Source organism: Bifidobacterium sp. SO1 (genome assembly GCF_018555335.1).
GTDB classification, from domain to species: Bacteria; Actinomycetota; Actinomycetes; order Actinomycetales; family Bifidobacteriaceae; genus Bifidobacterium; species Bifidobacterium simiiventris.
On record NZ_JAFEJR010000002.1, the window covers coordinates 57,672 to 288,357 of the forward strand.

Annotated in this window: 176 protein-coding genes, 2 tRNA genes and 1 other RNA gene (2 of these 179 only partly in view); 140 read left to right on the forward strand and 39 right to left on the reverse strand. The window is 64.7% G+C overall.

The window, feature by feature from the left end; genetic code table 11:
• A protein-coding gene (locus JS541_RS02410) for a thiamine diphosphokinase (protein ID WP_214372847.1) crosses the window boundary here: on the reverse strand, nucleotides 1–632 show its 5' portion. Its footprint begins 94 nt before the window's first position; 632 of the gene's 726 nt are visible here — the first part of the coding sequence; it begins with the start codon at nucleotides 630–632; its stop codon lies off the left edge, out of view.
• Nucleotides 633–741: 109 nt separating this feature from the next.
• Between JS541_RS02410 and JS541_RS02415 the strand changes: the two genes are divergently transcribed.
• The 20 genes from JS541_RS02415 (at nucleotide 742) to priA (ending at nucleotide 18,470) form a co-directional block, all read left to right on the forward strand.
• Nucleotides 742–2,433, forward strand: a complete 1,692-nt coding sequence (locus JS541_RS02415; protein WP_236036739.1) for a fused MFS/spermidine synthase — start codon at nucleotides 742–744, stop codon at nucleotides 2,431–2,433.
• 304 nt (nucleotides 2,434–2,737) lie between these two features.
• Complete coding sequence (gene infC / locus JS541_RS02420; RefSeq protein ID WP_163232035.1) at nucleotides 2,738–3,439, forward strand: translation initiation factor IF-3; 702 nt, start codon at nucleotides 2,738–2,740, stop codon at nucleotides 3,437–3,439.
• 18 nt (nucleotides 3,440–3,457) lie between these two features.
• On the forward strand, nucleotides 3,458–3,652 hold the full coding sequence (rpmI, locus tag JS541_RS02425; protein ID WP_152357322.1) for a 50S ribosomal protein L35: 195 nt from the start codon (nucleotides 3,458–3,460) through the stop codon (nucleotides 3,650–3,652).
• A 52-nt stretch (nucleotides 3,653–3,704) separates the two neighbouring features.
• Entirely contained in the window at nucleotides 3,705–4,088 is a 384-nt protein-coding gene (rplT, locus tag JS541_RS02430; protein ID WP_152357323.1) for a 50S ribosomal protein L20, read from the forward strand.
• Between the two features lie 165 nt (nucleotides 4,089–4,253).
• Nucleotides 4,254–5,207: a site-specific tyrosine recombinase XerD gene (xerD, locus tag JS541_RS02435; RefSeq protein WP_214372848.1), complete on the forward strand. Its 954-nt coding sequence runs from the start codon at nucleotides 4,254–4,256 to the stop codon at nucleotides 5,205–5,207.
• 51 nt (nucleotides 5,208–5,258) lie between these two features.
• Nucleotides 5,259–6,098: an AAA family ATPase gene (locus tag JS541_RS02440; RefSeq protein WP_214372849.1), complete on the forward strand. Its 840-nt coding sequence runs from the start codon at nucleotides 5,259–5,261 to the stop codon at nucleotides 6,096–6,098.
• Between the two features lie 219 nt (nucleotides 6,099–6,317).
• The gene (locus JS541_RS02445; RefSeq protein WP_338023542.1) at nucleotides 6,318–7,103 is read left to right on the forward strand and encodes a ScpA family protein; all 786 of its coding nucleotides are present in this window, start codon (nucleotides 6,318–6,320) and stop codon (nucleotides 7,101–7,103) included.
• Between the two features lie 26 nt (nucleotides 7,104–7,129).
• A complete protein-coding gene (scpB, locus tag JS541_RS02450; protein WP_236036767.1) occupies nucleotides 7,130–7,759 on the forward strand; it encodes an SMC-Scp complex subunit ScpB in 630 nt (209 codons plus the stop codon).
• An 11-nt stretch (nucleotides 7,760–7,770) separates the two neighbouring features.
• Nucleotides 7,771–8,583: an NUDIX domain-containing protein gene (locus JS541_RS02455; protein ID WP_214372851.1), complete on the forward strand. Its 813-nt coding sequence runs from the start codon at nucleotides 7,771–7,773 to the stop codon at nucleotides 8,581–8,583.
• A 170-nt stretch (nucleotides 8,584–8,753) separates the two neighbouring features.
• Nucleotides 8,754–9,722: a RhuM family protein gene (gene rhuM, locus JS541_RS02460; RefSeq protein ID WP_214372852.1), complete on the forward strand. Its 969-nt coding sequence runs from the start codon at nucleotides 8,754–8,756 to the stop codon at nucleotides 9,720–9,722.
• 71 nt (nucleotides 9,723–9,793) lie between these two features.
• Complete coding sequence (locus tag JS541_RS02465) at nucleotides 9,794–10,309, forward strand: GNAT family N-acetyltransferase (protein ID WP_240539211.1); 516 nt, start codon at nucleotides 9,794–9,796, stop codon at nucleotides 10,307–10,309.
• 33 nt (nucleotides 10,310–10,342) lie between these two features.
• Nucleotides 10,343–11,803 carry an FGGY family carbohydrate kinase gene (locus JS541_RS02470; RefSeq protein ID WP_214372855.1) on the forward strand — a complete coding sequence of 487 codons (1,461 nt, stop codon included), beginning with the start codon at nucleotides 10,343–10,345 and terminating at the stop codon, nucleotides 11,801–11,803.
• Between the two features lie 55 nt (nucleotides 11,804–11,858).
• Nucleotides 11,859–12,257 carry a nucleotidyltransferase domain-containing protein gene (locus tag JS541_RS02475; protein ID WP_214372857.1) on the forward strand — a complete coding sequence of 133 codons (399 nt, stop codon included), beginning with the start codon at nucleotides 11,859–11,861 and terminating at the stop codon, nucleotides 12,255–12,257.
• The gene (locus tag JS541_RS02480; protein WP_214372859.1) at nucleotides 12,254–12,679 is read left to right on the forward strand and encodes a HepT-like ribonuclease domain-containing protein; all 426 of its coding nucleotides are present in this window, start codon (nucleotides 12,254–12,256) and stop codon (nucleotides 12,677–12,679) included. The genes JS541_RS02475 and JS541_RS02480 overlap by 4 nt, the downstream gene beginning before the upstream one ends.
• Before the next feature lie 149 nt (nucleotides 12,680–12,828).
• On the forward strand, nucleotides 12,829–14,226 hold the full coding sequence (gene hisD, locus JS541_RS02485) for a histidinol dehydrogenase (protein ID WP_214372861.1): 1,398 nt from the start codon (nucleotides 12,829–12,831) through the stop codon (nucleotides 14,224–14,226).
• A gap of 156 nt (nucleotides 14,227–14,382) precedes the next feature.
• The gene (locus tag JS541_RS02490) at nucleotides 14,383–15,555 is read left to right on the forward strand and encodes a histidinol-phosphate transaminase (RefSeq protein WP_214372863.1); all 1,173 of its coding nucleotides are present in this window, start codon (nucleotides 14,383–14,385) and stop codon (nucleotides 15,553–15,555) included.
• Nucleotides 15,556–15,630: 75 nt separating this feature from the next.
• Entirely contained in the window at nucleotides 15,631–16,233 is a 603-nt protein-coding gene (gene hisB, locus JS541_RS02495; protein ID WP_214372865.1) for an imidazoleglycerol-phosphate dehydratase HisB, read from the forward strand.
• Nucleotides 16,233–17,012, forward strand: a complete 780-nt coding sequence (locus tag JS541_RS02500) for a hypothetical protein (protein ID WP_240539212.1) — start codon at nucleotides 16,233–16,235, stop codon at nucleotides 17,010–17,012. Before hisB ends, JS541_RS02500 begins: the two co-directional genes overlap by 1 nt.
• Nucleotides 17,013–17,070: 58 nt before the next feature.
• The gene (hisH, locus tag JS541_RS02505; protein ID WP_214372867.1) at nucleotides 17,071–17,718 is read left to right on the forward strand and encodes an imidazole glycerol phosphate synthase subunit HisH; all 648 of its coding nucleotides are present in this window, start codon (nucleotides 17,071–17,073) and stop codon (nucleotides 17,716–17,718) included.
• 26 nt (nucleotides 17,719–17,744) lie between these two features.
• Nucleotides 17,745–18,470 (forward strand): bifunctional 1-(5-phosphoribosyl)-5-((5-phosphoribosylamino)methylideneamino)imidazole-4-carboxamide isomerase/phosphoribosylanthranilate isomerase PriA, encoded by a 726-nt coding sequence (gene priA, locus JS541_RS02510; protein WP_214372868.1) that lies wholly within the window; start codon nucleotides 17,745–17,747, stop codon nucleotides 18,468–18,470.
• Between the two features lie 65 nt (nucleotides 18,471–18,535).
• Here priA and JS541_RS02515 read toward each other — a convergent pair whose 3' ends face one another.
• A complete protein-coding gene (locus tag JS541_RS02515) occupies nucleotides 18,536–19,987 on the reverse strand; it encodes a DUF2252 family protein (RefSeq protein ID WP_214372870.1) in 1,452 nt (483 codons plus the stop codon).
• Nucleotides 19,988–20,099: 112 nt separating this feature from the next.
• Here JS541_RS02515 and glnA point away from each other — a divergent pair, with 112 nt between their 5' ends.
• The 6 genes from glnA (at nucleotide 20,100) to JS541_RS02545 (ending at nucleotide 28,531) form a co-directional block, all read left to right on the forward strand.
• Nucleotides 20,100–21,437: a type I glutamate--ammonia ligase gene (gene glnA / locus JS541_RS02520; RefSeq protein WP_163229816.1), complete on the forward strand. Its 1,338-nt coding sequence runs from the start codon at nucleotides 20,100–20,102 to the stop codon at nucleotides 21,435–21,437.
• A 9-nt stretch (nucleotides 21,438–21,446) separates the two neighbouring features.
• Nucleotides 21,447–22,664: an MFS transporter gene (locus JS541_RS02525; protein WP_214372872.1), complete on the forward strand. Its 1,218-nt coding sequence runs from the start codon at nucleotides 21,447–21,449 to the stop codon at nucleotides 22,662–22,664.
• Nucleotides 22,665–22,960: 296 nt separating this feature from the next.
• Nucleotides 22,961–23,887 carry an ABC transporter permease gene (locus JS541_RS02530; RefSeq protein ID WP_240539213.1) on the forward strand — a complete coding sequence of 309 codons (927 nt, stop codon included), beginning with the start codon at nucleotides 22,961–22,963 and terminating at the stop codon, nucleotides 23,885–23,887.
• On the forward strand, nucleotides 23,884–24,885 hold the full coding sequence (locus JS541_RS02535; RefSeq protein WP_214372874.1) for an ABC transporter permease: 1,002 nt from the start codon (nucleotides 23,884–23,886) through the stop codon (nucleotides 24,883–24,885). Before JS541_RS02530 ends, JS541_RS02535 begins: the two co-directional genes overlap by 4 nt.
• 137 nt (nucleotides 24,886–25,022) lie before the next feature.
• Nucleotides 25,023–26,693 (forward strand): ABC transporter substrate-binding protein, encoded by a 1,671-nt coding sequence (locus JS541_RS02540; RefSeq protein WP_214372876.1) that lies wholly within the window; start codon nucleotides 25,023–25,025, stop codon nucleotides 26,691–26,693.
• Between the two features lie 137 nt (nucleotides 26,694–26,830).
• Nucleotides 26,831–28,531 carry an ABC transporter ATP-binding protein gene (locus JS541_RS02545; RefSeq protein ID WP_214372878.1) on the forward strand — a complete coding sequence of 567 codons (1,701 nt, stop codon included), beginning with the start codon at nucleotides 26,831–26,833 and terminating at the stop codon, nucleotides 28,529–28,531.
• Between the two features lie 93 nt (nucleotides 28,532–28,624).
• On the opposite strand, the gene JS541_RS02550 is transcribed toward JS541_RS02545, so the two are convergent.
• Nucleotides 28,625–29,692, reverse strand: a complete 1,068-nt coding sequence (locus tag JS541_RS02550) for a hemagglutinin (RefSeq protein WP_240539214.1) — start codon at nucleotides 29,690–29,692, stop codon at nucleotides 28,625–28,627.
• A gap of 220 nt (nucleotides 29,693–29,912) precedes the next feature.
• Between JS541_RS02550 and typA the strand changes: the two genes are divergently transcribed.
• From typA to JS541_RS02570, 4 genes are all read left to right on the forward strand, one after another.
• On the forward strand, nucleotides 29,913–31,841 hold the full coding sequence (typA, locus tag JS541_RS02555) for a translational GTPase TypA (protein ID WP_214372881.1): 1,929 nt from the start codon (nucleotides 29,913–29,915) through the stop codon (nucleotides 31,839–31,841).
• Nucleotides 31,842–31,911: 70 nt separating this feature from the next.
• Nucleotides 31,912–32,517, forward strand: coding sequence for an alcohol dehydrogenase (locus JS541_RS02560; RefSeq protein ID WP_240539215.1), 606 nt, complete (start codon nucleotides 31,912–31,914; stop codon nucleotides 32,515–32,517).
• A 4-nt stretch (nucleotides 32,518–32,521) separates the two neighbouring features.
• The gene (locus tag JS541_RS02565) at nucleotides 32,522–33,559 is read left to right on the forward strand and encodes a prephenate dehydratase domain-containing protein (RefSeq protein WP_214372882.1); all 1,038 of its coding nucleotides are present in this window, start codon (nucleotides 32,522–32,524) and stop codon (nucleotides 33,557–33,559) included.
• Nucleotides 33,553–34,641: a prephenate dehydrogenase/arogenate dehydrogenase family protein gene (locus tag JS541_RS02570; RefSeq protein WP_214372884.1), complete on the forward strand. Its 1,089-nt coding sequence runs from the start codon at nucleotides 33,553–33,555 to the stop codon at nucleotides 34,639–34,641. Before JS541_RS02565 ends, JS541_RS02570 begins: the two co-directional genes overlap by 7 nt.
• Before the next feature lie 27 nt (nucleotides 34,642–34,668).
• Here the strand turns inward: JS541_RS02570 and JS541_RS02575 are convergent, their stop codons facing one another.
• From JS541_RS02575 to JS541_RS02585, 3 genes are all read right to left on the reverse strand, one after another.
• Entirely contained in the window at nucleotides 34,669–34,920 is a 252-nt protein-coding gene (locus JS541_RS02575; RefSeq protein WP_214372885.1) for a DUF6725 family protein, read from the reverse strand.
• A 364-nt stretch (nucleotides 34,921–35,284) separates the two neighbouring features.
• A complete protein-coding gene (locus tag JS541_RS02580) occupies nucleotides 35,285–38,218 on the reverse strand; it encodes an FtsX-like permease family protein (protein ID WP_214372886.1) in 2,934 nt (977 codons plus the stop codon).
• Nucleotides 38,215–39,156: an ABC transporter ATP-binding protein gene (locus JS541_RS02585; protein WP_346428283.1), complete on the reverse strand. Its 942-nt coding sequence runs from the start codon at nucleotides 39,154–39,156 to the stop codon at nucleotides 38,215–38,217. The genes JS541_RS02580 and JS541_RS02585 overlap by 4 nt, the downstream gene beginning before the upstream one ends.
• A 157-nt stretch (nucleotides 39,157–39,313) precedes the next feature.
• Between JS541_RS02585 and JS541_RS02590 the strand changes: the two genes are divergently transcribed.
• The 12 genes from JS541_RS02590 to acnA all read left to right on the forward strand — a co-directional run bounded on the left by JS541_RS02590 (nucleotide 39,314) and on the right by acnA (nucleotide 56,613).
• On the forward strand, nucleotides 39,314–40,264 hold the full coding sequence (locus JS541_RS02590; RefSeq protein ID WP_214372887.1) for a tyrosine recombinase XerC: 951 nt from the start codon (nucleotides 39,314–39,316) through the stop codon (nucleotides 40,262–40,264).
• A 383-nt stretch (nucleotides 40,265–40,647) separates the two neighbouring features.
• On the forward strand, nucleotides 40,648–42,297 hold the full coding sequence (locus tag JS541_RS02595; protein WP_214372888.1) for an ABC transporter substrate-binding protein: 1,650 nt from the start codon (nucleotides 40,648–40,650) through the stop codon (nucleotides 42,295–42,297).
• A gap of 246 nt (nucleotides 42,298–42,543) precedes the next feature.
• Complete coding sequence (locus JS541_RS02600; RefSeq protein WP_214372889.1) at nucleotides 42,544–43,470, forward strand: ABC transporter permease; 927 nt, start codon at nucleotides 42,544–42,546, stop codon at nucleotides 43,468–43,470.
• Between the two features lie 20 nt (nucleotides 43,471–43,490).
• The gene (locus JS541_RS02605; RefSeq protein ID WP_214372890.1) at nucleotides 43,491–44,462 is read left to right on the forward strand and encodes an ABC transporter permease; all 972 of its coding nucleotides are present in this window, start codon (nucleotides 43,491–43,493) and stop codon (nucleotides 44,460–44,462) included.
• A gap of 10 nt (nucleotides 44,463–44,472) precedes the next feature.
• Nucleotides 44,473–46,494 (forward strand): ABC transporter ATP-binding protein, encoded by a 2,022-nt coding sequence (locus tag JS541_RS02610; RefSeq protein ID WP_214372892.1) that lies wholly within the window; start codon nucleotides 44,473–44,475, stop codon nucleotides 46,492–46,494.
• A gap of 84 nt (nucleotides 46,495–46,578) precedes the next feature.
• Entirely contained in the window at nucleotides 46,579–47,439 is an 861-nt protein-coding gene (locus tag JS541_RS02615; protein WP_214373135.1) for an exodeoxyribonuclease III, read from the forward strand.
• A gap of 155 nt (nucleotides 47,440–47,594) precedes the next feature.
• Nucleotides 47,595–48,455 (forward strand): DUF3710 domain-containing protein, encoded by an 861-nt coding sequence (locus JS541_RS02620; RefSeq protein ID WP_214372893.1) that lies wholly within the window; start codon nucleotides 47,595–47,597, stop codon nucleotides 48,453–48,455.
• 17 nt (nucleotides 48,456–48,472) lie between these two features.
• Nucleotides 48,473–49,177, forward strand: a complete 705-nt coding sequence (locus JS541_RS02625) for a DUF3159 domain-containing protein (protein WP_214372894.1) — start codon at nucleotides 48,473–48,475, stop codon at nucleotides 49,175–49,177.
• A gap of 49 nt (nucleotides 49,178–49,226) precedes the next feature.
• The gene (locus JS541_RS02630) at nucleotides 49,227–50,495 is read left to right on the forward strand and encodes a TRAM domain-containing protein (RefSeq protein WP_214373136.1); all 1,269 of its coding nucleotides are present in this window, start codon (nucleotides 49,227–49,229) and stop codon (nucleotides 50,493–50,495) included.
• Between the two features lie 19 nt (nucleotides 50,496–50,514).
• Nucleotides 50,515–51,117 (forward strand): sugar ABC transporter substrate-binding protein, encoded by a 603-nt coding sequence (locus JS541_RS02635; RefSeq protein ID WP_214372895.1) that lies wholly within the window; start codon nucleotides 50,515–50,517, stop codon nucleotides 51,115–51,117.
• Between the two features lie 78 nt (nucleotides 51,118–51,195).
• Nucleotides 51,196–53,859 (forward strand): HAD-IC family P-type ATPase, encoded by a 2,664-nt coding sequence (locus tag JS541_RS02640; protein ID WP_240539216.1) that lies wholly within the window; start codon nucleotides 51,196–51,198, stop codon nucleotides 53,857–53,859.
• Nucleotides 53,860–53,913: 54 nt separating this feature from the next.
• Nucleotides 53,914–56,613: an aconitate hydratase AcnA gene (gene acnA / locus JS541_RS02645; protein ID WP_214372896.1), complete on the forward strand. Its 2,700-nt coding sequence runs from the start codon at nucleotides 53,914–53,916 to the stop codon at nucleotides 56,611–56,613.
• 54 nt (nucleotides 56,614–56,667) lie between these two features.
• On the opposite strand, the gene JS541_RS02650 is transcribed toward acnA, so the two are convergent.
• Nucleotides 56,668–57,291, reverse strand: coding sequence for a TetR/AcrR family transcriptional regulator (locus JS541_RS02650; protein WP_214372898.1), 624 nt, complete (start codon nucleotides 57,289–57,291; stop codon nucleotides 56,668–56,670).
• Between the two features lie 203 nt (nucleotides 57,292–57,494).
• Here JS541_RS02650 and JS541_RS02655 point away from each other — a divergent pair, with 203 nt between their 5' ends.
• Both JS541_RS02655 and JS541_RS02660 read left to right on the forward strand, forming a co-directional pair.
• Nucleotides 57,495–58,196, forward strand: coding sequence for an ABC transporter ATP-binding protein (locus tag JS541_RS02655; RefSeq protein ID WP_214372900.1), 702 nt, complete (start codon nucleotides 57,495–57,497; stop codon nucleotides 58,194–58,196).
• Nucleotides 58,197–58,206: 10 nt separating this feature from the next.
• Nucleotides 58,207–60,918: an ABC transporter permease gene (locus JS541_RS02660; RefSeq protein WP_214372902.1), complete on the forward strand. Its 2,712-nt coding sequence runs from the start codon at nucleotides 58,207–58,209 to the stop codon at nucleotides 60,916–60,918.
• A gap of 91 nt (nucleotides 60,919–61,009) precedes the next feature.
• Here JS541_RS02660 and JS541_RS02665 read toward each other — a convergent pair whose 3' ends face one another.
• The 3 genes from JS541_RS02665 to JS541_RS02675 form a co-directional block, all read right to left on the reverse strand.
• Nucleotides 61,010–62,017, reverse strand: a complete 1,008-nt coding sequence (locus tag JS541_RS02665) for a hydroxyacid dehydrogenase (RefSeq protein WP_214372903.1) — start codon at nucleotides 62,015–62,017, stop codon at nucleotides 61,010–61,012.
• Nucleotides 62,018–62,313: 296 nt separating this feature from the next.
• Nucleotides 62,314–62,706 carry a hypothetical protein gene (locus tag JS541_RS02670; RefSeq protein WP_240539217.1) on the reverse strand — a complete coding sequence of 131 codons (393 nt, stop codon included), beginning with the start codon at nucleotides 62,704–62,706 and terminating at the stop codon, nucleotides 62,314–62,316.
• A 302-nt stretch (nucleotides 62,707–63,008) separates the two neighbouring features.
• Nucleotides 63,009–63,176 carry a hypothetical protein gene (locus JS541_RS02675; protein WP_214372904.1) on the reverse strand — a complete coding sequence of 56 codons (168 nt, stop codon included), beginning with the start codon at nucleotides 63,174–63,176 and terminating at the stop codon, nucleotides 63,009–63,011.
• A gap of 231 nt (nucleotides 63,177–63,407) precedes the next feature.
• Here JS541_RS02675 and JS541_RS02680 point away from each other — a divergent pair, with 231 nt between their 5' ends.
• The gene (locus JS541_RS02680) at nucleotides 63,408–64,349 is read left to right on the forward strand and encodes an AraC family transcriptional regulator (protein ID WP_214372905.1); all 942 of its coding nucleotides are present in this window, start codon (nucleotides 63,408–63,410) and stop codon (nucleotides 64,347–64,349) included.
• 16 nt (nucleotides 64,350–64,365) lie between these two features.
• On the opposite strand, the gene JS541_RS02685 is transcribed toward JS541_RS02680, so the two are convergent.
• Nucleotides 64,366–65,475 carry a substrate-binding domain-containing protein gene (locus tag JS541_RS02685; protein ID WP_214372906.1) on the reverse strand — a complete coding sequence of 370 codons (1,110 nt, stop codon included), beginning with the start codon at nucleotides 65,473–65,475 and terminating at the stop codon, nucleotides 64,366–64,368.
• Between the two features lie 151 nt (nucleotides 65,476–65,626).
• Between JS541_RS02685 and JS541_RS02690 the strand changes: the two genes are divergently transcribed.
• The 6 genes from JS541_RS02690 (at nucleotide 65,627) to JS541_RS02715 (ending at nucleotide 76,167) form a co-directional block, all read left to right on the forward strand.
• Nucleotides 65,627–66,763, forward strand: coding sequence for a glycerate kinase (locus tag JS541_RS02690; RefSeq protein ID WP_214372907.1), 1,137 nt, complete (start codon nucleotides 65,627–65,629; stop codon nucleotides 66,761–66,763).
• Nucleotides 66,764–66,916: 153 nt separating this feature from the next.
• On the forward strand, nucleotides 66,917–69,052 hold the full coding sequence (locus JS541_RS02695; protein ID WP_214372908.1) for a glycoside hydrolase family 36 protein: 2,136 nt from the start codon (nucleotides 66,917–66,919) through the stop codon (nucleotides 69,050–69,052).
• Between the two features lie 17 nt (nucleotides 69,053–69,069).
• Nucleotides 69,070–71,607: an alginate lyase family protein gene (locus tag JS541_RS02700; RefSeq protein ID WP_214372909.1), complete on the forward strand. Its 2,538-nt coding sequence runs from the start codon at nucleotides 69,070–69,072 to the stop codon at nucleotides 71,605–71,607.
• Between the two features lie 137 nt (nucleotides 71,608–71,744).
• On the forward strand, nucleotides 71,745–73,406 hold the full coding sequence (locus JS541_RS02705; RefSeq protein ID WP_214372910.1) for a glycoside hydrolase family 43 protein: 1,662 nt from the start codon (nucleotides 71,745–71,747) through the stop codon (nucleotides 73,404–73,406).
• Nucleotides 73,407–73,568: 162 nt separating this feature from the next.
• Nucleotides 73,569–74,456 carry a TIM barrel protein gene (locus JS541_RS02710; RefSeq protein ID WP_214372912.1) on the forward strand — a complete coding sequence of 296 codons (888 nt, stop codon included), beginning with the start codon at nucleotides 73,569–73,571 and terminating at the stop codon, nucleotides 74,454–74,456.
• Between the two features lie 391 nt (nucleotides 74,457–74,847).
• Nucleotides 74,848–76,167 carry an AAA family ATPase gene (locus tag JS541_RS02715; RefSeq protein ID WP_214372914.1) on the forward strand — a complete coding sequence of 440 codons (1,320 nt, stop codon included), beginning with the start codon at nucleotides 74,848–74,850 and terminating at the stop codon, nucleotides 76,165–76,167.
• On the opposite strand, the gene JS541_RS02720 is transcribed toward JS541_RS02715, so the two are convergent.
• The 3 genes from JS541_RS02720 to JS541_RS02730 form a co-directional block, all read right to left on the reverse strand.
• The gene (locus tag JS541_RS02720) at nucleotides 76,134–77,210 is read right to left on the reverse strand and encodes a VanZ family protein (protein ID WP_214372915.1); all 1,077 of its coding nucleotides are present in this window, start codon (nucleotides 77,208–77,210) and stop codon (nucleotides 76,134–76,136) included. The genes JS541_RS02715 and JS541_RS02720 overlap by 34 nt on opposite strands.
• Before the next feature lie 195 nt (nucleotides 77,211–77,405).
• Nucleotides 77,406–77,717 (reverse strand): type II toxin-antitoxin system RelE/ParE family toxin, encoded by a 312-nt coding sequence (locus JS541_RS02725; protein ID WP_214372916.1) that lies wholly within the window; start codon nucleotides 77,715–77,717, stop codon nucleotides 77,406–77,408.
• Nucleotides 77,710–77,994, reverse strand: coding sequence for a type II toxin-antitoxin system Phd/YefM family antitoxin (locus tag JS541_RS02730; protein ID WP_214372917.1), 285 nt, complete (start codon nucleotides 77,992–77,994; stop codon nucleotides 77,710–77,712). Before JS541_RS02730 ends, JS541_RS02725 begins: the two co-directional genes overlap by 8 nt.
• A 426-nt stretch (nucleotides 77,995–78,420) precedes the next feature.
• Here JS541_RS02730 and JS541_RS02735 point away from each other — a divergent pair, with 426 nt between their 5' ends.
• From JS541_RS02735 to JS541_RS02760, 7 genes are all read left to right on the forward strand, one after another.
• Nucleotides 78,421–79,350, forward strand: coding sequence for an ABC transporter permease subunit (locus tag JS541_RS02735; RefSeq protein WP_214372918.1), 930 nt, complete (start codon nucleotides 78,421–78,423; stop codon nucleotides 79,348–79,350).
• Nucleotides 79,351–79,388: 38 nt separating this feature from the next.
• Complete coding sequence (locus JS541_RS02740) at nucleotides 79,389–80,390, forward strand: carbohydrate ABC transporter permease (RefSeq protein WP_240539218.1); 1,002 nt, start codon at nucleotides 79,389–79,391, stop codon at nucleotides 80,388–80,390.
• A gap of 86 nt (nucleotides 80,391–80,476) precedes the next feature.
• Nucleotides 80,477–82,162: an extracellular solute-binding protein gene (locus tag JS541_RS02745; RefSeq protein WP_214372919.1), complete on the forward strand. Its 1,686-nt coding sequence runs from the start codon at nucleotides 80,477–80,479 to the stop codon at nucleotides 82,160–82,162.
• Between the two features lie 123 nt (nucleotides 82,163–82,285).
• Nucleotides 82,286–82,966, forward strand: coding sequence for a DUF624 domain-containing protein (locus tag JS541_RS02750; RefSeq protein ID WP_214372921.1), 681 nt, complete (start codon nucleotides 82,286–82,288; stop codon nucleotides 82,964–82,966).
• A 94-nt stretch (nucleotides 82,967–83,060) separates the two neighbouring features.
• Nucleotides 83,061–84,410, forward strand: coding sequence for an alpha/beta hydrolase (locus tag JS541_RS14715; protein WP_240539219.1), 1,350 nt, complete (start codon nucleotides 83,061–83,063; stop codon nucleotides 84,408–84,410).
• Nucleotides 84,295–85,026 carry a substrate-binding domain-containing protein gene (locus tag JS541_RS02755; RefSeq protein ID WP_240539220.1) on the forward strand — a complete coding sequence of 244 codons (732 nt, stop codon included), beginning with the start codon at nucleotides 84,295–84,297 and terminating at the stop codon, nucleotides 85,024–85,026. The genes JS541_RS14715 and JS541_RS02755 overlap by 116 nt, the downstream gene beginning before the upstream one ends.
• Before the next feature lie 413 nt (nucleotides 85,027–85,439).
• Nucleotides 85,440–89,216 carry a hypothetical protein gene (locus JS541_RS02760; RefSeq protein WP_214372924.1) on the forward strand — a complete coding sequence of 1,259 codons (3,777 nt, stop codon included), beginning with the start codon at nucleotides 85,440–85,442 and terminating at the stop codon, nucleotides 89,214–89,216.
• Between the two features lie 136 nt (nucleotides 89,217–89,352).
• Here the strand turns inward: JS541_RS02760 and JS541_RS02765 are convergent, their stop codons facing one another.
• A complete protein-coding gene (locus JS541_RS02765; protein WP_214372926.1) occupies nucleotides 89,353–90,456 on the reverse strand; it encodes a LacI family DNA-binding transcriptional regulator in 1,104 nt (367 codons plus the stop codon).
• A gap of 382 nt (nucleotides 90,457–90,838) precedes the next feature.
• Between JS541_RS02765 and JS541_RS02770 the strand changes: the two genes are divergently transcribed.
• The 3 genes from JS541_RS02770 to JS541_RS02780 all read left to right on the forward strand — a co-directional run bounded on the left by JS541_RS02770 (nucleotide 90,839) and on the right by JS541_RS02780 (nucleotide 95,133).
• Nucleotides 90,839–92,107 carry an MFS transporter gene (locus JS541_RS02770; RefSeq protein ID WP_214372928.1) on the forward strand — a complete coding sequence of 423 codons (1,269 nt, stop codon included), beginning with the start codon at nucleotides 90,839–90,841 and terminating at the stop codon, nucleotides 92,105–92,107.
• Between the two features lie 129 nt (nucleotides 92,108–92,236).
• Nucleotides 92,237–93,631, forward strand: coding sequence for a glycosyl hydrolase family 28 protein (locus JS541_RS02775; protein WP_214372929.1), 1,395 nt, complete (start codon nucleotides 92,237–92,239; stop codon nucleotides 93,629–93,631).
• A gap of 188 nt (nucleotides 93,632–93,819) precedes the next feature.
• On the forward strand, nucleotides 93,820–95,133 hold the full coding sequence (locus JS541_RS02780) for an MFS transporter (RefSeq protein WP_214372930.1): 1,314 nt from the start codon (nucleotides 93,820–93,822) through the stop codon (nucleotides 95,131–95,133).
• Between the two features lie 208 nt (nucleotides 95,134–95,341).
• Here JS541_RS02780 and JS541_RS14970 read toward each other — a convergent pair whose 3' ends face one another.
• Nucleotides 95,342–95,476, reverse strand: a complete 135-nt coding sequence (locus tag JS541_RS14970; protein ID WP_274608020.1) for a hypothetical protein — start codon at nucleotides 95,474–95,476, stop codon at nucleotides 95,342–95,344.
• A 336-nt stretch (nucleotides 95,477–95,812) separates the two neighbouring features.
• Between JS541_RS14970 and JS541_RS02785 the strand changes: the two genes are divergently transcribed.
• The 8 genes from JS541_RS02785 (at nucleotide 95,813) to JS541_RS02820 (ending at nucleotide 105,896) form a co-directional block, all read left to right on the forward strand.
• Nucleotides 95,813–96,850 (forward strand): LacI family DNA-binding transcriptional regulator, encoded by a 1,038-nt coding sequence (locus tag JS541_RS02785; RefSeq protein ID WP_214372931.1) that lies wholly within the window; start codon nucleotides 95,813–95,815, stop codon nucleotides 96,848–96,850.
• A 361-nt stretch (nucleotides 96,851–97,211) separates the two neighbouring features.
• The gene (locus JS541_RS02790) at nucleotides 97,212–97,886 is read left to right on the forward strand and encodes a DUF6198 family protein (protein WP_214373153.1); all 675 of its coding nucleotides are present in this window, start codon (nucleotides 97,212–97,214) and stop codon (nucleotides 97,884–97,886) included.
• A 316-nt stretch (nucleotides 97,887–98,202) separates the two neighbouring features.
• A complete protein-coding gene (locus tag JS541_RS02795) occupies nucleotides 98,203–99,285 on the forward strand; it encodes a hydroxyacid dehydrogenase (RefSeq protein WP_214372932.1) in 1,083 nt (360 codons plus the stop codon).
• A 402-nt stretch (nucleotides 99,286–99,687) separates the two neighbouring features.
• On the forward strand, nucleotides 99,688–101,025 hold the full coding sequence (locus JS541_RS02800) for an extracellular solute-binding protein (protein ID WP_214372933.1): 1,338 nt from the start codon (nucleotides 99,688–99,690) through the stop codon (nucleotides 101,023–101,025).
• 195 nt (nucleotides 101,026–101,220) lie between these two features.
• A complete protein-coding gene (locus JS541_RS02805) occupies nucleotides 101,221–102,168 on the forward strand; it encodes a sugar ABC transporter permease (RefSeq protein WP_214372934.1) in 948 nt (315 codons plus the stop codon).
• Between the two features lies 1 nt (nucleotide 102,169).
• A complete protein-coding gene (locus JS541_RS02810) occupies nucleotides 102,170–103,111 on the forward strand; it encodes a carbohydrate ABC transporter permease (protein WP_214372935.1) in 942 nt (313 codons plus the stop codon).
• A gap of 51 nt (nucleotides 103,112–103,162) precedes the next feature.
• Nucleotides 103,163–104,674, forward strand: a complete 1,512-nt coding sequence (locus JS541_RS02815; protein ID WP_214372937.1) for a glycosyl hydrolase family 28 protein — start codon at nucleotides 103,163–103,165, stop codon at nucleotides 104,672–104,674.
• A gap of 175 nt (nucleotides 104,675–104,849) precedes the next feature.
• Nucleotides 104,850–105,896: a LacI family DNA-binding transcriptional regulator gene (locus JS541_RS02820; protein ID WP_214372939.1), complete on the forward strand. Its 1,047-nt coding sequence runs from the start codon at nucleotides 104,850–104,852 to the stop codon at nucleotides 105,894–105,896.
• A 170-nt stretch (nucleotides 105,897–106,066) separates the two neighbouring features.
• Here JS541_RS02820 and JS541_RS02825 read toward each other — a convergent pair whose 3' ends face one another.
• Complete coding sequence (locus JS541_RS02825) at nucleotides 106,067–107,080, reverse strand: AraC family transcriptional regulator (protein WP_214372941.1); 1,014 nt, start codon at nucleotides 107,078–107,080, stop codon at nucleotides 106,067–106,069.
• A 175-nt stretch (nucleotides 107,081–107,255) separates the two neighbouring features.
• On the opposite strand from JS541_RS02825, the gene JS541_RS02830 reads away from it, so the two are divergent.
• The 5 genes from JS541_RS02830 to JS541_RS02850 all read left to right on the forward strand — a co-directional run bounded on the left by JS541_RS02830 (nucleotide 107,256) and on the right by JS541_RS02850 (nucleotide 114,981).
• A complete protein-coding gene (locus JS541_RS02830; protein ID WP_214372942.1) occupies nucleotides 107,256–109,145 on the forward strand; it encodes a beta-L-arabinofuranosidase domain-containing protein in 1,890 nt (629 codons plus the stop codon).
• 93 nt (nucleotides 109,146–109,238) lie between these two features.
• Nucleotides 109,239–111,683 carry a glycoside hydrolase N-terminal domain-containing protein gene (locus JS541_RS02835; protein ID WP_214372944.1) on the forward strand — a complete coding sequence of 815 codons (2,445 nt, stop codon included), beginning with the start codon at nucleotides 109,239–109,241 and terminating at the stop codon, nucleotides 111,681–111,683.
• A 159-nt stretch (nucleotides 111,684–111,842) separates the two neighbouring features.
• Nucleotides 111,843–113,147 carry an extracellular solute-binding protein gene (locus JS541_RS02840; protein WP_214372946.1) on the forward strand — a complete coding sequence of 435 codons (1,305 nt, stop codon included), beginning with the start codon at nucleotides 111,843–111,845 and terminating at the stop codon, nucleotides 113,145–113,147.
• Nucleotides 113,144–114,076 carry a sugar ABC transporter permease gene (locus JS541_RS02845; RefSeq protein WP_214372948.1) on the forward strand — a complete coding sequence of 311 codons (933 nt, stop codon included), beginning with the start codon at nucleotides 113,144–113,146 and terminating at the stop codon, nucleotides 114,074–114,076. The genes JS541_RS02840 and JS541_RS02845 overlap by 4 nt, the downstream gene beginning before the upstream one ends.
• On the forward strand, nucleotides 114,073–114,981 hold the full coding sequence (locus tag JS541_RS02850; protein ID WP_214372950.1) for a carbohydrate ABC transporter permease: 909 nt from the start codon (nucleotides 114,073–114,075) through the stop codon (nucleotides 114,979–114,981). Before JS541_RS02845 ends, JS541_RS02850 begins: the two co-directional genes overlap by 4 nt.
• A gap of 147 nt (nucleotides 114,982–115,128) precedes the next feature.
• Here the strand turns inward: JS541_RS02850 and JS541_RS02855 are convergent, their stop codons facing one another.
• From JS541_RS02855 to JS541_RS02865, 3 genes are all read right to left on the reverse strand, one after another.
• Nucleotides 115,129–116,250 (reverse strand): LacI family DNA-binding transcriptional regulator, encoded by a 1,122-nt coding sequence (locus JS541_RS02855; RefSeq protein WP_214372953.1) that lies wholly within the window; start codon nucleotides 116,248–116,250, stop codon nucleotides 115,129–115,131.
• Nucleotides 116,251–116,331: 81 nt separating this feature from the next.
• A complete protein-coding gene (locus JS541_RS02860) occupies nucleotides 116,332–118,023 on the reverse strand; it encodes a hypothetical protein (protein ID WP_214372955.1) in 1,692 nt (563 codons plus the stop codon).
• An 87-nt stretch (nucleotides 118,024–118,110) separates the two neighbouring features.
• Nucleotides 118,111–119,112 (reverse strand): AEC family transporter, encoded by a 1,002-nt coding sequence (locus tag JS541_RS02865; RefSeq protein WP_214372957.1) that lies wholly within the window; start codon nucleotides 119,110–119,112, stop codon nucleotides 118,111–118,113.
• 406 nt (nucleotides 119,113–119,518) lie between these two features.
• Here JS541_RS02865 and JS541_RS02870 point away from each other — a divergent pair, with 406 nt between their 5' ends.
• From JS541_RS02870 to JS541_RS02885, 4 genes are all read left to right on the forward strand, one after another.
• Nucleotides 119,519–120,670, forward strand: coding sequence for a Gfo/Idh/MocA family oxidoreductase (locus tag JS541_RS02870; protein WP_214372959.1), 1,152 nt, complete (start codon nucleotides 119,519–119,521; stop codon nucleotides 120,668–120,670).
• Between the two features lie 138 nt (nucleotides 120,671–120,808).
• A complete protein-coding gene (locus tag JS541_RS02875) occupies nucleotides 120,809–122,029 on the forward strand; it encodes a DUF993 family protein (RefSeq protein WP_214372961.1) in 1,221 nt (406 codons plus the stop codon).
• Nucleotides 122,030–122,051: 22 nt separating this feature from the next.
• Complete coding sequence (locus JS541_RS02880; RefSeq protein WP_214372963.1) at nucleotides 122,052–122,897, forward strand: sugar phosphate isomerase/epimerase family protein; 846 nt, start codon at nucleotides 122,052–122,054, stop codon at nucleotides 122,895–122,897.
• Between the two features lie 167 nt (nucleotides 122,898–123,064).
• Nucleotides 123,065–123,892, forward strand: coding sequence for a TSUP family transporter (locus JS541_RS02885; protein ID WP_214372965.1), 828 nt, complete (start codon nucleotides 123,065–123,067; stop codon nucleotides 123,890–123,892).
• Nucleotides 123,893–124,006: 114 nt separating this feature from the next.
• On the opposite strand, the gene JS541_RS02890 is transcribed toward JS541_RS02885, so the two are convergent.
• The 6 genes from JS541_RS02890 to JS541_RS02915 form a co-directional block, all read right to left on the reverse strand.
• Nucleotides 124,007–125,242, reverse strand: coding sequence for an AGE family epimerase/isomerase (locus JS541_RS02890; RefSeq protein WP_214372966.1), 1,236 nt, complete (start codon nucleotides 125,240–125,242; stop codon nucleotides 124,007–124,009).
• Nucleotides 125,243–125,348: 106 nt separating this feature from the next.
• Nucleotides 125,349–126,650, reverse strand: coding sequence for a glycoside hydrolase family 125 protein (locus JS541_RS02895; protein ID WP_214372969.1), 1,302 nt, complete (start codon nucleotides 126,648–126,650; stop codon nucleotides 125,349–125,351).
• 207 nt (nucleotides 126,651–126,857) lie between these two features.
• Nucleotides 126,858–128,240 (reverse strand): L-fucose:H+ symporter permease, encoded by a 1,383-nt coding sequence (gene fucP, locus JS541_RS02900; protein WP_214372971.1) that lies wholly within the window; start codon nucleotides 128,238–128,240, stop codon nucleotides 126,858–126,860.
• A gap of 155 nt (nucleotides 128,241–128,395) precedes the next feature.
• The gene (locus JS541_RS02905) at nucleotides 128,396–128,785 is read right to left on the reverse strand and encodes a VOC family protein (RefSeq protein WP_214372973.1); all 390 of its coding nucleotides are present in this window, start codon (nucleotides 128,783–128,785) and stop codon (nucleotides 128,396–128,398) included.
• Nucleotides 128,786–128,966: 181 nt separating this feature from the next.
• Nucleotides 128,967–129,863, reverse strand: a complete 897-nt coding sequence (locus JS541_RS02910; RefSeq protein ID WP_214372975.1) for a carbohydrate kinase — start codon at nucleotides 129,861–129,863, stop codon at nucleotides 128,967–128,969.
• Nucleotides 129,864–129,942: 79 nt separating this feature from the next.
• Entirely contained in the window at nucleotides 129,943–131,145 is a 1,203-nt protein-coding gene (locus tag JS541_RS02915) for an ROK family transcriptional regulator (protein WP_214372977.1), read from the reverse strand.
• Nucleotides 131,146–131,354: 209 nt separating this feature from the next.
• Here JS541_RS02915 and JS541_RS02920 point away from each other — a divergent pair, with 209 nt between their 5' ends.
• The 8 genes from JS541_RS02920 (at nucleotide 131,355) to JS541_RS02955 (ending at nucleotide 141,971) form a co-directional block, all read left to right on the forward strand.
• Complete coding sequence (locus tag JS541_RS02920; protein WP_214372979.1) at nucleotides 131,355–132,092, forward strand: copper homeostasis protein CutC; 738 nt, start codon at nucleotides 131,355–131,357, stop codon at nucleotides 132,090–132,092.
• Between the two features lie 290 nt (nucleotides 132,093–132,382).
• The gene (locus JS541_RS02925; RefSeq protein ID WP_214372981.1) at nucleotides 132,383–133,699 is read left to right on the forward strand and encodes an extracellular solute-binding protein; all 1,317 of its coding nucleotides are present in this window, start codon (nucleotides 132,383–132,385) and stop codon (nucleotides 133,697–133,699) included.
• A 136-nt stretch (nucleotides 133,700–133,835) separates the two neighbouring features.
• Nucleotides 133,836–134,807, forward strand: coding sequence for a sugar ABC transporter permease (locus tag JS541_RS02930; RefSeq protein WP_214372983.1), 972 nt, complete (start codon nucleotides 133,836–133,838; stop codon nucleotides 134,805–134,807).
• Entirely contained in the window at nucleotides 134,804–135,754 is a 951-nt protein-coding gene (locus JS541_RS02935) for a carbohydrate ABC transporter permease (RefSeq protein WP_214372985.1), read from the forward strand. The genes JS541_RS02930 and JS541_RS02935 overlap by 4 nt, the downstream gene beginning before the upstream one ends.
• A 271-nt stretch (nucleotides 135,755–136,025) precedes the next feature.
• Nucleotides 136,026–138,275 carry a 1,3-beta-galactosyl-N-acetylhexosamine phosphorylase gene (gnpA, locus tag JS541_RS02940; RefSeq protein WP_214372988.1) on the forward strand — a complete coding sequence of 750 codons (2,250 nt, stop codon included), beginning with the start codon at nucleotides 136,026–136,028 and terminating at the stop codon, nucleotides 138,273–138,275.
• 193 nt (nucleotides 138,276–138,468) lie between these two features.
• On the forward strand, nucleotides 138,469–139,548 hold the full coding sequence (locus JS541_RS02945; protein ID WP_214372990.1) for an aminoglycoside phosphotransferase family protein: 1,080 nt from the start codon (nucleotides 138,469–138,471) through the stop codon (nucleotides 139,546–139,548).
• Nucleotides 139,548–141,050 carry a UDP-glucose--hexose-1-phosphate uridylyltransferase gene (locus JS541_RS02950; protein WP_214372992.1) on the forward strand — a complete coding sequence of 501 codons (1,503 nt, stop codon included), beginning with the start codon at nucleotides 139,548–139,550 and terminating at the stop codon, nucleotides 141,048–141,050. Before JS541_RS02945 ends, JS541_RS02950 begins: the two co-directional genes overlap by 1 nt.
• A 12-nt stretch (nucleotides 141,051–141,062) precedes the next feature.
• On the forward strand, nucleotides 141,063–141,971 hold the full coding sequence (locus JS541_RS02955; RefSeq protein WP_214372993.1) for an ROK family protein: 909 nt from the start codon (nucleotides 141,063–141,065) through the stop codon (nucleotides 141,969–141,971).
• Nucleotides 141,972–142,216: 245 nt separating this feature from the next.
• Here the strand turns inward: JS541_RS02955 and JS541_RS02960 are convergent, their stop codons facing one another.
• Complete coding sequence (locus JS541_RS02960) at nucleotides 142,217–143,365, reverse strand: ROK family transcriptional regulator (protein WP_214372995.1); 1,149 nt, start codon at nucleotides 143,363–143,365, stop codon at nucleotides 142,217–142,219.
• A 303-nt stretch (nucleotides 143,366–143,668) separates the two neighbouring features.
• On the opposite strand from JS541_RS02960, the gene nagB reads away from it, so the two are divergent.
• Both nagB and JS541_RS02970 read left to right on the forward strand, forming a co-directional pair.
• Nucleotides 143,669–144,481, forward strand: a complete 813-nt coding sequence (gene nagB / locus JS541_RS02965; RefSeq protein ID WP_214372997.1) for a glucosamine-6-phosphate deaminase — start codon at nucleotides 143,669–143,671, stop codon at nucleotides 144,479–144,481.
• Nucleotides 144,482–144,564: 83 nt separating this feature from the next.
• Nucleotides 144,565–145,824 (forward strand): N-acetylglucosamine-6-phosphate deacetylase, encoded by a 1,260-nt coding sequence (locus tag JS541_RS02970; RefSeq protein WP_214372999.1) that lies wholly within the window; start codon nucleotides 144,565–144,567, stop codon nucleotides 145,822–145,824.
• 57 nt (nucleotides 145,825–145,881) lie between these two features.
• Here the strand turns inward: JS541_RS02970 and JS541_RS02975 are convergent, their stop codons facing one another.
• The 6 genes from JS541_RS02975 to JS541_RS03000 form a co-directional block, all read right to left on the reverse strand.
• Nucleotides 145,882–148,743, reverse strand: a complete 2,862-nt coding sequence (locus JS541_RS02975) for a transglutaminase domain-containing protein (RefSeq protein ID WP_214373001.1) — start codon at nucleotides 148,741–148,743, stop codon at nucleotides 145,882–145,884.
• Between the two features lie 54 nt (nucleotides 148,744–148,797).
• Entirely contained in the window at nucleotides 148,798–149,319 is a 522-nt protein-coding gene (locus JS541_RS02980) for an NUDIX domain-containing protein (protein WP_214373003.1), read from the reverse strand.
• A gap of 291 nt (nucleotides 149,320–149,610) precedes the next feature.
• Complete coding sequence (locus JS541_RS02985) at nucleotides 149,611–151,209, reverse strand: aminopeptidase P family protein (protein ID WP_214373005.1); 1,599 nt, start codon at nucleotides 151,207–151,209, stop codon at nucleotides 149,611–149,613.
• 121 nt (nucleotides 151,210–151,330) lie between these two features.
• On the reverse strand, nucleotides 151,331–153,646 hold the full coding sequence (locus JS541_RS02990) for an alpha-galactosidase (RefSeq protein WP_214373007.1): 2,316 nt from the start codon (nucleotides 153,644–153,646) through the stop codon (nucleotides 151,331–151,333).
• A gap of 134 nt (nucleotides 153,647–153,780) precedes the next feature.
• Entirely contained in the window at nucleotides 153,781–154,980 is a 1,200-nt protein-coding gene (gene serA / locus JS541_RS02995) for a phosphoglycerate dehydrogenase (RefSeq protein ID WP_214373009.1), read from the reverse strand.
• Nucleotides 154,981–154,989: 9 nt separating this feature from the next.
• Nucleotides 154,990–157,269: an AAA family ATPase gene (locus JS541_RS03000; protein WP_214373010.1), complete on the reverse strand. Its 2,280-nt coding sequence runs from the start codon at nucleotides 157,267–157,269 to the stop codon at nucleotides 154,990–154,992.
• A gap of 342 nt (nucleotides 157,270–157,611) precedes the next feature.
• Here JS541_RS03000 and mraZ point away from each other — a divergent pair, with 342 nt between their 5' ends.
• The 14 genes from mraZ (at nucleotide 157,612) to JS541_RS03070 (ending at nucleotide 174,970) form a co-directional block, all read left to right on the forward strand.
• Entirely contained in the window at nucleotides 157,612–158,076 is a 465-nt protein-coding gene (gene mraZ, locus JS541_RS03005) for a division/cell wall cluster transcriptional repressor MraZ (RefSeq protein WP_214373139.1), read from the forward strand.
• Entirely contained in the window at nucleotides 158,076–159,200 is a 1,125-nt protein-coding gene (gene rsmH / locus JS541_RS03010; RefSeq protein WP_214373011.1) for a 16S rRNA (cytosine(1402)-N(4))-methyltransferase RsmH, read from the forward strand. Before mraZ ends, rsmH begins: the two co-directional genes overlap by 1 nt.
• Nucleotides 159,197–159,751, forward strand: coding sequence for a hypothetical protein (locus JS541_RS03015; protein WP_240539221.1), 555 nt, complete (start codon nucleotides 159,197–159,199; stop codon nucleotides 159,749–159,751). Before rsmH ends, JS541_RS03015 begins: the two co-directional genes overlap by 4 nt.
• A 17-nt stretch (nucleotides 159,752–159,768) precedes the next feature.
• On the forward strand, nucleotides 159,769–161,559 hold the full coding sequence (locus JS541_RS03020) for a penicillin-binding protein 2 (protein ID WP_217625328.1): 1,791 nt from the start codon (nucleotides 159,769–159,771) through the stop codon (nucleotides 161,557–161,559).
• 27 nt (nucleotides 161,560–161,586) lie between these two features.
• Nucleotides 161,587–162,495: a UDP-N-acetylmuramyl peptide synthase gene (locus tag JS541_RS03025; RefSeq protein ID WP_214373013.1), complete on the forward strand. Its 909-nt coding sequence runs from the start codon at nucleotides 161,587–161,589 to the stop codon at nucleotides 162,493–162,495.
• A 101-nt stretch (nucleotides 162,496–162,596) separates the two neighbouring features.
• Nucleotides 162,597–164,108 carry a UDP-N-acetylmuramoyl-tripeptide--D-alanyl-D-alanine ligase gene (gene murF, locus JS541_RS03030; protein ID WP_214373140.1) on the forward strand — a complete coding sequence of 504 codons (1,512 nt, stop codon included), beginning with the start codon at nucleotides 162,597–162,599 and terminating at the stop codon, nucleotides 164,106–164,108.
• A gap of 69 nt (nucleotides 164,109–164,177) precedes the next feature.
• Nucleotides 164,178–165,281, forward strand: coding sequence for a phospho-N-acetylmuramoyl-pentapeptide-transferase (mraY, locus tag JS541_RS03035; RefSeq protein WP_214373014.1), 1,104 nt, complete (start codon nucleotides 164,178–164,180; stop codon nucleotides 165,279–165,281).
• Nucleotides 165,282–165,353: 72 nt separating this feature from the next.
• Nucleotides 165,354–166,787, forward strand: coding sequence for a UDP-N-acetylmuramoyl-L-alanine--D-glutamate ligase (gene murD, locus JS541_RS03040; RefSeq protein ID WP_214373141.1), 1,434 nt, complete (start codon nucleotides 165,354–165,356; stop codon nucleotides 166,785–166,787).
• Nucleotides 166,774–168,051, forward strand: a complete 1,278-nt coding sequence (ftsW, locus tag JS541_RS03045; protein ID WP_214373015.1) for a putative lipid II flippase FtsW — start codon at nucleotides 166,774–166,776, stop codon at nucleotides 168,049–168,051. The genes murD and ftsW overlap by 14 nt, the downstream gene beginning before the upstream one ends.
• Nucleotides 168,052–168,091: 40 nt before the next feature.
• The gene (locus tag JS541_RS03050) at nucleotides 168,092–169,261 is read left to right on the forward strand and encodes a UDP-N-acetylglucosamine--N-acetylmuramyl-(pentapeptide) pyrophosphoryl-undecaprenol N-acetylglucosamine transferase (RefSeq protein ID WP_214373016.1); all 1,170 of its coding nucleotides are present in this window, start codon (nucleotides 168,092–168,094) and stop codon (nucleotides 169,259–169,261) included.
• An 18-nt stretch (nucleotides 169,262–169,279) separates the two neighbouring features.
• Nucleotides 169,280–170,881, forward strand: a complete 1,602-nt coding sequence (gene murC, locus JS541_RS03055; protein WP_214373017.1) for a UDP-N-acetylmuramate--L-alanine ligase — start codon at nucleotides 169,280–169,282, stop codon at nucleotides 170,879–170,881.
• A complete protein-coding gene (locus JS541_RS03060) occupies nucleotides 170,881–171,942 on the forward strand; it encodes an FtsQ-type POTRA domain-containing protein (protein WP_214373018.1) in 1,062 nt (353 codons plus the stop codon). Before murC ends, JS541_RS03060 begins: the two co-directional genes overlap by 1 nt.
• A 113-nt stretch (nucleotides 171,943–172,055) precedes the next feature.
• Complete coding sequence (locus tag JS541_RS03065) at nucleotides 172,056–172,766, forward strand: SDR family NAD(P)-dependent oxidoreductase (protein ID WP_214373019.1); 711 nt, start codon at nucleotides 172,056–172,058, stop codon at nucleotides 172,764–172,766.
• Nucleotides 172,767–172,981: 215 nt separating this feature from the next.
• A complete protein-coding gene (locus JS541_RS03070; RefSeq protein ID WP_346428284.1) occupies nucleotides 172,982–174,970 on the forward strand; it encodes a DEAD/DEAH box helicase in 1,989 nt (662 codons plus the stop codon).
• A gap of 89 nt (nucleotides 174,971–175,059) precedes the next feature.
• Here the strand turns inward: JS541_RS03070 and fetB are convergent, their stop codons facing one another.
• Both fetB and JS541_RS03080 read right to left on the reverse strand, forming a co-directional pair.
• Nucleotides 175,060–175,860: an iron export ABC transporter permease subunit FetB gene (gene fetB, locus JS541_RS03075; protein ID WP_214373021.1), complete on the reverse strand. Its 801-nt coding sequence runs from the start codon at nucleotides 175,858–175,860 to the stop codon at nucleotides 175,060–175,062.
• Nucleotides 175,857–176,693 (reverse strand): ATP-binding cassette domain-containing protein, encoded by an 837-nt coding sequence (locus tag JS541_RS03080; RefSeq protein WP_240539222.1) that lies wholly within the window; start codon nucleotides 176,691–176,693, stop codon nucleotides 175,857–175,859. Before JS541_RS03080 ends, fetB begins: the two co-directional genes overlap by 4 nt.
• Nucleotides 176,694–176,927: 234 nt before the next feature.
• Here JS541_RS03080 and JS541_RS03085 point away from each other — a divergent pair, with 234 nt between their 5' ends.
• The 17 genes from JS541_RS03085 to JS541_RS03165 all read left to right on the forward strand — a co-directional run bounded on the left by JS541_RS03085 (nucleotide 176,928) and on the right by JS541_RS03165 (nucleotide 203,885).
• Nucleotides 176,928–177,653, forward strand: a complete 726-nt coding sequence (locus JS541_RS03085) for a response regulator transcription factor (RefSeq protein WP_214373022.1) — start codon at nucleotides 176,928–176,930, stop codon at nucleotides 177,651–177,653.
• 39 nt (nucleotides 177,654–177,692) lie between these two features.
• Nucleotides 177,693–178,721, forward strand: coding sequence for a HAMP domain-containing sensor histidine kinase (locus tag JS541_RS03090; protein ID WP_214373023.1), 1,029 nt, complete (start codon nucleotides 177,693–177,695; stop codon nucleotides 178,719–178,721).
• A gap of 223 nt (nucleotides 178,722–178,944) precedes the next feature.
• The gene (locus JS541_RS03095; protein WP_240539230.1) at nucleotides 178,945–179,685 is read left to right on the forward strand and encodes an AzlC family ABC transporter permease; all 741 of its coding nucleotides are present in this window, start codon (nucleotides 178,945–178,947) and stop codon (nucleotides 179,683–179,685) included.
• Nucleotides 179,682–180,017, forward strand: a complete 336-nt coding sequence (locus JS541_RS03100) for a branched-chain amino acid transporter permease (protein WP_214373024.1) — start codon at nucleotides 179,682–179,684, stop codon at nucleotides 180,015–180,017. The genes JS541_RS03095 and JS541_RS03100 overlap by 4 nt, the downstream gene beginning before the upstream one ends.
• Nucleotides 180,018–180,133: 116 nt before the next feature.
• Nucleotides 180,134–180,530, forward strand: a transfer-messenger RNA (tmRNA) gene (gene ssrA, locus JS541_RS03105).
• A gap of 360 nt (nucleotides 180,531–180,890) precedes the next feature.
• Nucleotides 180,891–184,013 carry an alpha-mannosidase gene (locus JS541_RS03110; protein ID WP_214373025.1) on the forward strand — a complete coding sequence of 1,041 codons (3,123 nt, stop codon included), beginning with the start codon at nucleotides 180,891–180,893 and terminating at the stop codon, nucleotides 184,011–184,013.
• A gap of 142 nt (nucleotides 184,014–184,155) precedes the next feature.
• A complete protein-coding gene (locus tag JS541_RS03115) occupies nucleotides 184,156–187,299 on the forward strand; it encodes an alpha-mannosidase (RefSeq protein WP_214373026.1) in 3,144 nt (1,047 codons plus the stop codon).
• A gap of 236 nt (nucleotides 187,300–187,535) precedes the next feature.
• Nucleotides 187,536–190,640, forward strand: coding sequence for an alpha-mannosidase (locus tag JS541_RS03120; RefSeq protein ID WP_214373027.1), 3,105 nt, complete (start codon nucleotides 187,536–187,538; stop codon nucleotides 190,638–190,640).
• Between the two features lie 198 nt (nucleotides 190,641–190,838).
• On the forward strand, nucleotides 190,839–192,110 hold the full coding sequence (locus JS541_RS03125) for a sugar ABC transporter substrate-binding protein (RefSeq protein ID WP_214373028.1): 1,272 nt from the start codon (nucleotides 190,839–190,841) through the stop codon (nucleotides 192,108–192,110).
• A 31-nt stretch (nucleotides 192,111–192,141) separates the two neighbouring features.
• Nucleotides 192,142–193,074, forward strand: a complete 933-nt coding sequence (locus JS541_RS03130) for a sugar ABC transporter permease (protein WP_217625321.1) — start codon at nucleotides 192,142–192,144, stop codon at nucleotides 193,072–193,074.
• A 17-nt stretch (nucleotides 193,075–193,091) separates the two neighbouring features.
• Entirely contained in the window at nucleotides 193,092–193,928 is an 837-nt protein-coding gene (locus JS541_RS03135; protein ID WP_214373145.1) for a carbohydrate ABC transporter permease, read from the forward strand.
• Between the two features lie 18 nt (nucleotides 193,929–193,946).
• Nucleotides 193,947–195,242 carry a glycosyl hydrolase gene (locus tag JS541_RS03140; RefSeq protein ID WP_214373029.1) on the forward strand — a complete coding sequence of 432 codons (1,296 nt, stop codon included), beginning with the start codon at nucleotides 193,947–193,949 and terminating at the stop codon, nucleotides 195,240–195,242.
• Nucleotides 195,243–195,322: 80 nt separating this feature from the next.
• Complete coding sequence (locus JS541_RS03145; RefSeq protein ID WP_214373030.1) at nucleotides 195,323–197,890, forward strand: glycoside hydrolase family 31 protein; 2,568 nt, start codon at nucleotides 195,323–195,325, stop codon at nucleotides 197,888–197,890.
• Between the two features lie 141 nt (nucleotides 197,891–198,031).
• Entirely contained in the window at nucleotides 198,032–200,845 is a 2,814-nt protein-coding gene (locus JS541_RS03150) for a discoidin domain-containing protein (protein ID WP_214373031.1), read from the forward strand.
• Nucleotides 200,846–201,023: 178 nt separating this feature from the next.
• The gene (locus JS541_RS03155; protein ID WP_214373032.1) at nucleotides 201,024–202,109 is read left to right on the forward strand and encodes a LacI family DNA-binding transcriptional regulator; all 1,086 of its coding nucleotides are present in this window, start codon (nucleotides 201,024–201,026) and stop codon (nucleotides 202,107–202,109) included.
• 184 nt (nucleotides 202,110–202,293) lie between these two features.
• On the forward strand, nucleotides 202,294–202,740 hold the full coding sequence (locus JS541_RS03160; RefSeq protein ID WP_214373033.1) for a GntR family transcriptional regulator: 447 nt from the start codon (nucleotides 202,294–202,296) through the stop codon (nucleotides 202,738–202,740).
• A gap of 2 nt (nucleotides 202,741–202,742) precedes the next feature.
• The gene (locus tag JS541_RS03165) at nucleotides 202,743–203,885 is read left to right on the forward strand and encodes a DUF5808 domain-containing protein (protein WP_214373034.1); all 1,143 of its coding nucleotides are present in this window, start codon (nucleotides 202,743–202,745) and stop codon (nucleotides 203,883–203,885) included.
• An 87-nt stretch (nucleotides 203,886–203,972) separates the two neighbouring features.
• Here the strand turns inward: JS541_RS03165 and thrC are convergent, their stop codons facing one another.
• On the reverse strand, nucleotides 203,973–205,460 hold the full coding sequence (thrC, locus tag JS541_RS03170) for a threonine synthase (protein ID WP_214373035.1): 1,488 nt from the start codon (nucleotides 205,458–205,460) through the stop codon (nucleotides 203,973–203,975).
• 180 nt (nucleotides 205,461–205,640) lie between these two features.
• Between thrC and glyA the strand changes: the two genes are divergently transcribed.
• From glyA to JS541_RS03245, 15 genes are all read left to right on the forward strand, one after another.
• Nucleotides 205,641–206,948, forward strand: a complete 1,308-nt coding sequence (glyA, locus tag JS541_RS03175) for a serine hydroxymethyltransferase (RefSeq protein ID WP_214373036.1) — start codon at nucleotides 205,641–205,643, stop codon at nucleotides 206,946–206,948.
• 263 nt (nucleotides 206,949–207,211) lie between these two features.
• Nucleotides 207,212–208,519 (forward strand): glutamate-5-semialdehyde dehydrogenase, encoded by a 1,308-nt coding sequence (locus JS541_RS03180; protein ID WP_214373037.1) that lies wholly within the window; start codon nucleotides 207,212–207,214, stop codon nucleotides 208,517–208,519.
• Nucleotides 208,520–208,608: 89 nt separating this feature from the next.
• Nucleotides 208,609–209,154: a phosphoribosylglycinamide synthetase gene (locus tag JS541_RS03185; protein WP_214373146.1), complete on the forward strand. Its 546-nt coding sequence runs from the start codon at nucleotides 208,609–208,611 to the stop codon at nucleotides 209,152–209,154.
• The gene (gene nadD / locus JS541_RS03190) at nucleotides 209,151–209,912 is read left to right on the forward strand and encodes a nicotinate-nucleotide adenylyltransferase (protein ID WP_214373038.1); all 762 of its coding nucleotides are present in this window, start codon (nucleotides 209,151–209,153) and stop codon (nucleotides 209,910–209,912) included. Before JS541_RS03185 ends, nadD begins: the two co-directional genes overlap by 4 nt.
• Nucleotides 209,913–210,081: 169 nt before the next feature.
• Nucleotides 210,082–211,104, forward strand: a complete 1,023-nt coding sequence (locus JS541_RS03195; RefSeq protein WP_163229961.1) for a ribose-phosphate diphosphokinase — start codon at nucleotides 210,082–210,084, stop codon at nucleotides 211,102–211,104.
• Nucleotides 211,105–211,172: 68 nt separating this feature from the next.
• A tRNA-Gln gene (locus JS541_RS03200) sits at nucleotides 211,173–211,243 on the forward strand.
• Nucleotides 211,244–211,399: 156 nt separating this feature from the next.
• Nucleotides 211,400–212,782 (forward strand): bifunctional UDP-N-acetylglucosamine diphosphorylase/glucosamine-1-phosphate N-acetyltransferase GlmU, encoded by a 1,383-nt coding sequence (gene glmU, locus JS541_RS03205; protein WP_214373039.1) that lies wholly within the window; start codon nucleotides 211,400–211,402, stop codon nucleotides 212,780–212,782.
• A gap of 101 nt (nucleotides 212,783–212,883) precedes the next feature.
• On the forward strand, nucleotides 212,884–213,291 hold the full coding sequence (gene rsfS / locus JS541_RS03210) for a ribosome silencing factor (RefSeq protein WP_214373040.1): 408 nt from the start codon (nucleotides 212,884–212,886) through the stop codon (nucleotides 213,289–213,291).
• Nucleotides 213,292–213,366: 75 nt separating this feature from the next.
• Nucleotides 213,367–214,077 carry a histidine phosphatase family protein gene (locus JS541_RS03215; RefSeq protein ID WP_214373041.1) on the forward strand — a complete coding sequence of 237 codons (711 nt, stop codon included), beginning with the start codon at nucleotides 213,367–213,369 and terminating at the stop codon, nucleotides 214,075–214,077.
• 214 nt (nucleotides 214,078–214,291) lie between these two features.
• A complete protein-coding gene (locus JS541_RS03220; protein ID WP_214373042.1) occupies nucleotides 214,292–215,557 on the forward strand; it encodes an alpha-amylase family protein in 1,266 nt (421 codons plus the stop codon).
• 100 nt (nucleotides 215,558–215,657) lie between these two features.
• Nucleotides 215,658–217,157, forward strand: coding sequence for an amino acid permease (locus tag JS541_RS03225; protein ID WP_214373043.1), 1,500 nt, complete (start codon nucleotides 215,658–215,660; stop codon nucleotides 217,155–217,157).
• Between the two features lie 47 nt (nucleotides 217,158–217,204).
• The gene (amrB, locus tag JS541_RS03230; protein ID WP_236036726.1) at nucleotides 217,205–218,809 is read left to right on the forward strand and encodes an AmmeMemoRadiSam system protein B; all 1,605 of its coding nucleotides are present in this window, start codon (nucleotides 217,205–217,207) and stop codon (nucleotides 218,807–218,809) included.
• An 86-nt stretch (nucleotides 218,810–218,895) separates the two neighbouring features.
• Nucleotides 218,896–219,975, forward strand: a complete 1,080-nt coding sequence (gene amrS / locus JS541_RS03235; RefSeq protein ID WP_338023515.1) for an AmmeMemoRadiSam system radical SAM enzyme — start codon at nucleotides 218,896–218,898, stop codon at nucleotides 219,973–219,975.
• 86 nt (nucleotides 219,976–220,061) lie between these two features.
• Complete coding sequence (locus JS541_RS03240; RefSeq protein ID WP_214373045.1) at nucleotides 220,062–221,294, forward strand: hypothetical protein; 1,233 nt, start codon at nucleotides 220,062–220,064, stop codon at nucleotides 221,292–221,294.
• Nucleotides 221,295–221,414: 120 nt separating this feature from the next.
• Nucleotides 221,415–221,490, forward strand: a tRNA-Ala gene (locus tag JS541_RS03245).
• A gap of 38 nt (nucleotides 221,491–221,528) precedes the next feature.
• On the opposite strand, the gene JS541_RS03250 is transcribed toward JS541_RS03245, so the two are convergent.
• A complete protein-coding gene (locus tag JS541_RS03250; RefSeq protein ID WP_214373046.1) occupies nucleotides 221,529–222,260 on the reverse strand; it encodes a nitroreductase family protein in 732 nt (243 codons plus the stop codon).
• Between the two features lie 223 nt (nucleotides 222,261–222,483).
• Between JS541_RS03250 and JS541_RS03255 the strand changes: the two genes are divergently transcribed.
• Nucleotides 222,484–222,888, forward strand: a complete 405-nt coding sequence (locus JS541_RS03255) for a pyridoxamine 5'-phosphate oxidase family protein (protein WP_214373047.1) — start codon at nucleotides 222,484–222,486, stop codon at nucleotides 222,886–222,888.
• A 155-nt stretch (nucleotides 222,889–223,043) separates the two neighbouring features.
• Here JS541_RS03255 and JS541_RS03260 read toward each other — a convergent pair whose 3' ends face one another.
• Nucleotides 223,044–223,586, reverse strand: coding sequence for a DNA-deoxyinosine glycosylase (locus tag JS541_RS03260; RefSeq protein ID WP_214373048.1), 543 nt, complete (start codon nucleotides 223,584–223,586; stop codon nucleotides 223,044–223,046).
• Between the two features lie 4 nt (nucleotides 223,587–223,590).
• Nucleotides 223,591–224,316 carry a winged helix-turn-helix domain-containing protein gene (locus JS541_RS03265; protein WP_214373049.1) on the reverse strand — a complete coding sequence of 242 codons (726 nt, stop codon included), beginning with the start codon at nucleotides 224,314–224,316 and terminating at the stop codon, nucleotides 223,591–223,593.
• A gap of 132 nt (nucleotides 224,317–224,448) precedes the next feature.
• Between JS541_RS03265 and JS541_RS03270 the strand changes: the two genes are divergently transcribed.
• The 5 genes from JS541_RS03270 to JS541_RS03290 all read left to right on the forward strand — a co-directional run.
• Nucleotides 224,449–225,264: a histidine phosphatase family protein gene (locus JS541_RS03270; protein WP_214373050.1), complete on the forward strand. Its 816-nt coding sequence runs from the start codon at nucleotides 224,449–224,451 to the stop codon at nucleotides 225,262–225,264.
• A gap of 84 nt (nucleotides 225,265–225,348) precedes the next feature.
• Entirely contained in the window at nucleotides 225,349–226,299 is a 951-nt protein-coding gene (locus JS541_RS03275) for a magnesium transporter CorA family protein (RefSeq protein WP_214373051.1), read from the forward strand.
• A gap of 8 nt (nucleotides 226,300–226,307) precedes the next feature.
• Nucleotides 226,308–227,273: a transporter substrate-binding domain-containing protein gene (locus JS541_RS03280; protein ID WP_214373052.1), complete on the forward strand. Its 966-nt coding sequence runs from the start codon at nucleotides 226,308–226,310 to the stop codon at nucleotides 227,271–227,273.
• 90 nt (nucleotides 227,274–227,363) lie between these two features.
• On the forward strand, nucleotides 227,364–230,342 hold the full coding sequence (gene leuS, locus JS541_RS03285; RefSeq protein WP_214373053.1) for a leucine--tRNA ligase: 2,979 nt from the start codon (nucleotides 227,364–227,366) through the stop codon (nucleotides 230,340–230,342).
• 317 nt (nucleotides 230,343–230,659) lie between these two features.
• Nucleotides 230,660–230,686, forward strand: partial view of a helix-hairpin-helix domain-containing protein gene (locus JS541_RS03290; RefSeq protein ID WP_240539223.1) — the start only. The gene runs 618 nt beyond the window's last position; only the first 27 of its 645 coding nucleotides appear in the window; its start codon is at nucleotides 230,660–230,662; its stop codon lies off the right edge, out of view.

The following is a 230,686-nucleotide window of genomic DNA, read 5'->3' on the forward strand; positions in this document are numbered from 1 at the left end:
GCAGGGAACGTGACGATCAGCGTGCCGTCGTGCACGTTGATCTCGGCCGGCACCCCGGAACGGAACTCGTTGCTCACGCCCTGCACGGTGTCGCTGGTCAGCGTGCCGTCGATCAGCTCGTACTTCAGACCCGGCTCGTTCACGCCGCGCGAGACATCGGCATGAGAGAACACCGACACCATGCGGCCCGGCACGGCCTCGTGCGCCGGGAACGACAGTGCGCCGTCGCAGATCGCCGTGACGATCGTGCCGTCGCCGTGCAGGAACCCGATGCCGCCGTAATGCGCGAGCAGCGTCATCAGCTGGATGCCGGAGATCGTGTGATCGATGCGCCCGCCCAGCGCGCCGTAGATATGGAATTCGCGGCAGCCGTGCGACCAGCCGACCTTGAGCGCGGACAGCATGTCCGGATCGTCCTTCTCGCTCGGCAACGCGATCGTATGCTCCGCATCGGCCGGCCGTCCTCCGTGCAGCGAATCGAAGTCGCCGATCACCACGTCGGCACGGATGGAGAGCGCACGGGTATGATCCAGTCCACCGTCCGCCGCGATCACGAACGCGCCCTCGGGCACGATGGGACGGTCGGCGTAATACTCGCCGGCTCCGAAAATCACGCAAGTCTGTTCGCTCATGCGCACCACTCTACGCCTCGCTCACGGCGATATCGGGCAGTGCGGCAAGGAATGCTGTGGTGTAGTCTCGCAAGATGTCGGCAACGGGCGAACGAGAACGGGGAAGCATATGGCGAAGGCGAACGCGAAGAACGAACGGCCGATCCTCAAATCGAAGATCTTCCTGTACGTCACCGAATTCTTCTCCGGCATGGCCGTCATGGCCGCCGAACTCGGTGCGTCGCGACTGCTTGCACCCTATTTCTCGAGCTCGCAGATCGTGTGGACCATCATCATCGGCACCATCATGATCGCGCTCGCGCTCGGCGCGGTCTTCGGTGGCCGCTGGGCCGACCGCGACCCGAACCCCGACAAACTGTACTTCCGCATCCTCGTCGCAGCCGTCTGGATCGCATTGATCCCGCTCGTCGGCAAATATCTCATCATCGCGATCTCCGGCCTGCTCATCGTCTCCGTCTCCACGAACTTCCTCGTCATCGCCGCGTTCGTCAGCTGCATGGCGATCTTCGTGCCGCCGCTGTTCCTGCTCGGTACCGTCACGCCCGGCCTCAACAAGTTCGCCACCGACTCGCTCGACGACAACGCGTCCGTCGTCGGCCGGCTGTCCGCGTGCAACACGGTCGGCTCGATCCTCGGCACGTTCCTGCCGACCTTCGTCACGATCCCCGCCGTCGGCACGTTCGTCACGTTCCTCATCTTCTCCGGCGCCCTGCTGTGCCTGCCGGTCGTCTACTTCCTCGCCGCGCGCGTGCGCCGCGTCGCCTGCGCCGTCGCGGCCGTGATCTTCATCCTGTCCGGCGTGTTCTCGCCGATGACCGGCTTCGCGTTCTGGGAGAACCGCTCGATCGTCGCGTACGAGGGCGAGTCGATCTACAACTACCTGCAGGTCAAAAACCTGTCGGACCGCACGATCCTGTCGACCAACGTGCTGTTCGGCGTGCAGTCCGTCACCATGAAACAGCCCGGGCTGACCGGCATGTACTACGACACCGCGCTGGCCGCGCCCGCGCTCGCCGACCATGCCGGCTCCGCGCTCATCCTCGGCATGGGCACCGGCACGTACGCGCGACAGCTGCGCCAGTACTATCCGGACATGGCGATCACCGGCGTGGAGATCGACGGCAAGATCACGCGGCTGGCGGGGGAGTATTTCAACGAGCCGAGCGACATCGACGTGTCGACCTACGACGGGCGCGCGTGGCTTGCCGCCAGCCGCGACACGTACGACGTGATCATGGTCGACGCGTATCAGGACATCACCATCCCGTTCCAGATGAGCTCGACCGAGTTCTTCACGATGGTGGAGCGGCACCTCAACCCCGGCGGCGTGATGGTCGTCAACATGAACATGATCTCGGACGGCCGCGGTTCGATCAACGAGGCGCTCACCGACACGATCTCGACCGTGTTCGGTTCGGCCAACGTGCGCACGGCCGACGTGCCGAACACGACGAACCGCGAACTGTTCGCCAAGACGATGGACATTAGCGGGGCGACGACCGCGATGAAGGAAGGAGAGGACATGGACTCGTTGTCCGATCCGGGAACGCTGGAGACGCGCGCATACGACCGCACGCACAGCCATGAGCTCGCCGCGACGATGAACGCGGTGGCCGGACGGATGACAGAGGTCGACGATCCGCGTGACAAGGCGGACGCGACGATCCTGACCGACGACAAGGCGCCGGTCGAGGTGCTCGGCATGCGCGCGATCGACAACATCATCGCCGAACAGGCCGGCCCGTACCGCGACCTGCTGAAGAAGGAAGGCATCGCCGGTCTGCTGCGCGCCGTGCAGTGACGGGACGCCGCACTGGCGGGGCGGCCCCATGCGCGACACGCCCGGTCGAGGGGTATGGTATTATCTACAAGGCTTGAGAAATCAAGAAAGCGGGGCAACCCCCACCTGGAAGCCTTTCATGGCCTCGGGTTCACGGCAATGGCCTGTTCCGGCGGCGATACGCCGGGATTCGTATCGGGATGATACGGCACATATGAACATGCATTCGGCATGGAATATGAACGGCGCCTGACGGCGTCCGCTCCGGTCTGCCATGAATCCGCGCGATGAATCGCGACCATCCGGGTTGTTTCGCAGCAGGAACATGAGGATTGGAGTCATCATTAGCGACGAACCACGCATTAACGACGAGATTCGCGTCTCCCAGGTGCGTCTGATCGGACCGAACGGCGAGCAGGTGGGAGTCATCGCGACTTCCGTCGCCCTGAACCTGGCCAAGGAAGCGAACCTCGATCTCGTCGAGGTGGCACCCAACGCGAAGCCTCCGGTCGCCAAGCTCATCGACTACGGCAAGTTCAAGTACAACGAGAAGATCAAGGCTCGTGAAGCCCGCCGCAACCAGAGCACCGCGGAGATCAAGGAGATCCGCTTCCGCCTGAAGATCGACGACCACGACTTCGAAGTCAAGAAGGGCCACGTCACCCGCTTCCTGAGCGGCGGCGACAAGGTCAAGGTCACGATCATGCTGCGCGGCCGCGAGCAGTCCCGCCCGATCGGCGGCGTGGAGCTGCTGCAGCGCCTGGCCGACGACGTGCAGGAGTACGGCACCATCGAGTCCGCTCCCAAGCAGGAGGGCCGCAACATCATCATGACGCTTGCGCCCAAGGGCAAGAAGGTGCACACGCAGTCCGAGCAGCGCCGCCGCGGCGACCAGTCCCGCGCCGAACGCCAGGCCCGCCAGGCCGCACGTCTGGCCGCCAAGCAGGAGGCCCAGGCACAGGCCGCAGCCGAGGCGAAGGCCGCGGTCAACGGCACCGAAGACAACACGACTTCCGAAAAGAAGTAACCAACAAGGAGGGCAGCAATGCCGAAGATGAAAACAAATTCCGCCGCGTCCAAGCGCGTCCGCGTCACCGGCAAGGGCAAGCTGGTTCAGAATGGTAGCGCCATGCGCCACAACCTGGAGCACAAGTCCGCTCGCAAGCGTCGCGCCCTGAAGGCCGATGCCGTGCTGGCTCCGTCGCAGACCAAGGTCATGAAGAAGCTGCTGGGCCGCTGAGCCGCCTGAAGCCGATTCGCGAAGAAACTTTTAGAAAGCTGAGGAATAGATTATGGCACGTGTCAAGCGCGCAGTGAACGCCCACAAGAAGCGTCGCGTTGTTCTCGAGAGGGCTTCCGGCTACCGCGGCCAGCGCTCCCGCCTGTACCGCAAGGCCAAGGAGCAGCTGCTCCACTCCTTTACTTACAACTTCCGCGACCGCAAGGCTCGCAAGGGTGATTTCCGCAAGCTGTGGATCCAGCGCATCAACGCTGCTGTCCGCGCCGAAGGCATCACCTACAACCGCTTCATGCAGGGCCTGAAGCTGGCCGGCATCGAGCTGGATCGCCGCGCTCTCGCCGAGCTCGCCGTCTCCGATCCGGAGACCTTCAAGGCCATCGTCGCCGAGGCCAAGAACGCCCTGCCGGCCGACGTGAACGCTCCTGCCGAGGCGTGAAATCGACAGTCCAGTGGACTGTCGATAGCCGAGGTGAGCGGATGCAATATGGGCATCCGCGAAGGGCGTGCGACAGCACGCCGGGCGTGAAATCGACAGTCCGGTGGACTGATTGTGTAACGGAACCCCGCCATTGTGCGGGGTTCTCGCATATCATGGGCCGATATGGAACACAACGACAATGCACTGACACGGCTGTGCGAGCGGTTCATCGCGCACATTGACGTGGAACGCGGACTGTCGAAGGCGACGGTCGCGGCATACGAGTCCGACCTCGGCAAATACCTGACCTGGCTGGCCGGCCGCGGCATCACGAAACCGGACGGCATCGGCAAACAGGATGTCGAGGACTACATCGCCTATCTTGACACGAGCGGCGACGGGGCCCGCAGCAAGGCGCGTCGGCTCGCCAGCGTGCACATGTTCCACCGGTTCGCGCTGGCCGAACATGCGGTTGATGACGACGTGTCGGCCGGCATCAAGGCGCCCAAGGGCGCGAGCACTCTGCCCGACGTGCTCACCGTGGACGAGGTGACGCGCCTGCTCGACGCGGTCCCGGTTCCCGACGGCGCACAGGCCGGCACGTTCGAAGGCGCGGTCGCCTGCCGCGACAAGGCGCTGCTCGAATTCATGTACGCCACCGGCTCGCGCGTCTCGGAGGCGGTCGGCGCGAACCTCGACGACATCGACCTGGATGCTCGGGTCGCCCGGCTCATGGGCAAGGGTTCCAAGCAACGGCTCGTACCGCTCGGCACCTACGCGTGCGAGGCGATGACCCGATATCTGAACGTCGCCCGTCCGACGCTGGAGGCACGCGTCTCCAACGGCAATCCTGAACGCCGAGCGATCTTCCTCAACAAACGCGGGCGCCGCCTGTCGCGCCAGTCGGTCTGGGAGATCATCCGTCTCGCCGGCGAACGCGCGCACATCGACAAGCCGCTGCATCCGCACACGCTGCGCCATTCCTTCGCCACGCATCTGATCCAAGGCGGCGCGGACGTGCGCACCGTGCAGGAGCTGCTCGGGCATGCGTCCGTCACCACCACGCAGATCTACACGCACGTCAGTCCCGAAGGCCTGATCGAAACGTATCTGACCGCGCACCCGCGTGCGAGGTAGCCGTTCGCGCACGGCGCGCCGACACGGGCTGATGTTATGATGAGAGGCATTATGCCTACCGATCTGCTTGGACGTGAATATGAAACGTTTCCCGCCCCGGAGCCGTTGCACCAGCACGGCCCGGCAAGGGTCATCGCCATGTGCAATCAAAAGGGCGGCGTCGGTAAAACCACCAGTTCCATCAACATCGCCGGGGCGTTGAGCCAGTACGGTCGTCGCGTGCTCATCGTGGACTTCGACCCGCAGGGCGCGGCCAGCGTCGGGCTCGGCATCAACGCGAACAACATCGACAACACGATCTACACGGCGCTGTTCAACCCGCGCATGGATGTGCACGAGGTCATCCAGCACACCGAATTCGAGAACCTCGACATCATCCCGGCGAACATCGACCTGTCGGCCGCCGAGGTACAGCTCGTCACCGAGGTCGGCCGCGAGCAGATCCTCGCCGGCGTACTGCGTCCGATCCGCAACGAATACGACGTCATCATCGTCGACTGCCAGCCCTCGCTCGGCCTGCTCACCGTCAACGCCCTGACCGCGGCGGACGGCGTGATCATCCCCGTGGCCGCCGAGTTCTTCGCGCTGCGCGGCGTGGCCCTGCTCATGCAGTCGATCGAGAAGGTGCAGACCCGCATCAACCCCGGGCTCGAGATCTACGGCGTGCTCGTGACCATGTACACGCGCACCCTGCACTGCGAAGAGGTGCTGCAGCGCATCTACGAGGCGTTCCGCGACAAGGTGTTCCACACCGTCATCTCACGGTCGATCAAACTGCCCGACTCCACCGTCGCCGCCGCGCCGATCACGATCTTCGCGCCGAACCACAAGACCAGCAAGGAATACCGCGAGGTCGCGCGCGAGCTCGTCGCCCGCGGCGTGATCGCCTGACCGCACGGGCCTGCCGACGGACACCACGACCATCAGAACACCCTTATGAGCGATGCTGTTTTGCCTGGGCCCAGCCACGACGCCGAGCCCCCACGACTTTCCACGCCTCCGTCCGGACACGACGAATCCGTGCCCTTGTCCGCGCGCGATGAACACGTATCCGGTCCCGACTCCAATTCCGACTCCGACTCGTCGACCGCACCCGCGCAAGGATTCCGTGTGAACCTCGACGTGTACTCCGGCCCGTTCGACGTGCTGCTCGGCATGATCGCCGACCAGCGGCTCGAACTGACCGAGGTGTCGCTCTCGACGATCACCGAAGGATTCCTCGACTACGTGCGCGGCATGGACAAGACCGGCGACATGGACGAGGCAAGCGCGTTCATCGACGTGGCGAGCGTGCTCGTGGAAGCGAAAAGCGCCGCGCTGCTGCCCGGCGGCGATGACGGCGACCGCGACGAGCAGAGCCTGGAGGCGTTGCGCGAACGCGACTTGCTGTTCGCCAGACTGCTGCAATACCGTGCGTTCAAGACCGCGGCGGGCGATTTCCGGTCGCGGATCGACTCCAACCGCGGGCGGTTCGCGCATCCGGCCGCACTGGACGCGTCGATGGCAGCGCTGTTGCCCGAACTGACCTGGACGATCGGGTCCGACGACCTGGCACGCATCGCCGCGCGGGCCATCGCCGACGCCCCCGCGGACACGGTCGCCACCAGCCAGCTGCATGTGCCGCTGGTCGACTTGCAGGCGCAAGCCGATCTGGTGCGCGAACGGCTGTCGTCCCTGCCTGACGGCGAGGCGCTCACCTTCGCCCAGCTCACGCAGGACGCGGCCTCGCGCATCGAGATCGTGGCCCGGTTCCTGGCGGTGCTCGCGTTCTTCAAACAGGGCGCACTGCAATTCAAACAGGACGGCCCGTACGCGCCGCTGCACGTGCGCTGGGTGCATGACGGCACGGGTGAGACAGCCGGCAACGCGGACATCAGCGAGAGGGACTTTGCATGAGCGACGATATGAACGCCACGAACGACATGAACGCCACGACCACGACGGGTGGCATCGGAACCGGGACGACACGGACCGAATCGGCCGCCGACCAGTATCCGGGCGGATTGCGGGCCTGCCTCGAGGCGGTGCTCATGGCCGCCGACCAGCCGCAGCAGCCCGCCGATCTGGCACGCGTGATCGGCGCGGCCGAACAGGAGATCGCGAACACACTCGAATGCATGCAAGCCGAGTACGAGGCCGAACACCGGGGCTTCGAACTACGCCGCACCTCGCGCGGATGGCAGTATGCGAGCCGCGCCGAATTCGAACGGATCGTCGCGTCGTTCGTCACCGACGGCCAGACCGCGCGGCTGTCGCAGGCCGCGTTGGAGGCTCTCGCGATCATCGCGTACCAGCAGCCGGTCACGCGCGCGCAGGTCGCGGCGATCCGCGGCGTCAACTCCGACGGCGTGATCCGTTCGCTGTCCATCCGCGGGCTGATCCGCGAGCAGGGCACCGACCCGGAATCGCATGCGGCGCTGCTGGGCACGTCAGCGCTGTTCTTGGACTACATGGGATTGGACGGGCTGGACCAGCTGCCGTCGCTCGCGCCGTTCCTGCCGGATTCGGCGGACGCGATCGGCGAGGCCAGCGAGGACTCGTCCGGAGAGTAGATTACTGCCGTATGGGATATGGGAACGTTTCGGAGCGACGGCATCAGCCGCCGCAAATCGGCGTATCAGTGGTGATCCTGGCGCTCGGCTCGCCGGACGGCACCGGGCGCAGCCGCCTGTGGATGCCGTTGGTGCGCCGCGTGCGCCAGCCGTATCTGGGGCAGTGGGCGCTGCCGGGCGGCGAATTGCGCGCCGACCTGTCACTCGAACAGTCCGCGTATCTCGCGCTTGAATCGACCACCGACCTGCATCCGCAGTATCTTGAGCAGCTGCATACGTTCGGCGGTCCCGATCGGTCGCGCGGCGGGCTGCCGATGGTGTCGATCGTCTACTGGGCGCTGGTCGGCCGGGCCGAGACCCGCGACTTCGCCGAAGCGGACAACGTGCGCTGGTTCGCGGAAGACGATCTGCCCGAGCTGGCGTTTGACCACCGCGAGATCATCGATCATGCGCTGCGCCGGCTGCGCGAACGCATCGAATACCCCGATCTCGTCGCCCGGCTGGTCGGCCCCGAATTCACGCTGCGCCAGCTGCACGGCGTGGTCGAGGCGATCACCGGAGAATCCGTCGACCTGGCGAATTTCCGCCGGCGCATGCTCGCCAGCGGACAGATCGAGGAGACGGGGGAGAAGGTGCGCGAAGGCCGCCAGCGGCCCGCCGCCGTCTACCGGTACGTGCCGTGCCCCGCCTCCGCCGGGGCGAGCGGTCTGCCGGCATCCGTCACGCCCGCCGCACAACAATCGTCATGGTCGGATGCCGTCCGCCGCCAGCAGGTTCCCGTCCCCGACCCCGACGACGCGCTCGGCCCCCTGATCACCGGCTGACATGATTGCCCGCCTGTATTTGCATCTGTGACCGGTGGCGTGTCGTATTTCGTTGCCTTGATAGGGTTCTATAAAGAGGGACGCAGCTGGATGTGCCAGTAGATGCGGAGAGTGACTGTCGAATGACCGGAACACGTGCGTCGCGTGTTCATCTCACGGGGAGGACTGACATGGTCAGGGACATCGAACTCTATCGGGCCGAGGACGGCTCCGTGCAATTGGAAGTCAGCGTACAAGGCGATACTGTATGGCTGACCCAGGCGCAGATGGCGGAATTATTTGGTACGAAAAGCCAGGCAATGACCAAACATATAAGGAATATCCTTGCTGACGGAGAACTCGACGGGTCAACTTGTTCCAAAATGGAACAAGTTCGCATAGAAGGAGACCGTCGTATCCGTCGGGTTGTGAATGTGTACAACTTGGATATGGTTATTTCGGTTGGATACAGGGTCAATTCACGGCGGGCCACTAGTTTCCGTCGCTGGGCCACCAATGTATTGCACAGGTATCTCATCAACGGATATGCCGTCAACGAGCACCGGCTGCAGCAGTTGGAGAGGGTCGTCAAAGTACTCTCCCGGAGCGGCGACCATCTTGCTGTGGGAATAGCGGATGTCGTATCAAGTTATCTGCCGGGATTGGACATGCTACGTGACTATGATGCGCATGAACTTGCCCCAGATCCGCGTGCGAAACCGGTATGGGAACTGACATCTGCGGATGCGAGGGCCATAGCAGCGCGTTTACGCGAGGAGTATCCTGCCGACACGCTGCTCGGACAGGAACGTGGGGATGCGCTCGAACGTATCATTGGCGCGATATATCAGAGTTTTGACGGTCAGGATCTGTATCCGACGGTCGAGGAAAAGGCGGCGCATCTCCTGTATTTCACCGTGAAGGACCATCCGTTCTCCGACGGCAACAAGCGCATGGCCGCCGCAATGTTCGTCAGTTTTCTCGACGGGAATGCGGATGCATTCGATGCCGTCACCAGACCGGTCATCACTAACAATGACCTCGCCGCTGTCGCATTGTTGATCGCGGTCAGTGCCCCTGAGGAAAAAGAGCTGATGATCGATCTCGTGGAACGTATGCTGTCCGCACAAGACGGAAGGATCGATTCGTTACGGAGATAAGACGATTCGCTATGGATGTTGGGCGGATAATTCGTATCTGTCATGCAGATCATGCGATATAAATGGTGGACATGAATGAACTGATGGCTGATGATGCGAACCTGACGATACGACATGCAACTGCAGAGGATGCCGCGGAACTGTCGTGCATCGAGTCGGTGTGCTTTCCGCCGGCTGAGGCGGCGAGCGCGGCGGTGATCCATGCACGGCTGGCCGCATATCCGGAATGTTTTTGGCTGTTGTGCGGTGAGGACGGTTCGATCATCTCGTTCATCAACGGGTTCGCAACCGACGACCGTGATCTGGATGACGACATGTACGATGATCCGTCTCGGCATGATCCGCACGGCGACTGGCAGATGATCTTCGGTGTGGATACCGTGCCGGCTTGGCGGCATCGAGGCTACGCAAGCCTGCTCATGCGCCATGTGATCGTCGATGCGCGCGCGGCTGGCCGGCTCGGGCTGGTACTGACCTGCAAGGATCGGCTTGTCGACTTCTACGCCCGCTTCGGCTACGTAGATGAAGGTATCTCCGACTCCACCCACGGCGACGTCGTCTGGCACCAGATGCGCCTGACGTTTTGACACGGTGACGGCAACGACAGGAGGGAACGCAACATGCGGGAATATGCGGCGGTGTTCGACGCGGGGACGACGGCGATCAAGGGCGCGCTGGTGGACGGCGGCGGCCGCATCGTTGCCTCGGCGAGCGGCGACCTCGATCTGATCGTCGACGACGGCGTGCGCGAACAGGCCCCGGAGCAATGGTGGCGGGTGATGTGCGAGGTCGCGCATACGATGCTGTACGACGCGGCGCTCGACGATCATGATTTCAACACGCCCCGCATCGCCGGCATCATTTTCAGCGGGCAGATGCAGGACGTCATCGCGCTTGACACTGATCTCCATCCTGTGCGCAACGCCATCCTGTACTCGGACGGCCGCGCTGCGGCGCAGGCCGATGCGCTCGCCGACGCATATTCCGGCGGACGCGGGCGTTTCCTTGCCACGGTCGGCAACCGGCTCGAAGGATGCCTGCCGCTGCCGAAACTCATGTGGATGCGCGACCATGAGCCTGACGCGTTCGCATGGACCTCGCACGTGCTCATCAGTTCCAAGGACTATCTCATCGCGCGATTGGCCGGCGTCACGGTCGGCGACGTGGCTGCCTGTTCCACCGCCGGCGCGATGGGCATCCGTACCGGACGGTGGAGCGGGGAACTGTGCGCTGCGGCCGGCATCGAGGCCTCGCTGTTGCCGCAACTGCACCGTCCGCAGGACATCGTCGGCCAGGTGACGGCCGCGGCGGCCGAAGCGACCGGATTCGCGGCGGGCACGGCCGTGTACGCCGGCATCGGCGATGCGGGCGCCACCACGTTCGCCAGCGGCGTCACCAGACCCGGCCAATACAACATCAACCTCGGCACGTCCGGGTGGATCGCCACCGTCTCGTCCGAACCGTTCGTGAACAAGCCGGGCGCCGCGAACCTCGCGTTCGGCGTGACGGACGGATTCGTCAACGCGGTGCCGTTCCTCAACGCCGGCGACGTGCACCGTTGGGCGACCGGACTGTTCGCCGACGGCGACTACGAGCGTGCGCATGATCTGATCGAGGCGGCCGCGCCGGGCGCGAACGGCGTGCTGTGCCTGCCGTATCTGGTGGGGGAGCGGTTCCCGGTGATGAACCCGACCGTGCGCGGCGCCTACGTGGGGCTTTCGCCGGCCACGAGTGCGGGCGACATGCTGCGCGCCGCGCTCGAAGGCGTCGCGTTCTCCATCCGGCAAGGCATGGCAAGCTTCGACGAGCCGCCGACCTCGATCTCGCTGATCGGCGGCGGTGCGCGCGAAACCGCATGGTGCCAGATCATGGCCGACACGCTGCACCATCCGGTCGAAGTGTTCGCCAACGCCGACATCCTGCCAGCCGTCGCGCTCGCCTCGCTCGTCTTCGACCGCCCCGACCTGGTCGCAACCGTCGCCGAAACCACCTACCAGCCGGACCCGGCCGCCGCCCGAGCCTACGACGCCCTCTACCCCCGCTTCGTCGCCCTCTACCCGGCCGTCGCCCCACTGGGGTGACGAGGAGCCGATCACATGAAACACGACTAGGAAGCGGTGAGGATAGGATGGAGCCATGACAGCGGCAACGGTTTCGGCAGTGCGGACAAGCGGAGGGGAGAGGGTTCTCTCGCCGTCCGATATCGCTGTGCTTGCACGGCCACTTGCACGTCGGTATGGGATTACCGAACTGTACTTGTTCGGTTCGATGGCCAGCGGTGAGGCGGGACCGGATTCCGATGTCGACTTCATCTACGGCACCACACATGATGATATGCGCGTACGCAGGGTGTCGAATTTCAGAAACGACTTACGAGATGCGTTCGGTCGCGATATCGACCTGGTTGATGTCGACTACATCACCCAGCCGGAGAAGAAGCCGTATGATGAGATGATTCGTTCATTATTCGTGCGCAACGTGATGTCCAAACCGATTTTGCGTATTTTGCCGATCGATAGTGAGGAGCAAGCATGAGCGGTTCACACTCCGGAACTGACCCTCGGCGAGATCTGATCCATCTGCTGCAGATACGTCATGAGCTTGAATTGGCGTTGTCGTTTCTGAATGGGGTCACGCTCGAACAATTTGAAGAGGATGAGCTTCGCCAGCATGCAGTATCCATGGCGGTCGCGCAAGTCGGCGAGCACGTCAAGAAACTGTCGAAACAGTTTGTCTCATCCCAGCCGGATGTAGTGTGGAAAGCCATCGCCGGTACCCGTGATTGGATCGTTCATGACTATGGCAACCTTGATTTCGAGGAAGTGTACCGTTCCGTAACTGCTGAAGGGCCGGATATCATTGCTCTCGTTACGCAGGCGATCAAGCTCATCGGCATTCCGGACATGGCGATAGGCGATTCCGGCGCACAGGCTTTACGCGATGCGCCGCTCATCTAGTTCAAGGAACATCTGTCGGAGCGTTATATCCGTATATCCGATGGAAAAGCGGAGCGGAGATCAGCGAAATACGCGGGATGTCTCACGATTTGGGTGAAAACGGACATTGGACGGCGGTTCGTGGCGCCGCGTTGTTACGATGGGGCGTTATGAGCGAGAACATCATGCGTATCATCGACCTGCGTGGTCGCAAACTGTCCCGTGCCGAACTGCTGGCCGCGATGCCGCGCGCCGCCATGGGCACCTCCGAAGCCACCGACCTGGTGCGCCCGATCCTCGAGGACGTGAAGGAACGCGGCGCCGCGGCCCTGCGTGATTTCGAGGAGAAGTTCGACCATGTGCGCCCCGAGCACCTGCGCGTGCCCGAAGAGGAGATCGAGGCTGCGCTGGACACGCTCGACCCCGAAGTGCGCGCCGCCATCGAGGAATCCGTGCACCGTGCCCGCGCCGTCGCCAAGAACCAGGTGCCGAAGGACTTCCACACCGATCTGGCTCCCGGCGCACGCGTCGCCGAACGCTGGATCCCGATCCAGCGCGTGGGCCTGTACGTGCCCGGCGGCAAGGCCGTCTACCCGTCGTCCGTCATCATGAACGCCGTGCCTGCGCAGGCCGCCGGCGTCGAGTCGCTCGCCATCGCCACCCCGCCGGCCCGCGACAACGACAAGGGCCTGCCGAACAAGACCATCCTCGCCACCTGCGCCATCCTCGGTGTCAAGGAGGTATACGCGGTCGGCGGCGCACAGGCCATCGCCATGTTCGCCTATGGCGCCAAGGGCAGCGAGCCGCAGGACGGCGAGGTGCTGTGCGATCCGGTCGACAAGATCACCGGCCCGGGCAACATCTTCGTCGCCACCGCCAAGTCGCTCGTCTCCGCGTTCGTCGGCATCGACGCGGTCGCCGGCCCCACCGAAATCGGCATCATCGCAGACAAGACCGCGAACCCGAGCCTCGTGTCCGCCGACCTCATCGGCCAGGCCGAACACGACGAGCTCGCCGGGTCCGTCCTGTTCACCGACGATCCGGAACTCGCCGACAAGGTGCAGGAGAACCTCAACTACCGCGTTCCGAAGACCGAGCACTCCGAACGCGTCCACACGTCCCTGTCCGGCACGCAGTCCGCGATCGTGCTGACCGACGGCCTCGACCAGTCGATCGACGCGGCCAACGCGTACGCGGCCGAACACCTCGAGATCCAGACCGCCGACGCGGACGCCGTCGTGGCTCGCATCAAGAACGCGGGCGCCATCTTCCGCGGCCCCTACTCGCCGGTCCCGCTCGGCGACTACATGTCCGGCTCCAACCACGTGCTGCCCACCGGCGGCACCGCGCGCTTCGCCGCCGGCCTCGGCGTGCACACGTTCATGAAGCCCGTCGAGGTCATCGAATACGACGAGGAGGGTCTCAAGGCCCTCGCCGCGCGTATCAACGCGTTCGCCGTGTCCGAGGATCTGCCGGCCCACGGCGAATGCGTGCTGTCCCGCTTCGTCAAGGACCCGTACGACAAGGCCACGCTGCGCGAGCAGGAAAAGGAAGCCGGCCTGCGCTAAGGCATATCGGAACCGTGTCATTTCGACCGAGCGCCAGCGAGCGGAGAAATCTTCCAAGGCAGGGATGCTCTGGGAGATTTCTCCGCTCGGCCTCGCCTCGCTCGACATGACACGGCATGCATGCGGTGAATCACCGTGATAACAGGGGAGAAAAGCATGACTGAAGAAACCAACGCGATCCCGGCAAGCCTGCCGCTGCGCAACGACCTGATCGGAGAGACGCCGTACGGCGCGCCGCAACTCGACGTGCCGGTCTGCCTCAACGTCAACGAGAACCCGTACGAGCCGAACCCCGACGTGTGCGCCACCATCGCGCGCCGCGTCGGCGAGATCGCCCATACGCTCAACCGCTACCCCGACCGCGAGCACATCGCGCTGCGTCAAGCGTTCAGCGACTACCTCGCCAAGGAGTCCGGCGCGCGCCTGAGCATCGACCAGCTGTGGGGCGCGAACGGCTCCAACGAGATCATGCTCCAGCTTTTCCAGGCGTTCGGCGGCCCGGGCCGCACCGCGCTCGGCTGCGATCCGACGTACTCCATGTACCCCGAATACGCGCGCGACACGTTCACCGGCTGGAAGCTCGCCCACCGCAACGCCGACTTCACGCTCGACGTGGACGCCGCCATCGAGTCGATCCATGAAATCAAGCCGAGCATGGTGATCCTTACCAGCCCGAACAACCCGACCGGCACGCCGCTGCCTCCGGCCGACCTCGAACGCATCCTCGAGGTGTGCGAGACCGCCGACGTCGCGGGAGCCGCCGAAGGCGTGCACCCGATCGTCGTCGTTGACGAGGCATACGTCGAATTCCGCAACCCGGGCACGCCCAGCGCCGTCACGCTCATCGAACAGCACCCGAACCTCGCGGTCAGCCGCACCATGAGTAAGGCATTCGCGTTCGCCGGCGCCCGCGTCGGCTACCTCGCCGCATCCAAGGGCATCATCGACTGCGTGCGCATCGTGCGCATGCCGTACCACCTCTCCGCCGTCACACAGGCCGCCGCGCTCGCCGCGCTCGAGCACACCGACGAACAGCTCAGCCAGGTCGCCCACCTGCGCGAGACCCGCGAAGCCACCGCCGCATGGCTCACGACCCAGACCTACAAGGGCCAGCCGCTCGAAGTCGCCGCATCCGAATCGAACTTCCTGCTTTTCGGCGGCCACTTCGACCAGCGCGAGCGCATCTTCGACGAACTGCTCAAGCGCGGCGTGCTCATCCGCGTCGTCGGCCCGGACGGCTGGCTGCGCGTGTGCATGGGCACCGACGACGAAATGGCCCGCTTCCGCGAGGCGCTCGCCGAGGTGCTGCGCATCGTGGAAGCCGAGTGACGCCGCGCCATCCGCACAGACCTCGCAGACCGAGTAGTCTCGAATACGAGACATAAGCAGTGTAAGGAGCAACACATGGCACGCACCGCGCACATCATTCGCGAAACCAGCGAGTCGCACATCGACCTCGAACTGAACCTCGACGGCACCGGCAAAACCAGCATCGACACCTCGGTGCCGTTCTACAACCACATGATGAACGCGCTCGGCAAGCACTCGCTCATCGACCTGACCATCAAGGCGTGGGGCGACACCGACATCGACGTGCACCATACCGTCGAAGACACGGCCATCGTGTTCGGCGAGGCGCTGAAGCAGGCACTCGGCGACAAGCGCGGCATCCGCCGCTTCGCCGACGCGACCGTGCCGCTCGACGAGGCGCTCGCCAAAGCCGTCGTCGACATCTCCGGGCGCCCGTACTGCGTGTGCACCGGCGAGCCGGCCGGATTCGAATACTGCATGATGGGCGGCCACTTCACCGGCTCCCTCGTGCGTCACGTCATGGAATCGATCGCCATGCACGCCGGCATCTGTCTGCACATGCAGGTGCTTGCCGGCCGCGATCCGCACCACATCGCCGAAGCCGAGTTCAAGGCGCTGGCGCGTGCGCTGCGGTTCGCGATCGAACCCGACCCGCGCATCGAAGGCCTGATCCCGAGCACGAAGGGCGCGCTGTGATGGCCGACGACCGCAATGACGACACGAACAAGGACGACGATCTGAACGTGCCGGACGAGTTCAACCCGGATGATTTCGGACTGAACGATCAAAATGGCTCACAGGGAGCGGACGGTTCGGGCAACGCTGACGGCACCTCGTTCAGCGACGAGGAGCTCGAAGCCGCGCTCGCCGGATTCGAACAGGAATTCAACGACTCCGGCACCGGCGACGATTCCGGCGATCCGCACGACGACGGCGTGGCCTCGGCCGACACCGCCGGCGGCGATCGGACCGACCTGTCCGCGCAATTCGAGGACGAGCTTGCCGGTCTGCTCGGCAACAAGGCCAAGGTCGCGGTCGTCATCACCCGCATCGCCTCCGCTGAACTGCTCGCTGCGTTCTGCCAGCTGTCCGACATCTCCGCCGACTGCATCGGCTCTCCGGACGGCGCGATCGCCGTGCTGCGCAACCTCGACGGCGACGGACCGGAAGCCGCGGCCCGCGACATGACCATCGTCGTATCCGGCATGAGCGTCATCCTCGCCGTGAACCGCGCCGACAAACTCGAGGCGACGCTCTACCTGCAGGGCAAGCCCGCGCAGACCTTCGCCCCGCCGATCCTGTTCAGCGCGACCCCGCCGTTCGTCGAAGACCTCATGCTCGGCATCTCCACCCTGACCGATCTTAAGAAGCAGGGCGTGAAGATCGTCGCATCCTCCGACTACGACCACGATGCCGCCATGAAGATCCTCGCCGAACACACCAAATTCGGCCGCGGCGGATCCAGCATCCAATAACGAATCGCGAACGGGCGGCCAACGCTCCGCCAGCAATCACACAGCACGGGAGAACAACATGACATCAGTGGTGGTTTTCGACTACGGATTCGGCAACGTGCGCTCCATGGTGCGCGCGCTCGCCAACCTCGGCGCCGACGTGACGCTGACCTCCGACTACCGTCAGGCGCTTGAAGCCGACGGCCTGGTTGTGCCCGGCGTCGGCGCGTTCGCCGCGTGCATGGACGGACTGAAGGAGATGTCCGGCGACCGCGTGGTCACCGACCGTCTGCGCGCCGGCCGGCCGGTGCTCGGCGTGTGCGTCGGCGAGCAGATCATGTTCGAGCAGGGGCGCGAACGCGGCCACGAGGCTGCCGGACTCGGCTTGATCGGCGGCAGCGTCGACCTGCTTGATGCGGACGTGGTGCCGCACATGGGCTGGGATACGGTCGAGGCGCCGGAAGGCTCCGTGTTGATGAACGGCGTGGAACACGAGCGGTTCTACTTCGTGCACTCGTATGCGGCGACGGATGTGCATCCGGGCGACCTGGCCAAGTACGAGATCGACTTCGGCGACGCCCCCGAACGCGTTACCTGGTGCACGTACGGACGCAGCCGGTTCGTGGCCGCCTACGAGCGTGGGCCGCTGTCCGCCACGCAGTTCCATCCGGAGAAGTCCGCCGAAGCCGGCGCGCAGCTGCTGCGCAACTGGATCGCCACGTTCTGACCCGAACATCAAGAAAGGCTATCATCATGTCACTTACCCTGCTTCCCGCTGTCGACGTGCGCGACGGCAAGGCCGTGCGTCTGCGCCAAGGCGAATCCGGTTCCGAAACCGACTACGGCTCGCCGCTCGAAGCGGCCCGCACGTGGGTCGAATCCGGTGCGCAGTGGATTCATCTGGTCGACCTCGACGCCGCGTTCGGTACCGGCGACAACCGCGCCCAGTTGCGCGAGATCGTGCATGAACTTGGCGACAAGGTCAACATCGAGATGAGCGGCGGCGTGCGCGACGACGCCTCGCTCGACGCCGCCCTGGACGCCGGCGCGGCACGTGTGAACATCGGCACCGCCGCGCTCGAGAACCCCGACTGGACAGCCTCCGTGATTCGCAAGTACGGCGACCGTGTGGCCGTTGGCCTCGACGTGCGCGGCCACACGCTCGCCGCCCGCGGATGGGTCAAGGAAGGCGGCGACCTGTTCGAGACGATGAAGTTCCTCGACTCGGTCGGCTGCTCGCGCTACGTGGTGACTGACGTGGCCCGTGACGGCATGATGTCCGGTCCGAACATCGATCTGCTGCGCGAGGTCGCCGAACGCACGGACGCCAAGGTGACCGCGTCCGGCGGCATCAGCAAGCTCGACGACCTGCGCGCGATCAAGGAGCTGGCCAGCCTCGGCGTCGACTCCGCCATCCTCGGCAAGTCCCTGTACGCCCGCGCTTTCACCCTCGAGGAAGCTCTCGAAGTCGCGAAGTGAGACATAATGAAGCCCGGCTCCTCATATGAGCAGCCGGGCTTCGCCATATCATGAATCGCTGGTGATCAGGACGCGCAGGGCAGTTCGCCGGAGTCGATGAGCTGCTTGAACAGCGCGTAGTCGGCGTCGTTCTGGTCCGCGTAGGCCGACGCGAACGACGCGATCGCCTCATCGAACGTCTCGTCCTCGCCCACATACGATGCGATCGCGATGCGGTCGCCGGTACGCGCATGCGCGTGAGCCAGGCACCGCGCACACATGCGGCCCAGATCGGACAACGCGAGATCGTTGAGATGATCGATGTCGATCGACCCCTTGCCGTTCCAGAACTGGCGCACGTAATAGTCGCGCTTGTGGCCGTCCTCGGCCATGAAGCTCGCCCAGCCGAGCAGCACATCCGCCGTCGACTGGATCAGCTTCTGCCCCTGCACCACGCGTTCGCCGTGCGTCGCGTACTTCGAACGGCCCACGAACCGTTCGAGCACCGACTCGTTCGCCTCCTTCATCTGTAGCATCAGCGGATCGTCGATGTCGCGGCCGGTCAGCACCGACACCCACGCGCGCGTGCCCACCGAGCCGACGCCCACCACCTTGCGTGCCGTGTCATGATACGTGTAATGGCTCAGCACGTGGCGGCGATCCTCGTACAGCGAATGACGGTAGCTGTTGAACAGCGTCTCGAGACGACCCTGCAGCGCCTCCAGATCGGCGTAGTCGTGCAGTTCGTTGATCGGCGTGAGCTCCGGCGGCTTCGAACGGAACCGCAACTTGTCGCCGTCACGGTAGGTGAGTTTGGCGGCCGCACGATTGGAATCCTTGATCGCAGCCTTCGCCGCCGCGTCGCGCAGCGTACGGTTGCGCTTGCCATTGACCGTGCGCTCGTAATGGTCAAGTGCGGCCTCCACGTCGATGTGGTCGTACCATGCGTCCAGATAGTCCATCTGCGAGAACTGCTGCAGATGGTCGCGGTACGAATGCACGCAACGCTTGACCGCCTCACGACGTTCCAGTTTGCGGATGCCGTTCGCGCGTCCGCAGATCTCCACCGACACGGCGAGACGCTTGATATCCCACTCCCACGGGCCGGTCGTCGTCTCGTCGAAGTCGTTGATGTCGAACACGAGCCGCTGCGAGGGGGAGCGGAACATGCCGAAATTACCGATGTGCGCGTCGCCCACCGCCTGCACGGGGATGCCCGTGACCGGCGTGCGGGCCAGATCGTTCGCCATGATGAGCGCCGTGCCGCGGTAGAACGTGAACGCGGACACGCTCATGCGCTGGTAACGCAGCGGAATAAGATCGGCCACGCGCTGACGCGACTGCTCCTCCAACAGGCCGATCACGTCGCGGCGGTTCTCGCGCACCTGCCACAGCGCGTGGCTTTCCAACGGCACGCGGAACCGGCGGTCCAGCCCGGCCTGCTCACGTTCGGCAGGGGTCGGGGCCTGACGCCAGGACGTCATGTCGATGATCGGATGGTCGGCATTGGCCGTCTTCAGAATATTGCTCTCGCTCACACTCACAGGCACTACCTTACCGCGTGTCGTTGAACGCCGTCGCCGGCCGATTGGCATCGGGCCCCGGTTTGTTAACGAGGTTCGTAACACGCGAATGGAACCATAGGTCGTTATGGATAAACAGCAGGAGTTTGCGCTGCGCACGGTCGAGGAACGCGACGTGCGCTTTATTCGGTTGTGGTTCACCGATGTTCTGGGCACGTTGAAGTCCGTGGCGATCGCGCCGGCCGAACTGGAGGCCGCGTTCGAGGAGGGGCTTGGATTCGACGGCTCGGCGATCGAGGGCATGACCCGCGTGTCGGAGGACGACATGATCGTCCAGCCCGACCCGTCGACCTTCCAGATCCTGCCGTGGCGCGGCGGCCCCCAAGGCACCGCCCGCATGTTCTGCGACATCCTCACGCCCGACGGCGAGCCGTCGCTCGGCGACCCGCGCCATGTGCTGAAGCGCGCGCTCGCCAAGGCGAAGGAGAAGGGCTTCACGTTCTACGTGCACCCCGAAATCGAGTTCTACCTGTTCGAACATCAGGACGACTGGTCAAAGGCCCCCACCCCGATCGACGAAGGCGGCTATTTCGACCACGTGCCGCGCAGCCCCGGCATGGACTTCCGCCGCGCCACCGTGAACATGCTCGAGCAGATGGGCATTTCGGTGGAGTACTCGCACCACGAGGCGGGCCCCGGCCAGAACGAGATCGATCTGCGCTACGCCGACGCGCTGACGACGGCGGACAACATCATGACCTTCCGCACGGTGGTCAAGGAGATTTCGCTGGAGCGAGGCATCCACGCCAGCTTCATGCCCAAGCCCCTGGCCGACGCGCCGGGCTCCGGCATGCACACGCACCTGAGCCTGTTCGAGGGCGACGCGAACGCGTTCTACGAGGCCGGCCAGGAGTTCAACATGTCGATGACGGCCCGCCAGTTCGCGGCCGGCATCCTGTACCATGCGGCGGAGATCTGCGCGGTCACCGACCAGTACGTCAACTCGTACAAGCGCCTGTGGGGCGGCAACGAGGCACCGAGCTACATCTGCTGGGGCCACAACAACCGCTCCGCCCTGCTGCGCATCCCGCAATACAAGCCCGGCAAGGGCAATTCGGCCCGCATGGAGTTCCGCGCTCTCGACCCGGTCGCCAACCCTTATCTCGCGTACTCGGTGCTGCTGGCCGCCGGTCTCGACGGCATCGACAAGCAGATGACGCTTGGCGAGCCGACCAGCGACGACGTGTGGGAGCTCACGGACGCCGAACGTCAGGCGATGGGCATCCAGCCGTTGCCCGAGTCGCTCGACGAGGCGCTCAAGATCATGGAGAAGTCCGACTTCGTGGCCGACGTGCTCGGCGAGCACGCGTTCGAGTACTTCATCCGCAACAAGCGCCAGGAGTGGGACGCGTACCGTCGCCAGGTCACGCCGTACGAGCTCAAGACATACCTGCCCAAGTTGTAGTATTCTCGCATGGCTCTTTCCAAGAACGCGGGTGCCCCCGGCACCCGCTTTTTTACGCTTCCGGTAGTCGTGCTCATCGCCATCAGCTTCATGCTCGGCATGAGCGAGTTCATCGTCGTCGGCATCCTGCCTGACATCGCCAAAGGCCTGTCCGTCTCCGAGGTCACGGTCGGCAACCTCGTCTCGCTGTTCGCGTTCGTCTACGCGCCCGTCACCCCGCTCGGCTCGGCGATCTCCGCCCGATTCCCGCGCTTCGCCACGCACATGACGCTCATGGGCGTCTTCCTCGCCGGCAACGTGCTGTGCGCGTTCGCGCCGAACTATGCGATCCTCGTCGTCGCGCGAATCATGATCGCGCTCGTCTCCGGCACACTCGTCGCCATCGCGATGACCTACGCGCCCGACATCACCGTCGACCGGTACCGCACCAAGTTCATCGCATGGGTGTTCTCCGGCTTCTCGATCGCATCCGTCGTCGGCGTGCCGGTCGGCACGTGGATCGCGAACACGTTCGGCTGGCGCTGGACGTTCCACCTGATCGACCTGCTCACCGTGATCCTCATGGCACTCATGGTCGCCGTGCTGCCGCGCAACAGCCATCTCATGAAGGTCGGCTTCCTCTCGCAGTTCCGCCTGTTCTTCGACCGTCGCATCTGGCTCGGCGTGCTCGCCGTGGTGTTCGGCGCCGGCTCCAGCTACGTGTTCTATACGTACCTGACGCCGATCATGCGCGACGAGGTCCGCATCCCCGAACAGTACCTGAGCCTCGGCCTGGTCGTCTACGGCGTCGCCTGCCTGTGGAGCAACCTGCACGCCGGCAAGCTCGCCGAACACGGCAGGGGAGTGGAGCCGCTCTATCATCTGCGCTGGGTGTTCCTCGCGCACGGCGTGCTGCTGTGCTCGCTCGCGCTGGCCCGCGTCATCCCGCTCTACGGCGCGGTGCTGCTCATCGTGCTTGGCATGTTCATGTACCTGTTCAACGCGTCGTCGCAGGTGCTGTACATGGACGTGGCCGCCGAATCGCACCCCGGTTCGATGAACCTCGCCGCGTCACTCAACTCGATGTCGTTCAACATCGGCATCGCGATCGGATCGGCGGTGGGCGGCGTCGTCAACGACACGCTCGGCCTGACCTGGCTGGGACCGTTCGGTGCGATCTTCTCTCTGTGTGCGGTCGCCACGACGATGCTCATGCGACCGTATGTCGGCCGGCGCATCGAACACTGACCCAACCCGGGCGGCCGTTACGTGCGGCCGCCCGTTTTTCTTCTCGCGGCGTAAAACGACGAAAAAACGAGACCGGATCTCCCATTGCGGCGGATCATGCCGTACCCTTGCAACACATGCCCCGATAACGGGGTATCAGAAGAATCGATAAGCGTCCAGCGTGTCCGCATGTCGAAGAGTGCTTAACTAACGCTCTAGATTTTTGCAAAACACGCGAGCCGACCATGCCTCCATCCGGATTCGAATACCGGTGGCTGCGGCAGGTGGTCGGACGCGGGAAAGCAGGGAGAACGACTATGACGGAAGCGACGGCGGCGGCCGGTTCGGCATCGTCCGGGCGTGCGGCGGGCAAGGCCGCGTCCCCCTATCTGCGGCCGTCCATCGTGGTCGGCGGCGGCATCGTGCTGCTGTTCGTGCTGCTGGCGGTGTTCGCCGGGCCCTTGTCCGCGATCACCGGCAACGACCCGTACGCGGAGCACCCTGAAGCGCTCGGCGCGGCCTCGGTGCCGAGCGGATTCGGCGGCATCAGCGCGCAGCACTGGTTCGGCGTCACGCCGTTGCGCGGGGTCGACCTGTTCTCGATCGTCGCATACGGCACGCGCATCTCGCTTGGCATCGGCGTCTTCTCCTCGATCATCTCGCTGGTCATCGGCGTGGCGCTGGGTCTGGTCGCCGGCTACTTCCCGGGAATGGTCGACTCGCTGATCTCGCGCACGATGGACGTGTTCTTCGGATTCCCGTTCCTGATCTTCGCGATCGCGCTGTCGGCCGTCGTCCCGTCCGGCTTCCCGCGCCCGCTGCTGCTCACGCTCGTGCTCGGCTTCTTCGGCTGGCCCGGCATCGCGCGACTCGTGCGCGGACAGACCCTCACGCTGAGCAAGCGCAACTTCTCCGTCGCCTCCCGCGTGATGGGTGCGTCCCCGGTGCACGTGCTGTGGCACCAAGTGCTCCCGAACCTTCTGCCACTGCTCATCGTCAACATCACGCTGTCGATCCCCGGACGCATCGGCGCGGAGGCCGGCCTGTCGTTCCTCGGCGTGGGCATGAACCCGCCCACCCCATCATGGGGCCGTTCCATCTCCGACGCCGTGCAGTGGGCGCTCGTCGATCCGATGTACCTGCTGTTCCCCGGCATGGCGCTGTTCCTGCTCACCTTCGGCTTCAACCTGCTCGGCGACGGCCTGAGCGACGCCATCGACCCGCGCAAGGGGGTGCGTGCATGAGAATCCTGCAATACATCGGCAAACGAGTCGCCAGCTCGATCATCGTGATCCTGCTCATCACCCTCGCGCTGTTCCTCATCTTCTTCCTGCTGCCGACCAACCCCGCGCAACTGTCGTGCGGCAAGCCGTGCACGCCCGAACAGCTGCGTCGCGTTGCCGCGTTCATGGGCACCGATAAGCCGTGGTACGAGCAGATGGGCAACTACATCGCCGGCATCTTCACTGGCCGCACGTTCGGCACCGGCGGCGCGGCCGTCGTGTGCAGCGCGCCCTGCCTCGGATACTCGTTCCGGCTCAACGAATCCGTTACCCAGCTGATCCTCGACCGGTTCCCCGTCACCGCATCCATTGCGGTCGGTGCCGCGGTGCTCTGGCTCGTCATCGGCGTCGCCACCGGCGTGTGGGCCGCGCTCAAGCGCGATACGCTCATCGACCGCACGCTGCTCGGACTATCCGTGGTCGGTGTGTCCGCGCCGTCGTATCTGATCGGCCTGCTCACGGTCATCGCGTTCGCGTTGAGTTTGCAGATCTTCCCGTCCGGCGGCTACGTGAACTTCCGCGACGATCCGGCCGGCTGGCTCTACCATCTCATCCTGCCGTGGCTCGTGCTCGCGATCCTCAGCGCCGCCGGCTACACGCGCGTCACCCGCACGCAGATGATCGGCGAACTGAGCCAGGACTACATCCGCACCGCACGCTCCAAGGGCGTGCCCGAATCGGTGATCGTGTTCAAGCACGCGCTGCGCAACGCGATGCTGCCGGTCATGACCATGTTCGGACTCGACCTCGGCGGCCTGCTCGGCGGCGCGGTGCTCACCGAGAAGGTGTTCTCGATGCAGGGACTCGGCGCCCTGCTGCTCGATTCCGTCTCGAACCTCGACCTACAGGTGCTCGTCGGCGCGACGCTGTTCGCCGCGGTGCTCGTGATCGTGGCGAACCTGATCGTCGACATCTGCTACAGCCTGCTCGACCCGAGGGTCACGCTGGCGAACGCCTGAGCCGCGGGACTGCGGGAGTCGGCCTCAGCCGTCCTTACCTCGCGGCCCCTACGCCTTGTCACACCTTTGAAGGAACCGGCTGCGACCGGTTTCCCGAGAAACCAACAGCACAGAAACAAGAGAGGAAAACCAACACCATGACCAGAAAAATCGCCTTGAAGGCGCTTGCGGCCGGCGTATGCGCCGCCGTGCTCGCGCTGGCCGGCTGCGGCGCGAACAACGCGACCGACACGACGACCTCCGCCACCGGCGAGACCGTCAAGGGCGGCACGCTCAATATCCTTACATCCAGCACCGAGATGGATCTCGACCCGGCGAAGAGCCAGGGCCTGCCGACCACGTCGAACGGCTACATCTTCCGCCGTCTGACCGCATGGAAGGTGACCGCCAACGGTGAGACCAAGGTCGTGCCCGATCTGGCCACCGACACCGGCACCGCGAGCGACGACGGCCGCACCTGGACGTACACGCTCAAGGACGGGCTCAAGTTCTCCGACGGCACGGCGATCACCTCGAAGGACATCAAGTACGGTCTGGAACGTTCGTTCGCCGACTCGCTGACCGGCGGCCTGAGCTACCACAAGACGCTGCTGGAAGGCGCGCAGGACTACCACGGCCCCTACGACGGCGAGGAGCTCGACTCGATCGAGACCCCGGACGACAAGACCATCGTCTTCCACCTCAACGCCCCGTTCGGCGACTGGCCGTGGGTGGCCTCGCTGGCCGCGTTCACCCCGGTTCCCAACGGCAAGGCCCCCTCGTCCGGCTATGGCAAGACGCCGGTCGCCTCCGGCCCGTACATGGTCGAATCCAACGAGGCCGGCAAGCAGGCCGTGCTCGTGCGCAACAAGTACTGGGACTCCAAGACCGACGAGGTACGCACCGCCGGCCCCGACAAGATCGTGTTCAAGATGGGCCAGGACACCTCCGTGGCCGCCCAGTCGATCATGCAGGGCACCGGCGAAGGCAAGAACTCCTTCCTCTCCGGCTTCGTGCCTGCCGCGCAGCTCGCCCAGGCGCAGGCCAACCCGACCTATAAGAAGCTGCTCGCCACCAGCGGCGACGGCGCCCTCGAATACCTTGCCATCAACACCAAGCGCGTGACGAACCTCAAGGTGCGCCAGGCCATCGAATACGCGGTCGACAAGCAGGCGTACCGCACCGCGTCCGGCGGCGAGATCGCCGGCGGCTTCGCCACCACGCTCATCACGCCCGGCATCGCTGGCCGCGAGGAATACGACCTGTACAAGGCGGACTCCACCGGCGATGTCGATAAGGCCAAGCAGCTCATCAAGGAGTCCGGCGTGAGCGTGCCGACGCTTAAGCTCGTCACCACGTCCGCCAACGCGGAGAAGGCGTCGTCCATCCAGACCAGCCTCAAGCGCGCGGGCATCAGCGTCGACATCCAGACGCTCAACGACGACGTCTACTCCGACGCCATCACCAACGACGAAGGCGACTACGATCTGGTCATCTCCGGCTGGCAGCCCGACTTCCCGTCCCCGTACGCGAACATCTCCCCGCTGTTCGACTCCTCGCAGATCGGCGGCGGCAACTACAACCTCGCCCGCTACGCGAACGCCGACGTGGACGCCCTCATCAAGAAGGCCACCGAGACGGTCGACCAGACCGAGGCCGGCAAGACCTGGGCCGAGGTCGACAAGAAGATCATGGCCGATGCGCCGGTCGTGCCGCTGATCTACTCGCACAACACGTTCATCCACGGATCCAACGTGACGAACTTCATCATCGGCGACTTCCCGGCATACCCGGACTACACGCAGGTCTCGCTCGTCAGCGCGAACTAAAGTCCGGCATCCGCCGATCCTGACGTGCGCGTCGGGCACCGGGGCCCCGCAGCCCGGCGCCCGACGCGCACGCCTTGCACCATCCGACCGTTTGCGGCACCCCGTGCCGAGCCGACTGCGAACAGGAGCCAAGCATCATGAACGAACCACGCGCGATCGTGACCGTGGACGGCCTGACCGTCAGCTTCGACGGACGGGACGTGACCCACGGCGTGAGCCTCAAGCTGTTCCCCGGACGCATCACCGCACTGGTCGGCGAATCCGGTTCGGGCAAGTCGGTCAGCGCGATGGCCCTGCCCAGACTCGACCCGTCCGTCGCCTCCGTACGCGGCCGGGCACTCATCGGCGACCCATCTGCATCCGGCGGCGACATCGACCTGCTGGCCGCCGACGCGCCGCTGCAGCGCATCCGCGGCGAACTGATCGGCACCGTGTTCCAGGAGCCGTCCACCGCGTTCAACCCGGTGTTCACGCTCGGCATGCAGGTCGCCGAATCACTCAAATATCACCAGAAGAACCTCAGCGCCGCCGAACGCAAGCGCAAGGTGCTCGAACAATTGCGTGAAGTCGGACTCGAAGACGCCGAACGCGTATGGTCGTCGTACCCGCACGAACTGTCGGGCGGGCAGCTGCAGCGCGTCATGATCGCGATGGCCATCATCAACCGGCCGAAGGTGCTCATCGCCGACGAGCCCACCACCGCGCTCGACGTGACCACACAGCAGGCCATTTTGAAACTCATCTCCTCGCTGGCCCGGGAACTCGACCTCGCGGTGCTGCTCATCACGCACGACATGGGCGTCGTGTGGCAGGCCGCGCAGGACGTGTACGTGATGCACGACGGCGTGATCGTCGAACAGGGGAGCGTCGAGCACGTGTTCCGCGCGCCCGCCGATGACTATACGAAGATGTTACTCGCCGCCGTGCCGCGGCTACATGTGGATGACGATGACGCCGACGGCGACGGCTCGGACGGCGGGTTCCGCGGCGAGGGCGTCGCACGGGTCGGCGAACGTGTCGCCGGCGCCGGCGCGCCCGCCGACGAACAGAGCGAGGAGAGCGCCGCGCTCGCCGGAGGCGAGACGATCGCCTCGCTGAACGACGTCGCCGTCTCCTACCGGCACGGCAAGGCCGCGGTCGAACACATCTCGTTCGACCTGGTCGCCGGCCGCACCCGTGCGCTGGTCGGCGAATCCGGCGCCGGCAAAACCACGATCGCCAAGGTCATCTCCGGCCAGCTCGCGCCGAGCGGCGGATCGGTGCTCATCGCCGGCCAGGATCTCGCCAAGGCGCACGGCCGGCGCAAGCGTGAGATCCTCTCGCATATGGGATACGTGTTCCAAGACAGCGGTTCGGCACTGAACCCGCGCAAGACGGTCGCGTGGAGCATCAGCGAACCGATGAGCGTGCAGGGAGGCTTCAGCGAGGCCGACAAGCGCCGTCGCGTCGCCGAACTACTCGATCAGGTCGAACTGCCCGCCGACGCGGCCGACCGATTCCCTCACCAGCTGTCCGGCGGCCAGCGTCAGCGCGTCGGCATCGCCCGCGCGCTCGCGTTGAACCCGTCGCTGCTCATCGCCGACGAACCCACCTCGTCGCTCGACGTGACCGTGCAGCGCAAGGTACTCGACCTGCTGCGCCGCCTACAGCTCGAACACGGGTTCGCGTGCCTGTTCATCACTCACGATCTGGGCATCGTGCAGGAGGTGTCCGACGTGATCACTGTGCTGCGGCACGGGCATATCGTCGAAAGCGGCGTGACCGGCCACGTGCTGCGTCATCCCGAAGCCGACTACACGCGCACGCTGCTCGCGGCCAGCCCCAAGATCGAGCTGTGATATCGAACTGCGATTTCCTGTGATTTCCGGGCCGGCGAGCCGCCGCCGAACGGGCCCGCCGGCTCGTCGGACAAGTCCGGCAGCGGCTCGCCATCACCGCATCGAGCCGAACCAGCTTTGGTAGATGATCGCGAAATTGCGGTTGCCGTAGCTCGAGCACGCGTCGCCCTCGCCCACGCCGGCCGCCAGCGCCGCGTCGTTCGGCTGGTACGGCGTGTAGATGTACAGCAATGCGGTCGCCTTGTTGTCGATGAACACGTTCGTGCCGCCGCACGCCTTGTTCGGATGGTACTGGATGAAGTTCAGCGCGTTCGCGTGGTAGCCGTACCGGTCCTCATGCGCGACGTAGTACTGGTAGCGTTTCGCCGAACCGTACACCTGCTTGAAGAAGCCGGCGTATTCGGGATCGCAGTTCGCGTCGTCCGGGCAGCTCAGCCCCATCGCGGACTTGTATTGGGAATCGGTGATCTCGGTGGCCGTGACGAGATGCTGCTCCTTCTGCAGGACGGTGAGCAGGATCTTCTGGCTGATGCCGCACGCCTTGCCGGCCTTGTAGATGATCGCCGCGGCCGTCTCGTGCTTGGCGCCGCTGTACGCCGAACAGTACTCGTCGGCCGGCTGGTCGGTGGTGTCGAACGTCTTCGACTTGAGACAGTCATTGCCAGTGCACTGGGCGCCCTCCTTGTCGAGGAACGACTGGATTTCGGCCTGACTCAACGCGTTTGCGTTGAAGAACTGGCCGTCGGAGATGATGTCGCCCGGATCGAAGTCGTAGGTCTTCACCAGCTCGGCCTGCCGCGCCTCGGCCGCACGCACTTCGATGCGCCACTGCACGAAGCGAACGGTGCCCATCGCCAGCGCCATCACGCAGATGATCGCGACCAGCGAAACTAGCGTGGCTTTGATCTTCTGGCCGAGCGTCGCCTTGGCCCACCATTGTTTCGGGCTTGTGATCCTTGCCGCCCTTGTTGTTCTCGTTCCGCGTGCGGATTTTGGACGTTTGCTTGCGCCCCTGCGCTTGGTATTGCGCGTCGCCGCGGTCTTGGCCGTCTTCGTCTTCTTGGATTTGGCTGTGCCGGCCGTGCCGCCGCGCGTCTGCTTCGCGGTCGTCTTCGCCTTGTCTTGAGTGCCCTCGCTGCCCGGCTTGGTCTTCTCGCTCATTGCCGATGCCTTGCTTGTCTTACGTTTCGTATCCCTAACCTGTGCCATCGCGCAGCATTGTAGCGCCGCACGCTGGGCGGGCCCCGTTCCGTTCGCGCATCTCGGCCGGCAGGTCGAAGCGTATGGGTATGCTTGTGACGGTTTGTGTGCATATAGGTGAACCAATTACCGTACCGAAGAATTACGCAAGCAACGACAATCGATATTAAGAGAGGTTTCGATGGCGGTTCGTGGTGATATTCGAAATGTGGCGATCGTGGCGCACGTCGATCACGGCAAGACCACGCTGGTGAACGCGATGCTCCAGCAGTCCCACGTGTTCAACGAGCGTGAGGAAGTGCCGGATCGCGTGATGGACTCCAACGCGCTCGAACGCGAGAAGGGTATCACCATCCTCGCCAAGAACACGGCCGTCGAATACACCGGCCCGCTGGCCGCCAAGTACGGCTACCCGGATGGCATCACGCTCAACATCATCGACACCCCCGGCCACGCCGATTTCGGCGGCGAGGTCGAGCGCGGCATCTCGATGGTCGACGGCGTCGTGCTGCTCGTGGACGCGTCCGAAGGCCCGCTGCCGCAGACCCGTTTCGTGCTGCGCAAGGCCCTCGAGGCCAAGCTGCCGGTCATCCTGTGCGTGAACAAGGTCGACCGTCCGGACGCCCGCATCGAAGAGGTCGTCTCCGAATCCACCGACCTGCTGCTCGGCCTTGCGCAGGACGTCGTCGAGGAAGGCATCGATCTCGACCTCGATCACCTGCTCGACCTTCCGGTCGTCTACTGCGCCGCCAAGGCCGGCTACGCGTCCGCCAACCAGCCGGAGAACGGCGCCCTGCCGGACAACGACAACCTCGAGCCGCTCTTCGAGGACATCATCAAGTACATCCCGGCCCCGGAGTACGAGGAAGGCGCGCCGCTGCAGGCCCACGTCGCCAACATCGACTCCTCCGACTTCCTCGGCCGACTCGGCCTCGTGCGCATCTACAACGGCACCCTCGAGAAGGGCAAGAACTACGGCCTGTCCCGCGTGGACGGCTCGCTCGAGAACTTCCGCGTCGTCGAGCTGCTGCGCACGCAGGGTCTCGAGCGCCAGCCCGTCGAATCCGCGGGCCCGGGCGACATCGTCGCCGTCGCCGGCGTCAACGACATCATGATCGGCGAGACCATCGTCGACCCGAACGATCCGAAGCCGCTGCCGCTCATCCACGTCGACGACCCGGCCATCTCCATGACCTTCGGCGTCAACGACTCTCCGCTCGCGGGCCGCGAAGGCAAGGACCACAAGCTCACCGCCCGTATGATCAAGGATCGTCTCGACCGCGAGCTCATCGGCAACGTGTCGATCAAGGTGCTGCCGACCGACCGTCCGGACGCGTGGGAGGTGCAGGGCCGTGGCGAACTCGCGCTGGCCGTGCTCGCCGAGCAGATGCGCCGCGAAGGCTACGAGCTGACCGTCGGCCGTCCGCAGGTTGTCACCAAGACCATCGACGGCAAGATCAACGAGCCGATGGAGAACACCACCATCGACGTGCCGGAAGAGTACATGGGCACCGTCACGCAGCTCATGGCCGACCGCAAGGGCCGCATGGACTCCATGTCCAACCACGGTTCCGGCTGGGTGCGTCTGCAGTTCACCGTGCCGTCGCGTGGCCTGATCGGCTTCCGCACCGCGCTGCTGAGCGCCACCCGTGGCACCGGCATCGCCTCCTCGCTGTCCGCCGGCTACGCGCCGTGGGCCGGCCAGATCGTCACTCGCCAGAACGGCTCGATGGTCTCCGACCGCGCCGGCGTGGCCACCCCGTACGCCATGCAGCGTCTGCAGGCTCGTGGCATCTTCTTCGTCGAACCGCAGTCGCAGGTCTACGAGGGCCAGGTCGTCGGCATGAACAACAAGCCCGACGAGCTCGACGTGAACATCACGCTTGCCAAGCACATGACCAACATGCGTTCCTCCACCGCCGACGTGCTCGAAACCCTGACCCCGCCGGTCAAGATGAGCCTCGAGGAGTCGCTCGACTTCGCCAACGAGGACGAGTGCGTCGAGGTCACGCCGGAATCCATCCGCGTGCGCAAGATCATCCTCGGCCGCGAGGACTGGTACAAGTGGCGCGCCAAGCAGCGTCGTCAGAATAACCAGGCCAACAAGTAGTCCTGATTATTCGGACATGAATTGAGCGAAAGGGATCGCGAATGCGGTCCCTTTTCCTATACTGGAACGCATGACTTTGCACAGGGCATCAAGCGACATCGAACAGCTGCCGTGGTCGTACCGGTTCGGGTATCCGGTTCGACTGCTCATCACCGTGGCGGCCGGCGTCGGCGCGGCGGTGATCGGCACGTTCGCGCACCGTATGGGCGCGTCGATGAACATTCCGTACGGGCTGGTGCTCGCCTATGTGATTCTCGGCCTGTCCACATGGTGCGCCCGGTCGCGGTGCGGCATCACCGGTCTGGCGGTGCATCTGATCGCCTCGACCACGACCGCATGGATGATCGCGGCCGGCAGTGGCAACGACGCGCTCACTCCGATCGGCTTCAACAGCGACAGCATGCCATATTTCAGCCAGAAGGCCGGCTATCTGTGGCTGATCGGCATGATTATTGTGCAGCTCGCGTTCGCGTTCATGCCTCCGACATGGTTCCGCCTCGACGCGCCGAAGACCGCACAGACCGCAACATTTGATTCGGCAACGACTGTGGATTTGCCCGAACACGATGGGGAATCGGCCTCGACCGATGACGCGTACGACGATACGCAATCTGATCCGTCCGGCGATGCTGTGACTGGGAATGATCGGTCCGACTCCGCATCTCAGGAACAGTGATCTCATGACCCGCATACTGCACTATCTCGGCCCGCAAGGCACGTTCACCCATCAGGCGGCGATCAGCGCGGCTTCTGTGCTGCGCCCGCTCGAACCGGACGGCATCACGCTCGCCGCCGAACCGGACGTGACCGCGATCCTCGACGCCGTGCAGACCGGCGGCGATTGGGGCGTGATCGCGTGGGAGAACAACATCGAAGGCTATGTCGTGCCGAATCTTGATGCGCTCATCGACTCGCGCAACGTGGCCGCGTTCGTCCGGGTCGGCGTGGACGTGTCGTTCGACGCGTTTGTCAGGGCCGGCGAGACCGACGATCACGGCGCGGATAATAATCAGGTCGTTGCATCCTATGCCGACGAACTGATCGCGAACTGCACGACGATCACCGCGCACCCCCACGGGCTCGCACAGTGCAGGCGATTCGCTGCGGACCATCATCTCAAAGCCGTGCCGGCCGCGTCGAACGGCGCCGGTTGCCGCGATCTCAAACCCGGTCAGGTCGCGCTCGGCCCATCCATCTGCGGCGAACTGTACGGGCTGACCCGCGTCGCCACGGCGGTCGAGGACTATCCGGGCGCGCACACCGAATTCCTGGTGCTCGCTCCGCGCGACGAGGTCGCGGAACTGTTGGCGAGGATGCGGGCCGATACGACCGAATTCGAATCCGTCGTCGCGTTCATCCCGCTGTACACCGGTCCGGGCGTGCTCGCCAATCTGCTTGATGTACTGCGCGACGCGGGCCTGAACATGACCAGCTTCATCTCCCGCCCGATCAAGGGACGCGACGGCACATACAGCTTCATCGCGACGATGGATGCCGCGCCGTGGCAGGAGCATTTCCGCGCCGTGCTCACCGAAGTCGCCGAACATGGCGACTGGGTGAAAACGTTGGCCGTCTACCCGCGCCGCGAACGGCCCAGCCCGCCCGTCTACGCATGGTCGCTGCCCAACGGGGGAGTGCGGCTTGACTCCGATAATGTGAATGACTCGAGCAATGCGTGGCAGGACGACGATACGACACGAAAGGAGCTGCTGTGGTAGCTGGGAACGACAACGTACGCAACGGTGATGTTCGTGTGACCGTCGAAAATGTGCATGACGGTACGGATTCGGCTGGCATGACCGATATGACCGTCGGCATCGTCGGACTCGGCCTGATCGGCGGCTCGTTGGCGCGGCGGCTCGTGCGGCGCGGCGTGCGAACGATCGCATGGAATCATCGTGACCATCCGTATGCGCAGGCCGAGGCCGACGGTATCCGCTGTGTACCGACGTTGGCCGAATTGGCCGCGGCGAAACCGGCCGTGATCGTACTATGCAATCCGCTCAAGGCCATGCCGGCGATTCTGGCCGTATTGAAGCCGGTACTCGATCCGGCCGCGACCACGCTCACCGACGTGGGCAGCGTCAAAGGCATGGTGCGCGACCAAGTCGAAGCAGCCGGACTGGAGGAGTGCTACGTCGGCGCGCATCCGATGGCCGGCAACGAACTGTCCGGGTGGCAGGCCGCCGATCCGGCACTGTATGACGATGCGCTGTGGGCGGTCACCGTGCGTGATGACACTGCATACGCGCGTTGTCATACCGTGATGCGACTCATCACCGAAGGCGTCGGCAACCGTGTGATCGTACTCAACGATACGGTGCACGATCAGGCCGCCGCGTTGATCTCGCACATGCCGCACGTCGTCGCGACCGCACTCATCAACCAGCTGACCGACGATCCGAACCGCAACATCGCCGCCGCGCTCGCCGCCGGATCATGGCGTGACATGACGCGCGTCGCGCTGACCGACCCCGACCGTACGAGGGCGATGGTCGACGAGGACGCGGCGAACGTGGAGGCATTGCTGCGGTCGGTGGCTGTTCGTCTGACGGCCGTGGCCGATGCATTGCACTACGGTGACGACGATGCGATGACCCGCTTCTTTACAGACGGCCAGCCATTCCGTGACTACAAGATGGCTCAGCGATCGGCAACCGTGTGCTACGAGGAACGTGACGTGCCATTCGATCCGTCGCACTGGCAGACCGATCTGCTGGCATCTGCGCGTCGTGGCGAACACATCATCGGATTCGCCAGCGACCATGCCGTTCGAGTGCAGGTGCGCTCCGCGGTGTAGGACCGCACCTGCACGTGCCCATGACTGCTACGGGCGGGTGAAATTCCGTTCGGGGACGGGCTTCAGGGTGATGATCGTATCCGCGTCGATGCTTACCCGTTGTGCGGGGCGTGAGCCGTTGGCGGCGGCGTCGCGCGACAGTTCGAGCAAATGCCCGTCCCACGAGAGCACGTGTCCGACGTAGTCGCGGTACTTCATACGATGATCGACCGGATCAACGCCTTCGGACACGCGCACCACTACGCGCGCATGGGCGGGAATCTCATTGGGAATCGGCATGATGGCCTCCTTCGGCGATGAACGTGTCTTCCATCGTAACCCGTCAAAGCCCCCTCAACGTGGAGACGAGGTGAATATGTTGGCGCGTGTATTGCATGTGGTATCGCGCGTTGCGCGATGCGGTGTTTGTTTGGCGGCCTACCGGCCGCGACGCTCCCTCAGTCAGCCTACGGCTGACAGCTCCCTCAGCCGAGGGAGCCGAGGCTCCGCCAGCGTCATACGTGATGGAATATGCGCTGCCGCCTGCTTAACGGCAAGGTGATTTGGTTGCTTTTGACGCAATAACAACCGTATCTGAGTCCATGATCGGACCATGTGACTCGGTTACGGCCGTAATCATTTTCAATCGGGGAACGACAGCCGATCAGTCGGTGGCGACGGCGTTGAGGACGGGGACCTTGAGGGCGCGGCGGGCCGGCGGCAGGGCGGCGATCACGCCGATCACGATCGACAGCGCCAGGAACGCGCCCAACTGGCCCCATGGCACGCTGAGCTTCTCCAGACCGTTCGACTGGTACACCTGCTGGATCACCGCGCCTGCGCCCGTGCCGACCACCACGCCGAGCAGCGTGCCCAACACGGCGATCATCGCCGCCTCGATCGCTAGCATGCCGCGCACCTGCATGCGCGACGTGCCGATCGCCCGCAGTAGACCGATCTCACGAGTACGCTCCGAGACGCTCAACGCCAAGGTGTTGACGATGCCGAACACCGCGATCACGATCGACAACGCCAGCAACGCGTACAGGATAATGAGAATCTGATCGACCATCGTGCTCATCGTCGACTTGAACTCCTCGCGATCCTGCACGTTCACCACGTAATACGATTTCACCGCGTCGACCAGCCGCGTCTTCAGCTTGGCCGTATCCACGCCGGACTTCGCATTGATGAATAGCATGATCGTGAACATCGTGTACTCGTTGGCGATCTTGCCGGCCAGCGCATCGTTCATGAGCACCATCGACCGGTACACCGAGTTCTCGATGATCGCGCCGACCTTCGCCTGCACATGAGTCTCGACGGTTTTCGTCTTCACCAGCGTGGACGGATCCACGTTCTTCGCATCCTCGGCCACTTGTTGTGCCTCGGCGGCCTTAGCCTGTGCGCCGGCCGTGTCGCCGGCCGCCAGCAGCGTCTGTGCCTGGGTCTGCAAACCGGCGATCTTCTGCTGCACCTGCGACTGATACTCGGCCTGCGCCTTCGCGGTCGCCTCTTCGTTGACCACGATCTGCCGGCCGTTGACCGTGACCGTGTCGCCGACCTTCCAGCCGTTGTCCTTGGCGACCGTAATGCCGACGACCAGTTCTCCGTCTCGCAGCGCACGATCCGCGTCTCCCGCATTCGTGACCGGCGCGAACACTTCGGTGAACAGCGACGGCTGCTCCGCGAACGTCATCGCGGACGATTTGTCGTCGCCGGAACCGTACGTGACACCGAGCAGCATGCGCGACTGCGAGACGGAACCTACGCCGTCCGTCTTCTTGATCGCGTCGATCGCGGCGTCGGGAATACGACCGCTCGAAGCGGACATGGCCGAAAAATCGGATTTGAGACCGCTGTCGACGATGCCCGCGACCGACGCTTTCGCCGACGAGGCGACCACGCCCAGACAGCTTACGATCGCCACGCCCACGAACAAGGCGGCCGCCGTGTTCGCCGTACGCCGCTTGCTGCGCGCCAGATTACGCATCGCCAGTCGGCCGGTGACGACAAATACGTGCGCCGGAATCCAGCCGAGCACCACGCTCGTCGGCCCGACCAATGCCGGGGCAAGCACGATCACGCCCAACACCACGAGTCCAGCGCCCACGCCGAGCGGCCACCCGGTGCCCAGTGACATACCCCAATCATTCAGCCAATTCCACGGCGAGATCGTTACCGTATCATCGGCCTTCGCCAATGCGATGCGCCAGCAGAACAGCCACGAGAGAGCGCCGCACGCGATCATCAGCATGCCCGCCACGCCACGTGGCCACACCGGCTTCTCCGGATTCACCGTCTCGTTCATCGCCTGAATCGGCGGGGCCATCGCCGCACGCCGCGCCGGCAGCGCCGCGCCAAGCAACGTCACCACCACGCCGACGACCAAGCCGACCAGCATATCCGACGCGCTCGGGTCGACCGCGCCGGTCATCGGCATACCCATCCGATCCATGCCGAACACGATCAGTCGCACCATGCCCCAGCCGAGTCCGATGCCGCACACCGAACCGGTCAGGCCGAGCACGATCGCCTGCACGATCACCGTGGAGAACACCTGCATGGGGGAGGCGCCCACCGAACGCAGCAGCGCGTAGCCGCGCATCGACTCGCGCACGATCATCGAGAACGTGTTCGCGATGATGAACGAGCCGACGAACAGCGCGATCACCGCGAAGATCAGAATCAGCGGCTGGATGAAGCCGAGCGCCTTCTTGGTGGCCGCCGCACTGTCGTCGCGCACCTGCTGGCCGGTGACCGCGCGGGCCTTCGACCCGGCCGGCAATGCCTTGTTGATCCGGTCGGCGAGCGTTTGCTGCTGGGCGACGGTCAGCGGCTTGCCATCGTTGGCGGAACCGTAGACGCCGATGTTGCGCACCATGTTGATCTGACCGGTTTCCTGCTGGAAGTAATCCTTGGCGACGTTCGGCGCAAGTCCGACGATGATCGCGCCGGCTTGGCTGGAATCGGTGGAGAACAGGCCGACGACCTTCACGTCGGCCGCACCGTCCGGATAGACGAGCTTGGTCGTGTCGCCGATCTTCAGTCCCGCGGTTTCGGCGGCGAACGTATGCAGCGCGACCTCGTTCTTGGCCTTCGCCCAACGGCCGTCGGTGAGCGTGGCCGACCGCCACGTGCCCTGGCTCAGACCGAGCGCGACCGTGGGCGCTCCGGTGGTCGACGCGGCGTTGCCGTCCTTGCCGACGAGCACGATGCCGGACACGGAGTAGGTGATCGCGACGGTCTTCACGCCGTCGACCTTGCCGATCGTGTCGGCCAGCGACGCGTCGATGCGGTTATAGGTCTTGGATGCGTCGGACGAGGACGACGAGCCGGATGCCGACGATGATGAAGATGAAGACGATGATCCGGACGACATCGCCATCATGTCGTCCGCGGTCTTGTCCTCCTTGCTGCCGCGCACATACACGTCCGCGTCGGAGTTCGAGGCCATCATCTGGTCGACCTGATTGCCCATCATCTCGCGGAAGCAGAACGAGCCGACCACGAACGACACGCCGAGCGCGATCGCGATGATCGACATGATGAAGCGGCCGAAATGGGCGCGGGCGTCGCGCAAACCGATGCGGATCATGCGCGCTCCTCGGAAGAGATCTCTCCGCTCGCTTCGCTCGGTCGAGATGACAGGGAGGAAGGGGCGCTCGGTCGAGACAATAAGGAAGAGGATTCGCCCGAGCGAGATGACGCGGACGGTTCGCTAGGAGTCGAATCCTCATTGTCATTTCGACCGGAGCGCAGCGGAGCGGAGAAATCTTCCGCCGCCTCATCGCCCTCGCCAGCGAACACCTCGAGAATCTCGTCATACGTCGGGTGCCGCAGATCCTGCGTGATGCGGCCGTCGGCCAATACCAGCACGCGATCCGCATACGAGGCGGCGCGCGGGTCGTGCGTCACCATCACGATCGTCTGACCATACTCGCGCACCGAATCCTTCAGGAATCCCAGCACTTCGCGACTCGAATGCGAATCGAGATTGCCGGTCGGCTCGTCCGCGAAGATCACGCTCGGCCGCGCCATGATCGCACGCGCGCAGGCCACGCGCTGCTGCTGGCCGCCGGACAGCTGGCTCGGCCGGTGCGTGAGCCTTGAACGCAGCCCGACCACGTCGACCACCTTGTTAAACCAGTCGAGATCGATCGGTCGCTTCGCGATCTGCAACGGCAGCAGGATGTTCTCCTCGGCCGTCAGCGTCGGCACCAGGTTGAACGACTGGAAGATGAACCCGATCTGGTCGCGGCGCAGCCTGGTCAGCTGCCGCTGGTTCATCGAGGACACCTCGAGCCCTTCGACCACAACCTTGCCGCTCGTCGGCTGGTCAAGTCCGGCCATGCAGTGCATGAGCGTGGACTTGCCCGAACCGGACGGTCCCATGATCGCCGTCATCTGCCCGCGCATGAACTCGACATTCACGTGGTCGAGCGCGACGACCTGCGAATCCTTGTCGCCGTAGGTCTTGGTCAGGTCGATCGCACGGGCGACGACCTCGTCCCCGTCCTGGCCGGCGGGCGTGATTCGGGCACGTGCCGGTCCGCGGGACGCCCCTGCTCCGATCGATGCCGATGATGTGCTGTGCGTGGCAGAATGACGTCCCATATCGTCCCCGTTTCCCGTCGATGATGCTATGCATAGTGTATAAGGAGACGGGTATGGTGACCGGGGGAGGACAGCGATGGCATTCGACGACGAGCTGGCCGCTTTCCTCGCCTATCTCAAGGCCAACAAGGGGTTGAGCGCGAATACGCTCACAGCGTATCGTGCGGATGTCGGCTCGTGCCTGCACACGCTTGCATTACGCGGCATCGACGAGTTGGGGCAGATCACGACCGACGACCTGCGTTCGTGGATGGCGCACGAGTCGCGCACGCATGCGCGTTCCAGTATGGCCCGCAAGGTCGTGGCGGTGCGCGGGTTCTTCGTATGGGCGCACGAGCACGGGCGCATGCCGGCCGATCCGGCAGCGGTGATCATGACGCCGAAGATCGCCGACACATTGCCGGCGGTGCTCACCGAAGCGCAGGCCGAACGGCTCATGGACGAGGCCGACGGCGAGGCCCGGTCGGCCGAGGACGATGACAGTGGGGAAGCGGACGGCCGGTCGGAACGTGGATTGCGGCGGCACGCGGTCAGGCTGCGTGATGCGGCGATGTTGGAACTGCTGTACGCAACCGGCATGCGCGTAGCCGAACTGACCGGACTGGACATACGGGACGTGGATTTCGCGAGCCGGACGGTGAAGGTGATCGGCAAAGGCAACAAGCAGCGCGTGGTGCCGTTCGGCGCTCCCGCGGCGCAGGCGATGACCGATTGGCTGCGCGACGGCCGACCGGCGCTGGCCGGCGACTGCGGAGACGCGCTGTTCGTGGGCGCCCGGGGCGGCAGGATCGACCAGCGGATCGTGCGCGAGACCGTGCACCGGAATGCGCGGACGGCCGGCGTGCCGGACATCAGCCCGCACGCGCTGCGTCACAGCGCCGCCACGCATCTGCTCGACGGGGGAGCGGACCTGCGCGAGGTGCAGGAGATGCTGGGACACTCCTCGCTTAAGACCACGCAGCGCTACACGCACGTGTCGATCGAACAGCTGAAGGCCCGGTATGCGCAGGCGTTCCCGCGGGCGTGACCTTGCCGCATAGTTAACGTGGGCGTAACACGAATGACGATTTTCGTGGAACGAATGATGAGCCGAAAATACGTAGCATATCGGTCGAAGATGAACGAAACCTTATGATTTGCAGGGCGATTAGCGATAACGAGATCGGTGAGATCGCCTAAGATCGGCGTCATTCCACGTTACGGACAACGAACTGGCGCATGACGAGGATATGGGACACAATGAGGATTGATCAGCAAAGGGGTTGGCCGATCCGGGAAGCCGGGCCGATTGGGCTCGGCGGGACGGGCGGTCAACCCTTTTGCGTAAGTCGGTTCGTCCGTCCGAAACTGCTGCATAAGCGGCAGGAAGACGGGACGCGGGCCGGCCCATCAATGGAATAGGAGAAATTCATGAAGAAGAAAGCTCTTGCTTTCGCGGCTGCTGCCTGCTCTCTGGCCATGCTGCTCAGCGGCTGCGGCTCTTCCAACAACGCCAGCAACACCGCTGCCAATGGCGGCAAGATGATCATCACCGCCGGTGATTCCGAACCGCAGAACCCGCTCGTCCCGACCAACACCAACGAGACCGGTGGCGGCGTGGTCGTCGACCTGCTGTTCTCCCGCCTGGTGTCCTTCGATGCCAAGGGCAACGCGCAGAACGAGGTCGCCGAGTCCATCACCCCGAACGATGACGCCTCCCAGTACACCATCAAGCTGAAGTCCGGCTGGAAGTTCACCGACGGTACGCCGGTCACCTCCGAGTCCTTCACCAAGGCCTGGTCCTACGGCGCGAACGCCAAGAACGCGCAGAAGTCCTCCTCCTTCTTCTCGACCATCAAGGGCTTCGACGAGCTGCAGGACGCCGACAAGCTCAAGGGCGACGAGCAGCTGTCCGGCCTGACGGTCAAGGACGACACCACCTTCGTCGTCGACCTGAACCAGCCCGACGCGACATTCCCGATCAAGGTCGGCTACTCCGCGTTCGCCCCGCTGCCGGAATCCTTCTGGAAGGACCCGAAGGCCTTCGGCGAGAAGCCGGTCGGCAACGGTCCGTACAAGTTCGAGTCCTGGGACCACAACAAGGAAATCAAGATCGTCAAGAACGACGACTACAAGGGTAACGACGCCGCCAAGAACGACGGCATCACCTTCAAGATCTACACCGACGACGACGCGCAGTACGCCGACGTCCAGTCCGGCAACCTGAACGTGATGCAGTCCGTCCCGGCCTCCGCCACCAAGACCTTCGAGAAGAACAAGAAGCTGCAGGCCTACAACAAGGCCGGCTCCGTCTCCCAGACCTTCACCATCCCGTCCAACCTCGAGCACTTCGACGTGACCACCGAGGAAGGCCAGCTGCGTCGTCAGGCCATCTCCAAGGCCATCAACCGCGAGCAGCTGACGGACAAGGTCCTCAACGGCATCGGCACCCCGGCCGTCGACTTCACCTCCCCGCTCATCCCGGGCTACTCCGACTCCCTCAAGGGCGTCGACAACCTGAAGTTCGACGCGGCCGCCGCCAAGGAACTGTGGGCCAAGGCCGACAAGATCTCCAAGTACACCGGCCAGCTCACCTTCGCGTACAACGCGGACGGCGGCGCCAAGCCGATCTACGACGCCATCGTCAACCAGCTGAAGAACAACCTGGGCATCGACGTCGCCACCAACCCGATGCCGACCTTCCAGGAGTTCCGTAACGCCGTCACCGATCGCCAGATCAAGGGCGCGTTCCGTACCGGCTGGCAGCCGGACTACCCGTCCGCCGAGAACTTCCTGTACCAGCTGTACGATTCCGCCGCTGCCGATGGCAAGGGCTCGAACGACGGCGACTACAAGAACAAGGAGTTCGACGCCCTGATGACCAAGGCGTACGCCGCCACCTCCACCGAGGATGCGAACAAGATCTACCAGCAGGCTCAGGAGATCCTGCTCAACGATCTGCCGTCCATCCCGCTGTACTACTCCAACGCCGTCGCGGTCGCCTCGCTGAACGTCGAGGGCCTGGAGCTCAACTGGCAGAACGTGCCGATGTACGAGAACATCACCCTCAAGTCCGAGTGATTGCTCTGATCATACGGTCGAACTGACCACGTAGTGAGACGGGGAACGGAAGTGATTCCGTTCCCCGTTCCTTATATATAAGTACATATGGATGGCGTATTTCATCTTCACGTCATCCTTACGAAACATTCAAGTCGATCCATAAGGTAGACTAACGAGGTACTTGGCGATCGGCCGGGTATCTTTCCCATGCCTTTCTGGCGTTTTCCGTTATCACGGCCGATCCATAAGAATAAGGAGAAACCGATGGGTAAATATCTTCTGCGACGTATCCTGCAGATGATCCCCGTGGTTCTCGGCGCGACGCTGCTGGTCTATGCACTCGTCTTCGCGTTGCCGGGCGATCCGGTCAAGGCGATGTTCGGTGACAAGCCGGTCAATGAAGCGGTCGCCGCCCAGATCCGCGCCGAATACAACCTCGACAAGCCATTCATCATTCAGTACCTGCTGTTCCTCAAGAACGCGCTCACGCTGAACTTCGGCAACACGTTCGCCGGCCAGCCGGTCATCGACGAGATCGCCCGCGCGTTCCCGGTGACCATCAGGCTCGGCATCATGGCCTTCTGCTTCGAAGCGATCTTCGGCATCATCTTCGGCATCATCTCCGGCCTGAACAAGGGCAAGTGGTATGACACCGTCATCCTGCTCATCTCCCTGCTGCTCATCTCCGTGCCGACCTTCGTGACCGGCTTCGCCGGCCAGTACTTCCTCGGCGTCGAGTGGAGCCTCATCCCCGTGACCGCCGGAAGCGACCCGGGCTTCTTCGACCTGCTGTTCCCGGCTATGGTCCTCGGCTCCGTGTCGATGGCGTACATCATCCGCCTCGCCCGTTCCGAGATCTCCTCGAACATCGCCGAGGACTACGTGCGCACCGCGCGCGCCAAGGGCATGAGCAACATGTCCGTCATGGTGCGCCACGTCCTGCGCAACTCGCTCATCCCGGTCGTCACCTACCTCGGCCAGGACCTCGGCGCGCTCATGGGCGGCGCGATGATCTCCGAACAGATCTTCAACATCCACGGCGTCGGCTTCCTGACCTACCAGAGCATCCTCAAGGGCGAAGGCAACCTCGTGGTGTCCATCGTGACCCTGCTGCTGCTGATCTTCGTGATCTGCAACCTGATCGTCGACCTGCTGTACGCGGCCCTTGACCCGCGCATTCGTTACGCGTGATCGAGAGGAGGACAAGCATCATGACTGACGAAACCAAGACCTTCCCCGAAACCGTCGTGCTGCCCGGACAGGAGCGTTACGTCGCCCCGATCGAGGAGACCCCGCTCCAGGACGTCGACAAGGTCGACGAATCCGCACCGGCCTCGAGCATGTGGGCCGACGCGTGGCGCACGCTGCGCAAGAACCCGCTGTTCATCGTCTCGGGCATCCTCATCGTCTTCATCGTGTTCGTCGCGCTGTTCCCGGGCGTGTTCACGAAGATCGACCCGAACTACTGCAACCTCGACAACTCGCTGGGCGACCCGGAGCCGGGCCATCCGTTCGGCTATGACTTCCAGGGCTGCGACGTGTTCGCCCGCACCGTGTACGGCACGCGCACCTCACTGTCCGTCGGCATCCTGTCCACGCTGATCGTCGTGCTCGTCGGCACGCTCATCGGCGCGGTCGCCGGCTTCTTCGGCGGGTGGGTCGACGCCCTGCTGAGCCGTATCATCGACATCTTCTACGCCATCCCGTTCCTGCTGGGCGCCATCGTCGTGCTGCAGATGTTCCGCACCAACAGCTCCATCTGGAAGGTCGTGCTCGTGCTCGCCCTCTTCGGCTGGGTGTCCACCGCGCGAATCGCCCGCGGCTCGGTCATGGAGGCCAAGAATCTCGAGTTCAACACCGCATCCACCGCGCTCGGCTCCACCCCGATGCGCAACCTGTTCAGCCACATCATCCCCAACGCGATGGCCCCGATCATCGTGATCGGCACCACCTCCCTCGGCTCCTACATCGTGTCCGAGGCGACGCTGAGCTTCCTCGGCATCGGCCTGCCGACCACCACCGTCAGCTGGGGCGGCGACATCTCCCAGGCGCAGACCAACCTGATGACCAACCCGATGGTGCTGTTCTACCCGTCCGTGGCGCTGGCCATCACCGTGCTGAGCTTCATCATGATGGGCGACGCGGTCAAGGACGCCATCGATCCGAAGAGCCGTACGGCCTGAGTCTCGAAGGATGAGTGACATGGAAACTACGAATAGCAACGAGAAGCTCGTCGAGATGCAGAAGGCCCAAGGCCCGCTGCTCGAAGTCAAGGACCTCAAGGTCGACTTCACCACCGACGACAACCGCGCCGTGCACGCCGTGCGCGACTCCTCCTTCAGCGTCTACCCCGGCCAGTGGGTGGCCATCGTGGGCGAATCCGGCTCCGGCAAGTCCACCTCCGCCATGGCCGTGCTCGGCCTGCTGCCCGGCACCGGCCACGTGGTCGGCGGCTCCATCAAGCTCGACGGCCAGGAGATCGCTGGCTTGAAGCCCAAGGAGTTCGACAAGCTGCGCGGCACCAAGATGGGCCTCGTCCCGCAGGACCCGATGAGCAACCTCAACCCGGTGTACCGCATCGGCACCCAGGTCAAGGAGGCGCTCAAGGCCAACGGCATGGACGTGGCGCACGAGAAGCGTTCCGCACTGGCGAAGGCCCTGGCGGGCGACGAGGTCGCCGTCAAGTCCAACGACGATGAAACGTTCATCGGTTCCGCCGAGCTGCCCGCGCTGCTCGACGCCGCCAAGGACGCGCTCGCCAAGATCGGCGTAACCGGCGAGAAGGCCGACGCGTTCATGAAGGCGTTCAAGGACGAGTGGGTGCCGGGCTCCGAAACCCGTTGGCGTGTGGCCGACGACCTCATCAAGGCCGGCGTGGCCGACGACGACGCATGGGTCATCGCCAAGAAGCACGTCACCGGTTCCACGCTCAACGACCGCATCGCCGGCCTGCTGTCCGAGGCCGGCCTACCCGACGCGGCCACGCGCGCCCGCCAGTACCCGCACGAGTTCTCCGGCGGCATGCGCCAGCGCGCGCTCATCGCCATCGGCCTCGCCTGCCGCCCTGAGCTGCTCATCGCCGACGAGCCGACCTCCGCGCTCGACGTGACCGTGCAGAAGAAGATCCTCGATCACCTGCACTACCTGACCGACTCGCTGGGAACGGCCGTGCTGTTCATCACCCACGATCTGGGTCTGGCCGCCGAACGCGCCCAGCACATCGTCGTGATGTACAAGGGCCAGGTCGTCGAATCCGGCCCGTCGCTCGAGGTGCTCCAGCACCCGCAGCATCCGTACACCAAGCGTCTCGTGGCCGCGGCCCCGTCGCTCGCATCCCAGCGCATCATCTCCGCGCACGAGCGCGGCGAGAACGCGGACGCGCTGCTCGAGCACCACGTCGTCGGAGAGGATGCGCTCGAAAAGAGCGAGAACATCATCACCGTCGACCACCTGACCAAGGAATTCAAGCTCCCGCGCAAGAAGGAGATGTTCAAGGCCGTCGACGACGTCTCGTTCTCCGTCAAGCGCGGCTCCACGCTGGCCATCGTGGGCGAGTCCGGCTCGGGCAAGTCCACCGTGGCGAACATGGTGCTGAAGCTCCTCGAGCCGACCGCCGGCACCGTGACCTACGAAGGCAAGGACATCGCCGGCTTCAAGGGCAAGGAGCTGCTCGACTTCCGCCGCCACGTGCAGCCGGTGTTCCAGAACCCGTACGGTTCGCTTGACCCGATGTATTCGATCTACCGTTCGATCGAGGAGCCGCTGCGCATCCACAAGATCGGGGACACGAAGAGCCGCCAGAAGCGTGTGCGCGAGCTGCTCGACATGGTCGAGATGCCCGAGTCCGTGATGACCCGTTACCCGAACGAGCTGTCCGGCGGCCAGCGCCAGCGCATCGCGATCGCGCGAGCGATGGCCCTCAACCCGGATGTGATCGTGTGTGACGAGGCCGTCTCCGCCCTCGACGTGCTCGTGCAGGACCAGGTGCTGCACCTGCTCAACGACCTGCAGGCCGAGCAGGGTCTGAGCTACCTGTTCATCACCCACGATCTGGCCGTCGTCCGCCAGATCGCCGACGAGGTCGTGGTGATGCAGCACGGTAAGCTCGTGGAACACGCCACCACCGACGAGGTGTTCGCGCATCCGAAGATGCAGTACACCAAGGATCTGCTCGACGCCATCCCGGGCGGCAAGCTCCAGCTCGGCCTCGACTGATCCTGAATCGCAATACGCCCTGACAGGCTCCCCTTGACGCATAAGGGGAGCCTGTTTTGGTATGCGGCGTGTATCATGAGCCGCATGACCATCACCATCACCACGTCGAATGTCAACGGCATCCGTGCCGCCGAACGCAAGGGCATCGCCGATTGGGCAGGCCGCAACACCCCTAACATCTGGTGCATGCAGGAGGTGCGCGCCCCGCAGCCCGACATCGACCGCATCATCGGCGGGTTCGGCTTCGAGTACGCCACCGCTGGGGCCGTGTCCGATCCGGCCGAACTGACTTCGATGAACGAGATCTGCCGTGTCAAGGGACGTGCCGGCGTCGCCCTGTTGTCCGACCTGCCGGTCGTCGCACGTCGGTACGGCCTGCCGGGACTGGGCGATGACGTCGACTCCGGCCGTTGGATCGAGGCGGACGTCCGCACGCCGCAGGGCTACGAGATCACCGTCGTATGCGTGTATGTGCACGCCGGCAACACCGACGACCCGGTGAAGATGCAGCAGAAATACCGGTTTCTCGACACCATGCTCGTGCGCATGGGCCAGCTGCGCGACGAGGCGGCGCACGGCGGGCGTCAGGCCGTGCTGTGCGGCGACTTCAACATCGCGCACACGCCGCTCGACATCAAGAACGCCAAAGCCAACGAGAAGCACGCCGGATTCCTGCTCGCCGAACGCAGGTACGTCGACCGCTGGCTGGGGGAGCTGGAGTTCGTGGACGTGATGCGCGACCTCGCCGGCGACATCCAAGGCCCGTACACATGGTGGAGCCAGCGCGGCCGCGCGTTCGACAACAACGTCGGCTGGCGCATCGACTACCAGTTCGCCACGCCCGAACTGGCCGAGACGGCACGCGGGTTCGTGATCGACAAGGCGCCCACCTACGACGCGCGATGGTCCGACCATGCGCCGCTGACGATCACGTATGACGTGTGATTTCCGCTGTCCGATAGACGATATGCACCGCTGACGGGCATCTCAGCGGCGCATATCGTCTAGCCGCCGGACGATCCGCACCGCTGACAGCCAATCACAAGGTGTAGTGCTACGCTAGTCGAGGTTGCAACCGCATAACGAAACGAGGAACACCAATGGGACTGTTTGGATTCGGCAAGAAGAAGCACCAGGACGAGGACGCCGCTGAGCGCGAGGCCGAAAAGGCCGCCGACGAGGCCAAGGACGAGGCCGAAAACACCGCCGACAAGGCCGCCGCCCAAACCGCCGAGGAGCATTACCCGACCGAGATCGTCAGCGCATACGAGGGCCGCGGCGAGGAATACGGCCCGTGGGATGTCAACGACGAGGACGTGATCGACTACGACATGCATCTCGACCTTGGCGCCTATTACCTGCCGTATCTGCAGGGCCTGTCGCTGCGTCTCAAGGCCAGCCGCGCCGACCAGCAGATCCTCGGCTCCACCATCTCCTACGGTTCGTCCAGCCTCGAGATCGAGGCGTTCGCCGCGCCGAAGAGCGCCGGCCTGTGGGACGACGTGCGCGCCGACCTGATCGCCGCCAACAAAGGCGCGACCGAACAGCCGGGCGTGTTTGGCACCGAAATCAAGCTGCCGGTCCAGCTCAAGGGCGGCAAGACGCTCGTCACCCGCATCGTCGGCGTGGATGGCCCGCGCTGGATGCTGCGCGGCATCTTCTCCGGCACGGCCGCGACCGACCCGAACGCCGATGAGACGATCGCGCTCAACAAGTTCTTCGCCGACGTCGTCGTCGACCGCGGCGAGGAGCCTCTCGCGCCGCGCGACCTGATCCCGATGCACCCGCCCGTCGCCCCGGCCGAACGCAAGGCCGCCGCCGCGGCCGCCGCTGGCGAGACGGAAGGCAAGGAGCACCTCAAGGACATCCCGAACAAGCCCGACGGCCCGTTCGACACCGACCAGCAGGTCGAGGTCAAGACCACGCTCTCGCGCGGCCCGATGTTCTCTGAAGTCCGCTGACGGGACCCAGCCAGTCCATGGCCGAAGAGAACCAGAAACGACGCACCGGCATGGCGTCGCTCGCCAATGCCGGTGACGGCAGCGATTTCTCCGTCATCGAGGCGATCGGCGGCCCGCGCGGCGTCGTCGAATCGATGCTGCCGGGCGTCGTGTTCGTCGTGATGTTCATCGTCACCAGCAACCTCAATCTCACGATCGCCGTCTCCGCCGCACTGGCCGTGATCCAGGTGATCGTCCGGCTCATGCAGCGCCAGTCCGCGATGGGCGCGCTGAGCGGCCTGATCGCGGTCGGCATCTGCCTGATCTGGGCGTGGAAAAGCCACGAGGCACGCAACTACTACATGTTCGGCTTCATTTCGAACGCCGTGTATCTGGTCTTGCTCACGCTGTCGCTGATCGTGCGCGTGCCCGGCCTCGGCCTCATGGTCGAATTCATCAGGTCCCTGCCGACCGAGCATTTCAAGACATGGTTCGACGACTGGATGCACGACCGCGACCTCAAACGCGCGTACATGATCGTGACCTCATTGTGGATCGGCGTGTTCGCGCTTCGGTTACTCGTGCAGGTGCCGCTGTATCTGACTGACCATGTCGCCTTGCTCGGCACGGCGAGACTGCTCATGGGCATCCCGTTCTGGGCGCTCGCGATCTGGGTGTCGTACCTTATCATCGCCACCCCGCTGCACCGTCACAAGGCTGCCGCGCAGACAGACAACCAGTAACCGGATACCCCGTTTGTCCGGACAACCAGACCGCAAGGAGTACTACGTGATGGACGTTCAGGTGCGCATCGAACGTTATGCCGACCAGGGCCGGTGCGTCGGCCATATCGACGGACGCGTCGTCTTCGTGCGCTTCGCCCTGCCCGGCGAGCTCGTGCGCGTGACGTTGGACGAGCCGCACGACCGCGACGACCGTTTTTGGACAGGCGAGGTCACCGAAGTGATCGAGGCGAGCGAGGACCGCGTGGCCCCCGCATGGCCGCTTGCCGGTCCTCTGGCGATGGGCGGCGGCGTGGGCGGCGCCGACCTCGTGCATGTGAGCCTTCCAGGCCAGCTGCGTTGGAAGGCCGTCACCGTATCCGAACAGCTCAGTCGGCTCGGCCATATCGACGTGCCCGTGCCGATCGAACGTATGGATGGTGACGAGGCGCTCGGCGGATTCCATTGGCGCACCCGCATCGAGATGATCGCCGACGACGACGGGAACCCCTCGATGCGCCGACGCGGCTCGCACGTGCGCGTTCCGATCGACACGATGCCGCTCGCGACCAAGACATTGCTCGCCGTGGCCGAACGCGAGCATACCTGGGACGGCGGCTTCGAACCCGGCTCGCAGATCCGCCTGTCCGTACCCGAACCGCGTCCCTCATCCGAAACGAACGACAAAGCCGATAACTACGCCGTGCTCGTCGACGGCGAACTGCGTTCAGGCAGCCAGCGGCTCGTCGAACGCGCCGACATCGCCGGCACCACGTTCGAATACACGGTCGACGCGAACGGCTTCTGGCAGATTCACCGCCAGGCGCCGATCGCCCTGCCGAACCACGTCATCTCGCTCGCCCGCCAGGAGATCGGCGAGAATCAGTCCGCCTGCATCTGGGACCTGTATTCCGGTTCCGGCCTGTTCACGCTGCCGCTGGCCACGCTCGTCACGCCGCGCACGCGCATGCTCAGCGTCGAAGGCGGCCGCACGGCCGTCAAGAGCGCGCAACGCAACCTGCGGCACCTGAACCTGACCGACGTGGACGCGCGATGCGGCGACGTGGCGAAAACCCTCGCCAACGTGCCCGCACACCTCGCACATCCCGACCTCATCGTGCTCGACCCGCCACGCGCGGGCGCCCGGGCCAAGGTCTGCCGTCAGATGGCCGCCTCCGGTGCCCGTTCGATCATCTACATCGCATGCGACCCGACCAGCCTGGGCCGCGACACCGGCACGCTGCGCGAACTCGGCTACGAACTGGCCGACGTGCGCGCGTTCGACATCTACCCGATGACCCACCACGTCGAGACGGTGGCGCTGTTCCGCCGCGCGTGAATGCAGTAGGATCGAGCGTATGAGCCGAACCATGTTCCGTCGCCTGACCGCCACGCTGGCCTGTACGGCCGCCTGTCTGACATTGGCCGCCTGCGAGCCGGCCGGTCGCGCGGTCGGCGACACGCAGGACAGCGAACCCGAGGTCGCGCACATCGGCAAGATCAAGCAGGACATGCTCATCGGACTGGTCGGCGCCGCGCAAAGTGCCGATGTGGACAGGATGGCGATGGACGCGTTCGACACGGCCGGCGTGAACGCCGTGTACGTGCCGGTCGCCGACATGTCCGATCCGGACGCCACCGCGCGGCGGGGCGTGACCGATCTGATCGACCGACGGGCCACCGTCATCGTGATCAATGGCCTGCAGCTCGGTTCCGACAACACGGACGACTGGAACGGCGTACTGCGCAAGGCCCGCGGCGCCGGCATCCCGATCGCGCTGCTCGACCCGACGAACACGCCCGCCGACAAGACACTGTTCGCCGCGACGCTGACGCTCAACGACCGTGCGGCGGACGCGCAGCCGATCGCCCAGACGCTCGCCGACATCATGGACGACAAACCGCACGAGCGTGAGGTCATGGTCAGCACCATGAACGCGACCGAACTGAACCGGCCGTAGCCGAACCGCATCACACGGGACTCCACATCCGTCCACAGGATGAGTGCGCGGACGGACGGGCGCGGTAGGCTGGTGGGCATGAGCGCGAGTCTTTCCATGCCGCAGACATCCGAAACCGGTCTGAGCGAAGCCGAAGTGACCGAACGCGTCGCCGACGGGCGCGTCAACACGGTGAAAACCTCCACATCCCGGTCGGTCGCCGACATCGTGCGCGCCAACGTGTTCACCCTGTTCAACGGTATCATCCTCGCCGCGATGGTCATGGTGCTGATCACCGGCTCATGGCGCGACGCGGTCTTCGGCTTCGTGATCCTCATCAACACCGGCATCGGCATCGTCACCGAGCTCAAGGCCAAACGCACGCTCGACAAACTGTCCATCCTCGTCGCCGCCGACTACGTCGTCCACCGCGACGGACGGGACACGACCGTCTCCCACGACGGCATCGTGCTCGACGACCTGCTCTGGCTGCGCTCCGGCGACCAGGTGCCCGCCGACGCCGAAGTCGTGGACGATTACGGCATCGAACTCGACGAATCGATGCTCACCGGCGAGTCGCGCACTGTGCGCAAGAAGAGCGGCGACGCGGTGTATTCCGGTTCGACCGTCGTCTCCGGCATGGCGCTGACACGCGTGACCGCGGTCGGCGCACACGGGTACGCGGCCAGCCTGACCGCACAGGCCAAGGTGTACAAGAAAACCGTGTCCGACCTCAACAAGGGCATCAACACGATCCTCAAATTCATGACGTTCCTCGTCGTGCCGCTGTGCGCGCTGCTCATCTGGTCGCAGATACAGACCGTCGGCGGCTGGTCGGCGGCGATCTCGACCGGCGCGTGGCGGCAGGCGGTCGTCTCCGCCGTGGCCGGTGTGGTCGGCATGATCCCGGAAGGACTCGTGCTGCTCACCTCGCTCAACTTCGCGATCGCCGCTATGCGGCTGGCCCGGCACAATACGCTCGTACAGGAACTCGAATCGGTGGAGACACTGGCCCGCGTGGATTGCCTGAACCTCGACAAGACCGGCACGGTGACCGACGGCGGCATCGCGTTCGACCGCGTGATGATGCTCGACAATGCCGACTGCGACGAACGGACGGCGAAACAGGCGCTGTACGACCTGGCGAACGAGGAACAACCGAACGGCACCGGTCAGGCGGTGCTTGCCGGACTGCGAGGGGAAGGATTCGGTGCGGGGCAGGTCGCCGCGCGAGTGCCGTTCTCGAGCGCGCGCAAGTGGAGTTCGATCACGGACGGAGACGGCACGACCTGGTACATGGGGGCGCCGGAGGTGCTGCTCGGCGCGCTTGACGGGAACTATGCGGATGTGCTCGCGCAGGTGAACGCGCTCGCCGCGGACGGCAACCGTGTGCTCTTGATCGCGACAGTGACTTCTGAGGTGGTTGGGTGTGCCCTCCCTCAGTCACGGCGTGGCCGTGACAGCTCCCTCAGCCGGGACATTGCCGTTCAGCGAACGACAGAGTCGTTCGCAGGCAATGTGCGAGCCGACAGGCGAGCCAGCCAAACGCGGCCGCAGGCCGTCCTTAATTACGGGACGAGCCGAGGCTCCGCCAGCGTCAAAGGTGGAGACGAGGTCGAGGAAGCGGTCAATCCGCAGGCGCGGCCGGTGGGACTGGTGCTGTGCGCGGAGCGGATCCGCGCGGATGCCGAAGGCACGCTTGCATGGTTCCGCGAGCAGGGAGTGCGCTGCCGCATCATCTCGGGCGACAATCCGGTCACGGTCGGTGCGATTGCACGGAAGGTGCATCTGACCGGTGACCGCGCGCCCGTCGCGATGGACGCGCGGCAATTGCCGAGCGACGTCAACGAGCTCGCCCGCACGCTCGAAACTGTCGACGTGCTCGGCCGTGTCCTGCCCGACCAGAAGAAGGCCATCGTCCAGGCGTTGCACGTGGACGGCCACGTCGTCGCGATGACCGGCGACGGCGTCAATGACGCGCTCGCCATCAAGGAGGCGGATCTCGGCATCGCGATGGGCAACGCCGCGCCTGCCACCAAGGCCGTCGCCCAGGTCGTGCTCGTGGATTCCAGATTCAGCCATCTGCCCGACGTGGTCGCCCGCGGCCGTCAGGTCATGGCCAATATGGAACGCGTCGCCAGCCTGTTCCTCGTCAAGACCGTGTACTCGGCGCTCATCTCGCTCGGCGTGGTCCTCACGGCCATCCCGTTCCCGTACCTGCCCCGGCACATTACCTACATCGGCGCGCTCACGATCGGCATGCCGGCGTTCATCCTCGCGCTCGCGCCGAACACTCGCCGCTACATCCCCGGGTTCCTGCACCGCGTCGTCCGGTTCGCCCTGCCCGGCGGGCTCGCGATTGCCCTGGCCGTCCTGTGCTCGTCGTGGATTCTGCCGTCCATCATGGGTTGGAATGTCGAGAACGCCGCCGATCTGGCCGAACTGCGCGCCACGAACGCGATCATCGTGTTCGTGCTCGGCGTTCTGGTCCTCGCCCGCGTTGCGCAGCCGCTCAATTCGTGGCGCGGCATCCTCGTCGCCGCGTTCGCCGCGGCCGGCGTCGTCGGCATGCTGATCCCGTTCGTCGCGAGCTTCTTCGCGCTTGAGGTGCCCACCGGCCGTGAGATCACCGCCACCGCCGTCGCGCTGCTGCTGTCGGCCGCCGTGTTCGTCCTGTGTCATGTGATCGTCGCCGCGGCGGCGCGGATTATCTCACATGGCAAGCCGACACGCCAGAGCCACGGTAACATGCCGGTATTGTGAAGGGCAGATAATCGGCGACGTTACCGATTACAGTCCTAGAAGCCGGAGGGGAACATGTCCGTACGCGACGACCAGCTGTCCACGCTCAGCGTGAACGGCACGGACTATGACTACTATTCGATTGCCGACCTGCCCGGCATCGACCATCTGCCGTACTCGCTCAAGGTGCTGGTCGAGAACCTCGTACGCAACATCGACGGCGCGAACATCACCGACGAACATGTCAAAGCGCTGCTCGACTGGGATCCGAACGCCGAGCCCAGCCATGAGATCCAGTTCACGCCGAGCCGTGTCGTCATGCAGGACTTCACCGGCGTACCGTGCATCGTCGACCTCGCCACCATGCGCGACGCCGTCAAACAGCTCGGCGGCGACCCCGAGGTCATCAACCCGCAGGTCCAGTCCGACATGGTCATCGACCACTCCGTGCAGATCGACAAGTACGGCGTCGCCGACGCCGTCCAGCAGAACATGGACATCGAATACCAGCGCAACGGCGAGCGTTACCAGTTCCTGCGCTGGGGCCAGCAGGCGTTCCGCAACTTCCGCGTCGTGCCGCCGGGAACCGGCATCATCCACCAGGTCAACATCGAATACCTCGCCAAGGTCATCATGACGAAGGCGGGGGAGCGTGGCCGCCAGCTCGCCTACCTCGACTCGTGCGTTGGCACTGACTCGCACACCACCACCGAAAACGGCCTCGGCGTGCTCGGCTGGGGCGTCGGCGGCATCGAGGCCGAGGCGGCCATGCTCGGCCAGCCGATCTCCATGCTCGTGCCGCGCGTCGTCGGCTTCAAGCTCACCGGCTCCATCCCCGAAGGCGTCACCGCCACCGACGTGGTCCTGACCATCACCGACATGCTGCGCAAGCACGGCGTCGTCGGCAAGTTCGTCGAATTCTACGGCGACGGCATCGCGTCCGTGCCGCTCGCCAACCGCGCCACCATCGGCAACATGAGCCCCGAATTCGGCTCCACCTGCGGCATCTTCCCGATCGACCAGGTCACGCTCGACTATCTCAAGCTCACCGGCCGCTCCGACGAGCAGGTCGCGCTCGTCGAAGCCTATGCGAAGGCCAACAAGCTGTGGGGCGACGCGTCCGATCCGGACTACGTCGAACCGCAGTACTCCGAATACGAGGAACTTGACCTGTCCACCGTCGTGCCGTCCATCGCCGGCCCGAAGCGCCCGCAGGACCGCATCGTGCTGTCGGCATCCAAGGCCACGTTCGAGCAGACGCTGCCTGCCTACGAGACCGAGAAGACCGTCAAGGAGCCGGTCGCCGTGTCCACCGACTTCCGCGGCGACTTCGATCTGACCAACGGCGACGTGGCGATCGCCTCCATCACCTCGTGCACGAACACGTCCAACCCGTCCGTCATGATCGCCGCCGGCCTCATCGCCCGCAACGCCGTCGCCAAGGGCCTCAAACCCAAGCCGTGGGTCAAGACCTCGCTCGCCCCCGGCTCGCAGGTCGTCGCCGACTACCTCAAGGCCGCGGGACTGCAGGACGATCTCGACCGACTCGGCTACGAGCTCGTCGGCTTCGGCTGCGCCACCTGCATCGGCAACTCCGGCCCGCTGCTGCCGGAGATTTCCGAGGCGATCAACGCGAACGACCTGACCGTCACGGCCGTCCTGTCCGGCAACCGCAACTTCGAAGGCCGCATCAGCCCGGACGTCAAGATGAACTACCTCGCCTCGCCGCCGCTCGTCATCGCGTACGCGCTCGCCGGCACGATGGACTTCGACTTCGCCTCGCAGCCGCTCGGCAAGGATCCGGACGGCAACGACGTGTACCTGAAGGACATCTGGCCGACCAACGAGGAGGTCGCCGCCGTGGTCAATGGCACCGTCAGCCGTGAGATGTTCCTCAAGGACTATGCGTCCGTGTTCGAGGGCGACCATCGCTGGAAGGGCCTCGACGTGCCCGAAGGCGAGCTGTTCCAATGGGACCCGAAGTCCACGTACGTGCGCCGCCAGACGTTCTTCGACGGCATGAAGGCCGTGCCGGACCCGGTCGCCGACATCCACGGCGCACGCGTGCTCGCCCTGCTCGGCGACTCCGTGACCACCGACCACATCTCTCCGGCGGGCGCGTTCAAGGCGTCCAGCCCGGCCGGCAAGTACCTGACCGAACGCGGCGTCGAGCCGAAGAACTTCAACTCCTACGGTTCGCGCCGAGGCAACCACGAGGTCATGGTGCGCGGCACGTTCGGCAACATCCGCCTGCGCAACCTGCTGCTCGCCTCCACCGGCAACGAGGTCACGCCCGGCGGCTTCACCTACGACTTCACGACCGGCGAGCCGTCCACGATCTTTGACGCGTCGCTCAACTACAAGGCCGCCGGTACGCCGCTCGTGGTGCTCGCCGGCAAGGAGTACGGCACCGGATCATCGCGCGACTGGGCGGCCAAGGGCACGCTCATGCTGGGCGTTCGCGCGGTGATTACGGAAAGCTTCGAGCGTATCCACCGCAGCAATCTGATCGGCATGGGCGTGCTGCCGTTGCAGTTCCCGGCCGGCGAAAGCTACACGTCGCTCGGCCTCGACGGCACCGAAACGTACGACATCGACGGCATCGAGGAGCTCAACCACGGCGCGACACCGAAGACCGTGCACGTCACCGCCACGCACGCCGACGGCTCGAAGACCGAGTTCGACGCGGTCGTGCGCATCGACACGCCCGGCGAGGCCGACTACTACCGCAACGGCGGCATCCTGCAGTACGTGCTGCGCAACCTCATGAAGTAGGCTGCGTGAGCAGCGGCCGCCGATCGCCGCGGACGGGAGCCCGACACGTATCGTCTACGCGTCGGGCTCCTTGCGTATCGGCTCGTCGCCGCCGGTCCTGAGCGAATTGATGAGCTGTGAGACGATGCTCGGCATGATCGAACGGCTGAGCCACTCGACGTTGTCCGGTGTGAGCAGGGCTGGCGCCTTGGCGAGCACGCCGAGCATGCCGCTTGAGGCGAACTCCAGCAGCATGTGCTGACCGGGATTCAGTGTGGCGGGATCGCGGCCGAGCGCCGTCAGCCAGATCTCGACGACATGGGTTTTGAGCTGCACCGCGAGTCCGGCCGAACCGTGCGGCCCGGCGATCAGCGACAGACGGCGGATGCTGCGGATGCGTTGCGGCGAGGACAGGCAAGCGAGCGCATAGTCGCGGATGCCGTCGATTCCTTCGTCCTGACGGATGACGTGCATGATGAATGCGGTGATGTCCGGCTGCTCGTAGATCGCGGCGATCGCGTCGTCAGCCAGTTCGGGGATGTTGGCGTAATGGTAGTAGAACGCGCTGCGGTTGAGGCCGCTCGCACGCGTGATGTCGCTGATGGTGATCTGCGCGTACGGCTTGTCCTCCAGCAAACGCCAGAACGCATCCTGCATCTTTTGCGGTGCACCCGGTTCCTCGGCTCGCGGTCGTGCCATGTCGCCTCCTGGTTGAGTGATCGGCTAACTCAACACGATATCGTGTTTTCGATGCCGCGTGGCCGATCCTGCCGCCAAACCCTACATAATGTCGGATTACGTGGATTTATTTACCCGACAGACTGATGTATTTCTTGGAATCGCACGCAATCCAATGCGTCAGTCAATCGCAACGGTCAATCGCAAAGAGAGGCACGATCGACATGTCATTCCTTGAATTCCACGACGTGGTCCGCCAATACGGCAGCGGCGAATCCGCCGTGCTGGCGTTGAACCACGCCACCTTCGACATCGAACGGGGCGAACTCGCCGTCATCCTCGGCGCGTCCGGCGCCGGCAAATCCACCGCGCTCAATATCCTCGGCGGCATGGACCGCGCCACCTCCGGCTCCGTGCGTCTCGACGGCAAGGACATCACCAGGGCCAACGAGGCGCAGCTGACGGACTACCGCCGCTTCGACGTCGGCTTCGTCTTCCAGTTCTACAACCTCGTGCCCAACCTCACCGCGCTCGAAAACGTGGAACTCGCCAGCCAGATCTGCCCGAACGCGCTCGACGCGCGCGAGACACTCAAGAAGGTCGGCCTTGGCAACAGGCTCAACAACTTCCCCGCGCAACTGTCCGGCGGCGAACAGCAACGCGTCTCGATCGCCCGCGCGCTCGCCAAGAACCCGAAACTGCTGCTGTGCGACGAGCCGACCGGCGCGCTCGACTACAACACCGGCAAGGAGGTGCTGCAACTGCTGCAGGACTCCTGCCGCAATCGTGGCATCACCGTCGCGCTCGTCACGCACAATTCCGCGCTCGCGCCGATGGGCGACCGGCTGATCCGCTTCCGTTCCGGCAAGGTCACCGAGATCAAGGCGAACCCGAGCCCGACGCCGATCTCGGACATCGAATGGTAGGGGAGTCGCGATGAGGAAAACTGCACTCTGGAAGGACGCGTGGCGCGCGATCCGCGGCAACGGCAAGCGTTTCGCCGCGATGACGGTGATCGTCGCGGTCGGCGTGATGATGCTCGGCGGCCTCAACTCGGTAGGCCGCGACATCCGGGCCGGACTCGACGAGTTCTTCGACGAAACCGGCATGCACGACATCGCGATCGTCTCCACGCTCGGACTCGATGACGACGACATTGCCGCACTGCGCACAGTACGCGGCGTCAAGGACGCGGCCGGCGAATACGCGGCCAATGTCACCACGATGATCGACGGCAAACAGGCGTCCGCCACCGTCACCTCGCTCAACGACCGCGGCATCGACCGGCCGTACGTGACCGACGGCCGTCTGCCGAAATCCGGTCATGAGATCGCCGTGACGCGGCAGTATCTGGACGACGCCGGCAAGTCGATCGGCGACACGCTCGAATTCAAACCGGACGATTCGATGACGGCGGCCGCGGTCGGTTCGTCTGACCCGTCGTCGGATGATACGTCGGACGATGCGACCGGTTCGGCCGGCACCTTCGCAAACGGCGAGTACACGATCGTCGGCGCGATCATCGACCCGAACGACATCGTGAACCCGTCCGGCCCGCTCGCACTCGTCTCCGGCGGCAAAACCGTATATCCGATGGTCGTCACGACCGACTCGCTCGCCGCGACGAACGGCGACGACGTGCCGTACACGTCCGCAGTGCTCACCGTCGCCGACGCGGCCGCGATGAACACATACGACGACGATTATCTGGGCGTTGTGGCCGACACGAGGAGCGCGATCGAATCCATCCAAAAGACCCGTGAACAGGCGCGCACCGACGCCGTGCGCGACGCCGCGCTCGCCAAGGCCATGAGCAGGCTCGACGAACAGCAGGCCAAGGTCGACGCATTGCCCGACGGGCTGCCGGCCAAAACCGCCGCCGAACAACAGCTCGCCGCCGCGAAGGCCAAGATCGAAGCCGGTGTCGCCGCACTGCCCGACGCGAAATGGATCATCAGCGACCGCAGTTCCGTCACCAGCTGGGAGGACGTGAACACCCAAAGCGAGATGATCATGCGTCTCGGCACGCTGTTCCCCGTCCTGTTCCTCGTGATCGCGCTGTTGGTGAGCCTGACCGCCGTCACGCGCATGGTGGAGGAGGATCGCCGGCTCATCGGTACCTATAAGGCATTGGGGTACACGCGCGGCGAGACGATGGTCAAATACCTGGTGTACGCCGGCGCGGCCTGCCTGTTCGGCGGATTGCTCGGCGATGCGCTCGGTCTGCTTGGTCTGCCGTTCGTGTTCACGCGGCGCCTGATCTCGAGCCTCTACGTATTGCCGGGCTATCCGCTGCTCGTGGACTGGAGGCTCGCGGTGGGAGGCGTGCTGCTGTTCGTCGTGACGATCACCGGGGCGGCCGCTGCGACTACGGCCGGATCACTCAGGCTGGAACCGGCCGAACTCATGCGTCCCAAGGCTCCCAAGGCCGGCCGCACGATCGTCCTGCAACGCGTCGGCTTTGTCTGGAACCACCTGAGCTTCCTTGGCAAGGTGACCGCACGCAACCTGCTGCGCTACAAGTCGCGCGCGCTGATGGTCATCATCGGTGTGCTCGGCTGCACCGCGCTCATGACCGCCGGCTTCGGCATGGGCAGCTCCGCGCTCACGCTCATGCCGCGCCAACACCGCGAGATCGCGCCGTACGACGTCATGGCCGTCACCTCCGCCGCCGACCATGACGATGCGCAACGGCAACTGGACGACGACACGCGCGTCGCATCGACCCTGCCGCTGCAGCTGGGCAACGTGACGTTGGACGCGGCCGGCGACGATTCCGCCGACGACGCGAAGATCAGCGCACAACTCATGGTCATCCCGGACGGCGAGTCGTTGAACGGCTACCTCGAACTGCACACCGAGGCCGGAACCCCGATCACGCTGCCGGATAACAATGCCGGCCACGACCACCATGCCGGCGTGATCGTCACCGTCAATGCCGCGCGCAAACTCGCGCTTGCGGACGGCGCCACGGTTACTCTGACCGACACGATGGCCGACAGCGTTGACGTCACGGTGGTCGGTGTCGCGCAGTACTACACCGGCAATCTCGTCGTCATGACCGAGTCCGCATACGAGCGTGCGTTCGACGCGGATTTCGCCGCGAACGCCGATCTCGTCAACGTGAACGCCGACGACATGGACGAGAACATCGCGTTCGCGGATGACATCGCCGGAAACGACATCTATCTGTCCGTGACGAGCTCGGCCAAACAGGAACGCGACTTCTCGAAGAGCTTCCTCATGTTCTTCGTCATGATCGGCTTCATCGTTGTCATGGCCGCAATCCTCGCGATCGTGGTGCTGTACACGCTCGCCTCCACGAACATCTCCGAGCGCGAACGCGAGCTCGCTACCATCAAGGTGCTCGGATTCCGTCGGTGCGAGGTGCACGGCTACGTGAACAAGGAGATGCTGCTGCTTGCGGCGATCGGCATCGCGGTCGGTCTGCCGTGCGGGCGCGGATTGCTGGGCTTCCTGATCGGCAAACTCGACCTGCCGGGCATGAATCTCGTACCGAACGTGGCCTGGTACTGCTATGCGGCCGCCGCCGTGCTCGCGCTCGTGTTCACGGTGCTGGTCGAGGCGGCGACGAACCGGTCGCTGGACCGCATCGACATGGTCGGCGCGCTCAAGAGCCCCGAGTGACGGGCGGCTGATACGACGACGGCAGGTTGGGCGAACCTCATGCCGAGGTTCGCCCAACCTGCCGTCGTATTGCCGGGTGGGGGAAGAGGGGTCACTCGCCGAAATCGAGCGGCTCGCCCTTGATCATGTGGGTGAGCTCGTTGACCACGTTCTCGCCCATGCCCTGCAGCTCGGTGCCCTCGGAGCCGGCGATGTGCGGGGTGAGGATCACGTTCGGCATGTCCCACAGCGGCGAGTCGGCGGACAGCGGCTCGTCCGGGTCGGTCACGTCGAGGATCGCGTTGATGCGGCCGGTCTTCAGCTCGGCGATCATCGCGTCCGCGTCCACCACGGCGCCGCGCGCGGAGTTGATGAACCATGCGCCGTCCTTCATCATCTTGAAGTACTTCGCGCCGATCATGCCCTGCGTCGCCGGCAGGCTCGGCGTGTGCACGGAGACCACGTCGGACTCGCGGAACAGCGTCTCCAGATCGACCTTGGTCGCGCCGTACGTCGCGGTCTCCTCGGCGTCCATCGAACGGGACTCGGCGAGCACGCGCATGCGGTACGACTTGAGCAGCGTCATCAGGTGGCGGCCGATGCGGGCGGAGGCGGTCACCAGGCCCACGGTCTTCAGGTAGTTGCCGGCGGTCGGGAACTCGACCTCGCGGTTGATGTACTCGCGGCGCTCGCGGTAGATGCGCTCGGCGCGGAAGAAGTCCTTGTTGGCCATGAGGATCATCGCCATGCAGTATTCGGCGACCGGGATGCCGTTGACATAGCCGGAGTTGGACATGAGGATGCCGCGCTGCTTGACGACTTCGAGCGCCTCCGGGGTGAGCAGGCGCCACGCGTTGCCGGCGGCGGCCGCGATGCCCTTGAGCTTGGGCATCTTGGCGAGCGTCTCGGCGTCGACACGGGCGTCGGGGCCCCAGCCGGAGAAGATGTAGTCGGCCGTCTTGATCTGGTCTTCGACACCGGCGGCATGGAAGTCCTCGATGACGTTGCGGTCGACGTCGGCCACGACGTTCAGGCGCTCCCACTGGGTGTCGTTCATCAGCTTGTCCACCAGATTGGCGGGATGCATGGTGAGTACGACTTTCGGCTTGGACTCGGACATGAGAGATACTCCTTCATTGGAAAGCGATTTCCGTAACGAAGGACACTATAGCACTTTTGCCAGCGTTTCGTCTATGTGAAATAGGTTCGAGTATCGCTGAAAATATGGCTTATATGCTGGGATTGGCGTAATGATTGGATATTTGGTAAGCCCTTACCAAAATGTTTCCGCGTGTCGCACTGCGTTGTGCGGGCGGCGGGATGCGTGGGGGAGACGAGACGCGTGCGTGTGCGGCATATGCGCGCAATGGGAGAGCTGCTGTGAAGCGCCCCGTGATCGCGTGCGCGCCGCGACCGTCACGCGCCGCGGACCATGCGCCGCACCCCCTCGGCGATGAGCCGCGGATCGATCGGCGTGGTGCCCAGCGCCCGGTGCAGGGTGAGTCCTTCGATCAACGCGTCGATCAGCATGGCGGTTGCGGGGTCGAAGAACCGCTCGATCTGCGCGCGGCTGGCGGCCATCCACCGTTCGGCGATGTCCCGGTACGAGGGCTCGCGGGCCGCCAGCGTATAGAACTCGAGATTGATGTTCAGCTCGCGCTGAGAGCCCAGCAGGTCGGCGCCGGCAATATGCTCGGTGATCGCCGCGCAGGCCTCGTCGGCATCCGTCGCGACGGCCATGCGCGCCGCGAACCGGTCGATGCACTGCTGCGCGTACTGGTCGAACGCCTGATGCAGCAGGTCGGCCATGCCGTTGAATGGTAGGTCATCGATCCGAGCGGAACCCCGGCCGCGGCCGCGACGATGCGGTGCGACGTGCCGTTGACCCCGCGCTCGGCGATCACGTCGAGACAGGCGTCGATGATCCGCTGCTTGCGTTCGGGATCGGTCCGGCGGGAGGGTGTCTTGGCTGCGCTCATGAATACGACCATACACGGCAAAGTGTACGGTCGTACTCGTGCTGTGCATGGTCGTGTGATCGGATCTGGCGGCCGGTGTTCGGCGGTATGCGGCGCTGCCGGGCGTCGAGTGGGGTGCCGGGCGTCGCGGCTTCACGCCATGTCGGCGGTCGAGGCCGGATACCACATGGCGAACCACTGCTCGTCGTCCGGATGGGCCAGCTGCTCGCGCATCCACGCGCGACAGATGCGGAAATACTCGTTCAGATCGGCGTTGACGGCGGCGGATACACGCTCGGCGATGCGGTGAAGTCCAAACATGACAATGCTCCTTACCTATGCCCCGCCGATATCGAAATCATCGATATCGAACGGTCGGGTGATGTGTGTTCGTTATCTTCTGCTGCAGTAGGAAGGTAATTATCATGGTACTTGTGTAAATCTCGCTATCACGGGGATTAATAACAAAACCAATCACGGTAATATCACAATCGTACAAACCACGGATATGGGTCATGTCGAGAGCCCATATCGGACGAAAGAAGGCCGGCGATGCCTCAGTATGAGCACAGGCGTCTGGATCTGCTGTCCGATTTGTCGGAACGGGTGCGCTACAACCTTGCCGAAATACCGATCTACGCGTCGCGCGACCCGTTGTCGATCTACGCCGATTACCGGTGCCCGTGCCATTGGCATCGTGATCTTGAATACATCCATGTCGTCAGCGGCACGCTGCGGTATTTCGTCAACGGCGAGATATTCGTGCTGCAGCCGGGCGAGGGACTGGTCGTCAACGCCAACCGTCTGCACTACGGATTCTCTCCCGAACATCGCGAAAGCTGGTTCTCCTGCGCGGTGATCGGCCCGTCGCTGATCGAATCGTTGACCGGCGACGTCGCCGCACGTTGCGAGCGGGCGTTCGATCAGCGTCGCGACGATGCGCTGCGCCTGTCGCCGGACGTGCCGTGGCAGTTCGACGTGCTGACCGATATCGACCGGCTGGTCGTGCAGTTGCGCGGCGACCGTCGGCGGAACGGCGGCGGGACGGATTCGCGGACGCCGATCGATCCGCTGCCGGCCGTTGCCACCGCGATCGGACTGCTTGACGCGGTACTGGACCGCTTCGGTGACTCCGGCGATGACGACGGGCAGAACGTGGACGAACAGCGACGACGCATCGACGTGCTGAACATGACGGGTCTGATCCAGCAGCGGTTCGCCGAGCCGTTGTCCTTAAGCGACATCGCCGCGGCCGGTCGGGTCAGCCGCAGTCAATGCTGCCTGTTGTTCAAACGGTACGTAGGCCATACGCCGAACGAATACCTGACCGAGCGACGCGTCGAGGAGGCCAAGCGGCTGTTGGCCGGCACCGACGGCTCCGTCACCGAAATCGCGAAGGCCTGCGGCTTCTCCTCGCCGAGCTATTTCATCAGCGTGTTCCGGCGGCGGCTGGGCGCGACGCCGAAGGAGTACCGGATGCGGGCCGTGCGATGAGACCGAAGACGAAGCGTCAACGGCGGGGCAGGGATTCGCGCAGCACGATATCGGGCGCGCTCTGCACGAAGATGAGCCGGTTCGCGGGGCTTGCGGCCGCGGATTCGTCGGTCCCCTGATCGGCCAGCACACGTTCGACGGCGGCCTGGCCCATCTCGGCCAGCGGCAGGTGCACGGTCGTCAGCGACGGGTGCACGTCGGCGGAATAGGGGATGTCGCCGAATCCGGTCACGCCGATCTCGCGGCCCGGTTCGATGCCGTTGGCACGCAGGGCGGTCATCGCGCCGATCGCCATCACGTCGTTCAACGCGATGATCGAATCCACTCCTTCGCCGCCATATGCCGCGCCGTCGCCGGCCGTCAGCAGCCCGGAGCGAACCATCTGCATGACGGCCGCATAACCTTCGGTGCGGCTGAATCGCCCGTTGGCCACCGTTATGGGGTCGACGCCGATGCCGGCCTTGGCAAGCACGTCCATCACGCCGGCCAGACGTTCGCGCGACGAACGATGGTTATCGTCGCCTTTCAGAATCGCCGGCCGACGGTATCCCGAATCGACGACGAGCTTGGTGATCGCCCGCGCGCCGACCTCATTGGCCACGTCCACCGCGGGGAACGGCAGGTTGCGGTTCATGATGAACACCGCGCGGCCGCCCGACGCCTCGTACTGCTTGAGTTCCGACTCGAGCGTCTTGCGTTCGGGGGAGTCCACGTACTCGCTTTCCGAGATGATGATGCCGCGCGGGCGGGTCGCCACCGCCTTGCGCACGGCCTCCAGCTCCTCCTTGGGGCCGGCCGCGACTCCGATCGTCACGGCGATGCCCTGCTCGCCGGCCGCCTTGACCACGGCCTGCGACACGGAGGCGAAATACGGGTCGGAGATATCGGAGACCAGCAGCGCGATGCTCGGCGCGGTGCCCTTGGCCACGGCCTGGGCGTAGGCGTTCGGGCGGTAGTTGAGCCGTTTCGCGGCCTCCATCACCTTCACGTACGAATCGTTGCGCACCTTGCGCGTACTGCCGTTGAGCACGCGGGACGCGGTGGCGATGGAGACGCCGGCCTTCTTCGCCACGTCCATCAAAGTCGCCGGGGATGAGGCCGTCTTGCCGTCGTTCTGCTCTGCCACGATGTCACTGCCCTTCGTTGCACGTCTTTGGAAAAGAGTATTAAGCGTTTACCAGTATAGCGTGCTTATTTAGCGGAATCGAATATAGTCTTGCGGAAACTTTTTGGTAAGCGCTTTCCATTCCGGCGTGTCGTGCGGTACGCTGGTAGCCATGACGCGATATGTATGCGCCCCCGACTCCTTCAAGGAGAGCCTGACCGCCAGCGAGGCCGCACAGGCGATGGCACGGGGGATACGACAGGCCGACCCTCACGCCGACATCCGCATGGTGCCGATGGCCGACGGCGGCGAAGGCACCGCACAGGCACTGGCCGATGCGACCGGCGGCACCATGTACCGCACCATCGTGCACGACCCGCTCGGCCGACCCACCGCCGCACGGTACGCGATGCTCGGCGACGGCACGACCGCCGTCGTGGAAACCGCCGAAGCAAGCGGCCTGGCATTGCTGGTCCCCGACGAACGCAACCCGCGGGTCGCCACCTCATACGGCACCGGCGAACTCATCAAGGCCGCACTCGACGCGGGAGCCTCCACGATCATCGTCGGACTCGGCGGCAGCGCCACCAACGACGCCGGATCGGGAATCCTCAAGGCGTTGGGCGCACGACTGCTCGACACGGCCGGCCATGATCTCGAACAGGGAGGCGCGGCGCTCGCCGATCTGGCCACCATCGACGTGAGCGGACTCGACCCGCGACTGAACGACGTGACGATCATCGCCGCATGCGACGTGACCAACCCGCTGACCGGCCCCAACGGCGCCAGCGCCGTATTCGGCCCGCAGAAAGGCGCGAGTGCGGACGACGTGGCGCTGCTCGACCGCGCGCTGACCCGCTTCGCCGAGGTCGCCGGCCGTCAGCTGGACATGAACGTCGCCGCACTGCCGGGCGGGGGAGCCGCCGGCGGCATCGGCGCGGCGCTGCTCGCCTTCCTGCACGCCGAATTCCGGCCGGGCATCGATCTGGTGATCGACCGCGCCGGACTCGACGAGGCCGTGCAATGGGCCGACATCGTATTCACCGGCGAAGGCTCGATCGACTTCCAGACCAAATTCGGCAAAACCCCGGCCGGCGTGGCCGCCACCGCCAAACGGCACGGCAAGCCGGTCATCGCCATCGCCGGACACATCGGCGACGGCATCGAGGAACTGCACGGGATCGGCATCGACGCGGTCTTCGGCATCGCGCCCGGCGCGGCCAGACTCGACGATCTCCTGCGCAACGCCGCAGCCAACGTCGAGCGCACCGCCGAACAGGTCACGCGACTGCTGAACCTCACGCGATGACCAGGCGCATTGTCATTTCGAGCGCAACGCAGCGAAGCCGAGCAATTTTCAATGCCATATGCCCGTAAGATCGCTCCGCTCGGCCTGCACCCCGGTCGAAATGACACGTGACGCAATATCGTCTGTTGCCAAGGAATACAAGGACATCGAATCATGCGAACCATTCTCGCAACCGTCACCTGCGGCGATCTCGCCGCCGTCTACCGCCGCGACGAGACCGGCGTCGTCGAACTCGTACTGTCCCCGGCCGGCAAAACCGCGGACATCGTACGCGACGACTGCGCCGCCGAACCGCTCGTCCAAGCCAAGATCATCGGCGACGACTATCCGTTCGGCTTCAGCCAAGGCCGCACCATGCGTAACGCGACCACCGTCACCAAGCACATGACCTACGGCGAACCGACCGTAAGCCGAGACGAGACCGCCGGCAACGTCACCGTCACGACAAGTATCACCGACGACCGCGGCTGGCACTACGAGCACACGCTCACCATGACCCCGGCAAGCCGCGCCGCCGAAATCCGCATGGCTGTCGTCAACGACTCCGCGCGGCCGGTCACGTTCGAAATGCTCTCCAGTTTCACGCTCGGCTCCCTCTCGCCGTACTCCACCGGACTCGACCCGGAAAACCTCACCCTGCACCGACTGCGTAGCACGTGGAGCGCCGAAGGCCGCGTGCTCTCCCAGCCGGTCGAAGACCTCGAACTCGAACCGAGCTGGCAGCAATACAGCGCGAACTCCGTGCGTTTCGGCTCGATCGGCAGCTTCCCGGTACGCGAATGGGTGCCATTCGTCGGAGTCACCGACCGACGCGCCGGCGTCACCTGGGCGGCGGCGACCACGCACGCCTCCAGCTGGCAGATCGAAGCATACCGACGCGACGACGGACTGAGCCTGTCCGGCGGCGTCGCCGACCGCGAATTCGGCCAGTGGACGCACACCGTGCGCCCCGGCGAACGATTCGACGCGCCGTACGCGGTCGCCACGGCCGTCGTCGGCGGCTTGGACGAAGCCGCACAGGCGCTCGCCGGCAACGTGCGCAAGGACCTGCACACGCCGTCCTGCGAGGACCGGCTGCCGGTGATCTTCAACGAATTCTGCTCGACATGGGGATGCCCGAGCGAGCAAAGCGTGACCGAACAGCTCGACGCGGTCAAGGCGCTCGGCGTGGAATACTTCGTGATCGACGCCGGCTGGTTCGACGACCAGGCGTTCGAATCGGCCAGCAGATTCGGCAAGTGGGAAGTCAGCAGGACCGCGTTCCCGCACGGCATGAAAACGGTCGTCGACCGTATCCACGAGGCCGGGCTGAAAGCCGGCATCTGGTTCGAATTCGAGATCGCCGGACGCGAGGAACCCGACTGCTTCAACAAGGCCGAATGGCTCCTCAAGCGCGACGGCCTGCCGATCACCTCAGGCAACCGCCGCTGGTGGGACATGCGCAACCCCGAGGTGCGCGAGTATCTGGCGCACAAGGTCATCGATTTCCTGCGCGATAACGGTTTCGACTACATGAAGGTCGACTACAACGACACGATCGGCATCGGCTGCGAGACGCCGGGCGACCCGCACGCGTCGCTGGGGGAGGGACTCTACGACCAGATCCAGGCGTCGCAGACGTTCTTCCGCCGCATCCGAGAAGAACTGCCGGACCTCATGATCGAGATCTGCGCGTCCGGCGGCCACCGTCTCGTGCAGAGCTTCATGCGAATCGGCGCGATGGCCAGCTTCTCCGACGCGCACGAATGCGACTACATCCCGGTCGTCGCCGCGAACATGCACCGCATGATCCTGCCGCGCCAATCGCAGATCTGGGCCGTGGTGCGCGACGAGGAACCGGACGACAAACTGTACTACCAGATCAGCTCCGGACTGCTCGGCCGCTTGTGCTTCAGCGGTGACGCGACCGCGTTCGCCGGCCGCAAGAACGAGATCATCCGCGACGGCGTCGCGTTCTACCACGAAGCCGCCCCCGTCATCGACCGCGGCGAATCCCATTGGTACGGGCCGCGGCTCGGCAGCTACAGTCGGCCGACCGGCTGGCAGGCCATCGCACGCGACGGCGAAACCGGCACGGCGGCCGACGGTCGCACGCTCGTCGTGCTGCACACGTTCCACGATGCGCCGTCGACGATCACCGTGCCGGTCGACGGCAATGACGACGCCGCCGCGCGCATCGCCCGCACGTTCCACCGCGACGGCATCGCCGTCACGCTGGACGACACCATGCTCACCGTCTCCGGCCTTGCCGACTTCGACGGCGTCGCCGTACTGCTGGACGCGAAATGATCAGGAAAGGAGCCGACATGGTCGATCGCACCGTCAGCAACGACTATCCCACGCAGGAACAAGCCGTCGACCGTATCGTGCGCATCCGCACCGGCGAAGGCGACTGGGTCGCGCTCGGGGAGGCCGGCGATCTTACCGTTACCGCCGATCGCGGGCGCGCCGAACGGTTCGCGCTGTACCGTTGCGCGTACCTGACCGCAACGACGCTGCCGCTCGACGGCGCGCAGTCGGTCAGCTATGCGATCCGCAGCGTATCGACCGGCAAATACCTGACGATCCAGAACTATTACGCCGAACCGGGCAAGCCGCTTGCGCGCACCGGCGCGATCGTTGCCGCCGACTTCGACCGGCAGCCGCCGTATTACGTCAGACGCGGACTCACGTTCGTCGTCACCGCGAGCGCGCCGGACGTCTACTGGAACGAACGGTTCACGATCGCCGACCAGCCGGACGGTTCGGTCGTCATCGCCAGCCACGCCGACGACCTGCGCGACGAACCGGACTGCGCCGCGTTCCCGATGCGGGTCACGCTTACCGGCGCGTACGTCGACTACGGCAACGTCGCCGTGCAACGGCTCTATCTCGAGAATGTCTCGGACGATGACTCTGATTCGATGCCGGATGATCGCCCGGCATATTCCTCCGTCATGTCGACCGGGCATGGCCTTTCTCCTGTCATTTCGGCCGGAGCGAAGCGGAGTGGAGAAATCTCTTCCGCTCACGACGGTATGGAGACGAAGATTTCTCCGCTCGCTTCGCTCGGTCGAGATGACAGTGATGGAACTGCGCATGATCGAGATGGCCGTGAGCGGCTTGCGCCCGGTCGAGATAACAGTGAGTCTGTTTCCGAGATCGCCGCCGGCGACGGCACGGCGATCGACCTGCCGCGAACGTTCGCGCATCCGGGGGTGAGTCTGTCGGCCGCGCAGCTGACGGCCATGCGCGATCACGTGCGCAACCGTGAGCGGCCGTGGTACGCGGACTGGTTGAGGCTGACGACCACCGTGCCGAACGACATGGCGTGCGAACGCTATCAGCCGACCTTCCGCGAAGGCGTCGGCCGTGGCGACCCCGCCGGCTCCGGACACATCGGCGACTGGGAGATGTCGTGCGCGGCCGCCTACTTCAACGCGCTGCGCTGGGCGGTCACCGGCGAGGACCGGTACGCCGAAACCGTCACGCGCATCATCGACGGCTGGGCGCGCACCCTGCACGTGATCGACGGGCGCGACCGCATTCTCGGCGCGTCGCTCGCCACGATCAAACTCATCAACGCTGCCGAAATCGTCCGCTACTTCGACGGCGGCCATCCGAGCCTGACGGACGGCATCTTCAAGGCGTATCAGACCATGCTGCGCAACGTCGTCTACCCGGTCGTGCGCGACGGCGGCGCACCCATGAACGCCAACGGCAACTGGGACGTGGCGCCCATGACCACGCTGCTCGCCATCGGCGTCGCCACCGACGATCCGCGCATCTTCGCGCGCGGACTCGCCATGTACGCAAGCCCGTACTGCAACGGATCGATCGTCAACTACCTGACCGACTGGGGGCAGAGCGTCGAATCGGCGCGCGATCAGGCGCACGGCCAGCTCGGCATCGGCGCGATGGTCGACGCCTGCGCCATCGCCGAACATCAGGGCGTCGACCTGTGGAGCCTGTACGGCAACCGGCTCGCCAAAGCCGTCGAATGGTGCGCGCAATACAACCTGTTCGCGGGCGACGGCGAGCTTCGCGCCGTGCCGCTTTCCGGCATCTTCGGCTACTTCGACGACATCTCCTACTGGGACCACATGGAGGAGCAGGGCGTGTACCGCGGCCAATTGCGGCCGATCTACGAGACCGCGCTCGCGCACTACCGCGGCGTTCCCGGCGTCGACGTGACGTGGATGGAGCGTGCCGCGCGCGCGATGCGGCCGGAAGGACTGGTCCACTTCGACAACCTCAACTTCTCTACGCTCACCTGCTACAACGGGCCGGTCGAGACGGCTGATACGACACCTCGCGTCCGGCTGCGCACACAGATCGAACCGTGGTACCAACGGACGTGGGCCGCGATCCGCGCATGCGGTTCGGTGCCGTCCAACGCGCTGGCCGACGGGGTGGTACCGGCGGGACTCGACACGGAAACCATGCCGTCGTACTTCGCCATACAGCCGGACGGTTCGCTCGCCGTGACGGCACGGCGTCGCGACGCGGCCGTGCTGCGCGTCGTCGACCACGGCGACGGCACGGTGTCGCTGATCGACACGGCCGACGGCCGCACGCTGACCGTCGGCGACGAACTGCCGGACGGCGGCCGCGAACTGAGCATGGCTGCGGCACCTGAGCTGGATAATCCGCCGCAGATCGCGCGATTCGCGCTGCGCAGCTGGGGTATCGGACCGATGTGCCTCGCGTGGAACGGACGACTGGTCGAGATCGTCTCCGACGGCGACGATCCGCACGAACCCGCGCGTCGCACACTGCGACTGCGACTCGGCGCCACGCCGGACGGCCGCAACACCGACACCACCCCCGCCAACTGGCTCACCTTCATCTACGAATCCGACTGACAATGTGTCATTTCGACCGAGCGTCAGCGAGCGGAGAAATCTTTCAGGATGCGTCATCCAGGCAAGATTTCTCGACTCCGCTTCGCTCCGCTCGAAACGACAAGCACACCCACGTCACACCAAAGGAGCTGACACCAATGACCACGATGATTACCAACCCGATCCTGCCGGGCTTCCACCCCGACTCGAGCGCGCTGCGCGTCGGCGACGACTACTACATCGCCACCAGCACGTTCGAATGGTGGCCGGGCATCGACATCTACCATTCCAAGGACCTCGTCAACTGGGAGTGGATCGCCTCGCCCGTCAACCGCGAATCGCAGGTCGACTTGCACGGCAACTACGATTCCGGGTCCCTGTGGGCGCCGCACCTGAGCTACGCCGACGGCAAGTTCTGGCTCGTCTACACCGACGTAAAAACCTACGCGCCGTTCAAGGACACGCTCAACTACGTCATCACCGCGCCGGACATCCGCGGCCCGTGGAGCGAACCGCACTTCCTGACCGCCTCCGGATTCGACCCGGCCATCTTCCACGATGACGACGGCCGCAAATGGTTCCTCAACATGCTCTACGACTACCGTCCGGGCCATCAGATGTTCGCCGGCACCGTCATCCAGGAATTCGATCCGACGACCATGAAACTCATCGGCGAACGCAAGCACTTCTACAAGGGCACCAAGCTCGGCGTATGCGAAGGACCGCAGATTCTGAAACGCGACGGCTGGTACTACCTGCTGTGCGCGGCCGGCGGCACCGGCTACATGCACGCCGCCACCGTGGCCCGCGCCCGCTCGCTCGAAGGCCCGTTCGAGGATTCGCCGTACACGCCGCTGATGACCACGCGCGACGAGCCGAACAACCCGCTGCAGAAGTCCGGCCACTGCTGCTTCCTCGAGATCGGCGACGAATGGTACGTCACGCAGATCTGCGGCAGGCCCCTGACCGAACGCGGCAACTGCACGCTCGGCCGCGAAACCGGCATCCAGAAGATCTACTGGACCGAGGACGGCTGGCCGCGACTGATCAACAACACGATCAGCCCCGACCTCAAGGTTCCGGCCCCCGCCATCGCGCAGGGCGTCGTGCAGAAGACCGACCACTCCGAACGCGTCGAATTCGAGGTGGATCGTGCCGCGCAGGCTTGCACGCCGCTCACGTCCGTGACCGATCCGGCCATTCCGCCGAGCCTGAAGACCCTGCGCGGCGCGCTTACGGCCGAGAAAGACTATTCGCTCACCGCGCGCCCCGGCTGGCTGCGCCTGTACGGCGACCAGTCGCTGCGCTCGCAGCATCATCAGACGCTGTTCGCGCGGCGCTGGGAGGCGTACGACTTCGATGCGGAGACCGTGCTCGACTTCGATCCGACCAACTATCAGCAGATGGCCGGGCTGATTTTGTACTACGACACGCAGAACTGGATCTACGCGTATGTCTCCTTCGACACCGAGGGCACCGACAGGCGCATCATCCAGATGCTGCGCTGCGATCACGAGAACCTTGAATACGGTTCCGAGGCGATCGCCCTCGAGAACGGTCCGGTGCGCATCCGCGTGGAGGTCCGTCACGACAAGGCGCACTTCCGCTTCGCGCAAGGTTCAGACATGTACGCCGACAACGCCGTGTGGCATGCGATCGGCGGCGCCCAGCCGGCCGACCACATCAGCGACGACTACGTCGAGCGCACGATCAAGGGCTGCGCGTTCACCGGCGGCATGGTCGGCCTGTGCGCCCAGGACATGGATGCCAAGCAGTCGCACGCCGACTTCCAATACTTCGACTACCAGGAACAACACTAAGTCGTCTCTCGGCCCCCTCGGCTGAGGGGGCTGTCAGCGCAGCTGACTGGGGGAGCGTAGATGCTGAAACACTTCGGAGTTTCTGACTGCGCTTCGTCTCATTGCGTTTGACGGCCCTTCCAACTGGGGAGCGAACAACGACCTCAACGAAAGGAAACAATCATGACATGGGAACTGGCCGCGTCGACTCTCGGCGCACCGTATGACACGATGGACGAACTCGCCAAGACCTTCACGGCGACCGGCGTCAAGCAGATCGAAGTCGCCGTCGGCGACGAGATGAAGTTCACGATGACCTCCACGGACGACGAGCTCAAGGCCATGCGCGACGAACTGGCCGAAAAGGCCGGCGTGACCATCTTCAGCGTCGACTCGCGCGTGCAGGTGTGCAACACCGACCGCGAGGACGACGAACTGGTCGAAAGCCTCGAACACTGCCTGCACATGGCGTCCGTGCTCGGCGCCAAGTACGTGCGCGTCTTCCCAACCGCGCCGCTCGAGCCGAGCTGGGACCCGGACAGGCTTCCCGGCATGGTGCTGCCCAAGGGCATGAACCTCGCCGGAGTCTCCAAGCGCGGCGCCGAGATCATCGCCCGCGCCCTGCCGACCGCCGACAAGCTCGGCGTCCAGCCGCTCATCGAAACGCACGACAGCCACGCCAACGGCGAGCGCAATGCGATCATCCACTACTATCTCGATAAGATCGCGCCGGGCAACCAGGCCGGCTCGATCTGGGATCTGGCCCACCCGTGGCGTGTCGGAGAGGCGCCGGCCACCACGTTCGAGTACCTGAAGCCGTATCTGGTCGGTGGTCGCGGTCTGGTGCAGATCAAGGACTGCGCGTTCCCGGGCGACCAGACCCCGGTGCTGCAGGGCACCGGCCGCGTGCCGCTGGCCGAATGCTGCAAGCTCCTGAAGGACGGAGGCTACACCGGTCCGCTGTCACTGGAGTGGGAGCGTCGCTGGTATCCGCAGGTCGAGCCGCTCGAGGAGGCCCTCGTCGCCGCCCGCAAGGCCATCGAAGCTCTGCCCGCCGAATCCCAGCTGTGATCCTGCGTGGCTGATCCGGTGCGCTGAATCCGCTGTAGCTGACCGGTCGCGCCGAATCCGATGTGCGGCGCGACCGGTCAGCTATCGTCCGCCGATCCATCAGGCCGTAACTCAACAAGACAACGAGTCCGTCATTGAGTTACGGCCTTTTTCTGTCTCCGAAACGGCCGTAACTCAATGACGGGGCATCGATCGTACATGAATTCGTCATGTTGCGGAAAGTGTCGGAAAGTGTCGAAATAGGCTTGTTGAAAATGGTTAAAAGTGTAAAAAACAAGTATATGAAATTATGAAAAATGCGAAAAACGGGGTAGTCAAATTGTAGAAAAATGCAATCAGTCGTAGTATGTACATGGGCCCATACGATACGCGGGTGGAAGGCATCTGATACATGGCATTGAAACGCAAGGCGTACGAACGCTTCGAGTCCTGGAAGCGGGACAAGTCGAAGCAGGCGTTGCTGGTCACGGGCGCTCGTCAGATCGGCAAGACGTATCTGGTGCGCGAATTCATGCAGGCGCATTACCATAGCCGAGTTGAGATCAATCTTGCCGATGACAGTGCGGCACGCTCGTCGTTCGCCGCAGCGACGGATGCAGACGATCTGATGCTTCGTATTTCCGTGGCCGCCAGCATTCCGCTGGTGCCTCACGAGACGGCCATATTCCTTGATGAGATTCAGGAATGCCCGAATGTGATGGAGCATATCAAATTGCTGATCGACAAGGGCGAGTATGACTTCATTCTGTCCGGCTCGCTGCTCGGGGTGAAACTGGAAGGCGTGGACGCGTTGCCTGGGGGATATCTCACGCAGGTTGAGATGTTCCCGCTGGATTTCGAGGAGTTCTGCTGGGCCAACGGTCTGCCGGAAGAAGCATGGCGGATGGCGCGCAAGGCATTCGCCGATCGCACGCCGGTGGCGGATTTCATTCATGAACGGTTGCTGAAGCTGTTCCACCGCTATTTACTGGTCGGCGGCATGCCCGATGCGGTCAACGCGTTCCTGAAGAACGGCACCATCGATCAGGTGCGCGTGTCTCAGTCCGAAATCATCCGCGTATACAAACGGGACATCGCCAAATATGCGCCCAAGGAGAACCGGCTGGTCATCCAGAACATCTACGACCTTGTTCCCAGCGAACTGACCGGCACCAGCAAACGGTTCAAGTTCAGCTCGATCGAGAACGTCAAGCGGTTCGATCAGGTGACGGACGAATTCCTATGGCTGATCAATGCGGACGTGGCGATCGCCACGTATAATGCGACGGAACCAAGGCATCCGTTGCTCATCTCGAAGAACGACAGCCGGTTCAAGCTGTTCTATTCCGATGTCGGACTGCTGACCGGTACGTTCATCAAGCGCGCATCCATCGATCTGCTTGACGGCAAAACCAACATGAATGTCGGCGGCGTGTATGAGAACGCGGTGGCGCAGGAACTCAACTCGCATGGATTCGTCACGTACTACTGCGCCAGCAAACGTATGGGAGAACTTGATTTCGTAACCGAAACGGCCGACGGGCGAGTGCTGGTGTTCGAGATCAAATCCGGATCGTCATATCGGACCCATGCGTCGCTCGATCATGCGCTGGATTCGCCGAACTGCGGCATAGACGAGGCCTACGTGCTGGCGGAAACGAACGTTGAGATCGTAGGACGGGTGACATACCTGCCGATCTATATGGTCGCCATGTTCGACGTCGATGATTGAACGTCGGCCGGCAGCAGGTCGTAGGGCATCTGCTTCTTGACCCAGTAGAAGATGAGCAGCGCGAGCGTGAACAGGCCGGCCTGCGGAATCAGGCGCATGAAGATCACGATCACGAACACCGCCGTGCGTACCGCATAGAACAGCACGCGCCGCCAGCCGGAACGCGGCCTCGTCTCGCAGGTCATGTGCGTGAACCCGCCGCCGAGCGTGCGTCCGCCGCGCATCCACGGCACCAGCAGCTCGAAGACGAGCAGGGCGACCAGCGTCACCATGTCGGAGAACGTGACCTCGTTGCCGAACACATGGCCGACGACCGGAATCGACTGCCACGTCGCGATGTCACGCACCACGACCATGTCGTACAGCACCGTGGCGAGCATGGTCGTCGGCATCGCCACGGTCGTGATCACCGTCAGATCGATCACGTACGCGATGCAGCGGCGCAGGAATCCGGGCTGCGTTACCGTCGTCAGATCGTTCGCGCGCGGCGGCACGAGCCGGTCGAACAGCCGCGCGCCGGCGTAGCCGAGCAGCGCGCCCAGCGTGTTCGTGATCAGATCGTCCACGTCGAACAGCCGGTACGAGCACGGGTAGAAGCCGAGGAATCCCGTCAGCTGCAGCGTCTCGATCATCAGGCTCGTCGCGAATCCGACCGGCAGCGCCGCGGCGAGCGGCCAGCGGAAGACCCGGCCCATGATGAATCCGAGCGGCAGGAAGAACACGACGTTCAACGCGAGCTGCATGATCGCAGCCAGGCCGTCGGCGCGGATGTCGCCGATGAACTGCAGCGGGTTGAGCTGCGGCGTGAGATGATGCGCGGCGCAGTAGGCGACCGGGTCCTCGGGCATCGGGTAGAGCGTGAAGCACAGCAGGCCGATCGCGTACAGCACCGTGCCGTACGCGACGAGCGTCTGCGAGAATCGGATGCGGTTGTAGCGGTGGTACAGCAGTGCCAGCACCGGCACCGTGAGTGCGGCCGACACGAACGGCCACAAGACGACCGCCAGCATGAACGGCCGGCTGAAATATGCGATGTATCCCATGATTCTCCTCGTTTCTCATACGGCACACGGTGTGCGATATGCGTAATTGCCGTATGTCGTGTTCCTCTTCGCTCACTGTAGCCGATCGTGCGCGGGAAGGTGCTCATGCGTGGGGATGAACGGCAGCGGTATGCCGGTGAGACGGTCATCCTTCAGAAGGAGATCGCGGGGATGCCGAAATGGCTTGTGGAGCCGTCAGCGTAGATGTCGGGCCAGGTCCCGTTTGGCGTAGATGACTCTGGCGACGGTGACGGTAGCGGCTGCCTCATCGACCCAGTAGAACACCGCGTGATTGCCGACCATGACGCGTCGATATTCGTGCCGGAGTGGGCGGATTGGAATGTACAGGGGATGCGAATGCGGATAGTCGGCGAGTCCCTCGATTGCCACGTTCAGGTTAGTCGCTAACGTTTCCGCTGTATGCGGGCTTCCCAGTTCCCGCACGATATAGGAGACTGCCTCGTTCATATCGGAGACGGCTTTCGGCAGGATCTCCACTTTATACACGTTTGGCTCCGTCGATCGCGGCTCGCATGGACGCCATTGTCTCCTTGGGGTTGAATCGTTTGCCGGTGGTTTCGGCCTCGCGCTCGCCTTCGAGCAGCATGTCGTATATGTGACTGTCGAGCTGTAGGTTTTCGTATGCTTCCATGCTGAGCACCACCATGTCGCCGAAACCGTTCTTGGTAAGGAACACGGGTTTCCCTGTCTCGTGCACGATGCGGGATACGTCCGCGAAATTGTTGCGTAGATCCGATACGGGGCGGATCATCTGATCGGTCATAAGGATCACCTCCGTTTATCAATTTAGCATAATTGTGCTAAATGGATGAGGGGAGATTCGCGTGGGTGTCGAAGTAGTCTTCTGTGCTGTCGATAAGTGAGTAAACGGTTACGTAATGGCATATGAAATAACGGTTTGTAGTAGACAACGGTGAGTTATCGTCGGCAATAATGAATCGTGTAAAAAATTTGAGAATTCCTAAAAAACAGCAAAAACAGTTGATATTGCAACGATGGTTACGCAATCACGGTAAGCGCTTACCGGCGTGTCGCGACGATGATGAGTTGTTGCGTAACTAGTTACGTGATATGGTGATAACCACAGAACGAAAAGAGCTGAAAAGCACACGATGTTTGTGTGGTTTGACACTCCAGACGGCTTGGCGCGACGAAAGCGCTGAGTGCATGTTCTCGCTGAGGAGGATCAATGGAACAGGTCAAAGCGACCCCAAGGTTTTTGACGCACAGCTGGCGCCTGCTGTACATGGTGTTGCCGTTCGCCGCATTCGTGCTCGTATTCAACTATCTGCCGCTGCTGGGCTGGTACTTCGCGTTCGTCGACTACCAGCCGGGCGTCGCCCCGTGGGATATGCCGTTCGTGGGACTCAAATGGTTCCAGTCGATCGTCTCGTCGCCCGAGCAGATGCGCACCATCGGCCGCGTGATGGTCAACACGCTCGGCATGAGCTTCCTTGGACTGGCGTGCAGCGTCCTGCCGCTGATCTTCGCGATCCTGCTCTATGAACTGCGTTCCAGCAAGCTGCGCCGCGTGGTGCAGACCCTGACCACCGCGCCGAACTTCGTCAGCTGGGTGCTGGTCTACGCGCTCGTCTTCGCGTTCCTGTCCGTCGACAACGGCGTGGTCAACAATCTGCTGGTCGACTGGGGCGTCATCAAGCAGCCGATCAACTTCCTGTTGAGCTCCGACCACATGTGGCTCAAGATGACCGCGCTGGGCATCTGGAAGTCCATCGGCTGGTCCGCGATCATGTACCTTGCCGCGATCAACGGCATCGACCAGGAGCTGTACGAGGCCGCGTCGATCGACGGCGCGAACCGCTTTCAGCGCGCCATCCACATCACCGTGCCGGGTCTGCTGCCCACGTTCTTCGTGCTGCTGCTCATGAGCGTCGCGAACATCATCAACACCGGCATGGACCAGTACTTCGTCTTCTCGAACGCCATGAACAAGGACGCGCTCGAGGTCCTCGACCTGTACACGTACAACATCGGCATCTCGGGCGGCAACTTCTCGTTCGCCACCGTGATCTCCATCTTGAAGACCGTCGTCTCCCTGGCGCTGCTGTTCTCCGTGAACGGCATCTCCAAGAAGGTCCGCGGCAACTCGATCTTCTAGTCCCGGCATACGCAGGACCAAGCAAAGGAGCATTCACTATGTCTGCACAAGCAGTTTCCGCAGCCGCGCCGCTGGCCGGCAAGAAGACGGCCAGGAAAGGGCTGTTCGCCGCCAAGGCCGGCAGGAAGTCGTCCCGCAACCCGATGGACCAGCTGTCCGCAGGGGAGAAGGTGTTCAACGTGTGCAACACCATCTTCATGCTGTTCATGGCGTTCATCTGCTTCTACCCGTTCTGGTACATCTTCGTCAACACGATCTCGAACAACAAGATGAGCGCCGACGGCGAGATTCTGTTCTGGCCCAAGGGCATCCACTTCGACAACTACAGGACGATCTTCGAACTGCCCGGCATCGCGCACGCCACGCTCGTCTCCGTGCTGCGCACCGTGATCGGCACCGTCCTGTGCGTCGCGGTCTCCGCGTTCCTCGGGTTCATGATGACGCAGGTCAAGATGGCCCACCGCCAGTTCGTCTACCGCTTCTTCGTGGCGACCATGTACGTCAACGCCGGCCTGATCCCCGGATACCTGCTGTTCAACTACCTCGGCCTGTTGGACAACTTCCTCGTGTACGTGATCCCGGGCGCGGTCTCCGCGTTCAACATCGTGCTTGTCAAGACGTACGTCGAGTCGTCCATCCCGCAATCCTTGCAGGAGGCCGCCGAGATCGACGGCGCCGGCACATGGACCGTGTTCTTCAAGATCGCGCTGCCGCTGATGGGGCCGATCCTCGCCACGCTGGCGATCTTCTCCGCGGTCGGCCAGTGGAACAGCTTCATGGACACCGTCCTGTACGTGACCGACGACAAGCTGCAGACCCTGCAGTACGTGCTGTACCGCTACCTGTCCCAAGCGCAGGCGATGGCGAACATCATGGCGCAGTCCGGCGGCGACGCCTCCAGCATGGCCGCGACCGGCGTGACTGCCCAGTCGGTCAAGCTCACCGTCACGATGGTCACCGTCCTGCCGATCTTCATCGTGTACCCGTTCATGCAGAAGTACTTCGTCAAGGGCATCACGATCGGAGCGGTCAAAGGCTGACAAACGTCCCGTCCATAACCCAACAACAACCTGTCGCGGGGCCGCAGTCGACACCGCGTGTAACACCCCAAAGAAGGAGAACAACCATGAACAAGAAGTCGATCGTCCGCCTGAGCGCGGCTGCGGCCGCGGCGGCCATGCTCGTACCGCTGGCGGCATGCGGCAGCAGCACTGCGGGAGGCAACCCGAACGAGATCACGATCTTCACCCAGGGCGCGACCTACGAAGGCAAGCTCGACGGCTACGTCGGCAAGGGCATCAAGGACGCGACCGGCCTGAGCGTGAACGTCGTGCCGACCTCCGTTGGCGGCACCGACCGCTTCCAGACCAAGCTCACCACCGGCAACCTCGGCGACCTCGTGCTCTACGGCAGCCGCGACGCCCTGAAGCAGGCCATCGACGCCGGTCAGGCGCTCGACCTGACCACCGTCAAGGACCAGCTGCCCAACGTCTTCCGCTTCACCGACGCCGTCAACCGCATGAAGAAGCTCGACAACGGCAAGGTGTACGCCATCCCATCTGGCGTCTCCGAAAGCGCCGATCTGTCCAAGGGCGACCCGGTCAACGTGCCGGCCCTGCGTTACGACTACTACAAAGAGCTCGGCTCGCCGGACATCAAGGACTACTGGTCCTACAAGGACGTGGCCGAGGCGATGGTCAAGGCCCACCCCAAGACCGAGAAGGGCGACAACTTCTACGCGCTGAGCCTGTTCGGCGGCTGGGACGGCAGCGCGGCCGAGCAGATCCGCTCCATCGCGTACGCCGACGGCTGGGTCAGCAACGACGGCATCAACGGCTACACGTTCATCAACATGGACCCGATCCACAAGAAGGTCCAGCCGCTGCTCGAAGACAACAGCCTGTACCTGCAGGGCCTCAAGTGGGCCAACTCCATCTACCAGGACGGCATGCTCGACCCGGATTCCGCGACCCAGACCTGGGACGACTACCTCAAGAAGGCCGAGAAGGGCCAGTCCGCCATGTGGATCTACGGCTACATGGGCAACCTCAACTACAACCCGGTCAACAAGGACATGACCGCCCAGAACAAGGGCTATGAGCGCGTCTCCAACGACAGCCTCAACGTCGCCGAGAACGTCTCCAAGATCGGCGGCACCGAAGGCTGGTTCTGGGGCGTCACCAAGAACGCCAAGAACCAGACCGGCGCGCTGAAGTTCCTCAACTGGTTCTACAGCGACAAGGGCTCCTTCACCTTCGAGAACGGCCCGGAGGGCGTGCTGTGGAAGATGAACGCCGACGGCAAGCCGGAGCTCACCGACCTCGGCAAGGGCGACTGGGGCGCCTCGGTGCCTCAATCCGATGGCGGCGGCCACGTCAACGAGACCTTCAAGGCCCGTGTCAACGGTCCGTCCATCAGCGTCAACGCGGTCGACCCGGCATACAAGTCGGTGTCCGTCTACAACCAGTGGGACACCTACCTGACCGACAACGCCAGCTCCCTCGACAAGGAATGGTCCGCCGACCATGACGGCGCGATCAACATGAAGGCCGCGCTCGTCAAGGAGAAGAAGGTCACCGCCTTCCAGGCCAAGGACGTCCCGCAGCTCGAATGGAGCAAGGAGGACCAGGTGGTCGGCAAGTCGGTCGGCGACGTCATCAAGCAGTACTCCTGGAAGATGATCTACGCCAAGAACGACTCCGAGTTCAACCAGCTCGAGAAGGACATGATCACCAAGGCCAAGAACCTCGGCTACGACAAGCTCGTCGCGTTCGAGACCAAGTACGCGCAGAACTACTTCGACGCCGAGTGATCTGAGCTCGATATCTCAGGACTCCCCTTGCCCCGGTGGGGAGGGGAGTCCTTCTTTCGTATACGAACGTCACGCACGCCGGTTGCAATGGTCGGCGGTCAACACAGGGAAAGGAACCCGATCATGAACCGTCAGGCAGTCGCGCAGAAGGTGTACGAGATCACGTTGCTGATCTCGCGTCTCGCGCTCATGAACCTCATGTGGATCGCGTTTGCCGCGCTCGGCGGCATCGTGTTCGGCATCGTGCCGGCCACCGTCGCGATCATCGGCGTGTTCCGCGCCTACGAGCGCGAAGGCGACGCGTTCCGCTGGAGGAGCCGCGCCTGGCAGCTCTACAAGGCCGCGCTGCGCCGGTTCTGGCTCGTCTCGCTCCTGTTCGTCGCGCTCGTCGTGAGCCTCACCTTAAGCATGTGGGTGCTCAAGTACCAGAACGGTCCGTGGGCCGTGCCGGCGGTGGCGCTCGTTTACATCGTCGCGCTCGCGCTGCCGTATCTGGCGGCGAACGAAGCGAACTTCGAGCTGACGATCCCCGCGCTCATCAAGAACTCGCTGCTGCTGCCGGCCATGTGGACGCTCACGTCGATCAAGATCCTCACCATCGAGGCGATCACCGTCGTGCTGTGCGCGCTCTTGCCCGGTCTGATCCCGGTGATGTGCGTGAGCGTGTCGCTGTTCGTCGTCTCCGCGATCATCACCGCACGCTGGAACAAGCAGCTGCGTCTGCTCGGCAAACCGCAACTACCGATCGCCGACGAACAGCGTGCCGATACCGGCAAGTCCGCGATGACCGCGGCCGCGGCGTGAACCGACGGTCGCCGCGAACGACGAACCGATAGGGATTCCCGTACGGCAACGCCGATTCGATACCGATCCGATACCCGATACCAAGAGAGGAATCATGACTGAACCAACATACGTCGTGCTCGTCCACGGATGGGCCGGCTCGCCGGCCGTGTGGAACGGCATCGACTGGCCCGACGACTGGAACGTGCACGCCTATACGCTGCCCGGCCACGCCGAGCGCCGCGACGACGGGCCGTTCACCATCCCGTCCGCCGCCGAAGACCTCGCCGACTACATCCGTCGCGTGGTGCCGGCCGGCAAGCAGGCGCTGCTCATCGCTCATTCGATGGGCGGCCAGCTCTCGCTCGCCGTACACGCGAACCATCCCGAACTCGTCGCCGGCGAAGTCGTCATCGACCCCGCCTACGGCGCGATGGGCGAGGAGGCGAAGCCCGAATACCACGAACGGTTCCTGAACGTGATGCGCGAGCATCCGACCGACACCGTGCTCGGCTTCATCGAAGGCGCGCACTCGCCGTCCATCCCCGACGCGGTGTGGAACGGCGTGCTCGACGACGTGCGCCGCGCCAACCCGCAGGCGCTCGTGGACTACTACGTGTCCGAATATCTTGCACCCGGCGCGTTCGGCATCTGCGACGCCACGGTACCGGTGGCGAGCCGGCGCACCAAGCCCACGTTCGGCATCTACCCGGGACTCGAACGCGCGTTGTTCGAACGCTCCTGCGGCACCGGGGACGTGACCGTGTGGAGCGGCGGGCACCGGCACTTCCTGTTCCTCGAAGACCCCCGACGCTTCCGCGACGAGGTCGTCGGCTGGGCGATCTCGCGCGGACTGTACGTGCCAAGCGTGCCAAATCCGGTGATGAAGACCGCACGGGCCGCCTGGCCGGCCGGCCGTCGCAACTTCCGTCGTTATCCGATTGACCAACGAGGCGATTACCATGTCGAAACCAGTTACGTACACCGTGCGAGGCAGGGGGAGACGAATCGTGGCCGATCAGACCAACGGCGATGCAGCCGCATCCGATCCCGACAAGCCCAAGTCCGGTCCGGCGAAAACCGGGCCGCTCAACATCCGCGACATCGCCAAGGCCGCGGGTGTCTCCGTCGCATCCGTCTCACGCGCGCTCAACGGCCAGCCCGGCATCTCCGAGGCGACCCGACAGCATGTGCAGGCCACCGCGAAGGCGCTCGGCTACGTGCCCAACATCCACGCGAAGGCCCTGACCACGCCGCCCAACTCGGTCACGCTCGTCGCCTCGACCATCACAGGCGGCACCTACGCCGACATGATGGCCGCGGTGGATGCCGAGGCCTATCGCCAGGGCATGTCGTTCCGACTGTTCTCCACCCAGTCGAAATCGCTGTCCGGCGACGAACTGGTCGAACAGCTGCTGGCCCAACGCTCGCGCATCGTCGTGATCATGGAAGGCTCCATGGGTGACGAGACGTTGCGGGCGTGCGGCGAGCAGCTCGAACGGGGCGGCACGTCGGTGGTCGCCCTGGCGCGTCCCCGGCTCGACCTGCCACACAACATATCCGTGGTCGACTACGCCAACGAATCCGGCACCGCCGACCTGACCCGGTACATGATCTCGCTCGGCCACAGGAAGTTCCTGTTCGTCGGCCGGCGGCGCAACGAACCCGTGTTCGAGGCGCGATACCGCGGGTTCAGAACCGCGTTGCAGGAGGCCGGCATCCCGTACGATCCGCAGTTCGACGTGCCGTACAGCTGGAATCGCGTCGAATCGGCGGCCGGATTCATGACCGCATGCCAGGCGGGCGCCGATTTCACGGCGGTCGTCGCGGTCACCGACGAGGTCGCGCTCGACGTGATGCTCATGCTGCGCAAGATGGGCAGGCGGGTGCCGTTCGACGTGTCAGTCGGCGGATTCGACGACATGCCGTACGCGGAAGGGCTGATCGTGCCGCTGACCACCGTGCGCGCGCCGTTCGCCGAAATGGGGCGCAGCGCCGTGCGACTGCCGTTGGCGGGGGAGCGGGACATCATCCTGCCCACCCAGCTCGTGGTGCGCGAATCCGTCATGCCGCCGCGGTGATATCGGATCGCGCCAGCCAGATCGGCGATGCGCGGGTCCGGTCATCGTCGTTGCCGATTCCTGGCGTGATGTTTTTGCTAGTACCTTGCGGATACTAGCAAAAACATCACGGAAAACAGTATTGTTGCGTGACATATCTGCTAGCACGACGCCGGTACTAGCCCGAACATCACGCAAAGGGGGCTGTTTGCGTGATGTTGTGGATAGTTCGGTGCCGGTACTCGCCGGATTGTCACGCAAGGAGATTCGTATGCGTGACATCCGTGCGGGTTCGGCCGCGATACTCGCATCAATATCACGCATATGGCTATTTACGAATGGTCATCGGCCGCATGGCCGCATGCGACCGTGCCATACGAACGCGCATAGCCGCGCATTGAATTTCGGTCACTACAGACCAAAGGAGCAACCTCATGCGATACCTACCAGAACAGACCATGATCGACGTGACGCAATGGGAGCGCGCCGAAGCGCCCGCCGCCGTCACGTTCACCCATCCGAACCCGCACGGCAAGCACCTGTGGGACGTGCACGGCTTCCTCGAAACGAACGACCATGCGGCCGACGTGCTCGACTGGTACGGTCTTGAACTCGCCGCCGACGTCGACGCGCCGACACCCGTGACCGTGACGCTCACCTGCTCGCTGTGCCGCAACCCGCGCGAAGAGGCGCTGCCGAAGGTCACGGCCGGCGCGGTGCTGACGCCGGGCGTGCCCACGTTCGTGCCGTTCACGCAGTTCTCGTTCGACGAGGGCATGGGCGTGCTGCCCAAGGGCGTGGTCACCGTGTCGATTGCCGCGGACGTGGCGGATGATTCGTCGAGGATCGCGCATGATCTGACCGCCGTGCGGTTCATCGCCGCCCGCGAACTGCTGATCGGCTGCACGGTGCGCGGCAAGGCCGTCGACTGCGACGACCCCGACGCGACCGTCTCGTACGACATCGACCTGGTCAACATGCTCGACCGGCCGCAGACCGTCACCGCGACCGTCAAACGTCACGGCAAGGAGGTCCTCGCCACCGAACTGTCCGTCGTCGAACGGCAGCCGGACGACAACGCGACAACGGCAACGTCGTCCGCGTCATCGCACGCCGCACCATCCGCCAACCTGCCTGTCACGCTCGCGCCGCACGAACGCCGCACCATCCGCATGACCGTCCACTCGTCCGACCGGCTCGCCCCCTACGGCCACGAAGACCAACGGCTCGTCGTCACCTCGGCCAGCGGCACGACCCAATCCATGCGCTTCGTCACCGCGCGCAACGCCGACGACTACCGCACCACCCTCACCCGCGCCGACATCGAAGCCATCAAGCACAAGATCGCCACGCAACCGTGGGCCAAGGCCGCCTACCAGCAGCGCTACGAACAGGCCGCGAACTGGGTCGTGCCCACGTTCGACCCGCACGCCGACCATCTGTTCCCCACGCGAAACTCCGACGAGGCGTACAACTGCGTGCTCGTGACGCTATTGAGCGGCGAGCGCCGGTTTGCCGAGAAATCCGCGCTGTTCCTGCGCGAGCTGGTCTCGCTGGACGGCTATTTCCGCACTATCAAGGGCGGCAGCCAGGAGTTGGTGCACGAGGGCGAGTTCTTCAAGTTCGTCGCGTTCACGTACGACCACATGCGTGACCTCGGGTTGCTGACGGACGATGAGGAGGCGCGGCTGCACCGGTGTTTCCGCATGTTCATGGAGATCATCCGCTGCGAGATGATGAAGGGCAAGCTGTCGAACTGGCAGCTGTGCGAGCTGCAGGGCTGCATCGAATGTGCGGCCGAAATGCAGGACATCGAGGCGATGGGCTACTTCATGCGCTGCGACGGCGGCATCTTCGATCATCTGTCGCGCGGCGTGCTCGACGACGGCTGGTGGTACGAGTCCGCGATCGGCTACAACTACCTCGCGATGGGCACGTTCCTGCAGCTCATCACCACGGTCGACAAGTGGGGGTTCAACCTGCGCGACGCCCAGGTGCCGGCAAGCTACAGCCGGTTCGGCACGTATGACGATCCGATGCTGCCCGCATCCGACCGCATCGACGGCCTGACGACCGAGATCTGGAGCCGGTTCACGCACAACACGCGTTCCGTCAAGCAGCTCGTGGATTCGCTCACCCCGTTCTTCAGCCATGACGGCGTGATCTTCGGCATGAACGATTTTACCGAGGACTGCGCACCCGCCTACCAGCTCATGGACCCGCGCTACGACCTCGCGTACCGCATCTACCGCGAGCCGTCGCTGCTGCCGCTGCTGGCCACCGTGCCGCCGGAGAAGCGCGACCTGTGGTATGGCGTGGACGAGCTGCCGGCGGTCGATGCGGCCGTGCTGTCGGCGTTCGGTAAGTCGGTGACCGCGCCCGTGGCCGGCATCACGATGCTGCGCTCGCAGAAGGACGGCCGTGATCTGGACGAGCAGTATCAGGTGACGGTCAAGACCGGCGTGCTGGGCGGCGCGCACGGCCATTACGACCGGCTGTCGCTCAATTCGATCCGCCGGTTCGGCAAGAACTTCTACAATCCGGAGAACGTCTGGTATTCGTACCACACGTTCATGTACAAGTTCTACGTGCAGAACTCCGTGACGCACAACATGGCGCTCGTGGACCTGAAACAGCAGGACCCGGCCGGCTCGACCCTGCTGCAGTTCCGCTCCGACAAGGCCCTGCAGGTCGCGGTGCATGAGATCGAGACGCGCTGGTGCAACCCGCCGTACGGCGGCTGGGTCGTGACCTCGGGCGCCGGTTTCGCCGAGCAGGCGTGGATCGAAGGGCGGTCGGTCACGTTGCCGGCCGCAGGTGAGGACGGCGGCGCGGTGCCGAAGTACGCGTCGCGCAGCGGCTACACCGAGCCGATCACGCAGCGTCGCGCCACGCTCGTGACCGACGACTACATCGTGCTCGTCGACTATCTGGAAGGCGAGTCCGAGCACCAGTACGACGTGCTCATGCACGTCAACGGGCTGCGTTCGATCACCGGCGAACACGGGGGAGTGGCCGCGTATCCGTGCGACGATCCGACCGACCGCGATCATTTCGCGTACTCGACCGGTACGGCTCCGGACGGTGCGCCTGATCTCGCGTACCGCGGCATAGAGCCGAAGCTCGACCCGTCGCCGCTGTCCAGCGGACAGTTCATCACCGACTGCCACGTCTTCGGCGCTCGCGGCACGGTGAAGACGTCGTTCGCTGTCGACATGACCAAGTTCAACGGCGGCAAGTGGATGACGAACACGCGCTCCGACCACAACGCGCCCGGCATCATGCACATGGACGTGTGGTCCGTGACGCCGACCGCACGGCAGATCGTCGTCGGCTGCGACCCCGAGTACTACCAGATCCAGCAGAAACTGCATTATGCGGTGTTCGCGGGGGCCGTCGCCGGGTCGTTCGTCAAACCCGCGTCCGTGGACGATCTGGATGCGGCGGAGGCCAGCGCCGCGTTGGCGGTCGATGCCGGGTCCTCGATGCTGGTGATGGCCGACGACGCGTTCACGCCCGACCGGTACGTGGGCGCCCAGCCGCTCGCATCGGGCAAGTTCGGCGCGTGGATCTTCGGCTCCGGCGACGTGGACGTGGCCGTGCCCGCCGGCTCGACGTCGCTGACCCTGCAAACGGTAAGCGACGAATCGTTCGTGGCCGAAGAGAACGAGCACTGGCCAGCCGTACCGGCCCTGTTCTGGGGCAACGGCATAGTCGAATGCACCGACGGGGCGCGCGTGCCGATCCGCTCCCTGCCGTACACGGTCGACAATACGGTGCCGGTGCCGGTAGACGACCGCGACTACGAAGGCGGCCCGGTCAAGATCGACTCGCACCGCATGACCACCAGCATCCCCGCCACCCCGGTCGACAAAAGCGCGCCCGCGCTCGTCCATGTCGATCTGACGGCCGATGCCGTCGTGTCGCACGGCGGTGCGGTCCGGTTCACCGCGACCGTCGGCGCGGACTATCCGATCGGCGACGAACGCGACCGCCGCCGCACTCTCGACATCCGCACGCATGGCCGCACCGCAAGCTTCGTCACCGTCATCGAACAGCATGACGGCACCCCGCAGGTGCGCTCCGTGCATGAGACCCCGACGGCCGACGGTCGCGGCGGCGTCATCGAAGTCGCGCTCGCCGACGGACGCACCCAGCGCATCACCGTCTCCGACCTCACCCTCGCCCACGCCGACATCAGCATCGCCTGACGGGCGTCATTCCCACCACAAACGGCCGTAACCGAGTCCATTCCCGCATACGGGGATTCGGTTACGGCCGTTTTGTTGCCGAAAACGACCCAGGTTGAGTCCGCGTCGATACAAGACTCGGTTATGGCCATCGTGATCAGCGATCGGCCGAAGACGGATCGCGGGGAGCTGCAATCGATGCTCGGGGAACAAACGTCACCGGGAAGACCGGATGATCGCCCAATTCGACCGGCAGTCGCAGCGCGAGGCGGGCGGCGTAGTCGCCGACCTGCTCATATGGCACGCCGACGCTGCTTAACGGCGGCGTGACGGTATCGTCGGTGGACAGATCGTCGAATCCGGTGACGGACAGGTCGTCGGGCAGCCGCAGCCCGAGTTCACGGGCGAGTCGGTACACGCGGTATGCGGCGAAATCGGTGACGCAGACGATCGCGGTCGGCCGACGGTCCCGATCAAGTGACAGCAACGCACGAATGGCCGGATCGAGAGCCTCGCCGACATTGGCGGATTCGAGCACCAACGGATCGTCGGCATCCGTCATGAACCCCCGTCCGCGCATGGCGTCCTGAAACCCGAGAAAGCGCTCATGGGCGCTGGTTCGCTCCTCGTATCCCAGAAACGCGATGCGCCGGTGACCGGCGTCCAGCAGCGCGCGAGTCGCCAAGGAAACGCCGTACCGCTGGTCATAGGAGACGGAAGGCACGTCGTCCAATCCCGCCATGCGGGGACTGCCGCACAGCACCAGCGTCGCATGCACCGCGGCGAGTGTGTCCCGATAGCGGGTGAAGCGTTGGAGGCACGCCTCGTCCATGCTGCGCGAACCCACCATCATCACGCCGGCGGCGCGTTGTCTGGCGAGCGTGGACACCGCGTCCTGCGCCGCCTGCGGGTCGTTGCGCGTCGCGTTCATCAGCAGCATGGCGTCATGTTGCTTCGCCACCAGATCGGAACCTTGCGCGATGCGGGTGAACGGTTCGGCGAGGAACGCGGTGGTCATGAACGCCAGTGTCTTCACGCCCACGCCCATCATCGACTGGGCGAGGCCGTTGACCACGTAGTTGAGTTCGCGTGCGGCCTGCTCCACGCGGATGCGGGTGCCCTCGCCGATGCGGGGATTGCCGGCCAGCGCACGCGATGCGGTGGAGACGGACACGCCGGCGAGCCGGGCGACGTCCTTCATCGTCGCGCCGCCGCTGGCGCGTGGGCCGGACGTGACCGATGGGGACGTGAACTGTGTCATTGGATATCGCTTTCCTCAGCATTGCGGTGACGCCTGTACGAATGTCGCATACGGTGTCGATCGGCGACGTGTTGCGGTGGGGCGGATCGATGATGCGCGCGGTACAGGCCTGCTATGTTGCGATTATGGCCGATGACCGAGGCGTTTGCAAGCGTGCGGCCGATCGTGTCGAACAACCGGGGGATGTTGGCGCATCCATGCTCTGACGAACTGCGAAACGCCGATTTGCAACTAGTTGCACAGTCTTGTATATTCATCTTCTGGAAAGCGCTTACCGAGATGTTTCGATAAGTGCGTGACATCGACCGGCAAGCCGATGGCGGAACCGGGAGACAAGAGTCGATAACGACCGACACTATCCGTACAGCAAAGGAGCGGACTGATGAGTTCTGCAATAAGCGACACTATGGATACGGCGCAAACCGCCGTCCAGGGCCCGAAGGACACGGGCAAGTTCCCCTGGCGCCCGTCGATGGCGCAGTTCTTCGCCACCATCGGCTGGTATGCGCCGTTCTTCGGCATCTCCGCCGCGCTGCTGCCGGCGAAGCTCGCTGCAGTGGCCCCCGACCAGAAGGCCGACCTGCTCGCCCAGAGCACCACGATCGCCATGTTCATCGCGATCTTCGCGGGCGTCATCTTCGGTGCCCTGTCCGACATGACCCGCACCCGCTGGGGCGGCCGCTCGCCGTGGATCATCCTCGGCGCGATCTTCGGCACTATCGGACTGCTCGTCTTCGCGTTGAGCTCCAACATCGTCGTCGTCATGCTCGCCTGGTTCTTCTACGTGGTCTGCTACAACGCGATCATGTCCGCCGGCATGGCGTGGATGCCTGACCTGATCCCGGTCAAGTACCGCGGCTCCGCGTCCGCCATCTTCGGTGTCGCCACCCAGATCGGCCTGAACGGCGCCCAGTCGCTCGGCTCGCTGTTCATCACCAACGTGCCGACCGGCGTGTTCGTGCTGCTTGTCATCTCCGACATCCTGCTGTTCATCGCTGTCGTCGTGTGCAAGGAGCCGTCCAACCTCGACAAGCCGCGCGGCAAGTTCGACGTCTCCCAGTTCAAGGACTTCCTGCCCCCTATGCACGCCGGCCGCGACTACTGGTTCGCCGCGTTCGCCCGCTTCATGTTCATGATGCCCGGTGGCATCGGCACCTACCGCCTGTTCACGCTGACCGACTACATGCACCAGTCCGACGCCGACGCCGCGAAGTGGATGAGCTTCATGGCCCTGCTCAACCTCATCCTCGCCGTCGTCTCCGCCGCCATCGCCGGCCCGCTCGCTGACTTCTTCAAGACCATCAAGATCCCGTGCGCGCTCGCCGTGTTCGCGGTCGGCATCCCGTGCTGGCTCCCGTTCTTCATCCCGAACCCGCTCATGTACACGATCTACGTCGCGTTCTCCGGCCTCGGCGGCGGCATCTTCATCTCCCTCGACCAGGCGCTCATGACCTCCGTGCTGCCGAACAACGAAACGGCCGCCAAGGATCTCGCGTTCCTCAACGCGGCCGGAACCGTCGGCCAGCTGCTCGCCCCGCTGCTCGCGTTCGTCGTGCTCAAGGCGTTCGGTTACGCGGGCCTGTTCCCGATGGGCTTCATCGTGCTCACCCTTGCCGCGATCTCGATCTTCGGCATCAAGCAGATCAAGTAAACGGCTCGGCGGCCCGCCGAGTGCATGCGCGACGGGCCGTCTTCCTATAATGGAAAGCGCTTGCCGCAGTGGTATGGAGCGTAACGACCCGGCCGTTCGGCAGACGCACGTATTGCAAAGGATTGGACAATGACGATCAATACCCAACATATCTACGACCCCCGCGACTTCGGTGCGCTCGCCGACGGCACGACCAACGACGGCCCGGCGATCCAGACCGCGATCGACCGGGCCACGGCGAACGGCGGCGGACATGTCGTGCTCGCCGGCGGCACGTTCCTCGCCGGCACCATCAAGCTCAAGTCCAACGTCACACTGGAAGTCAGCGAGTCCGCGACCCTGCTCGCCAGCCCGAACATCAACGACTACGCCGCCGACGTGCACCACAACCGCTACCGCAACGAGACCGCGCTCGACCGCTGCTTCATCTACGCCGAAGACGCGCACGACTTCGCGCTCGTCGGCCGCGGCACGATCAACGGCAACGCGACCGTCTTCCCGAACGAGGGCTCCATCTACCGGCCGATGATGATCCGCATGCTGCGCTGCCATAACGTGCACGTCGAGAACCTGCGCCTGTACGAATCCGCCGCATGGACGACCGCGTTCCTCGACAGCGAATACATCTGGATTCGCGGCCTCGACATCAAGAACGACAAACGCTACAACGGCGACGGCCTCGACTTCGACGGCAGCGCGCACGTGTTCGTCTCCGACTGCTACGTGCGCGGCACCGACGACAACTTCTGCCTGCAAGCCAGCAGCAAGGACTACCCGGTGCACGACTTCCACGTCACCAACTGCGAGTTCTCCGGAGTGTGCGCCGGCATCCGCATCGGCTTGAAGTCCATCAGCGACATCTACAACGTGACGATCTCCAACTGCACGCTCGAGCGCGTCTGGCGCGAGGGCATCAAGCTCGAATGCACCGAAGGCGGCTCGATCAGCGACATCTCGATCAACAACATCGTCATGCGCGACGTGACCCGGCCGATCTTCGCCGTACTCAACAACCGCTTCGAACTCGACGACTACGGCACGTCCGTCGAACTCGACCACATGCCCGAAATCGGCACGATGACGCGCATCTCGATCAGCAACGTCACCGCCACCGACAGCGAGGAGATGGCGAACGTGCACCGTCGCTTCACCGACGACGTGATGGGCGAACCGAAGTTCGCCGGCGTCCGCTTCGACGCCTCGGACGGACACCCGATCGAGGACGTGACGATCGACGGGCTGCGCTACACGTTCATCGGGGGAGTGAAGACAGCCGACATCCCGCCGCTGGAGGAATATCCGCGCCTCGTCGACAAGCTCGCCGAACCGGATGTGCGTTCGAGCGAAAACTACTGGCCCGACTGGTCGCGCACCGCCTTCATGGACCTGCGCAACGTGCACGGCCTCGACCTGAACCGCATCCGGCTGCGCTCGATCCGCCCCGACGAACGCCCGGCCGTCCTGCTCGACGGCTGCGAAACCTACGCCGACCCCGACATCACCGTCAACGGAACGCGGCGATAGACGTCCGCTCCAGCCGACCGGCCCCGCTTCACGGCGGGGCCTTTCTTGTTTTTCGCATCTCGCGTCGCACTGCGTGTCGTACCGGTTCGAGGCGTTCTGTACAATGGATTGACCCAGACGACACCGGCTGTTCGCGCGGCCGATGGCGGTCTGGCGTCATCATGGACAACGGGAAAGGGGCGGACGACATGACTGACAACGACACCATCAACAATCGCGCGGGCGGCCGAACACCGCAGAAGCCATCGGCATCGCAGTCGAAAACGGCGGTCGCGCTCGCCATCGGTCTGGTCACCTCGCTGTTCTTCGTGTGGGGCCTGACCATGAACCTCGTCAACGCGCTCAACACGCCGATCGGCAACTACATGCAGCTCAACAGCGCCCAGACGTCGCTGCTGCAGGTGGCGTACTACAGCGCGTACTTCGTCATGGCGATCCCCGCGGGCCTCGTCGCGCGCCGATTCGGATACAAGGGCGGCATCATATGCGGCCTCGCGCTGTTCGTCATCGGCTCGTTCATCGTCGCGCCCGCCACCGGCACGTCCAACTACGTGCTGTTCCTGCTGGCCATGTTCGTCATCGCGCTCGGCGCGGCCTCGCTGGAGGCGAACTGCAACCCGTACATCACCAAACTCGGCGACGAGAAGGGCGAATCGTTCCGCCTGAACCTCGCGCAGAGCTTCAACGGCATCGGCACGGTCGTCGGGCCGCTCATCCTCGGCCAGATCCTGTCCGACACCGTCGCGCCCGGCAAACCGGGATTCGACGAGGCGAAGACGAAATTCCTCTCCGACACGCGCGGCATCTACCTGACGATCGGCATCGCGCTCGCGGTGCTGCTCATCATCTTCGTGGCCGTCAAACTGCCGACCCCTCCGGGCGACGACGATGACGTCGCATCGGACGCGTCCTCGAACCAGGGCAGCGGCTCGTTCGCCAACCTGCTGCGCCGGCCGTACTTCCTGCTCGGCGTGTTCGCGCAGTTCGTGTTCCTCGGTATCCAGACCGGCGGCATGGCGATGTTCTCCGCCTATGCTCTCAAGCATTGGGGTGCGGGCATCACGACCGGACTGGCCACCACGCTGCTGTCGGTGATGGCGCTGCTGTTCACGCTCGGCCGGTTCCTCACCACGCCGCTCATGACCCGATTCGATCCGGCCAAGATCCTCGGCTGGTACATGCTGATCGGCGCGGCGCTCATGGTCGTCGTCTTCCTGGGTCTCGGACGCGTGTCCGTGATCGCGCTGCTCGTCTCGTTCCTGTTCGTTTCGATCGGCTATCCGACGATCTTCTCGCTGACCCTGCGCGGCGCGACCGGCGCGGCGGCGAAGACCGGCTCGTCGATCGTGGTGATGAGCATCGTCGGCGGCGCGGTGATCACGTTCGTGCTCGGCGTCATCCAGGATGCTGCCGGCATCGAGATGGCGATGCTCGCGATGGTGCCACTGTTCCTGTACGACGCGTGGTACGCGTTCTTCGGCTCACGCATCGGCCGCGACTGACGGCCGTGCGTGCACGACGCATGATGCATGACGCATGATGTATGACGAAACGAGGCGGGTTCGCTGGTGCGAATCCGCCTCGTCGTTTTGGGAAAGTCTTGAAAGATAGAGTGGACGCCGTTGTCCGTTTATTCAGTTGTTGTTCGGTTATGTCGTATTGAGTTATACATACGGATCGTCGTTTCGTGAGCCGATGGGGGCTCGCGACTCAGCGGGCGATCTTCTCGTCGTTGGCGGCGTTGATGATGTCGTTGAGCACCTTGCTGCTGGCCGGAGCGGACTTGGCCATCGCGCTCATGCCGTACATAGCCAGACCGCGCATCATGGAATCCTTGAGAGACATAATATTTCCTTTCGTTGGTGCGTAAATCGTTTGACGTACGCAGTTACTTATGTTCGGCTTCATTTCTGAAACCGGTTTCATAATAGCGTGAATCGCCGACTGTGGCAAGCGGCGCGGTTCGACTTCGGCGTTTCGCAATGATTACAATGGTTTTCGGCAATGCCGGGGCCTCGCGGATATCGCCGCGGGCGAAGTGTGCGGGGTCGGACGGCGACAGGCGGCGGCATCTGCGCGCTGAAACGACGCCGGACGATGCGTGACGCACGGCGAAACGGTGCCGCCGTGCGACGGATTGCCGGAGAACATGCGCGACCGGGAACGGAAAGGTGACGATATATGGCGAGGAATGCGGACCATGGCAGGCCGGTCATCAAGGACGTAGCCGCGCTGGCCGGCGTCTCCGCGCCCACCGTGTCGCGCTACCTCAACGGCACCGTCAACGTCGCCGAGGACAAGAGACGCCGCATCGCCGAGGCCATCAAACAGCTCGGCTACGAACCGAGCGCCGTCGCCCGGGCCCTGTCGAATCAGGAGATGGACACGGTGGCGGTGTTCGCGGCCAACCCCGATGCGTTCTCCACGTCGGCGACGAACCACGGTGCGGAGGCCGCGGCTCGCAAACGTCGGTTTCTGCTCAATATCGTTTCGCTTGACGAGAAGGACATGGGTTCGGTCGCCGCGCGCGTGCGCATGGGGTTGGCGGTGCGCCCGGCCGGCGTGATCGTCTACGAATACGATCGTTCGGGCGTCGAGGCTCTGAAGCACGTCCCGAAGGATCTGCCGCTGGTCGTCGTCGGCGGCGGATTCGGCGACGGCGACTACCAGATCATCAACGCCGAACGTGACGGCGGCCGGTGGATGACGATGCATCTGCTCGATCTCGGCCATCGCAGCGTGCAATACGTGGGGCAGGTCGAGGAGGAGAGCGACAATTCGCGCGCCGACGGGTGGCGCGATGCGTTCGAGGAGCGCGGCCTTACGGTTCCGAAGCCGGTCGTGGTGTCGGATGGCGATCTGGACGCCGCGGTGCGCGCCGGGCGCGAACTGGGCGGGCGCGCCGACGTGACCGCGATCTTCGCCGGCAGCGACGAGACGGCGATCGCCGTGATCAAGGGCCTGCGCGAAGCCGGCCGCCGCGTGCCTGACGACGTGAGCGTCGTGGGCTTCGACAACCGCAGCTTCGCGCCGATGTGGGAGCCGGCGCTGACAAGCTACACGCAGAACTTCCATGAGATGGGGGAGCGGGCGTTCCGGCTGCTCTACGAGCAGATCCGTTCGCGCCGCGGCCGGGTCGCGCTGCCGCCGTCGCGCGTCGAAGTGGTGCAGGGCAGGCCGTGTCTGCGCGATTCGGAGCGTGCCGTGTCCGTGAACTAGCATTTTGTCGGGCCTGCATTGTGGAAGTGTTCTTTATTCTCGGCTCCCCTTGTCAGGGGAGCTGTCACGCAGTGACTGAGGGGTAGTCAGAACCCATCGCATTAAGCCTGACAAACTACTGGTCGCGGCAGTTAGGGGCCGTGTGCGTCGGTGACGCGCCGATCGTCAGGTAAGCGGTTGCTGTTATCTAGCTCACTTATGCTATATAAGTTCATATAATTGATTTTATACGCGGTAAGCGCTTTCCAAACTGTGCTATAGTGACGCTCGGTTGACATATCCGCGCCGGTGCAATCGCTGGTGGTTCCCTGTAATGGTCGATGATCGGCGGCGGACGCATACGTGTGGAAAAGGAACGAACATGCCATATATCGTCAAGCGGATCATCTGCTTCCTGGCCGGACTTGCCGTCGAATCGTTCGGCATCGCACTCATCACGAAAAGCGCGCTCGGCACCTCGCCGATCTCGAGCATCGCATGGGTGACGACGCTGCGCTTTCCGCAGATCAGCTTCGGCGTCACGACCTTCGTGGTCAACGTCGCGTTCCTCCTCATCGAGATAGTCCTGCTGCGCCGAGACTTCCACCCCGTCCAATACCTGCAGCTGGCGGCCACGTTCTGGTTCGCGGCCACGCTCGACGTGAGCATGCGACTTCTCACATGGTTCGTGCCGGATGCGTGGTGGAGTCAGGGCGTCGGACTGCTGCTCGGCTGCGCGATCCTGGCGCTCGGCATCTGCATGGAGGTCGCGCCGGGACTCATCATGGTGCCCGGCGAAGGCGTCGTGAACGCGTTCGCGATCGTGACCAAGGTGCGCTTCGGCACGGTCAAGGTCTGCTTCGACGTGTCGCTGGTCATCATCGCCGGCATCATGTCGTTCGTCTTCTTCGGCCGCATCGACGGCCTCGGCCTCGGCACGGTCGTCGCCGCGGTCATCACCGGTCAGATCGTCAACCTGATCAACCGCCACTGCCGGTTCGTCCCGGCCAAGGAGCCTGTGAAGGTCTGCGGCCCTGTTGCAAGCGAGCGGTCCTGATCTGGTTTATTGCGGCGGCTTGTGCGGGTGGGGACGGTTCCCGGGATTGACGGCTTGTGTCCCGGGAACCGGAAACCGCACAATAATGTACATTGGCCAGGCGCGAATCGTTGAAATTCCGGGCGATGACATGTTCATATGCACATGGGCCGGTTCCCGGGATTGTTCCCGCACAATCCCGGGAACCGGACACTGAACAATCCTCCCATGCAAGAGGTGGCAACGCTCTGGAAAGCGTTTCCAGGCGTCATATAATCAAACAGGCAGATTTTGGGAATCTTGTCGGCCTAAGAAAACGTCGTCAAAGGAGCAGGATATGACGCAGGAGTCATTGCAGTCGTCGGGCATTGCCGAAATACAGCGGGAAAGCAGACCGTTTGTCGTGTTCTCGTTCCGACCGGCCGATCTGATTGGCAAGATCATGGGCGCGGATGCGTGGCGTACGCTCGATCTCGTCGCCGACTACGACCGTGACGAGACCGGGAACCCGGTCGTCGTGACGGACTTCCGCGATCCCGCCAACGTGGAACGCATCGCCAGGGCCGACTACATCATCACCGGATGGGGCGGCGAACAACTGATCGACGAGGCCGTGCTCGACGCGATGCCGAACCTCAAGGGCATCTTCGCGGCCAGCGGCGCCGCGGCCCGTATCTTCACCGACGACGCGGCCAAACAGGCCGCCAAGGCGCGCGGCATCGAACTGTCGAACTCCGGATACCTCAACGGACTGCCCGTCGCCGAATACTGCTTCGCGAACATCCTGCTCGCCAACAAGCAGTTCTTCCGCGCCGAACGCATGTACCACGAGCAGCGCGGATGGGGAGCCTGGGTCGACGTGCAAAGCGTGTTCGCGAACGTCGGCAACTACGAGAAGACCGTCGGCCTGGTATGCGCGTCCTCGCGCATCGGCCGCCGGCTCATGACCATGCTGCAGATGACCCGTCTCGACGTGCTCGCCTACGCGATCGACATGTCCGCCGACGAAACCGCGTCGTACGGCGCCACCAAGGCCGACCTCGACACGGTGATGAGCCAGTCCGACATCGTCTCGCTGCACGCTCCCGACATCCCGCCGCTGCGCGGCATGATCGGCGCTCGCGAGCTCGGCCTGATGAAGGACGGCGCGACGCTGCTCAACTCGGCGCGCGGCCGTGTGGTCGACCATGACGCGCTGATCGCGGAACTCAAGACCGGCCGCATCAACGCGATCCTCGACGTGACCTGGCCCGAGCCGCTGCCGAGCGACTCGCCGCTGTGGGATATGCCGAATGTGATCCTCACGCCGCACATCGCCGGCTCCACCGGTTCGGAACTGCACGCGATGGGCCTCAACGTGGCCGAGGAGGTCGCCCGCGCGGCCGCCGGCAAGCCGCTCAAGTACCGCGAGGAATACTGACCGGCGGGTGCTGATTCCGAGCGTGAGCCTCCGTTGGGGTGAGCGCATAACGATTTCGCGGCGATATGCCATTGTCGGCGGTGATTCCCTCCGCATGACCATATGAGTGGCGGTTTGCTCTCGCTGAACGATGTTCGGACGAGAGCAAACCGCCACTCGTCGTTTGTGTGAGACTAGATTTGATGTCGTATGCCAATAGATACATTTTTGCCTGATATTGTGACATGATTTATTGAATCGAGTATCCTTAATGATTCCAAGGTATCGGCGTGTCGTGAAATTGACTTGAATCGTGTCAAGAGCTATATTCATAGCGTTATGAAATTCATGACGTTATGAAATTCGTAACGTAAGGAAAAGGGCATCCGCCGAAGCGGGTGGATGTATATAGAAAGGCAAATCATGAAGCCTATGAAGTCGATCAAGAAGATCGCCGCCGGTATCGTCGCCGTGGCGACCATGACCGGTGTGGCTGCCTGCGGATCGAGCAACGACTCCGGCAGCGACAGCGCCGCGAAGTCCAACGGCCCGGTTGAAATCGAGGTGTGGACCTGGAGCACTACCGGCCAGCAGCAGGCCGAGGCGTTCAACAAGTCCCAGAACGAGGTCAAGGTCAAGGTCGTCCTGCAGGCGTCCAACACCGCCCAGCAGCAGAACTTCCGCAACGCCTTCGAGGCCAAGAAGAGCCTGCCCGACCTCGTGCAGGGCTTCGCGCCGCTCACCACCAACGTCGCCAACGGCTGGGCCGAGGACATCACCGACTCCATCCAGCCGATCCTCGGCATCTTCTCCGACGGCGCCAAGAAGAACGCCGAACTCAACGGCAAGTACTACGGCATCCCGGTCGCTCCTGCCGGCCAGTACAGCATCTCCAACACCGACGTGCTCTCCAAGTACGGCGTCGAGGCCCCGAAGACCTGGGACGACCTGCTCGCCCTCGGCAAGAAGGCCAACGCCGACGGCGTCAAGATCTTCAACCTCGCCGGCGAGGACCCGTCCGTGCTCATGCAGCTCGCCCAGGAGGCCGGCGCCCAGTGGTTCTCCATCGACGGCGACAGCTGGAAGGTCAACTTCCTCGACGACGGCACCGTCAAGGCCGCGGGCATCATCCAGCAGATGATCGACGGCAAGATGGTCTCCAATGAGACCTGGACCGACACCGGCTCGCTGTACAAGTTCTTCGATTCCGGCAAGCTCGCGTTCATGACCACCCAGTACTGGTCCGTCCCGAACTTCAAGACCAACATGCCGAGCACCTCCGGCAAGTGGCAGATCTCCGCCTACCCGGAGATCGACGGCACCGCTAAGGTCCCGGGCATCGTCAGCCAGGTCGACTTCGTGCCGAAGGGCACCGACAAGGCGCATCAGGACGCCGTCATGAAGTGGGAGAAGTACATCAACTCCGATGAGGGCATCGAAGCCGGCCGCGACAAGGCGTCCAACACCGTGCCGCTGCCGTCCGGCCTGTCCGGCGACCTGACCAAGTACGTCAAGGCCAACATCCCCGAAGGCTTCTACTCCAACCCGGACGACGCGGTCGACATCATCAACACCGCGACCAAGGACGTCATGGGTGGCTTCAACCTCGGCCCGAACTACGACGCTTGGTTCCCGGAACTGCAGGACCAGTGGGGCAAGGCCGTCAACGGCCAGATCACCGTCAAGGAGGCCCTGAAGAACACGCAGGACTTCGTCGCCAAGGACCTCAAGTCCAAGGGCATCAACTACAAGGTCGACTGATTCCGACCGACCATCGGCCATCGCATACCTGACCGAATCCCTCCGACCGGTTCCCGGTCATCATGAACACAGGCCGCAGCGGCATGATTCTCCTGCTGCTGCGGCCTTGCCATGACCGGCTGCGGCCATACGTACGCGAAGTACGCAACATCATCCCCATTCGTTTCATTCTGGTTGTGATAAGGAGCAATGCAGATGTCGAACGCGAAATCCGCGCCAACCAAGCCGAAGCAAAGCGCCAACGGCGGCCGGCATATTTCCTGGCGTACGCTCGAGGCGCTCAAAGGCGCCTCGTTCACCTGGCCGTTCCTGGCCGGCTTCATTTTCTTCGTGATCATCCCCGTGGCGATGGCACTGCAGGTCTCGCTCTATTCCAAGCAGAAGTCCGGCCTGGGTCTGGGCGAGGCCACCACCAAGTTCGTGGGCCTCCAGAACTTCGCCGAAGCCATCAAGGACGCCACGTTCTGGACCGGCCTCGGCCGCGTCGCCCTGTACGCGGTCATCGTCGTGCCGCTCACCCAGCTGCTGTCGATGGCCATCGCGCTGCTCATCGACGCGTCGAGCAAGAAGATGGCGAGCCGCTTCCGCATCTTCCTGCTGCTGCCGTACATGACCCCGGGCATTGTGGCCACCACGATCTGGATCTACCTGTACAGCCCGTCCGTCGGCCCGCTCACCCCGTTCTTCAAGATGTTCGGCCTGAACGTCAACTTCTTCTCCTCGGGCATGGTCTGGAGCTCCATCGGCCAGATGGCCATCTGGGGCGGACTCGGCTTCAATATGCTCATCATGTACGGCTCGCTGCAGGCCATCCCCGGCGAGATCATCGAGGCGGCGCGACTCGACGGCGCCTCCGAGCTGCGCATCGCCGTCTCCATCAAGGTCCCGTACATGCTCACCTCTGTCGCGCTGACCACCATGCTCAACATCATCGCCACGGTCCAGCTGTTCGACCAGCCGTTCCTGTTCCGCTCCGTCAGCCCGCAGACCATCACCAAGGACTTCACCCCGGCCATGATGATCTACAACCAGGCGTTCCAGGTCGGCAACCTCAACTACGCGACCGCCCTGTCGATCGTCCTCGCCGTGATCATGGGCATCGCGTCCGCCATCATCTACAAGCTGCAGAATCGGGAGAACTGACATGAGCGCCGCAACGCAACAAGCTTCGGGCACCAAGAAGTCGCTGTTCAACCGCGACAAGCGCCGCGCAAACAACGAGGTCGGCGAATCGACCGCCAACCAGGCCAAGGGCGCGTCCAAGTGGGGCGTGCTCGCCGTCCTCATCATCCTCACCGTCTACGCGGTGGGCCCGCTGTGGTGGCTCATCGTCTCCGTCACCAAGAACAAGCAGCAGCTGTACACCACCAACGGCCTGTGGTTCGCCGAGAACTTCAACCTGTTCAAGAACCTGCACGACCTGTTCACCTATCAGGACGGCATCTACGGCCAGTGGCTGTGGAACACCATCTGGATCTCGCTCGTGTGCTCTGCCGGCGTGACGATCATCACCGTGACCGCCGGATACGGCCTCGCCAAGTACAAGTTCCACACGCGTGGCCTGATCATGGGACTGATCATCATCTCGTTCCTCATTCCGGGCACGTTGCTGACGGTCCCGTCGTTCGTCCTGTTCAACAAGGTCGGCCTGTACGACACCTGGTGGGTCATGCTGCTGCCGGGCATGTTCACGCCGATGAACGTGTACCTCGCCAAGGTGTACGCCGAAGGTTCGGTTCCGACCGAACTCATGGAGGCGGCGCGCGTCGACGGCGCGGGCGAATACCGCATCTTCTTCCAGATCTCCTCGCGACTGCTCGTCACCCCGGCCGCCACGATCTTCCTGCTGTCGTTCGTCGGCAACTGGAACTCGTTCATGTGGCCGATGATCTTCCTGAAGGACTACCACAAGTGGACCGTCATGCTCGGACTGCAGTCGTGGATCGCCCGCGGCACGGATTCGCAGTACGATCTGACGATCCTCGTGCTCACCGGCGCGTTCATCTCGATGATCCCGGTCGTGATCCTGATGATTTCCCTGCAGCGCTACTGGAAGTCCGGCGTCACCGTCGGCAGCCTCAAGTGATGTGACGCGGCTTCCGTCCGACGATGGAAGCCGCAAGGAAAGGTTGATGTTATGACCATGCAGCAGCTTGGCAACGGCGTGCGCGTGTACCCGGCACCGGCGCTGGCCGTATTGCGCGACGAATACACGGTGCGCGTGCGTCCGATCTGCCAGGAGCCGGCATCGTTCGACGACGCCGATGAATCCGGCTGGCGGACCGTGCCGGTCTACCGCGTGCGCGTCGACATGCACGACCCGCGCGAATCGTCGATGTGCTATTTCGACTTCAACGGCCGCGTCGAGGTCGAAGTCGTCGTCAACGGCTGGTATGAGATGTACCGTGCCGACATTCGGCCGCTCTCGCGCGGCGTCGAACCGCACATCGTCGGCCGCAACCGGCTCGTGTTCACGCTCGACAAGCCCGCCAACCTGAGCGTCGAGATCAACCGCAACCGCGTGCGCAACCTGCACCTGTTCGCAGGCCCGTTGAAGCCAGAACGCGAGACGGCCGACGTGACCGTGCACGGTTCGCTCGAGAAGCCGTCCACGCTGAGCTACTACGAGATCAACCAGGAGATCGAGGCGGTACTCGCGTCCGGCAGGCCGCGCGCGACTGTGCTCATCGAACCCGGCTACCATTACATCGCCGACGGCACGTGGCGCATCCCCTCGCACACCGACGTCGTATTCGCGGGCGGCGCGGTGGTCGAAGGCTCGCTGATCATCGAGCATGCCGAGGACGTGCACGTGCACGGCTCCGGCGTGCTCTACCTCAACGACTTCAAACGGTACGCCGGCACGAACGGCATCGTCATCGGCTTCAGCCGCGACGTGACGGTCGAGGGCCTCGTGCTCATCAACCCACCGCACTACTCGGTGTTCCTCGGCAAGTCGCAGAGCGTGACGATCCGCAACCTCAAGTCGTTCAGCTGCGAAGGTTGGTCGGACGGCATCGACATGATGGCCTGTGAGGACGTGGAGATCGACGGCTGCTTCCTGCGCACCTCCGACGACTGCATCGCCGTGTACGGCTCGCGCTGGCAGTATCGCGGCGACTCGCGCAACGTCCACGCGCACGGCTGCACGCTGTGGGCCGACGTGGCGCACCCGATGATGATCGGCACGCACGGCGACCACGAACACGACGGCGACGTGCTCGAACACATCAGTTTCGAGAACATGGACGTGCTCGAACACAACGAATACCAGGCCAACTACCTGGGCGTGATGGCCATCAACGCGGGCGACAAGAACACCGTGCGCGACGTCACGTGGCGCGGCATCCGCATCGAACGCATCACCCACGGCCGCGTGCTCGACATCGAGACCAAGTGGAACAAGGACTACAATCCCGCGCCCGGCCGTCTGATCGAACACGTCCGCATCGAAGACGTGGACGTGACGACCGGCACGGTGACCGCCGGCGACGAGGAGCCGTCGCTGATCGGCGGCTACGATGCCGAACACCCGGTGCGGGACATCCGCATCGTGAACATGCGGCGCGACGGCAGGCCGTGCACGACGCTGGCGGATGCCAACATCACCGTGACCGGCAACGCGAGCGATCTTGATATCGTCGGCTGATTCGCAACGGCGATGATGATCGGCGGCTGGTCCGGTCAATCGTTCGGCTATGTGCCTGTGCCCGCTGACCCCGTTCGGGAAGGTGGGCACACGTGTAAAATACGGGCGTGTACCGGAACGACGAACATGCCCGACGACATTCCCTCCCGATGATTCTGCGAAAAAGGAGCCAATCATGGTCACGCTCAAGGATGTGGCGGAGCGCGCCGGAGTGTCTCCCGCGACCGTCTCCTACACGCTGCGCGGCGGCAAGCACGTGTCGAAATGGACCGAGGAACGCGTGCGCATGGCCGCGCACGAACTCGGCTATGCCACCAACATGGCCGCGCGCAGTCTGCGCTACGGCAAGACCGGCGTGATCGAACTGGTCGTGCGCGGCCTCGACGTTTCGACGATCTACGCGAAAATGGTCACGCACGTCAAGCACGTCTGCGCCGGACGCGGCTACCATTCGCTCGTCATGCAGACCGAACAGGACCCGCAGACGCTGCGCGACGCGGTGGGGGAGATCAACCGCCAGTCCTGCGACGGCATGATCCTGGACCCGTGCGGCATGACCGCCGACGCGATCCGCAAACTCAGCCAGAACCGGCCGATCGTCATGCTGGACGATTATTCGGGCGCAGGAATCTTCGACAACATCCTCACCCCGCACCGGCAGATGGCCTATGCGGCGACGCGCCACCTGATCGAGGCCGGATGCCGCCGACCCATGCTCGTCGGTGCATCGCCGGATCAGCTGCGCCGGCTCGCCGGAGGCGTCACCGAACCGGTGAAACAACGGCTGGACGGGTATACGCAGGCGATGGACGAGGCGGGACTGGCCGTCGAACCGTCACGGATGATCGATGCCGAATGGCGGTATTTCGTCGGTGTCGACGTCGGGCGCGAACTGGCGCGCGGCGGACGGCTCGACGCGGACGGACTGGTGTGCTGCAACGACACGCTGGCGCTCGGCGTGATCCGCGGCCTTGCCGACGAGGGCGTGCGCGTGCCCGACGACGTGAAGGTCATCGGATCCGACGGCATCACGATGGGCGAGTTCACCGTGCCGCGGCTGAGCACCGTGGAACTGGACATGCACGGCATGATCGAACAGGCCGTCGACATGCTTGTCGACCGCATCGACGGATCATATGACGGCGACGCGCGTCAGATGACGGCCTCGTTCTCCCTCCACTGCCGCGAATCCTGCGGCTGCGGTGCGGCATCGCATGCGTGATCGCACCGGCCTCCATACGTCTCTCGCCAAGTGGGAACCCGCCACATTGACCTTCCAGGTGAAGGAGAGTATGTCGTGAATGATAGCATCTGCTGTGAGTGGTTGATTGCCCATGAGCGGGCTTGTTTTACCGGTGTGCCGGTAAAATGGCATGTCGATATCGCATTGTTTCAATGTTGAGTCTTGTTAAGATCTGCTGCCTTCATGAGCTCTCCGACGTCGTGGGGAACTGGCAGAGCCGGATCTATGAATGGGGTGTTGCCATATGTGTGTGCGAATGCCGTACGGAAGTCTGTGGGGGTTAATGAGGTGCGTTTTTTGAACTGCTTCATGAAGTTCTTCCTGTCGTTGAAGTATGAGTATTTCGCGACGGTATCGATGGGCAGTTTCGTGTGGACCAGCAATGCCTTTGCGGTTTCGATGCGCAGGTCGATGAGGTAGTCGCGCATGGTCGTTCCGTGTTCGCGTTTGAATAGGCGGTTGAGATAGTCGGGGTTCATGACGAAATGGTCGGCCACCGTCGAAACCGTCAGCTTGGACGACATGTTCGTTCGGATCCATTCGATGATCGGCGTGGTCCTGGTATTGTCCGTCTTCGTTTTGGCGAGGGAGTGAAGGTAGTCGTCGCTTAACTCGATGAGCAGTGCCGAGGTCAGCAGGTCGTTCTCCCGTTGCGTGTACCGGTAGGAGTTGGCGCAGGACAGTACCATGCGGGCGGCCACCAGCACGCGTTTCATGTTGTATATCGTGAACCGTTCCGGGATGAGGCAGATGTCGTTGATTTCGGGACAGTATTCCTTGCGTTGCATGCGCTGCAGCGTCTCCTGCAGCACGGGGGCGGGGGAAGGCACCGTCGCGGCGGTCTGGCCTGTTCCGCGCGGTTTCCAGTCCGCTAGAAAGTGGATCCACAGGAAGTCCACGTTCTCGCCGGTTCTTCCGGTGCCCCATACCGTGATGTCGGGAGGCAGCAGAACGCAGGAGGAAGGCGTCACTCGCACATGCCGTTCGTGGGTCTGATCGTCGTTGGCGCGGTACGCGAGGTCGAAATGACCGGAGATGCCGATGATGAGCTCGAAGTCCGAGCCATGATCATACCGAGCATGGGTCCATCCGGGCCGGCTGGTGAATTCGCCGGCGATGAAATACCGAATGGGGTTGTTCAGATCGATCTCGTAGACGGTCATGGTCGCCATCCTCATTGCCGATATTAACGAAGTCGGAATATGACACCATTGTTCCATATTGCGACCATAACATGCGCATTACACTGAAATTACTTGGTTAAACGGCATCCTTCCAAGGAATGAAAGGGTGTCACGTTCCGTACAACGAGTCGTAGAGGATCGAAAGGAGCATGAGATGTCCATCAAGACGTATGAGGCGTTCCCCATCGATCAGGTGACGTTGCTGGATGGTGAGTTTCTACGCCGCCAGGAACTGGTGAAACGCTATGTACTCGGTTTCGATGTCGATCGGCTGATGCATACGTTCCGCATCAACGCCGGGCTGGCGAGTGAGGCGATTCCCCTTGGCGGTTGGGAGGCTCCGGATTGCGGTCTGCGGGGTCATTTCGTGGGGCATTTTCTGTCCGCCGCATCAAGGTTCTGCGTCGACGGCAACAACAGTGCTCGGGAACGCGAACTGCTGCATGGCAAGGTCGATGGAATCGTGGCCGTCATGAAGCAATGCGCGCATGAGGACGGTTATCTCAGCGCGTTCCCCGAATCCGATCTGGAACGGCTTGAAGAGCAGGAGTTCCAGGGAGTGTGGGCGCCCTACTATACGCTGCACAAGATCATGCAGGGCCTGGTGGACGCCTCCCGCTACGCCGGCAACGGAGACGCGCTGGATCTGGCGGTGGGTCTCGCGCATTACATCGGCCGTCGTTTCGACCGGCTTGGCTTCTGGAAGATCGACAACATCCTGCATCCCACACGGCTCAACCCGGTCAACGAGTACGGCGGCATCGGCGACGTGCTATACACGCTGTACACCATGGCCGGCGACGAGTCCATCCTGCATACCGCCGAGCTGTTCGATCGCGAGTATTTCGCCGGCAATCTCGCCAACGGCCATGATGTGCTCGAGGATCTGCACGCCAACACGCATCTGCCGATGGTCATGGCCATGATGCGCCGGTATGAGATCACCGGAGAGACGAGATACCGTGACGCCGCGGAGCATTTCTACCGGTTCCTGCGCACACGGACGTTCGCGAACGGATCGAACAGTTCAAAGGCCACGCACTACTCCGTTTCCGGGGTATCGTCCAAAGCCGAACACTGGGGAGCAGCCGGCGACCTGCATGACGCGCTGACCGGCGGGGAAAGCGAATCCTGCAACGGGCACAACACGGAATCGATCGTTTCCGCACTGTTCTCGTGGAACGGCGACCCTGACCTCCTCGCGCATCTCGCCCGGCTGAAATTCGACGCCGTGCTCAACTGCATGAGCCCATCAACCGGGCTGTCCCAGTATCATCAGCCGATGGGCGGGGCCGTGTACAAGGTGTTCAGCACCCCGGACGACTCGTTCTGGTGCTGTACCGGCACGGGCGTGGAAGGCGGCTCCGACCTGCAGAAGGACATCTGGTTCAAGGGCGTCGATTCCGACGATATCGTGCTTTCGTCGTTCATCGCATCCCGGTTGAACTGGCGGGAACGTGGCCTGACGTTCGATTTGCGGACCGTGTATCCGATGTCGCTGTCGGCCGACATCGAAGTGCATGAGGAATCCGCGCAGACCATGCCGCGACATGCGAGGCTGCTGCTGCGAGCCGACATGGTGCGCTCCGTGACGGTTCTGGACAGGAACGGCGACCCGGCCGCATCGTCCATCGAATACGATCACGGGTTCATCAGTGTGATGCGCGTCTTCCGTGATGGCGATGTGATCCGGATCGGATTGCGCGAGGCGTTGCGCGGGGAACCGTTGGCGGGAGATCCGAGCAGGATCTCGCTGCTATGCGGCGATGTCCTGCTCGCCGGTCTGGGAACCGCGATCGGTATCGGTCCCCTCCCTCCCGAAGATCTTGACGGCCGATGCCGACGCGTCATGCCGGACGAGTCATCGAGGACGCGGCGCAATAACAGCAACGTTCTGTATACGCTGTCCACTGGTTCGGGGCCTGTCGATCTGGTTCCCCTGTATGCGGTGGGGGCGAAGCAGCGCTATACCGTGTATTTCAGCACAGCCGCCGAACCTGTCGTCGAGCAGGAGTTCAAACCGGTGGCCGAAGGCGCGAATTAGCCGCCTGCTGTCTTTCAACGACGTTTTTTGCTCCGGTTCATGACGATACGGGCCGGAACATCGCATCAGCCATGCCAATGATGGAGGTTGACCATGAAACTGATCTATGACAGTCCGTCCGACGACTGGGTCGACGGCATACCGATCGGCAACGGCCGTATGGGAGCGATGGTATGTTCCACACCCCAGGCCGACGTTCTGTATCTGAACGACGACACGCTATGGTCCGGCTATCCGCACGACGATCAGATTCGTTTGGATCGCAGGATCGTGGATCTTGCACGGAGGTACGCGACCCAGGGACGGTATGCCGAAGCCACGGAGACGATCCGCTCCCGCACTGATCTGCAGGAGGATGTCCAGATGTACGAGCCGTTCGGCACACTGCGAATCTCCTTCTCCCCTGCAGGAACGGCCAGGACGTTCACGCGCGAGCTGGACATGTCCAGCGCCGTCGCCGGCGCACGGGCGGATTACGGCAAACATGAGCGTCGCATGCGCGTGTTCTGCTCCACGCCGGCAGACCTGCTCGTCTACCGGGTGGAATCGTCCATACCGTTTTCCTGCACGATCACGGCGGCGGACGGGTTCCTGCGGCGGTGCGACTGGGACTTCACGCCGTTCGCCACGATCTCGGACGAGAGCGACGGACGAAAAGGCTACATGCTGTACGGCCAGTGCCCCGGATTGAACGTCGGAGGCATGGACGCAGGACAGGCCGGCGAGCATCCGTGGGAGCCGAGCTCACAGGGAGTGGGCATGGCCTATGCCGGAGGCGGGTCGGTGGCCGTCAAGGACGGTATGGTCGTCGCCACGGCCGACGGATTGCGTTGCGAGCAGGTGACCATGCTGACGTTGACGTTCTCGTCCTGTTCCGGGTTCCGTGGATTCGACGTTCAGCCGGAACGTTCGCAGGAACAGGTGGCCTCCCGGCTGACCGAACGGATGGGCGAGATGCCCCGGCGTTCATATCATGCCGCGCTGGTGGAACATGAACGGGATTACCGGATGTTGTTCGACCGGGTATCCATTGGTTTCCATGTGCCGGGCACTCTGCGCGACGACGGCATAGCGACGGATGAGCGGGTGCACGTCGATCGTCTGCTCGGCCGCGGCATCTCAGATGAAACGCTCCCGGTACTAAGCGCCGTGCTGTTCGACTTCGGACGCTATCTGGCCATATCCTGCTCCCGGCCCGGCTCGCAGCCGGCCAATCTGCAGGGGATATGGAACGATCGCGTCGTGCCGCCATGGCTGTGCGAGTATACCGCCAACATCAATGTCGAAATGAACTATTGGCTGACCGGTCCGTGCGACCTGCACGAGCTGATCGAACCGTTGGTCCGGATGAACCACGAGCTGCTGAGCACCGGAGGACGGGTCGCATCCCGGGTTTTCGGTCTCGGCGGTTCGGCGGTGTTCCACAACATCGATATCTGGCGCAAGTGTTCGCCGGCGAAAGGCGATCCCTCTTGGTCGTTCTGGCCGTTGGGGCAGGCGTGGATGTGCAGGAACCTGTACGAGGACTACCTGTTCACGCAGGACGTTGACTACCTGCTGGATATTTGGCCGGTACTGGTGAACAGCGCTCGATTCGTGTTGCAATCCCTACGACAGACCCCCGATGGTCTCGCTCTGTGCCCGGCCACATCACCGGAAAACCTGTTCTGGGATGACGGCCGGCAGGCGTCGGTGGCGATGTACAGCGAAAACACGCTGGCCATAGCAAGGAACCTGTTCCGGGATGTCGTCGAGGCTGCGGGAATACTGCACGGCCGGCTGAACGACGCCGACCGGGAGACCGTGTCGCGCATCGCGACCGCCTTGGGTTCTCTGGTTCCCGTGCAAGTGGACGGCGTCGGACGGATCATGGAATGGAACGGCCCCTTTGAAGCCGTGGATCCCCATCACCGGCATCTGTCGCATCTCTATGAACTGCATCCAGGCAATGGCATCACCGCGGACCAGCGGGCGTTGTTCAATGCGGCACGGCGATCGCTGGAATCGCGCGGGGAATACGGGTCGGGCTGGAGCCTGGCATGGCGTTTGATGATGTGGGCGCGGCTAAGGGATGCTTCACGGACAAAACAGGCCATCGCCATGTTCTGCCACGTGGTTGACGCGAACACGGCAACCTCCATACACGGAGGAGGGATCTACCCCAGCCTGCTATGTGCGCATCCGCCGTTCCAGATCGACGGCAACCTCGGTTTTACAGCCGCGGTATGCGAGATGCTGCTGCAAAGCCATGACGGCGTGCTGCATCTGCTTCCCGCATGGCCTATGGAGTGGGGCGGCGGGCACGCTCACGGGCTGCGCGCGAGAGGCGGATTGCGCGTCGATCTCAACTGGGACGAGCATACGGTCTTCTGCCGTATCACCGCCGGTCGCCGGCGCGACCTGATGGTCGCCGTCAGCCGCAACGCCGCGAAACCGGTGACCGTGGAGGGATCGCTCGAAATGACGGTTCCACTGAACAAGCATCCAGACAATCCTCACATCGACGAGATCGGAGGAACTGGCAGCACTAGGCAATAGCAATCTCCCCATATCCCATGCACGTATGACGATATGGGGCCCGCCAGAAGCCGATACGGCTTCGGCAAACGGGAACCACGTCGAAGCGGTTCCCGATAACCAGACAAGCGGCAGCCGAGGAAGGCGGCCGTGTTCATCAATCAGGAGAAAGGCACCATCATGAACACTCATTTCGGCAAGATCGCAAAGGCCTCGATCGCCCTGGCCTCGGCGGCATCCATGCTGCTCGTCTCGGGATGCGGATCGGCATCGACCGGCAGCGGCGAGAAAGCCACGTCCTCCGGCCCGGTCAAGCTGACCTTCTCCGGATGGGTTCCCCACATCGAAGACGCCGTCGCGCTGTGGAACAAAGAAAACCCGGACATCCAAGTCGAATTCAAGCGCATTGCCAACGACGCCATGAAGAACTACTCCTCGCAGATCGACGCCGGAGTCGCCAGCGACATCCTTCAGGTCTCAGGCGACGCGCTGGTCGATCTGGTCATCGAGCAACAGGTGCAGGACATCTCCAAGTATGTCGGGGACAAGTCCGGCCTCTTCACCGAATCCGATTGGAAATCCGGCGTGTTCGGGGACGGCGTCTACGGCGTGCCCCAGGACTCCTGTCCGGCGGCGCTGATGTACCGCAAGGACATCTTCGAACAATACGGCATCGCGGTGCCGAAGACATGGGACGAATACCTGGATGCGGCGCGCAAGCTCCACGCGGCCAATCCGGACGTGTACATCACCGCGTTCACCCCCAACGAGGCCAGCCTGTTCATTCAGGACTTCTATCAGGAAGGAGGCACGTTGTACGACGTGGACAACGACACGTGGAAGGTGATGCTCGACAGCCAGGCCTCCCAGACCGTGGCCAAACGGTACCAGACGCTGATCGACGAAGGCCTGGTCAAGATCGTGGACATGTGGACGCCTGATTTCTGGTCTGCGGTCAACGACGGCACCATCGCCTCCTTCAACTATCAGGCATGGTTCCCGGTGATCATCGAGGAGAACGCTCCGAAACTCGCCGGCAAGTGGGCCGTGACGCAGAGCCCGTCCGACAGCGGCAACGGTCCTTCAAGCAACGTCGGCGGTGGCCTGAACACCATTCCGGTCACCAGCAAGCATCCTGCGGAGGCCAGCAAGTTCATCACCTGGCTGAACTCCGACGAGAAGTCCCTTGACATCCTCATCGAAAAGGGCGGCCTGTTCCCCGCGGCCAAGGCCGGACTGGAGAACAAGACCCTGAACAAGGCCAGCGCCTACTGGGGCGGTCAGGCTCCCGGCGCCGAGTTCGTCAAGGCCGCGAAGAATTCGGTGAAGGGTTCCACCGGCCCGCAGGTCGATGCCGGACTGACCGCCCTCAAGGACGGCTTCGCCAAGGTGGGCAACAAGCAGGACACCATGAGCGATGTGGTGACGCAGGCCGCCGCCGCAATGCGCAAGGCCGCATCGGATAAGGGATTGAACGTCAAATGAGCGCCGCAACCACCTCAATTCAAGGTTCGCGCCGCGGCAAGCGGCGCGGGCCGGGGCTGGCCCCCTACTTCTTCGTCGCCCCGTTCGCCGTCGCATTCGTACTGTTCCTGCTCTCGCCGCTCCTGGTGGCGGTGTGGAGCTCGCTGTTCACCGTCAAACGTTCCGGCCTTGGCTTCGGCGGAACGAAGACCTCAGTATTCGTCGGACTCAGCAACTACCAGGCCGCATTGCAGGACAAGCAGTTCATGTCCGGATTCGGAAGGGTGCTGCTGTTCGGCGTCGTGCAGGTCCCGCTCATGCTCGGACTGGCGTTGCTGTTCGCGTTGCTGATCGACTCGACGCTTGTCCGGTTCAAGAAAACGGCGCAGATCGTCCTGTTCATCCCGTACGCGGTGCCCGCGGTCATCGCCGCCCTGCTGTGGGGCTTCCTGTACCAGCCCGGCGTCAGCCCGATCGTCAAGGGACTGCGCGGAATCGGCCTCGACGTGAACTTCCTCGCTCCGGGCTCGGTGCTGTGGTCGACCGCCAACATCACCACATGGTGTTATGTGGGCGTCAACATGGTCATGATCTATTCGGCATTGCAGGCGATCCCGCAGGACATCTACGAGGCGGCACGCATCGACGGAGCCAGCGAGGCGCGCATCGCCTGGTCCATCAAGATCCCGATGATCATGCCCACGCTGATCGTGACCCTGTTCCTGTCGATCATCGGCACCATCCAACTGTTCAACGAACCCACCGTGTTGCGCACCGTCACCAGCAACGTCTCCTCGGATTTCACGCCGCTGATGTCCATCGTCAATACGGCGTTCGCACAGAAGAACCAAAGCCTGGGCTCCGCGATGTCCGTCATCGTGGCCTTGGTGGCCTTCGTTCTGTCCGGGGTCATCAATCTGGCACAACGTAAGTGGGAGGAGAAAGCATGAGCGCCGTCACACGACCGGCCGTCGCCCGCCAAGGTCTGAAAATCCGCTCCGGTCAACGTATCGTCCTGTCCCACGGATGGGCGCGCATCCTGACGATGCTGCTGTTCGCGGTCGCGTTCATCTACTTCGTCGTCCCTGTCTGCTGGCTGTTCGTCGCCTCCACGAAGAGCGCCGGCGACCTGTACACCACACCAAGCTTCGCGTTCGCCAAATTCCGCCTCTTCGAGAACATCGGAGCGCTGTTCGCCTATCAGAACGGCGTCTACCTGCGATGGATCGCGAACTCGATCCTCTACTCGGTGGTCGGCTCCCTGCTCACCGTGCTGGTGTCCGCCATGTGCGGCTACGGACTCGCCGTATACCAGTTCCGGGGACGCAAGATCATCCTCGGCGCGGTGATGGTCAGCTTCCTCGTCCCGGGTGCGGCATTGACCCAGCCCCTGTACCTACAGCTGGTGCGCATGGGACTGAACAACAACATCCTGGGCGTGATCCTTCCGGCGCTGGTATACCCGTTCGGCGTGATGTTCTCATGGCTCACGGTGCAGGCCTCCGTACCGATGGAGATCATCGAAGCCGCACGCGTCGACGGCGCAGGAGAGATCCGAACCTTCTTCCAGATCGTGATGCCGATGATGCGAGTCGGCCTGACCACGGTGTTCCTGTTCACCTTCATGGGAAGCTGGAACAACTACATGCTGCCGATGATGATCCTCGACGACCCCAAACTGTACCCACTCGCAGTCGGCCTAGTCGACTGGAACAAGCAGTCCACTTCAGTGGCGCAGCTGGGAACCCTGACCCTCGTCGGCTCCTTCGTATCGTTGGTTCCGCTGATTCTCGTGTTCATCTTCTCGCAGCGGTACTGGAAATCCGGAATCGCAGCAGGCGGCGTCAAAATGTGACGACGGCGTGACTCACCGCATCCATACGACAAATGCGATGCCATAGGCAGTTGCTCATGGCATCGCATTTTCAAGATAAGGACATGCTCAAACCGTGCGTAGCTTGGTATGCCAGTCGCCAGACGGTCTGATTGATACCTTCGTCCTTCACCGTAGCGCGCTGGAGGCGCGCGGAACGAGCCGGTAGGGGATCGATTCGTGCGCGGCCGGGGGAACGGGCTCGCCTTTGGCTTTGGCCTCTACCATGGCGATCATGCGTTGCATCACCGTGCGGGCCATCGCGGGCACATCCATTTCGACGGTGGTCAACGGCGGATTCGTATACTCGGCCATTGGAATGCCGTCGAAGCCGGTGATCTTCGCCATGCCCGGCACTGCCACGCCGGCCGCCGCCAGCGTGCCGAGCGCGCCCAACGCGATCACGTCCGACAGACAGACGATGCCGACGCACCGGCCGGCGGCGACATCCGCCTTCCACGCGGGATCATCCAGCATGAGCCGCGTCGCATCGCGTCCGCCGGCCATCGTCCATTCGCAGTCCATGCGCTGTGCGGCCGCCAGTTCAATGCCGTGCGCACGCAGCGTCTCCTCGATCGCCGCCGTGCGCCGTACGCCGAACCCCTTGCCGGTCTCATGCGCCGATGACTGGCCGGACGGACGCTGCGCGCCGAAGATGCGGAACGAACGGCAACCCTGCCGCCACAGGTGTTCCACAGCCTCCGTCACGCCGTCGACGCAGGCGGTGTCCATCGAATCGACGCGGGTGAACGACGCGCAATCGCCGATGACCAGCGCCGGCTTGCCCTGCACATGGCCGATCACCTGATCCTCGGTGATGTTCGGAGCATCGAGGATGATGCCGTCGTACACCAGTCCCGGATCGGGGCGGATCGCGCGGATCTCCTCGCGTTCGGAACTCGACGACTGGCGCACCACGGCCTGATAGCCGTGCCGGACGGCCTCCTGTGTGAGATATTTGGCGATGCGCGCATGAAACGGCACCTCGAAATCGTCGACCACGACTTGGATGATGCCGCTGCGACGGTTGCGTAGCATCATGGCCGCCGCATTCGCCTGATAGCCCATCTCGCGCGCCACCTGACGGATGCGCTCGCGGTTCGCCGTGCTCACGTTCGGCTTGCCGCGCAACGCGTTGGACACGGTCATCTGCGAAAAGCCGGTCGCCTTGGCGATATCGGCCAAGGTGACCGGCGTCGACATATCCGCGGAATCGGCCGCGTGCTCGTGCTGCTCGTTCATATCGTTCATCTTAAACGACCTGCATGCGTCGAAGCGGCACATGCAGGTCGTGTCATGGTCAATCGCGGTCGGTGACGGATCGCTCGCAGGTTACTTGCGGGTCACGGTCAGCAGCGAGACGGCGTGCGTCGGCAGCGCAAACCGCAACGTCGTCGCGTTCCCGCCGTCGGCCGGCACGGTCACGGTCTGCGCCGGTTCCAGCTCCTGCAACGCGCCGGCCTTGCGGATCCGGTCGTACTGTTCGCCCTGCGGGTATTTCGGGCCGCCTTCGGCCAGCCACAGCGTGTGCGCGTTCGAATGGTCATGGTCGATGCGCTGGTGCGACACGTGGTACTGCCCGGGCTCCAGGGCGTCGATCGTGAGCTCCACCTCGCGGCTCTCGTGCAGGTCGACGTCGTCGCAGTGCGAGTAGACGAGCACGCGCAGCGCGTCATCGGCTGCGTCATCGTCATCGCGTCCGCCGCGCGTCGCCACGCCGGCGATCACCGTCTGCGCGCCCTCGCCGGTGTATGCGGTCGGCGTGGCCTCGTCGAACCCGGTGATCAGCCTGCGGTCGTACGAACCGTCCGCCTCGCAGTCGCTGCGCAGCGCGACCGTGCGGCCGCCCAACTGGGAGAGCATGCGGAACATGTTCATCACAGGCTTGTCGATGCCCAGCGTCGAGAACGTGCGCGTGCCGGCGAAACACTCCTCCTGCGGGAACATGAACGCCCATGCGAGCGGGCGCACCGTCACGCCGCGGCTCACGCACAGCTCGTGCAGACGCGTGTACGCCGCCGCCACCCACGACGCGTAATACTCGGTGTTGCGGAAGCGCATGTTCGGATTGTCGGCGATGCCGCCCGCTGCCCACGCGTCCGGATCGGCCTCCGAGATCACGACCTCGCGGTCCTTGAACCCCTCCTGCTCGATCACATCCAACGCGAGTTCCGTCTGATGAACGAGGCTGCCCACGCTCGGCACCGACTTGGCGGCCATGTTGTCGCCCGGCAGCAGCGCGCCCTTCGCGTGGAACGTGATGAAATCGAGCCGTGCGCCGGTGCCGCCCGTGCACGAGTTGCGCCCCTCGCGGCAGTGCGCGAGGAAGGCCTGCATGAGCCGCCGACCGCCGTTGTGCAGGTAGACGCTCGTGCAGGCCGGGCCGGAGAGCCTGGCCGAGGGGAGCGCCTCGTGCAGCGCGTGCTCGGTGTAGTCGAACAGCTTGCAGTATTCCTCGTCGGTGCCGGCCCAGTAGAAGATGTCCGGCTCGTTCCACAGTTCGAAATACCAGGTCTTGATCTCGTCTTCGCCGTACCGGTCGGCCAGATGGCGCGCGACGGTGAGCATGAAGTCATGCCACTTGTCGTAGCTTGCCGGCGGATACGTCCAGCCGACCTCGCGGTAGTGGTTCACGCCGCCCAGCTCCGGCTGCTCCTTGTACTTCGGATCGGCGAGCTTCTCGGGCATGAAGCCGAGTTCGACGAACGGCTTGTTGCCGGTGGCGAGGATCGTGTCGAGGATGAGGTCGTAGTACGTGAAGTCATAGATCGCGTTGCCGGCCGCGTCCTCGCGGTAGATGTTCGACGAGCCGAACTTCTGCGTGCCGTGGCAGCTGCCGTTGCAGAACATGAAATGCGTGCGCACGTAGTACGGCGCGTCGGGCATCGCACCGAACTTGGCGAGCAGTTCCTTGCCTTCGGGCATGTACGTGTAGTTGCACTCGTCGTAGCCGATGTAGCGCCAGGAACGGTCGAGCGTGCCGGTGGGGCACGCGGCATCGACGGTGATGTGGCAGGTGGTCATGGTGGATTCTCCTTGGGATTGGTGGTTGGATGGTCGATGGATGGAAAGTCGGGGTGACATGGTCGGTTGGGCTCGTGGGCCGGACGGTCATTGCATGAGCATGTGCAGCCCGGTCATGAGGATCATGGCGAGGATGCTGGTGGTGGCGAGCGTGAACCCGGCGAGTCTGGCGTTGCCGAGGACGCGGTCGGTGAACAGCGTGCAGAACACGGCGGTCGGCGCGAAGCACATCAGCGCCACGGACTGACGGGTCGTCGGGTCGAGCGGCAGCAGGAACCAGGCCGCCAGGGCGAACAGCACGCCGAACGGGATCCTCCAGCCGATCACCTGCAGGAGATCGCGTACGTCGTCGCGGCTGCCGGGCAGCTCCATGAGCATGCCGACCATGAGCATCGAGCAGAACGGATTCGCGTCCGCCAACGGCGCGAGCACGTCCGCCAGCAGGCGCGGGATCGGCAGGTCGAACAGCACGACGATGGTCATGACCATGTACATGTCGAACGGTCCGGACCTGACGAAGCCGAGCATGATCGTCTTCAGCCGCGCGAGACGCATGGCTCGGCGGGCGGCCGCGGTGGCCGGCCGGGGAGGCGCGGGCAGGGTCGGCGCGTCTCCCGCGTGCTGTTCGGTGATCGGCCGGTCCGGGTCGACGTGCAGGAGCGTGGTGGTCATCACGTTGCTGCCGGCGGTGGTCATGACCGCGTTGCCGATGTCCATCATCGCGCCGGTCACGATCGCGCCGGACCCGTAGAACGCCTGCAGCAGCGGGAAGCAGAAGTTGCCGATGTTGTAGCCCGACGAGTTGAGCATGAGGAACGCGCGGTCCGCGACCGGACGCCGGCGCGTGGCCCAGAACACGAACGGCACCGGCACGAACGCGGCGAGGAACCCGAACAGCGTGACCCACAGCAGGTCCACGCTGTGCGGGTTCCTCGCGAACGACACGAGGATCGACGCGGGCAGCGTCACATCGAACACCACCACCTGCATGATCCGGTAATCCTTCGCCCCGAACAAACCGACACGCTTGAGCAGATAACCGATCAGAATGATCAGCAAAAACGTCAACGGTTTCATCAACTGGCCCACGAGTCTCTCCTTCGGCGTCCGTGAACGGTTTGCTCAAACAGTTATGTTTTACGTTAAACCTGATGGTGGGGGATGTCAAGCGGGGAGTGTTCGCGCGTCACGTTTCCGCCTCGGCGCTCGGCGGCGTTGTGGCCGTGCGGCCTGCGTTCGCGTTGATTGCGCGGCTTGGTTGACGCCTTGGCTCTCGAAATCGCTTACCGTGGATTGAGGCGTAGGGTTGTATTTGGAATATGCACTGCTGTCGGCGTTTCTGTGATTTGCGCAACATGGCACCGGTGTGTATATTGGTAAGCAATGGAAAGCGCTTACCGAAGAGTTGCGTGGTGGATTACCGCCGGCTGGCATCGGCGGCGGGCGCACGACAGAAGACCGTGACTGCAAAGCCGCAATCAGTGAAAGGAACAATATGGCAGACAAGACCATTGGCGTCATCCTCAACGGTGCGACCGGGCGTATGGGATACCGGCAGCACCTGTGCCGCTCCATCCTGCCCATCATCGAACAAGGGGGAGTGGATCTTGCGGACGGCTCTCGCGTCCAACTCGATCCGATCCTCGTCGGACGCCACGAATCCAAGCTCAAGGAAGCCTCCGAAAAGCACGGCGGACTCAAGTACACCACCGATCTCGACTCCGTGCTCGCCGACCCGGCCTACCCGCTGTACGCCGACTTCCTCGTGACCTCCGCCCGTCCGGACGCGATCAAGAAGGCCATCGCCGCCGGCAAGGACATTTACACCGAAAAACCGATCGCCGAAACCTACGAGGATGCGCGCGAACTTGTCGAACTGGCCGAGAAGGCCGGTGTCAAGACCGGCGTCGTGCACGACAAGCTGTTCCTGCCGGGTCTCTTGAAGCTCCGCCGCCTGATCAAGTCCGGCTTCTTCGGCCGGATCCTGTCGGTGCACGGCGAATTCGGCTACTGGGTGTTCGAAGGCGACTGGCGCGCATCGCAGCGTCCGAGCTGGAACTACAAGAAGGAGCTCGGCGGCGGCATCATCTCCGACATGTTCCCGCACTGGAACTACGTGATCGAAGGCCTGTTCGGCCACATCAAGTCCGTGTACGCCGAGGCGAAGACCGAAATCACCGAGCGCTGGGACGAGCAGGGCAACAAATACGACGCCACCGCCGAGGACGCCGCCTACGCGATCTTCGAGCTCGACAACGGCATCACCGTGCAGATGAACTCCTCGTGGAACACGCGCGTCTACCGCAACGAGCTGCTCGAATTCCAAATCGACGGCACGCGCGGCTCCGCGGTCGTCGGCCTGTTCGGCGCGGAGATCCAGGTGCGCGACGTCACCCCGAAGGCGTTCTGGAATCCGGACGTGCCGGACCCGCACGACTACATGTCCGGCTGGCAGGAGATCAACACCGACGAGACGTTCGAGAACGGCTTCAAGGCGCAGTGGGAGGAGTTCATCCGCTCGCTCGCCGAGGGCACCGACTACCCGTACGACTTCGCATCCGGCGCGCGTGGCGTGCGGTTGGCCGAACTCGGCTACGAATCCGCCGCCAAGGGCGCGAAGGTGCTCGTTCCGGAAGGCCGGTACTGATTCGCCGATCGGCGCGGTCGGCGACGCGAGACGAGGGGCCGACTTCGCAATGTGCGCGCGATCACGATGCCCGCGCGCACATTGCGAAGTCCGGTTCGTTGGACTGACGTATGGGATTGCTGCATGGAAGGGAATGATATGACTGCATTCACATTGATCGACAAGAACGGCGCGACGCGCACGGTCGAGGCGAACCCGGCCCCCGCGTTCGCCAAGCCGACGCGCCCGCTCACCTCGCGCGTTGCCTACGCGGCGGCGCACGTCGTGCCGCTCGCATGGGCCGACAACACGCCGGGCCGGCCGGCCGAAGTCGACTGGGATGCGACGATCGGCTTCCGTCGCATGGTCTGGTCGTGGGGTCTCGGCGTCGCCGACTGTATGGACACCGCGCAGCGCAATCTCGGCATGGACTGGGCCGCCACCGCCGAGCTTATGCGCCGTTCCGGTGCGGCCGCCCGTGAATACGCGGCCAAGGAAGGCTGGGGCAGAAGCGTCGCCGACCTCGTGTCGGTCGGCGTGAACACCGACCAGCTCAAGCAGGGCGGCGACTACACGCTGCGTGAGATCGTCGACGCCTATCTCGAACAGCTGAACGTGTGCGAGGAGGCCGGCGACGGTCCGGTCATCATGTGCTCGCGTCACCTGTGCCGCACCGCACGGTCCGCGGCCGACTACATCAAGGTGTACGACGAGGTGATCGGCGCGGCCAAGCAGCCGGTCATCCTGCATTGGCTCGGCGAGGTCTTCGACGCGCAGCTGCACGGCTACTTCGGTTCTCCCGACTGGCACGAGGCATCCAAGACCGTGCTCACCATCATCGAGCACAACCCCGGCAAGGTGCGCGGCGTGAAGATGTCGCTGCTCGACGCCGACTCCGAACGCTACATGCGCGCTATGCTGCCCGAAGGCACGATGATGCTCACCGGCGACGACTTCCACTACGTCGACCTCATCAAGGACGCGGAGCAGGACGACCCGCGCACTGGCGGCCGCACTGTCATGCACTCCAACGCGCTGCTCGGTGCGTTCAGCGTGCTCGCGCCGCATGCCTCCGCCGCCATCCAGGCGCTGGATCGCGGCGACGAGGCCGAATACCTGCGCATCCTCGAACCCACGCAGGCGCTCGCCCAGCAGGTGTTCGTCCATCCGACCGAGTTCTACAAGACCTCCGTCTCGTTCATGAGCTGGCTCAACGGCCACCAGCCCGCCTTCCAGATGGTCGGGGGGCTGCAGTCCGCGCGCAGCCTGCCCAACCTGAGCCGCGTCGTCGAACTCGCCAACGACTGCGGTGCGTTCGAGCAGCCCGAACTCGCCGCCGAACGCTGGAACGCGTTCCTCGCCATCAACGGGATCAAGTAAGCGTCACTAAGGAAGCAATATCATGACCAATCCGATTCTGTCCATGAACCAGGCGACGATCAAGCACGCCGACCTGAAGCAGACCATCGACACGCTCACCAAGGCCGGCTATCACAGCGTCGGTCTGTGGCGCGAGCCGGTCGAGGCCGTGGGCCTCAAGGAGGCCGTCAAGATGGTCGCCGACTCCGGCCTGCGCGTGTCCACCATGTGCCGCGGCGGCTTCTTCACCATGCCCGAAGGCCCGGCCCGCCGCGCCTCCATCGACGACAACCGCAAGCTCATCGAGGAGACCGCCGCGTTCGGCTGCAAGGTGCTCGTGCTCGTTGTCGGCGGTCTGCCGGAAGGGTCCAAGGATCTCGCCGGCGCGCGCGGCCGTATCGAGGACGCGTTGTTTGAACTGGAGAAGGATGCGCTCGATGCCGGTGTCACGCTTGCCATCGAACCGCTGCACCCGATGTACTGCACCGACCGCGCGTGCGTGTCCACGCTCGGCCAGGCGCTCGACATCGCCTCGTCGTTCGATCCGAAGGCCGTCGGCGTGACCGTCGACACGTTCCACATCTTCTGGGACCCGCAGGTGCTCGACTCGATCGCGCGCGCGGGCCGCGAAGGCCGCATCGCCACCTATCAGGTGTGCGACTACCGCACGCCGTTCGAAAAGGACGTACTGCTCAGCCGCCACTACATGGGCGAGGGCATGATCGACTTCAAGCCGCTGACCGAAGCCGTGGCCGCCACCGGATGGCGCGGCGACATCGAATGCGAGATCTTCAACCAGGCCGTCTGGGACACCCCGTTCGACGAGGTCGCCAAGCGCGTCTCCGACGCGTTCGACAAGGAAGTGGCCCCGTACTGGCCGGTGCACTGAGCCGCGAATCACGGCATCGGCGACGATGAAATGGGCGGGACCGAATCCGGTTCCGCCCATTTCGCGTATGACCGCCATGTCCACATACCGCGGCGAAGCCGCCGGGAGCCTGTCGGCCGGCGTATTCTCGCACGAGGTTGCAGTAACACCATGAGGAAGGAACCGCCGTGATCGCGGGATTTTCGATATTGACGTTGTTTCTGATCCTGCTGGCCGGCGTCGGCGCGGGATTCGTCGGCTACGCGGTGGGCGCGTCCTCATTGGTGTCGTATCCCGCCCTGCTTGCGCTCGGCATCCCTCCGGTGCTGGCGAACGCCACCAACACGGTCGGCGTGGTCGGCACCGGCATCGGCGGGATGATGGGCGCTCGCAAGGAGCTCGCCGGCCAGACGCTGCGTTCGGCCGTCTACATCGCGATCGGCGCGGTGGGCGGCGTGCTGGGCGCGATGCTGCTGCTTGCCCTCGACCCGAAGGTGTTCGAATACCTTGCGCCGGCGCTGATCCTGTTCAGCTCGCTGGTGATTGCGTTCAACCCGCGTGGCCGCATGCAGGCCAAGCAGGCCGCCGCCGCGGCGCAGGCGCAACTGAAAGGCGAGGCGCCGGGCGCCTTGGATCAGCCGGTCCAGCCGTTGCGCGACGACAAGTGGTGGGTGTGGCTCGGCGTGGTTGCGGTCGCCGTCTACAGCGGCTATTTCGGCGCGGGCGCCGGCACCGTGGCGCTGGCAGTGCTCGACGCGGCCAAGATCGGACCGTTCCACAAGATCAACGCGTTGAAGACGCTCATCGGCACGGGCGCGAACATCACCGCGTCCATCGTGTTCATCGTGCGCGGCGTGGTCGACTGGCCGGCCGCGATCATGCTGTGCGTCGGTTGCTTCATCGGCGGCTATATCGCTCCGCCGATCACGCGGCACATCCCCGCGAACGTCATGCGTATCGCCGCCGTCATCGCCGGCATCGTGCTGACGATCGACCTCGGCGTCAAAACGTACTGATCTCGCGTCGAGAAGGCGAAACCTGACTGAACATATGAAATCGGGAGGGACGGCACCGCTGGTCGGGCGGTGCCGTCCCTCCCGTCATAGAGGAAAGGAGTGGGGCAGTTCAGATCACTGGGCGTTCTTGACCGCGGTGGCGATGGACACCGACGGGTCGAGGAACGGTATGAGCGTGGACTGGAACGCGTGGTACAGGTCGGACTTGCCCGGCCACACGGTGCCGATCACGTGGTTGTCCTTGTCGAGCTGGTGGAACCACGAGCCGCCCTTATGGTCGATCACATGCTCGTCGACGTACTGCGCGAACGTGGCGTACCACTGCGCGTACTCGTCCTTGCCGGTCGCCGCGTACAGCGAGGCGGAGGTGTTGAGCGACTCGGCCAGCGTCCAGTGCATGCGGTCGGTGACGACCGGCTTGCCGTTCCAGTCGGTCGTGTACGCGAGGCCCACGGTGCCGTCCGCGTTCCACGCGTCGGCCACGGCGCGCGCGAACAGGTGCTCGGCGGCCTCGATGTACGGCATGGCGCCCTCGAGGTTCGCGAACGAGCTGAGCGCCCACTGCGTGATCAGGCGCGCCCATTCGATGCCGTGGCCCGGGGTGGCGCCGTACGGCTTGAACTGGTCGTCCTTCTTGTCGGCGTTGAACTCGAGCTCGACGGTCCAGTCGGAGGCGAAGTGCTCCGGGATACGCCACTCGTTGGCCTTCGCCCAACCGATCACATGGTCGATGATGCGGCCGGCGCGCACGCGGTAGGAATTGTCGCCGGTGGCGTCGGCCACGGCGAGGAACGCCTCGGTGGTGTGCATGTTCGCGTTGAGGCCACGGTACGGGTCAAGCTCGGTGAACTCGGTGTTCCACGTATCGACCGCGAGCCCGATCTTCTCGTCCCAGAAGTGCTTGTCGTAGGTTTCCAGCGCCTCGTCGAGCAGCTCCTTGGCACCCGGTCGGCCGGCAAGCAGCGCGGAGGACGCGGCGAGGATCACGAAGGCGTGCGCGTAGCAGACCTTGCCCGGTTCCGGAGTGCCGTCCTCGTGCACCTGCGGGTACCAGCCGCCGTTCTTGTCGTCGTGCAGCACGCCGGTGAGGCCATTGAGCGCTTTGTCGGCCAGTTCGCCCGCGCCCGGGTAGCCCAGCATCTCGCCGATCGAGTAGACGTGCGCCATGCGGCTGGTGATCCAGGTCTCCTCACCGTGCGACGGGTCGATTGTCCCGTCGGAGTTCAGCCAGCCGGAGCCGCCGACCGCAGCTGGGAAGCCCTTACCGAAATTCAGCAGTTCATACGTTTCGGACGCCATGAAGATGCGGTTGGCTTCGGTGCCGAGTGTGTACTTGGGATTGGTGCTCATATCTTTCCTTCCTTGGATGGAGTGACGGTTTCGGGCAGCCGGCGCTGACCGGTCGCCTCGGTGTCGCCGTTACCGAATATTACGGAAAACGCTTTCCATAATACAGTCATCGTATGACGCGAATGTCGAAGTAGTCCATAACCAGCTCGCAGAACATCATGTTCGACCAGCTGAACCATTCGCGCGTGTACTTCGTCGGGTCGTCCACGTCGATGCCCTCGTGCATGAGATGCGTGCCTGCGTCGGTGGCGACGAGCCGGTCGAGGATGCGCGCCTTGGCGTCGCGGTCGCCGCTGGTCATCGCCTCGACCGCCAGCGCGATCGGCCACACGTAGCGCGGCGGCGTGTGCGGCGATCCGATGCCGCGCAGGAACTCGCCCTCGTAGTAATACGGGTTCTCATCGCTCAGCAGCGTGCGGCGCGTCGCCAGATACGTTTGGTCGTCGCTCTCGCAGAACCCGAGGTACGGTGCGGCCATGAGACTCGGCACGTTGCTGTCGTCCATGACGTTGAAATGGCCCAGGCCGTCCGTCTCGTACGCCCAGATCGTCTCGCCGTCGCGGTTGGTCGTCGTCGCATGACGGGCGATGCCGTCCGCGATCGACCTGCGCAATGTCTTCGCGCGATCGGCGATCTCGGGATCGTCAAGGATCTCGCCGCCGAAGACGCGCTCGAGATAGCCCATGACCACCGCCGCGAACATGTTCGCCGGCACCAGATAGTGATACGTGCACGCATCGTCGCTCGGGCGGAATCCCGACCATGTCATGCCGGTGACGGCGACTGGGGAGCCTTTGCCGTCGTTGACCAGCGATTCGGTGGGGATGTCGCAGTCGCGTACGAAGAAGTACGGCGAGCGGGCGGCGTGATCCTGCTCGGTCTCGAACACGTCAAGGATGCGGCGCGCGCCGGCGACGAACTCGGCGTCGAAATGATCGGTGCGGCCGGTGTTCGCGTACAGCAGCCATGCGAGCTGGATCGGATAGCACAGCGAGTCCACCTCGTACTTGCGCTCCCACAGCCACGGGCTGGAGAAGTCCGACCGGTCGTTCGGGTCCCACGTGTGTCCGTTCGGTTCCTCGTTGAACGCGTTCGCGTACGGGTCGATGCCGATGAACCGGAACTGCTGACGCACGAGCCCGGCGATCATGTCGGACAGATCGGGGTCGTCCTTGGCGATGACGAGATAGGGGCGTACCTGCGCGGTCGAATCGCGCAGCCACATGGCCGGGATGTCGCCGGTGAGCAGGAACGTGGTGCCGTCCTCGTGCCGCTTGACGGTGGTGAGCAGCGTGTTGGCGAAGCATGCGTTGAAGTTCTCGGCCCAGCGGGCGTGCTCGGTGCCGCACAGGTCGGTGATGCGCTGCATGAACGCGGCGACGGACTGCGGTACTTCGGTGTAGGTCATATCCGGTCCAACTTCTTTGTTAACGAGATTAATCAATCGGTGCGTCACTATTCTAAACCGCTTTAGTAGTCCGACACGCCAATGACCTTGCGGGATTGACCATATGGGGTACGAAAAATCCCCTTGCCGGGAGCGATACCGGCAAGGGGAGTCGTACGACGGAGCGGAAGTTTCCGCCGCGCAGTGCTACGCGGCGGAAACGATCGGTCAGTTGGCGATTTCGCCGTCCTCGGTCATGGCCTTGAGCTGGGCCGGGGTGTACTTGTCGCGCTTGAATTCGGAGACGAAGTACAGGCCGACGATGAGCAGCTCGATGGCCGGCAGGATGAACGAGAACTGCATGTTCACCGCGTCGGAGAGCGCGCCCTGCGCCATCGGCAGGATCGCGCCGCCGACCAGCGCCATCACGATGATCGCGCCGGCGGTCTCGGTGTGGCGGCGGTCCTCGACGGTCTTGAGCGTGCGCGAGTAGATCGTCGGCCAGCCAGGCCCCAGGAACAGGGAGACGAGCACCGCAAGCCAGACGGACGCCATGCCGGGCACGAACGCCGTGCCGATGAGCACCACGCAGCCGACGATCATGTAGATGGCGAGCACGCGCGTCTCGCGGAACTTCGACAGGAAGTAGGAGGCGGAGATACGGCCGACGAAGAAGATGATGTAGCTGATCATCATGTAGTTCGCGGACTCGCGGTCGGAGATCGGGGCGCCGGCCTGCTCGGACACGTTCAGCGCCAGTCGCATGGTGAACGACCAGATGCCGGTCTGCGCGCCGATGTAGATGAACTGCACGGCGATGCCCTGCCAGAAGCGGCCGTTGTGGCCGAGGTAGCTCATCGTCTCGCCGAGCGTGGCCTTGGCCACGTCGCCTTCCTTGGTCTGCGGGCGGCACTTCGGGAACTTGACGATCGCGAAGAGCACGATGAACACGAGCATGATGACCATGACGACGATGTACGGCTGCAACGTGCGGCCGAGCTGTTCGGAGGCGAGGTCGAGCGCCGCCTGCGGGTCGGTCTTGCGCAGCTTCTCCATCTCGGTGTGCAGGTTGGAGTCCTGGAACACGAAGTACTTGCCGAGCAGCACGCCGGAAAGCAGGCCGAGCGCGTTCATGGTCTGCGCGACGTTCAGGCGCAGCGTGCTCAGGCGCTTCGGGCCGAGCAGCGTCGCGTACGTGTCGGCCGAGGTCTCGAGGAAGCTCAGGCCGATCGCCTCGACGAAGATGGCGAACAGGAAGATCTCGTACGTGATCAGACGCGAGGCCGGGAAGAAGATGAAGCAGCCGAGCGCGAAGAACGCGAGGCCGGTCATGATGCCGAGCTTGTAGCTGGTGCGCTTGATGAACAGCGAGGCGGGGATGGCGATGATGAAGTAGCCGGCGTAGAACGCGCTCTGCACGAGTGCGGTCTGCATGTCGGTCAGCTCGAACACCGGCTTGAACTGGGTGATCAGCACGTCGTTGAGGCTGGAGGCGATCGCCCAGAAGGCGAACAGCACCGAGGTCATGGCGAACTGGAGGACCGGCGTACGGTCAAGGTATCCGTCGGGGCTCTCTACCCACGGCGTCTTTGCAGAGGTTGTGTTGCTCATAGTGAATCCCTGTTATCCCTTTTTAAATCCCTTTTTTGGGAACACTGGTGTCATGGTTCGCCGGCGTTCGCGACGCTGCGTGGACGCCGGCGTGGTGGTTGCGGTTGATGGTGATGCCGATGTGCGGCTGCGGCCCGCTCGCGGCGGGCGCGCGACTACATGATCTGGCAGAACTCGATGACCTCGTGGTTCGGGCCGAGCACGTTGAAGTAGCGGATGCCGTGCTCCCAGAACGTGTCGATGTGCTGGATGGAGCCCTCAACGAAGTTCAGGCCGAGCTTCTGCGCCTCGGCGAACGACGCCTCGATGTCGGTGGAGTCGAGCGCGAAGTGGTTGATCGCGCCGTTCTCCATCGGGGTCGGGTCCATCGTCCACACCTCGAGGGTGAGGTTGTTCAGGCGCAGGAACGTGCAGCGGTCCTCGCCGTTCGGGTAGATGCCGAGGCACTTGAAGCCGAGCTTCTCGTAGTAGGCGATGGTGCCCTCGAGATCGGTGGTGGGGATGCCGACGTGCTGCACGCCCGTGACGGTGTCCTGAATGGCCATGATTACTCCTTTGTTTGTGTGATCAGTGGGTTATTGACTGACGTTGTCTGTTTTTGGACGCGAACGGCCCAGCGGGAGGGGGATTCGCGTCGGTTTTTCGGTGAGCCGAAAGAAGAGGGGTGGGCCGGCGTCGTCGTCGGCCCGAACGTCTCGCCGTGCGTGCACGGCGAGACGTGATGCGTCACTCGGCGTCTTCGGCGAGGTAGTCCGGCATGACTTCCGGGTACTTCGGCCACGCGCCGGCCTGGGTGCACACGAAGGCGGCGGTGTTGACGGCCGCGCGGTGCGCTTCGGCGAGGGTGTTGCCGAGCAGGATCTTCGCGGTGAACGTGCCGGAGAAGGAGTCGCCGGCGCCCACGGTGTCGTTGACCTCGACGTGCGGGGTGTTGAGCGTGGAGGATTCGCCGTTCTTGGAGATGATGGTCGAGAAGGTCGAACCGCCGGTCAGGATCACGTAGTCCAGGCCGTACTCGGTCATGAACCAGCGGCAGGCCTCGTCGTCGGAGGTGCCGCGGATGTCGAACATGTCGCGCAGGAGCAGCAGTTCGGCGTCGTTGATCTTGAACACGGTGGCGTAGCCGAGCAGCTCCTCGATGAGCTCCTTGGAGTAGTGGTCGCCGCGCAGGTTGATGTCGAAGAACTTCATCGCGCCGGCCTTGGTGTGCTTGAGCAGCTCGACGATGGTGTCGTGCGACTCCTGGGAGCGCAGGCCCAGCGTGCCGAAGCAGACGGCGTCGGCCTGTTCGGCGACCTCGATGAGCTGGCGGGTGAGCAGCAGGTGGTCCCAGGCGACGCCCTTGACGATGGTGTACTCCGGGATGCCGTTCTTCAGGGCCACCTCGACGGTGGAGGTCGGCCAGGCGTTGCGCTGGATGATGGTGTGGATGCCGGCCTTCTCGGCCTCGACGAGCAGCTCGTCGCCGAGCTCGTCCTCGCCGACGGCGCTGATGGACCAGCCTTCGGTGCCGTTCATCATCGCATGGTAGGCGAAGTTGACGGGGGCGCCGCCCGCGCGCTTGCCGGTGGGCAGCATATCCCACAGGAGTTCGCCGAGGGACAGCACGATTGGCTTGGACATGATGGTTCCTTTCTATGGTTGGCGCGGTTGGCGTCGACAGTTGGTTGTTTGGGGTTTGCCGTGTAGGCCGGCGGCGTGGTTAGACGTCGTCGAAGAACACCGAGGGGTGCTCCAAAAATTCGGTGATCGCCACGGCCGCCGCGCCGGTGACGGTCGCATCGGTGGGCAGCGGCGACAGGGTGATGGTGGTGGCCTGCGCGATGTCGGGAATCGCGCGTTCGGCCACGGTTTCGAGGATCGCGTCGAGCAGGGGCTGCCCGGCTTCGGAGACGATGTCGCCGATGACGATGCGCTCGGGGTTGTAGGCGTTGAGAATCGTCACGCAGCCGTATCCGGCGTAACGGCCGATGCGGTGTACGAGATCGAGTGCCGGCTTGTCGCCGTCGTTCGCGGCGGCGAACAGGGCGCGGCATGCCTCGGTGTGCGTCATGTTCGCGGCGCCCGGCACGAGATCGTTCGCGACGATCTGCTCGTGTACGGCCACCGCGGAGCAGTAGCGTTCGAGGCAGCCGACGTTGCCGCAGTCGCAGGGGATGCCGTGCACGTCGACGCTGATGTGGCCGATTTCGGTGGCGGCGCCCTGGGCGCCGTCGATGAGCCGGCCGTTGTCGATCACGCCCAGCCCCACGCCCTCGCCGATCAGGTAGTAGGCGAGGTTCTCGCAGGTGCTGTCGCGGTCGAACAGATACTGGGCGAGCGCGCCCGCGCGGGCGTCCTGCTCGATGTAGACCGGCACGGGGAACGCGTCGGCGAATTCTTCGATGAAGTTGACGGAACGCCAGCCGGCCATGGAGGAGACGACGGCGGTGCGGCCCTGGTCGCGCAGGTAGGGGCCGGGTACGGCGATGCCGATCGCGACGATCTCGTCGTCGGCGGCGAGGAGCCGGTTGACGTGCTCGTGGATGGACCGGATCGTGGCCGGGATGGTGCTGTCGCTGACGGTGGGCAGATCCTCGAGGCTGATGCGGTTGCCGGCGAGATCGAACAGGCCGATCTCCACGAGGCTGCGGGCGAACTTCACGCCGACGACGTGGAACAGCGCGGTGTCGAGCTTGAGGCCGATGGAACGGCGGTTCTTGATGCCTTCGAGGTCGCCGGTCTCGGTGATGATGCCGGCTTCCAGCAGACGGGCGGTGATCTTGGTGATGGCCGCGGGGGTCAGTTCGAGCGCCTTGGCGATCTGCGCGCGCGAGCTGATGCCGTTATGATAGAGGTGCTGAAGGATGCGGGAACGGTTGGATTCCGAAATGGATGCCTGCGATGCGGTCGCGGTTGCGTTCATGTGTCCTTCACCTCCTTGTGTCCAGCTTCGTCGCACATCTTCCTTGAATCTGAACTTGATTGATATATTAACGCGGTTAATCTCGAGTGCCAAATCGAACCCGTTCGGCGTGTCGTGCCGGGCCGTGGGTCGGACGGACGATGATACGCTGGCAGGACCGGTATTGCTGGCGTCGTCGGGGCTGACGGCGCGGATGTTAAGGAGAAAAGATGACGACGCTGGAAATCGCAGTGCAGGATGTCGACGGTGCCGTCGTCGCGTTGCAGGAAGGGGCGGACCGCATCGAACTGTGTTCGGCGCTCGGCGCCACGGGCGGACTGACGCCCAGCTACGGCATGATCCAGCTGTGTGCCCATGTGGGCGTGCCGCAGGGCGTGCAGGTGCTCATCCGGTCGCGGGCCGGATCGTTCGTGTTCGACGAGCGCGAGAAGCGGGTGCAGCTGATCGACGTGAAATCGGCCATCCTCGCCGGCGCGCGGGGCGTGGTGGTCGGCGGACTGACGGAAAGCGGACGCATCGACGTGGACTTCGCCGCGCAGCTAGTGGATGCCGCGCACGAGGAGGCCCGGCGTTGCAACCGCCACGTGCAGGTTACGTTCCATCGCGCGTTCGACATGGTGCCCGACCAGTTCTCGGCGCTCGACACGTTGATTGAGCTGGGCTACGACCGTGTGCTCACGTCGGGCGGCGCGCCGAGCGTGCCCGAGGGGCTTGACCGGCTGCGCGCGCTGGTGCATCACGCGGCAGGCCGCATCCAGATTGAGGCCGGTGGCGGCGTGAAGGTCGACCGCATCGGCGATATCCGCTCGACCGGCGTGGACGCCGTGCACCTGTCGGCCAAGACGCTGGTGTCGGCGCAGGGCGGACCCGGTGGCGGCGGTGACACGCCGCTCGAACGCACCGACCGCTATGTCGTGCGGGCCGCCGTGGCTGCGGCCCATGCGTGATGTCGGGCGTCCGCGCGCATCTGTTCGTCGGGATGGCGGGGTTGCGCCGGCCGGTTGGAAAGCCGGTCGGCGCAACCCCGTTCGCTATTGTTAATGATGTTGCAGTAAAGATAGTTAACTCATGGTATTTATTGCGATGTTCGGGACTGTGTATTGCCGATATTCCGCGGATTGTCCGGTGACACGCTGTTCATGTAAAGATAGTTGACAAATAACCGTCAAGCCTCTATATTTACATCGTAGTTGCCGCAACGAAGCGGTGGCTCCCATCTCATAGAGGAGTAGGAACAATGGTCAACAAACGAATGATGGCGTCCTTGGCCGCGGTGGCCGCACTGTCCGTGGGACTCGCGGGCTGCGGCTCGACCACCAACGACAACAACAACGCGGGCGGCGACTCGTCTGATGGCGGCGTGGTGAACATCACCTACATGCATCGTCTGCCCGACAACGACGGTATGGTGCTCGTCAACGACATCGTCGCCAAGTGGAACAAAGAGCATCCCGAAATCCAGGTCAAGGCCACCAAGTTCGACGGCAAGGCCTCCGAGATGATCAAGAAGCTCGAGACCGACGTCAAGAACGACAACGCGCCCGATCTCGCACAGGTCGGCTACGCCGAGCTGCCCGAAGTCTTCACCAAGGACATGCTGCAGGACGTCACCGAATACGCCGAGCAGTACAAGGATCACTTCGCGTCCGGTCCGTACTCGCTCATGCAGGTCGGCGGCAAGTACTTCGGTCTGCCGCAGGACACCGGCCCCCTCGTCTACTTCTACAACAAGGCCGAATTCGACAAGCTCGGCATCTCCGTGCCGAAGACCGCCGACGAGATGATCGCCTCCGCCAAGAAGGCCGCGGCCGCGGGCAAGTACATCATGTCCTACCAGCCCGATGAGGCCGGCAACATGATCTCCGGCCTGGCCGGCGCCTCCGGCGGCTGGTACAAGGTCGTGGACGACGCGTGGGTCGTCAACACCGAAACCGACGGCTCCAAGGCCGTCGCCGACCTCTACCAGCAGCTTATCGACGCGAAGGCCGCCACCACCAACGCCCGTTGGGACGCTTCCTTCGACGCCTCGCTGCAGGACGGCTCGCTGATCGGCACCGTCGCCGCCGCATGGGAGGCCCCGCTGTTCATGGCCTCCGCCGGCGAGACCGGCGCCGGCGACTGGCAGGTTGCCCAGCTTGGCGACTGGTTCGGCAACGACGGCAAGACCGGCCCCGACGGCGGCTCCGGCGTCGCGGTGCTCAAGACCTCCAAGCACCCGAAGGAGGCCATGGAGTTCCTCGACTGGTTCAACACGCAGATCTCCGATCTCGTCTCCCAGGGCCTCGTGCCGGCAGCGACCACCGCGGACGCCAAGACCCCCGAGAAGTGGGCCGAGTTCTTCGGCGGCCAGGATATCATGGCCGAGTTCAAGACCGCGAACAACAACATGGGCGACTTCACCTACATGCCCGGCTTCTCCGCCGTCGCCACCGCGATGAACGAGACCGCGGCCAAGGCCGTCGACGGTTCCGGCAAGGTCGCGGACATCTTCTCCGTCGCGCAGAAGACCTCTATCGACACGCTGAAGAACCTCAACCTGTCCGTCAAGGAGTGAACAGGTTGCTGACCGGGCCTTTTCCGGCAGATGACAGCCGTTCCCACACCATCTGAAGAAAGGCCGGAGTCCAACGCTCCGGCCTTTCCTTATGAATCGCATCGTATCTCCCAGTCCGAAAGCAAAGGTCGTTCCCATGACTGACACCACGCATGCGGCGAACGCGACCAAGGCCGGAACAACATCCAAGCCGAAGCGTTCCGATGCCGCCAAGCGCGAGAACCGCACCGGCTGGGCCTTCATGGCCCCGTTCGCCATCCTGTTCGCGCTCGTCTTCATCCTGCCCATCGTCTGGGCCATCTATTCCAGCTTCTTCCGCCAGGTCGCCGAAGGGGGCGGCGCGTACGGCGGCGGCAAGCTCGTCAACAAGTTCGTCGGCCTGCAGAACTTCCAGTACGTCGTCACCTCCAGCGCGTTCTGGTCCGGCATCGGCCGCGTGCTGCTCTACACGCTCATCCAGGTGCCGTTCATGATCATCGCCGCACTGGCGCTCGCCATGCTGCTCGACTCGTTCATCGTCAAGCGCGTCACCGTGTTCCGCCTCGGCTACTTCCTGCCGTACGCGATCCCCGGAGTCGTCGCGTCGATCATCTGGGTGTTCCTGTACAACGGCCAGATCTCGCCGATCGTCAAGGGACTTGCGGCCATCGGCATCAACGTCGACTTCTTCGCCAAGAATATCGTGATCGGCTCGATGGCCAACATCACCACCTGGACGTTCACCGGCTACAACATGCTGATCTTCCTCGCCGCGCTGCAGGCCATCCCGCACGACCTGTACGAGGCCGCCCGCATCGACGGCGCGAACGGATTCCAGATCGCCATGCGCATCAAGCTGCCGAACGTGCGCGCCGCCGCCCTGCTCGCCATGCTGCTGTCGATCGTCGGCACCATCCAGCTGTTCAACGAGCCGGAGATCATGTCCGTGTCCGACCCGAGCATCTCCAAGTCGTTCACGCCGATGATGATGGCCCTCTACACCTCGCGCGGCACACTCACCCCGAGCGGCGACGGCCCCGCATCCGCCATCGCCATCGTTATGGCGCTCATCGCCGGCGTCCTCGCCGCGCTGTACGCCCTCGCCGAAAGGAAGGTGAACCAAGAATGAGCAACATGACCTCTCGGGAACGAGCCGCCCTGCGCGCCCGCAAGAAGGCCGACCGCATCCGCGACCTGCATGCCAACGACCTGCCGCGTTCCATGCAGCCGTCCGCGGCCGTCAAAACTGTCACGATCGTCGTGCTGGTGCTGACGCTCATCTACTTCCTGTTCCCGATCTACTGGGCGGTCATCGCGTCCACGAAGACGCCCAGTCAGATGACCGGCAGCAACGGCCTATGGTTCGCCGTCGGTATTGAGGACCTGCCGAACGCCATCGCCACCAACTACGGTAAGCTACTGGGCTGGACGCGCGGCAACTTCTGGCGTTGGGTCCTCAACTCGCTGATCTACTCGGGCGTCTCGGCCGGCGTCGGCACGCTCGTCGCCGTCATGGCCGGCTACGCCACCGCCAAGTTCAACTTCCGCGGCAAGAACCTCGCCATCGGCGTCATCATGGGCTGCATGCTCATGCCGGCCGCGCTGCTGACCATCCCGCAGTACTCGATCTTTCACGCGATGCACCTGACCGATACGATGCTCGCCGTCATCATCCCGTGCTGTGTCTCGCCGTTCGGCTTCTTCCTTGGCCGCGTGTACGCGCAGACCTCGGTACCGAACGAACTGCTTGAGGCCGCGCGCATCGACGGTGCCAGCGAGGCGAGGATCTTCTTCACGATCGTGCTGCGCATCCTCGCGCCGGCGATGGTGACGATCTTCCTGTTCCTGTTCGTCGCGACATGGAACAACTTCCTGCTGCCGCTCATGATGATCTCGGCGGACACGTTGAAGCCAGTCACGCTCGGCCTGTACGGCATGGTCTCGCTCGCCACGTTCAACGAGCGCGGCGCCCTCATGATGGGCGCGCTGCTCGGCGTGCTGCCCGTGATCATCCTCTTCCTCGGCCTCCAGCGCTACTGGCAGGCCGGCCTCGCCGCAGGTGCCGTTAAAGGCTGATGAGTTAAGCGGGAAGCCCGGTGGGCTTCCCGTAGCGTCAGCCTGAGCGAGCCGATAGGCAAGCGAAGGCAGCATTGAGCCCGAGCGCAGCGCGAGTCCTTAATTGCGTATTTCCTCCTTGGCCCCCTCAGATGAGGGGGCTGTCAGCGAAGCTGACTGGGGGAGGGAACACGTGTCGAACATATGGGGTGCGGCTACCCCTCAGTCAGTCTTCGGCTGACAGCTCCCCTAGCAAGGGGAGCCAAGAATCGTTGCAAAGGAGCAATACTTCATGACCACCGGACGTTTCACCCTTCCGAGCGAATCGAACTTCGCCGAGAAGACCAAGGAGCTTGCCGACCTGTGGGGCGCGGACGCGATCCGCAACTCGGACGGCACCCAGCTCGACGACGCCGTGCGCGCGCTCGGCAAGAAGATCTACAGCGCGTACTTCCCGACCCGCGCCCACAACGAGTGGATCACCCTGCACATGGACGAGACGCCGCAGGTCTATCTGCTCACCCAGCGCGAACTCGCCGAAACCGACACTGTGACCATCGACCTCATGTCCGGGTTCTTCGCCGAACAGCTCACTCCGAACTATGATGCCGACCCGGCCAGATACTGGGAGGTCGTCGACCGTACCACCGGCGCCGTCGTGGACCCGGCGAACTGGACGGTTGACGCGGCGGCCCATACGGTCACTGTCACTGGTGCGACCCCGATGCACGAGTACACCGTCTCGTTCCTCGCCTACATCATCTGGGATCCGGTCGAGATGTACAACCATCTGACCAACGACTGGGGCGACAAGGAACACGAGATCCCGTTCGACATCTACCATCCGGCCACCCGCAAGTTCGTGTTCGACACGTTCGAACAGTGGCTCAAAGACAATCCTGACACCGACGTCGTGCGCTTCACCACGTTCTTCTACCAGTTCACGCTCATCTTCGACCCGAAACACCGCGAGAAGATCGTCGACTGGTTCGGCTGCTCGTGTACCGTCTCGCCGGCCGCGCTCGACGATTTTGAGCAGCAGTACGGCTACCGGCTGCGCCCCGAGGACTTCGTGGACGAAGGCTGCTACAACTCAGCATGGCGCGTGCCGCGCAAGGCCCAGCGCGACTGGATCGACTTCCTGTCGGGCTTCGTGCGCGAGAACGTGAAGAAGCTCGCCGACATGTCGCATGCGGCCGGCAAGGAAGCCATGATGTTCCTCGGCGACCAGTGGATCGGCACCGAACCGTACAAGGACGGGTTCTCCGACCTCGGCCTCGACGCCGTGGTCGGCTCGATCGGCGACGGCACCACCACCCGCATGATCGCCGACATCAAGGGCGTACGCTATACCGAGGGCCGGTTCCTGCCGTACTTCTTCCCCGACACGTTCTACGAGGGCAACGATCCGAGCATCGAGGCATGGGACAACTGGCGCAAGGCCCGCCGCGCCATCCTGCGCTCGCCGATCGCGCGCATGGGCTACGGCGGCTACCTGTCGCTGGCCGCGAAGTTCCCCAAGTTCGTGGACGCGGTGACGCACATCGCCGACGAATTCCGCGACATCCACGAGCGTACTGGGGGAGAGGCCGCCGAAGGCGAACTCAACGTCGCGATCCTCAACTCGTGGGGCCGCATGCGCTCGTGGATGGCGTACACGGTCGCGCACGCCCTGCCCAACAAGCAGACCTACTCGTACTACGGCATCCTCGAATCGTTGTCCGGCATGCGCGTCAACGTGCGGTTCGTCAGCTTCGACGACGTGATCGAACACGGCGTGGACGACGACATCGACGTGATCATCACCGGCGGTCCGGTCGACACCGCATACTCGGGCGGCGACATCTGGGCGAAGGACCCGCGGCTGGCCGAAACGCTGCGCGCATGGGTGCGTGGCGGCGGCGCGCTCGTCGGCGTGGGCGAACCCAGCTCGCAATGGTTCCAGGGACGCTTCTTCCAGCTGGCCGACGTGCTCGGCGTGGACGAGGAGCGCTTCCAGACCCTGTCGGTCGACAAGTACTTCCCGCCCGTCACGCCCGACCACTTCATCACCGCCGACGTGCCCGTCGATCCGGCGGCGCGCGAGGCATGGGAATCGGCCGGCTATCGCATCCCACTGTCGGGCTGCGGCGGCGGCCAGGGCAAGGCGTCGCTCGGCGGCATCGACTTCGGCGAGGCGATCGCCAACACATTCCCGGTGAACGAGAACGTGACCCTGCTGCGCGCGGACGGCGGCGAAGTGCAGCTCGCCGTCAACGAGTACGGGGCCGGCCGCGGCGTATACGTGTCCGGACTGTCGTATTCGGCCGCGAACGCGCGACTGCTTGAACGCATCCTGTTCTACGCGAGCCATCACGAGGACCGGTATGCGGCCTACAGCTCGACCAACCCCGAATGCGAGGTCGCGCGGTTCCCCAAGTCCGGCTGGTACTGCGTGATCAACAACACCGACCGTCCGCAGTCCACCGACGTGACGCTGCCGAACGGCGCGCGCGAGCACTTCGACCTCGACGCCAGCGCCATCGCCTGGCGGCGCATCTGAACACCCCGCACGGCGGTTTTCTCTCACCGGGCGTTTCCCGGTGAGAGAAGACCGCCACGCGATAGGGCGATTGCCGTCCCTTATTTATGTATATATCATTAACAAATAACGGTGCCGCCGGGCAGGATGTCTGCGATCATGCGCAGCCCGCCCGCGCGAGCCGCCGTTCAACGGATCGTGAAGGAGAGTTCCCATGACGGACACCGACGCCACGCTCGCCGAAGTCGCCTCCCGCTTCCCGCTTGAGGGAACGGTCGAAAGCATCACCCCGTACGGCGACGGCCACATCAACGCCACCTATCTGGTCGTCACGGACGCGAAACGCTACATCCTGCAACGCATGAACACCGATATCTTCCCCGACGTCGTGCATCTCATGCGCAACGTCGAACTCGTCACCGCCTACCTGCGCGAGCAGGGCCAGGAAACGCTCGACATCATCCGAACCAACGACGGCGCGACCTACGTCACCGAACCGTCCGGCGCATGGCGCGTCTACGCATTCATCGAAAACACCGTCTCCTATAACCTAGTCACCGACGCGGCCGTGTTCCGTGGCGCGGGCGCGGCGTTCGGCGCGTTCCAGAACCAGCTCTCCGGCTTCGACGCCTCGCAGCTGACCGAAACCATCGCCCACTTCCACGACACGCCCCACCGTTTCGAGGACTTCAAGGCCGCCGTCGCCGCCGACGCGAAGGGCCGTGCGAAGACCTGCCAAGGCGAAATCGACTTCTACATGGCCCACGCCGACATCTACGACGCCATCACCTCCGGGCTTGCGGACGGCACGATCCCGCTGCGCGTCACCCACAACGACACCAAGCTCAACAACATCCTCATGGATGCCGACACCGGCAAGGCGCGCGCCATCATCGACCTCGACACCGTCATGCCCGGCTCCATGCTCTACGACTTCGGCGATTCGATCCGCTTCGGCGCCTCCACCGCGCTCGAGGACGAACCCGACCTCGACAAAGTGCATTTCAGCACCGACCTGTTCCGCGCGTACACGGAAGGCTTCGTCGGCGAACTGCGCAGCAGCATCACCGCACGCGAAGCCGAACTGCTGCCGATGGGCGCGATCATGATGACGATCGAATGCGGCATGCGATTCCTCGCCGACTATCTCGCCGGCGACGTGTACTTCGCCACCAAGTATCCCGAGCACAATCTCGTGCGTACGCGCACGCAGATCAAACTCGTGCAGGAGATGGAAGCCAAGGCGGCCGACACCGCGGCGATCGTCGCCGACGTGATGGGGGAGACGCACTGATGGACGGGCAGACAGCCGCGGCCGCAACGCCGCTCGACACCGTGTACGCGGCCATCGACGCACTCGTCGACCATGCGATCCGACACCTCGACCTCGACCCGCGCGACGCCGACTGGACGCGCAACCGCATCTTCGCGCTCTTCGACCTCGGCTCGTACCATCCGACCGGCATGACGGCCGGCGAGAGCACCGTCGACGATCTTGTGACAGCGTTCCGCACGGCCGCCGTCACGGCCGGACTGATCGAACCGGAAGACGGCGCATCGATCGCGGACGAGGTCATGGGCATCCTCTCCGCCGCACCCTCCGCCATCGAGGACCGGTTCGCCGCCGTGGAGGCGAAGCACGGCGGCATGGAGGCCATGCGCTGGTTCTACGACTACTGCGTCGCCAACACGTACGTCAAAAAAGCCACGCTCGAACGCAACCCGCGCTTCGACTCGCACGGCCTCGTCGTCACCATCAACCTCGCCAAACCCGAATTCAAGAACATGAAGAAGGCGGCCGCCGGCAACGCGGTCGCGGGCGGCTACCCGGCATGCACGATCTGCCACGAAAACGAAGGCTTCGCGGGACGCGACAAGCGCACGCTGCGCACCATACCGGTCACGCTCGGCGGCACCCCATGGTTCTGGCAGTTCTCGCCGTACGGGTACTTCAACCAGCACGGCATCTGCGTGAACATGGAGCACACGCCCATGCACGTCGACCGCGACACGTTCGGCCACCTGCTCGACTTCGTCGACCGGTTCGACGGCTACTTCCTCGGCTGCAACGCCGCACTGCCGCGCATCGGCGGCTCGGTGCTCGCCCACGACCACTACCAGGGCGGTGGCGAGATCCTGCCCATGTTCAAGGCCGCCACATGGGCGAGCCTGACACTGCCCGGGCATGACGCGACGGTCGAGATCCTCGACTGGCCGGGCACGGCGATGCGCGTCGTCTCCCGCTCGCGAGACGAGATCATCGCGCTCGCCGACATCATCCGCAAGGCGTGGATCGACTACGACGACGCGGCGGCCGGCATCGCCAGCCACGATGCGGACGGCAACCGGCAGTCCGCGCTCTCGCCCAGCGTCATCACGACCGAACGCGGCTACGAGATGAGCCTCATCCTGCGCAACAATGCGGTCAGCGACGAATACCCGGAGGGCGTGTTCCACGCGCACCCCGAATACTGGCCGATCAAACAGGAGCCGATCGGCCTGATCGAAGCGCAGGGCCTGTTCATCCTGCCCGGACGTCTCGTCGGCCAGCTCGGCATGATCGAGGACGCGCTCGCGGAAGGCCGACAGTTGCCGCAGGAAGTCGGCGAGTTCACGATGATCTGGGACGAGCTGACCGCCGCGCTCGACGGTTCGCGCGACCGCGACGCGATCCGCGCGGCCGTGCACGACGAACTCGGCAGCGTGTGCGAACGCATCCTCGGCAACACCGCCGTGTTCAAACGCAAGGAGCAGACGCTGGCGTTCCTGACGTCGCTCGGATTTACGCAACAGTAAGGTGGAATGATCATGACTGACCGTCACTATCTGATCGGCGTCGACATCGGCGGCACCAAGATCGAAGCGGTGCTGCTCGACGCGGCACACGCCGTCGTCGCCTCGCATCGCGTGCCCGCACGGCGCGGCGGAGACAACGTCGTCGCGGATGTCGTGGCCTTGGCGCGCGAGGTCGCCGGCGAACGGCTCGCCGACGTGACGCGCATCGGCATCGGCACGCCCGGACGGGTGGATTCGGCGACCGGACGCATCGCCAACGTCGTCAACCTCGACATCGACACGCTCGATCTGGGGGCGCTGGTGAGCGAACGGCTCGGCGGAGTGCCGGTGCATGTCGACAACGACGTGAACGCGGCGGCCGTCGGTGCGGCGAACGTGCTGTGCGGCGACGACGTGAGCGGCACGATCGTGTTCCTGAACTTCGGCACCGGGCTGGCCGCCGGCATCCTCATCGACGGCGTGCTGCAGCACGGTTCCAGCGGTGCGGCGGGGGAGATCGGCCACGTGCCGGTCGACCCGAACCGTCTGCCATGCCCGTGCGGTCAGCGGGGGTGCCTCGAAACCGTGTGCTCGGGCGCGTCCGTCGCACGACTGTGGCCGACTGAGGACGGCGTGCCGCCCATGCCCGACCTCATCGCGAAGGCCCGCGGCGGCAATGCGGATGCGGTGCGCGTGCTCGGCATGGTGACGCATGCGATCGTGGACACGGTGCAGATCGCTGCGCAATCGGTCGACCCGCGTATGATCATCTTCGGCGGCGGCATGGCGAAGACCGGCCAGCCGCTACTGGACGTCACGGCCGACGAACTGCACCGGCGCGAAGCCACATGCCCGTTCCTCAAAGGACTGGATCTGGTCTCCCGCATCCGCCTCGCCCCGGCCGACGCCCCGCTCGGCGCCATCGGCGCCGCCCTGGCGTAACCATCGGCGTTATGGACGGCCGTAACTCAACATCACCGCCATCCCATTGTTGGGTTATGGCCGTTTTTTGCTTGTGAGACGACCGTAACTCAACAGGAGCCATGCTCTCCCATTGAGTTACGGCCTCTTTTTTGCCTTCGAGACGGCCGCAGCTCAACGGGAGGGGTTTGCTGGTGTCGGGTTACGGCCTGTGGACATATGGGCGGGTGGGAATGAGTGGAGACGGAGCGGGAGAGAAAGCCGACTCAGCCTTCCTCGATGTAGTGGCGGATGACGGCGATGGCGCCGCCGCGCAACGTGATGTCCGCGCCGCACTGGCAACGGCGAACGATGCTGCGGGCGTGGAACTTGGAGGCGGTGGCACGGTCGAGCCGTTCCTGCGCCGCATCGAGGAACGTGTTGTTGATGATGTCGGCCGGCCCGTACACGCACACATCCGTGATGTCGAGCAGGCCGATCGGCATCGCCAGCGCGGCGGCCAGATACTCTCCGGCCTTGCGAATGATCTCGGGGCGTTCGGATTTCGGCACCTTAGCCATCCGCTCGCGCAGCGCGGTCGCGGAAATCAACCGCTCCATGCATCCGCGCTTGCCGCATGGGCACTGCGGCCCATGATCGGGATCGATCGAGATGTGGCCGATCTCGCCGCCGGCATGATGCTCGCCCACCACCGGCACGTCGTCGATCAGCGTGGCCGAGCCGATACCGCGGTCGTTCTTGACGAACAGCATGTTCGGACCGCCCTGGCCGAAGAACCGTTCGGTCAGCATCGAACAGACCACATCGTTCGTAACCGTGACCGGAATGCCGAACCGACGTTCCAACGTCGCCTTAAGATCGACGTCATGCCATCCTAGCGCCGTCGATTCGCGGATCACACCGTTGTCGATCACGCCCGGCACGCAGATACCGATGCCGATGATGCGGTTGACGTCGAGGTCGGCGCGCAGCTCGTCGACGAACTGGACGATCATGTCCACGTCGATCGGATTGTCGGGACCAAGCGCGATCTCCATGCGCTGCTGCGGCAGACCGAGCAGATCGGTCGCAGCCCCCTGCACCAGATGATCCTGCGACAGATCGAGGCTGATGATGCGCAGCCGGTTCGTGTCGATGCTCAGCAGCGTGCCGCGCTTGCCCTTGCCGGTGGCGGCCGTCTCGAACCCGTTCTCGCGGATCAACCCCTCGTCGAGCATGTCGTTGACCACGTCGGAGACGGCTACGCGCGACAGACCGGTGCGGCGGCCGAGTTCGGCGCGTGAGCACTGGTTGGAGGGAAACAGCAGGCTGAAGATCAGCGAACGGTTCTTGCGACGTACGTCCGATGGACTGGCCTTGGTGATCTTTCCCGGCGTATGCAACGGGAACGATCCCGTGTAGGTGTGTTCGGCCATGTCTGCCGCCTTTCCTTGCGATGGTCCCGTATGTGAGTCGTTGCGTCAAGGAATGCGTCATCGAATTCCTAATAACTGTCTTTTCATTATAGCTGGTACTTTCCGCGCGGCAACCGGGAAAACGCCGAAAGATGGCGGTTTTCTATTTATGTAAGTACTATTAACAATTACAGGTGTCGTTGTGAATGCATATGCGAGCGCACAGTGCGGTGCGGCGAGCCTGAAACGAAAACCACCCGTGTGGGGACCGACTCGGCCATCGTGGACCGGGCGCCCCGCGGAACGAAGGATGAAAGGACGGCCATGACCGAAGTCATCATTGTCAAGAACGAGGACGAGGCCGGTGAGATCTACGCGAACTGCGTCGCCGGACTGATCAAGAGCAAGCCGGACGCGGTGCTGGGCCTGGCCACCGGCTCCAGCCCGCTGGCCGCCTACAAGGCGTTGGCCGCGAAGGTCAAAGCCGAGCATATCGACGTGTCGCAGGTGCGCGGTTTCGCGTTGGACGAGTACCTGGGCCTGCCGCTGACCCACCCCGAGTCCTACCATTCCACCATCCACCGCACGGTCGTCGAGCCCTTGGGCCTCGACCCGGCCAAGGTGCACGTGCCCGGCGACGTGCTCGATGGCGCGCCTCTCGAGGACGGCGACAAGATCGCCGCCGCCGGACCCGCGTATGATGCGGCGATCGAAGCCGCGGGCGGCATCGACGTACAGATCCTCGGCATCGGCACCGACGGCCACATCGGCTTCAACGAGCCCGGCTCCTCGCTCGCCTCCGGCACGCGCGTGAAGACCCTCGCCGAGCAGACCCGCATCGACAACGCGCGCTTCTTCGACGACGACATCAACCAGGTGCCGACCCACTGCATCACGCAGGGCATCGGCACGGTCTTGAGGGCCCGTCACCTCGTGCTGCTCGCGTTCGGCTCGGGCAAGGCCGAGGCCATCGAGGAGACCATCGAGGGCGGCGTGTCCGCGTTCTGCCCGGCCTCCGCGCTGCAGCTGCACCCGCATGCGACCGTGATCATCGACGAGGAGGCCGCGAGCCGTCTGCGTCACAAGGATTACTACCGTTACGCGTTCGAGCACAAGCCGGCGTGGCAGGGCATCTGATTCGTTGACGGGCTCCTTGCGAGGCAAGGGGCCCGTTGTCGTGTACCTATCATTGTCGTGTACGTATACGGAAAGGAATTCGTATGACTGAACCACGCGAACGGACCGTCGCCCGGGTGACGGCCGCGCTCACCGGCGAGCCGTCGGCCATTGCCATCCATCACGCGCGCAAGGTGGACGCGCGCGGCGTGCAGGAACATTATTGGGTCGTCTCCGACGCTCGCGGCGTGATCGTCGCCACCGGCACCGACGAGGAGGCGTTCGAATCGGCATGCCGGTCGGTGGGCATCGACCCGGCCGACGACAGCGCGATCATCGACGCGGGCGGGCGAGTGCTCACGCCGGGCTACGTCGACATCCACGCGCACGGCGCATGGGAGAAGAGCTTCGACGACGGTCCGGACGGCATCGACGTCGCGCGAGCCGGCCATGCCGTGCACGGCACGACCCGTCAGGTGCTTTCGCTCATCACCAATCCGATCGACGTGATCGAACGCAACGTGCGCAACGTGCGTGCCAAGATGGATGAACGCCCGGATATTCTCGGCGCGCATCTGGAAGGTCCGTTCCTTGCGCTTGCCCGCAAGGGCGCGCACGATCCCGAATGTCTGAAGGACCCGGTGCCCGAGCTGGTCGACGAGCTGCTCGACGCGGCCGATGGCTGCATCCGTCAGATCACCATCGCGCCCGAACTGCCGCACGGCATCGGCGCGATCAAGCAGTTCGCCGCGGCCGGCGTCGTGCCGGCGGTCGGCCATTGCGACGCCGACTATGAAACCGCCAAGCGTGGCTTCGACGCGGGTGCGGGCATCATGACCCACATGTTCAACGCGATGAACGGCCTGCACCATCGCGAACCCGGTCCGATTCCGGCGGCCGTGGAGGACCCGCGCGTCACCATCGAGCTGATCAACGACGGCTTCCACGTGCAGAACCCGATGGTCAAGCTCGGCTTCGGGTTCGCGCCGCACCGGATCGCGTTCGTCACCGATGCGATGGCCGCGACCGACTGCCCGGACGGAGCGTACAAGCTCGGCGCGTTGGATGTGAACGTGGTGGACGGGCATGCCAGGCTCGTCTCCAACGGTGCGATCGCCGGTTCGACGTTGTTGCTCGAGGTCGCCGTGCAGCGTGCGGTGCTGGAGCTCGGCTTCGACGCGGCCGCGGCGGTCGAAGCCGCGACCCTGACGCCGGCGCGCGCATTCGGCTTCGACCGGCCGAACCCGGTCACCGGCGCGCCGCTCGGCCTGATCGCCCCCGGCTACGCCGCCGACCTGCTGCTCACCGACCCCGCCACCTGGCAGGTCGACGAGGTCTGGTGCGCCGGCCGCAAGCTCAAGTAACCGGGTTGCGTGCGGTTTGAGATGGCGTCGGATCGTGACACCCGACGCCATCTTCGTTTATTTCGCCGCGAGGCGGAAGGCGAGGTCGACGGAGCCGACGTTGTAGCCGGTGGAGGCGTAGGTGCCGATAATCCGGTCGCCTTCCTTACGGGTGACGAGGATCATCGGCAGCTTGTCGGGGTCGACGTACATGCCGCGCGTCAGTCGCTCGTAGGTCGTCGCGTCGCATCGCCACACGGCGGGGGAGTCGCCGCCGAGCCGGTCGAACATCGAGCGCAGCGTGGCGCTCAACGGCGCATCGACCGGGCATGCGGCGAACACGACAGGAATATCGGTCGAAACCTCGCCGACGGAACCGTCATCGTGCGCATCGCGACGCAGACGCGCGATCAGCTCGTCGAGCACATGGATGCTCGGTTCCGAACCATGCGCGTCGAGAATCGCGACGATCGCGCGGTCGGACAGCAGCTGCGACAGGTGACGTGTCTCGTCGGAGTCGCCGCGACCGTTGTGTCGATCATCTACCGCATCGTTTTCGTTCCTGATCTCGTTCGCATCGTCGCACGTCGTTCCGTGGAACGTTGCGTCATCGACGACGATATACTCCAGCAACTGGTCCTCGCTCGGCTCGCGCATAGCCAGCGTCACCGTCCGCTCGTCGCCGGCATCCAGCCGGAACGTCGTCTCGTTGGTCTGCTGGCCGCCGTTCGGCAACCGCACCGTGGTGATCAGCCGGTACAGTCCAGCTTCGACCGTCAACGGCATGCGTTCGCCGTCCCATGCTCTCTCCCACAGGTCAAGCGACGCGAAATCGGTGCCGTGTGTGTCGCTGACCAGTCGGCCGATGCTCCAATCCGTGCCGTACGCGGGGTGTTCGCCAGTCGGCGCGACGACGGTGAGCGTCGCCGTCGGCTCGGCCGTTGCGACTGCATCATCGACCGCATGCATCGCCGGCAGATGGTGGAACGATTCGCCTTGGAAATACTCGGGTTCGCCGGTCTGCGGGTCGAACCGCGCCGGCACGCCCAGCACGCGGCAGACGGCGACGAACGCGGTGTCCAACGAACGCGGCGTGCCGATGCCGGCCGTCAGCATGCCGGTGGGGGAGACCGGCTCCGGAGTCTCCTCTTCGGACTGTTCGGCGTCGACATGATCGAGCAGATACTGACGGATGAGCTGCGGTTGGGCGCGCAACGCATCCGTGTCGGCCGTGCGTTCGAGCACGGATTGCAGCCGCGTGCGGTCGCCGGCCAGCGGTTCGTTGCCGACTCGCGGATTAAGCACGTAGCGCGCGTACCGATCGTACCGGTCGGATTCCGCGGTGCCGGACAGGGCGACATTCAGTGCATAGTCGCGTACCTTGGCGGCTGAATGAACGGCATCATTGAGCGCGGAGGCGGACACGTCGCACAGGTCCTTGACGCTCAGCGCCGACAGCAGCGCGAGACGGTCTTGGTCGGCGATACCGGGATCGTCGTTGGTGTCAGCGAGCAGGAACGACGCGATGACGGGTACGTTGGCTCCGGCGGAGGCCAGCAGGGACGGGATGGTATCGGCGGCATTGGGTGATACGGATCGGTACCGATCGGCCAGCGACTGACGGGTCGCCTCATCGACGAGATCGGCAAACGCCTCCACTCGTTCGGCGCGCATCGACTCGGCCTGTGCGCGGCGTTCGATCGTGCGACGCTGCTGCTCGTCGGTCAATGGCAAGCTGCGCGGCGTGCCGCTTGGGGGAGCGACGAGGTCGATGGGGCGCCAGAATGGAGAGTTGCGCGTGATGGGTGGCAGGATCTCTCCGCTCGCTGCGCTCGGTCGAGATGACAGAGAGAGATTCGGCTTATCGATGACAGCGTTGATTGGCAGTACGACGGTGACGGCATCGGTATCGGCGGTGTTGACGATGACGTCGGCGAACACGCCGTCGTGGTCGACGTGCACGCGGATGCTGCCCTTGCCGAGCGTCATACGGGCACGACCTTGGTTGTCGCCGACCGCGGTCGCGATCGGATAGTATTCGGCCATGTTCAGCAGTTCGAACGCCACATTCGCGCCGGCGACAGGCCGTCCGTCGCCGTCCGTCACGGTCACCACGAGATCGGTCGTCGGCGCATAGTCGGCGGTCAGATTGCACAGCAGCATCGTGCCGTCGCCGCCCGCGCTCGCCGACGCATCGACGTTGCCTTCGGAAAAATCACAGAACACGCGCGCATGCACGAGCATCGCACGAGTCGACGCCTTGTCGAACCAGCCGCGATCCGGCACCTCCTCCGGCTCGCACGCGCCGAGGAACCGCCAACGGCCGTCCACATACGCCTCCACCCACGCGTGATTGTCGTCGCAGTGCGCCCAGCGCGGCGTGTACACCTGCCGGGCCGGAATGCCGATCGCACGCAGCGCGGTGACCAGCAGCGTCGACTCCTCACCGCAACGACCGAGACCGAGATTCAACGCGCCGAGAGCGTTGAGCGTGCGGTTGTCGGACGGATGATAGGTGACGTGTTCGGCGCACCAGTAGTTCGTTTCGAGCATCGCATGCGTGGCGTCAAGACCCTGCACGCGGTCGGCCAGTTCCCGATAGCACAACGGACGGCAGTCGGCCAGTGCCTCGTTGTTGATGCGCGGCCAGAACACGTAATGAACGAACAGATCGACCGGCAGATCGCGCGTCCACGCCATCGTGCGACGCAGCATCAGCGCATGATCGACGAACGAGAGCAGTACGGCCGGATCGCAGTCGATGACATCGTTGGCCGGCAACGTGCCGTAGGCGAGCTGCATCAGCGTCAGCCGGTCGTCGGACAACGTATCCAGCAGCGACGATGCCGCGGGCAGTCTAGTGATCAGATCGGCGCGTTCGGCGAAACGGCGGTCGGCGTAATCGCGCAGCTCGCCGTCGAGGAGAGAAGACATACTCATGAGCCACCATCATACGGGGATTGGCGGCTCATGAGCGGGATGACATCCGCGATGTCAGTGAAGTTCGCCGTCGGTGATGAAGAAGGCGTGGGCGTCGCCGTGGCGTTTGTCGTCGATGTAGCGGCGGAACAGGGCGAGGCGTTCGATGGTGCTCTTGGCGAGCGGCTGGGGGAGCGCGTCGAGGCCGAACCAGCCGACGTTGAGGCTTTCCTCGTCACCGACGAACGGGTCGGCGTTGCCGCCGGGCTTGACCGTGCACAGGAACGAATGGTCCATGTACATGGTGTTGTCGCCGTTCGCGTAGGTGATGACCTTGTCGGAGGAGATCACGGCAACCAGATCGGTGACGACCGCGTCCACGCCGGTCTCCTCCTTGATCTCGCGGATCACCGTGTCGCCCGGCTGCTCGCCCGGCTCGTTGATGCCGTAGACCATCGCCCATTCGCCGGTGTCGGAGCGCCGGCCGAGCAGGATGCGGCCCTCGCCGTCCAGCACGCAGCCGGTCACGCCCATCAGCCACAGGAGATCATGGCCGATCTTTTTACGAAGTTCCAGTACGAAATCGGGAGTTGGCATAGGTAGGTCCTTCGAAAAATATGTCATTTCGACCGAGCGAAGCGAATGGAGAAATCTTTCAGAGATGCGATGCTTCTTAAGATTTCTCGACTTCGCTTTGCTCCGCTCGAAATGACAGTTTGTGGGAACGGATTGGAAGACAATGTCATTTCGACCGAGCGTAAGCGAGCGGAGAAATCTTGAGAAGCAACGAGATCTGAGAGATTTCTCCACTCGCTTACGCTCGGTCGAAATGACGGTCTTGTAAGAATGATTTGGCTCCCTCTGGTGAGAGGGAGCCAAGGAAAACGATCAGACCAACGCGGCGGCCGCGCGATCGGCCATCCACTGCTCGACCTCGTCGATCTGCTTCGGAATGCCGGCGGAGAGCCATTCGGGGCCGTGTTCGGTCATGAGCACGTCGTCTTCGATACGGATGCCGATGCCGCGCATTTCCGGCGGCAGCAGCAGGTCGTTCTTCGCGAAGTACAGGCCCGGCTCGATGGTGAAGATCATGCCCGGCGTGATCTTCGCGCCCTGATAGGACTCGTAACGGGCCTGCGCGCAGTCGTGCACGTCAAGGCCGAGGTGATGCGCCACGCCGCAGGCAAGCCAACGGCGATGCTGCTGGCCTTCGGGGGAGAGCGACTCCTCCACGCCGACCGGCAGAATGCCCCACTCGTGCAGACGCTCCGCGATCACGCGCATGCACGCGTGATGGATATCCGAATAGGTAGCGCCCGGCTTGGCAGCCTCGAAACCGGCCTGCTGGGAGTCCAGCACCGCCTGGTACAGACGCTTCTGCAGATCGGTGAACTTGCCGCCGACCGGGAACGTACGCGTGATGTCGGCCGTGTACAGGCTATTGACCTCCACGCCGGCGTCGATGAGCAGCATGTCGCCCTGACGCACCACGCCCGTGTTGCGCATCCAGTGCAGGATCGGCGCGTGCTCGCCCGACGCGATGATCGTATCGTAGCCCAGACCATTGCCCTCCTCGCGGGCGTTCGAGTTGAACGCGCCCTCGAGCATACGCTCCGAGTTCGGCTTGTCGATCACATGCGGCAGACGGGTCAGGATACGGTCGAAACCGTCCTTGGTCGCGGCGATCGCCTTGCGCATCTCGCCGATCTCATAGGAATCCTTGAGCATGCGGGCTTCGGCGGAGAACTCGTGCAGCTTGTCGTCGTCCGCGGCGTTCTTGTCCGGATCCGCGTAGCCGTTCGCCTCGCGAATACCCTCGACCAGCGCGGTGATCTGCGGGTCGGCGTCGGAGATCACGCGCACGCGCACCGCGCCGGCCTCGGAACCGACGTCCTTGCCGAGCGCGTCGGCAAGCTGCGCGATGTCATGCGTCTCCAGACCGGTCATCGCATGCAGTTCCTTCAAACCGGCGCGCGGGCCGACCCAGTACTCGCCGTAATGCGGGTCACGGTAGTAGTCCTCGGTGGAATTGTCGGCACGCGGGGCGACGAACAGCTCGGCCACATGCGTCTTGCCGGCCTTCGCCTCGTCGGAGTCCGGGTCGACCGGGTTGAGCACGAGCACCGCGCCCGCCTCGTAATCCTGACCCAAGCCGGTGTAGTACGCGAACGACGTGTCCGGACGGAACATGTAATCGCAGTCGTTGTTGCGCACCTTCGGCTGGCCCGCCGGGATCACCAGGCGCTCGCCCGGGAACGCCTTGCCGAGCGCCTCGAGACGCGCCGGCGTGAACTTCGAGGACTCCAGCGGCTCGACGGCCGGCTCCTGATTGTCCCAGCCGGTCTTCATGAACGCCTTGAACGCGTCGCTGTTCGGACGCAGCGACCGGTTGTTCACGCGGTCGCTCATCGGCTGGTTCGCGCCCGGAGCCGTCTTCGACTCCTCGGCCTCGTATTCCTTGTCCTTGTCGGTTACCACTTCGCTCACCGTCAGTACTCCTTTTATGGACGTGGATTGACTTGTGTTCCACGCATATCGTAGTCCAAAACGGGCGGCGACATGTTACGAGATCCGCGAGCGGGAGCGATGCGTCGCACGGGCACACAGATCAGACCGCGTCGACCTCGAACAGGCGGGTCAGATAGTCGCCCTGATACATGTCGGTGGTGAACGGGCCGAACCCGGTGTCGGAGATGTCGAAGCCGCGGGCCATCAGCTCGTCGCCGCCGTACGTGAACCGCGACGCCGGCAACGGGAACTCGGTGTCGCGCACCGTGTACGTCTCAGCCGGGTCGAGTCCGGCCAATCGCAGCGTGCGATAGCCTTCGTTGACCGGCATGATCATGCGATAGTAGCCGACCAGCGCATGCCGTCGATCGGCCGACACCACCATCCACGCGGCCTCCGCACCCGGCTGCAATCCCACTTCCGACTCGTCGAACGGACTGATCAGCCGGAAAAAGTCGCCCGTATCGATCAGCTCGCGATGCGATTTCATGAACGCGATCTGCCGGCGCATCTGCTCCTGCTCGCCGTCCGTCATCCGATTCACATCCAGCTCGTAGCCGAACGTGCCGAAATACGCGACGTCCGCGCGGGTCTTCAATGGCGTGACGCGCATGAGCTGATGGTTCGGCACCGCCGAAACATGACTGCCCATGCTGGAGACCGGATACGCATACGACGTGCCGAACTGGATCTTCACGCGCTCCGCCGCATCCGTATCGTCGGAAATCCAACCCTGCGGCGCGTAATACAGCATGCCCGGATCGAACCGAGCGCCGCCCGAGGCGCACGACTCGAACAGCACCTTCGGGAGCGCGGATGTCAGCCGCTCGTACAGCGCGTACACGCCAAGGATCTGCCGGTGCAGCAGCTCGCCCTGGAACGCGGCCGGCCGGCCTTGCGAGAACACGTCGGTGATGCTGCGGTTCATATCCCACTTGACATACGAGACGCGGCCGGACGCGAGAATCGCACTCATCGAGTCGAACAGATAGTCGACCACCTCGCTCTTGCTCAGGTCAAGCTCGTACTGGTTGCGGCCCTGCAACGGCTCCCGGCCGGGCACACGGATCATCCAATCCGGATGCGCACGGTACAGGTCCGAATCCCGGCTGACCATCTCCGGCTCGAACCACAGGCCGAACATCATGCCCAGATCGTTGATCTTCCTCGCCAATCCCTCGACGCCGTCCGGCAACTTGCGCCGGTCCGCCGTCCAATCGCCCAACGAGCTCGTCGCGTCGTCGCGGTGGCCGAACCAGCCGTCGTCCAGCACGAACAGATCGATGCCCAGTTCATGAGCCTTGCCCGCGATCGACAACAGTTTCGCCTCGTCGAACCTCATGTACGTGGACTCCCAGCTGTTGATGAGGATCGGCCGCGGCCGGTCGCGCCAATAGCCGCGGGCGAGCCGCGTGCGAAACAGCGTGTGGAACGACTGGCTCAACGCGTTCAGCCCGTCGCGCGTGTACGCGACCACCATCTCCGGCGTCTGGAACGTTTCTCCGGGCCGCAGGGTCCACGCAAACCCTTCGGGATGGATGCCCATCATCAGCCGGGTGACGTGATAGTTGTCGACCTCCACCGAACCGAGGAAATTGCCGCTGTACACGAGCGCCGCGCCGATCGCCTCGCCTGCGGATTCGTTCGTGTTCGGACGCTTCAATATCAGGAACGGGTTGAACTGGTGGCTGCTGTGCCCGCGCAGCGAATAGATCTCCTGCACACCGGTATGCAATCGGAACGTCTGCGGGCGGCGTTCGCGGGCCCACGCGCCGGTGAACTGCATCATGCTCCAGTGCGCGTCCGGCAGGTCGAGGCTGGCGCTCAGGGCGCGGCGCAGCGTGACCGTGCCGTCAGCGTCGGCTGCGTCGGTGCCGCCGGTCGTGCTGCCGTCATCGGCCGCGATACTGTCGTTGACGAACCGCACGTTGCGCGTGAGCACCGGCAGGTCGCGGTACGTCGTGTAGCTCAGGATCATGCGCAGATCCAGCAGATCGTCGCGCAGCGTGATCTCGAGCGTCTCCGCCTCGCCGTCGCGTTCGACGTACGTGGCTGGCAGTCCGTTGAGCGTCGGCTTGCCGGGGAGAATGCGGTGCGAGACGTACCGGAAATCCGCGTTGCGCGCGCCGTCCGGCGTCTCGACCACGCACGCGACGTTGCGCAGGTCGCCGTTGCCGTTGACCGGATACTCCTGTTTGATGTCCTCCATCGAGAAATCGCCGTCGCCTTCGAACGGGCAGGGCGCCATGTCGCGGTGCGCGGCGACCAGCATATGCTCGAAGCCGTCGCGGTCGGCCAGGGGAGCGCCGAAATACAGTTGCCCGAGCTGGCCGTTCTTCAACACGGTGAAGATGTAGCTGAACCCGCGGTTCATGATGTGGAATACGTTGCCCGATTTGTGGAAGACGATGTCCATATAAGCCCCTGCGTTCCCGGCGATCATGGATATGACAACGCCGCGCTCTGCCGGGAAGACGGAGCGCGGCGCGGACGGATATAGATGGATGCGGACTACGGACGGATACGGATGGACGACACCGAACCAGGCAACTAGCGGATGACGCGCATGCGGATGGTGCCCTCGATGTGGCGCAGCGCGTCCAACGCCGCCGCGCTCGGGGTCTGGGACACGTCGGTGACCACGTAGCCGAGTTCGCCTTCAGTGCCGAGTGCCTGGGCGGCGATGTTGATGTTCTCCTCGCCGAGCACGCGGTTGACCTTGGCGAGCACGCCGGGCAGGTTCGCATGCAGGTGGGCGATGCGGGCGGTGCCGGGCAGGGAGGTCAGCGTGATCTGCGGCAGGTTCACCGACAGCATCGTGGAGCCCTTCTCCCAGTAGTCCTCGAGACGCTGCGAGACGAAGTGGCCGATGGCCTCCTGCGCCTCCAGGGTCGAGCCGCCGATGTGCGGGGTGAGGATCATGTTGTCCTCGTCGGCCAGCGGCGTGGAGAACGGGTCGCCGACCTTCTTCGGCTCGACAGGGAATACGTCGACCGCCGCGCCGGAGATGTGGCCGGAGTCGAGATGACGCTTGAGCGAGTCGAGATCGGCCACGAAGCCGCGCGACAGGTTGATGAAGATCGCGTCCTGCTTCATGTGCTGGAACTGCTCCTCGCCGAAGAAGCCGGTGTTCTCCTTGCGGCCGTCCACATGGATCGACACCGCGTCGGACTGTTCGAGCAACTCGTTGAGCGTGTCGCAGCGGTGGGCGTTGCCCATCGCGAGCTTCTCCTCGGTGTCGTAGAACACGACGCGCATGCCGAGCGCCTCGGCCAGCACCGACAGCTGCGAGCCGATGTTGCCGTAGCCGATGATGCCGAGCGTCTTGCCGCGCACCTCGTGCGAGCCGGCGGCGGACTTGTCCCACACGCCCTGCTTCATATGGTGCGTGTGCGCGGGGATGCGGCGCAGCAGGCAGATGATGTCGCAGATCACCAGCTCCACCACGGAACGGGTGTTGGAGTATGGCGCGTTGAACACCGCCAGGCCGTGCTTGCCGGCGTAGTCGAGGTCGACCTGGTTGGTGCCGATGCAGAAGCATCCGACGGCCGTCAGGTTCGGGCACGCGTCGATCACCTTGCGCGTGACGCTGGTCTTCGAGCGGATGCCCAGCAGATCCACGCCCTCCAGCGCGTCGATGAGCTCATCCTCACCCAGCGCGCCCTTGCGCGTCTCGACCTCGAAGCCGTGGTTGCGCAGCGACTGTGCGGCGAAGGGATGAATGTTTTCCAATAACAACGCTTTAGGCATGGTTCCACCTTAGATGCTCAGGTCGTCTTCGTCCGCTTTTGTCCGCACTATAAGCAGGCGCTGGGTCGGACGCGTCATCGCCACGTACAGGTCCGAGGCGGCCACCAGACGCGAGGGCGCCTCCTGTTCGATCAGTCCGGGCTCCACGACGACCACCGCGTCGTATTCGAGTCCCTTGACCTCCTGCGTGCCGCACACGTTGACCTGCTCGTCCCACGCGCTTTGCTCGCTCAGCCGCGCGAACTGGTCGGCCGGCAGCGCGCGGCGCAGGGCGTCGCGCACATGGGCCAGCACGTCGGCGCGCAGCGAGTCGGGCGTAATCACGGCGACGCGGCCGGTGCCGTCCTGCCCGACGAACTCGCGGGTCAGCTCGACCGTGCGCGCAGCGACGTCGTCCAGCAGCGCGGCGCGGTCATCCACGGTGACGCGGCGCACCGAATCTGGCAGCGCGCGCACCGCCTTAACCGTCGAGATGTACAGTCCCTCCGCCTCGGCGAAGCGCGACGCGAGATCGGACACCTCCTGCGGGTTGCGGTAGTCGATCGTCAGCTCGTTGAGGCTCCAGTGGCCCCGGCCGAACAGCCGGTCCATCACGCGCGGCCACGAACGGGTGCCGCCCAGCGCTGAGGTTTGCGCGACATCGCCGACGATGGTGAACGAGCGCGACGGGCAGCGGCGCATGAGCATGCGCCAGTCCATCGCGGTCAGCTCCTGCGCCTCGTCCACGACGATGTGCCCGTACGTCCACTCGCGGTCGGATGCGGCACGCTGCGCGGTCAGCTCCGTGTCGGCGCCGTTGATGTTGTCGACCAGCATCTGCGCGGTGACGATGCCCGAGCCGATGCCGTTCTGCGCCAGCGTGTCGCGCGCGAACTGCTCCTCCTCGGCGCGCGCCGCGTCCTGCGCGCTCGTGCGGCCGACGGTCTTCGGATCCGGGCCGAGCAGTTCCATCGCCTCGTCGAGCAGCGGGATGTCCGAGCGCGTCAGCGGAGAACCCTTCGGTCGGGCCAGCTCGTGGATCTGCTCGTCGGTGAGCCACGGCGCAAGGGAGCGCAGTCGTTCGGGGCGAGCCCACAGCTGGTCGATGAGCCATGGCGCGTTCATGGGCAGCCAGGCGAGGTTGAGGGTCTTGCGCACCTTGTCGTCCATGCGCAGCATCGAGGTGACGCGGGAGAGCTCGGCCTCGTCCGGCGTGTAGTCGAGCTGCTCCGCGTAGCGGGTGCGCAGCGCGGCAAGCATGCTGCGCACGAACGTCTCACGGGCCTTGTTATGAGGCTGATGCGTGCGCTTGGCGTCCAGCTGCGCCTGCTTGATGTCGACGGCGAGCATCGGCACGGCGAAGCCGTTGACGCGCACGGTCGGCAGATCGGCCGGCACGCGCACGCGCGCCGCGATCGCGTCGGCGACCAGACGCGCCATGCGCTTGTCGCCCTTGAGCATGGCGGCGGTCGGCGAATCGGTCGCGGTAGCGGCGAAGCCGGGCACCAGATCGGCGATGGTGCGGCTGACCACTCCGGTCTCGCCGAGCGAGGGGAGCACCTGGTCGATGTAGCGCAGGAACGTGGAGCTCGGGCCGACGACGAGCACGCCGGAGCGTTCGAGCATGCGCCGGTGCGTATACAGCAGATAGGCGGCGCGATGCAGCGCGACCGCGGTCTTGCCGGTGCCCGGGCCGCCCTGCACGACCACGGCCTGATTCATATCGGAGCGGATGATGCGGTCCTGTTCGGCCTGGATGGTGGCGACGATGTCGGTCATCTTGCCGGTGCGCCGGGAACTGAGCGAGGCAAGCAGCGCGCCCTCGCCGGTCAGCGTGCCGGACGCGGCCGCACGGTCGACCTGGCTGGAATCCACGTCGAGCACCTCGTCCTCGATACCCACCACCTCGCGAAAGCGCAGCGTCAGATGGCGGCGCATGACGATGTCGCCGTGGTTCGACGGGGTGGCCTCGTAGAACGGGCGCGCGGCCTCGGCGCGCCAATCGGTCAGGATCGGCTCGTGGTTGTCATTCGACAGGCCGATGCGGCCGATGTAGCGCCGGTTCGAGTCGATGTCGTCGAGCCTGCCGAAGACCAGACGGTCCTCAACCGCGCGCATCTGGGTGAGCCGGTCCTCGTACATGGTCGCGAAGGAGTCGCGTTCGGTGCGCTGGGTGGGCGAGCCGTGGGATCCGGCCGCGCGGACGGTGTCCAGCCGCGACTTGACCTGCGCGCGCAACGCGTCGAGCCTTCCGTAGGCCCGATCGACCGCCCGCTGCTCCTCGTGGATCTGCGCCGAATATTCCGACATGCCCTCTACTCTCCTTGGCTCCGGTGAAAACTCAGGCATACCAATGTACTCCCCGGCACCTACGTCGGCGGGGTCGCCGGCCCGGCGGCGGAATGAACTTTTCGTGAACGCGCACGGCCTGTCGTGCCGATCGGGGGAGTTGGGGGAAGAAGTATGCCAAAAACGGGCGGAAAATGTGAAAAGGTGGGGTTTTGTGGCGGGCTGTGGGGTAAAGTGGTGAACCAGTTGTGGCATGAGTGTGCCCGATGGCCGATCGACAACTGAACCAAGGAGGTGGAAATGGACGACCAGCAGACCATGCAGAACGTCCAGAACACCTCCGCGAGCCAGTACGCGGGCGGTATGGACGGCATGGGCGGGGCGTTGCCCCCGCTGCTGCTGGGCACTTATACGCCGAAGATCGACGCGAAGGGCCGTCTCGCCCTGCCCGCCAAACTGCGCGGGGCCCTCGGCCCGGGCATGGTGATGGCACGCGGCCAGGAGCGGTGCGTCTACCTGCTGCCGCAGATCGAGTTCCGCCGGATCGCCATGCAGATCCAGCGCACGTCGATGGGCAACAAGGCCGCGCGCGACTACCTGCGCGTGTTCCTGTCCGGCGCGGTCGACCAGGAACCCGACAAGCAGGGGCGCATCCTCGTGCCGCAGATGCTGCGCGACTACGCGAACCTCGGCACCGATGTGGTCGTGATCGGCGTGGGCACTCGTGCGGAGATTTGGAACAAACAGGCGTGGGAGGAATACCTGGCCGCTCAGGAGCAGGGTTATTCCGACATCGCCGACGACGTATTACCGGCGGTGGGATTCTGATGATCGATGTGACAGCCATTCACCAGCCAGTGCTGCTCGAGCAGTGCGTGGATCTGGTCGCGCCTGCCCTGGCGCAGCCCGGGGCCGTGGCCGTGGACTGCACGCTCGGCCTCGCCGGACACGCCACGAACTTCCTCAAGGCCGCGCCGCACGCGCGGCTCATCGGCATCGACCGCGACACCGAGGCGCTCGCCCTCGCCACCAAGCGCATGGACGACGAAGGCCTCGCCGACCGGTTCACGCCCGTCCACGCCGCATTCGACGAATTCGCCGACGTGCTCGACGACCTGGGCATCGACGAAGTGAACGCCGTGTTCATGGATCTCGGCCTGTCAAGTCTGCAGATCGACGAGACCGACCGCGGCTTCTCCTATTCGCATGACGCCCCGCTCGACATGCGCATGGACGTGACCCAGACACTGACCGCGCGCCGGATCCTCGCCGAATACTCAGCCCCGGGACTGACCCGCATCTTCCGCGAATACGGCGAGGAGAAATTCGCGCGCCAAATCGCGCGCGAGATCGTCTCGCGCCGCGAACGCGAACCGCTGACCACCTCCGCCCAGCTCAACCGTCTTGTGGACGAGGTCGTGCCCCAGGCCCACCGCCCGGCCGGCAACCCCGCCAAACGAGTCTTCCAGGCGCTGCGCATCGAAGTCAACGGCGAGCTCGACAAACTCGCCCGCACGCTGCCGCAGATCGCCGCCCACATGGCCGTCGGATCACGCCTCGTGGTGGAGTCCTACCATTCGCTCGAAGACAAAACCGTCAAAGGCTTCATGAACGAGGGCCTGAAGGTCGACGCGCCCGCCGGCCTGCCGATGATCCCACCCGAAGCGCAGCCGTTCTTCAAGGAACTGACCCGTGGCGCGATCAAGGCCGACGAAGCCGAGATCGCAGCCAACCCACGCTCCGCATCCGTGCGCCTGCGCGCCGTCGAACTGACCAGACCCATACCCGAACACCGCATGCGCGGGCTCGTCGAGAACGGCCGCCGATATGAACGAGGCGACACCGACCCACGCGAGACACACGACAGACAGCCGCGCCGCGAAACCCGCGGACGCGCACACGGCGGCGAAAAGACCGCCGGCCGCACCAAGCAAGGAAGGAACCGCCGATGAGCAGCCACGGAAGAACCATCCGTTCCGGCTCGTCGCGCTCCAACGCGGTGCCGGCGCCCAGCCGCCCGTCCACGTCAGCGGCCCCCGTACGCCCCGAACTGCACGTCGTCTCCGAATCGGCCTCGGCGCGCGGCGCCGTCGCCAACGGCATCACCCGACTCGTCGTGTGGACCAGATCGCGCAGCACCTCGCTCATCCACATCGTGATCGCGGCCGTCTTCCTCGCCGCCACGCTGGTCGGCGCCCTCGTACTGCGCACCCAGATGGTCGAGAACTCGTTCGAGGCCGCCTCCGTGCAGGCGAACATCAACACGCTCACCCAAGACGTGGAGGAGGACCAGGCCAAGCTCGATGCACTCGAATCCTCACTGCCGGCGAAAGCCGAGGAAATGGGCATGGTGCTCCAGCAAGGATCCCTATCCATCGACCTGAGCGGCTACCAGGCGCCCGGAACCGACACATCCTCCACCGGCAAGACGAAAACCAACGCCAAGAACGGCACGGGTTCCACCGACGGCAAGACCACGTCGCAGGAAGGGAACACCCAGTGAACGACAACAGACCACCCCTGAAAGCCAAGCGGCTGCACTCCTTCGCATCACGCTGCTTCGCGGTCGCCGCCGCACTCGCCTTCGTGGCGACGGGGTGCCTCGTGCAACTGGCCAACCTCCAGCTGCTCGGCAAGAACACGGCGCTCGCCGCCACGCAGGGCCGCACCACGCAGATCACCGTCAATGCGAAGCGCGGCAAGATCCTCGACGCGAACGGCATCGTCCTGGCGCAGAGCGTCGAACGCTACAACATCATCGCCGACCCGCAACTGGCCAACGAGTTCACGCCGACCACCTGCGCCAAAGGCAAGGAAAGCTACTGCCACCAGATCAACGGCAAGCCGGTCGGCGCGACCGGCGCGGCGGCCGTCGCGCGCCTGCTCGCCACCGTGTTCACCGACATGAACGCGATGGAGCTCGGCGCCAAGCTCAGCGACGCGAACAGCCGTTACGCGGTCATCGCCAAGGACGTGACCCCTGAGATCAAGCGCAAGATCGACGACCTGCACCTGGGCGGCATCGTCTACGGCGAACTGACCAACGAACGCGTCTACTCGGGCGGCACCATGCTCGGCCCGGTGCTCGGCGGCGTCGACGCGCAGGGCAACGGCGTGGCCGGCCTCGAGGCCAGCCTCGACAAGACCCTGACCGGCACGGACGGCTACCAGGTATACCAGCGCGGCCTCGGCGGCGAGATGATCCCCGGCACGCTCACCGATTCCAAGGACGCGGTCAACGGCTCGGACGTGACGCTCACCGTCGACAGCAACGTCGACTGGTACGTCAAGAAGGCGCTCATCGACGGCAAGGCGAAATACAACGCCTCATGGGCGATGGCCGTCGTGGCCGACATCAAGACCGGCGACATCCTCGCGCTCGAGGACACCGACGAATACGAGGCCGGCAGCGACGACGCCAAGCTCAACACGTCGCGCGTGGTCAGCGAGGTCTTCGAACCGGGATCGATCGGCAAGGTGTTCACGATGGCCGGCGTGCTGCAGGAAGGCCAGCACAAGGCAACCGACCAGTTCACCGTGCCCGATACCATCACCACCGACGACGGCCAGACCTACAAGGACGCCGAAACGCACGCCGACGAGCACTGGACATACGCGGGCATCCTCAAGAACTCGTCGAACGTCGGCATGATCCTGTCCGCGTCGAACTACTCCGACCAGCAGCGCTACGACTACCTGAAGAAGTTCGGCATCGGGCAGAAGACCGGACTGGACCTGTCCGGCGAATCGGCCGGCATCCTGTCGAACTACCAGGACTGGGATCTGCGCACGCGCAACACCGTCCTGTTCGGCCAGGGCTACGCGATGAACGCGCTGCAGATCACGCAGGCCATCGCCACGATCGGCAACAAGGGCGTCATGCCCAAGCTGCGTCTGATCGCATCGACCACCGACGCGGACGGCCATGTCAGCGAGACGAAGAACGGCAACGCGGTGCGCGTCGTCGACGAATCCGTCGCCTCGCAGGTGCTCAACGCGATGGAGTCGGTCTCCGACCTGTACAAGAACATGGTGTCGGTGCCGGGCTACCGCATCGCGGCGAAGAGCGGCACCGCCGAGGTCGCGGGCGAGGACGGCAAGCTCACGTCGATCATCTCCGACTGGTCGGGCATCATCCCGGCCGACAACCCGCGGTTCGTCATCACCGTCGTGATGAAGGACGCGAAGGTCGGCTCGTTCGGCGGCTTGACCGCCGGCCCGGTGTTCGCCACGATCGGTGAATTCCTTATGCAGAAATACAATGTGTCCCCGTCCGCGGAACGTACTGATGCTATCCCGGTGGAATGGTAGGGACGGACGTGACGGAAAGGCGAAGCGATGAGTGCGGTGAGTGAGGGCGTCTCCGAACGGATCACACTGGGCTATCTTGCGGATCATTACGGATACGAGTTGGTGCCGCCGTTCGCGGGCAACGTCACGATCAACTCGATCGCTGACAGCGTGGCGTCCGTCACCCCCGGCGCGTTGTACGTGCCTCGAGGGACGGCGGACGCGAACATGATCGAACAGGCGCTGGAACACGGCGCATACGCCGCGCTGGTGCCCGAGGAGAGCCGCGACGTCGTGGCCGACGCCGAACTGCCGGTGCTGATCGGCGACACGGCCGGCGAACGCTTCGGCGCGATGGCGAACGACGTGGCGGGCTCGCCGGCGAGCATGCTCGCCGTGTTCGCGCTCGCCTCGAGCTCGTCGAACACGGACGGTGAGGACATGCACCGCAATGTGAAGCGGCTGTCGGGACTGCTGCACATACTCGGCAACCCGGTCAGCGTGATCGACGCATCCGGATCGCAATCGCTCGAGCGTCCGCTGCCGCTGGAATATCCGATCGGCGTGCTCGACCTGCAGCGCACGCTCGGTGTGTGCCAGGAGGACGGCTCGGCCGCGGTGGTCATCGCGCTCGACGACCGTACGTTGCAGACCGACGCGCTCGGCGGCGTCAACGTGGACGTGCTCGGCGTCGACGGCATGGACAGCGACCCGCGCAACCGCGACATCGCCCGCAAGGCGAGCGAACGGTACGGCTTCATCATGGACGCGCAGACGCACCTGACCGGGCGCAGCGTCGAATCGGACCAGATCGCCATGCAGTTCCCCTCGATGCACGACACCGGCATCGGCGACGTGAAGCGGTCCTCGCTGGCGATCGCGATGGTGATGGCGGCGGGCGTGCGGCGCAACAACATCCGCAACGCGCTGCGCGTGAGCAGGGATCTGGGCAAGTAGGCCACCAGCCCGGCGGCGCGCGGCCGCGACGGGCGACAACGGAACGTACGTAAGCAACAAGAGAGGTGTGACAGATGACGGCGGAACGCAACACGAACGGCATGATGCCGATGGGACTCGAGGAGATCGCCAGAGCGGTCGGCGGCCGACTGACGCGCGCGGACGGGCTTGACGTGAACGCCCCCGTGGCGACTTCGGCGGTCAGCGACTCGCGGCAGGCGGGCGCCGGATCGGTGTTCGTGGCGATCGCCGGCGAGCACGTGGACGGCCATGACTTCGTCGGTGCCGTCGCCGGACAGGGCGCGGCATGCGCGCTGGTCGACCACGAGGTCGACGCGCCGATCGCGCAGATCGTCGTGCCCGACACCGTCGCGGCGCTGGGCCTGCTCGCCAAGCACAACCTCGAACGCCGCCGCGCCGAATCCTCGCCGTTCAGCATCGTCGGCATCACCGGGTCGGTCGGCAAGACCACGACCAAGGACCTGCTGTCGCATCTGCTGGGCGATCTGGGCGAGACCGTCGCTCCGGTCGGCTCGTTCAACAACGAGATCGGCCTGCCGTTGACCGCGCTGAAGGTCAACGCCGGCACGCGATTCTTCGTCGCGGAGATGGGCGCCAACCACGTGGGCGAGATCGCGCGTCTGACCACCATCGCGCCGCCCGACGTCGCCGTGGTACTCAAGGTCGGCGTGGCGCATCTGGGCGAGTTCGGCTCAGTGGAGCGCATCGCCCAGGCGAAAAGCGAGATCATCCGCGGCCTGCTGCCCGGGGGAGTGAGCGTGCTCAACGCCGACGACGCGCACGTGGCCGCGATGGAGGCCATCGCGCCGGGCAAAGTGCGCTGGTTCGGCCTTGCGCACGACCTGGCAGACGGCCGTGCGGACGATACGCGTTGCCTCGGCACGCTCACCGCGCGCGACATCACACAGGACGAGACCGGGCATCCCGCGTTCTCCATGATCGCAGCCGATCCGGCCGGCGGACGCGCCGAAACCACCGTGTCGCTCGGCATCCGCGGTCGTCACAACGTCATGAACGCGCTGGCCGCCGCCAGCGTCGCACTGCAGTTCGGTATGCCGCTCGAGCGCATCGCCCTCGTGCTCGCCAGCCAGCACCGCATCAGCGCGCACCGTATGGCCGTGTCCGCCGTCGAACGCGACGGGGCCTCGTTCACGCTGATCGACGATTCGTTCAACGCGAATCCCGATTCGATGCGCGCGGGACTCGACGGGCTCGCGGCATGGCACGCGTCGGACGCCGACAAGCCGTACCGCATCGCCGTGCTCGGCGCGATGCTCGAACTGGGCGGTGACGAAGCCGATCTGCACCGTCAGATGGGCCGCTACGCCGTCGAGGTCGGCGCCGACGCGGTCGTCGCGGTCGGAGGCACCGACCCGCACCTCGACGAACTGGCATCGGACCTTGCGCAGGGCGCGCGAGACGCGGCCGCCGGCCGCGACGGCGTCTCGGTAGACTGGGTGCATGGTGCCGACGAGGCGGACACGCTGGTCATGCGGCTCGCCGCCGAACACACGTCGTCGGTCGTGCTGCTCAAGGGGTCGCACGCCTCCGGGCTGAGCGCGCTGGCCTCGCGCTGGGCCCCGCAGGCGTAGCGCGCCCGGGGTAGGGGCAATAAGACGTACAAGAGAAGATAAGAACGAGTCGGAACTGGAGAGGAACCCATGATTTCACTCATCATCGGCATTCTGGTGTCGCTGGTCGTCACCATGGTCGGCACGCCATTGCTGATCCGTCTGGTCCACAAGCTGCACTACGGGCAGTACATCCGCCAGGACGGCCCGAAGTCGCACCAGATCAAGCGCGGCACGCCGACGCTCGGCGGCGTGGTCATCAACTTCGCGGTGCTGCTTGGCTGGGGCGCCTCCGCCCTCTACCGGTACATCAACGCCGGCAGCGTGCCCTCCTGGTCGGCCGTGCTCGTGCTGTTCGCCATGTTCTCGATGGGATGCCTCGGCTTCGTGGACGACTTCGCCAAGGTGCGCAAGAAGCAGAACGAGGGCCTGACCGTCGCCGGCAAGTTCATCGGCCAATTCATCCTCGCCACGATCTACGCGGTGCTCGCGCTCATCATCCCCACCAAATCCGGGTTCCCGAGCGCGCAGGCCGGCATGAGCTTCATCGAGACGCCGTTCATCAGCTTCGAATTCGCGGGCCGCATCGTCTCGATCATCCTGTTCGTCGTGTGGGTGAACTTCCTCATGGCCGCATGGACGAACGCCGTCAACCTCACCGACGGACTCGACGGCCTCGCGGCCGGCTCGTCGATGATCTCGTTCGCCGGCTACGCGATGATCGCGTTCTGGGAGACCTACCACATCAAGGGCGGCACCCACCAGGGCTTCTCCTACGCGGTGTCCGACCCGCTCGACCTGACCATCATCGCCGTATGCGCGGCTGTCGCATGCTTCGGATTCCTGTGGTACAACTCGAACCCGGCCACGATCTTCATGGGCGACACCGGCTCGCTCGCGCTCGGCGGCCTGTTCGCCGCGATGTCGATCGCCACGCACACCGAATTCCTCGCCGTGATCCTCGGCGGCCTGTACGTGATCGAGGCCATGAGCGACGTGATCCAGGTCGGCTATTTCAAGATGACCCACAAGCGCGTGTTCAAGATGGCCCCGATCCACCACCACTTCGAACTGTGCGGCTGGACCGAGACGAAGGTCGTGGTGCGTTTCTGGATGGTCGAGCTGCTGTTCGTGCTGTGCGGACTCATGGTCTTCTACGCCGACTGGGTCGCGCGTTCCGGACTGCTCGGCTGATCCCGTATCCGATCGGGACGACTACTGTAGGTGACGATATCGATGAACGGAAGGTCTGACATGGTTGATGACATGCGGTTGGATGACAAAACGGTGATGGTGGCGGGACTCGGCGTCTCCGGCAGAGGCATGGTCGAAGTGCTGCGCCCGCGCGCGGCGAAGGTGTTCAGCGTGGACGAGCGCAACGAGGCCGCCGACCTGCACTCCTTTGACGACGTGGACTGGGACCGGGTCGACCTGGTGTGCACCTCCCCGGTGTTCAACCCGCGCACTCCGTTCATCCTCGAGGCCCAGCGCCGCGCCATCCCCGTCATCAGCGAGGTCGAGCTCGCGTGGCGGCTGCGCGCCGACCGCGACGGCCACGGCGCGCACGCCGGATGGATCGGCATCACCGGCACCAACGGCAAGACCTCCACCACCGAAATGACCTCCGAGATGCTCACCGCATGCGGCCTCGACGCGCCCGCGGTCGGCAACATCGGCAAATCCGTCTCCCATGCCGCCGTCGAACCGGAACATGACGCGCTGTGCGTCGAACTGAGCTCCTTCCAGCTGCATTTCACCTACTCGCTCGCGCTCGAATGCGCGGCCATCACCAACATTGCCGACGACCACCTCGACTGGCACGGCGGCATCGAGAATTACGCCGCCGACAAGTCCAAGGTCTTCCACAACGTGACCCGCACGCTCGTCTACAACGCCGACGACGAGCGCGTCACCGGGCTCGCGTTCGCGGCCGAGACGACGCCGGGCTGCCGCAAGGTCGGCTTCACGCTGCACGAGCCGACGGACGGCCAGATCGGTGTCAAGGACGGTTGGATCGTCGACATGAGCGGCGTCGCGGGCGGCGAGGCCGGCGTGGCGGAACGCGTCGCGCCGATCGCCGGGTTCACCCATCTGATGGAACCGGACGGCACCGTCTACCCGCATCTGCTCGCCGACGCCCTGACCGCGCTCGCGCTCGTGCTTGGCTACGGCGCGGATCGTGAGACGGCCGTGCGCGCGCTGCAGGGCTTCGCGCCCGGCGGCCACCGCATCCAGACCGTCGCCACCGCGACGCTCGCCGATGGCGGCACCATCCGCTTCGTCGACGATTCCAAGGCCACCAACGCGCACGCCGCCAACGCATCGCTGAACAGCTTCGGCGCCAAGTCCGTCGTGTGGATCGCCGGCGGCCTTGCCAAGGGCAGCCGCTTCGAACATCTCGTGGCCGACCAGGCGCACACCATCAAGGCCGCCGTCATCATCGGCAAGGACCAGCAGCCCATGCTCGACGCATTCGCCGCCAGCGCGCCCGACATCCCGCTGACCGTCATCGCCCCGGACGACAACGCCACCGTCATGGACCGCGCGGTCGAAGCCGCGGGCGCATACGCCAAGTCCGGCGACGTGGTGCTCATGGCGCCCGCCTGCGCGTCGATGGACCAGTTCAAGTCGTACGCCGACCGTGGCGACCGGTTCGCGGCGGCCGCGACCCGTTGGGCGGGGGCGCATGGCGAACGGTAGACGCATCGCCTCCGGCAAGGCCGGCAAGGAATCCGGCGGGCGGACGCCTGAGCCGTACGGCACGCGTCGCCGGCAGACCGAGGCGACGGACGGCGTGGACGGGGGAGACTTCTCCGAATTCACCGGCATCCGCTCGCTGCTCAACCCGCTGTGGTGCTACCACGGGTTCATCGTGGCCGTACTGGCGCTGTGCTGCTTCGGCGTGATCATGGTGTTCTCCAGCTCGTCGGTCAGCCTCGTCTCCGAAGGACTGTCGCCGTGGAAACGCGCGATCAACCAGGGCGTGTACTGTGCCATCGGCCTTGCGTGCGCATTCGGTCTGTCGCGGTTGAAGATCAAGACCTACCTGAGATTCTGCCCGGTGGCCATGCTGGGCGCCCTGTTCGTGCAGATGCTCACGCTCACCCCGCTGGGCACCGGCGAGGAGGAGACCGGCAACAACGGCTGGATCGTGCTGGGACCCGTCTCGCTGCAACCGGCCGAACTGACCAAGCTCGCACTGTGCGTATGGATGCCGTTCGCGCTGCTGCGCGCCTCCAAACGGGCCGTGAACGAAGGCCTCAAAGCCTATGCGGTCCCCGGACTGATCTATCTGGCGGCGCTCGGCCTGATCATGCTCGGCAAGGATCTGGGCACCGGCCTGATCGTCGTGTTCATCGGCGCGGTCGCGTTCCTGATCGGCGGGTTCCCGATCAAATGGATGGCCGCGGGCGTCGGCGTGATGGCCGCGGGCGTCGGCATGCTGGTCATCACCAGCCCCAACCGCATGGGCCGCATCCTCGCCGCCTACAAGCCGTGCACCGACCTTCAAGGCGTATGCTACCAGTCCATGCACGCCAAATACGCGCTGGCCGAAGGCGGTCTGCTCGGCGTGGGGCTCGGCAACTCGCGCGAGAAATGGCAGTACCTGCCGGCCGCGCACACCGATTTCATCTACGCGATCATCGGCGAGGAGACCGGCTTCGTCGGCGCGCTGACCGTGCTGCTGCTGTTCGTCGTGATCGGCTGGTGCCTGATCTGCGTGGCGCTGCAGATCCGCGAACGCTACGTGGCGATGGTGCTGGTGTGCATCGCCACATGGCTTGTCGGCCAGGCGCTGGTCAACATCGGCGTGGTCATCGGCATCTTCCCGGTGCTCGGCGTGCCGATGCCGTTCGTCTCGTCGGGCGGCTCGTCGATGATCATGTGCCTGTGCGCCGCCGGCGCCGCCGTGGGCATGATGCGCGCGCAGCCGCAGATCAAGGCGGAAAACGCAAGAATATAGGCCGCGAGGTGTTGCGGCCGTGGGCTAAGCTGAGGGAATTATGAGTACAGGAGTTCGCAACGTCGTTCTCGCCGGTGGCGGTACCGCCGGCCATGTCAATCCATTGCTCGCGGTCGCGGCCGCCATCCGGCGCATCGACCCGGACGTGCAGGTGAGCGTCATCGGCACGGCGGTCGGCCTCGAGCATGACCTCGTGCCGCAGGCCGGCTACGAGCTCGACACGATCGAAAAGGTGCCGTTCCCGCGCCGGCCCAATCTGGACGCGCTGCGCTTCCCCGGACGCTGGCGGCGCGAAACCGCCAAGGTCCGAGACATTCTTGAACGCCGCCACGCCGACGTGGTCGTCGGCTTCGGCGGATACGCCTCCGCGCCCGTGTACGCGGCCGCACACAAGATGGGCATCCCGATCGCCATCCACGAGCAGAACGCGCGCGCCGGCATGGCCAACAAACTGGGCGCCCGGTGGGCCGACTACATCGGCACCGCATACGAGCACACCGGGCTCAAGGCCCGCCAGGGCGTGCCGGTCGAACGCGTCGGACTGCCGCTGCGCCCGGCCATCGCCCAGCTGTGCGCGAAGTTCTCCGCCGACCGCGTCGCCGTGCGCGACGAGGCCGCCGCCCGGCTCGGCGTCGACCCGAACCGTCCGCTCGTGCTCGTCACCGGCGGATCGCTGGGCGCGGTCAGCCTCAACCGCGCCGTGTCCGGCGCCGCCGCGCAGCTGCTCGAACACGCGCAGGTCATCCACCTGACCGGCCGCGGCAAGATCGACGAGGTCCGCGCGACCGTCGCCGCGCAGGTCGGCGAATCCGCATTGTCCGGACTGTTCGACGACGCGACCGGCGGCGACTACCATGTCGCCGAATATCTCGAACGCATCGACCTCGCGTTCTCCTGCGCCGCGCTCGTGATCTGCCGCGCCGGCGCCGGTTCCGTGTCGGAACTCGCCGCGCTGGGCCTGCCGGCCGTCTACGTGCCGCTGCCGATCGGCAACGGCGAGCAGCGGTTCAACGCGCAGCCGGTGGTCGAGGCCGGCGGCGGCCTGATGGTCGCCGACCGCGACTGCACGCCGCAATGGGTGAAGGACAACGTGCCGGCGCTGCTGGCCGACCCGATCAAACTGCGCCAGTTCGGCGAAAAGGCATGGAACTACGGCATCCGCGACGCGGCCGACGTGATGGCCCGCAAGGTGCTCGCACTGGTGAAATAACAAGGGATGACAAGGACTATGAGCGAAACCAACCAGACTGACGCCATCGTGCTCGACCCGACCGCGGCCGCGTTCGACGAACACGAGACCACCGGCGACCTCGGCCGCACGCATTTCATCGGCATCGGGGGAGCGGGCATGAGCGTGCTCGCCGAAATGCTGCACGAGCACGGCGTCGCGGTCGACGGATCCGACCGCGAACGCAGCGCGAAGACCGACCGTCTCACGTCGCTCGGCATCACGGTGGAATTCGGCCAGCGCGCCGAAAACGTGGCCGACGCGGCCACGGTCGTCTATTCCAGCGCCATCAAGCCGAGCAACCCCGAGATCGTCGCCGCGCACGAGGCCGGCACGCGCATCGTGCACCGCAGCGACATCCTCGCGCTGCTCATGAACGGCCGGCGCGCCGTGACCGTCGCCGGCGCGCACGGCAAGACCACCACCAGCTCGATGCTCGCCCACATCCTCGTCCACGCGGGAACCGGCGACCTCGCCGACCCGAGCTATGCGATCGGCGGATCCATCCAAGGCCCGGACGGCACCACGATGGACGGCGGACACGCCGGCAAGGGCGACGTGCTGGTCGCCGAAGCCGACGAATCCGACGGCAGCTTCGAAAAGTACCATCCCACCATCGCGATCATCACCAACGCGGAACCCGACCATCTCGACCATTACGGCACCGCCGACAACTACCATGCGGCGTTCGTGCAGCACGCCGGACACGCGCTGGGCCACGTGGTCATGTGCGGCGACGACGAAGGCGCGCTCACCGTGCTGCGCGCGCTCGAACCGACCGTCGCGGCGCGCACCATCGTCTATTCGACGCATCCCGAACACGAAATCGGCGGTCTCAACGGCGCCACGTTCGTGCGCATCGCTTCCGAAAGCGAACACGCCGGCAGCGGCGCGGAACACTTCGCCATCACCCTGCCGGCCACGCTCCTCGCCGGCGCGGACACGGATCTCGTGCTACCGGTCAGCCTGATCGTCCCCGGCATCCACAACGCGCGCAACGCGACCGCCGCCATCATCGCCGCCACGCTGCTCGGCGTCGACCCGCACGCGGCCGCCGAAGCCGTCGGCACGTTCCTCGGCGCGGCCCGACGCTTCCAGGTACGCGGCACCGTCGCGCAGGTCACCGTCGTGGACGACTACGCGCACCATCCGACCGAAATCGCCGCCCTGCTCGACGCCGCACGCCGACGCTACCCCGGCTCGACGCTCCACGTGCTGTTCCAGCCGCACCTGTTCTCCCGCACGAAGTTCTTCGCCCGCGAGTTCGCCGAGGCATTGGCGAAGGCCGACGACGTGATCGTCAGCGGCATCTTCCCCGCCCGCGAAAAGCAGGAGGACTTCCCGGGCATCGGCGCACGCACGATCGTGGACGCTGCTGCCGGGCTCGCGCACGAACCGGCCGCATGGATCTCGGCCGTAGACGACATGCGTGTCGCCGCGCAGATGCTCGTCATGCGCGCCCACCACGGCGACGTGATCTTCACCGTCGGCGCGGGCGACATCACCACCATGGACGACGTGCTGCTGCACGCGCTCGCCGCGCACCGCTTCGACTGCCCGACCGGCGCGACGGACGACGCCGCGCCGGCGACGGAGCGCTGATGGCGCGACGGATCATCAGCTCCCACGACGAGGACGGACTTCCCGAACCCGGCACACGCCGAACCGGCAGCGGTCCACGCGCCGTGGTCTCGCACGCCGGCACGGCCGGCAGTACCGGCACAGCCGGCACAGAAACGTCCCGCCGACACGGCAGGACGGCACGATCCGCCGCATCCGGCGGCAAACCGGCCGGCGAGACGGCCGTACGCAAGGGATTCGTCGACATGCGCCGCATGCCCAGCGAGGACATGGTGGCGAAAACGCTCAACGAGACGGCCGGCGTGCTCGGCGTGCCCACACGACCCAAGATCGTGGACTTCAACGCGCGCCTCAAGGAACGCCGCCGCATGAGCCTCAAGGTCATCGCGATCCGAACCGCGGCCGCATTGGCGGCGCTCGCCGCCGTGTCCGCGCTCGTATGGCTCCTGTTCTTCTCATCGGTGTTCCGGCTGGAGACCTCGCGGATCAGCGTCTCCGGCGGCAACGACTGGGTCTCCAGCAGCGACATCCTCTCAATCGCCGGCAAACAGTCCGGCCGATCCCTGCTGCTCGTCTCCACGAACGACGTGGCCAGCCAGTTGAAGAACATTCCGGGCGTCACCGAAGCGACGGTGAAGAAACAGTTCCCCAACAGCCTGTCGGTAACGGTCAAAGCCCAACAGCCGGCCGCCATGCTCAAAGGCCCCGGCAACACGTTGGTGGCCGTCGACAGCCAGGGACGCGTGCTCAACCAAGTGGGCGACGCCTCCACGGACGGCATCCCAACCATCGACGTCGCCAACGTGGAACGCTCGCTCGGCAGCAAGGCGGTCAAGGAGGCGCTCAAAGTGCTCGGCAGCCTGCCGGACTCCCTGCGCTCGACGATCACCAAGGTCACCGCGGACACGCAGGACTCGATCACCACCGAACTCAACGGCGGCGAACACGTCGTGATCTGGGGCGACTCCTCCGACCTGGCCCTCAAACAGGCCATCGTCGACAAGATCCTGCCCGACCCGAACGTGATCGGCGACAAGAAGCAGGTGGACGTCTCCGCGCCCTCGCGGCCGATCATCAAATAGCGTTTGCTGCGCCCGTGGCGCCGGCTGCTCGCGGCACGGGCGCACGGCAAGGGAAGCAGGCGCCCGCGGATGATAGGCTGAGGGCGTCAACGGCGCATACAGGAGGAACCATCATGACGGACAGCAAGGGACGCGGCATCGCGATCGTCACCGGCAGCGCACTGGGACTCGGCTACGAACTGACCCGGCAGCTCATCGAACGCGGCTGGTTCGTCGCCGGCATCGACTTCAACGCCGAACGCCAGGACGCGCTCGCCGAGGAATTCCCGTCCGACGTGTACCGCGGCTACGTGGGCGACGTGTCCGACGAGGCGTTCGTCAGGCAATCCGTCGCCGAGATCAAGGCGCTCGGCCATATCGACCTGCTCATCAACAACGCCGGCCAGCCGTCGTTCAAGGTGCCGACCGGCTACGAGGCCGCCGACGTCGACAAGTGCCTCAAGGGTCTCAAGGGCATGATCCTGTGGTCGGTCGAAACGCTCAAGGCCGACGAGGAAACCGATCTCAAGATCGCGAACGTGATGAGCACCGCCGCCACGCGCGGCAACGCGAACGAATCCGTGTACTGCGCGACCAAATGGGGCGAGAAGGGCTACACGCAGAGCCTCAAGGCCGCGTACAAGGGCACGAGCGTGAAGATCGTCGGCGTGTACCCGGGCGGCATCGACACCGCGTTCTACCGCGACAGTCACGACTATGTTTCCGAAGAGAAGCAGCACACGTTCATGAACCCGGCCGAACTGGCCGAGGTCATCCTGTTCAACCTCGTCAACGACGCGAACCTGACCGTCTCCGACATCCTCATCGAACGCAACTACGTGTGAGCCGGGTCCCGGGATCGGGCGGAATGATCCCGGGATCGCTGAGGAAAAATCCCGGGAACCAGCTATAGTGTCTAGGTTTGCGCACCCTGCGCGAGAACCTGACATGAAAGGCCGCTGTGCCCAAGAAATTCACCAAGAAGAAGTCCACTAAGACCAAGAAGACCTTCACGGAAGAGACCTCCGAACCGTTCGCCGTCACCACGGCCGCCGTCGACATCGAACCGGTCCCGTTCGCCGAACTCGGCGTGCCCGAGCCGTTGCTGCGCGTCCTCGCCGCCGACGGCAAGACCGAGGCGTTCCCCATCCAAGCCGACACCCTGCCCGATTCGCTGCGCGGCCGCGACATCCTCGGCCGCGGCCGCACCGGCTCCGGCAAGACGCTCGCCTTCTGCATCCCGCTCGCCGCACGCCTGTGCGAAGCCGCATGGGAGCCGGGTATGCCGATGGCTGACTACCGCCGCAACATCAAGGCCGTGCGCGCCGCCCGCCGCGAGGAGCGCATCGCCGACGGCTTCATGCCGCACCCGCGCGGACTCATCCTCGCGCCGACCCGCGAACTTGCCAACCAGATCAACGACGTGCTCGAACCGCTCGCCGGCATGGCGGGCATGACCACCACCACCGTGTACGGCGGCGTCAAATACAGCCGTCAGATCCGCGACCTCAAGGCCGGCGCGGACATCGTCGTCGCCTGCCCGGGCCGACTTGAGGACCTGCTGCGTCAGAAGGCGCTTGTGCTGTCCGACGTGCAGGTCGTCGTGCTCGATGAGGCCGACGAAATGGCCGACATGGGCTTCCTGCCGCCGGTCAAGCGCATCCTTGCGCAGATCCGCCCCGACGCGCAGCACATGCTGTTCTCCGCCACGCTCGACCACGGCATCGACGAGGTCGTGCGCGAGTTCCTGCGCGATCCGAAGGTGCACAGCGTGGCCGAGCCCGAGAACGCGGCCGACATGATGGAACAGTACGTGTTCGAGATCGAGAAGTCCGACAAGAACGACGTGGTGCGCACGCTCGCCTCCGGCAAGGGCCGGCGCATCCTGTTCACGCGCACCAAGTACCAGGCGAAGAACCTCGCCAAGAAGCTCACCCAGTCCGGCATCCCCGCATCCGAACTGCACGGCAACCTGTCGCAGAACCAGCGCGACCGCAACCTCGCCGCGTTCGAGGAAGGCGACGTGAACGTGATGGTCGCCACCGACGTGGCCGCACGCGGCATCGACGTGAGCGACGTGGAACTCGTCGTGCAGGTCGACCCGCCGGAAGGGCCGAAGTCGTTCGTGCACCGTTCCGGACGTACCGCGCGAGCCGGCAAGTCCGGCGTCGTGGTCACGCTCGTCACCCCGGACCAGCGGCGCGAGGCCCGTCGACTGCTCAAGGCGGCCGGCATCGAGGCCACGACGGTCAAGGTGCGGCATGATTCGCCCGAAGTCGCCGAACTGGTGGGGGAGACGGCCGAGCTGGTGGAAGGCTGGAGCCTTGACCAGACGCAGCCGGCCGGCGGTCGGGGCCGCAAGTCGCGCGACCGCAAGACCGACGGCGAACGGGGCAAGGCGCTTCGCCATATGCCCGGCGCCGACCTGATGGACGACGAGGATGCGACGAGCGGCGAGAGCCGCCAGAAGCGTGCGGAACGCCTGATGCATGAGCGCAACGCGATGAAGAAGGAACGTCGCCGTCGCCGCGCGGCTGAACGGCTCGAACGTGCGCAGGCCGCCGCCCGGCAGATCAGTGAGACCGCGACGCCGAACCGCGCCGAACGCCGCTCGGGACTGAGCGATCCCGAGATGGAACGCCGCGACTACCTGTTCGAGCATCCCGAGGAGCGCCGCGGCGGCAGGCCGCGTACGTCCGGCAAGCATGATGATCGGGCCGATCGCCGGGCCACGTCGTCCGACGATCGCAGTGACAGAAGGAGCCGCGGTACCGACCGCGACCGTGATCGTGTCGGCCGTTCATCCGACCGTGACCGTCAGACCAGCAACGGGCGTGCCGGTCGCGATACGTACCAGTCGCGTCGCCGCGACGGCAACGGCGGCGGCAAGCGCATCCACCATAGGGACGAGAACCGCATCGTCTCCGACGAGCGCGGCGAAGCCGTCAAGCGTCACGAACGCCGCATGATCGCCAAATACGGCACCACGGACGGCCCGCGCCGCCGTCACTCCAAGATCAAGCGCGCCCCGTTCCGCATGGGCCGCTGAGCATATATAACATGAATGGCGGTTGTGCTGTCGTTGAGCCATGTCCAACGACAGCACAACCGCCATTCATATACGTGGAGAAACCCTGTCTACCGCGCGTCGGCGGTTTTGTACTGGTGCAGGGCGGTGAACGAGGTCTTGTAGATCAGGATCATGATGAGCGAATCGGCCATCAGCGTCAGCGCGCTGATCACCGCCAACACCACGAACTGGTATTTCGCGGCCGTCAACGGGTCGGCGCCCGCGATCACCTGGCCGGCCATCATGCCCGGGATCAGCACGATGCCGCTCGACGCAAGCTGCGAGATCGTCGGGATCATGCCCAGCTTGACCGACGAGATGGTCGACGGCTTGGCCGCCTCGAACGGCGTCGCACCCAGACTGAGCATCATCTCGATCTCATAACGGCGCGCATCCATGTCGGAGAAGAACCGGCTCATCGCCACGGCGATCGCCGACACCACGTTACCCAGCAGCATGCCGCTCATCGTCGCCAGCACGGTCGGCGCATACCACGGATGAGGCCGAATCACCATCTCCGTGACCACGCACACCTGCAGGATCACGCTCGCCGTCAACGTGAGGAACACCGACGGCATCACCGAACGCGGAATGTTCGCCGCGCGCGACATCGTGATCTGCACGGCCGCGAGAATCATCACCGCGATCAGCGCGAACACCAGCCACGGATTGTTCTGTTCGATAACGAACTTGAGGATGTAGCCCATCGCCAGCAGCTGGATCAGCGAACGGATCGTCGCCCACAGCATCTGCCGGTGCACGCCGAGCCGCATCGCATACGACAGGCCGGCGGCCACCGCCACCAGCACGATCGTGATGATCAGACCCCACACGTCGATGGGATAGGCTCCCGCATTCCCGGTGCTCATCGCGCCGCCTCACTTTCCATATGTCCGTCATGCGCCGCCCCGGCCGCGACATTCCCCGTGATCTCCGTCAGCACACCCGCCTCGAGATGCAGCGTGCGCGTCGCACGGCCATCAGCCGCACGATGCCGCACGCGCACGATCGCCATGCCCTTCTCCCGAGCCGCATACGCGAGAATCTCGCCCACCTTGTCCGCGTTCTCCTCGTCCAGACCGGCATCGACCTCGTCGGCCAGCATCACCTTCGGCAACGTGAGCAGCGTGCGCAGCAGACACACGCGCGCCTGCTGGCCCACCGACAGATCCTGCGGCGGCCGCTCCAACTCGATATCCGAACAGCCCACCGTGTTCAACGTGCGCCGCAGCGTCGCCTCGTCCGGCCGGCGCTCGTCCAGCGACGAGCCGTCGTCGGAGAACCGGTGCACGCGCAACGTGAACGGCATGAGGGTCGCCTCGCGCACGCTCGAACCGGTCAACGTCGGCCGCTGCGGCAGATACGCCACCTCGCGACGCCAACGTTCCGGGGTCATCGCCGTGCTTGGCGTGCCCTCCAGCGTCAAATCGGCGCTCGCATACGGGTTGAGCTGTGCGACGGTCGTCAGCAGTGTGCTTTTGCCGGTGCCGGACGGGCCGACCAGATCGACGATGTCGCCGCGGTGCAGCGTGAACGCCACGTCGGAGAAAATGGTCTTGAACTCGATGTCGTCATGCCTGCGTTCGAAGCCGCGGAACAGCGACGGCAGCCGCACCGAGTCGTCCGCCGCGGCCGTCGTCGTCTTCGGCATCCGGCACGTCGCATGTTCTGCCGTGAACAATGGTTGAGTACTTGTTTCCATGCTCGCAATGCTACGAGGAAACGCGACGATCCGGCCGTTTGCGGCGATTCTAAGCGTTCTCTTAGACGGCTTGGCGTTGAGTGGACGATGCGATAGCAGACGTGGCCGCGCGGGGTCGATCACAGACCGGCTGCGACGTCCGTGAGCCGCGGTATGCGGCGGCGAATGGGATGGCTGCGGCGGATGACCGAGGCCAGCGGAGCGCGGCCACTAGAATGAGGAGCGTGATGGACGATGAGTGAGACGAAACCGGATACGGACGGACACCGGAACGAGACCGATCCGATGCGGCTGCTGCTGCCCGCGGTGCTGCTGATCGAAGACGATCCGAACCTCGGTTCGATGACCAGTGAAATGCTCGAACCGGACTATCGCGTGGACTGGGTCGAAACGGTCGCCGCCGCACGGGAACGACTGCGGGCCGGCAGATACGATGTGCTCGTGGTCGACCGGCGTCTGCCAGACGGCGACGGACTCGACCTTATCCGCACCCTGCGCGGCAGCGGCATCGCCGTGCCGGCGCTCGTGCTCACCGCCCTGTCCGGCGTCGACGACATCGTCGAAGGACTCGACTCCGGCGCGAACGACTACCTCGCCAAACCGTTCCACTTCGTCGAACTCGAAGCCCGGCTGCGCGCGCTGCTGCGTGGATTCCACGCGCAGACCGCCGGCGTCGCGATCGGCGACTGGCTACTCAAGCCCGGATCGAACCTCATCGAAGACCCGGACGGCGGCGCCGTCTCGCTCACGACTTCCGAAACGAAACTGCTCGCCACACTCGCCGCGTCCCCCGATCACGTGTTCTCCCGCGACGAACTGCTCAGCCAAGTGTTCTCCGACGGCGCCGACGCAGGCACCGTCGACGTGTACGTCTCCTACGTGCGAGGCAAAACCGACCGCGCGATCATCGACACGGTACGCGGGCGCGGCTACCGCATCGGCAACCCATTCGCCGACTGACCGCCAACCGCCATCACATCCCACGAGAAACCGACATCAATGAACGACACGACATCCCACGGCCGCCGCCTCACCGCCATCCGGAACGGCGGACTGCGGCTCAACCACACGAAAGCCGGACTGATCAGCTTGCGCATGACCATCGCCATGAGCATCGTCACCCTGATCGGCGGCATCCTGTTCGTTGCCGGCGTGCTGCTCGGCTCACGCCACGAATTCACCGAACGCGGCCTCGACCCGAACGCCATGTCCGTGACCGAACAGTTCGGCTCAGGCATGATGGTCATCGACACACGCAAGGCCGTCGCCTTCACCCTCCTGTTCGTCGTGGGCGTGATCGCAGCCGTCGCCATCGTCGGCTGGCACTACTCGCGCAAGGAGGTCGAACCGCTCGAACGCGCCTTCGCCCTGCAGAAGGACTTCGTCGCCGACGCCAGCCACGAGCTGAAAACGCCGCTCGCCGTCATCTCCACACGCATCGACCTCATCGACTTCCGCCGCTCGCACGGCCAGAGCATCGACAAGCCGCTCGCCGACCTGCGCGGCGACGTCGACCGCATGAACGCGATCCTCACCGATCTGCTTGTCGCCGCACGCGGCGCGGTCAACGCCGAACCGGTCGCGCTCGCCGGCGTGATCGAACAGTCCGCCGACGCGGTGCGTCCGCTCGCCGACAAACGCAAGGTGACGATCGCCACGCGCATCGACGGCGAACGGAACCATTTCGTCGTCTCCGGCAATGCGGTCGGACTGTCGCGCTGCGTCGTGGCCGTGCTCGACAACGCGGTCGCGCACGCGCCGGACGGCTCCGAGGTCACCGTGTCGCTCGGCTACCGTCACGGCGACGCGGCGATCCGCGTGACCGACCGCGGGCCGGGCATCGGCGGCGACCCGGAGCGGCTGTTCCGCAGGTTCGCCCGCGACGACGATGGCACCGCGCACCAGGGCTACGGGCTGGGACTCGCGCTCGCCCGAGACGTGGCCGACCGCTACGGCGGCACGCTGGACGTCGAATCGTCGTCGCAGGGCGGCACCACGATGCTCATCACCTTGCCGCTGTCCGGATGACGACGGGGCGCGTCGTGCGCCGCCTGGCCGATCCGACCGCCGAATCGGCGGTTCTCCGTCTGTCTGCCGAACACATCCCGCGTCCGGTCGCCGTGCGGTCTAAGATAAGGTCACGGCAAACCGGCGGATGGGCACAACGGGAGGCGACATGCGGCTTACGGGCGGTGACGGCACACATGACGGCAACGGCGGGGGAGTGATATCCCGCGCGTTCGGGGCCGCGATGCCGCTGACCCTGCCGATCGCCGCCGGATTCCTGTTCCTCGGCTGCTCGTACGGCCTGCTCATGCACGCCAAGGGGTTCGCGTTCTGGTATCCGGTCTCGATGGCGTTCTTCATCTTCGCCGGGTCGATGGAATTCGTCACCGTGAACCTGCTGCTGTCGGCGTTCGACCCGCTCGCCGCGTTCCTGCTGGCGATCATGGTCAACGCCCGGCATCTGTTCTACGGGCTGTCGATGCTGGGGCCCTTCCGCAGCATGGGATGGAAGAAGCCGTACCTGATCTTCGCGATGTGCGACGAGACGTTCGCGATCAACTCGTCCGCGAAGATCCCGGACGGCGTTGACCGCGGCTGGTTCATGCTGTTCGTCTCGCTGCTCAACCGCTGGTATTGGATCGGCGGCACGGCGATCGGATGGTTGGTCGGCGGACTGCTGCCGTTCTCGACGCGCGGCATCGAATTCGTGCTGACCGCGCTGTTTCTGGTGATCTTCCTCGACCAGTGGATGGGCCAGCGGCGGCATATGCCGGCGATGGTCGGCGTGCTCGCGTCGGCCGTGTGCCTGCTGGTGTTCGGTCCGGAACGGTTCATGATTCCCTCGCTGGTATTGATGCTGGCGTTGTTCGTCGGCCTGCGGCCGTATCTGGACGACATGAAGACGGATGGGAAGACCGGGGCGGCCGAGGATGGCGCGGTCGCGGGCGGCGAACGGGACGGACGGGAGAAGGAGGCCGGACGATGACGATGAGCGTATGGCAGGCGGTGGCGACGATCGCGGTCGTCGCGTTGGGCACGATGCTCACCAGGTTTGTGCCGTTCCTGCTGTTTCCCGAATCGAAGGAGCCGCCGCGGTTCGTGCGCTACCTCGGCAAGGTGCTGCCGTATGCGATGACCGGACTGCTGGTCGTGTACTCGCTCAAGGACGTGTCGCTGACCTCGGGCGGCCACGGCATACCCGAGGCGATCTCGATGCTGGCGATCATCGGGTTGCATGCGTGGAAGAAGAACATGCTGCTATCAATCGCGGGCGGCACCATCCTGTACATGGTGCTCGTGCAGACCGTGTTCGCGTGAACAGGACGTCGGCATGCGGACCGTCGGCGACACGCCGACGCCGTGGATTTGGCGGCAGCGCATATTCAGCATATACTGAAATGTCCGTGCAAACGGAAGCTTGATAATTCAAGATTGGGGATGATCGGTTTCGACGGTGACCTGTTCGTCGCAGGGAAGCGTGCCGAGAACGCCGGGTCCGCTCGTGGATGCCCCCGGCAAAAGAATAAGTGCTAAATCTAACCGCACTGAGTTCGCTCTCGCTGCCTGAGCTTCGCGCCAGGATTAACCAGTGAGCAGCCGCTCCGTTCACTCCTCCTCGTCTTTGGGAGGATGCTGAGCGTCGTTAAGAAGACTTGCTGATGCAGCTGCGTTGCAGGGCTGTGTCGGGACTTTAACTGCGAATATGCTCGCCATCGGTTGTCTGCGACACAGATGGGGGCAGAAAAACCGCCGCACGGCCAGCAGACTACGCACGTAGAAGACTGAGGGTACGGTTACCGGACCGGGGTTCAATTCCCCGCATCTCCACCAACACAAGCGCCGCTCCGAAAGGGGCGGCGCTTTTTTGTTGTGCCTGCGGATCGCGCCGCTCCCGGGCATACGGCCGGTTCGGGGCGTGGAAACGGCCGTAAGCCCGGGAAGGGGATGGCGCATTGCGGGTGAGGAGCTGGAGCCCGCTGAAGGCCGTCATCCCACTGGCGGGGGAGCATGAGCCAGAAGGGGCGGCCAACACGCGCGGGGGAGTTGGCTTGACACCGTCGCGGGTTGTGGGGACAATGGTACTAAAGCGCTTTAGTAAACCGTGGGAGCGCAACGACGAAGCCGCCCGATGCCGGACGGCGCACACATGCCGACCGATCGGCACACAGACAAGGGAGTGCAAGGCCAACGATGTTCCTCAAACCCGAACAGCAACTCGAACGATGCACGCGCATCCTGCGCCAACGCGTCCAACCGCATATCCATCCGGTCATCGCACACCTGAACGTCGAATCCTTCGACATTCCCGGCGAGCCGATGCCGAGCGACGAATTCTTCGCCAAGGTCAACGCCGGCGAGATCGACTTCAAGCCGTTCACCATCGGTAGCGAATGGGGCACCACCTGGGGCACCGTCTGGTTCCGCCTCACCGGCCAAGTGCCGCAAGGCTACCCGGCCGGCAAGCCGCTCGAACTGATCCTCGACCTCGGCTGGTACCCGCACTCCTGCGGAGGCCACATCGAAGGACTCGTCTACCGGCCCGACGGCACCGCCATCAAGGCCGTGCACCCGCTCAACATCTGGGTGCCGTTCATGGATGCGGACGGCAACGCTCAAGTCCCCATCGCCGAGGACGGCAGCTTCACGCTGTACCTCGAGGCGGCCAGCAATCCGCTGCTGCTCGGCGTACCCCCGTTCATCGAGACCGAACTCGGCGAGAAGGCCACCGGCAAGCCGGACGAACCGTACGTGTTCAAAGCCGCCGACCTGACCGAATTCGACGCCGACTACGAGAACCTGCGCGTCGACCTCGACGTCGTCAGCCAGCTCATGACCTACGCCGACAAGTCCTCGCCGCGCTACTGGCAACTCGCCAAGGCCCTGCAGCGGGCACTCAACGCACACGACGAACGCGACCACGACTCCGTCAACGCCGCCCGCCGCGCCCTCGCCGGCGTACTCGCCAAACCCGCGAACGCGTCCGCCATGAACGTGAGCGCGATCGGCCACGCGCACATCGACTCCGCATGGCTGTGGCCGGTACGCGAAACCCGTCGCAAGGTCGCCCGCACCGTCTCGAACGCGCTCGCGCTCATGGACGCCGATCCCGACTTCCAGTACGCGATGAGCTCCGCCCAACAGTACGCCTGGCTCGAGGAAGACCACCCCGACATCTACCGGCGCATGCTCCAGCGCATCAGGGAAGGCCGGTTCATCCCCGTCGGCGGCATGTGGGTCGAAGCCGACGGCATGCTGCCCACGGGTGAATCGCTCATCCGCCAGATCTCCTACGGTCGCCGATATTTCAAGGAGCACCTCGGCGTCGAGCCTCGCGGCATCTGGCTGCCCGACAGCTTCGGCTACACGGGAGCTTGGCCGCAGATCGCGCGCCGCGCCGGATACGAATGGTTCCTCACGCAGAAGATCTCGTGGAACGACACCACCAAGTTCCCGCACCACTCGTTCCTGTGGCGCGGCATCGACGGCACGCCGATCTTCACCCACTTCCCGCCGTCCGACACGTACGCTGCATGGTGCAAGGTGCAGGAGCTCGACTATGCCGAGAAGAACTTCCAGGACAAGGACCTCGCCGACCGTTCGCTGCTCCTCTTCGGATTCGGCGATGGCGGCGGCGGCCCCACGCGCGACATGATGGAGCACCTGCACCGCTACGAGAACCTCGAAGGCGTCTCCAAGGTCACCATCGAAAGTCCGAACGACTTCTTCGACAAGGCCCGCACCCAGCTCGAGACGAACGCCGGTCCGGAGATGCCCGAATACCAAGGCGAGCTGTACCTCGAACTGCACCGCGGCACGCTCACCTCGCAGCAGGACATGAAACGCGGCTGTCGCAAGGAGGAATCGCTGCTGCGCACGGTCGAATACCTCGGCGCGGCCGCCACGCTCGCCGACCCGGCCTACGAATACCCGCGCGAGGAGATGGACCGCATCTGGAAGACGCTGCTCCTGAACCAGTTCCACGACATCCTGCCCGGCTCCGGCATCTCGTGGGTACACCGCGAGGCGCGCGAGGACTACTCTCGTGACCTTGCCCGGCTCGCCGAGATCGCCGAAGACGCGTGCGCCGTGCTGCGCAAGGCGAACCCGACGGCCGACGTGCTGCCGGCGGCGCGCATCAGCCAGTACCGAGCCGACGGTTCGTCGTGGCAAGTCTGGTCCGCGGGCGACCGCACTGCGTCCGCGGCGACGGTCGAGACGCTGGACGACGGCCGCGTGCGCATCGACAACGGGCTCCTGTCGGCGATCGTCGAAACGGACGGCACGATCTCGTCGCTGACCGACATCGCCGCACGCCGCGAACTCGTGCCGGCCGGAACCCGTCTCGGCCGCTACGAACTGCTCAAGGACGAACCCGCCGTCTGGGACGCATGGGAGATCGAACGCGAATCGCTGCTCATGGGCCATGACCTCACCGGTTCGATCGTCTCCGCCGAAACCGGCGACGACGGCGCCGCGCATGTCGTCGTACGCACCGCCAGCGACGACACCGTGATCGACACGACCATCACATTGCGCCCCGGCATGCGCCGGCTCGACATCCACGCCGACATCGACTGGCATGAGAAGGAACGCTTCCTCAAGGTCGACCTGCCGCTCGCGATCAGCGCCGACCGGGCGACCTACGACTGCCAGTACGGCCTGGTCACCCGGCCGATCGTCAAGAACAGCGCATCCGACGAAGCCAAGTTCGAAAGCGACACCAATCGGTTCGCAATCCTGCGTGAATCCGGCTACGCGGCCGCCGTCGTCAACGGTTCGATCTACGGATCGGACGCCGCGCCGATCCGAGGCGACGCTGCGGACGGTACCGGCAACGGCACCATGTTCCGCCTGTCGCTGCTGTCCGCGCCCACCTTCCCCGACCCGCGCACCGACATAGGCACGCACGAGTTCGACTGGTCGATTGTGGCCGACGCGACGATCGAGAACACCGTCGACGCGGCCTGCGAACTCAACGCGCCGATCCTGCGCGACGTGCCCGCGATCGCACCGCTTGCCTCGCTTGAGACACACCGCGGCGCCGTCGTGATCGACTGGATGAAACCGGCTGACGACGGCAGCGGCGACCTGATCGTCCGACTGTACGAAGCGGCCGGCGGACAGGCCGACGCGACCCTGCACGTCGACGACGCGCTCAGGAATGCCACGGTACGCGAAACGAACGTGCTCGAAGGCGACGACATCGCCGCCGACCTTCCGGTCGCGCTCACGGGCGAGAACGGACAGCCAGCCGAAGGCGCCGCATTGCACTTCGCGCCGTTCCAGCTCGCCACGCTGCGCATCACGCGCTGAGACGAACGCAAGGCCGTCCCGCCTCCCGGACCGGGGGCGGACGGCCTCATTCGCGGGCGTCGTCCGGCATGGCACCGGCGTCACCATAATGTCAACCAGACCAACACCAACCACCATCATCAGCAAAGGAGCCGAAACCAGCATGTTTCTCCTGCCCAACCAGCAGCTCGACCGATGCGACCGCGTCATGTGGCAGCGCGTCGAACCGCACATCCACACCACGCTGAGCGCGTGCACGCTGCGCTCGCACGACAACCCCGGCGAACCCGTGCCGTCAGGCGAATTCCTCGCCAAGGTGCGCGCCGGCGAAGTCGAATTCAAACCGTTCACCATCCCCGGCACGTGGGGCACCACGTGGGGCACCACGTGGTTCGAGGTCACCGGCCGCATCGACCGCGAGGCCGTCAAGGGACGCAAGGTCGAACTCGAGGTCGATCTCGGCTGGCTCGGCCACCGCGGCCCCGGCTTCCAGTCCGAAGGGCTTGTCTACCGCGCCGACGGCACCGCGATCAAGTCCGCGAACCCGAAGAATCACTGGATCCCGCTCGTCTACGCCGACGGCACCAGCATCGTCGACCTCGACGAGAACGGCGACTTCACCGTCTACATCGAAGCGGCCGCCAACCCGTTCGTCGAAGGCCCCACCCCGTTCTCGCCCACCGAACTCGGCGAAGGACCGACCGGCAAGTACGACTTCCCGTACACGCTGAGCCGCATGGATGTCACCGTGTTCAACGAGGACGTGTTCGCCTACTATATGGACCTCGAAACCGTGGAGTCCCTGATGCGCGAGCTCAAGGACGACGACCCGCGCTACTGGCAGCTCGCCAAGGCCCTGCAGCGCTCGCTCAACGCCTACGACGAACGCGACATCGACGGCACGCTCGCCGTCGCACGCGGCGAACTGGCCGGAGTGCTGGCGGAGCACGCGTCGTCCAGCGCGATCAACCACATCGCCATCGGCCACGCGCACATCGACTCCGCATGGCTGTGGCCGGTCAGGGAGACCCGCCGCAAGGTCGCCCGCACGGTGTCCAACGTGCTCGCCCTGATGGACGAGGACCCGGACTTCAAGTACGCGATGAGCTCCGCCCAGCAGTACGAGTGGCTCGAGACCGAGCATCCCGACCTGTTCCGCCGCATGATGGAACGCGTGAAGGAAGGTCGGTTCATCCCGGTCGGCGGCATGTGGGTCGAATCCGACAACATGATCCCCTCCGGCGAATCGCTCATCCGCCAGATCACGTTCGGCCGCCGCTACTTCAAGGAGCACCTGGGCGTGACCCCGCGCGGCATCTGGCTGCCCGACAGCTTCGGCTACACCGGCTCGTGGCCGCAGATCGCGCGCCGCGCCGGCTTCGACTGGTTCCTCACGCAGAAGATCTCGTGGAACGACTGCACCAAGTTCCCGCACCACTCGTTCATGTGGGAGGGCGTCGACGGCACGCGCATCCTCACGCACTTCCCGCCGTCCGACACGTACTGCTCGTCCATGAGCATGCACGAGCTCATGTACTCGCAGCGCAACTTCCTCGACAAGGACCTGTCGCGCAACGCGATCCTGCTGTACGGCTTCGGCGATGGCGGCGGCGGCCCCACCCGCGAGATGACCGCGCGCATCCGCCGCGACCGCGACCTCGCCGGCGCCCCGAAGATCGACTTCGGCACGCCCGACCAGCTGTTCGACCGCGTGCGCAAGGACATCGTCGACGACGCGCGCGGCGAAACCCCGGTGTTCAAGGGCGAACTGTACCTCGAACTGCACCGCGGCACCCTGACCGCCCAGCAGGACATGAAGCGCGGCTGTCGAAACGAGGAGGCCATGCTGCGCGTGACCGAATACCTGTGCGCCGCGGCCCGCGTCAAGAACCCGGACTACGTCTACCCGCGCGAGGAGATGGACCGCATCTGGAAGACGCTGCTCCTGAACCAGTTCCACGACATCCTGCCCGGCTCCGCGATCGCATGGGTGCATCGCCAGGCACGCGCCGAATACGCGCGCGACATCGCCCGGCTGCGCGAGATCGCGCTCGAGGCCGGACGCGCGATCGCCATCGTCGAACCGGCCGACGCGACGGTCGTGGACGCGGTGATCACCCCGTACTCGCGCGAGGCCTGCGACGCGTGGACCGTGCGTCCGACGGCCGCCGTCGCGCACGTCGCCGGCGGCAAGGTGTCCGTCACGCGCGACGACGAGGCGACGATCCTCGACAATGGGCGCCTGCGCGTGCGCATCGAACCGGACGGCACCGTCTCCTCGCTGACCGACCTGGCCGCAGGGCGCGAACTCGTGCCCGCCGGCACGCGCCTCGGCCGCTACGAGCTGCTCAAGGACGAACCGTTCCACTGGGACGCCTGGGACATCCAGCGCGACGCGTTCCTCACCGCGAACGAACTGGACGACGCGAGCGTGGAAGGCGTCGAAGCGGCCGCCGACGGCAGCGCCGTCGTGCACGTCGTCACCAAGGCGCCGAACGTCGAGATCCGCACGGCGATCACGCTGCGGCCGGGCGCGGACACGCTCGACTTCGCCGCAGACGTCGACTGGCACGCGGTCGAGCAGTTCCTCAAGGTCGATCTGCCGGTTACGGTGCAGGCCGTCAATGCACAGTACGAATGCCAGTACGGCATCGTCGAACGCCCGATCAACAAGAACACGCGCTCCGACGACGCCAAGTTCGAAAGCTGCACCCACCGCTTCGTACGAGTCGCCGATTCCGGCTACGCGGCCGCCGTCGTCAACGCGTCCACCTACGGCTCCGACGTCAGCCCCATCCACGAGGACGCGGCGCACGGCACCGGCCGCGGCACCATGATCCGCCTGTCGCTGCTGTCCGCGCCGCTCTACCCGGACCCGCGCACCGACCAGGGCGAGCACTCGTTCGCATGGAGCGTGGTCGCCGGAGCGCCGATGGGCTCGGTGCTCGCCGAAGCATCACGCCTCAACAGCCCCGTCATAGGCCAGCTGCCCGCCATCGCGCCGCTCGTGACGCTCGCCGACGTGACCGGCGCGCCCGTGCTCGACTGGATCAAGCTCGCCGACGACGGTTCCGACGACCTCATCGTGCGCGTCTACGAGGCCGCCGGCGGCAACGCCACCGCCACGCTGCGACTCGACGGCGCGCTCGCCGGCGCAAGCGTGCGGGAGGTGACGTTGATGGAGGAGCCGGGGCTTGACGCCGAACTGCCACGTGCGCTCGCTTCGGGCGACGATGCGGTGCCGGCCGACGGCGCGGTCATCGCGCTCGCCCCGTTCCAGCTCGCCACGCTGCGCATTTGCCGCTAGTTCCGCGGCGATTCGTCACTGAGGGCTCTCCTCGAACCAGAGGGGAGCCCTCGGCGTATGTGTGGGCCTTCTTGCGGCGACACGCCGTATGGCGACATGCGGGGAACTGGTTTGCAAACATGCGAATATCGTGTTATCCTCTAACTAAATCGCTTTAGTAACCGGCGATGGACCACGGCGGTCCACTAAATCGCTTTAGTCTCAGCGAAGAGCAGATATCACAACAGAGGAGAGCCATGCTGCTGAAAGTCAATCGTGAGATCGACCGCTGCAAGCGCGTCATGCGCGAGCGTGTCTGGCCGCATATCCACCAGACGCTGGCGCAGTGCGCCGTCGGCGCGGTCATGAACCCGGGCGAGCCGGAGATGCCCGCCGACTTCATCACCCGCGCCGTGTCCGGCCAGGTCGACTTCAAGCCGCTCGCCGTCGGCGAGCCGTGGGGCACCTCATGGGGCACCACCTGGATGCGCGTCGAAGGCCAGCTGCCGGCCGACCTGCCCGCAGGTCGCGCCATCGAACTGGTGTTCAACCTCGGCTGGCTCGAATGGCCGGTCGGCGGCCACATCGAGGCACTGGCCTACCGCGCCGACGGCACCGTCATCAAGGCCCTCCACCCGCGCAACCACTGGATGCCGCTGGTCAAGGCCGACGGCACGCGCGACCGCGTCGTCAACCCGGACGGCTCCTTCGTCATCTACGTCGAAGGCGCGTACAACCCGAACGTCCCCTCGTTCACCGTCACCGAACTGGGCACCAAGCCCACCGGCAAGGCCGACGAACGCTACGAGTTCAGCTCGATCGACATCGCCGCGCTCGACCAGGACATGTTCGACTACTGGGCCGACCTCGACGTGATCACCGGCTCGCTCGAGAACATGAACGACGCCGACCCGCGCTACTGGAAGCTCGCCAAGGCCATGCAGCGCTCCATCAACCTGTGGGACGAGAAGGACTACGCCACCCTCGCGCCGGCACGCAAGGCCCTCGACAAGGTGATGGCCTCCCCGGCCAACGCCTCCGCGATGACCCTGACCGCGATGGGCCACTCCCACATCGACTCCGCATGGCTGTGGCCGGTGCGCGAGACCGAGCGCAAGGTCGGCCGCACCGTCTCCAACGCCCTCGCCCTGATGGACATCGACCCGAACTTCACCTACGTGATGAGCGCCGCCCAGCACTTCGCCTGGCTCGAGGAACGCCACCCCGACCTGTTCGAACGCGTCAAGGAGCGCATCGCCGAAGGCCGCTTCATCCCGGTCGGCGGCATGTGGGTCGAATCCGACGGCACCATCCCGTGCGGCGAATCCCTCATCCGCCAGATCTCCTACGGCAAGCGCTACTTCAAGGACAAGCTCGGCGTCGTGCCGAACGGCATCTGGCTGCCCGACAGCTTCGGCTACACCGGCGCCTGGCCGCAGATCGCCAAGCGAAGCGGCTACTCGTGGTTCCTCACCCAGAAGCTGTGCTGGAACGACACCACCCGCCTGCCGCACCACTCGTTCATGTGGGAGGGCGTCGACGGCTCGCAGATCTTCACCCACTTCCCGCCGGCCGACAAGTACGACTCCGACATGTCCGGTCACGACATGGCGTACGTGCAGCGCAACTACAAGGACAAGGACACCTCCGACCGCGGCATCCTGCTGTTCGGCTACGGCGACGGCGGCGGCGGCCCGATCCGCGAGATGGCGATGCGCGAACACCGCTTCGAAAGCTTCGAAGGCATGCCGAAGGTCGAATACGGCACGCCGGACGACTTCTTCGCCAAGGCCGAATCCGAGATGAAGGCCGAGGCCGGCGACGAGATGCCGCGCTGGAAGGGCGAGTTCTACTTCGAGCTGCACCGCAAGACCCTCACCTCCCAGCAGGAGATGAAGCGCGGCTGCCGCAAGACCGAATCCGCGCTGCGCGCCGTCGAATACCTCGGCACGCTCGCCACGCTCGAGAACAAGGACTACACGTTCCCGCAGGCCGACATCGACCGCATCTGGAAGACGCTGCTCCTGAACCAGTTCCACGACATCCTGCCCGGCTCCGCCATCGAATGGGCGCACCGCGTGGCCCGCGAAGACTATGCCCGTGACCTGAAGCGTCTGCACGAGATCGCGCAGGAGGCCATCGAGGCCATCGCCGCCGCCAACCCGGACGCCGCGCGCATCGCCCGCGCCCGCATCAGCCAGTTCGCCGAAGTCGGCTCGTGGACGCCGGCCAGCGTGGACGCGAACGGCGAGCCGGTCGCGATCGAACGCCACGACGACGGCACCGTCACGATCGACAACGGCCTGCTGCGCGCGCACATCGCCGCCAACGGCACCGTCGACTCGATGATCGACCTGAAGACCGGCCGCGAAACGGTCGCCAAGGACGCCTCGCTCGGCCGCTACGAGATCCTCAAGGACGAGCCCGGCGTGTTCGACGCCTGGGACGTGGAACGCGACGCCTTCCTGTGCGCCACCCCGCTCGAGGACGGTTCGATCGAATCGGTCGAAACCGCCGCCGACGGCACCGCGGTGATCCGCACCGTCAACGCCTTCCGCACCGACCGGATCGCCACGACCATCACCCTGCGCCCGGGCAAGAGCCAGCTCGACTTCCACGCGGACGTCGACTGGAACGTGCCCGAGAAGCTGCTCAAGGTCGACGTGCCGATGGCCCTGACCGCCACCCGTGCACAGTACGAATGCCAGTACGGCCTCATCGAACGCCCGATCGTCAAGAACACCGAAGGCGACGAGGCGATGTTCGAAAGCTGCTCGCACCGCTTCGTGCGCATCCACGACTCGTCCTACGGCATCGGCGTGGCCAACGGCTCGACCTACGGCTCCGACGTCAGCTCGCTGCGCGACCATGACGGCGCGATCGCCGGCACCATGGTCCGACTCTCGCTCGTCGCCGCGCCCACCGCGCCCGACCCGCGCACCGACATCGGCCGCCACGAGTTCGACTGGACCGTGCTGCCGTGCGCCGACATCGCGCCGCTCGTCGCCGCGGCCGGCGAGATCAACGCGCCCGTGCTCGAGAACATGCCCGCCATCGGCTCGCCGGTCACGATCGAAGCCGCGGAAGGCACACCGGTCATCGACTGGATCAAGCTCGCCGACGACGCTTCGGGCGACGTGATCGTCCGCCTCTACGAGGCCGCCGGCGCCAAGGCCGAAGCCACGCTGCACGCATCCGGGCCGCTGTCCGGCTGGCAGGTGCGCGAGACCAACACGCTCGAACAGGACGAATCCTACGCGGACGAACCCGCCGGACTCGTCGGCGGCAAGCAGCAGGCCGAAGGCGCCAAGCTCGCGCTCAAGCCGTTCCAGCTGACCACACTGCGCCTGTCGCGCGCCTAACGGCAACAGCACAAGATTTCGGCTCCGGGACCTATCCCTTTCCCGGAGCCGACCCCAACCCAACCAACCACATAACTCAACCATCAACCCGATCCGCAGCGCGCACGCCGCGGATTTCACCCAACGCGGCCTTTTCCGGCCCGCATCACCACACGTTTCGACGAAGAAACATCACCAAAAAAAGATAAGGAGAAACCCATGAAGGGAACCCTCAAGAAGGCCGTCGCACTCGGCGCGGCAATCGCGATGATGGGCGGTCTGGCCGCCTGCGGCACCAGCTCGTCGAGCGGCAGCACCGAACTGAAGTTCCAGACCTGGAACCTCAAGAACGACAAGTTCACCTCCTACTTCGAGGACCTCATCGCCCAGTTCGAGAAGGAGAACCCGGGCGTCACCATCAAGTGGGTCGACCAGCCGGCCGACAACTACGAGGACAAGCTGTCCACCGACGCGGCCGCCGGCGAACTGCCCGACGTGGTCGACATGGGCCCCGAACCGGCCTACACGCTGGCCAAGGCCGGCATCCTGCTCAACCTCGCCGAAGCCGCGCCCGAAGCCGAAAAGGACTACCTGCCGGCCGCCTGGAGCGCCGCCACCTTCAAGGGCACCGACCTCGCCGAAGGCACCTACGGCTTCCCGTGGTACCTCAACTCCGGCCCGACCTTCTACAACAAGGCCGTGCTCGAGGAATGCGGCATCACCGTCGACCCGAACGACCCGCCGACCAAGCAGGACGACATCTTCGCCATGGCCGACACGTTCGGCAAGAACTGCGGCGGCAAGTACGCGCTGACCTCCGGCATCCCGTCCATCCAGGACTTCGGCATGTACGGCGTGCAGCTCATGAACGACGACCACACCGAATTCACGTTCAACAACGAGAAGGGCGTCGAGTTCGTCCAGCACTACATCGACATGTACAACGCCGGCGCGTTCACCGACGACATGCTCAACAGCTCCACCTCCGGCGAATCCAAGAGCTTCAACGGCGGCTCCCAGGCGTTCATGAACGGCAACGCGTACAGCGTCGACGACATCCGCAAGAACGCGCCCAAGGTGTTCGAGAACCTCGCCATCACCGACTTCATCGCCAACACCAAGCCGAACATGTTCATGGAGATGCTCACCGTCAACGCGACCAGCAAGCACCAGGACCTGGCCATCAAGTTCGCCCGCTTCGTGACCAACTCCGACAACCAGCTCGCGTTCGACAAGAAGGCCAACGTGTTCCCGTCCTCCACCGGCACCATCGACGACGACTTCTTCAACCCGTCCGACGACACGATGGACGCCGAGGCCATGCGCATGTCCGCCGACCAGATCCGCAACGGCGAGATCTGGGGCCCGCCGCAGTTCACCTCCGCCTGCTCCACCATGCTGCGCGAGGAGATCGCCCAGGCGCTGCAGGGCAAGATCACCGCGAAGGAAGCCCTCGACGCGACCGTCAAGTACTGCAACGAGCGCATCTAAGCGTCCCTCGAATCCGTAAGGAACCCCCATCATGGCTCAATCCAAGACCAAGAAGCGCGGCGGCAAGCCCGCCGCGCAGGGGGTCGATCCCCGCAACAGCGGCCGCATCGTCCCCTGGCTGTTCGTCCTGCCCCCGATCCTGTGGATCTGCACCTTCTCGCTGGTGCCGTTCTTCAACACGATCCGCCTGTCCTTCACCGACTCCACCCTGCTTCGGCCGGGCAAGTTCGTCGGACTGCAGAACTACATCACGATGTTCACCGACCGGCGTTTCCAGACCGCGTTCTTCAACTCGTCGCTGTACGTGGTGTGCATCGTCCCGTTCATGGTGATCCTGCCGCTCATGCTCGCCGCGCTCGTCGCCGAGAAGACCCGCATCATGAACTTCTTCCGCACCGCCTTCTATACGCCGGTCATCATGTCCAGCGTCGTCGTCGGCCTGCTGTGGACCAACATCCTCGACAAGGACGGCCTGCTCAACGGCACGTTCAAGGCCCTCAAGTGGATCAGCACCCCGATCCCGTTCCTCACCGACCGCTGGCTGCTGCTGTTCAGCGCCATGGCCGTGACCATCTGGAGCGGCCTGGGCTACTACATGCTCATCTACTTGGCCAACATCGCCAACATCGACAACACCCTGTACGAGGCGGCCTCCATCGACGGCTGCGGCGGCATCCGCCAGTTCTTCCACGTGACCCTTCCCGGCTGCCGCGTGACGATGATCCTCGTCATGCTCCTGAGCTCCATGTCCGCGTTCCGCGTCTTCGGCGAGATCTACATGCTCTCCGGCGGCTCGGGCGGCGTGGGCGGCGCCGACCTGACGATGACCATGCTCATCAAGCAGGAAGGCACCGGCATCAACGCCCGCACCGGCTACTCCGGCGCGCTCGGCATGGTCATGTTCGTGGTCCTCGGCTGCATCATCGGCATCGAATGGATCGTCCAGCGTAGGAGCGAAGACTGATGGCAAGCAAAGCAGTGATGGAAAACAAGTACAACCACGTCACCCCCGGCAAGGTCGTGCGCATCGTCGTGCTCATCGCCCTGCTGCTCTTCCTCGCCGCGCCGCTGCTATGGCAGATCTCGCTCGCGTTCAAGGGCCCCAAGGACGACATGTACGCCGCACCGTACCTCATCCCCGTCGACCCGACCATCGACAACTTCATCCAGGTGTTCAAGCGTCTACCGATCCTGTTCTACGTGTGCAACACGCTCATCGTCGCGGCCCTGAACATCGGCGGCAACATCATCTCAGGATGCTTCGCCGGCTACTCGCTCGCCCTGCTCAAATTCAAGGGCAAGGGACTGGTCGTCGGCCTGCTGTTCCTGTCGATGCTGGTGCCCGGCGAGACGATCCTCATCTCCCAGTTCCTCATCATCCGCAACCTCGACCTGCAGAACAACCTCATCGGCGTGGCCCTGCCCGGCCTGGTCAGCTCCATGAACATCCTCCTGTTCATGAACGCGTTCAACGCCATCCCGCGCGAGATGATCGAAGCCGCCGAAGTCGACGGCGCGAACATCTGGCAACGCTTCTGGCGCATCTGCGTGCCGCAGGTCAAGGGCACGATGGCACTCGTCGGCATCTTCTCCTTCATGGGCTCGTGGAACGACTTCCTGTGGCCGCTGATCGTGCTCACCGACGACTCGCACTACACGCTCACGCTCGGCATGAGCCGCCTGCAGGGCACCTTCGTGTCCGACCCGCGCGTCGTCGCCGCCGGCACCATCGTCGCCCTCATCCCGATCATGATCTTCTTCCTGGTCTTCCAGCGCTACATCTTCAACGGCCTGGAAGCCGGATCGGTCAAGGAATAACCCCGGAGCACACCCACCATGAAATTCGGAGTCAACTACACGCCCTCCGGCGAATGGTTCTACTCATGGCTCAACCCCGACTGGAACGCCATCCGCCGAGACCTGAAGCAGATCGCCGACCTCGGCGCCGACCACGTGCGCGTCTTCCCGCTGTGGACGCTGCTGCAGCCGAACCGCACATGGATCAACCCCAAGGCCCTCGTCGACCTGCGCCGCATGGTCGAAATCGGCGGCGAAGCCGGACTCGACGTCTACGTCGACGTCATCCAGGGACACCTCTCCAGCTTCGACTTCGTGCCGTCCTGGCTCGTCTCCTGGCATGACGCGAGCATGTTCGCCGACGAGCCGGCCATCGAAGCCCAATGCGACCTCGTCAAGGCCATCTACGACGCGCTCGCCGACGTCAAGGCGTTCGCCGGACTCACGCTCGGCAACGAATGCAACCAGTTCACCGACCGCACGCACCCGCGCCGCATGTTCGCCACGCCCGACCAGATCGGCGCATGGCTCGACCGGCTCATCGGCTCGGTCGAGAACCGCGCCCACGAGGACGGCCGCATGATCCTGCACAGCGAGAACGACGCCGTGTGGTACATGGACGGCCACGCGTTCCGCCCGCAGTACGCCTCCCGAAAGGGCGACATCACCACCGTGCACTCGTGGGTGTTCAACGGCACCGGCCAGCACTACGGCCCGATGTCGCTCGAAAGCACGCACCACGCCGCATGGCTCGTCGAACTGTCGAAGGCGTTCGCCGCCGAGGCGCACCGTCCGGTGTGGGTGCAGGAGATCGGCGCACCCGGCAACGTGGTCGCCCCCGAGGACGCGCCCGCGTTCTGCCGCGAATCGGTCGAAGCCATCGAGGACTGCCCGGACGTGTACGGCATCACCTGGTGGTGCTCGCACCGCATCCCGAAGACGTTCTCGGACTTCCCGTTCTTCGAACACGAACTCGGCCTGTTCGACGTGGACGGTTCGCTCACCGACGTGGGGGAGGCGTTCCGCGACGCCATCCGCTCCGCGAAGGCGAACGCGCCGGCCCCCGCACCGCGCACCACGGCCATCGCCATCCCCGTCGACGAGCAGGGCGACCCGACCCTGCGCGCCGCGCTCGCCCCGGCCGGCAGCGTGTTCGAGGCATGGATGGACCTGACCCGCCAGGGCGAACGCCCGTGCCTGATCACGTCCACGGACGCCGACGACCCGGCCAAGCTCGCCGCACGCGGCATCACCCGCGTCGAACGCGTCGAGGCCGTAGCCGGCAACGCGTACAGCGCGGTCTCCGATCCAGCGTTCGCCGACAAGGGAGAATAGCGGCGAATAAAATAGGCGGCGAGCGGGTGCGCCACAGCACCCGCAAGCCTCACACATCCCAAGCAGGAAAGGCGGTCGTCATGGTCGACGCGGCACGGTTCACGGTTGAATCGCACAAGGGCAATCCTCGTATGAACCCCCAATGCGTCGTCCAGGGCGACCGCTGGCGCATCGGTATCCTCACCGACTCGCTGATCCGACTCGAATGGTCCGACAGCGGCGAATTCGTCGACGAGCGCACGCAGACCGTCGTCAACCGCGACTTCGGCAGCGTGCCGCACTTCGACGTGCGCCGCGACGCGGACGGCTGGATCGACATCGAAACCGCGCATCTGCGCATCTCGTACAACGGCGAGCCGTTCAGCGCGGAAGGCCTCGCGGTAACCGTCAAGGACTCGCCGTCGCAGCACAGCACGTGGCGCTACGGCGACGCGCAGTCCGCCAACCGCGGCGGCACCACGCGCACGCTCGACCAGGTCGACGGCCCCGCACCGCTCGAACCGGGCCTCCTGTCCGGCGACGGCTGGGCGGTCATCGACGATTCGGCCGACAACCTCGTGCGTGCCATGCCCGAGGTCAACGGCCGAACCAATCCGTTCGGCGAATGGGTCACGGCCAAACCGCATGCCACGCGCGACCTGTACCTGTTCGGCCACGCGGGCCGCATCCGCGAGGCGCTGCGCGACTACTACCGGCTCACCGGCCCCGTGCCGCTCTTGCCGCGCTGGGCGTTCGGCAACTGGTGGAGCCGCTACCACCGGTATTCGGACGCCGAATACCGTACGCTGGTCGAACGCTTCGAACGCGAGGGACTGCCGTTCAGCGTCGCCGTGATCGACATGGACTGGCACGTCACCGACGTCGATCCGAAATACGGCTCCGGCTGGACCGGCTTCACCTGGAACCGCAGCCTGTTCGCGGACCCGGCCGGCTTCCTCGGCTGGCTGCACGATCACGGCATGCGCACCACGCTCAACCTGCACCCGCGCGACGGCATCCGCGCGTTCGAGGAATCCTATACGCGCGTCTGCACGGCGCTCGGCAAGGATCCGGCGCAGGGCAGCGCGATCGAATTCGACGCGGCCGACCCCACGTTCATGAACGCGTACTTCGAACAGGTTCTGCACCCGCTCGAAGACCAGGGCGTCGACTTCTGGTGGATCGACTGGCAGCAGGACGGCGTCACGCGCGTTCAGGGTCTCGACCCGCTGTGGATGCTCAACCACCTGCACTATCTTGACTCGGCCCGCCGAGGCAGTCGGACGATCACCTTCTCCCGATACTCCGGATACGGCTCGCACCGCTATCCGGTCGGCTTCTCCGGCGACACGGTCGTCACGTGGGAGTCGCTCAAATTCCAACCGTACTTCACCGCCATGGCCTCCAACATCGGCTACGGCTGGTGGAGCCACGACATCGGCGGCCACATGTTCGGCTACCGCGACGAGGAACTGGAAGCCCGCTGGTACCAGCTCGGCACGTTCAGCCCGATCAACCGCCTGCACTCCACCGACTCGCCGTTCAACGGCAAGGAACCGTGGAATTTCCACGCAGAAGCCCGCGCGGCCATGACCGACGCGCTCAGATTGCGCCACCGGCTCATCCCGTACCTGTATGCGATGAACCGCCGCGTCGCAATCGACGGCGAACCGCTCGTCGAACCCATGTACTGGGAGTATTCGGGCGGCAACGTGCCCACCGAATTCCGGTTCGGCACCGAACTCATCGTCTCGCCGATCCTCGAGGCCGCCAGCCGCGAGACGCAGCGAGCCAAGGCCGACGTGTGGTTCCCGCACGGCGACTGGTTCGATTTCTTCGACGGACGCCACTACGCATCCCGGCCCGAGGGCGGCCGTACGATGCAGGCGTGGCGCGGCCTCGACCGCATGCCCGTGTTCGCCAAAGCCGGCGGCATCATTCCGATGCAGCGTCTCGCCGACGACACGCACGGCGGCGTGCACGACGGCCCGCTCAACTCGACCGACAATCCGGCCGTACTCGACGTGCTCGTGTTCCCCGGCGCGGACGGCTCGTTCGCACTGTGGGAGGACGACGGCGGCGTCGGATCATCCAACCACTGGACCCGCACCGACCTCACGCTCGACTGGACGCGAGGCGCGTTCACCGTCGCCGCCGCGGCGGGGGAGCGGGCAGCGATCCCCGAACGCCGGTCGTGGCGCATCGTGTTCCGCGGCGTCGCCGATCCGGCCGCCGACCGCACGCGCGGCCACGCGACCAACGTCGCCGGCGACGATCACACGATCGATCTGTCCGGCATCGTCACCGCGACGATCGGCGGCCGCAACGTCGACTGTGTCACGACATACGACGAGACGACCCTCAGCCTGACCGTCGACATCGCCGACGTACCGATCACGGACGACCTGCGCATCGTCGTCGACGGAGGGCTCGCGATCGCCCCGCAACCGACCGAACGCGACGCATTCGCCGTGCTCAAGGACGCGCAAATGCTCTACTTCACCAAGGAACGCGCCTGGGACCTCGTGCGGCGCGAGGGCGCGAACGCGCTCGCCTCGCTGCACACGCTCGAAATGCCCGCGGGCGACTACGGGGAACCGCAATGGTTCTCCTCGCACATGCCGCAAAGCGTCGTCGAAGCGCTCGCGGAAGTGCTGCTACGCGGCTGAATTAGTCCCGTTTCTTCCTCTTCCCCAACAGCCGGCCAGACGGTCGGCCGGGCGCAAGCATGCCCGAAAACCGGACGGCAGACCCGTCCGAACCACAGATGTGTCGGCGCACAGCAGAGCCGACGACAAGAAAGGAAACCGATGAACAAGAAGACACTCGTAGCCGTGTCGCGCCGATTCATGGCGGCGGCGCTCGCCGGGGCGATGCTCGCCTCGCTCGCGGCGTGCTCGGCCACGTCCGGCGCGTCGGGCGTGAAGTACACGGTCACGCCGGAAAACGAGAACGAGGAGCTCATCCTCAAGAACCAGCCCGAATCCTCCTACTGGTTCCCCGACACCCTGCTCGAATGGAACGCGAAGGACGACCCGGACCTCGCCTACAACGTGAGCACCGTGCCGCTCGCCAAGCGCGTCGACAAAAAGGACCTCAAGGCCGTCAACAAGACCCAGAACACGGACACCAAGGTGATGGCCATCTCCATCATGAACTCGTCTACGTCCGGCAACGCGCCCCACGGCCTGAACAACGCGAACGCCAACACGTTCTCCTACTGGCAGTACGTCGACCAGCTCGTCTACTGGGGCGGCTCGTCCGGCGAAGGCATCATCGTGCCGCCCAGCCCGGACGTCACCGACATGGCCCACACCAACGGCGTGCCCGTGCTCGGCACCGTGTTCTTCCCGCAGAACGTGTCCGGCGGCAAGGTCGAATGGCTCGACCAGACCCTCGCCCAGGACGCGGACGGCTCGTTCCCCGTGGCAGACAAGCTCATCGAGGTCGCCCAGACCTACGGCTTCGACGGCTGGTTCATCAACCAGGAGACCGAAGGCGACAACGAGACCGCGCTCGGCGCCAAGTACGCCGAGAAGATGCAGGCGTTCATCAAGTACCTGAAGGAGCAGGCGCCCGACCTGCGCGTCGTCTACTACGATTCGATGACCAAGGACGGCGCGATCGACTGGCAGAACGCGCTCACCGACGAGAACAAGATGTTCATGACCGACGGCAAGACCCAGGTCGCCGACGACATGTTCCTCAACTTCTGGTGGACCGAGGACGAGCTGGCCGACAAGAACCTGCTCAAGGCGTCCGCCGACAAGGCCGCCGAGATCGGCGTCGACCCGTACTCGCTGTACGCCGGCGTCGACGTGCAGGCCAACGGCTACGACACGCCGGTCAAGTGGAACCTGCTCGCCGGCTCCGACGGCAAGACGCACACGTCGCTCGGCCTGTACTGCCCGAGCTGGGCCTACTGGGCGGCCGGCAACCCGACCACGTTCCGCGCCAACGAAAGCCGCCTGTGGGTCAACAAGGCCGGCGACCCGAGCCAGAACGACTCGTACGACGGCGACGAGGCCTGGCAGGGCGTGTCCAACTACGTGGTCGAACAGTCGGCCATCACGTCGCTGCCGTTCGTCACGAACTTCAACAACGGCTCCGGCTACAGCTTCTTCCGAGACGGCGAGCAGATCTCGAAGATGGACTGGAACAACCGTTCCGTCTCCGACATCCAGCCGACCTACCGCTGGACCGTCTCCGACCAGGGCGGCAACAAGACCAAGGCCGACTACTCCGACGCCGAAGCATGGTACGGCGGCTCGTCGCTCAAGTTCTCCGGCGTGGTCAAGAAGGGCGGCTCCACCGACGTGCGCCTGTACTCGGCCAATGTCAAGCTCGCCGACAAGACCGAACTGTCGATGACCGCCAAGGCAAACGCCTCCACCGAACTCGACGCCGTGCTCACGTTCGCCGACGGCACGAGCGAGACCGTCGCGCCGAAGTCGAACAAGAAGATCGGCGAGGACTGGACGACCGTCACATACGACGTGTCCAAGTACGCCGGCAAGTCGATGACCGGATTCGACATTACATACAAGAGCGACGAGGACAAGGCCGGCTACCAGCTGCTGCTCGGCAACATCACGCTCAAGGACGGCGCCGAAAAGACCTCGGCGGGCAAGGTCACGTCGGTGGCCGTCGGCGACAAGCAGTTCGACGACGACGCGATCTACGCCGGCGTGCGCCTGTCCTGGAAGGCCGACGGCGACGCGGCCGCCTACGAGGTGTACAAGATCAACGAGGACAAGTCCCGCTCCTTCCTCGGCATCTCCAACGTCGAGAACTTCTACGCCGCGTCCCTGACCCGCACCGGCGAGACGAACAACACCACGTTCGAGGTCGTGCCCGTCGACCGCTACGGCAACCAGGGCACGTCCGCCAAGACCGACATGGAATGGCCCGACAACAGCAAGCCGAAGGCCGCCGCCACCGCCTCGCGCACGCTCATCGGCGTGGGCGACGAGGTCACGTTCACCTCCGCCAGCTCCAAGAACACCAAGAGCGTCTCGTGGTCGCTGCCCGGCTCCAGCAAGGAGAAGGCCGACGGCGACAAGGTCACCGTCACCTACGACAAGGAAGGCGTGTACGACGTCGAGATCACCGCGAAAAACGACAGCGGCGAAGCCACGACCAAGCTCGCCGGAGAGATCGTCGTCTCCTCGAAGATCAAGTCCGGCGCCTCCCTGACTCTGCTGTCGCAAGGCAAGGCCACCGAGGCCGACGGCTTCACCAACAGCAACGAGCAGCCCGCGTTCGCGGTCGACGGCGACACGTCCAAGAAGTGGTGCGTCACCGGCCCGGCCCCGCACGAGATCACGGTGGACCTCGGCGACGTCAAGACCGTCAGCCAGATCGACATCGCCCACGCGCAGGCCGGCGGCGAGGACGCCAGCATGAACACGCAGGCGTACTCGATCGCCGTCAGCCAGGACGGCAAGGAGTTCACCACGGTCGCGACCGTGAAGAAGAACACCGCCGGCACCACGTCCGACGCGTTCGCCCCCGTCGACGCCCGCTACGTCAAGCTCGTCGTCGACAAGCCGACGCAGGGCAGCGACACCGCGGCCCGCATCTACGAGCTGCAGGTGCTCGGCGCGGACGGATCCGTGCTCTGACATCATGCGCCGGGCGCATGCCGGATACGCGCGACCCCGCGCCTCCGGCATGCGAACCCGACGGGCAAAGGGTGGTCTTCGCGCGCTGCACGGGGCCGCCCTTGCCGTATAATAGATAAAACGGTTTAGTTAATCCTGTCAATATGCGGTCGGACAGGGGAGCGAAAGTGGATCAACGATGACGAACAACGACGAAGACAAGGGTGCGGGCACCGCACGATCCTCCGGCAAACAACGGCGGATCGGCCTCAAGGACATCGCCGACGAACTCGGCATCTCGCAGACCGCCGTCTCGTTCGCGATCAACGACCGCCCCGGCGTATCCGAGGAAACCAAACGCAAGGTCAAACAGGCCGCCGCCAAACTCGGCTGGAGCCCCGTCTACGCAGCCCAGGCCCTCGGCTCCTCCAAAACGATGACCGTCGGCTTCGCCCCCGCCCGATCCGCCGACGGACTGCAGGACGAAAGCTTCATGCTCCACTTCATGACCGGCCTGCACGCATCCTTCAGCGCCAAAGGATACGGCCTGCTCTACCGTCCATGCTCGTCGCTGAACGAGGAACTGGCCGTCTACCGCGACTGGTCGCGACGCAAACGCGTCGACGGCGTCATCCTCGTCGACCTGCGCGCCGACGACCCGCGCCCCGAACTGCTCAACCAGCTCGGCGTCACCGCGGCGCTCGCCGGCGGCCCCGATCCGTCCGGGCTGGTGCCGTCGCTGTCGATCGACGACTCCGGCACGATGACGAGCGTGCTCAGGCACCTGCTCGACCGCGGTCACCGCCGCATCGCCTACCTGTGCGGCGATCCGGCCCTCGACTACAGCCGGGACCGCGAGACGGCGTTCCGCGCGTTCGCCAAACGCAGCCGGCTCGAATCCATCCACGTGGAATTCACCGAATTCGACACGACCAAGGCCGCCGAGACCACGCTGCGCCTGCTGCGTCTGCCGGTGCCGCCGACCGCGTTCATCTACGAAAGCGAGACGCTGGCCGCCGCCAGCCTGCGCGCGGTGAGCAAGCGGCTGCTCGAAACGGGGGAGTACCCGGCCGGCTTGCCCGCGATCGTCAGCTTCGAGGACAGCTTCATCTGCGAGGCGGTCTACCCGTCGATCACGTCGGTGCACCGCGACGCCGGCGAATACGGCGCGAAGGTCGCCAAGCTCCTGCTCAAGATGCTCGCCGGCGAACGCGTCAGCGGCAACCGCAAGATCCTCACACCGCAGCTCATCGTGCGCGAAAGCACCGAACGGACGGTCGGCTGACCCCGCCGCCGCGGCAGAGGGGTTGCGGGCGGCCGGAACCATGCCGTCCCGCATCCTCCGTATGCTCGCGCAACCGGTTCGATCATGCGAACATACGGACGTTCGCGCGTCCTTGCGCCCATCGATGTTATAGTTGATATAGAACAACTAGAACGCGTGGCGTGAGACGGGAGGAACAACGCCGATGATCATCGACATCGACCAACGCAGCGACATACCGATCTACGAACAACTGCACCGGCAGATCATCGCCGGCATCGCCAACGACGAACTCACCCCCGGCGACCAACTGCCATCCGTCCGCGCGCTCGCCGTCGACCTCGGCATCAACCTGCACACCGTCAACAAGGCATACGCCCTGCTGCGCGACGAAGGATACATCGTCATGCGACGCGGCACCGGCGCGAGCGTCGCCGACCGACGTGCCACCGACACCACCGACGGCGCCGACACCGCGACAACCCGCACCACCGACGAACAAACCAAACGCATGAACGACGACCTGCACCGGCTCGCGCTCGCCCACAAAGCCCGCGGCGGCAGCCTTGACGCATTCCTCGACGCCGCACGACGACAGGCCGAACGCGTCTACACATCATCAAGCGAGCGCGACATCAGACAGGGGGAATGATCATGAACGACGCGAACACCACCATGAACGTCATACTCGGCACCACATTCCTGCTGCCGATACTGGTGACCATCAGCCTCACGGCCATACCGTGGATCACCGACCGACGCGAAGCATTCGGCGTGACCGTACCGCCCGCGGCCCACGCCGACCCGGCCATCCGCCGGCTCAAACGCGGATTCTCATGGACGATGGCCGCAACCGGCACCATCGCAACCGCCATATCACTGGCCGTCTGGCAACGATTCGGCACCGAACCCGCGATATGGACGATCTCGGCCGTCTCTGTCATGCTCACCGTGATCGGCTTCGCCGCCCAACAGATCTGCCGCCGCACAACACGCAACATCGCAGACCGCCGCAACTGGCACACCGACACCGACCGCCGCGCCGCCATCATCGCGGAACACAACAACCCCGAACCGATCAGCCTCACATGGGAACTCCTCCACGTCGCGGCGCTCGCCGTCACCGTCCTGGTCGGTGTGCTCGGCTACGGCACCATGCCCGAGCGGGTCGCGATCCACGAGAACATGGCCGGGCAGATCGACGGCTGGGCGAGCAAAAGCCCGTGGCTGATCCTCATGGCCGTGCCCGGTCAGGTCATCGTGGCCGTGGTGATGATTGCCGCCCACGCCGCCATCATCGCCGCGAAGAAGCCGATCGACCCAGACCATCCCGCCACCACCGGATTCGCATACGGCACGTTCGCCCGCGTCTGGAGCATCTACACGCTTGTGATCGGCCTGCTCGTGGCCGGCTGGATGGGATTGGGCGTGCAGCTCGCCACCATCGGCGCGATCGCCATCGACCTGTTCGCCACGGTCGCGATGCTGCTCGCCGTGGCCGCATTGACCGGCGTACTGGTGATCAGCGTGTACTGCGGGCAGAACGGGTCGCGCTTCTACGCCGGTGTATCGAATGGGAATGGAGGCTCGGAGAGCGATGACGCGATGCCGGCCGACGACGACCGTCACTGGATCGGCGGCGTGTTCTACGTCAACCGCGACGACCCGGCCATCTGGGTCCCCAAGCGGTTCGGCGTCGGCTGGACGGTCAATTGCGCCCGCCCCGTCGTCTGGCTCGCGGCCATCGCGCTCGTCGTCATCTCGATCGCGCTCATCCTATTGCCGTTCCTGATGTGACGTGTGGCTCGCCGCGTCACATATGGTGAAGGCCGCTCCCTCGATTGGTTGGGAGCGGCCTTCACATAACAGAGGCCGGGGGACGGATCACAGCGCCTTGGCGGCGGTCTCCACGAAGCCTTCCATGCCGTCGATCGGCACGACCGTGTCGAAGCGCACGTCGGCATGCTCCAAGCCGCGCAATGCTGCCGGGGCCGTGGTGCCGGTCTCGCGCGCGAGCACGTCCATGCAGTCGAAATCGGTGCCGGTCGCGTCGAATCCGAGCGCCTCGTTGACCGTGCGCGGGAACTTGTACGGGCTGGCGGTCGCGAGGATCACGCGCGGGGTCAGTGGGTCGCGCGGCATCTGCTGCGCCACGAAATACGCGCACGCGGTATGCGGGTCGATCACGTACCGGTTCTTCGTCCAGCAGTCGGCGATCATCTCGCGCACCTGGTCCTCGTTCGCCCAGCCGCAGCCGAACAGCTGGCGCACCTTCGCCAGCAGCGGTTCCGGAACCTCGTACGTGCCCCAGTTCTTCAGATCGTTCATGAGCATCGAGATCAGCCGCGTGTCGCCTTCGGCGAAGTAGTACAGCATGCGTTCGAGGTTCGAGGAGATGAGGATGTCCATCGACGGCGAGATCGTCTGGTAGAACGGGCGCTGGCGGTTGTACGTGCCGGACGTGAGGAAGTCGAACAGCACGTTGTTCTTGTCGCTTGCGACGATCAGGTGCTTGACCGGCAGGCCGAGACGCTTCGCGTAGTAGCCGGCGAGGATGTCGCCGAAGTTGCCGGTCGGCACGACGAACTCGACCTCGTCTCCCACGTTGATGACCTGCTGTTCCAGAAGCTGCGCGTACGCGGAGAAGTAGTAGACGACCTGCGGCACGAGACGGCCCACGTTGATCGAGTTCGCGGACGACAGGACGACGTGCGAGTCGGCGGCGAGCTTGTCCGCCAGCTCGCGGTCGCCGAAGATGCGCTTGACCGCGGACTGCGCATCGTCGAAGTTTCCCTCGACCGCGGCGACGTTCACGTTCGAGCCGGTCTGCGTGGTCATCTGCAGCTCCTGCACCTGACTGACCTTGCCCTGCGGATAGAACACGGTGATCGCGGTGCCCGGCGCGTCGGCGAACCCGGCCAGCGCGGCCTTGCCCGTGTCTCCGGACGTGGCCGTGAGGATCATGATCTTCTCGTCCCCATCGCCGTCGGCCGGCGTGGTGCGCGCCATGAACCGCGGCAGGATCTGCAGGGCGACGTCCTTGAACGCGGAGGTCGGGCCGTTGAACAGTTCGAGGATGTAGTCGTCGCCGACCGGCTTCAACGGCGTGATGCGTTCGTCGGACCACTGCGCGCCGTACGCGGCGGCGATGCAGTCCTTCAGTTCGTCCTCCCCGAAGTCCGGCAGCAGCGCGTGCAGCACGTCGTACGCGATCGCCTGATACGGGCGGCCGGCGAGATTCGCGATGTCGACCGTTGTCTCGCCGAGCGAATCGGTCACGAACAGGCCGCCGTCGTCGGCGATTCCTTTGCGGATGGCCTCCTTGGAGGTCAGTGAATCGGTGGTGGAACGCGTGGAATGGAACGTGGTCATGATGCCCTTCGCGAAAGATGACGGATACCGACAGTGTGGCTCAAGTGTACCGTCAGCAGTGGGCAGGGGAGCGGGACGAGGCGCGAATATGAGACGCAAACGATTCGTAACATGACCCGGCCCTACACTATGCACAACCGCAACCGCGGAATCGTAGTACCACCGATTAAAGGAGCGCAGATGACTGCTTCGCCGCTCGCCCAGACCCCCACCGACGCGTTCAACGCGCCGATCGCCGACACCGACCCGGAGATCGCCGAGATCCTCACCGCCGAACTGCACCGCCAGCAGGACGGCCTCGAGATGATCGCATCCGAGAACTTCGTGCCGCGCGCCGTCCTGCAGGCGCAGGGTTCCGTCCTGACCAACAAGTACGCCGAAGGCTACCCGGGACGCCGCTACTACGGCGGCTGCGAGCAGGTCGACAAGCTCGAGACCATCGCCCGCAACCGCGCCAAGGAACTCTTCGGCGCCGAATACGCGAACGTGCAGCCCCACTCCGGCGCCCAGGCCAACGCCGCCGTCTACCAGGCGCTCGTCAAGCCCGGCGACACCGTCCTCGGCCTCGCCCTCGACCACGGCGGCCACCTCACCCACGGCATGAAGATCAACTTCTCCGGCCGCTTCTACCACGCCGAAGCCTACGGCGTCAACCCCGAAACGTTCCGCATCGACCCCGAGATCATCCGCCAGCGCGCCCTCGAGGTCCACCCGGCCATGATCATCGGCGGCTGGTCCGCCTACCCGCGCATCGAGGACTTCAAGGCCATGAAGGAGATCGCCGACGAGGTCGGCGCCAAGTTCTGGGTCGACATGGCCCACTTCGCCGGCCTCGTCGCCGCCGGTCTGCACCCCAGTCCGGTCCCGTACGCCGACGTCGTCTCCTCCACCGCGCACAAGACCCTCGGCGGCCCGCGTTCCGGCTTCATCCTCGCCAAGGAGGAATACGCCAAGAAGCTCAACTCCGCCGTCTTCCCCGGCCAGCAGGGCGGCCCGCTCATGCACGTCATCGCCGGCAAGGCCGTCAGCTTCAAGGTCGCCGGCACTCCCGAATTCAAGGACCGCATGCAGCGCACCCTCGACGGCGCCAAGATCCTCGCCGAACGCCTCACCGCCGACGACGTCAAGAAGAACGGCATCAGCGTGCTCACCGGCGGCACCGACGTCCACCTCGTCATGGTCGACCTGCGCAACAGCGAAATGGACGGCAAGCAGGGCGAAGACCTCCTCGCCCAGTGCGGCATCACCATCAACCGCAACACCGTGCCGTTCGACCCGCGCCCTGCCTCCATCGCCTCCGGCCTCAGGATCGGCACGTCCGCCCTCGCCACCCGCGGCTTCGGACCCAAGGAATACGAAGAGGTCGCCGACATCATCGGCACCGCGCTCGCCGCCGGTCCGTCCGCCGACGTGGAGACCCTCAAGAAGCGCGTCGACAAGCTCGTCGAGGACTTCCCGCTCTACCCGGGCCTCGATCAGGTCCACTGATCGGCCAGATGGCAATCCATCTGCACAACCGTATGCCGAGCGCCGCCCAGCGTACGGTTGTGCGGCCGTCGCTGCGAAAACGTACACATGATGCGCCGCAGCGTACGTTTCTGTGGACGGTTCTGCAAGAACGTACGCTGGGCGTCGGCTGATGTACGTTTCTGCGGACGGTCCTGCACAAACGTACGTATGACCCACTTCGACATACGATGCTGTGGATCGGGATGATGCCGGCTGACGCCGACTTGCGCTAAGGTGTGGGTATGACGAATAGCGAAGAGGTCCAGGTGCCGCAGACCGTGTTCGACGCGGTATGCGCGAAGGCCGACGACGCGGCCCGCGCCCAACGCGCACTCGCCCAGGCCGACACCGAAGCCAAAAACGAACTACTGAACGCGATCGCCGACGCGCTCGACGCCCGCGCCGACGCAATCGCCGGCGCCAACGAACTCGACATGATCGCCTCGCGCGAAGCCGGCATGGACACCGGCAAACTCGACCGCCTCCAATTCGACGTGCCCCGCATCGCCGCCGCCGCGCAAGGCGTCCGCCACGTCGCAACCCTGCCCGACCCCATCGGCGAGATCGTCCGCGGCTACAACCTGCCCAACGGACTGCGCCTGCAACAGACTCGCGTCCCCCTCGGCGTCATCGGCATGATCTACGAAGCCCGCCCCAACGTCACCGTCGACGTCGCCAGCCTCTGCCTCAAATCCGGCAACGCCGCCATCCTGCGCGGCGGCCACGCGGCCGAACGCACCAACCAAGCCACCCTCGCCATCATCCGCGACGTCATTGCCGACCACGGCTTCGACCCCGCCCTTGTCGACACCGTCGACGAATACGGCCGCGACGGCGCCACCGCCATGATGGAGGCCCGCGGCCACATCGATGTCCTCGTGCCACGCGGCGGAGCCGGCCTCATCCAAGCCGTCGTACGCAACTCCAAAGTCCCCGTTATCGAAACCGGCGCCGGCAACGTCCACATCTACATCGACCGATCCGGCGACCTCGACAAGGCCATCCCGATCATCATCAACGCGAAAACGCAACGCGTCGGCGTATGCAACGCCGCCGAAAAACTCATCATCCACCACGACGTCGCCGCACAATACCTGCCCGCCATCGCCCGCGCGCTCGCCGAGGCGCAGGTCGAACTGCACGCCGACGACACGGCGTACGGCATCATCGACGAGGCCGGCATCGACGGCGTGAACCTGCTCGCCGCCACCGACGAGGACTGGGACACCGAATACCTTGCGTTGACGATGGGCGTCAAGGTCGTGGATTCGTTGGACGAGGCCATCGAGCATATCAACGCGCACTCCACCGGGCACACTGAATCGATCATCGCCGAGGACTATTCCGCGATTGAGGAGTTCACGAGCCGCATCGACTCGGCCGTGGTCATGGTCAACGCGTCCACGCGCTTCACCGACGGCGGTGTGTTCGGATTCGGCGCCGAACTCGGCATCTCCACGCAGAAGATGCACGCGCGCGGGCCGATGGGATTGCGCGAGATGACCACGACGAAATGGATCGGCTACGGCACCGGCCAGGTGAGACGATGAGCGAGGAGGAAACCACCGTTATGCAGGAACAGGAGAACACCGCCGAGACGACGACGAACGGCGTCGACATGCCGACCACCGAGGACGGCATGCTCGTCAGCAAGCCGCTGCGCCCCGACATCGACCTGACCGACCCGCGGCTGGGCATGAAGATCGCCGCCGAACGACTGAGCATCGTGCGCTACGTGTTCCTCGTGCAGATCGAGGACGGCATCGCCTCGGCCGCGCAGCGCGCATCGCTCGAATACGCGGATGCGGTGTTGATCGGCTGGCCCGACGAACATTCCAACGAGGTCGTCGACCTGACCGCCGACCAGCTGCGCACCGTGCGCGAGCAGATGCAGCTCATGGAGCAGTACATCGGCAAGTTCTCCGCGATGGAGCGCGACGGTGACGTGGACGGCATGACCGACACGCTGATTCGCGTCACCGAGCGCGTCGCCGAGGTGCGTCGGCTGTACCAGCCCGATTTTGCGTTGCCGACGTTCGCGGAGATTCGCCGCGTCGTGCAGGACGAGTGGGACGAGGACATGGGCAAGATCGACCCGCAGGAATCCGATACGACCGCCGGCGAGATCGCCCGCGAATCGCAGGACGCCGACCGCGAGCAGGGTGACGAGGCGGTGCGCGCATGAGCGGGGGAGCGGAACCTGCGAACAAGGCCGCCGAACAGACCGTCGCCGCAGGCGAGCCGGCGCGCCGCATGGCCGACCTGTCGCCGGAAAGCGCGGTCGAGAACAGCGTCAACGCCGTCAGTTCGGTGACCGGCACGCCCCGATGGCGGCTGTCCACGCGCGGCAACCGGCATGCGCGCCCGCGCATCGGCATCATGGGCGGCACATTCGACCCGATCCACAACGGGCACCTGGTCGCGGCCTCCGAGGTCGCATGGGTGTACGACCTGGACGAGGTGATCTTCGTGCCGACCGGACGGCCCGTGTTCAAGCTCGACAAGAAGGTCACGAACGCGGAGGACCGGTATCTGATGACTGTGATCGCCACCGCGTCGAACCCGAAGTTCACCGTCTCGCGCGTCGACATCGACCGGCCGGGCATCACGTACACGATCGACACGCTGCGCGACATCCGCGCGCAGCACCCGGACGCCGAACTGTTCTTCATCACCGGCGCGGACGCCGTGGCCGAGATCATGCAGTGGAAGGACGCCGAGCACATGTGGGATCTCGCGCACTTCGTCGCGGTCACCCGTCCCGGCTATTCGTCGCCGGTTGGCGTGCGCCTGCCGGAAGGCAAGGTCGACACGCTGGAGATCCCCGCGCTGGCGATCTCCTCGACCGACGTGCGCCGCCGCGCCGAACACAACGAGCCGGTCTGGTACCTCGTGCCGGACGGTGTGGTGCAGTACATCGGCAAGCACGGTCTGTACCGGTAAACGGCGCTACGTTGCCGCGGGGTCGCCGCGAGGTCGGCACGTCGGCCAGCGTGATGCCGTTCCACCTGCCGGACGGAGTCCCGCAACCGTGAACACGCGTGCCGGTGACGGTCGGCGCGGACGGTTACTATGAGTGCAGTCACTTCAACGAAGCCGAACGTTTGGAGATATGGTGAGCGCAATCCTTGAAGGAAAGCCCGATAAGAATCTCATCCTGGTGACCGGTCGCACCCATCCGAAGCTGGCGGCGGACGTCGCCGAGCAGCTGGGGATCGATGTGCTGGAAACCACCGCATACGATTTCGCGAACGGCGAGATGTATGTGCGATACACCGAATCCGTGCGTGGCGCGGACGTGTTCGTGCTTCAATCTCATGCGCTGCCGGTCAACAAGTCGATCATGGAGCAGCTCATCATGATCGACGCGTTGAAGCGAGCCTCCGCGCGTTCGATCACCGCCGTATGCCCGCTGCTGGGCTACTCCCGTCAGGACAAGAAGCACCGCGGCCGTGAGCCCATCTCCTGCCGTCTGGTGTTCGATCTGCTCAAGACCGCCGGCGCCGACCGCATCATGAGCGTCGATCTGCACGCCGCGCAGTCGCAGGGCTTCTTCGACGGTCCGGTCGACCATCTGATCGCCATGCCGGTGCTCGTGGACTACATTCGCGACCGGTTCTCCAACCAGCTCGACAACGTCACCGTCGTCTCCCCGGACGCCGGCCGTATCCGCGTGGCCGAGCAATGGGCGCAGCGCCTCGGCGGCGGCCCGCTCGCGTTCGTGCACAAGACGCGCGACATCACCCGTCCGAACCAGGCGGTCGCCAACCGCGTGGTCGGCGACGTAGCCGGCAAGGACTGCGTGCTTGTCGACGATCTGATCGACACCGCCGGCACCATCGCCGGAGCCTGCCACGTGCTCGCCGACGCGGGTGCAAAGTCGGTGACCGTGGTCGCCACGCACGGCGTGCTTTCCGGTCCGGCCATCGAACGGCTCAAGGGATGCGGCGCACGCGAGGTCGTGCTCACCGACACCGTGCCGATCCCGGAGGAGAAGCGCTGGGACGGCCTGACCGTGCTGTCGATCGCGCCGCTGCTGGCCAGCGCTATCCGCGCGGTGTTCGAGGACGGTTCCGTGGCCGAACTGTTCGACACGTATCCGGAGCACCACGGGCAGGGATTCCTGTTCGCGTGAGCCGCGACACGCTGAGGCGTGAACGTATGGCATAATAAACACTTGGCGGAAATTCCGGTTTCCGCCGGTCCCCCATGGTGTAATGGCAGCACACGGGTCTTTGGAACCCTTTGTCTTGGTTCGAGTCCAGGTGGGGGAACGCAACAAGTCGCCCGACGGCGTGTTTCGCGGAAAGCCGCGGCTCGCGGTCGGGCGTTTTCGTTCGGTCGATTTTCGTCACCGAATCTACACAATTGCATGTCCAATATGTGAGACAAGTGACGGCGACCGGAGCACACAGAATGGGAGATTCCCGATGGCCCTTTCCGCCGCAATCATCCTCGCCGCAGGCGAAGGCACCCGCATGCGTTCCGCCAATCCCAAGGTGCTGCACACCTTCGCCGGCAAGACGTTCCTCAACCGCGTCATGGACTCCGTCGCCGCGCTCGACCCGTCGACGCTCGCCGTGGTCGTCCACTACCAGGCCGAACGCGTCGCCGCAGCCGCCCGTTCGTACCATCCGGACGTCGAGATCGTCAACCAGGACGACATCCCCGGCACCGGCCGCGCCGTGCAGTGCGCGATGGCACAGCTGACCGCCGAGCACAAGCTCGACGGCTACGTGCTCATCGCTGCGTCCGACATGCCGCTGCTCGACGCCGAGACGCTGCGCGGACTGGTCGCGTTCCACGAGGCCAGCGGCAACGGCGCGACCGTGCTCACCACCATCCTTGACGACCCGACCGGCTACGGCCGCATCATCCGCGATCGTGACGGCCACGTGCTGCGCATCGTCGAACAGCGCGACGCCAACCGCAGCGAACTGGCGGTGCAGGAGGTGAACACGTCCGTGTACGTGTTCGACGCCGCCGTGCTCGCCAAGGCCATTGCCGGCCTTAAGAACAACAACTCGCAGGGCGAGTTCTACCTGACCGACGCGCTCGAGACCGCCAAGGAGGAGGGCAATGTCGGCGCGTTCGCCGCCCCCGACCCCTTGAGCGTCGAAGGCGTGAACGACCGCGTGCAGCTCGCCGCCCTGTCGCGCGAGCACAACCGTCGCGTGTGCGAGGCGTGGATGCGTTCCGGCGTGACTATCCTCGACCCTGATACCACGTGGATCGAGGACGACGTCGTGCTCTCGCGCGACGTGACCGTGCTGCCCGGCAGCTTCCTGCAGGGGCACACGACGGTCGGCGAGGCCGCCGTGATCGGGCCGTACACGACGCTCATCGACGCGACCGTCGACGCCGAGGCCGTGGTCGAGCGCTCCCGGGTGCAGGAGACGCATATCGGCCGCTCCGCCAACATCGGCCCGTGGACGTACCTGCGCCCCGGCAACGAGCTCGGCGAGGAGTCCAAGGCCGGCGCGTTCGTCGAGATGAAGAAGTCGCACATCGGCAACGGCACCAAGGTGCCGCACCTGAGCTACATGGGCGACGCGACGCTCGGCGACCACACCAACATCGGTGGCGGCACCATTACCGCCAACTACGACGGCGTGCACAAGAACAAGACCCACATCGGCTCCGGCGCGCACATCGGCGCGGGCAACCTGTTCGTCGCGCCCGTCGAGGTCGGCGACAACGTGACCTCCGGCGCCGGCTCGGTGATCCGCCACGACGTGCCCAGCGACACGATGGTCTACTCCGAGAATACGCAGCACGACGTTGAGGGCTGGAAGCCCAAGTGGGAACGCTGACGGTCATCCGGCAGACGCCGTGCGGCTTGGCCTGACCGGTCGCACGGCGACAATCCCACCATCTGTCATCCAGACACACAACACGTAAGGAGAACAGCAACGTGACCGCAGTCCAGAACTCCATCGACGCGATCCGTATCGCCGCCGAAGCGGCCGACCGGCTCAAGGCCACCGACATCGTCGCCTACGACGTGAGCGACCTGCTCGGCATCACCGATCTCATGCTCGTCGCCACCGCGTCGAACGAGCGGCAGGTGCTCGCCGTCGCGCAGGAGGTCGAAAAGGATCTGTACCTCAAGTGCGACAAGCGCCAGCCGCGCTCGCGCGAAGGCCTAACCGAGGCGCAGTGGGTGTTGCTCGACTACGGCGACTACATCATCCACGTCATGCACGAGGAGGCCCGCGAGTTCTATCGTCTCGACCGTCTGTGGCGCGACTGCCCGACCATTGATCTTGAGCTCGCGCATCCCGAGGACAGCAAGACGGAGACAACGGAATCGGAAGACTGATCGTCGTGTGCCGATGTGATACAACATGGCGGCACACGGATCAATCATTCGTCCATCATCAAGGGAGGTAATCGGATGAGCGCAACCGAGCATGTCCGTTCGATCACGCTGGTACGCCACGGACGCACGTCATACAACGTCCGCCACTGTTTCCAGGGCCAGATCGATATCCCGCTCGATGAGGTCGGCCGTTGGCAGGTCGAACAGACCGGTGCCGCGCTGAAATCGCTGTATGTCGACGGACAGCCGGACGGCCGCAGGCAGCTGGTTGTCGCCTCCGATCTGAGCCGTGCCGCGGCCACCGCCCACGCGTTCGCCGATCCGCTGGGACTTGACGTCCATCTCGACGAGCGTGTGCGCGAACGCAACTTCGGCCAGTGGGAAGGCATGGAGGTCGCCGAAATCGCCCGCCAGTACCCGGACGCCTACCGGTCGTGGGCTGAATTCCGTGGCGGCGAGCTCGAATACGGCTGCGAACCCAAAGAACACGTCGGCGCCCGCGGCGTCGCGGCATTGGATGACTGGGCGCACCGCGCCGGCGACGACACCGACCTGTTCGTGTTCTCGCACGGCTCGTGCATCATGCAGACCACGATCATGCTGCTGGGCCTCGATCGGGTGCACCCCGAGTTCACCGACGTCGTGTCGATGCGCAACGCCCACTGGGCGCGGTTCGTGCCGGTCGACATGCCAGACGGCACGCTGCGCTGGCGACTCATGGACTACAACCACGGCCCGGCGGCCGCCGATACTGACCAGTGGGAGCATCCGCCGATCGAGGACTGATCGCGCCGACGAACCGGACGATCGCCCGATTCTGATCGATGGTCACGCCGCAGCGCCGCAGACGAAGGTCACGCGATGGCATATCGCATCACCATGCCATTGCGTGACCTTCGTCGTATATCCCGTACCTGACGGGACAGGCGGAACCGTAAACCACTCACGCCGGTCGTATGCTGGAGATGACGGCATTCGCACGACGGCAAGGAGTGACGCGATGACCAACGATCCGAACCTCAATACGATCTGGTGGCAGATCTACCCGCTCGGCTTCACCGGCGCGCCGATCCGCCCGCAGTCCGATGCGGAACGCACGCTCACGCCCCGTCTCGACATGATCACCTCGTGGCTCGACTACCTCATCGACCTCGGAGCGAACGGCCTGATGCTCAACCCGATCTTCGCGTCCACCAGCCATGGCTACGACACCACCGACTACTACCGCATCGACCCGCGCCTCGGAGACGATGCGGCCTTCGACCGGCTCGTCGCCGCATGCCACGAACGCGGCATCCGCATCATGCTCGACGGCGTCTTCAACCACATCGGCCGCGAATCCGCGCTGTTCCAACGCGCGCTCGTCGGCAATGATTCGGCCGCCGAATGCATGTTCCGCATCGAACGCGACGCAACGAGCGGTAACGTGACCGATTACGCGAAATTCGAAGGCAACGGCGACCTGCCATCCTTCAACCACGACAACCCAGCCGTCGCCAGCCTCGTCACTGACGTGATGTGTCACTGGATGCGCCGCGGCGCCGACGCATGGCGGCTCGACGCGGCCTACGCCGTGCCGCCTGCGTTCTGGACGCGCGTGTTGCCCGAGGTACGTCGCGAATTCCCGCACACGTGGATCATGGGCGAGGTCATCCACGGCGACTATCCGGCGATCGTGCGCGACTCCGGCATGGACTCGATCACCCAATACGAACTGTGGAAGGCGATCTGGAGTTCGATCAAATCCGGCAACTTCTGGGAACTCGACTGGAGCCTCAAACGGCATAACGAGTTCATGCGCGCGTTCACGCCGCTCACGTTCGTCGGCAACCACGACGTGACCCGCATCGTCAGCCAGGTCGGCGAAGCGGAGGCGGCGCTCGCCATGACCGTGCTGTTCACGGTCGGCGGCGTGCCGAGCATCTACTACGGCGACGAACAGGCGTGGCGCGGCGTGAAGGCCGACACGATGGGCGGCGACGACGCGGTGCGCCCGATGTTCCCCGGCACGCGCGACGGGCTGGGCGGCGACGGCGCGTGGATGTTCCGTCTGATCCAGGGCCTGATCTCGATCCGCCGCCGCAACCCGTGGATGGCGCGGGCCGTGACCGAACCGACGCACGTGAGCAACCGAGCATACTCATACGACGTGGTCGGCACCGGCGAGGACGCGGGACGGCGGCTGCACGTCGATCTGCGGCTGGGGGAGCGGCCGACCGCCGACATCAGCGAGCACGGCGTCAATCTCTACCACGTCGAGCACTAAGCGGCACGGGAAGCAGTCCGGTTCCGCTGGTCAGACCGACTCGTATACTGTTCTGGGCCGTTTTGACGGCCGTCATCGTCCCGACAGCAGAGAGAACAGCATGAGCCAGTCCGACACTGACACTTCCGCCGAACCGATCTCGGATGCTTCGGCACAGCAGCCGACGCCCGCAGACACCGACGTATCCGCCAACCGCAAGCACGCGCTGCACACGAACTTGAAGCGCGGCATGGAATCACGGCATCTGCAGATGATCTCCCTCGGCGGCGTCATCGGCACCGGCCTGTTCCTCAGCTCCGGCTACACCATCCAGCAGGCCGGGCCGATCGGCACGATCCTCGCGTACGCCATCGGCGCGCTCATCGTGTACCTCGTCATGCTCACGCTCGGCGAACTGTCCGTCGCCATGCCCGTCACCGGCTCGTTCCACGTCTACGCCGAACGGTTCATCGGACCGGGCACCGGCTTCGTCATCGCCATCCAATACTGGCTGACATGGACGGTTGCGCTCGGCTCCGAATTCACCGCCGCCGGTCTGCTCATGCAACGGTGGTTCCCGCACACGCCTACATGGATATGGTCGGCCGCGTGCATCGTGCTCATCTTCACCGCGAACGCGCTGTCGGTGCGCTTCTTCGCCGAGGCCGAGTTCATCTTCGCGTCGATCAAGGTGTTCGCGATCTGCGCGTTCATCGCCATCGGCCTGCTCGCCATCTTCGGCGCGGTGCCGATCTCCGGCTACGACCATGCGCCCCTGTTCGGCAACCTCGTCAAGGACGGCATCTTCCCGAACGGCTTCATGCCCGTGTTCGCCACGATCCTCACCGTCAACTTCGCGTTCTCCGGCACTGAGCTGATCGGCGTGACCGCCGGCGAGACGCGCGACCCGGAAACCGCCGTGCCCAAGGCCATCCACACCACGCTGTGGCGTCTCGTCCTGTTCTTCATCGGCTCGATCGTGGTCATGTGCGCGCTCATCCCGTGGCGCGAGGCCGGTGTGGGCGAAAGCCCGTTCGTGCTCGTGTTCAACTCCATCGGCATCCCGTACGCGGCCGACATCATGAACTTCGTGGTGCTCACGGCCGTGCTGTCCGCCTCCAACTCTGGCCTGTACGCGTCCACCCGCATGGTGTGGTCGATGGGCAACGAGGGCATGATCCCGCGCTGGTTCGCCAAGACCAACCGCCGCGGCGTGCCGATGCTAGCCTTGTGCGCGGCGATGGCCGGCGGACTTTTGGCGCTTCTGTCGTCCGTGATCGCCGCATCCACCGTGTACCTTGTGCTGGTCGCGCTGTCCGGTCTATCCGCCGTGGTCGTGTGGATCGCCATCGCCTACTGCCAGATCGTGTTCCGCCGCCGTTGGCTCGCCTCCGGGCATACCGTCGACGAGCTCAAGTACCGTACGCCCGGCTATCCGTACGTGTCGTGGGGCGCGTTCATCCTGTGCACGGCCTCGTTCCTGCTCGTGTTCTTCGACAAGGAGCAACGGTTCGCGCTCGTGGCCGAGCTGCTGTTCATCGTGGTCTGCTACGCGGCCTACTACGTTCAGGCGTGGTGGCGCAAACGGCATCCGGCCGAACCCGAACTGCAGCTGCCGTAGTCGGTTGTTCGTCGGCGACTATCATGGAACACGAAGAGGTGGTTGCCATGATGAGGTTGTTCCACAATGGATTCGGCAGCGGCGGCGGCGACGATGCCGCCCGCACCCTGCCCGAGCCGACATACATCCGTCCGGCCGCAGTGGCCGGCGCGTTCTACCCGTCCGACCCCGACGAACTGCGCGCGATGATCGACCGGCAGCTGGATTACGCCCGCGCGCTATTGCATGATTCCGGATTCGAGCGGCGATTGCCGCAGGGTGCGCCCAAAGCGGTGATCGTGCCCCACGCCGGATACGTGTATTCCGGCACGACCGCAGCGCTCGCCTACGCGCTGCTCGAACGCGGCCGCGGCACGATCAGGCGCGCCATAATCATTGGCCCCACGCACCGCGTCGCCGTACGCGGCGTGGCGTGCCCGTCCGCATCCGCGTTCCGGACGCCGCTCGGCACCGTGCCGGTCGACCGGGATGCCGAACGTCGGGCGCTCGATACGGTACCCGCCTTAAGCGTCAACGATGCGACGCACGCGCGCGAGCATGCGGTGGAGGTGCAAATCCCGTTCCTGCAGCGCGTGCTCGGCGATGACCTGACCATCGTGCCGCTTAATGCGGGCGACGCGAGTCCTGCCGAAGTCGGCGACGTGATTCAGACCCTATGGGGAGGACTGGATACGGTGATCGTGATCAGCTCCGACCTGTCGCATTACCATCCCGAATCGGTCGCCCGCACCTTGGATGACGAGACCATCGCGCACATCGCGCCACTGGGGGAGCCGACGATTCGCTCGAACCGCGCATGCGGTGCATATCCGGTCAACGGGTTGCTGGCCGCCGTGCGGGCGAAAACCATGCCGTTGCGTTTCCTCGGCTGCTCGACCTCGGGCGACGACGGGGAAGTGGCACTCGCCAACGTCGCCGACGGGCGGCATGCGGACCGTCCACCGATGCATGACTCCGATACGCCGGTGGTCGGCTATGCATCGTTCGCCGCATGGGAGCATGACACGCAAGCCCGTGACGCGATGCTCGCCGAAACCGACCATCGGTGCGCCGCCGACAGCGCCGCCAATCTGCCGGACCATGCCGACACGGTACTGCCCCGTCTGGCCCGGTCCTCGCTTGAACAGTATCTCGGCCTCGCCAACCCCGGCGATCCCACGCCGGCCGACATCGTCGCTGCCCATCTGCAGCTGAACCAGCCTGGCGCAAGTTTCGTCACCCTGACCAAACACGGGCGTCTGCGCGGCTGCATCGGCACGATCGAAGCCTATCGCCCACTCGGCCGCGACATCGCCGAACACGCCATTGACGCCGCCGTGCACGATCCACGATTCCGCCCAGTCAGCGCCGACGAATATCCGGACATCAGCGTCGAGGTGTCGGTATTGTCCGAACCGGAATCGATGCGTGTGCCGTCCCGTGCCGCGCTGGAAGCGATGCTCAAGCCCGGACGCGACGGACTCATCCTCGACGACGGCCGCGGTCACCGTGCCACGTTCCTGCCGCAGGTATGGGCCGAACTGCCGGACAGCCACGAATTCGTCAGCCACCTGCTGCGCAAGGCCGGATTGCCATCATCCTACGATTGGCATGACGGCAGCATGACCTGTCAGCGATACACCGTCACCGCGTTCAGTGAGGAGTCCCGGTGAATATGGGCGGGACAACGGCATCGGCGGAGGAAACGGCGGCGGGAACAGCCTTGGAAGATGCAGCGGCGACATCGGTTCGTAGCTCAGTGACACGGCAATCACCGGCCGTCGGCCGCTGGCAGCACCGCCTGCCGGACGGTCGCGTGCAATGCGACTTGTGCCCGCGCCACTGCACACTACGCGACGGCCAGCAAGGCTTCTGCTTCGTGCGCTCCAACCACCACGGCACGATCATGCTCGACACGTACGGCTTGAGTTCCGGCTTTGCGATGGATCCGGTCGAAAAGAAACCGCTCAACCACTTCTACCCGGGAAGCGCGGTGCTGAGCTTCGGCACGGCCGGCTGCAACAGCGCCTGCCGCTACTGCCAGAACTGGTCGATCTCCGCATCCCGCCAGTGGAGCACGCTCGCCGTCGAAGCCCGCCCCGAGAAGATCGCAGCCGTGGCCGCCGATTACGGTGCCAGGTCGGTCGCGTTCACCTACAACGATCCGATCATCTTCGCCGAATACGCGATCGACACCGCGCAAGCCTGTCACGAACGCGGCATCGATGCGATCGCCGTCACCGCCGGGTACATGGCCGCTGCGCCGCGCGCCGACTTCTACCGGGTCATGGACGCGGCGAACATCGATCTCAAAGGTTTCACCGAGGAGTTCTACCGCACCATCACCGGCACCCATCTGCGCGACGTGCTCGACACCATCGAATACGTGTGCAACGAAACGAACACGTGGGTCGAACTGACGACCCTGCTCATTCCCGGATACAACGACGATGATGCGCAGCTGCACGCCGAATGCGTATGGATCCGCGAGCACTGCGGTCCTGACGTACCGCTGCATTTCTCAGCGTTTCATCCGGACTACAAGATGCGCGACGTGCCGGCCACGCCGCTCGCCACGCTCGTGCACGCGCGTGAGATCGCAATCGGGGAGGGCTTGCATTTCGCCTATACCGGCAACATCGTCAATCGCGAAGGCGACACGACGTTCTGCCCCGGTTGTGGAGCGGCGCTCATCGTGCGCGACTGGTACGACATCGACCGGTACCGGCTCACTTCAGACGGGTGTTGCCCCGACTGCGGGCGCATGATTCTCGGACGTTGGGAGACGCGAGGGGCCGGTGATTTCGGCCGGCAACGTTGGCGCATACCCGTTTCGTGAAGATTCTGCCGGGATGCTGTGATGGTTATGTTGTTTTCACCAAAGGCTCAGCGCGTTGCCAAGAAAAATCGCTATTGTTGCGTCGCGTGAAGAATTTTTTCGAAGGCATCTCCATTACCTCGCTGATCGCGGGCGCACTGGCGGCGGTCACGTCGTTCCTGCTGTCGGCGAAGATCGGCATGGCCGGTTCGGTGATCGGCGTGGCGGTGGGCTCGATCGTGTCCGCGGTCGCCTCACAGATCTACAAGAATGTGCTGAAGGCCTCCGGTGAGAAACTGCAGGATGTGACCGGCGTCGGCTCCGGTTCGTCGGATACGGCGGACGATGCGGCCAAGACCCCGGCGTCGGATGACCGGACACAGGTGATCGGCGACGTGACCACGGTGCTTGCGCCGGGCGCGTTGGCGGTGACGACGGTCGACGACGGCCGCGCACGACGCGTGGTGAGTTCCGCCGACGAGCAGATCGATGACTCCACGCGCGTGCTCGGCCACATCGACGCGGCGGCTCGGCGCCCCGGCGTGCCCGCCACGACACCGCGCAGCGTCATATCCGGCAATCCGGCATCTGGGCGGATCGGCCGCGATCATGCGTTGGCCGCGGCGACAGCCAGCAGACAGAAACGCATCGCCATCGTGGTCGCCGTCGTCAGCGCCTTGGTGGCCGTCGCGGCGACGGCCGGCATCGTCATGCTCGTCACCCAAGGCAAAGGCACCGATTCCGTGGTACGCGACTGGGTGAACACCACACAGACCCCGGTGCAGCAGACCCCCGACGATACGAACGGCCACCAGCCTGCGCCGACCGATCCGAACACGAAGACGGACGAATCCGATACCCCGGCGAATGGTGCCGACGACACCACCACGGGCATGGGTTCGGATACCGGCTCAACGGACGATGCCAATGGCACGTCCACAGAAGGAACGACATCCGGCGGTTCATCGTCGGGCACGTCGAACGGCAGCACCGGCTCCGGCACGTCATCGGACTCTTCGACGAACTCCGGATCGACCGGCTCCGGCACATCCAATGGCACATCCGGCGGGGCGGGCAGCGATACTACGTCTGGCAGCACCGGCAGTTCCTCCGGCTCGAGCTCGTCCTCGTCCGGCGACTCGTCCTCCTCGAATTCGACCGGCTCCGGCACATCCACCAGCGGTTCCACAGGCTCGTCGGAAAGCAGCTCATCCACTGACGGATCATCGAATTCGTCCTCCGGATCGTCGTCCTCCGGTACCAGCGGCGATTCCGACTCGTCATCTTCGAGCTCTTCGAACTCGACCGGCAGCGGAACCTCATCCACCAGCGGACAGTGACGGTGTGGGCAGTGCCCGGTCAGGGATGCCGCCCACACCCGAATCATGACACGCCGTGGTTTGCGTAATCGCCGGGCCTGACGTAACCTATCTCAGGTTCAGCAATGAGCAACAACCTACGGGGCTATGGCGCAGCTGGTAGCGCATCTCCATGGCATGGAGAGGGTCAGGGGTTCGAATCCCCTTAGCTCCACCAACATGAGGCTTGCGGATGATTCCGCAAGCCTCATTTGTTTATTCCCAGAGCACCTGCACGCCGGCGCCAAGTTCGAAATGCAGCTTGGCGATGCCGAGGCCGATATGCGCCTGCACACCATCCAGCGCTTCGGCGCGCACGGCATGGCGGGCATCATCGAGCAGCACGAAACGGAACGGCTGCTTGCCCAATGCGCTCGGCGCCAACTGCACGGCCTTCAACCCGTTTACGAACCAGTCCGGCGCACCGGTCAACGCATCCGACTGCGACGACGAGGTCGACGTGGCGTCGCAGTCGGCCAGCATGCCAAGCTCCTCGATCGGCTTGCTGCGATGCGGTCTACCAGCCCGTGCACCGTGCCCCAAAGCGATCGCAGCGGGCATGCGCTCGCCGTCACCCATATGCCAACGGCCATGATGGCCGGTCGTCTCGTGCAACACCACCCAGCCTGTGTCCAATCCGAGCCGCACGGCCTCCAGCGCGAGCCGTTCGCCGAAATATCCCGCCCGTTCGTCCAGTGCTTCGCCGGAAGCATCCGTGTCCCGTCCGATCAGCGCGAGGCAGTACCGCACGTTTCTGAACCGACCGTAATGCGTCGGGCATCCGCCGAACGCGTCCTCGTTGTCGTGCACGAGCTGAATGTCGAGCCCGCCGTCCGCATTGGCCCGCCCGATCGCGTCGCCCAGCGCCTTCAGCACGTTCTCGTCCAGCGGCTGATCGGTGTATTCGCGCACGGCGTGGCGTGCGCCCATCGCTTCGATGATGTCCATACATCTCCTCAAGTCCTCCGCGCATTCCCGCGGCCTGATGTCCGGCATCCATCCTAGCGGGTCGTCCATGCGGCCCGACCGCCGCGGTGTCGTCGCCGATCCGGCTCGCCGATTCGTCGTGTTCGTGAGAGATTACTCACAGCCGAACGCGCGGCGAACATGCGGCGGTTGGCGTAGGCTGAAAGAGAGCGAATAACGAACCGTGCTACGAAAGGATATGATCATGGCAACACTCACCGCCGAGATGAAGACGTTCATCGACAACAACCTGGGCTGGATCTCCACCGTCTCCAAGGACGGCCAGCTCGACCTCGGTCCGAAGATGAGCCTGTTCGTGCTTGACGACAACCACATCGCCTACCACGAGCGCACTGCCGGCCAGGCCTACGAGAACCTCAAGGACGGCTCTCCGCTGGTCATCGCGTTCGCGAACCTCGCCGAGAAGAAGGGCTACCGCTTCCGCGGCACCGTGACCCTGCACTCCGACGACGCGATCTACGAGGCGCAGGTCAAGGTCGCCGAGGAGAAGGGCACCAAGAAGCCGGCCGTCATCCCGGTGCTCGAGGTCACCGAGATCCAGGATCTTGCCTCCGGCGCGACCGCCGGCAAGACCATCGAGAAGGACTGACGTTTTTCACGATCCGATGAAGACGCCGCTTTCCGTACGGGGAGGCGGCGTCTTCGTATGTCGGTCGCATGTGCGGACATCGTTTCGCCGCACGATGGGACCGATCGGTTCGGTGAACCTGGTGGGCCTGGCGAGTTCGGCGAATCCAAAACAAATCAGCTGCGGACCGGCATGCCGGCCTCGCGGAACGCGGTGCGGTAGACGGCGACAAGATCAGGCAGTCGCATCGTCGCGTTCGCCGGGCTGGTCGACGGCAGCTGCGTCATCGTGACGGACAGTCCGTCCGCGACGAGCCGCGGTTCGATCAGACGGCGGTACAGCTGACCGGCCTTCGCGCCGGTGGCGATGACATGCGTGACGCGCGAGCCGGTGAGAATCGGCGCGATGTCGTTCGGTACGGCGTTGCGGATGGAGGAATCGGACGCGCCGGCGATATCGCACGAGGCGATCACATCCCACAAGGCAACATGATGGCGCAATGCGAACGCGCGGCGGGATGCAGGGGAGTCGCCGGGCACGTCGAGCGGATCGGCGGAATCCGCGAACAGCGCGGCCATCACCGGCCAGAACCGGTTCTGCCGGTGCATGTAATAGAACCCGGCCTCGCGCGACTTCGGACTCGGCATCGACCCGAGCACCAGCACCCGCGAATCGGCATCCCACACCGGGCCGAACCCATGCTCGACATGCTCGCTCATCGTACTATCGGATCCGATACTGGTGACCATGCTGCGTGATGAAGAACCCCAGCCGGCGCAGTTTGCGAGTGAGCGAATACATGGTCGTATCCATCACCGTGCGCTGGTCGGCGAAACCGGCTCCGTCGCCGAACACCAGCCGCGACAGGTCGTCGAAGCTCAGATAGTCGCCGTCCGCCCGGATCAGTGCCTCCAACGCGGAGTATTCGCGCGGCGACAATGCAATCGGCTTGCCGCCGCGGTAGTAGGCGCGCTGCCGTCGCGTGTCGAGCGTCAGATCGCCGTGGATCAGCAGCGCGGGACCGTTCGCGGTCGCGTCGCCGTCCGGAGCATCGTCGATTGTCTGCAGCAGCGAGATGTACGACAACAGTTCCGTGTCGCCGAACGGCTTGACGACGGTGACGTCGGGCGTCAACGGTGCGGCGACGGGGGAGCCGGTCGCCGGTCGGCTCGACGCGCTCAGCGAAGGCGTGGACAGCAACGCGATGCGGATACGACGTCCAAGCGAGATCCCCGGATCATGCAACCGGCGAGCCAATCCGTCGCGCACCGCCGCCGGCGTGAGATCATCCAACACCACCGCATCGAACGGCAGCAGCGGATAATCCCTGAACAATTCGTCCAGCTGGGTCACGGAAGTGACGACCGTGGCCTGATGCCCAGCCGTTTCCAGTGTCCGTTCCAATGCGGAGGCCAACGCCGCACTGCCGGTCACCACAAGCAGATCCATCGCACGCCTCCCATCGGCCGTCATCTATCCAGCACTATAGTCCGAGTGCCTCCGCTCAGATGCCGGGCTGTCGATATGATGGGCGAGGAACGGTAAGCCGATGGCGAGGACGACGGACAGGGGGAGCGAGACATGATCGACGAAGTGGTGATGCTCAGGCACGGGCGGACGTCATACAACCGCGCAGGACGGCTCCAGGGCCAGATCGACGTGCCGCTCGACATCGTCGGCCAATGGCAGGCCGACATGGCCGGCCTCGAACTCGCGCAGCGCTACTACTGGGCGAAGGTCGGCCAGATCGCCCGCAATCCCGAACGGCTCGCGCAACCCGGCCCCGAAGCGGCCGAGCGCAGCGACATCGGCGAATACCGCCACGCGCCGGCCGCGAGCCGCCGCATGGTCGTCATCTGCTCGGACCTGTTCCGCGCCCAGCAGACCGCGCACGCCTTCGCCGACCCGCTCGGACTGCCGGTCACCACCGACCCGAGGCTGCGCGAACGCAGTTTCGGCCAGTGGGAGGGACTGACCCGCGAACAGATCCGCGACATCGACGCCGAAGCATACGCCTCATGGCGCCGGCACGAAGGCGGCGAGCTCGCCTACGGTGTCGAAAGCCGCGAGGCGACCGGCCGGCGCGGCGCGGACGCGATGCGCGCGATCATCGCCGACCCGCAATACGCCGACGAGCCGACCACGCTCATGGTCGTCGGCCACGGCTCATGGATCGCCGCCACCATCGAAACGCTGGTCGGCATGCAGGTCAATTCGCTCGACAATCTCGGCCGCATCCGCAACGCGTTCTGGAGCCGGCTGTCGATCCTGCGCGAGATGAACGGCCACGCGTTCGACCGCCCGGTCTGGCAGCTCGACGCGTTCAACGAATGCGCGCCCATCGTGCGCACCGTCGACTGGGACAACGGTCCCGCATGGCTCACGGCGGGTGTCTGACCGTAGGGACTATTCTTGTCTCGGTTTGAATCGACGCGGGGCAACGCGCCGCAATCGCACGGCGGAAGGGCAGGTGAACGAGACATGTTGAGAATCTTCAGCACCATCAACGGCCAAGTGGAGCAGGTACAGAAACCCGAGAACGGATCATGGATATCCCTGAGCGAACCGACCGACGTGGAACTCGCCACCATCGCCCAGCAGACCGGCATCGACCTGGCCGACCTGCGCGCCCCGCTGGATGACGAGGAACGCTCGCGCGTCGACGTCGAGGACGACTACACGATGGTCATCGTCGACATCCCGACCGTCGAGGAGCGCGGCGGCCGCGACTGGTACGAGACGATCCCGTTGTCGATCATCGTCACGCAGAACCTCATCATCACCGTATGCATGCAGGACACGCCCGTGCTCCACCCGTTCATGGAAGGCACGATCCGCGGCTTCAACACGTTCATGCGCTCGCGGTTCATCCTACAGATCCTGTACCGCAACGCGACCATGTACTTGCGCTACCTGCGCATCATCGACCGCGAAAGCGACAAGCTCGAACTGAAGCTCCGCCACTCCATGCAGAACCGCGAGATCGTGATGCTCATGGAGCTGAGCAAGACCTTGGTTTACTTCACCACGTCGCTCAAGTCGAACGAAATCGTGATGGAGAAGCTCACCACCCTGAGCCGTATCAAGCAGTATCCGGACGACGAGGACCTGCTCGACGACGTCATCACCGAAAACAAGCAGGCCATCGAGATGGCGAACATCTACAGCGGCGTTCTCGCGAACATGACCGACGCGTTCGCCTCGATCGTGTCGAACAATCTGAACAACGTGATGCGCATCTTCACGATCATCTCGATCACGCTGTCGGTGCCCACGCTCATCTTCTCCATGTACGGCATGAACTTCCAGGAGGGCATGCTCGGTATGCCGTTGAGCGACAAGCCGTGGGGTTTCGTCGCGATCATCGTAATCTCGGTCGCCCTGTCCGCCGTGGTGACGTGGTTCCTCACCCGTTCGCGCATGTTCAAATGAGCGTGAGCGTGAATGGCCGTATCGTGCGGCGTCGGCTGGGTGCGGCCGCGTGTGCGCTCGTGCTGTCGATGCTGCCGTTGGCCGGCTGCGGGACTTCCGGCGCGGGTTCTTCCGCGACGACCGATGCCGATGCGTTGTCCGCTACATCCGGACAGCCGCAGGGGCCGACGATCACGATCGGCGTCTCCTCTGACCTGCCGGGATTGGGATACTGGCATGACGGCGCATACTCCGGATTCGACATCGACGTGGCCGCGTATGTGGCGAAGGCGCTCGGCTACGGCCGCAAGCAGATCGTGTTCGTGCAGGTCCGGCCGCAGGAACGGGACACGGCATTGGATGATGGCCGCGCCGACATGGTGGTCGCCGGATTCACGATGACTGATGAGGCCGCGAAGAACGTCGCGTTCGCCGGATCGTATCTTGACGTTCGGCCGGCCGTGCTGGTGCACGACGACGAGACACTGGGCGGGGATGCGGTCGCGGATCTGTTCGATACGACGGACAGTGGCACGGCCATCGCCGATCAGCACGATGTCGCCGTGGGTCACGACAAGACAAACGGTGACGTAAGGCGCAATACGACGGTCTGTGCGGTGAACGGCACGGCCGAACGCGCGATGATCGCCGGACGCGATGACGTGACGGTGAAGACCTACGACACGTATGGGCAGTGCATGACCGCGCTCATGGCCGGATCGGTCGACATGGTCGCCGGCGACGAGGCGACGTTGCCGGGACTGATGCACGACCGGCGCGGCTCGTACCGGCTCGTCACGGATTCGTCGGACGATGACGGTCTGAGCTACGGCATCGCCGTGCGACACGACCGCACCGAACTCGCCGGCAAGATCACCGCGGCGCTGCGGGCGATGCTCGACGACGGCTCGTGGCGACAGTACGTCGACGCCGATCTCATGCCGTTCGGATACCGGCCGTCACCGCTGTCATCTCCGACCGTCACGACATACTGACACGCCCCGGAATCATCCGTGGAATCATGATGCGGTCGCAATGGGCGGAATCATGCGGCCGTGTCCAGTTGCATGGCAATAATTCACCGTATGGCTAATGAGAAGAACACGACCGCGCAGGCGGCCGACACCCCCGCCGAGCCGTCGTTCCGCTACAATGCGGCGCTCGCGCAGGACATCGAAACCAAGTGGCAGAAGAAGTGGGACGACGAAGGCACCTTCTGGGCCGCCAACGTCAACGGTGACCTCAAAGACGGCAAGGGCCGCAACGCGGACGGCCGCCCCGCCTTCTTCGCGATGGACATGTTCCCCTACCCGTCCGGCAAGGGTCTGCACGTCGGCCACCCGCTCGGTTACCTCGCCACCGACGTGGTGTCGCGCTACCACCGTATGAAGGGCGAGAACGTGCTGCACGCCATGGGCTACGACGCGTTCGGCCTGCCCGCCGAGCAGTACGCCGTGCAGACCGGCCAGCATCCGCGCATCACCACCGAGCAGAACATCGCCAACATGCGCCGCCAGCTGCACCGCATGGGCCTGAGCTTCGACAACCGCCGTTCGTTCGCGACCATCGACCCCGGCTACGTGCGTTGGACGCAGTGGATCTTCTCGCGTATCTACGACGCATGGTACGACGAGGATGCCAAGAACCCGTCCGGCTCGCAGGGCTCCGCCCGTCCGATCTCGGAGCTCGTCGCCAAGTTCGAGAATGGCGAGAAGGCCATTCCGGGCCATGAATCCGACGGCGTCGCGTGGGGCGATCTGACCGAGGCCGAGCAGCAGGACATTCTCAACGATTTCCGCCTCGCCTACATCTCCAAGTCCCCGGTCAACTGGTGCCCGGGCCTGGGCACCGTGCTCGCCAACGAGGAGGTCACCGCCGAAGGCAAGTCCGAGCGCGGCAACTTCCCGGTGTTCCAGCGCGAGCTGCGCCAGTGGTCCATGCGCATCACCGCGTACGGCCACCGTCTGATCGAGGACCTCGACGGCATCGACTGGCCGGAGAAGGTCAAGCTCATGCAGCGCAACTGGATCGGCGAGAGTCACGGCGCGTCCGTGCACTTCACCGTCGCCACTGCCGAGGGCGACAAGGACATGGAGATCTACACCACCCGTCCCGACACCCTGTTCGGTACCACGTTCGCCGTCGTCTCCCCGGAGCATGACCTGCTGCACTACGTGCCCGCCGAATGGCCGGCCGACGTTCCGGAATCTTGGAAGGGCGGTTACGCGACCCCGGCCGAAGGCGTCAAGGCGTATCGTCTGGCCGCCGAGTCGAAGACCGCGAAGGACCGCGTCGAGGAGGCCGGCGAGAAGACCGGTCTGTTCACCGGCCTGTATGCCGTGAACCCGATCACCGGCGTCAAGCTGCCGCTGTTCACCGCCGACTATGTGCTCATGGACTACGGCACCGGCGCGATCATGGCCGTGCCGGGCGGCGACCAGCGCGATTACGACTTCGCGACGAAGTACGGTCTGCCGGTCATCTATACGGTCCAGCCGCTGCCGGAATCCGGCGACGACCTCGCCAACTACGAAGGCAAGGCACCGTTCGTCTCGCACGACGGCATCGTCATCAACTCCGCTGTCGATGCGACGTTTGCGAAGGGCGACGCGCTCTCGCTCAACGGCCTGCGCGTCGACGACGCGATCGCCAAGGTCAACGCATGGCTCGAGGAGGCCGGCGTCGGTAAAGGCACGGTCTCGTACCGTCTGCGCGACTGGCTGTTCTCCCGCCAGCGCTACTGGGGCGAGCCGTTCCCGATCGTCTACGGCGAGGACGGCACCCCGCACCTGCTGCCAGACTCCGCGCTGCCGATCAACCTGCCGGACGTGCCCGACTACCAGCCGCGCACCTTCGACCCGATGGACGCCGAATCCAACCCGGAGGCGCCGCTGAGCCGCAACGAGGACTGGGTCAAGGTCGAACTTGACCTGGGCGACGGCAAGAAGACGTACTACCGCGATACGAACACCATGCCGAACTGGGCCGGCTCCTGCTGGTACTACATGCGTTACATCGACCCGACCGACACGGCCCACATGGTCGAAAAGGACGAGTTCGACTACTGGATGGGCCCGAACCACAACAAGTATTCGGGTGACGAAGGCGGCGTGGATCTGTACGTGGGCGGCGTCGAGCACGCCGTGCTACACCTGCTGTACTCGCGCTTCTGGCACAAGGTGCTCTTCGACCTCGGCTACGTGGACTCGGCCGAACCGTTCCACAAGCTGTTCAACCAGGGCATGATCCAGGCGTTCGCCTACACCGACGACCGCGGCCAGTACGTGCCGGCCGCCGAAGTCGAAGAAGGCCCCGCCGGCGCCGACGGCGAACCGACGTTCACGTGGCACGGCGAGCACGTCAACCGCGAGTTCGGCAAGATGGGCAAGAGCCTCAAGAACATCATCACGCCGGACGACATGTACGAGAACTACGGCGCGGACACGTTCCGCCTGTACGAGATGAGCATGGGCCCGCTAGCGGACTCCCGTCCGTGGAACACGCGCAACGTGGTCGGCGGCATGCGCTTCCTGCAGCGCCTGTGGCGCAACGTCGTGGACGAGAACACCGGCGAGGTGCACGTGAGCGAGGATGCGCTGGACGCGAAGACCCTCAAGGCGCTCAACAACACGATCGCCGAGGTGACCGAGGAGATGGAAGGCATGCGTCCGAACACCGCGATCTCCAAGCTCATCGTGCTCAACAACCACCTGACCTCGCTCGGCACCGTGCCGCGCGCCGCCGTCGAGCCGCTGATCCTCATGCTCTCGCCGATCGCGCCGCACATCTGCGAGGAGCTGTGGGCGCGCCTCGGCCACGCCGAGTCGCTGGCGCACGAGCCGTGGCCGGTAGCCGACGAGCGTTACGTCGGTCAGGACACGGTGACCGCGGTCGTGCAGATCAAGGGCAAGATCCGCGCCAAGCTCGAGGTCTCGCCCGACATCGACCCGGCCGACCTGGAGAAGATGGCGCTCGAGGCCGTCGCCGACCGTCTCGGCGGCAAGACCCCGCGCAAGGTGATCGTCAAGGCGCCAAAGATCGTCTCCATCGTGCCTGCGGAGTGATCGAACCGGGGAAAGTCCGTTTTTCCGGCGTATTGTGGATAACCTGACCGTTCGACCACATACCCCGGTCTGACTGGACAAGATGCCCATGCATCCCTCACTGTGGATGCATGGGCATCTTGCATATCGATCAGGATTCGTCGGCGGACGGCGGCGAAGTGGCATCGCGTCGTCTCGGATCATTGAGCCATGCGATGCAGACACATCATCCACAAGCCGCATCCACGGATTCTGCGGCGCGAAACGGTGACGTATCCGTCGAATTGCATCCTCCGCCGCCTCCGAGCAGGCCGGATGCTCGGAGGCGAACCGATCGGATGCCACCACTCGGCATGCTTGCCGGC

Excerpts from the sequence above, each read along its gene's own strand:
- JS541_RS02415 (WP_236036739.1), top strand. The coding sequence starts at position 742 with ATGGCGAAGGCGAACGCGAAGAACGAACGGCCGATCCTCAAATCGAAG.
- infC (WP_163232035.1), top strand. The coding sequence starts at position 2,738 with ATGAGGATTGGAGTCATCATTAGCGACGAACCACGCATTAACGACGAG.
- rpmI (WP_152357322.1), top strand. The coding sequence starts at position 3,458 with ATGCCGAAGATGAAAACAAATTCCGCCGCGTCCAAGCGCGTCCGCGTC.
- rplT (WP_152357323.1), top strand. The coding sequence starts at position 3,705 with ATGGCACGTGTCAAGCGCGCAGTGAACGCCCACAAGAAGCGTCGCGTT.
- xerD (WP_214372848.1), top strand. The coding sequence starts at position 4,254 with ATGGAACACAACGACAATGCACTGACACGGCTGTGCGAGCGGTTCATC.
- JS541_RS02440 (WP_214372849.1), top strand. The coding sequence starts at position 5,259 with ATGCCTACCGATCTGCTTGGACGTGAATATGAAACGTTTCCCGCCCCG.
- scpB (WP_236036767.1), top strand. The coding sequence starts at position 7,130 with ATGAACGCCACGACCACGACGGGTGGCATCGGAACCGGGACGACACGG.
- JS541_RS02455 (WP_214372851.1), top strand. The coding sequence starts at position 7,771 with ATGGGATATGGGAACGTTTCGGAGCGACGGCATCAGCCGCCGCAAATC.
- rhuM (WP_214372852.1), top strand. The coding sequence starts at position 8,754 with ATGGTCAGGGACATCGAACTCTATCGGGCCGAGGACGGCTCCGTGCAA.
- JS541_RS02465 (WP_240539211.1), top strand. The coding sequence starts at position 9,794 with ATGAATGAACTGATGGCTGATGATGCGAACCTGACGATACGACATGCA.
- JS541_RS02470 (WP_214372855.1), top strand. The coding sequence starts at position 10,343 with ATGCGGGAATATGCGGCGGTGTTCGACGCGGGGACGACGGCGATCAAG.
- JS541_RS02475 (WP_214372857.1), top strand. The coding sequence starts at position 11,859 with ATGACAGCGGCAACGGTTTCGGCAGTGCGGACAAGCGGAGGGGAGAGG.
- JS541_RS02480 (WP_214372859.1), top strand. The coding sequence starts at position 12,254 with ATGAGCGGTTCACACTCCGGAACTGACCCTCGGCGAGATCTGATCCAT.
- hisD (WP_214372861.1), top strand. The coding sequence starts at position 12,829 with ATGAGCGAGAACATCATGCGTATCATCGACCTGCGTGGTCGCAAACTG.
- JS541_RS02490 (WP_214372863.1), top strand. The coding sequence starts at position 14,383 with ATGACTGAAGAAACCAACGCGATCCCGGCAAGCCTGCCGCTGCGCAAC.
- hisB (WP_214372865.1), top strand. The coding sequence starts at position 15,631 with ATGGCACGCACCGCGCACATCATTCGCGAAACCAGCGAGTCGCACATC.
- JS541_RS02500 (WP_240539212.1), top strand. The coding sequence starts at position 16,233 with ATGGCCGACGACCGCAATGACGACACGAACAAGGACGACGATCTGAAC.
- hisH (WP_214372867.1), top strand. The coding sequence starts at position 17,071 with ATGACATCAGTGGTGGTTTTCGACTACGGATTCGGCAACGTGCGCTCC.
- priA (WP_214372868.1), top strand. The coding sequence starts at position 17,745 with ATGTCACTTACCCTGCTTCCCGCTGTCGACGTGCGCGACGGCAAGGCC.
- glnA (WP_163229816.1), top strand. The coding sequence starts at position 20,100 with ATGGATAAACAGCAGGAGTTTGCGCTGCGCACGGTCGAGGAACGCGAC.
- JS541_RS02525 (WP_214372872.1), top strand. The coding sequence starts at position 21,447 with ATGGCTCTTTCCAAGAACGCGGGTGCCCCCGGCACCCGCTTTTTTACG.
- JS541_RS02530 (WP_240539213.1), top strand. The coding sequence starts at position 22,961 with ATGACGGAAGCGACGGCGGCGGCCGGTTCGGCATCGTCCGGGCGTGCG.
- JS541_RS02535 (WP_214372874.1), top strand. The coding sequence starts at position 23,884 with ATGAGAATCCTGCAATACATCGGCAAACGAGTCGCCAGCTCGATCATC.
- JS541_RS02540 (WP_214372876.1), top strand. The coding sequence starts at position 25,023 with ATGACCAGAAAAATCGCCTTGAAGGCGCTTGCGGCCGGCGTATGCGCC.
- JS541_RS02545 (WP_214372878.1), top strand. The coding sequence starts at position 26,831 with ATGAACGAACCACGCGCGATCGTGACCGTGGACGGCCTGACCGTCAGC.
- JS541_RS02550 (WP_240539214.1), bottom strand. The coding sequence starts at position 29,692 with ATGAGCGAGAAGACCAAGCCGGGCAGCGAGGGCACTCAAGACAAGGCG.
- typA (WP_214372881.1), top strand. The coding sequence starts at position 29,913 with ATGGCGGTTCGTGGTGATATTCGAAATGTGGCGATCGTGGCGCACGTC.
- JS541_RS02560 (WP_240539215.1), top strand. The coding sequence starts at position 31,912 with ATGACTTTGCACAGGGCATCAAGCGACATCGAACAGCTGCCGTGGTCG.
- JS541_RS02565 (WP_214372882.1), top strand. The coding sequence starts at position 32,522 with ATGACCCGCATACTGCACTATCTCGGCCCGCAAGGCACGTTCACCCAT.
- JS541_RS02575 (WP_214372885.1), bottom strand. The coding sequence starts at position 34,920 with ATGCCGATTCCCAATGAGATTCCCGCCCATGCGCGCGTAGTGGTGCGC.
- JS541_RS02580 (WP_214372886.1), bottom strand. The coding sequence starts at position 38,218 with ATGATCCGCATCGGTTTGCGCGACGCCCGCGCCCATTTCGGCCGCTTC.
- JS541_RS02590 (WP_214372887.1), top strand. The coding sequence starts at position 39,314 with ATGGCATTCGACGACGAGCTGGCCGCTTTCCTCGCCTATCTCAAGGCC.
- JS541_RS02595 (WP_214372888.1), top strand. The coding sequence starts at position 40,648 with ATGAAGAAGAAAGCTCTTGCTTTCGCGGCTGCTGCCTGCTCTCTGGCC.
- JS541_RS02600 (WP_214372889.1), top strand. The coding sequence starts at position 42,544 with ATGGGTAAATATCTTCTGCGACGTATCCTGCAGATGATCCCCGTGGTT.
- JS541_RS02605 (WP_214372890.1), top strand. The coding sequence starts at position 43,491 with ATGACTGACGAAACCAAGACCTTCCCCGAAACCGTCGTGCTGCCCGGA.
- JS541_RS02610 (WP_214372892.1), top strand. The coding sequence starts at position 44,473 with ATGAGTGACATGGAAACTACGAATAGCAACGAGAAGCTCGTCGAGATG.
- JS541_RS02615 (WP_214373135.1), top strand. The coding sequence starts at position 46,579 with ATGACCATCACCATCACCACGTCGAATGTCAACGGCATCCGTGCCGCC.
- JS541_RS02620 (WP_214372893.1), top strand. The coding sequence starts at position 47,595 with ATGGGACTGTTTGGATTCGGCAAGAAGAAGCACCAGGACGAGGACGCC.
- JS541_RS02625 (WP_214372894.1), top strand. The coding sequence starts at position 48,473 with ATGGCCGAAGAGAACCAGAAACGACGCACCGGCATGGCGTCGCTCGCC.
- JS541_RS02630 (WP_214373136.1), top strand. The coding sequence starts at position 49,227 with ATGGACGTTCAGGTGCGCATCGAACGTTATGCCGACCAGGGCCGGTGC.
- JS541_RS02635 (WP_214372895.1), top strand. The coding sequence starts at position 50,515 with ATGAGCCGAACCATGTTCCGTCGCCTGACCGCCACGCTGGCCTGTACG.
- JS541_RS02640 (WP_240539216.1), top strand. The coding sequence starts at position 51,196 with ATGAGCGCGAGTCTTTCCATGCCGCAGACATCCGAAACCGGTCTGAGC.
- acnA (WP_214372896.1), top strand. The coding sequence starts at position 53,914 with ATGTCCGTACGCGACGACCAGCTGTCCACGCTCAGCGTGAACGGCACG.
- JS541_RS02650 (WP_214372898.1), bottom strand. The coding sequence starts at position 57,291 with ATGGCACGACCGCGAGCCGAGGAACCGGGTGCACCGCAAAAGATGCAG.
- JS541_RS02655 (WP_214372900.1), top strand. The coding sequence starts at position 57,495 with ATGTCATTCCTTGAATTCCACGACGTGGTCCGCCAATACGGCAGCGGC.
- JS541_RS02660 (WP_214372902.1), top strand. The coding sequence starts at position 58,207 with ATGAGGAAAACTGCACTCTGGAAGGACGCGTGGCGCGCGATCCGCGGC.
- JS541_RS02665 (WP_214372903.1), bottom strand. The coding sequence starts at position 62,017 with ATGTCCGAGTCCAAGCCGAAAGTCGTACTCACCATGCATCCCGCCAAT.
- JS541_RS02670 (WP_240539217.1), bottom strand. The coding sequence starts at position 62,706 with ATGGCCGACCTGCTGCATCAGGCGTTCGACCAGTACGCGCAGCAGTGC.
- JS541_RS02675 (WP_214372904.1), bottom strand. The coding sequence starts at position 63,176 with ATGTTTGGACTTCACCGCATCGCCGAGCGTGTATCCGCCGCCGTCAAC.
- JS541_RS02680 (WP_214372905.1), top strand. The coding sequence starts at position 63,408 with ATGCCTCAGTATGAGCACAGGCGTCTGGATCTGCTGTCCGATTTGTCG.
- JS541_RS02690 (WP_214372907.1), top strand. The coding sequence starts at position 65,627 with ATGACGCGATATGTATGCGCCCCCGACTCCTTCAAGGAGAGCCTGACC.
- JS541_RS02695 (WP_214372908.1), top strand. The coding sequence starts at position 66,917 with ATGCGAACCATTCTCGCAACCGTCACCTGCGGCGATCTCGCCGCCGTC.
- JS541_RS02700 (WP_214372909.1), top strand. The coding sequence starts at position 69,070 with ATGGTCGATCGCACCGTCAGCAACGACTATCCCACGCAGGAACAAGCC.
- JS541_RS02705 (WP_214372910.1), top strand. The coding sequence starts at position 71,745 with ATGACCACGATGATTACCAACCCGATCCTGCCGGGCTTCCACCCCGAC.
- JS541_RS02710 (WP_214372912.1), top strand. The coding sequence starts at position 73,569 with ATGACATGGGAACTGGCCGCGTCGACTCTCGGCGCACCGTATGACACG.
- JS541_RS02715 (WP_214372914.1), top strand. The coding sequence starts at position 74,848 with ATGGCATTGAAACGCAAGGCGTACGAACGCTTCGAGTCCTGGAAGCGG.
- JS541_RS02720 (WP_214372915.1), bottom strand. The coding sequence starts at position 77,210 with ATGGGATACATCGCATATTTCAGCCGGCCGTTCATGCTGGCGGTCGTC.
- JS541_RS02730 (WP_214372917.1), bottom strand. The coding sequence starts at position 77,994 with ATGACCGATCAGATGATCCGCCCCGTATCGGATCTACGCAACAATTTC.
- JS541_RS02735 (WP_214372918.1), top strand. The coding sequence starts at position 78,421 with ATGGAACAGGTCAAAGCGACCCCAAGGTTTTTGACGCACAGCTGGCGC.
- JS541_RS02740 (WP_240539218.1), top strand. The coding sequence starts at position 79,389 with ATGTCTGCACAAGCAGTTTCCGCAGCCGCGCCGCTGGCCGGCAAGAAG.
- JS541_RS02745 (WP_214372919.1), top strand. The coding sequence starts at position 80,477 with ATGAACAAGAAGTCGATCGTCCGCCTGAGCGCGGCTGCGGCCGCGGCG.
- JS541_RS02750 (WP_214372921.1), top strand. The coding sequence starts at position 82,286 with ATGAACCGTCAGGCAGTCGCGCAGAAGGTGTACGAGATCACGTTGCTG.
- JS541_RS14715 (WP_240539219.1), top strand. The coding sequence starts at position 83,061 with ATGACTGAACCAACATACGTCGTGCTCGTCCACGGATGGGCCGGCTCG.
- JS541_RS02755 (WP_240539220.1), top strand. The coding sequence starts at position 84,295 with ATGTCGTTCCGACTGTTCTCCACCCAGTCGAAATCGCTGTCCGGCGAC.
- JS541_RS02760 (WP_214372924.1), top strand. The coding sequence starts at position 85,440 with ATGCGATACCTACCAGAACAGACCATGATCGACGTGACGCAATGGGAG.
- JS541_RS02765 (WP_214372926.1), bottom strand. The coding sequence starts at position 90,456 with ATGACACAGTTCACGTCCCCATCGGTCACGTCCGGCCCACGCGCCAGC.
- JS541_RS02770 (WP_214372928.1), top strand. The coding sequence starts at position 90,839 with ATGAGTTCTGCAATAAGCGACACTATGGATACGGCGCAAACCGCCGTC.
- JS541_RS02775 (WP_214372929.1), top strand. The coding sequence starts at position 92,237 with ATGACGATCAATACCCAACATATCTACGACCCCCGCGACTTCGGTGCG.
- JS541_RS02780 (WP_214372930.1), top strand. The coding sequence starts at position 93,820 with ATGACTGACAACGACACCATCAACAATCGCGCGGGCGGCCGAACACCG.
- JS541_RS14970 (WP_274608020.1), bottom strand. The coding sequence starts at position 95,476 with ATGTCTCTCAAGGATTCCATGATGCGCGGTCTGGCTATGTACGGCATG.
- JS541_RS02785 (WP_214372931.1), top strand. The coding sequence starts at position 95,813 with ATGGCGAGGAATGCGGACCATGGCAGGCCGGTCATCAAGGACGTAGCC.
- JS541_RS02790 (WP_214373153.1), top strand. The coding sequence starts at position 97,212 with ATGCCATATATCGTCAAGCGGATCATCTGCTTCCTGGCCGGACTTGCC.
- JS541_RS02795 (WP_214372932.1), top strand. The coding sequence starts at position 98,203 with ATGACGCAGGAGTCATTGCAGTCGTCGGGCATTGCCGAAATACAGCGG.
- JS541_RS02800 (WP_214372933.1), top strand. The coding sequence starts at position 99,688 with ATGAAGCCTATGAAGTCGATCAAGAAGATCGCCGCCGGTATCGTCGCC.
- JS541_RS02805 (WP_214372934.1), top strand. The coding sequence starts at position 101,221 with ATGTCGAACGCGAAATCCGCGCCAACCAAGCCGAAGCAAAGCGCCAAC.
- JS541_RS02810 (WP_214372935.1), top strand. The coding sequence starts at position 102,170 with ATGAGCGCCGCAACGCAACAAGCTTCGGGCACCAAGAAGTCGCTGTTC.
- JS541_RS02815 (WP_214372937.1), top strand. The coding sequence starts at position 103,163 with ATGACCATGCAGCAGCTTGGCAACGGCGTGCGCGTGTACCCGGCACCG.
- JS541_RS02820 (WP_214372939.1), top strand. The coding sequence starts at position 104,850 with ATGGTCACGCTCAAGGATGTGGCGGAGCGCGCCGGAGTGTCTCCCGCG.
- JS541_RS02825 (WP_214372941.1), bottom strand. The coding sequence starts at position 107,080 with ATGACCGTCTACGAGATCGATCTGAACAACCCCATTCGGTATTTCATC.
- JS541_RS02830 (WP_214372942.1), top strand. The coding sequence starts at position 107,256 with ATGTCCATCAAGACGTATGAGGCGTTCCCCATCGATCAGGTGACGTTG.
- JS541_RS02835 (WP_214372944.1), top strand. The coding sequence starts at position 109,239 with ATGAAACTGATCTATGACAGTCCGTCCGACGACTGGGTCGACGGCATA.
- JS541_RS02840 (WP_214372946.1), top strand. The coding sequence starts at position 111,843 with ATGAACACTCATTTCGGCAAGATCGCAAAGGCCTCGATCGCCCTGGCC.
- JS541_RS02845 (WP_214372948.1), top strand. The coding sequence starts at position 113,144 with ATGAGCGCCGCAACCACCTCAATTCAAGGTTCGCGCCGCGGCAAGCGG.
- JS541_RS02850 (WP_214372950.1), top strand. The coding sequence starts at position 114,073 with ATGAGCGCCGTCACACGACCGGCCGTCGCCCGCCAAGGTCTGAAAATC.
- JS541_RS02855 (WP_214372953.1), bottom strand. The coding sequence starts at position 116,250 with ATGAACGATATGAACGAGCAGCACGAGCACGCGGCCGATTCCGCGGAT.
- JS541_RS02860 (WP_214372955.1), bottom strand. The coding sequence starts at position 118,023 with ATGACCACCTGCCACATCACCGTCGATGCCGCGTGCCCCACCGGCACG.
- JS541_RS02870 (WP_214372959.1), top strand. The coding sequence starts at position 119,519 with ATGGCAGACAAGACCATTGGCGTCATCCTCAACGGTGCGACCGGGCGT.
- JS541_RS02875 (WP_214372961.1), top strand. The coding sequence starts at position 120,809 with ATGACTGCATTCACATTGATCGACAAGAACGGCGCGACGCGCACGGTC.
- JS541_RS02880 (WP_214372963.1), top strand. The coding sequence starts at position 122,052 with ATGACCAATCCGATTCTGTCCATGAACCAGGCGACGATCAAGCACGCC.
- JS541_RS02890 (WP_214372966.1), bottom strand. The coding sequence starts at position 125,242 with ATGAGCACCAATCCCAAGTACACACTCGGCACCGAAGCCAACCGCATC.
- JS541_RS02895 (WP_214372969.1), bottom strand. The coding sequence starts at position 126,650 with ATGACCTACACCGAAGTACCGCAGTCCGTCGCCGCGTTCATGCAGCGC.
- fucP (WP_214372971.1), bottom strand. The coding sequence starts at position 128,240 with ATGAGCAACACAACCTCTGCAAAGACGCCGTGGGTAGAGAGCCCCGAC.
- JS541_RS02905 (WP_214372973.1), bottom strand. The coding sequence starts at position 128,785 with ATGGCCATTCAGGACACCGTCACGGGCGTGCAGCACGTCGGCATCCCC.
- JS541_RS02910 (WP_214372975.1), bottom strand. The coding sequence starts at position 129,863 with ATGTCCAAGCCAATCGTGCTGTCCCTCGGCGAACTCCTGTGGGATATG.
- JS541_RS02915 (WP_214372977.1), bottom strand. The coding sequence starts at position 131,145 with ATGAACGCAACCGCGACCGCATCGCAGGCATCCATTTCGGAATCCAAC.
- JS541_RS02920 (WP_214372979.1), top strand. The coding sequence starts at position 131,355 with ATGACGACGCTGGAAATCGCAGTGCAGGATGTCGACGGTGCCGTCGTC.
- JS541_RS02925 (WP_214372981.1), top strand. The coding sequence starts at position 132,383 with ATGGTCAACAAACGAATGATGGCGTCCTTGGCCGCGGTGGCCGCACTG.
- JS541_RS02930 (WP_214372983.1), top strand. The coding sequence starts at position 133,836 with ATGACTGACACCACGCATGCGGCGAACGCGACCAAGGCCGGAACAACA.
- JS541_RS02935 (WP_214372985.1), top strand. The coding sequence starts at position 134,804 with ATGAGCAACATGACCTCTCGGGAACGAGCCGCCCTGCGCGCCCGCAAG.
- gnpA (WP_214372988.1), top strand. The coding sequence starts at position 136,026 with ATGACCACCGGACGTTTCACCCTTCCGAGCGAATCGAACTTCGCCGAG.
- JS541_RS02945 (WP_214372990.1), top strand. The coding sequence starts at position 138,469 with ATGACGGACACCGACGCCACGCTCGCCGAAGTCGCCTCCCGCTTCCCG.
- JS541_RS02950 (WP_214372992.1), top strand. The coding sequence starts at position 139,548 with ATGGACGGGCAGACAGCCGCGGCCGCAACGCCGCTCGACACCGTGTAC.
- JS541_RS02955 (WP_214372993.1), top strand. The coding sequence starts at position 141,063 with ATGACTGACCGTCACTATCTGATCGGCGTCGACATCGGCGGCACCAAG.
- JS541_RS02960 (WP_214372995.1), bottom strand. The coding sequence starts at position 143,365 with ATGGCCGAACACACCTACACGGGATCGTTCCCGTTGCATACGCCGGGA.
- nagB (WP_214372997.1), top strand. The coding sequence starts at position 143,669 with ATGACCGAAGTCATCATTGTCAAGAACGAGGACGAGGCCGGTGAGATC.
- JS541_RS02970 (WP_214372999.1), top strand. The coding sequence starts at position 144,565 with ATGACTGAACCACGCGAACGGACCGTCGCCCGGGTGACGGCCGCGCTC.
- JS541_RS02975 (WP_214373001.1), bottom strand. The coding sequence starts at position 148,743 with ATGAGTATGTCTTCTCTCCTCGACGGCGAGCTGCGCGATTACGCCGAC.
- JS541_RS02980 (WP_214373003.1), bottom strand. The coding sequence starts at position 149,319 with ATGCCAACTCCCGATTTCGTACTGGAACTTCGTAAAAAGATCGGCCAT.
- JS541_RS02990 (WP_214373007.1), bottom strand. The coding sequence starts at position 153,646 with ATGGACATCGTCTTCCACAAATCGGGCAACGTATTCCACATCATGAAC.
- serA (WP_214373009.1), bottom strand. The coding sequence starts at position 154,980 with ATGCCTAAAGCGTTGTTATTGGAAAACATTCATCCCTTCGCCGCACAG.
- JS541_RS03000 (WP_214373010.1), bottom strand. The coding sequence starts at position 157,269 with ATGTCGGAATATTCGGCGCAGATCCACGAGGAGCAGCGGGCGGTCGAT.
- mraZ (WP_214373139.1), top strand. The coding sequence starts at position 157,612 with ATGGACGGCATGGGCGGGGCGTTGCCCCCGCTGCTGCTGGGCACTTAT.
- rsmH (WP_214373011.1), top strand. The coding sequence starts at position 158,076 with ATGATCGATGTGACAGCCATTCACCAGCCAGTGCTGCTCGAGCAGTGC.
- JS541_RS03015 (WP_240539221.1), top strand. The coding sequence starts at position 159,197 with ATGAGCAGCCACGGAAGAACCATCCGTTCCGGCTCGTCGCGCTCCAAC.
- JS541_RS03025 (WP_214373013.1), top strand. The coding sequence starts at position 161,587 with ATGAGTGCGGTGAGTGAGGGCGTCTCCGAACGGATCACACTGGGCTAT.
- murF (WP_214373140.1), top strand. The coding sequence starts at position 162,597 with ATGATGCCGATGGGACTCGAGGAGATCGCCAGAGCGGTCGGCGGCCGA.
- mraY (WP_214373014.1), top strand. The coding sequence starts at position 164,178 with ATGATTTCACTCATCATCGGCATTCTGGTGTCGCTGGTCGTCACCATG.
- murD (WP_214373141.1), top strand. The coding sequence starts at position 165,354 with ATGCGGTTGGATGACAAAACGGTGATGGTGGCGGGACTCGGCGTCTCC.
- ftsW (WP_214373015.1), top strand. The coding sequence starts at position 166,774 with ATGGCGAACGGTAGACGCATCGCCTCCGGCAAGGCCGGCAAGGAATCC.
- JS541_RS03050 (WP_214373016.1), top strand. The coding sequence starts at position 168,092 with ATGAGTACAGGAGTTCGCAACGTCGTTCTCGCCGGTGGCGGTACCGCC.
- murC (WP_214373017.1), top strand. The coding sequence starts at position 169,280 with ATGAGCGAAACCAACCAGACTGACGCCATCGTGCTCGACCCGACCGCG.
- JS541_RS03060 (WP_214373018.1), top strand. The coding sequence starts at position 170,881 with ATGGCGCGACGGATCATCAGCTCCCACGACGAGGACGGACTTCCCGAA.
- JS541_RS03065 (WP_214373019.1), top strand. The coding sequence starts at position 172,056 with ATGACGGACAGCAAGGGACGCGGCATCGCGATCGTCACCGGCAGCGCA.
- fetB (WP_214373021.1), bottom strand. The coding sequence starts at position 175,860 with ATGAGCACCGGGAATGCGGGAGCCTATCCCATCGACGTGTGGGGTCTG.
- JS541_RS03080 (WP_240539222.1), bottom strand. The coding sequence starts at position 176,693 with ATGGAAACAAGTACTCAACCATTGTTCACGGCAGAACATGCGACGTGC.
- JS541_RS03085 (WP_214373022.1), top strand. The coding sequence starts at position 176,928 with ATGAGTGAGACGAAACCGGATACGGACGGACACCGGAACGAGACCGAT.
- JS541_RS03090 (WP_214373023.1), top strand. The coding sequence starts at position 177,693 with ATGAACGACACGACATCCCACGGCCGCCGCCTCACCGCCATCCGGAAC.
- JS541_RS03095 (WP_240539230.1), top strand. The coding sequence starts at position 178,945 with ATGCCGCTGACCCTGCCGATCGCCGCCGGATTCCTGTTCCTCGGCTGC.
- JS541_RS03100 (WP_214373024.1), top strand. The coding sequence starts at position 179,682 with ATGACGATGAGCGTATGGCAGGCGGTGGCGACGATCGCGGTCGTCGCG.
- JS541_RS03110 (WP_214373025.1), top strand. The coding sequence starts at position 180,891 with ATGTTCCTCAAACCCGAACAGCAACTCGAACGATGCACGCGCATCCTG.
- JS541_RS03115 (WP_214373026.1), top strand. The coding sequence starts at position 184,156 with ATGTTTCTCCTGCCCAACCAGCAGCTCGACCGATGCGACCGCGTCATG.
- JS541_RS03120 (WP_214373027.1), top strand. The coding sequence starts at position 187,536 with ATGCTGCTGAAAGTCAATCGTGAGATCGACCGCTGCAAGCGCGTCATG.
- JS541_RS03125 (WP_214373028.1), top strand. The coding sequence starts at position 190,839 with ATGAAGGGAACCCTCAAGAAGGCCGTCGCACTCGGCGCGGCAATCGCG.
- JS541_RS03130 (WP_217625321.1), top strand. The coding sequence starts at position 192,142 with ATGGCTCAATCCAAGACCAAGAAGCGCGGCGGCAAGCCCGCCGCGCAG.
- JS541_RS03135 (WP_214373145.1), top strand. The coding sequence starts at position 193,092 with ATGGAAAACAAGTACAACCACGTCACCCCCGGCAAGGTCGTGCGCATC.
- JS541_RS03140 (WP_214373029.1), top strand. The coding sequence starts at position 193,947 with ATGAAATTCGGAGTCAACTACACGCCCTCCGGCGAATGGTTCTACTCA.
- JS541_RS03145 (WP_214373030.1), top strand. The coding sequence starts at position 195,323 with ATGGTCGACGCGGCACGGTTCACGGTTGAATCGCACAAGGGCAATCCT.
- JS541_RS03150 (WP_214373031.1), top strand. The coding sequence starts at position 198,032 with ATGAACAAGAAGACACTCGTAGCCGTGTCGCGCCGATTCATGGCGGCG.
- JS541_RS03155 (WP_214373032.1), top strand. The coding sequence starts at position 201,024 with ATGACGAACAACGACGAAGACAAGGGTGCGGGCACCGCACGATCCTCC.
- JS541_RS03160 (WP_214373033.1), top strand. The coding sequence starts at position 202,294 with ATGATCATCGACATCGACCAACGCAGCGACATACCGATCTACGAACAA.
- JS541_RS03165 (WP_214373034.1), top strand. The coding sequence starts at position 202,743 with ATGAACGACGCGAACACCACCATGAACGTCATACTCGGCACCACATTC.
- thrC (WP_214373035.1), bottom strand. The coding sequence starts at position 205,460 with ATGACCACGTTCCATTCCACGCGTTCCACCACCGATTCACTGACCTCC.
- glyA (WP_214373036.1), top strand. The coding sequence starts at position 205,641 with ATGACTGCTTCGCCGCTCGCCCAGACCCCCACCGACGCGTTCAACGCG.
- JS541_RS03180 (WP_214373037.1), top strand. The coding sequence starts at position 207,212 with ATGACGAATAGCGAAGAGGTCCAGGTGCCGCAGACCGTGTTCGACGCG.
- JS541_RS03185 (WP_214373146.1), top strand. The coding sequence starts at position 208,609 with ATGCTCGTCAGCAAGCCGCTGCGCCCCGACATCGACCTGACCGACCCG.
- nadD (WP_214373038.1), top strand. The coding sequence starts at position 209,151 with ATGAGCGGGGGAGCGGAACCTGCGAACAAGGCCGCCGAACAGACCGTC.
- JS541_RS03195 (WP_163229961.1), top strand. The coding sequence starts at position 210,082 with ATGGTGAGCGCAATCCTTGAAGGAAAGCCCGATAAGAATCTCATCCTG.
- glmU (WP_214373039.1), top strand. The coding sequence starts at position 211,400 with ATGGCCCTTTCCGCCGCAATCATCCTCGCCGCAGGCGAAGGCACCCGC.
- JS541_RS03215 (WP_214373041.1), top strand. The coding sequence starts at position 213,367 with ATGAGCGCAACCGAGCATGTCCGTTCGATCACGCTGGTACGCCACGGA.
- JS541_RS03220 (WP_214373042.1), top strand. The coding sequence starts at position 214,292 with ATGACCAACGATCCGAACCTCAATACGATCTGGTGGCAGATCTACCCG.
- JS541_RS03225 (WP_214373043.1), top strand. The coding sequence starts at position 215,658 with ATGAGCCAGTCCGACACTGACACTTCCGCCGAACCGATCTCGGATGCT.
- amrB (WP_236036726.1), top strand. The coding sequence starts at position 217,205 with ATGATGAGGTTGTTCCACAATGGATTCGGCAGCGGCGGCGGCGACGAT.
- JS541_RS03250 (WP_214373046.1), bottom strand. The coding sequence starts at position 222,260 with ATGGACATCATCGAAGCGATGGGCGCACGCCACGCCGTGCGCGAATAC.
- JS541_RS03255 (WP_214373047.1), top strand. The coding sequence starts at position 222,484 with ATGGCAACACTCACCGCCGAGATGAAGACGTTCATCGACAACAACCTG.
- JS541_RS03260 (WP_214373048.1), bottom strand. The coding sequence starts at position 223,586 with ATGAGCGAGCATGTCGAGCATGGGTTCGGCCCGGTGTGGGATGCCGAT.
- JS541_RS03265 (WP_214373049.1), bottom strand. The coding sequence starts at position 224,316 with ATGGATCTGCTTGTGGTGACCGGCAGTGCGGCGTTGGCCTCCGCATTG.
- JS541_RS03270 (WP_214373050.1), top strand. The coding sequence starts at position 224,449 with ATGATCGACGAAGTGGTGATGCTCAGGCACGGGCGGACGTCATACAAC.
- JS541_RS03275 (WP_214373051.1), top strand. The coding sequence starts at position 225,349 with ATGTTGAGAATCTTCAGCACCATCAACGGCCAAGTGGAGCAGGTACAG.
- leuS (WP_214373053.1), top strand. The coding sequence starts at position 227,364 with ATGGCTAATGAGAAGAACACGACCGCGCAGGCGGCCGACACCCCCGCC.